Source organism: Algoriphagus resistens, assembly GCF_001442615.1.
Taxonomy (GTDB): Bacteria; Bacteroidota; Bacteroidia; order Cytophagales; family Cyclobacteriaceae; genus Algoriphagus; species Algoriphagus resistens.
This window is the reverse complement of sequence record NZ_LMXN01000002.1, coordinates 115,343-346,028: the sequence shown is the minus strand read 5'-3', so window position 1 is coordinate 346,028 and position 230,686 is coordinate 115,343. Positions and strand designations below refer to the sequence as shown.

The window sequence follows — 230,686 nt, the reverse complement described above, 5'->3', positions numbered from 1 at the left end:
CTACGATTATTTTCCTGAAATAACCCTTCAACGCTAGTTTGACTAATAGTCTTAGGGTAAAATTGACTAGGTATTTCATTTAATTATAAGTATCTCACAAATGCGGTTTATTCAGGTTTTTGATTTCCAAAGACTTGCGATAGTCATACCTGAGATCAAATGCCAGATACCCCACCAAGCCGTAATGATAGCCATTCCTCCAAGGCCATCAAAGTAAGTAAAAATCAAAACCAGCCCCAAACCTGAATTTTGGATACCGGTTTCTATGGTAAGGGTTTTTACATCTGCAAGTGGCATTTTGAAAAGCTTTCCAGTAATAAATCCAGAACCCAGGGCCACAAAATTATGTGCAAGCACCCAGAGGAAAATCAGGGAAATGTATGTGGTAAACAGATCAAAATTTCCGGCGAAGGCAATCACCACAAAGGCTGCAAAAATCAGGATACTGAGTGGCTTTAGTATTTTTGAGGCTTTTTCAGCGATTTTTGAGGCAAACTTGTGGGTGAGTATACCCAAAGTCAATGGAGCCCCAAGGATCAACGCGACAGTGAAAAATGCATCGGTATAGTCTAAGCTGATTTCGCGAAGCAATTTAGAGGTCGGGGGATATAATCCTGCCCACAATGCAAAATTCAGCGGAGTACTAACAATCGATAGGATACTGGAAAATCCCGTGAGGCTAATGGACAAAGCGGTGTTTCCTTTAGCTAGGCTCGAAAGGAAATTGGAGACATTTCCTCCCGGGCAAGCTGCTACCAAGAACATTCCCAAGGCTACAGATGGAGGTGGCTTCATGATCAGTATCAGGCACCAAGTGAGAAACGGTAACAGTAAAAATTGGGAAAACGCACCCAGGAAGAAACTTTTTGGGTTTTTCGCCAAGTATTTGAAATCCTCAAATCTCAAGTCCAGTGCTACCCCATACATAATCAGCGCCAGGGCGAGATTAAGAAGCAGTAAATCACCGGAAGAAAAATTGAGTTGTATGGAATCCAGTTCTGGGTTTGGGGTCATTTAGTTGGTGATGGATAAAAAGATAAGCCCTGATAGCATGGCAGTACCAAAACTAAGTAAGGTGCCGATCAGAATATATTCGGTGAGTTTTCGCTCTTTTGATTTTCTTAGATCACCAAATCGAAATACAGATTTGGCTGCCAGTAAGAAACCCACTGCTTCCCAATGTCCTGTGACTATGAAGGAAAAAACAAACAGCCGCTCTAAAATCCCTATGTATTTCCCGGCATCCTGCAGGGACTGATCGGGCTGGGAGGGAATAGAGTCTGCCCACTTTTTGAGCAGGGAGGAAAGGATCAATGATGCAGGCTGAGTGAGGAAAAACACCAGGGTGACCAGCGATAGCATCTGCGGATTTTGAAGTATTGGCCGAAAATCCACAGAGGCGGAGGTGAAGATTGACCAAATGACCAGAATGCTGATCAGATGCATCGCCTGATCTGCAATGAACCAAGCCGTTTTGGTTTTAGGCTTTTGAACATAAAGTTTGGTGAGATCAATGAGCAAATGTGCAATGCTGAGTAGCAGAGCTATTGGCCAAAGGTTATAATCCCATAGAAGAATCATGGCCAGTGAACCATGAATCAATACATGGAGGTATAGTTTTGGAGAGGCAGCTTTACGTCGTTCTTTCTCCTTCACCCATGAAGTTGGTTGCAGTAGAAAATCCCCGATAAGATGAGTAAGTATAAGCTTGATTAGAATCAGCATTAGAGGAGTTGACTAAGTTTTTTTCTGAACAATTTTTCTAAGGCTAAGATATCTTCTCCATGTGCGGCTTTATAGCGTTTGCTCACCGAGTTTTGGTTGATGTTGAGAATTTCTCCGATTTGAGTCTGGGTCCGGTCCGGATTGGATAGGATTTCTGACATTAATTCGCCGGATGAAATCGACCAACTGTCCATTTGTATGCCAGCCAATTTAAGATATAGATTTATTTCATCATTCCATTCAGACCAAGGGGAGTTGATCGCCAGTGTGATCATTTCGCTTTTTAGTTGCTCAAATTTTTCACCTGATCGGACGAAGGCTTCCCCGTTGCTTTCGGAGATTCTGTCCGCATCATAGGTTTTAGTGCCTATTCCTATTGCCATTCGTACATCAATGGGTGAGCTTCTTTTATTCCCATCTGGATTATGAAGACTTTTGATGAGCGCTTTTATCTGTAAAGCTATCAGAAGACTTTCACTGGGATCTGGGACTTCAAGTTGAAAACTATCTCCGCGGAATATTTCCCATTGCTTGGGCGTTTGTCCCCAGTTGCCCAGCAATTTTTTAAGTGGGTAAATCCAGAGGTTCTGATCTTTCAGTCCCCTGGAATTTATGATATCTCCTGTTAGTAATGCAATCATACCCCTAATATCACCGTAAATGGTGATAATTCAAAATATCACCGTAAATGGTGATAAAATGGATTATCACTGTAAATGGTGATTTATTATAATTTTATAGGAAAGTGACAGCATATATTTTCTCCAAAGTTGGTATAATGCAATCGTTTGCGCATCTTATCTCTGCATTCAGATACTTTGCATTGTTCCTATTAATCAGATTGGTTAGATTAAAGGCATCGTTACTATAAAAACTTGCATCAAGACAATAAATCAACAACCCAAAATCCAGAAATAAAAATGCCCCAAAGACGAGAATTCATCAAGAAAAGCATACTCGGCACTGCTGGGATTGCTATGGCAGGGATGAGTATGAGTGCCAAATCGTATGCATCCATCATCGGAGCCAATGAGCGTATCAACCTAGCAGTGATCGGAATCAGAGGTCAAGGCAGTAACCATATCAATCAATGGTGCGCTTTGAAAGATAATAGAAATGTGCGCCTGAAAACGCTTTGTGATGCGGATGAACAATATTTCGAACCAAAATCAAAAGTAGTTATTGAAAAAACAGGAATAACTCCGGTGACAGAGTGGGATATGCGCAAGGTCTTGGATGACAATGAAATTGACGCTGTCTCATTTGCCATACCCAATCACTGGCATGCTTTGGGAACTATCTGGGCTTGCCAGGCTGGCAAACACGTCTACGTTGAAAAACCTGCCAGTCACAACGTCTGGGAGGGAAGAAAGATGGTAGAAGCTGCCCGTAAGTACGACAGAAGAGTACAAGTAGGTTTTCAAAACCGCTCAATTGCCAATGTCATGGAGGCTATGAAATTTCTTCATGGAGGTGGAATTGGTGATGTGTATATGGCCCGTGGCACCTGCTTTAAACCTAGGGATTCATTTGGAAAAGTGGCAGACAGTACCCCGCCAGAATCACTTCATTATGACTATTGGAGAGGACCTGCACCTATGATCCCATATAATGAAAAGAAAGTGCATTACAACTGGCATTGGCACTGGGCCACAGGAAATGGGGATACCGGTAATCAGGGACCACATCAGTTTGACGTGGCACGCTGGGGAATGAATAAGAATGAGCATCCGGTTTCAGTTTATTCCACCGGAGGAATCTACGGGATAGATCCAAACGAGTGCTCACAGGAAACTCCAAATACACAAAGTTCAGTGTTTAAGTATGCGGATGGTACCATGCTGGAATTTGAAACCAGAGGAAGATATACAAATGGAGAGTCAAGTCTGGGTATTCACATAGGAAATGTTTTTTATGGGACCGATGGCTATCTGGAATTAGATGGAGGTACCTGGAAGGCTTTCCGTCAGAAGGAAAAAGAACCTTTTGCACAGTCCAAAAAAGAGACTGCACCAGAGCCAAGCAGTCAAGTATTGGCAGCACCTGGTGGTGCGGAGCATTATGCAAATTTCCTGGATGGAATAAGGGCTGGAAATAACGAAACACTTCACTGTGATATAGAAGAAGGCTTTAAATCTTCAGTATTGCCACTGATAGCAAATATATCCTACCTCACAGGCCGTGAACTGAAATTTGACGGAAAAGCGGAAAAGTTTGTAAAGGACAAAGAAGCGGATAAAATGCTGACCCGCGATTACAGAGATCCATACACCATACCTAATAACGTTTAGTTTTATGAAAAATTCCAGAAGAATTTTTATGCAGAAAAGTGCCGCTGCAAGTTTAAGTTTGGCTGCAATGCAATTCCCATTGGATGCTTTTTCCATGGCAAAATCGCGGATGAAGTTCGGTTTGGTGACCTACCAATGGGGCAGGGATTGGGATCTTCCCACCCTTATTGCCAACTGTGAGAAAGCCGGAGTGCTTGGAGTGGAGCTTCGTACAGCGCATGCCCATGGTGTGGAAACCAGCCTGAATACCACGCAAAGAGCAGAAGTGAAGGAGCGCTTTAAGGACAGCAAAGTGACTTGTCTGGGATATGGAAGCAATTTTGAGTATCACAGCCCTGATCCCGCAGTACTTCGACAAAACATTGAAGGAACCAAGGAATACATAAAGCTATGCCAGGACATAGGGGCAACAGGAATTAAAGTAAAGCCTAATAATCTTCCCGCGGAGGTGCCTAAAGAAAAAACCATCGCCCAGATTGCAGCTTCCTTCAATGAAGTTGGAAAGTTTGCTGCCGATTATGGACAATTGGTAAGGGTGGAAGTGCATGGACATTTAACCCAGGAACTTCCGAATATGAAAGCAATCTTTGAGCAAGTCACTGAACCTGCTGTCAAGATATGCTGGAATTGTAATGCCGAAGATCTTCTTCCCCCAGGGTTGGAAGCTAATTTCAATTCGGTAAAAAAATGGTTTGGCGACACAGTGCATGTGCGTGAATTCAATGAAGGTGATTACCCGTACCCTGCGCTTTTTAAGCTGTTTAATGACATCGAATACGATGGCTGGATATTGATGGAAGCCAGAACTGAGCCTGCTGACCGGGTGGCTGCACTAGGGCAACAGTTAGCATTATTCAACCAATTGAAGAAGGAGAATAAGTGATAGGTTTTGAATCATTTACCTCTTAATAATTTTACAAGTAACCTTAAATGATATGTGGATTTTTAATAGACAAAAATACTTTACCTACCTAGCTGTAATGATCTTATCTACAGTATCTTTTGCATGCAATTCTTCAACCAAAGAAGTAAAAAAAGAACAAGAAGCCGAAGAAATGAAAGATAGAATAGAGTTGGTCAGAGACGATGCAGCGAAGAAAGTGGATGTCCTTATTGACGGGAAGTTTTTCACTTCCTATATCTACCCGGACTCTCTTGAAAAACCAGTTCTGTATCCAATTAATACAGCCAATGGAAATGCCATAACTCGTGGATGGCCAATCACACCTAGACCGGGAGAACGCGTGGACCATCCCCATCATCTGGGGCTTTGGTTCAACTATGGAGATGTGAATGGTCTTGACTTCTGGAATAATTCGGCTGCAATCAAAGACAAAACGAAGTATGGACATATCGTACACAAGTCAATCAAGTCTGTGAAAAGCGGTAATGAAGAAGGCATATTGGAAGTGAGCCTGGATTGGGTGAACAGTAAAGGAGAAGTGCTTTTAACAGAGAATACAACTTTTATATTCAGGGGAAAAGATGATCAAAGAACCATCGATAGAATAGCTACACTCACTGCTCCTAACGGGGAAGTGAAGTTGACGGATAATAAAGAAGGTATGCTTGGTCTTCGGACCGCGAGGCAACTAGAGCATCCATCTGATAAGCCTGAAATTTTCACAGATGCATCTGGCAAAGCAACTGACGTACCGACGATGAATAACGAGGGAATCACCGGAATGTATCTAAGTAGCGAAGGAGTGAAAGGCCATGATGTTTGGGGAACCAGGGGAGATTGGGTAAGTCTTACAGGTAAGATCAACAATGAGGACATTTCTGTTGCTATCCTTGATTTCCCTTCCAACCCAGGATATCCCACTTACTGGCATGCAAGAGGTTATGGGCTATTTGCAGCAAACCCACTTGGCCAAAAAGCACTTAGTGATGGCAAGGAAGAACTTAACTTCAAACTGGGAAAAGGTGAATCAGCGACATTCAAGTATAGAATCATCGTTTATTCCAACGAGCGTGTGCTCGATGGTCAAGTCAATCAGGATTATATAGAGTGGGCGAAATAACTAACAGGAGGGAGCAGGCTAGAGTCTAGCTCCCTCTATTTTTTAAATCAATTTTTAGTGCTAAGTTTGACCTATTAAGATCTCTATATAAAATAGTTGAACTCCCCAATCTGTTGCAAAAAGCAATGGAAAACATTTCCATTTAGGGAAGATGTCGGGGTATATTTTTATCACATTTTATAAAGAATCCCATGACTGTAAATAATAAAATAGCCGTAATCGGCGGAACAGGAAAATCAGGAAAATTCCTTATCAAAGAACTTGTTAAAGCAGGTTTTCAAATAAAGATGCTTGTAAGAAATCCAGATCGAGTACCCCTACACAATCCTCAAATTGAAGTGATTATAGGTGATGCTCTGGATCAATCAACTGTCAATGAGTTGGTGGAAGATTGTGACGCAGTGATCAGTACTTTGGGCTGGGGCTTGCCTCCAAGTAAGCATACAATTTCCTCTGAAGGAACATCGAATGTACTACAAGCGATGAAGCTGCATAGAATCACTCGGTATGTGGTAGCATCAGGAATCAATGTAGATGTAGAAGGCGACCAAAAAGGGACTTCTACGAAAGCATCCACCGCGTGGATGTATGATAATTTTCCTAATTCAACGGCTGATAAACAGCTCGAATATGAACTACTAAATAGGAGTGAGGTGAATTGGACTTTGGTAAGGGTACCTTTAATAACTATGGATGAGGAGAACAAGCCAATCAATGTCTCACTTGAAGATTGTCCGGGTGATCAGATCTCAGCAACAAGTTTGGCCAGATTTCTAATTGATCAATTGTCAGCTAGACGCTTTTTCAAGCAAGCTCCGTTTATTGCCAACCAGTAGAAAATAGGCAAAAGGCATAGTACTCACTACGCCTTTTGTTAAAATCTTTCTTCTTCTAGAGAATTGTAATTGAGTAGGTTTTCACATGGCTTTGGTTAGGTTCCAAATTCAGAAGCCCTTCTTTTTCTTCAAATTGCTGGTTTGAATCAGAACTGTCACCAATGCCCAACCAGGGTTCAATACAAACAAAGGGGGCACCTGGTTTTGCCCAGATTCCCAGGTATTCAAAATCTTCAAACTGAACGGATAAAATAGCTCCTTTACTTTGGTGCCTTAGCGTTACTTCCCGTGATTTGAGGTACTTGAAAATTAAGGCATCATCATCAAATAGACTCCCCCTCAAATGGATTGATGAGCTGTTTTCAAGAAAAGGTTTAGTCTGATTCTTTATCAGTCCAGCTTCATCAATGAGCCATGTAGCATCCGTTTCCGGCTGCGCAAATTCAATTGAATAATCAGCATATTTTTCATCCGGAAGCAACGGGCAATTAAAAGCAGGATGACCACCGATAGAATACAGCATGCTTTCATCACTTTGATTTGTGACAATATGTTTAATCGTGAGGGTATTCCCTACAAGAGAAAAGACCATATCCAACTGGAATTTATAAGGATATTTCTGAAGAGATTCTTCATCCCATGTTAATCGTAAAGCAAGCGTAGTGTTCGTATGTGAAATCAGCTTTGGTTTGGAAGAATTACGTACCAACCCATGTTTGGGCATTTCGTATTTCTTTCCGTTTATAGTTGTATATCCACCCTTTAAGGCCCCAACTATCGGAAACAATACAGGCGCATGCCCTTTCCATATAGCTGGATCCGCCTGCCAGAGGTACTCAAGACCTGTAGTTTTGGATTGAATAGAGCTTAGCTCCATTCCTACTGGATTGATTTTGACTGAAAGGTCAGTTGATTCAAGCGTAAAATTCATAGTAGATTAAGATGTAAGGAAAAAGATGTGGGATCACAACATGGGCTTTAAACAGATTTGCGCCTAGGGTAATTTAGTAAAGTGCACTGTAGGAACAATTCCTGTGGATGCCCGCTTATACATGCCATTTAATTCGACAGATCAATCGAAAAAGCCAGCGTTTCTGAGGTAAAATTGTCCGGAACTTCCCCCAACAGCAAACTTAAAGATAAGGACTGAAAACTTTTAAAAATAATTTTGGCTTTGGGCAACTGTTTTAGAACGTCTTTGGTTTTAATTGCTCAATCTAATGACCACTACTTTAAACTATTTTAATGATGAAGTACAATACCGTCGGGAACACAGGCTTGTTGGTCTCCGAACTATGTTTTGGTACTATGACTTTTGGGGGACAACAAGAGGATATGTGGGCCCAAATAGGCAGGCTGCAGCAAAAGGAAGTGAATGAAATGCTGAGTGCCGTAGTAGAATCAGGCATCAATTTTATCGATACTGCTAATGTTTATTCTTTTGGACAGTCAGAGCAACTTTTGGGACAGGGACTTACCGACCTCCAGGTGCCTAGAGACGAAATCGTACTAGCGACCAAGCTTTTGGCGAAAATGAAAGACAAACCCAATAGTGCAGGACTATCCAGATATAATGTTTTTAATTCAGTTGAAGCCAGTTTGAAAAGATTGCAGCTTGATTACATCGATATTCTATATGTACACGGGGTAGACCCAATTACTTCACTGGAAGAAATTGTCCGGTCTCTCAATGACATTGTGGAGTCTGGCAAAGTCAGGTATATAGCAATTTGCAATTGGCCTGCATGGATGGTCGCCAAAGCTCAGGCGATTGCATATTATAAAGGATGGCATAAGTTTATCGGATTGCAATATTATTATTCAGCTGTCAGTCGTGATATTGAGCATGAGTTGGTACCCATGGCTGTAGATCATGATTTGGCTATTTTTCCCTGGAGTCCTTTAGCTGGAGGATTTTTGACGGGAAAATTCACCAGAGAAGGGGCAGATTCGGATTCAAGAAGAGCTACATTCGATTTTCCTCCAATTGACAAGGAGAAGGCTTATGATTTGGTAGATGTGATGGGGGATCTAGCAAAAATCCACGATGCAACTATTGCGCAGATTTCGCTCGCCTGGGTACGCCAACAGCAGGGAGTCACCAGTACTATTATTGGAGCTAAAACCTTGGAGCAATTAAGACTCAATATAGAATCAACCCAACTCATCCTGACCGAAGAGGATCTGAAGAAAATAGATGAAGTAAGCCCGCTTGCTAAGCAGTATCCTGGTTGGATGGTTGAGAGACAGGCTAATTATAGAAAGTGAACTACCCACCCTTTTTTATTGGCTAAAACAACAAGCTACATCTAAATCCGGCAACTTCATCACGCTACACTTTGCTAGCATCAATCCTATGGTCAGATGACTACTTTGTTGTTCAATAGGTGAGACATCACCTGATACCTTTCGTAATTACATTCTTTCACAAGTTTAACTTACCTCCGCGATTGTCGCTTACAACCCATCCACATTCCGATGGATGGGTTTAGTGTTTCGTTTTCTAAAAAAAGATCCCCCATTGCATAAAGAAAATCTGCATTGGGGGATTATATTTTTTTAAGAAACGTCAATCACTATTGCCTAATATTATCTAGCATATAGCGTCAATTGCTTCATAGCCCAAGACTCTTCACCATTTTGAGTTGTTTCTATTCTTAGAAATCTTGCATTCTCGCCGGACTTCCATTGAATGGAATTAATTCTTTTTACGCCTGATCCACTGGCAACTTCAGTCCAGTTAGTTCCATTATTAGAAATAGATACATTATAGTTTTTAGGAAACTCTTTTTCGCCGGCATTAAACTGAAGTTCCGTAAGGTTTCTTTCTTCAGGTAGCTCAATCTGGAACCACATGCCTGACTGCTGCGGACCGTCTGTTTTCCATCCTTTAAAGCTGAAAGCATAAGATGGGTCCTTCGTTGAGCCTACACCTTGCAGCGCTGTACTACTGGCAGTGATTTTCCAGTTATCTTGGAGGGTAAGTGACTTAGGGATTTCTTCAATAAGCTCATCAAACTGATACATTCCGTCTTTTCCTTCAGTTTCTTTTCTCAATTGGGCTACAAATTCAGGAGTCACGAAACTTCCTGAATTCCCAAAATCATTTCGGATATAGGAAACCACTGAAGCGATATACTCATCATCATTACTTTCCATGGAAATCATTACCCCCTCATATTCTTTACCGTCAAGGGCCCCTGCCAGTCCGTGTAGGAGTGTTTTTACCGCGTATTCCGGATGTCCCATCAACCTTGGTGAACCAGAGAAAGCTGGTGCAATCAGTTCGCCTCCCCCTGTAGGTGTACCTAGTCCTTTGACACCATGGCAAGTAGAGCAGTAGCTATCAAAAATGTTTTTTCCCTTAGTGAAAAGTGCCAATTCTTGTGGGTCAAACTGTGTGGCAGCAAGTTCTTTCTCTTTTGCCATCCGTTCCAGGAGTTGTGTCCCCACTACCTGGATTCCATTTGCTTGATTCTCTTGGAGGGATGTTTTGATCAATGCTTCCACTTGCTCAATATTCAGCACATAAGCACTCAGCAATGCTTGTATAGCAACATCTATAGATGAGTCTTTGATCATTTTCCTATAGTTCGCTGCCAAACTTTTATCACCATACTTGTAAAGGCTTTCACTTGCCCTGAGTGCCTGAATTCGCATTTGAGGACTGGAATCTTTAAATAGTTCTCTGATCAAGGAAACACTTAGAGAATTTAACCCTTCAAGAGTCCATAATGCATGAATACGAGCCAGTTCATTATCCGAAGTATTTAGAAGGTTTTCCAAATCTTTCACCACTGATTTATCCTGATTCAGGATAATTAGCTGTTGTGCCTTATCCCTCCACCAGCCATTTGCATTGCTTAGATGTCGCACGAGCTCAGAAGAAGTCTCCTCGAGCATTGCAGGTTTTTCCTTGTTTCTTTCCATACCCTCGTAGGTCAGTCTCCAGATTCGACCATTTCCAGCGATGTCATCCATTTGATACTGTTGGATTTTTGTACGCAGGTAGCTACCGTCCTGAGTCCAGTTTCCCTGCTGAATGATTCCGCGATACATATCTACGATATACATAGTGCCATCAGGAGCTGTAGCCATATCCACAGGTCTGAAAAGAGGATCGGTAGATTGAATAAACTCAGCTTGAGCTTCTCTGTACGGATTTTGGATGTAAGAAAGCCCTTCTGATTTTTCCACATTTACCTGGCGGACAATACGGCCTACAGGTTCTCCGTAGAAGTATTTGTTTTGAATTTCTTTTGGAAGTCTGTCTCCACGAAACACATCATTTCCTGCAGATCCCGTCACATTATTAAGTGAACCATCAGGTTTGGTTTCGCGCATTCCAGGCTGAAAATCCGCCAACTTAACCAAGCTAAACGGTTCTCTAAAGCCATCTTTGTATTGGCCTTTTACTCCGAAATTGCCATAAACCAGTGGAAACTGAAAGCTTTGAGGTACTCCACCGGCTCCATCCTGAAACCAGGTCTGTCCATAATTATCCTGAGTGACTCCCCATTGCCCCCAAGGGTTTCCGGCAGGTTCCTGGATGACTCCATCTGGTGTCCAGCGTATTCTCCGGGAATTATAGGTGCTATACATCCAGTTGTCCATAGTCCAAGTCAGGAAGCTGGTCTGATGCTCTACGTTGCCAGATCTTCCCAGTCCTGATGCAAAAAGCTCCTTTTTATCAGCTTTCCCATCGTCATCTGTATCAGTGTACTTATAGACATTATCCTCATTTGACTCCATAGATAAAATAGTGTTTTTTCCAAAAGGGACTACATAGCGGGGAAACACAAGACTATCCAGGAAAATCACACTTGTTTCATATACTCCATCATTATCCTGGTCTTCCCACCTCGATATTCTAGAAGTAGGCATGAGTTCTCCATTGGCATCAATGTCCTGCATATAAGTTCTCAGTTCCAATACATACATTCTTCCATTTCCGTCAAACTGAATCGCTGCAGGCTCCCGGATTTGGGGCTCGGAAAGAATAGGTTCTAGCTTATAGCCTGGCTGGAGGATAAAAGATTTCAATTGTTCGTTGGCAGAAACTGGAACCACAGGTGGCTGGGGACTTAGGTCTATGCCTTTCCAAACTGCTGATTCCAGATCTGCATCTTCAGGAATACTGATGCTAGGATAAGGTTGTTCCACCCGTTTTGGATCAAGAGAATCAGCCGGAGAAACATCAAAAGGGGATTTTTCAGGTGTACAACTGAAAAGAACAATAAGAGAAATACTATAGAATAGTACTCGTTTAACAGGAATTTGCATTAGAGGAGTTAAAATAGGTTTATGATTAAGTCACTTCGTTTGCAGAAGGATTTACAAATTATAGGATTCTTGGGGGAATGAGATTACCGAAAAAATAAATCTGATAGATTTTCTTATTCAAAAAATTGTTTTGACGGCATCAGAAGTCTGAAATCACCATCAAAAAAATCACTTTTTTCGAAGGATATTCACAGTAACCAGCAACTGACCAAAATGCCTCTGAGTGTGCTCAGCCGCATGAAACAAAAGTCCGCCCACAGTAGATGGTAACTGTGCTCTTCCCACTCCTCTGAAATCAGTGAGTGTGCCTGGATCAATAGCGGAAATGATTTGTAAAAATTCCGCAATCTCGATGTCCAACTGCTCCACAAGACTTTCCACGGTCATGTCAGTTTTTACATTTCCCTCTTCTTTTAAATAATTGAATTGTTGTTCACTTAAGGTCTCAGCTTTGGCATACGTAGCCATTCGGTCCAGCACTCCTGCGATATGTTGCAGATGAAAGGCAGGACTGGCCATCCCTGCAGGTTTTTCCCAAAGCAAATCAACAGGAAAACCCTTCATTAACACATGAATTTCTTCCTGCGCCTGCAAAATGGCATGTACTACAGGTTGAAGATCCAGCGGAAACTTATCAATTGGCCCTCTTAGCCATACTTCAGGTTGAGATCTCATTTCAGGTAAATTTAAAATAAAAATAGAATGCCAATAAAATTCAAATAACTTTTCTGAACTTCAAAAATCTGCCTGTACTCTAGGTGGTATTTTCTGGAAATCAACTTTTTTATTGGATCCAAGCTAGGATTATTATTTCACTCTAGAAGACAAGGGAAGTTTCATAGCATTTTTTAAAGACTGGAAATTATTAGGGGATAAAACCATTGCGGTATATTTTATGCGTAGCTAAACCTATAACCTAACTAATTGAACAATGGATAAATTAGAGAAAATGGAAATGATGGATAAAATCCTTAGGGAATTTGAGGATTTGAGGAACAGTCAAACATCTGTTCTGAAAAAAATATCCAAGATAGAGGCAGATAATATCAATTTAGGAGTAGGGCTTTTGGAGAAGAAATTGCCCGAAATGTGGCAAAATGTAGATAGTAATCTCGCTCTGGTTTCTGCCCTGGAGGAGGAATTTCAAGAGTACCGGGATAAATATTATACAGATAACAACATCGCATCCCTGCAAGAAAAAACTGGGTAAAAAGTATTTGGAAGAGCTTTTTACTTCTTGGAAAATGACCTTTGTCAATAGATCTTGGGGAAATCATCGGGATCCGAGAGAAGGAGGGACATCACTTTAAACCAACTCCCTTAGATCAACCGGAACAACCCTGGAAACTCCTGCTTCGATCATGGTGATCCCATATATAATATCCGTGCTGGCCATAGTACGTTTATTATGGGTCACTATGATAAACTGCGACTCACCACTGAATTGTTGGATTATCTGATTGAACTTATCAATATTGGCGTCATCCAATGGCGCATCAACCTCATCAAATATACAGAAAGGAGCAGGCTTTAGCAGGTAGATAGAAAAGAGTAGGGAAGTAGCGGTAAGCGTCTTCTCTCCGCCTGAAAGTTGGTTGATTGTCAATGGCCGCTTCCCTTTTGGTTTGGCCATAATCTCGATTGCAGATTCCAGAGGATTACTGGGATCTACCAGAGTCAAGTCACAATCATCCTGTTCGGTAAACAGTGAACGGAACACTTTGATAAAGTTCTCTTTGATTTTTGCAAAAGCATCCAAAAATGTCTCCCTTGCTACTAAATCGATTTCCTTAATCGTGGTCAACAGTGATTCTTTAGCCTTGATTAAATCTTCCTTCTGCGAGGTGATGAAGTCATACCGTACTTTTATCTCATCATAGGCTTCCATCGCCATTGGATTGATCGGGCCTATTTTATCAAGTTTCTCCTTTTGCCTGCTTACAAGTTCACGTAACTTCTCCTCGGCAAATTCTCGGAATTCCTCGTCGATTTCAGAGTTTTCCTCCATCAGCTCGTCCAGGTTCAGTTCGAATTCTACACTGAGTCTTTCTTTCATTCCGGTCATTTTCAGCTTGATTTCATTCACCGCATTCTCCAGTTCATGAATCAGCTGATCATAACTTTCCTTCGATTTCTGGAAACTCCTGATCTTCTGGTCGGTCTCGTCAATAAATCCACGAGAAGCATAATAATCCTTTTCAGCTTCCTGAACACCCTTTTCTATGCCTTCTTTTTCTGAATACAGTTCGATCAACTCATCATCCTTCACCTCATTGTTGTCAAGCAAGGATTTGACTTCTGTGTCCAGCTGCGAAAGTTCTGTTTGTGATTTTTCTATCCGTTCCTTTGACCCCTCATAGGCCGACTGCTTGAATTCTATTTCCTGATCCAAGCTTGTCACACGATTAAGATGCTGATGATAAAGTATGTTTTCAGCATTGAACGCCTGGGATTTTTCGGACAGCAATACAGATTCCTTTTCATAGGATTCGTTAAGTTCTTCCAATTCATCATGCATAGCTTCAAACTCAGCCCGTTCATCAAAAAGCCGTGGTTGAATCTCGGTCAGACTCTCTTCGATAGAAGCGATTCTATCCAGAATATCCTCCCGCTTATTAGCATTGGAACTGAGCAATTCGGCAAGCTGCTCCTTTTTGGTGCGCACAGAAACGAAGTCCTGGTTGATGGCATTGATCTTATTTTGCCACTCTTCCAATGTTTTTTTATAGCTGATCTCCTTCAGTTTCATCAGTTCAGAAAGCTTATTGTCCAGGTTATTCCTGGTGCTGCTGACTTTCTTGTTAAGTTCTTTGATTTCCTTGTCCAGCTTCTCCAAGTTCTTGGCCCGTCCAATTCTTTTCCCCTCAAATAACCCCACAGAGCCCCCTGAAATACTGAATTTCCGCCTGGTGTACTTACCGTTTTCAGAGATGAAGACTGCCTCATTATCCTGAGGAAAATCTCTGTGCTCACCTTGGACTATGTACACATTATCCAAAATGAAGTTGATCAGGCGGGAATACTTAACATCAAATTCAATAATCTCTGTAGCTGCGATTGCATTGGCAAAAAGCTTGTTTTGACTCGGCTTGAACCGCTCAAAATGCTCCAATATGAAGAAATTAGCCTTTCCTCTGGCAGAATCACTCAGTAGCTGAATGGCAGAAATTGCCTGCACCTCTGTCTCTACCACATAATAATTCATGTAGCTATCCAGGTAATTCTCAATAGTTACTCTGTACTTCTCCGATGTGGTCAGCAAATCCGAAAGGAGCGGGACATCCTTTCCCCAGCTTGAATTTTTCTTCAAGAATTTAATTGCTTCAGGAAAACCTTCCAGATTTTCCACCAGAGATTTGGTGAGGTTGTATTCGTTGGTCTTTGAGTCGAGCTTACGTGACGATTGGGTCAGTTCTTCCCTAATCATTTCAATCACGCGATTGGTTTCCTCGATTTTTTGATCCAGTTCTTCCTGCTTTGTTTTTAACTCCTGATACCCATTAGTTGATTCATCGAGCTCAGCTTTCAATGTGATCAGTTTCTCTTCGAAATCCACCAAACTTGCTTCCTGACTAGAGTCATCACTGGAAGTTCTTTCCAATTCCTGCTTAAGAGTAGAAAGCTGTATTTGTTTTATCTCGATGTCTTTACTTAGCTGATAGACTTTTTCCTTAAGTGCTTCGAAATTTTGATTGATCGTTTTTTGGGCCTGTTGCTTTTCGGCTTGGATCATTTTTTGGTTTTCGTAGGCTTCACGCAGCTCTGAAACAATCATTTCCTTCTCGGCAAGCATCTTTTCCGCAGATTCCTTTTCTTGCTGCAAAGATCTGATACTAAAGCCCGCACGATCATTTGATTTTCGGTCTGCATCTATTTGTTCCCGAAGTTTCTGGGATCTGTCTTCTAAAAATCTCAGGCGTTCATTCTTGATTTTCTTTTCCGACTCAAAAGCCCTGATCTTGTTTACATGTTCATTCAGTGCTTTTTGACGGCTGGAAAGCAATTTTTCTTTTTGGATCAAATCAGCCTTTAACTGGCTGAGAAGAGCTTCCTGATCTGCTACCTGTGTTTGTAGGGTTAGCTTTTTATCACCCTCTTCCTGGATCTTATAATTTGCCTCTATTAGCGATTTACTGTATTTCTCTATACTTTTCTTTGCCAGATTGATACTTGCGGTTCTGTAATCCTTCTTGATCTCAAAGTACTTAGACGCCTGTTTTGCCTGCTTTTCGAGACTTTTTAGATTTTTATCTATCTCAAAAAGCACATCTTCCACACGTGCTAAATCATCATCTGTATCCTGGAGTTTCCGGAGCGTTTCCTTCTTTCTGTTTTTGAATTTTGAAATTCCGGCAGCTTCCTCAAACAAATCCCTTCGTGAGTTATTCTTGTCATTGAGGAGTTCATCGATCATCTTTAGTTCGATGATGGCATAGCTGTTTGAATTGATCCCCGTATCCATAAAGAGATTGGTGATATCCTTTAGGCGACAGGTGACCCCGTTGATTTGGTATTCACTTTCACCGGATCTGTAATAGCGCCGCGTTACGGTGACATAGGTATATTCAGTAGGAAGTAGGTTCTTGGTGTTTTCAAAAGTGAGTGAGACTTCGGCAAGATTGGATGCTTTCCGGTTTTTAGTACCGTTAAAAATCACATTCTCCATCTTATCGGAGCGAAGCATGCGTGTCTTTTGCTCGCCGAGCACCCATCGGATAGCATCCACCACATTGGATTTACCACAGCCGTTTGGCCCAACCACACCAGTGATTCCCTTATCGAAGTTGATCACCATTTTATCCCCAAAACTCTTAAATCCTTTGATCTCCAGCTTACTGAGCAGCATCCTTTTTAAATTGTCTTAAATAATGAACAAAATAAGATCATTTGTGAGATTGTCCAAAGATTTGATGGATTGCTGAGAGGAAAAAGTCAGTGATCAGTTTTCGGTCGAAGTAGTCAGGTTTGTAAAGTATCCAATTATCAAATTCAAAGTTTAATTGTCAAGTTGATAAAGAAATGTATTCTCTCTTTACACCATGATGGGATTTAATCTAATTAATTAAATTTCATCAAGGGATTGCTGGATATTAAATACCGCTTACTTACTCTTTATGATGACAAACAATCAATTTGCGCTTCCGCGTCACCCTTCACGAACTTCGCGGTAAAAAACTATGCAATACTAAATGAAATGGATTAACTTGGGACTGTGGATGGATTAGGAAATATACTTTATATCGTTGCCATATTGGCATATTTTATTTACCAGGCAACCAGAGGCAGGAAAAAAGATCAGAATGATGAGCCGCAGGAAATGGTAGATGAGTCTGATCAGAAGCCTGTTTCCTTTGAGGATTTGCTGCGTGAAATCCGTGATGCACAGAAGCCAAAGCCTGTAGAAGCCCAAAAGCCAAGAATGCAGCCAGTTTCGGCTGATCAACCTAAACCGATAGACTACGAGCGTACAGCTGAGCCCGTCGTAAGACCTGAATGGAGAGCAGATCCAGCTCCTGCGGTAAAGAGATTTCCTACAAAAAAAATGGAGGAAGACGATGAGGAGATCGAGCATTACCAGGGAGCTTTTGAGAAAGCGAAATCCGATCTAACCAAGACTTCCAAGGGAATTCCTGAAATCCCATCCTTAAAAGAAGCGGTAGTGGAGCCTTTTAATACCGGAAAAAGCCGTTACGCACGTATGCTCAAAAACCCACAATCCATCAAAGATGCTGTAGTGCTGAAGGAAATTTTGGATAGAAAGCACTTTTAAGGAAGTGAACATTGTGGTTGATTTTCCTAAAAAGATCTAATGAGTAACTCACTTTCGGAAAATCAGGTCTTCGAAACCGTTGGTGAAGACAAGAGCAGCAGAGAATTTATCAAAGAGGTGACGGTGCCGAACGTTTATTTCTAACATAGATCCCCTTCCATATCACTCCGTTATTTTCTTCTCCCTGCAAGGTGTATCCCCGTTTTTCAAGCCAGGTTAATACCCTGTCAATTTCCTCTTGTTCCTGAGGATAGGCGTGCCGATAATAGGAGTACAGCACAAGCTTAACAGTATCTGTTTTGGATTTATCCCAGCTTAAATGACTCTCTAATCCATTGAGCTTTTTTTGACTGATTTCATCTTCAGGGAAAAGCACCAGCTCACTGAATTCCAGAAAATCATTGGTCAATAAAATCGATTGGTTACCGGTAGATTGAATTTCTTTACTTAACGTTTCAATCAAGGATTCGTACTGCTTGAGATTCTTTTGATACGGAATAGCCAGAAAAGCTGGAGCAACAAGAATACCTACGAAAACTATAGGCTGAAATTTGGAATAATAAATAGATACGGCACCCACCAATGCAAGTTGGAATCCTGCCATTTTCCAATCCATCTGTGCTAAGCTAATCACAACTCCCAGAGCCAGTAAACCAAGTATCCAGGTTCTCCATCTTTTGGAGGTTTGCCATTCTTTCCACCCAAAGGAAATCAACACACAAAGAATAGGAACGGTGATAATCAGATGCCTTGGATTGAGGTAAATAGGGTTGTAGAACTCCAACGTAGAACTCATAAACCAAAAACCTATCAATAGACACAGGAGTGCAAGCGAAAACTCAAGTGCCGGAGTATCCCTAGACTTCAAACCCAAAGCAATCCCAGGAATAGCAAATACAATCCATGGCCAATAAGATCGCTCTATGAAAGTGATAATCGGTAAAGTGGTTAGTCTTTTCAGAATTGACAGTAACCCTTTATCTGCATAGGTGAATTCAGAGATATAATGGCCCGCATTAATAGAACTGATACGGTGCAGCGGATCGCCGAAATTAATCCAGAAATAACCTAAGTATAGACTAAGTAGAAGAATTCCGGTTACCAAAATGGACAGATAAAACGGTTTAGAAAGTTCTCTGCTCCTAAAGTCAAAAATAAGGAGAAGTATGGGAAATGGGGACAAAAGAACGATTGTCTCTTTTGTCAAAAAACCTAAAAACAAGCTTAAGACAAGGATAAAACCTGAAAGTATTGGCCGGATGCTTCTTAGCGACGAGGCCGCGGGAATCAGGCAGGTGAAAAGCACCAGAAGACTATCCGGATAAACTTTCGTCAGAAAATGTAAAAAATATACCTGCGTACAAAGCCAAAGTACCAAAACCCAACTAGGTGTGGATTTTGGGAGTACCCAGATTAATACGGATAGCGTCAAAGCGTATGCTATAAAAGAAACAAATGAGATTGTGTGTGGATCAAAGCCAACTATAAATCCTATCAGTCCCGAAGGTACATAGGCTCCCCAACGGCTGGAAAAATGGTAATCATTCACTTCCATTGAACCGCTCCAGAATTTTTTGCCCGCAAGTAAATAATAAACGTCATCACTGAATGTAATTCCGTCGTAGCCAAGATACCAGTAGGCAAGAAGGAAAGTGATGCCAGCTGCGAATACTGAAAATTGTTTTGTAGATAAAAAGTAATTGGATTGCTTAGGGCTCATTAAGCTAAAATTAGAAGGAATTTTGCTTTGAAGGGAGAAAAAATAACTATAAAAATTTTGACAGTTCATGTCAATCACTGACGTTTATTAGCTCATTTCTGTAGTTTTAAGTTTCTAAATCCCAGAAGTCACTATGAGCCAGTCCGGAAAAATCGAACAGCAAAAAATTTTACGCGTTTTCAAATTGATCAATTTGCTACAAAGTAATATAGGCAAGCCTGTACACAGACTTGCCGAATTGTTGGAGACTGATGAACGCACAGTTTATCGCTATTTCAAATTACTGGAAGCTTTGGGTTTTGAGGTCGTGAAGGAATTCAGCAAATACAAGATTCAACACAGGCCAGGAATGGATCAGACCTTGAACTACGGTACCTTTTCGCAGGAAGAAAGCCAATGGCTACGATCTGTAATTGAAAGTCATGGAAAAGGCAACCTTCTGCATGATTCTCTCTTGAAAAAGTTGGCTCTCAGGTCGGAAGTCAAGCAGGGGACAGAACAACTGTTCAAGGCAAATTTAGGTAGGTTAGTAGATGAAATAGGCCAAAGTATTCAGCAAAAAAAACAAGTTTGGCTGAAGGATTATTATTCACTTAGCTCAGATACCACAAGTGACCGTTTGGTAGAACCAGTGGCTTTTTCATCCAACTATGAATCAATTCATGCTTTTGAACCATCAAGTAAAAGCATGAAAGTTTTTAAAATCGAGCGAATAGGTGAAGTTGTTTTGAGTCAGGAAGATTGGAAATATGAAACTAAACACCAGTTACCAGGTACCCAGTTGTTTGGGTTTACTGGAAAGAACCTGTTCCTGGTCAAGTTGAAACTAAGTAAAAAAGCATACCAGCTTATGCTAGAAGAGCATCCAAATGCGAGACCATTTATGTCTATCAAGAACAGGAACCAATATTATTTTCATGGAGAAATACCACAGTTACCCGGATTGGCGAGGTTTATTCTAGGCTTGCCAGGCGAAGTAAAAGTAGAAGAAGGCGAGGAGATGAAGGCTTACTTAGCTGAGCAGAAAGCACGGACGAACTTTGTTTAAACGACACTGTAAGGTCATAGCTAATATTCTCTGACTATCCTTAGCACTATCAAGTAGGATAAATAGGGAGTTGCATAGCTCATTAGGTGGATTTTCAGTTAGAATTAGTGGTAAATCTATTCCCAAATATGATCAAAATGATCGCTCCGGCAAGAGATATCGATACATAGTTAATCCCCATTCTGGAAGGCAAATCTGACCAATTTGACACAAAATACACTCCTATGCAAAGTATGCCCATAACAGCCAACACAATGGATGCAAAGGTGGGTAAACCATTTGTTTTTGCATTCTCCTTTTCGCGATGGGAAAGGCTATTATAGCCAGCAAGAAGCCCGGGGAAAAATTTGATTAGCGCACTAAAAGCGATAAAAAGTAAGCCCACATAAATTGTTTCCATCCTGTTTGCATTGGTAAATATCAAAATTGCTTAATTAATATACCTATTTATTTTGGGATGCAAGCATTTAAAGAATGTAGAGAGAATAAAAGGGCTTAGAAATTAATCTAAGCCCTTTTCTTATCCTGAATATATTAACTAATGTCTCATTAAAGACTCTTAGTCATTTTATCCACTTTCTTGCTGAGATCTAAAATAGCCTTAGCGTAGCGGGAATCCCATTCCTCCAGACGTGCAGTTGATTTGGTTTCCACTTCATATTTTATTCCCGGCAAAATCCATGAAGCATATCCGGAGAAGGGATCAGTACTCACATATAATGATCTATACCAGCTGCCAAAATACATTCCTTTGGGATCAATCCAGCTTTTCTCCAAAGCAATAAGACCCTTATTTAAAGTGTGAATCTGTTTTTCAGAAAGGTTTCCTGATTCAAGAGCAGCATTCATCGCTGTTTGATAAGCATCCGAACTTGCTTGTAATTTTTCAATGGCCGCATCCACTTTGTCAAACGATACGAATAAAGAATCCAATTCTTTTACTGCTTTGACTGCATTATCAAAATGCATCTTCAAGTCCTGAGCATATCTTGGAACATCATAAGGAATGATTGTTGCATTTGCCAGCCTGAGCGTAAGCACGCCAATAACCGAAGCTACAGTTCCGCCCATCTTAAATGTCGGATCTACAAACTTGCTGTAATAGTGGAAGTTGTCATAGTTAGAGTGGTAAGCTGAAGTACCTCCAGAACCACCACTCAAACTTGGAACTCCAGCATACATATAAAATGCAATATGATCAGATCCACCACCCAGATTTCCGATCCTTGGCTCTTCATTTTTACCAGCCCAAACCTCATACACTGACTTGGCAGAATCCGGATAAGCGACTTCTTTTGAAGCTTCAATAATCAGATTTTTCAAGGTAGGAGCAGCGGAAACCCCAAAATTTCTTCCAGATACCCCTGCGTCAAAATTCATATAGATTACAGCTTTTGCCCCTAATTCATCCTTAAACTGCTCCACCCATTCTGTAGAACCGATCACACCTTGTTCCTCAGCATCCCAATGCCCAATTAAGATTGATCTTTTTGGGCGCACCCCATCTTTAATTAATTCTCCGATAGCTTCTGCGAGTGTGAGCATCATTGCCGTTCCTGAATTGGGGTCAGTCGCTCCAAAACTCCAGGCATCGTAATGGCTTCCCAATATAATCCACTCATCAGGAAATTCACTACCCTCGAATTTGCCCACTACATTATTGGCTCTGATGTAGTCCACAGGTTGTTCCACTTTCACACGTACTTTCAGCTCAGAACCTCCAGTGAGCTTATATTCAAAGGGCAACCCACCTTGCCATTCTTCAGGAACTGAAGAGCCTTTCATTCGGCTTAAGATCTCTTTGGCAGCGCCATAACCAATCGGCGAAACAGGAATTGTATGAAAAGCGACATCCTTGGGATCGAGTCTCTTCACTTTTTTATCCCCATCTAACGGAAGGGCAGGTTCGAAGGGAGTCAACGGATCTCCCGTGTAGTCCAGCGTCAACAAAGAACCTCGCTGAATGGTAGTTTCATTGTAAAAAGGTCCTTCAGGATACACATTTCCTTTTCCAAATCCTGAGTCCTCCGGATCTGTATAAATGATCAATGCAGCAGCTCCATATTGTTCTGCAAATTGCGCTTTATAGCCCCGGAAATTTCCACCATATCTAGCTATTATGACTTTGCCTTTCAGGTCGACTCCCATTTCAGCCAGTTTTTCGAAATCGGCCTTGACCCCATAATTGGCATAGACCACTTCAGCAGTGACGTCTCCAGATCCCGAGTAGGCATTGAATCCTTTATGCAGTCGGGAGTCAGTAGAAAACGGGTCGCCTTCGATTGGACCTTCCTGTTGGGATAAGGTGATTTTGTTAGGGGTTACTATTTCCAAAAGCGATTCGCCCGGTTCATTTGGCAAATACACATCATAAGGGTAGGAGGTCACATCCATTCCCGCATCCGTCATCACCTTGGTTATATAGGTAGCAACGTCTTCGTTTTCGGGGGTTCCTGCGATGTGTGGTGCTTTCGTCAGTTCTTTCAGGTGAACTTTAAATTGGTCATAATCGACAGCTTTGAGATATTCGCTCTCAATAGCAACCTCTTTACTTTTATCCTGCGGAAAAAAACCCGTCACGTGTTGGGCCTTTGCTGAAAAGGTTAAGCCAATAACGAGAGCAATTCCTAAAATAGGTTTGTTTTTGGTCATATTTATTAGTTGGTTAAAAGCTCTGCAACGGATACTATGTGTTCGGAAGGAACATTTACAATTCTCTTAGTTCGAAGATACCTACCAAGTTCGTACGCATCATAATTCGGACTCTCTGGGTCAAAACTTGATATTCTCACCAAACCTCTGGAATGGACAAATTCTCCGTTTCCTATCCACATCCCTACATGAACTACCCTTTCTTTCTTCTCAGCTGTTCCTTTTACCCCAAAAAACAGCAAATCACCCACTTGAAGGTTTTCCCAGTTTTTGTCAGCATCCACTAGCTCACCCTCATTGATCTGCTGGGATGCATCACGCGGGATAATCTGTCCATTGAGGTAATAGATGGTCTTGGTGAACCCACTGCAATCCACACCTTTAATGGAAGTACCGCCCCACAGATAAGGGGTCCCCATCATTTGCTTAGCTGTAGAAATCAGGGATTCCGGAGATGTCTCTCTTGACGCTATCCAGCTTTCCCAGTTCTGGACCTCCTTAGTGGAAATCCATCCCTGTCGACCATCGGGAAGGCTTACCTTCAACTGATCGTTGGACTCTTCTTGAAGTGTTAGGATATTTCCTGCCACAAGGTCTGAAACCATTTCTGTCTGGTCTGTATTTTGCCAGACATGGCCTGTAAGGGCTGTAAAAACAACTTTAGGTTCTCTAAACCAATGTTCTAATTCCGCCTCATCCATCAAATGAATCCCCGCCCTGTCTACCCAGGAAAGGTAGCCGTCTGGAGTTTGGACAAGAAACCACCCATCATCCTCTTTAAGGACATTTAAAGGAGTTCCCATAAGCGCTTGAGTGGCAAGTTCGGCAGAGTGCTTGGGATTGCTTCTGATATTGGCCACAGAGATTGTGACCAAAGCTTTGGTCTTTTCTCCAAGCTGTGCATCAGGCAAACGTAAGACAGCATCGGTAAAATTGATCTGTAGGGAATTGATTTCTTTGACCAGTTGATCCAAAGCTTCCGGCTGATCAGTTTGGCCTTTTAGCGTGTCATTTTCAAATGTCAAATCCCAAAGCGCCACACGTTTATCAGGGGCCACTTCCGCTCGTTTTGCTTCAATTAAATCACTTACAAGTACATTGTTTTCATCGGTTTTGCAGGAAACTAGCACAGCGATGAGAAATACAAGATTTGGGATATATATTCTTTTCATAATACAGGCAAAATAAACGAAACCGCAAGAAAAGCCCAATAATACAGGATTGTTCTTGCGGTTTTTAAAAACGCCTCATTTCGGAATTAATTCATCTTCAATCCTGGGGACCGCTCCAAAAATTCTTGATAAAGCCTAACTTGTCGATTGGACAGCGGCATTCTGTATCCTTCAATAAATACATGAAGAATATTTGTCTTGGTTTCGAACGGATCACCATCGGCAACAATAAGATTTGCAGTTTTACCTGCTTCAACAGATCCATATTGGTCTGCCAACCCAAAGATTTCAGCAGGATTTATGGTTACAGCTTTCCAGGCTTCTTCCTTTCCCAGGCCATAAGCAGCAGCAAAAGCAGCAAAAAACGGCAAGTTTCTCACATTCTCCTGCTCATCAGTTCTGATAGCTAATTTCACTCCTGCTTTTGCCATTTTTCCAGCATTGGCATAGGCAGCATCATAGCGGTCAGACTCTCGTGTTGGAAGCGCCTGAATGGGACCGGTAATTACAGGGATACCCGCTTTAGCGATTGCTTCGGCTACTCTCCAGCCTTCCGCCACCCCTGTAAAGATCACCTTAGCTTCCTTTCCTTCTACCCATTTGATGGCTGCCTGGATATCAGAAGCTGTATTTACTTCAATCAACAATGGGAGCTCACCTGTTGTCGCTTTGGCAAGCTGTTCCATTTCTGGATAATATTCCAGTTCTGCACCATTTGCCGCAAGTGTACTGTAGTTTTTCGCGTTTTCCCAAAGTTTATCTGCCTCCTTAAGTGCTTTTTCACTCGCCTTTTTGATGTCTTCATCTGATCTGCGGTCATACCTTCCTCTTCGGCCAGAGCTTGGAAAATTCATCACCACACCTTTAAATCCGGCAAACATCTGATCAGGAGTGTATCCATTCAAGTTGATCAAAGCGGCAGTACCGGGGAATAATCCTCCGGAAGGAACAGTGAGAACGGTGGTGACACCAGAAACTCTTGTCACCGGAATAGCAACTGAATTAGGATTTACTGCGGTCAAAGCCTGCATGTTAGGGGTGAAATCCCCGATTTCTGCATAGTCAACAGTTTCGGCCACTGAGCTGACTTCCACTAGCCCTAGCTTTGTGCCTCCATCGATCATTCCTGGATAGATGAATTTCCCGCTGCAGTCTATTATTTCAGCTTCATCAGCGGCAATATTAGCTCCGACCTCCTTGATTTTCCCATCTTCTACCAAAACGGATGTATTGTTCAGCACTCCTTGGGTGATAGTTACCACAGTCGCATTCTGCAATAAGAACTTACCGGATCTTGGTTTGATCACTTCCCCATCTATTTGCGCAGCTGCCACCATCGGCAACAATGCAAGAATTAGGGCGCAAAAGGTTTTATTTAGTATTTTCATCTATTTATAGTTGTTTCAAAATGGTCAGATGGAATCTCGCATGCATTATAATCATCCCGGTGTGTGTCGTTTTCGACATGCTCGATTTCATGTGTTTATTGATTTAATAGGAATAAAGAGTTGGTAGTCTCAAAAAGACTTTCCGTTCCTTGCATACATCGATCTTCATGATCCGTGGAGATAGTCACTTCCTCAACCATTTGAGTAGGACTGATTTTTAGCCGCTGATCATCTGCGTCTTCCTTGATATCAAAATACTTCACTCCATCCACGAATGTCATTTGTGGAACTGCATAAGAAGAAAGAGGATGTCCCTCGAACAGCACCAAATCACCTTGCTTGCCTTCTTCTATGGAACCTACCTTCTCGTCTATGCCTAACTGCTTGGCTGGATTGATAGTAATCATAGATAAAGCTTGGTCATCAGTCATGCCGCCGTAGCGTTGTGTCTTTGCTGCTTCGTGATACAGGTGGCGAATCAATTCTGCATCATCAGAATTGATTGAGGTGATGGCACCATTTTCTGTTAAAATAGCAGCATTATAGGCAGTAGAATAATAAACTTCAAACTTATAAGCCCACCAGTCTGCAAAAACTGATGCTCCCATTGTGTATTCTGCTATCTCCGGAGCCACTTTAAACCCTTCATTGGTATGCTGAAATACCAATTTTGTAATTCCAAAATCCCTTGCCACATTGATTAGCATGTAGATTTCATCTGCACGATAGGAATGGCAGTGGATAATTATTTTTCCATCTAAAATATCTGACAAAATCTGAAGTCTTTCATTATGAACAGGCGGTAGCGCTTTACTGTTTTTTTGGGACGAAGCGGAGTTGTATTCATCCCAGGCCTTCTTATACTGAATAGCTTCATTAAACCCGTTCCTTAGAATGCCTTCAACACCCATTCTAGTCCTTGGCTGAATTCCGTTTCCTCTCCCGTGAACTCTTGTTGGGTTTTCGCCCAATGCAAACTTGATTGTTCTAGGGGCATCCTGCATGATAATATCTGCTGGGTCAGTAGATCCCCACCTATGTTTTAAAGTTGCATTTTGTCCGCCAATCACATTTGCTGATCCATGCATAGCATGGGAAATAGTAACACCCCCGGCCAGAGCCCTGTAAATCCCTACTTCAAAAGGATTTACCACATCTTTCATCCGAACTTCAGCTACTATCGGTGCAGTAGCTTCATTGACTACATCCAGACCAAGATGAGAGTGTGCATCTATTATACCAGGCATCAGGTATTTGCCAGTACCATCAATTGTAGTGACATCTTTTGGTGCATTGATATTTTGCCCTACTTTCTTGATTATACCATCTTGGACCAGAACATCTGAGTTTTCAAGTGTTCCGTTGGTGATGGTAAGAACGGTTGCATTTTTTATCAATACACTACCTTTTTTCACTTGAGCTGAGGCAATTTGAATACTCAAGCCCAACAGTGCGGCAAGAAAATATGTTGTCTTTTTCATGTATTTATGATTTCTTTTTTTTAAGGGCACATGGAATTTCGCATGTATCAGTATCATCCAAGTGCCTGACTCTTGAGTCCTGCTCAATTTCATGTCTTTACTTGGTTGCGATTAAAGTTGGATTGAGTGTTCCCTTGAATGGAAATGATCCAAACTCGCCTACTGTCATAGTGGCTTCAAGGCTCCCATCGCTGACTTCACCGGATACATCTACAGTTATCTCCATCCCATTTGCCGTGATATCAAAGGAGAACGATAGCGTGCTACCATCCAAAACCACATTTTTAAGAGGAGATGTAGCCTTACCTGATCCTGAAGGATCATCGTATGTAATAGTCCCTGTATAGTCTGACCCTTCTTTTTGAATACTAAGTTCTCCCCCCGAAGATCCTGCAGGAGTTTCTGATGTGTAATCCCAATTTCCCTCAATTTTGGGTTGCTCGCCATGTCCATCTTTCGAAGATTTCTTTTTGGACTTGGTCTCAAAATTGAAAATATAACCATCCACTACCATGTGTTTGATTTGGGAATTCTCCGCGAAGATTGAATCTGTGCTTAAAATCAAATTTGCCATCTTTCCTTTTTCTATAGTTCCTGCAACGGAGCTTAACCCTAAAATGGAAGCTGAATTAGTTGTTAGCGCTTCTAAAGCTGCTTTTTCGGAAAGTCCATTTTCGATCATGGATTGGAGGGCTTTCATGATATTTTCGGATTTTACCCCTACTGTGGAGAAGGCGAATGGTATCCCTGCTTCTTCGAGTTTGCCAGCTTGGGCAAGTGCCTTATTATACGCATCTTTAACCCGTGCATTCAAAACTTTCACTTCATCTGTAGCATCTTCTTTTTGAGCTTTGATAGCTTTATCATCCGGTATTTCTAATTTCACTAAAACACTGGAACCAGAAGATTTTAATACATCTATTACTCCTTCATAATCTTCCAAATCCGTTAAAATCAAGTTGAATCCCTTCTCTTTTTGAAGACTAATTGCTCTTCTAATTTCCAATTCCGAAGGGGCTGAAAACAAAACTGGAATCTTTCCTGTGACTACATCCTGCATTGCACTGTAGGTAGGAGTTATCTCTGGCCGTTTCAATCCAGTTACTGTCTTGTACATCTCTGATCTTTGTGAGGTAAGTTTTGTATTATCATATACCTCCCGGAATTTGGCCATTACACCCACTGCTGTGGCAGGATACATTCCTCTAGACCCATTGAGGCTGGCCACTAATGCAGTGTTCTGTATCAATAAATTGGTGGAATTTTCATTCCCCAAAAGTATAATTGCGGCCTTACCGGCAAGCATGCCTCCTGCAGGAGTGATCTGCACTAAAGCGAACCCAGTTTTTCTTAAATCTTCGATTTTACTGTCTTTCGGGGAAAAATGATCAAGTGCAGATCTCCATGGAGTGATACCTGCGATCTCATCGGGGGGATTTGATGAGACAAAATCCTCAGGTCTTTCCGGGTCATTTGGTTTTATGATTCCTGCATCACTTGTACCGGCTATAAAAGCAGGGTAAATAAATAGAGAGTCTCCTACGATTGTTTTTGCTTCTTTTGGAAGAGAAATGTTGGTTCCTACATCTTGGATTAGTCCGTCGTTAATAAGGACAGTTGCCTTGATTCCTGGATTGCCTGGTGCCGTGAAGACAGTTGCATTCGTGATCGCATAGGTATCGGTGATTCGCTTCTTGCCCGATGGATCACTCTGAGCGTGAGCCATTGAAGAAGAAAGCCAGCCTGAGACCAATAAGCAAAAAACACCTGCGCGCAGTAGTTCTTTTTTCATATGATTATAATTTGATTTTCAAAGGCCACATGGAATCTCGCATGGTGTATACTCAACCCTCTGTGTCATCTGGGACATGCTTGATTTCATGTGATAGAATTGGTTTTAAAATAAAGAGGTAAGGTTGAAGTTATAATTGACAGTCCTTGCAAGGGTTTTATCAGATTCAATCTCCCCGGAGTTGATGGTTTAATTTATAAAAGCAAGCTAATAAAAGGGATTTCGGAATCCTTTTGGAATTATTTTTTACTGTTCATTATTTGATTAATGGCAAGATAATACATGTGAAATACTGTTTAAATCATATAACATTCAAGGCAGAAGAAATGAATTTATTTGACTGGTAAATAAAGCGTGGTTTTAACCTTTAGATACTATATTTGAAACAAGTGTCACCCCGCAAAGAATGAAAAAAATCCTGATCATCGAGGATGATTTACTTATATCCAGCCTAGTTCAATTCCGTCTCAAAAAGGATGGTTATGATACTGTATTGGTAAAAGATGGGAATGCCGGAATTCTCGCCATTGATACAGAAACATTGGATTTGATTATTACTGATGTAATGATTCCTTTCAAGAATGGAATTGAAATCATCCATCATGCCAGAAAGACAAAACCGGAAGTCCCTATTATTGTGCTGAGCTCGTTGGGGGAAGAAGAAAAAACTGTACTGGAAGCATTCAATTTAGGTGTAGCTGATTTTATTCCCAAACCATTCAATCCCAATGAGCTGGCTATCCGTGTAAAACGCGTTCTTAAGTCTTAATTCATGCTTATTAAAAACGCAGTTACATTCGTGTTCTTGCTGTTTTTGATGATCAAAACAGACTTGGTTTTTGGTCAGGAAGAGCAATTCTTACCTGACTCAACTTCATTCGTTGATTTTTTGATTTCCCAGGAAGAAATCCCAGGCTTGCAATTTCGATTGATAGACAATTCAGGACAGTTTTTTTCAGATAGTACAAGTAATTCTACTTCGGAAACTGGTTTAATTGCTGAGTTCCCAACGGCTCTTTTCTTAAGAGATAGTCTAATGCGGGAAGATTCTGTTACCCGGGAGATTCAATTCCTGGTCTATGAAGAAGAAAACAGCTTCACCGCAGTACAGGAGTATGTTTCAAATCTTCTTCGAAATGGTGATATTGAACCTAAACAACTAGCAAATTCAACTGAAAAAGATTTTATTTCCCTGGCGACACGCACAAGATATTCCCCATTCTTTTCTGGGACTTTTTCTTATTTAGGTGACTTTAAGATTTTCGTAGTCGTACTCACAATTACCCTTTTTGTTCTGTTTGCTTTAGGGATGATCATCTTCATGTTGATTTTCAAAGCCCGAAGTAATAGAAAGGAAAAACTATTATCTGTGTATGATGAGCAGATAATAGGGCACCTTTCTGAAATTTTATTTGAGAACAGTCAACACGAATTAGAGGGCATGAGCGATGAGGAATTATATAGAAATTTCCCCCTAAAACAACTCAAAAAACCGCTCTACATACATGTGCTGGTTGAGCGGATATTGGCATTGAATAAGAAAATGAAGGGCGATTTTAAGCTTAAGTTAAAAGCGCTCTATAAAAGATTGGCCCTTGACAAGATTTCAATTGAAAAGTTGAGCAGTTCAAAATGGGACACTGTAGTGACAGGTCTGGTAGAGATTAATGAGATGGATTTAACAGAAGCTTTATTGGAAGTGAAGAAGCTTGTCAACTCTCCTAATTTTTACATACGCTCCCAAGCCGTAGCTACGCTATTGAATCTTTCCGAAAGTGTTGATTTATCGTTTCTCCGAGACCAGACATTTCCGCTTTCACGATGGCAGCAGATGAACTATTTACGTATTATTAAATACCTCAATTCTTCCAGAAGACTAAATATAAATAGTTTGTTTAGCTCCCATAATCAAAGTATTAGATTATTTGGCTATAAGCTGGTTAGGATCCTGGGACTTGTTGATCTGTTGGCAGAATTAGAAGAAAAATTTGAGTCATCACCTGATCTGGAGAAAATTGAGATTATAAAAACTTTCGAGTATTTAGGAATCCCCTCGGAAATAGAACTGATTAATAGCAGTTTGAAATCCGACAACATGGAGTTGATCTCAGCTGCTGCCAGAGCAGCTGGAGCTATTGGAGATCACAGCTCTGCACTATTAATCTATGAGATACTTGCAACTTCTCCCGGTTTTAAACTCAAACTAGTTCTTATGCAAAGCCTCCAGCAACTTCATAGAGAATTATACGAAACATTTATAAGAGAAAATTCAACATCCGATATACAAAGAATCAACGAGCACTTATTAGACCCTTTACTAAAAGATGTATAGTTTCTTGTTTTATCTAATTATGGAAATTTCGGGGATTATATTTCTTTTCCTCAGTTTTTCTGTGATCGTTATCTACTTGTTTATCATGACCCTTAGTGCGTTGGAAATGCGGGATCACAGAAGAAAGGACAGATTTGCCGATTATCAGGATATCATCACTTCCCCGATTGCCCCCGGTGTTTCTATTTTGGCACCTGCTTACAATGAAGGTGAATCTATAGTACAGAATGTGAAGAGTCTCCTTTCTCTTCACTACGGGAAATTTGAAGTGATTGTAATCAACGACGGATCAAAGGATGAAACCCTGGCTAAGCTGATAGAGGCCTTTGAATTAGAGCTTACTGATTTTGCGTATTGTGAAGAAATTCCGGCTCAGCGTGTACGGGGGATCTATAAATCCAAAAACCGATCATACAATAGGCTTGTGGTCATAGACAAAGAAAACGGAGGAAAGGCTGATGCACTGAATACGGGAATCAATGTTTCTTCCAAAGAACTTTTAGCCTGTATCGATGTAGATTGTATCCTTTCGCATGAATCAATTACCAGGATGGTCAGGCCTTTTATGGAGGAGACAAACCGGCAGGTGATAGCTGTAGGAGGGGTGATAGGAATTGCAAATAACTGTGATGTACAGGATGGTACGGTAACAAAATACCGGGTGCCGACAACACTTTTAGGAAGGTTCCAGGTGATTGAATACTGTAGAGCCTTTTTGATGGGAAGAATGGCCTGGACAAGAATAAATGGCCTGATGCTAATATCAGGTGCATTTGGGTTTTTCAAACGTGATCTAGTAGTGGAAGTAGGAGGGTACTTTCCTAAAACCGTAGGGGAAGACATGGAGCTGGTAGTTCGTATGCGGCGACATATGGAGGAGCGTAATATTCCACATAAAGTTTCATTTGTACCGGATCCGCTTTGTTGGACCGAGGTTCCTGAGAGTGAGGAGGTGCTTTCCAGGCAGAGGAATCGCTGGATACGTGGGACAATTGAAACATTACAGCTTCATCATGTGATTCGTCTGAACCCAAACTATGGGATTATGGGGATGCTATCCTATCCTTATTGGAATATATTTGAAAAAATGGCTCCCGTTTTAGAACTACTTGGTGTGATATACACGATAACTCTGATTATTTTAGGTGATTTCTCAGCATTCTATTTTGTTGCTTTATTTGTTGTTCTTTACTTATTGTCCATCCTGGTATCCTCATTCAGCATTTTATATGAGCAGATTTCCTACAATAATTACAAGGACAAAAAAGACCTAAATAAACTTATCCTTACCGCTTTCCTCGAACCGATGATGGTTCATCCAAAGATTGTTTTTTGGGGGCTCAAAGGGCATTGGGATTTTATTAAAGGAAAGGGGGGCTGGGGCCAAATGATTCGGACCGGATTTAAGAAATCTGAAGACAAAAAGAGCATAGAACCCAATAAACTGAACTCTTGATCATGCAAAAAACAATTACTCTTCTGGTTTTAGCCTTTGTTTTTTCATGTGCTCTCAAAGCGCAGGATTCATTTGATCCAGATGTTTTGCTTGCCCAGGCAAGGACATTGATTTTAGACGATAAGTATATCGAAGGCAGAAAAATCGCTTTTCGTGCACTGTCTAAGTATCCTGATTATGCAGATATTCTAATCCTGGTAGGAAGAAGCTATGCCTGGGAAGGCAAAAACGATTCGGCCTCAATCTACTTAGAGCGGGCCATTATAGCCTCTCCTGACTATGTGGATGGTTATTCGGCATATCTGGATAATCTATCCTGGGCAGAACAATACGACAAGGCAGATACTGTTTTAGCAAAAGCCAGAACAAATCTTGGAGCCCCCCTACCTAATGAGTTGCGCTACAAGGAGTCTCGATTGTTCTATTATAAAGAAGAGTACGATGCTGCCTATGATATAGCGGAAGACCTTTTCGAGAAAAAATACAAGAGTGATGATTTACTTGACTACATGCAAACCTTACAGCGATACAGAAGGAATAATGCAGTAGGGGCCACTTATGATTACGATTCCTTTGAAGGGGATATTTCATCATGGAATACGTTTTCTTTTTATGCAAGAACAAGGACTAAATTGACAGGGACTCTCATAGGAAGAGTGACTCAATCCTCTAGGTATGATGATAACGGCACATTGTTCGAACTGGATGCATACCCTTCTTTAGGAAAAAAAATGTATGCCTATATAAACATTGGGGGGTCTTCAGCAAGCTTCTTTCCGGAGTTTCGGGTAGGTGCCTCCCTTTACTACAACTTGCCTAAAGCCTGGGAGATTGATGGAGGATTTAGGTACTTGCAATTTTCAGAAACTACCACTATTTACACCGCTTCGGTAGGCAAGTATGTTGGCAACTGGTGGTTTAATCTACGTGGAAATTTGATCCCGGGAACGGGTAACAGCCTTGGAATCTCTGCTAATTTTCAGGCAAGGTATTATTTCAAAACAGGAGAAGATTTCTTCTCAGCGCAATTGAGTTCAGGAGTATCCCCGGATGAGGAAACCCGTGACCCCACGCAGCTTCTGAATTCCTACCGTGTAAGAGTTGGTTATCAGCAGTTGGTCACACAACGCTTTATGGTCTATGCGTTCTCTGGTTATAGCCATGATGAACTTGGTCCGGATCGTTTTAGAAACAACCTGAATTTCTCATTGGGTTTAGAATATCGCTTCTGATGAGAAAAATAGTTACAGAGGAGTTTAAATTGTACGCTGGCCGCTTACTGCCGCTCATTATCCTAATCATTATCATTCCTTTGATGAGCTATGTAATATGGCTGATATATCCTTCCAGGCCACTGGAGGTAGTAGTAGTGGATAAAACTGTTCCGACGGATAGCTATCAGGAGCATCATGCAATTTTTTGGGCGCTGGAGTATCGGAAGTTTCAAAATCAGAATGGGGAGTTCTACAAGGTAAATAGCGATTACTTCGGGTTTTTCCCTGATAAGACACCTACCTACGGCAGGTCAAAGGATCTTAGGGATCTGTCTGAAGAGGAGATGGCCAAACAAGCTTCTAGCCTTGATGTTCTCTACTTTGCAGATACGTATGGTGTGTTTGAGGACGATTTTAAAAAAGTGGATGCTGAGGAGAGATCAAAGAAGATTTACGGTGGATTGAATCGCGGAGACATCAATTTACTACGTGAAGTCTCAACGCAGAATAAAACCATCATTGCAGAATTCAACACTATGGCTTCGCCGACTCCTGTAGGTATTAGAACTGAGTTTGAGAATCTTATGGGATTAAAATGGACAGGCTGGATCGCAAGATATTTTGATGAGATGGATACTACCGTCAACAAAGATATACCGGATTGGTTTATAAATCAGTATGTAGAACAGCATGCAAATACTTGGTTACCTTCTGGTCCGGGCATAGCCTTCGTCCATGAAAATGGAAGTGTGGAAGCATTTTCAAATGGGTTGGATTACTTTGGAGAAACCCCCAAAATCCGTACACAAAGAATCAATCAGCATGGATTTAAGCTTCCTGAAATAGTACCTTATCCCGATTGGTTTGATATAGTGCTTATAGATCGTGATTATCAGGTGATTTCCTATTACGATATAGATCCTTCAGATCGTGGAAAAGAGAAGTTGAGGAATATGGGATTGCCACGGTTTTTTCCTGCCGCAGTAGTGAAAAATGTGGGAAACGGGCAATACTATTATTTAGCCGGAGACTTTTCTGATATGCAAAATTCCACTGGATCCCCCCGCTTCCAAGGCCTGCCTGTGCTCTGGAGAGGGCTTCACCTGGTAACAGATTATACAGATAGAGAAAGCTTTTATTGGAATTATTTTTATCCATTGCTTTCTCAGATTTTGGAAAGAACATACGCTAAAAAAAAACCGGAATAAGAATCATTCAACGGGTAACAGCTTACGTGTTTGGATAATGTAGTTATTCTTGTTTTTGAAATCCTCAAATTCACCGGTCAATTTGTTTCTCAGACTTTGATCTTCGATTGGGTCTATATTTAAACCATCTGTTATGACAAAAAGCTGGTCATCAGAGAGAAAATATTCACCATTTAAATATTCCATCAGTTGGCTTTTATTCCGCATAAGTGGCATAGCTATTTTGGACTGGAATACACGTGAAGTATCCATTACCTGCCCCATCCAGGTTTTCTGTTCAGGAATTTGTATTCCTAGTTGTGCTTTCAAAAATGCCAGCAGGGAAGGGGTTACTTCAAAATGGCTTACCATCCCTTTGAAATAAGAAGGTCTCTTGATTAAGGGTGAATAGATAATCAGGGGAACATGAAATCTGTCAATACGGGAAGCCATTGGTATTTCAGGCAAGCGATGATCTCCTGTGAACACAAAGATCGTATTGGCAAACTCAGGCTTTTTGCTGTATGCTGTGATAAAATCCTTCACCGCATCATCAGCATACAGGATTGTCATGTAAATATTTTTATAATCCCTGTACTCCATTTTTTTACCATCTGGGAGGTTAAGGTAGTTTACCAAATGATCTTCAAACTTCTTGGAATAGAATTCCGGCTCAGGTACCAAATAGGGATCATGGGAAGTAATGGTTTGGAAAATACCTACGTGTGGCATACCATCATTTTTCGGGAATAATGAAAGCCCATTGCTAAAGGTCTCTTTATCACCATATCCCCAAGAAAAACCACTATTGGAAGGCATTTTTTTATATTTCGGATCAAAACTTTTTATATCAACTATTTCTGATACCCCGGCATATTCCAAAAATTCCTTTTCATGATCGAAGCTGATGTCTGTGCCAATGAAAAAACTGGATGAATAACCGTTGTTATGCAAGACACTTAGTAAGCTCTGATGAGGTGGGAAATCTTCATAAAGCTCCAAGAAGCCTCTTTCTCCATAAGGCAGCCCTGCAAATAACCCCGGAAGTATACCAAATGTCCTTCCCGTAGAAGAGATTGCATTTGTCCATACCAGACTGTGCTTTTCCAAAGAATCGAGAAAAGGTGTGAAACTTCCAAGGTAAGCATCTTTACCTGAGTAAGCTTTGCCCAGGCTTTCTATCAGCACAAATACGATATCAGGAGATGTAGACAAGCTATCAAAATAAGGACTCAGCACATCGGGATAATCTGCAGTGTATAGAAATGGGTAATCAGGATCAATGTATTCCTTCTTCACATATAACGAATCATTGAGTTCACGTAGATAAAAATCAAAGTAATACTCATCTTTATACACCAAATAGTCAAAAGCCTGCTCAGAGAGATACCTGGACTTATTTAGCTGAATATTGGTTTTTATTTCGTCCAGTTTATCCGAATCTGTAACAGGTATAAAATAAAAGAAAATCAAAAACCAGTACATAGTAATGGTAAAGACCAGAGCTGGTTTTGTATTAAAAACCAGGTACTTATTGGCAAAATTGAAAATTAAAAATAAGGCCGTACACACCAGTAATCCACCGACAATTGTCGTAGCATTGAGCTGTCCGGAGGACCTGACTGTAAGAATTATATCAACTATACTGTAGGCGAAAAGATCTTTTCCAAGTGGTTGTAAAGTTTTGAGAAAATAAAAAATCAAAGCAGTTTGGGCCAAAAGAGCGATCACTAACCAGATTTGGGTGAAGCGTTTTGCAAACCTAACAGATACTAAACTAGTAATTACATGAAGGATAAAGAGTAAACCAAGAAAATAGAGAATCCAATTGAAATCATCAAAAAGACTAAAGCCGATTACTTCTTGAAAAGTGACACGAATTGTATGCGTATTGAAAATTAATACCAATTCAATTACTCTTAGTAAGAGCATTAACACTGAGAAAATCAGTGACATACTCCAAAAATTGGTTAGAGTAGCCTGAATTTTTGCTGGTAGATTAGAACGAATTTCAGCCTTTTGGGCCATATTTACGCGTTAACTTTTTGGGTGAAGCCCGAAAAGATAGGGCAAAATAAGGTATCTTCAAGTAGAGAATCAAATATTATATGGGCAAATCAGATTTGTTATTGGAGTTGTATTCCAATTTAAGTACTACAGGGGCTTTGACCTTCAGTTCAAAAGCACTTGTAAATAAAATGCTTTCACAAGCAAATATAAAAAGTGCAAAATTGATAGTGGAATTAGGCGGAGGAGATGGGAGTATCACTCAGGGAATTGTAGACAGGCTTGATCCGGATGCCGAACTTTTGGTTTTTGAAATCAGCAAATCTTTCTGTAATTCCATGGATAAACTATTTCCTCAAGAAAATGTCAAAATAATTAACGATTCCGCAGAAAATATTGATAAGTATTTAAATGGAAGAAAGGCGGATTACATTTTATCCAGTCTGCCCTTCAGCTTTATCGCACCTGAAGTGAAGGATCAAATACTTTTTCAAAGTAAATCTGCACTCACAACCAGTGGTTATTTTATTCAAATATGCTATTCTTATTTGTTGAAAAACCTGTTCAAAAAGCACTTCGAAATGGTAAATACCAGTTTTACCCTCAAAAATCTTCCTCCGGCATTTGTGATGGTCTGTAGGTGAATTGCAACTATGGAAGTGCTCAGAACAGCCATTTTGGATATGCTTAAGCGAAAAAAAGGTGGGATTCTCACTTCATCCGAAGTAGCACAACGGATGTTTCCTGAAGACTGGGAACAATTTCTGGAAGATGTGAATAGAGAAACAATGGAATTGTATAGAGAAGGCTTAATAAGTATAGGTAGGGATGATCAACAGGAGGGATTTAATACTTCCAAGGCTTCTTTGCAAATATTACCGCCAGGCAAACTTTAATGGACTCATTTCAGTTTGCAGGGCAATAAGAAATTTGAGCTATGGATAACGAATTGAAACTACCTGTGACAGCTGTGCAAATTCCTGAAGGGCTAGATCTTATTACACTGGGAGCAGGGTGCTTTTGGTGCATAGAAGCAGTCTTTCTACCTATACGGGGAGTTGAAAAAGTAGTTTCTGGTTATTCCGGTGGTTTTGTCGAGCATCCTTCCTACGAGGAAATTTGTAGTGGTACAACCGGTCACGCTGAGGTAATTCAGGCTTATTACGACCCTTCTATGATAAGTTTATCAGAGCTCTTGGAAGTTTTTTGGGCGACACATGATCCAACTACCCTAAATAGGCAAGGGGCTGACACAGGCCCGCAATACAGATCTTCTATTTTCTACCACAATCCTGAGCAGGAAAAATTGGCCAGTACAATTAAGACTCAATTAAATGAGTCCGGGGTGTTTGAAGATCCTCTAGTGACAGAGATTGCTGCTTTTACTAATTTTTATCCAGCGGAGAATTATCATCAAGATTACTATAATCAGAATGGAGCAGAACCTTATTGCCAGTTTGTAATCAAACCGAAAGTGGACAAGCTGAAGAAATTCTTTGCGGAGCGCTTAAAATAGTATTTGTTATTTTTGCCCTGCAAAACACAGGTGTACTTAAGAAATCGAACATGACACGAAGCGCCGTACAATGGGATGGTTATCTGCCATGTGAGATTCCACCGGACTGCCGGCAGACAGATGTGGCCAATATAAATCAATTATGAAAAGAACCCGAGCACATGAATCCAGAGCCGCGATCGAGCGATTGTATATTACGATGCGACACCTTTTTACACGAGGTAGCTATAAACCTATGGGAGTTTCAGGTGAAAGTCTTGTCGAGGCCCTTCGCGTATTAAGTCCTGAGATCTACGGATTGGTCACAGATCATGAGAAAATCGAGTTGGATGGATTGCTCTATGTAATGGAACGTTTGCCTAGAGGAATAGAAGAGTGCCGTTTTGTCCGATTAATCAGTCGTGAAGGCTATGAAACTTCTAAGCTGGAGGCGATTGTACCAGCCAAACGAAAGCGTAATTGCTATAGACTGGATGAAAATATAATGTATGTAGAGATGACACGTGGCCGCTCAGATATTTACGATATTTTGACGCACTTGACATTTTTGTACATAGAGTCAAACAAAATCTATAACAACAGCACTGATCCAAAAGGCAAGATTTCTACCAATTGGCTTATGCTGGAGGAATTTGTGCAAAAGGAAGCAGCAGGTGAAGATTTTGAAAAAGAAGCTGCCAGTGCATATTTAAGCCATCTTATAGGCAGAACCTACGAGGAGACAGTTCAGGCTGTCGACAAGTTTGAAAAAAGCAATAATTCCAATAGTCTTTTCTCTATCGTTTACCATATGGGGAAACTAGCTCAGGAAGAAGCTACCAAGAATCTAGACCGTGAAATATCATTCTCCACTACACTTAGAGAGCGCATCGGACATCACGTCTATGGAGAAATGTGGGCTAGGAGAATTAAAGTTGCCTTGGACGACCATGATTTACTGAAGCGTCCTATCCATATTATCTCTGCCAATCTCCATTCGGTAGTCAATACGATTTACGGGGCGCAGCTACTCAGTCTGAAAGACTATGAAGCCCTGGAAAATGTGGTGATGGATATTTCTGTCAAAGCCAAAAACCATAAAGGGGCAGCAATAGAAAAATATGCCATCAAGCATGGATTTATAAATCTTCCCGATGAGTCTGGGACGAATATTGGTGCCCAAATTATTGACACAGCTCTATTGGAAAAAGATGAGCTGATACCCGGCGTAAAACTTCCAAAAGAGAAAGAGAAAAGACCTGTCTTCGTGGTGATGGATTACGCTTTTGGAGAGCAGGCATACGAATGCTTTGATGAACTCTTAAAACCTTACAATAAAGATGAAAAATCCATTCCTTTAAATGTTATCTCTACATCCATCATGGGGAAAGCCGGAATACTTTATGGTGGAAAAGGCGATCTGATGATACCCAATGCCCATGTATTTGAAGGGACTGCTGATAATTATCCTTTCAAAAATGAACTGAAAAAGAGTGACTTTGAAGGTTTTGGTTTAGGGGTTTATTCGGGAACCATGATTTCCGTCCTGGGTACATCTCTCCAGAATAAGGATATACTTACTTATTTTATGGATTCGTCCTGGAATGCGGTAGGATTGGAAATGGAAGGTGCCCATTACCAAAAGGCCATTCAATCTGCCTCAAAAATCCGTAGGTCCATCAGTCCAAATGTGAAAGTACTTTATGCTTACTACGCTTCAGATAATCCGCTGGAAACTGGAAGTACGTTAGCTTCCGGGGCTTTGGGAATGGAAGGTGTAAGACCAACATACCTGATCACCTATAAGATCCTGGAGAAGCTTTTTGGCTAAAATTGTAGGCTGGATTGTAACATCTGGCCCTTTTTCCATCTTTTCATAAAGCCCTACCATGAAATATTATTTAAGTCTTTTGCTAGTAGTTGCCCTTTTTCTTCAAGGGTGTAGTGATGACAATCCCTTAAGTACCCTTGCGTTTTACTGGGACCAAACTGGGTGTGCTGATCCATGGAATTCTAATGCTAACCACACCAATGAGGAAACCCAAACTGCTGTGGAGAATTACTTGATGGATGAAGGGGTCATAGGTGCAATGGTGATTTCCATTACTAGTGATGGAATTCAAATGGGATGTGAAGCATGTTTTTGTACAACAGGAACCAGAATCAATATTTCAGTTCCAGTCAGTCAGAAAGAGAGAATGATTGCCTTGGGGTTCAAGGAATCCAACTAAGAAAAAAAAGTCAGATAAGCCTTCGACCTTCCTCTAGTAGACATAAGAAAGCAACAAATCCGACATAATGGATAGCTAGTCTTGATCTTTTTTATCTTTCTTTTGCGAAAAAAGCCAAGGCCATAAATTAGCCTCATTGCTTACCTGATACCAGATATTATGACCCTCATTTTCATATTCTGTGTAAAGCGGGGTCCCGCCAGCACCTTCCATTGCGGCTATCATATCCCTTGATCCACTCACAGGGACATTTTTATCTTTTCTTCCATGAAAAGCCCATACGGCCACTTCTTTAATTCTCGAAGCCAATGCAGGTTTACCTTCTCCACAAACAGGTATAGCAGCAGAAAATAGATCGGGTCTAGCAGTGATAAAATGCCAGGTTCCATACGCCCCTCTGGATACCCCGGTAATATATCGGCGGTTTTTATCGATGTTTTCGGTATGGTCCAAGGCTTCGATAGCTTCAAAAACGACTTGATCTATGACAGGAGTATTGGGAACACCTCCCCAGCCTTCACCATCAGGGCAGAAGGGTACCATGATATAAGCAGGGTATTTTAGCCGATTCACGTTTTCTGACAATACTTGTGCGGCACTTCCATGATATCCCCCGGCAGGAAGAGATACCACTAGCGGATATTGTTTTGTGGAATCGAAATGAACTGGCTTGAGTAGTAAGTAATTCAGACTATCTCCCAGGCTTCCAACAAACGTCTTTTGATCAAACAATTCTTTCATTTGATCGGTTTTTTCCTGATTTTTTCCCTGCCAATAATGAGACATATAACTATCTCTAAGAAAAATAAACCCGCTTGCCAGAAAAGAAACAAGCAATAGAAATTTGAAAATAACAAATCGGTTATCTGCTTTTTTAGGAGCAACTTTATCCGTGGATTTCAATTCCAACTGGAAATTCAGAACAAAGAAGATCGGAAGCAGTGTAGTGCTCAGGGATATCCAACGTGAAGCTTGATCTAGCATCCAAAGCGTTGGATTGTCTTGAATCGATAAAGCAAACAAGCTGATTGCCAACAGAAGACCACTGCTGATGAGAATAAGAATACCAGCTGGTTTAAGCCATTTTCGTCGGGATGCATTAGAAAAAATGAGCGTGCCAGCAAAAATAATCGAAGAGCACAGCAAGAATATAACTATGATAAAGTATAAACCTTCTAGCTTTCGATTTTGAATCATCTTATATAATACAAGGATCTGAAACAAGGTGAAAAAGGCTGTAAGCAATAAAGTGTAAAAGGCAAGTCTGTAGCCTTTATGATAGAAATACTTAGCTAAGGCAGCAGTTCCTGCGAAATAGACGATACCCGAGAGAAAGAAATAATAATTATAAATCTCCAGGTAAAACATCTTGGCTCCAATTCCCAAATATACCGCTGCAAGTAAAAAACCAGTTATCATGGTCAAAACCATGGTAAATATCCCGAAACTGTATTCGCTTTTATCCATTATTCTGGGATTTTATCGGAATCCAAAACTCTTCCTCAGAATCCGGATCATTGTTTTTATACTTTTCTCCCATGAGTGCAAAATGAGGGCGATGGTCTAACTCATAAATTGAATCAGGAATCCAGCTTCCAATAATGTACTGATACAGTTTCGGAGCCTCACTTGCTATTCCTTTAAAAGGAAATACAGCGTATAGTCCAGTTGGGATAATGACTGTTTTCATCCCTACTGGAATAATTTCAAATTTTTCTACTTTCACCGCTGCCCATTTCTCAAATTCACCTGTAGGATTAAATGAAGCGAAATAGGAAGGAGAATCATATATTTCAACCGAATACAATTCGCTTCCAATGCTAGGAACTATTTCCTTTTTACGTGGCATAAATGATTTCCATAACTCTTCTGTTCGATTATTCAGCAGGCTCATTTGTATCTTTATTCCAACGAGTTTTGTTTCAGAAAGCGTTTGTAGGGTTGGATTCATCAGAATATCATTTGGAAATTAGCACACACAGTTGGGTTCAATCAAAATGCAAATTTAAGATAACAATAAATACAACAGCCGCCCTCAGTGGATTCAATCTATTCTTCGTGGTAACTGGTGTCGGTGAAGTTTCGAAAACCTGCTCCCTAGACCAATGAAGGTATTTTAGGAAGTATTCATGCAGCTACAATTGACATTTATGCCAACTCTTCGTATCTTGGGAGAGTCAACTAGTTGTGATTCTACACAATTAGGGGCTATATTTGGAAAGGCGTAGAAAAACAAGTACGTCTCTTTTTATACTACTTCACTCACCTCATTTTGGACTTCTCATCATTTAACTTCGAAACCTCGCTTCAGGAAGGACTGGATGCAATGGGTTACGAAAAACCAACCCCAATCCAGGAAATGGCCATTCCGGTCATCATGGAAAACAAAGATCTTATCGCATGCGCCCAGACGGGAACAGGTAAGACAGCAGCGTTTATACTTCCCATTTTAAATAAAATAAGCAAGAGCGGAACAAGCACTTTGAATACACTTATTCTAGCGCCGACCCGGGAACTTGCCATTCAGATTGATCAACAAATCCAGGGGTTTGCTTATTTCCTGGGGATAAGCTCTATTCCGATTTATGGAGGCGGGGATGGGATCGTCTGGGAACAGCAGAAGAAAGCACTGGAAACTGGAGCAGAGATTATAGTTGCCACGCCTGGGCGTCTTATTGCCCTTCTTGCAGGGGGCAAAATTAATTTGTCTACGCTTGAGCATTTGATTTTGGATGAAGCAGATCGGATGATGGATATGGGGTTCTCGGACGATATTCTGAAAATCGTCAATTACCTTCCAAAAGAGAGGCAGACCGTTCTTTTCTCCGCTACCATGCCTCCCAAGATCAGGCAATTTAGTATGAAGTTTCTAAACAATCCTGCCGAAATATCCATTGCTATCGGTAAAACGGCTGAAGGAGTAACCCAAGCTATGTATTCTGTGTATGACACACAGAAGGAAGAGTTAGTTAAAAATATACTTTCCCAGAAAGCTTATGAAGCTGTGATAATTTTTGCTTCTACAAAGGAAAAAGTAAAATCACTCTTTAAAGTACTAAGAAAGCATTTCGATATTGAGGCTTTCCACTCAGACCTGGAGCAGGTAGAGCGGGAAAAGATCATGTCGGCCTTCAAAAACAAATCAGTCAAAATCCTGATTGGCACTGACATCATTTCCCGTGGTATAGACGTTGTCGGGATAGAACTGGTAATCAATTATGATACGCCATCTGATCCTGAAGATTATGTACATAGAGTAGGGCGTACTGCCCGTGCAGATGCAAAAGGGGCTGCTATTACTTTTGTTAATCCTAAGGATCAGTATAAGTTTGATAATATAGAAAAACTGATTGGGATGAAGATTACCCAAAATCCACTCCCCGAGGGATTTGAAGCCGGTCCAGAATATACGGGAACTGCTGAGAAAAAGAAAACAGGTTTTGGTTCCGGCAAAAAATCCGGATTTAATAAAAAGAATAAATCAGGCTCTTCCGGGAAGAGAAAATCTTTTCCGAGAAGAGAAAACGCCGGGACAGAAAATCATAAGGTGACTCAAAGCGAGCCTGCTGAAGTAAAAAATGCAACTGAACCAAAGGTTTCTTCGGAGCCAAAGAGACTGAAGCCAAGCAAATTCGGAAATAGAAAAAATGTTGTCGACCCTGAGTAATTAACAGAACTTGTAGTTGCGATTACCAAGTACTTCACTTAAATTGAAGTACTTTTTATTTTTAAATCTTAAGGCAATGCAGTACATAAGACTCAGATCAAGAGGCTCCTCGTTATCATTTTTGCAGGAACTTTTGGAGAAAATCGGTTATGGAAATCCTTCGCCAGGTTATTTTGGATCGGAAACTGAATTGGCTGTCAAAGACTTCCAGGCTAAGAGCCGCTTGATAGTAGATGGAGAGATTGCACTAAAAAAGTGGACCTTATTTGTTGAGAAAACAAAAGCAGCGGAAGAATTTAAAGCTATTTTCCTTTGTGGGCAAGACTTCATTGATTTTGCAAAAAGATACCGGCTTTGTCCTGCAGCTGTAAAGGATGTGAATGTGGCAGAAAGTTCTGGAAAGGGATTTTTAATTGATGGAAGACCTAAAATTTTGTTTGAGGGCCATACTTTTTGGAGGCAACTAAAAGCAAGAGGCATCAGTCCTGAGGATTTTGCAAACGTTTCGAACGAAACTGTTTTTGATAAGGATTTCAGCAATAATCATTGCCTGGGAGGAGTTAGAGAATATGAGCGACTAGAGAAAGCAGCTATGATCTCTACAGATCCGGATTTTAGAGAGGCTGCTTTGTCTTCAGCATCGGAGAGGAATCTCGTAGAAGCGTCCGGTCTATATATCCTGAAAAATGGCTGTCTGGTGTATATGCAAAGTAAAAACTGGGTAAAATTCGCCTTATGCTGTAATGGCTTGGGTTATGCAAAGAATAAATACGGTGAAAAGATGGTTAAGGCCTTTATGAAATATTCAATCAACTAATAGCTTATGATACTTGAAGAATTAATAAAACTTTTTGAGAGAGATACAGAGAAATTGAAACTGGAAATCAGCGCGTATTCCCAGGAAGAAAATTTGTGGAAAGTAGATGGAAGCATCGCAAATTCCGCAGGAAATCTTTGCCTACATCTGATAGGAAATATGTCACATTTTGTAGGGAAAGAAATAGGTGGCTTTGACTATACACGTGATAGGGATTTCGAATTTGCAGGTAAAAATGTCCCGAAATCCGAGTTGATTGCCGGAATAGAAAAGCTTCAAAATGTAGTGACAGCCAGTTTGGAAGGTCTGGATGAAAGTATGCTTGAGAAAGACTATCCTTTGGAAGTATTCGGAAGAAAAATGTCTCACAATTTTTTCCTGGTTCACCTCTTTGGCCATTTTAGCTATCATTTAGGGCAGATCAATTATCATAGAAGGTTGCTTGATAAATGATGACAGCTTTCAAGGCAACAAAAAAGTCCCGATTCCGGGACTTTTCTTATTTTCTGTACTGCTTAATTCCTAATAAAGAACTCTAAATCGGATGGTTCCGGGAATATGTTTCAATGCATCGATCGCTTCAGTTGAATAGGCTTTATCAATATCGGTAATTACATATCCGATTTTCTCATTGGTCTTCAGATATTGTCCTACGATGTTGATTTCGAAGTTTGCCAGGATCTGGTTGATCTTTGCCAACACGCCAGGCTCGTTCATGTGAATATGAATTAGTCTGTGCGCATTTTGTAAGAAAGGCAACTGGATATTGGGGAAGTTTACAGAATTGTACGTGTTACCTGTGTTGATATATTCCATGATTTTGCCAGGAACAAATCGCGCAATGTTCTCTTGAGCTTCCAATGTGCTTCCACCGATATGCGGAGTCAAAATTGTATTGGGTAAGCCAATCAATTCAGAAACGAATGGTTCTTTGTTGTTCTTGGGCTCTTCAGGAAATACATCGAACGCACAACCAGCCAATCTTCCCGAAAGGATCGCGTCACGAACAGCAGGGATATCTACCACATGGCCACGGCTTAGATTAACCAAGTAGGAGCCAGGCTTCATTTTCTCTATTTTCTCTCTGCCCAGGATATTATGATTTTCTTTTCTACCATCTACATGAAGAGAAATAATATCGCACGTTTCAAGCAATTCGTCCAATGAATCCACTTTGGTAGCGTTTCCAAGAGCTAATTTCTCGATCACATCGTAATAGAAAACATTCAATCCCATATTTTCAGCAAGGACTGATAGCTGTGCTCCAATATTACCATAGCCTATGATACCTAGCTTTTTACCTCTGATTTCGAAACTTCCAGAAGCAGATTTGTCCCACTTGCTCTCATGCATAGAAGCGGTTTTATCTACAAAATTTCTCATCAAGAAGATAATTTCGGCTATTGCCATTTCCACCACAGATCTTGTGTTGCTGAAAGGAGCATTGAATACTGCAATCCCTTTTTCCTGGCAGGTTTCAAGATCAATCTGGTTCGTTCCGATGCAAAATGCACCTACTGCGATTAGTCTATTAGCATTCTCCAATACCTTTTTTGTGACATTGGTCTTAGAACGAATTCCTAGAATAGAGACCGACTTGATTTTTTCGCAGAGTTCTTCTTCTGACATCGCAGAGCTTACTACTTCTACTTCGTAGCCTTCTTCTTTGAGTAGATCAACACCGATTGGGTGGACATTTTCAAGGAGCAATACCTTGATTCGGCTTTTCGGATAAGAGAATTTCGTGTTCAAATTATTGACGTATAAGATTTCATCCAAACTTGGCGCTATATGATCTGCCTCTTTGGTTACTTTAGGACGGTTTACATTTTCTGTAAATGCATAAAACTTATTGGCTAAACCGGATTTCTTGATTTCATAATCAGTATAACCATCACCTATCACATATATTTCGCCTTCAAGATTGATTTTTTTGATGGTCTCAGCTTTTCCATTATTCTGAGAAAGTGGGTTGTCACGGTTGAAATCTACAATATTATCCGATTCGTCATAGACAAATTCATTTGCAAAAACATTGTCGTGCTGGATACCGTAATCTGCAACAATGGGAATGATAAAGTCTTTAAATCCATTGGATACGATGTAGATGTTATCTGAATTATCCTGTAAGAATTCCTTATTCCGCTCAAAGGATTTGGAGACTTTCTTTTTCAGGGCAGCAATTAAATCAGTGATTTGGGATTTGCTGGCTTTAAGAATATCTATGCGCTGGATCAAGCTGTCACGAAAGGTGACATTGCCTTCCATCCCTTTATCGGTAATTTCCTTAATCGCTTTTAATTTTACTTCCCGGTCTGGATCATTGAGAAGGCTTATTTCTCCCAGAATATCCAGTGCTTCTACTTGAGTAAATGTGCTGTCAAAATCAATAATGAACTTTGTTGGATGAGGCATGCGCAGGGTCAATAGGTTAATTTGATTGCAAAATTACAGGATTGTTAAAAAAATTGAAGTTTTATTGAAAAAATTGTTTCGAATCTTTTTCGCAATCGATTTATTTGTAATAAATAAGCGAAATAGACAGGAATTTTGAATTAGTAGAAGTTTACCAAACATTTTGGCTTTTCTTTTTCTCCTCAATTCTAAGACGTATTTTTGGGTGTAAATTTAATAAAGCTATGAAGATTTCGCATTTAGTAGTGCTCACATTCGGTATTGCATTTAGTACCGCCTGTCAAAATCAGAAGTCTGGAACTGTACTGGAAGAAGTAGCTATTGAAGTAAGCGCTGCTGATACAGTACCAGGGAACTACGGTGCAAGTGTAGCGTTAACAGGAGTGGTTTCACCTGCTGAGATGGTATCTATTGTAGAAAAAGAAGGCAATTTCGAAGGCAAGATCACAGGTAAAATAAATGAAGTCTGCACCAAAAAAGGATGCTGGCTGACCATGGATCTTCCCAATGGACAATCTATGCGCGTGACTTTCAAAGATTATGGATTTTTTGTTCCGACCACATCTCAGGGATATCCTGTGGTCTTGGAAGGAAAAGCGCTACTCACTGAAACTGACGTGGAGACACTGAGACATTACGCTGAGGATGAAGGGAAGTCGAAAGAGGAGGTGGAAGCTATCAGCGAGCCTAAGCGTGAAATTACCTTCGAAGCAGTTGGAGTGATCATTAAAGACAAAGCATAATATGCCGATAGCTCTTGATAATTTGCGGGTAGGCAGAAAATATCAGCTCATCAATATGGGCGAAATCCGGCAAGTAGAGATAGTTTCCCGTCTTCGAGGTACCAATTTCAAAGTAAAGGACCTTGATACACTTGAATATTATACAATAGAGGAATTACTCCAATGGGGGATTGGAAAAGATTACGATATCGATGAGATCTTTCGGTAGAAAGAAGCGCGGATTTATTATTTTCCAATCCTTTACAACGCGTTAATACCCCTAAATTCATTTCATCCACTAAAAAGGTATGAGCAGCAAAAGTACATTTAAAGCTATTACAGGAGCTAAATGCCCCCAATGTCACAAAGGGAACTTGTTTTCTGTGCCAGTATATAGTTTCCGTAACCTGTCAGATGTCAATAAATCTTGTTCTGTTTGCGGAGCTAACTTCCATGCTGAACCTGATTTTTTCTATGGTGCAATGTATGTAAGTTATGCCTTCTCGGTAGCCCTGGTAATAACCACAATGGTTGTGTTAAATGTGCTAATGGACCGGCCTGAACTTTGGATGTACCTGACGACAGTAGCGGTATCCAATGCGATCTTGATGCCGATGATGCTTCGGTATTCTAAAGTACTATATCTTTATAATGTTGGGAAGCTGAAGTATCGAGGTTATTGATTGTTTAAATAGTTTTTTGGGGACAAAAGAACCATAAGTAGACAGACCGAAACCAGAAGCAGGAAAAATAAAGAGGGCAGTCCGCCTATTACGGACAAAATCCGAACACCATCTATCCCTGAATAACTGATCATTATCCAAGAAAGAAAGCCAATCAGCACCCCCCAGATAACTTTAAGGTTTGTGTCCGACCGGAAAGGATCTCGGGCTTGCTTTTTCATACTAATACTTGCCAAGGCATCTGTGCTTGAATCAGCCGCAGTCACATAGGAAATGAAAATACCAATAATGAACAGCTGGGCAAATATTTTGAAATATCCCATCTCTTCAAATACCTTATAAATGATGGATTCTGGTCCTGAGTTCTCAAAAAGATCTTTGTACTCCTGCGCATTACCTGCTGCAAAATCCAGCGTAGTCCCCCCAAAAATCCCCATCCATACCAGGCAAAAAAGAGCTGGTAGAAACCAGTTGACTAAAAGGAATTCCCTCACCGTTCGGCCCACAGCTATTTTTCCCAAAAACAGGGCGGTCATTGGAGCCCAGGCCATCCACATGGCAAAATTGAACGTGGTCCAATCGTAAGTCCATTTGTTTCCCGCTCCATTCAGCTGTAGGCTTAGGTCTGCAAAGTTTGAAAAGTACTGGTTGAATCCTGTCAGAATTGAACTTAGAATTTTGCCTTTTTCCCCTAAAATAACAAACAGAATGGCGATCAGGAAAAAGAATCCCAAATTGAAGAGTGATAGGTTTTTGATTCCTTTTTCGATCCCTGTGGAAGCTGAAATAATGAAGGTGATCAAGATTCCTAGTGTGACGACCCCAGTAAGCAAAGTAGGATTGAGATCTGGAAAAAAAGCCAGGAATCCTCCGGAAAGGCTTAAAATCCCTGCCCCAAGTGCAGCGGCCATTCCAGTGACCAAAGCGAAGAGACTAAACATATCCAATCCGGTTTCCCAAAATCTGTGGGGTGAATTTCCCAGTAAAGGACGTAGCATAATCCCCAGACTAAATCTTTGTTTTCCAGAATAATACATCAATGCAAATACCAAGGCAGGAACAGCATAAATGGCATACGGGGTAAACCCCCAGTGAAAATATAAGGCCCCTAAAGCAAAAGATCGGGCTTCTTCTGAATTTGGTTCAAATCCTTTGAAGTCTGGTGGGAAAATAAAATGCGAGAGAGGTTCAGCACTTCCCCAAAACAGAATACCAACAGCAATAGTTGTACAGAGCACTATTGCAAACCAACTGGTTTTAGTCAGTCTTGGCACAGCTGACTTCCCACCGATTTTATAATTCCCCAGCGGGGAAAAGAATACGGAAATGGCCAGTAGGGTCATTCCAAAGGATACCCAGCTAAAACCAAGTGAAAAGTTAGTGAGTATGCTTTGCTGGATATTCCTACTGACATCAACAAAGGAATCCGGGAAGAAAATACTAATGGATACGGCCAGAATTAAAAGTATAAAAGGTGGCCAAAAGACCCATGGACGAACATTGAATTGAAAAAAGCTTGTTTTGTGAATCATTGGAAAATAAGATACCTGATTTTACGGAAGGCGAAAAATCTTACCGGATTACTTTTTGAGTGAAGGATTAAATTTAATCGCATCTCTTTAAAAGCAGCTTTTCCTGTTCTTCTTTCTTCTGCTGGACACATGGTAGGTGCCGGGCCGACGAAAGCCATTTTCTCAAACTTATTCCCCGCTGTAGCTGATTCGCCCCGTATATCCATTTACCAGCCAAATGGGGGTTTTGGCGGGGTGGAATATAGTGCTGTGGATGGCTTTAAACTTTGAGTAGACTGAGTTTGGTCTACCCTGAGAATTATCGCTAGAATTTATTGGCGGCAGGGGATTTATGCCCAGAAGACAATCTTTTGTTGCCTTTGAACTCAATGTATTAGACTGATTTTGATCTATTTGCTATTGAACCTTACGGTATTACTATATAAACGGAAAATATAATTCTTAATCTCGGACTATCTGCCAAATCATAAGACTGAAATTTCAAGTTAGTAATACTAACTTTTTGGATGATTTGTTAACTTTTTTACTGTTTCCGCGTTTCTTTGCTTGTTACACATCTTTTCTATGGAGAATCTATTAAACAATATGAAGATGGAGGTACATGACAACCTCTATCTGAAAGAACCTTTTAGCTCAGAATTAGGGAGTTCCATAGCACAGGAAGGAGCCATACTCATTCGGGATCTGGGGATGGAGCACTTTACTTTTAAGAAACTGGCCTTACATATCGGGGTGACCGAAGCGGCAATTTATCGTTATTTTGAGAATAAGCATATGCTACTCCTTTATCTTACGGCTTGGTATTGGGCCTGGATGGAAGTAAATTATGTGTATGCTACAGCGAATCTTAAAAGTAGTAAGTCCCGCTTGTCTATTGCAATGAAACTCATGGTGAATGGACCTATATTCACTAAAAACATCCATATAAATCCAATGGATCTGCGCAGTATTGTAGTCAATGAATCCCTGAAAGGTTATCTGACCAAAACAGTTGATACAGAACATGCAAATGGGATTTTTGCCCAGGTTTATAGTTTTGGAGGACGGATTTCCGAATTGATAGTGGAAATAAGCCCTACGTATCCTTTTCCTAAAACGCTGGCTTATACAGTTATGGAGTCTAGTTTACTTCATGCGTTTAATGCCAGGCATTTACCCGGTATGACCGAGCAATCGCTAGACTCGGAAAACCGACTGGTCTTTTTTGAAGAATTAATTGTAAAGGCAATTTCAAATGATTAAAACAAAGGTAATCACACCAATGAAGCGGTTTTTCAATCTGTTGAAAGAGGAAAAGGAACAAGTGTATTCCATCTACTTTTATGCCATTTTGAATGGACTGGTGGCATTGTCCCTGCCGCTTGGGATTCAGGCAATATTAAACTTTGTATTGGGAGGAAGGATTACTACTTCATGGGTGATCCTCGTACTTATAGTCGCTGCAGGTATAGCTTTTGGGGGATTTCTACAGATCTCCCAGTTACAGATTACAGAGAAGATACAGCAAAGGATTTTTGCCAAATCAGGCCTCTCCCTTGCTTACAGACTTCCTAAGATAAAATCCGAGCTTTTTCATGGAAGCTATGCTCCGGAGATTGTTAATAGGTTTTTCGATACTGTAAATCTCCAAAAAGGAGTCTCCAAGATCCTAGTGGAATACTCAACAGCATTGATTCAGGTGATTTTTGGACTCATATTATTGTCATTTTACCATGCTACTTTTATTCTTTTTGGGATAGTGCTGGTCCTGATACTTTTGACGATTTTCTATTTCACCAGTCCAAAGGGAATGGCCACTGCGATGAAAGAGTCTACCCATAAATATCAAACGGCTTATTGGTTAGAGGAAATTGGCAGGACTCACAACACCTTTAAGCTGGTCGGGGGAAATTCAAAGCTACCTATTCTGAGAGCAGACAGGCTTCTGGCACGCTACGTGGATTTTCGAAACCATCACTTTTCAGTTTTGATATTTCAATACAAGGTGCTTATTGGTTTTAAGGTACTGATTGTAACCAGTTTATTAGTAGCGGGAAGTTTATTGTTGATCAATGAGCAAATCAGTATCGGTCAATTCGTAGCAGCGGAAGTAATCATTGTGATGGTGGTGAATGCTGTAGAAAAGCTGATTCTTTCTTTGGAAACAGTGTACGATACGCTGGTAGCTTCAGAGAAACTTGGCCAGGTTATGGACATGGAACTGGAGGATGTAGATGAGCATGCGAAAGATATAACCAACCAACGTAAAGGCATTAAACTGGCAATGGAAAACTTGGTTTTTCACCCTAGAGATGTTAACAAGCCCATTGTAGACGGAGTTTCACTTATCATCGAGCCTGGTTCCAAGACTGTAATTACAGGAAGAAGCGGAAGTGGAAAAAGTGCTATGCTGGCGCTCTTTTCAGGGCTATATGAAAGCTATCAGGGAAAAATTTTAATCAATGATCTACCCCTGGACATGATTCATTTGGATAAATATAGGTCAGTGGTCGGCGATTGCATGGAGTTACAGCAGATTTTCCACGGGACAATAGCCGAAAATATTTTGGTGGGACGGGATATTGATCAAAAACAACTGGCATTTCTTATTGAATTGGTAGGATTAAAGAACTTTGTTTACCAACTACCAGACGACATGGAAACAATACTTCTTCCCGAGGGAAGGGGGCTGTCCCGAAAAATGGCACAAGCAATTATGGTGGCCCGTGCTTTAGTAGGAGAACCCCAGGCTATGGTTTTGGAAAATGCGCTACAGCATTTAGATAAAGACGTGAAAGACCGAGTAAGAGATTATTTGTTTGGGGGAAACTGGACACTTGTCATGGTCACCCAGGATAGGGAAGTGATTGAGCACGCTAATCAGGTTGTGGTTATGGATAAAGGACACATAATTTACCAGGGGAACCAGGCAGGTTATCAGAGTTTTTTAACCCTTAATTCTTAAGACTATGTTAAATATTTCCGAAAATAAAATCATAGACCGGGGACCTTTCGAGCAGTCAGTCAGCCTCAAAATGACTTTGGCAAGTGAAGAAAAGAAGAGAAGGGTAAGGGTTTTATTTGTGTCATGCTGTGTCGTATTTCTTATGCTATTCCTTCCATGGACCCAATATATCAGATCAAAGGGATACGTTACAATGCTTCAGCCCCAACATCGTGCTCAGACTATTCATTCTGTGATCGCTGGCAGGATTGATAAATGGTATGTAAGTGAAGGCGTTTTTGTGAGTAAGGGCGATACCATAGTTAGCATTACCGAGGTGAAAGATGAATATTTTGACTCGCTGCTTTTGCCGAGAACGCAGCTGCAGGTGGAAGCAAAAAACCTTTCAGCGCTGTCTTATAAGGAAAAAGTGAAGGCTTTAGAGAGTCAGATAGCCGCATTGAAGCGGAATAACATTTTGAGAAAAGAACAAGGCAGAAATAAACTTGAAATGGCAGAGCTGCAGGTTGAATCTGATAGTATTCGTTTTGAGCAAGCCAAAGTCAATTATGAAATTGGGTTAAAGCAACTTGGCAGGGCAGAAAAGCTCTACGAAGAGGGTTTACGCTCTCTTACCGACCTTGAAACCCGTCGGTTAAAATTCCAGGAAGTTCAGGCAAGTGTAATAAGTGCAGAAAACAGCTTGCTAAGCAGCAGAAATGCTTTGATTTCAGCCCAGCTGGAGCTGGATGCGATAGACAATGATTTCAAGGATAAGCTAGCAAAGGCTGAATCAGATATGTACACAGCTCAATCGAGCCAATACGATGCAGAAGGGTCGGCCTCCAAACTTGAAAACCAATATTCCAACTATGAAGCCCGGACTGGATTTAGGTACATCTTGGCTCCCCAGGATGGCTTTATTGCTGAAGCAATCCAGGTAGGTTTGGGTGAGACTATTAAAGAAGGTGACCAAATAGTAAATATTGTCCCTTCAAATGGAGAACTGGCAGTCGAGATGTATATCTCACCCGTGGATTTACCATTGATGGTAGTAGGCAAGAAAGTACGTTTCATCTTTGATGGTTGGCCTGCCATAGTCTTCTCGGGATGGCCGAAACTATCCAATGGCACATTTGGAGGTGTAATCGTAGCAATAGACAAATATGCGGGAGCTACCAATCAATATAGGGTATTAGTGGCTGAGGACCCAGAGGAGGAAGCTTGGCCTGAGGCATTGCGCGTGGGATCAGGTGCTGATGGGATAGCGCTGCTCAACGATGTGCCTGTTTGGTATGAAATCTGGCGACAGCTGAACGGCTTCCCGGCAGATTACTATACCAGAATCCAGAAAGAAGAAATAGCAAAAGGGAAGAAATGAAAAAGATACTCATTACTTTTTTATTGATTGCCGGAAGTATAAATCTTCATGCGCAGGATACAGATACCTTGTCGTTTGACAGGTACATAGAATGGGTAAAAGCATATCACCCACTTTCCGCACAGGCAGATATTCTGTTGACCATGGGGGATATGGAAGTCCGAAAGGCAAGGGGAGGCTTTGATCCATTAGTATATGGCAATCTGGATAAGAAAAGCTACGACGAAAAGACCTATTACGATAAGCGGGAAGCGGGAATTTCTATTCCGACCTGGGCGGGGATTGAACTGAATGGGCTATATGAGCAGAATTCAGGGCAATACCTCAATCCAGAAAACGCTGTACCAGATGGTGGGCTGTTATCGGCAGGAGCTTCAGTTAACCTTGGACAAGGGTTGCTAATGGATGATAGAAGAGCGGGATTAAGGAAAGCCCAGATTTATCAGCAATCCACCGAATCAGATCGCAAAAGGATGCTGAATGAATTATACCTCCAAGCAACTGGTACTTATTGGAACTGGTCTCTGGCCTATGCAAACAGAACCTTACAGGAAGAAGGAGTGGAACTTGCCAAAGCGAGGTTCCAGGCAGTTAAAATAAGTTATGAGCAGGGAGATTTTCCGGCTATTGACACCGTAGAAGCGGCCACACAGCTTTTGAACAGAACGTTTAATCTCCAAAAAGCGGAAAATGAGCTTTTCCTAAGAACCCAAGAGCTCAACAATTTCCTATGGGATGATTCTGGAAATCCAATTGCCCTAGGTATACAGACTGTCCCTGAGCAATTGGGCTCAGATGAGCCTTTAACCCTTAACCAGGAGGAACTACGGATTCTGGTTGCCGATCACCCAGAGCTAAGACTGGTAGACTATGAATTAGCCGGCCTGGATGTAGATAGAAGGCTCAAAGCCCAGCAGATCATTCCTGTAGTAAAGCTCAAGTACAATTTTCTCTCAGAAGAATTAAATCAATTTGATCAGACAGGCTTTTTTGAGAATAATTACAAATGGGGGCTTTCAGTTTACACGCCATTGATGTGGCGCAAAGCAAGGGGCGAGACTCGACTGGTAGAGGCTAAAATAGACTTCAAAGAAAATTCCAGAGAGCTTAAGGAGCTTCAAATCCGTACAAAACTAGAAAACGAACTGAACAATTGGAACACACTCAACGCTCAGATTACTACATATATCCAAAATGTAACCGCTTTGGAAATGCTACTCCAAGGTGAATTGAGGAGATTTGAAATTGGTGAAAGCAGCTTGTTTCTGGTGAATAGTAGAGAGGTATCGGTTTTCAGTTCCCGTGTTACGTTAAACGAACTTTTCACCAAGCGAAAAATCGCCTTTGCAAAAGCGAGGTTTGCAGCTGGGGTTGGGTTTGAATGATCACTATATTTAAAGTAAATTCACCCTGAACAAAACTAGATTTTATGCCTGCATTTGTAATAGTTGAAGTTGATATCACAGATCCGGAAAAGTATAATGCGTATAAAGAATTGACTCCCGCTACCGTTTTAGCTTATGGTGGGAAGTTTGTTCTCCGTGGCCAGCCTGTGACTGTTTTGGAAGGAGAGTGGAACCACGAGCGATTGGTAATGCTTCAGTTTCCAACGAAGGAAAAAGCCACGGCTTGGTATAATTCAGAAGGATATCAGTATGCGAAGTCGGTGAGATCAGGTGCAGCTAAAGCAAACTTTCTTCTGATTGAATCGTGAAATTTCAAACATGCACAAACTAAAAAAGGCTTTCGATACAAAGCCTTTTTTAGTTGATAGTTAGCCAATTATAAGTCTGGTTGAGGAGTGGTCCTCAAGTAAGGTCTTACCACTTTGTGGCCTTTTGGGAATTTGGCAGGAATGTCTTCATCTTTAATTGCTGGAGCAATTACCACATCTTCACCTTGCTTCCAGTTAGCAGGGGTGGCCACTGAATAATTTGCTGTCAGTTGAAGCGAATCGATTACCCGGAGCAATTCATCGAAATTCCTTCCCGTACTCGCCGGATAAGTGATGATAAGTTTGATTTTCTTATCGTTTCCGATCACAAATACTGAGCGGACAGTGAAATTCTCATTAGAATTAGGATGGATCATATCGTACAGATCAGCGATCTTTCGGTCTTGATCTGCGATGATAGGAAAGTTCACTTCGCAATTTTGGGTCTCGTTGATATCCGAAATCCAGCCCTTGTGGCTTTCCAAACCATCCACACTCAGTGCCATAACTTTCGTGTTTCGTTTCGCAAATTCATCTCTGAGTTTTGCCACAGCTCCCAGTTCTGTAGTGCACACCGGAGTATAATCGGCAGGGTGGGAAAATAGAATTCCCCATCCATCCCCTAAATACTCGTAAAAGTCAATTTTTCCTTCTGTGGTATCGGCCGTAAAATTCGGGGCCACATCGCCTAGTCGTAATGCCATTTTGTTTATTGTTTAAAAGTTCTGCTTTATATACGTCCAATATAACATGCAGGGTGTTTTTCAGTTCCTGTTTTTTCTAAATCTTTCTGAAAAAACCGCAGAACCTAAACCCATTTTTGAAAAAGTCGGTTGTAAGTCCAACGAATGCTCTTACTTCGTAATTTAAACTAAAACCAAAGCATCCATGAAAACTTATTACAACCCTGAGGACTTAAAGAATTTTGGCAAAATAGGCGAGTTTCAAAAACCACTAGCAGACAAATTTTTTGATTATTATGGTGAAGTCTTTGCCGAAGGCGCGCTTACCGCACGTGAAAAATCCCTAATAGCACTCGCAGTGGCACATACTATCCAGTGCCCGTATTGTATCGATGCATACACTACAGACACTATGGAAAAAGGCTGCGACCAGGAGCAGATGATGGAAGCTGTTCATGTGGCGGCAGCTATCAGAGGAGGTGCCTCTCTCGTGCATGCTACCCAGATGATGAATAAAGTCAAAGAAATTTCTATGTAATCGATGAAGTCTCTTAAAGCACAAGACCATCTATTATCCAGTTCAGAAGCAGAGATCAAACTGTTGGAATCCGATAGGTCCGGATTTTCAGGAGATCGTTTTGCCAAGGAATTGGAAAAAACAGACCTTTTCCCTTTAAAACCAACCAGGATCGAAATTTTGCAGATTAATCTGGGCAAGATGTGTAACCAGCTTTGCAGGCATTGCCACGTAGATGCGGGACCTGACCGCAAAGAGATCATGGGCCAGGCTACCATGCAGGAATGCCTTGAAGTCATTAAAAGCCATAAAATAGCCACAATTGATCTGACTGGAGGGGCACCTGAAATGAACCCGTATTTCCGGTGGTTTGTAGAAGCCATCCGGGCTATTGATCCGGAGGTAACACTAATTGTACGCTGCAATCTTACTATTATTCTGGCCAATCCTAAATACCACGATCTACCGGAGTTCTATAGAAAGCATAGAATAGAAATTGCATCTTCTTTGCCCTATTTCACGGCAATGAAAACTGATTCCCAGCGGGGAGATGGAGTTTTTGATAAATCAATCAAAGCACTAAAGCTCCTTAATGAACAAGGATATGGAATTGAAGGAACAGGATTGGTTTTAAATCTGGTCTACAACCCATCAGGAGCTTTTATGCCAGCGGCTCAAAGCGGCCTGGAGGCAGAGTTTAAGAAGAGACTAACCGATAAATTTGGGATTACATTCAACTCTCTTTTCACCATTACCAATCTTCCGATTAGCCGATTCTTAGAGTATCTGCTAAGAAGCAATAATTACGAGTCCTACATGGAGAAACTGATTGACAGCTTCAATCCTGCCGCTGCCAAAGGAGTTATGTGCAGAAACACTATATCAGTGGGCTGGGATGGATATCTGTATGATTGCGATTTCAATCAGATGCTGGAGCTAAAAGTGAACTCTAAGGATTCCCGGCACATCAGAGATTGGAATGAGAGATCGCTGACAGAACGGGAAATTATCGTCAAAAATCACTGCTTCGGCTGTACAGCTGGTGCAGGTTCAAGTTGCGGGGGGACTACTACCTAGTATGAAAGAAGGGATAGTGATTTTCCAGAAAAATGCGCAGCTGGGTAAAGTCAAAACTAGGCTAGCAGCTACGATCGGTGATCAGTCGGCTTTTGAGGCTTATGGTCTTTTGGTGGAATACACACATAAGGTAGTTTCTCAAAATGAAGCCCAGAAAATCTTATTTTTCTCGGATCATCTAGAATCAAACTTAACTAAGTATCCAAAAAACTATAGATTTGAATTGCAGTCAGGTCCGGATCTAGGAAAGAAAATGAGTAATGCATTTCAGCAGCTTTTTGAACAGAAATTTGACCGATTGGTAATAATAGGAACGGATTGTGCAGAGATTACATCAGAACTCATCTCTGAGGCATTCGAAAAGCTGGATAAACATGAGGTAGTAATCGGCCCTGCTGATGATGGCGGCTATTACCTGCTGGGAATGCGAAGATTTATTCCGGGTTTATTTGAAGGAATTCCCTGGAGTACAGATCGGGTGACGGGGCTGACCAAGGATTATTTGACCCAAAATGATATTCCCTTTGCTTTGCTGCCTACGCTTTCTGATGTGGATGTTGCAGAGGACTGGAATAGGTTTAAGGATAAATTTTAACCTTTACATTTCATTAAGTTTTGGATTAATTATACTGCAAGTCAAATCTTACTTCAGCTGTTGTTCGTTGAAAAAATATAGAATCATTCCCTTAATTTCTTAATAGAGATTTATGCCGCTAAAAAGCTATAAACCAGCAAATTTTATTATAACCTTCCTTATTCTGTTTTTTGGATCCTGGTTGGATAGCTTCAGTCAGACCCAAACGAATAATTATGACATCGTGTTGGCTGGTTTCACGATTGGCAGTATGCAGGCGGATAAAACTACCTCTTCAAAAGGTGAAGATTATCAGATTCACAGTAAAGTAGAATTCTGGTTCTTTGGAAAAATCCATGTGGAATTCCTTCAGAAAGCCCATTATGAAAAAGGCCAGTTGATGAAAGCAACTACAAATTCAGATTCAAATAGGGGGAATTTTTTGACCACGGTCATGTGGAATAAGGATCACTATGATGTAGATGCCAACTCCTATAAATTTCATAATGAAGATCCAATTAATCAGGCTATCAATGCCAGTACTGCGCGGTTGTATTTTCATGAACCCAAAGCTGGCGATATCCTGATCTCTGAGAATTTCGGGATGCTGACTACCGTGCGGGAAATAGAACAAGGAGTTTATGAGATTGATGTGAACGGAAATATGAATCGCTTTTACTATGAAGATGGTGTTTTGCAAAAAGTAATTTTGGAAAACAACATAAAGAATTACTCAATAAAACGTAGAGTTGACTGATGCAAGCAAAATTTCTGTAATAATTCCATGCCTGGATGAGGAAGAGAACTTAGAAGAACTGCTTCCTTATCTTCAAAATTATGGCAGTGGACTGATTCTTGAAATTATTGTGGTAGACGGAGGTTCTAAAGACAATTCCACCGTTCTGGCCAAGAAGTTGGGAGCGTCAGTAATCCAATCACCCATCTGTAACCGGGCTGTGCAATTAAACCTGGGTGCACAGCATGCAAATGGTGATATTTTATACTTTATCCATGCGGACACCAGACCACACAGGGAATTTACAAAAATAATTCTGGCCCATGTAGCAATTGGAAAACAAGCAGGTTGCTTTCGATACAGGTTTGATCCCGAAAGCAATCTTCTGAAAGTTAATTCCTGGTTTACACGGTTTAATGGGATATTTTCGGGAGGTGGCGATCAAAGTTTATTTATCCAGAAAACCTTTTTCGTCTCCTTAGGAGGATTTGATGAGTCATTTTGCATCATGGAAGACTTTGAACTGGTGCGTAGGATTCGTGAAAAATCTGATTTCCACGTCCTTCCAAATGAAATGATAGTCTCGGCACGCAAATACAGCTCAACAAATTGGCTGAAAGTCCAGCTTGCTAATTTTGTGGCTTTTTCTCTTTTTTTGTTAAAAGTTAAGCCAGCTTCGATCAAAAGTTTATATTTAAATCTTTTAAACCAAAAGAAGTAAAAGCATAACAGTAGTTGAATGAATCAAGCGACAATTAATGGTATCCAGCAAGTAGGGATAGGAGTAAAAGATGCAAACCAGGCATGGGCTTGGTACAGGAAAGCATTTAAGATGGATGTACCGATATTTCAGGACAGTGCTGAGGCAAAGTTAATGACTCGTTACACTTCTGGCAAAGTAGAAAGCAGACACGCAATTCTTGCCTTGAATATGCAGGGGGGAGGTGGATTTGAAATCTGGCAATATACTTCGAAAGAACCTCTTGCCGCTGAGGAAGAACTTTCATGGAAAGATCTGGGGATTTTGGCGGTAAAAATGCGCTGTCATGATATTCAGAAGACGTATGCACATTTAACAAATATGGGAGCTTCTATGCTTGGAAAGCCTGTGAAAAACCCCCTGGGTGTTTGGCATTTTTACATAAAAGACCCGTATGGCAACACGTTTGAATTGATTGAAAACGGTTCGTGGTTTAGTAAAAATAATGACCTTACCGGCGGGGTCTTAGGGGTGGTCATTGGAGTATCTTCTGTTGATGACGCACTGCCTGTTTATCAAAAGCATTTAATGCAGACCGAAATCTTATGTGATAAAATCGGTATATGGGAAGATTTTGCTCAGGTAGGAGAAGGAAATTCAGAATATAGAAGAGCAATCCTTCAAGGATCCTCCGTTATGACCGGGGCTTTTGGAAAGCTATTTTGTCAAACACAGATTGAATTGATAGAGACAAAAAACCAGCCTAGAAACCGGGCCTTTGAAAACAGAAACTGGGGAGATTTAGGGTTTATCCATGTATGCTTTGATGTCAACGGTATGAGTGATATCAAGGAAAGGATGGCCAAAGACGGTATAGAGCTTACCGTAGATAGTCAAAATGAATTTGACATGGGCAAAGCTGCCGGGAGATTCTCCTATTTGGAAGACCCGGATGGAACGCTCATAGAGATGGTGGAAACGTTCAAGGTACCTATAATGGAGAAACTTGGTTGGTATCTCAATCTCGGAGAACGCAAAAAGAAAGGAAACTTACCAAACTTTGTGGTGAAGCTTCTTTCTCTAAATCGAGTAAAAGCATAAAATCAGTTTATTTCCCAGAAATCAAGCGGGCAAGGTCGACCAATCGGTTGGCGTAGCCTGCTTCATTATCATACCAGCCCACAAGCTTGATCATCGTACCTTTGGCAGACGTAAGCGCAGAGTCTATGATACAGGAATGTGGATTTCCTATGATATCAATAGATACGATAGGAGAGTCCTCTACCTCGAGATAGCCTCTTAGGTACCCCTTGCTCGCATCTTTGAATACCTTGTTGATCTGCTCTTCAGAAACCTCCTGCTTTAGCTCCACGATCATATCAGTCAATGAACCATCCGGAACAGGTACACGCATTGCAGAAGCTTCAATCTTTCCTGCCAAATCCGGTAATATTTCATCTAAAGCTTTGCCTGCATTAGTGGTCGTTGGAATAATAGAATATGCCGCCGCTCTGGCACGTCGTAAATCGCGATGGGGGGCATCATGAAGATTCTGATCATTGGTATACGAGTGCACAGTAGAAGCAAAACCTTTCACCACTCCAAAATTATCATCCAGTACTTTCACCATGGGGGCCAGACAGTTTGTAGTGCAGGAAGCATTGGAAACGATTCTTTCATTGCCTGTCAAAATGGAATCATTAACGCCTAATACGATCATTTTGATAGTGGCATCCAAAGAAGGGGCAGAGATGATTACTTTTTTCGCACCCGCTGTCAAATGCTTTTCAGAGCCAGTCCTGTCTGTAAACCTTCCTGTACATTCGATGACGATATCTATATCCAGATCTTTCCATGGAAGTTTTTCAGGATCAGCTTGGCCAAATAGTTGAATTTCATCTTCATTAACTTTCAAAACACTGTTTTGAAGCATTATTTTATTTTCTGATTTGCCGTGAATAGAATCGTATTTAAGTAAATGTGAAATGGCCGTATTATCTGCTAAATCGTTTATAGCCACAAGTTTAAATCCCTTTTTCTCCAGGATTAACTTAGCTGTATATCTGCCGATCCGTCCAAAACCATTTATGGCAATTCTGATGTCGTTGGTTGATTTCATTGGAAACTTTCTAATTGGAAATCAAAAATAGGAAAATCAACAGCAAACACTTCCAATAAAATTTTATTCCTTTTGGATCAGCTTTTTAAGGTAAATCAAAAGAAATTTTTGAAGCCAAATTGGTTTTAAAAACATAACCCTCTATATTTGCACAACCATTTGAAAAAGCAAGTTTTTCAAGGTCATTAATGGTCGGTTCGTCTAGGGGTTAGGACGTATCCCTTTCACGGATAAAACACGGGTTCGATTCCCGTACCGACTACATTGTCGCCTGAATTTCAGGAAGTTGTGAATATTTTTGATTTCTTATGGTCGGTTCGTCTAGGGGTTAGGACGTATCCCTTTCACGGATAAAACACGGGTTCGATTCCCGTACCGACTACCAAGACATTAAAGCTCAATCCCCGCTTTGTCTTAAGCTATTTTTGTTTTATGGTTGTTAGTGGTTAAAGTGAACAAAAGCCCGATCTGTGATCGGGTTTTTTGTTTTAATAAGCTTTTTGACTAATGGCGGAAAAGCCATTTTTAATTTTGTTAATTTCAAGATTGGAATAATAAAATTAACCTATGCCTCAACCCAAAATTAAACATCACTATGCCAAAATAATTTTGGCAGCTGCTATTCCTCTTTTAATTTCCTGTAGTAAGAGCGAGAAAGTAGATCTACGGGAAAGAACCTTAACCAAGGAAGAAATTGCTCCTATGGTAAAAGCGGCCGAAGGAGGGATTAACCCTACGCTTAGTCCGGGCCTTAAACTTTCGCTGTGGGCAGTTGACTCTTTGGTATATGATCCTATTTCCATTCAGGTTACCGATGATGGTAGCTTATATTATACACGAACAAACCGCCAGAAAAACTCTGAATTTGATATTAGAGGACATCAAGAATGGGAAATAGAGTCGATAAGTCTTCAAACTATCGAAGAAAAAAGAGCTTTTCTACAAAAGACGCTCTCTCCTGAGATGTCTGATAAAAATACTTGGCTGGATGATGTGAATGGCGATGGCTCGCATGACTGGCGGGATATGACCGTAGAGCGTGAAGAGCTCTACAGGCTTGAAGACAGAAATGGAGATGGTCTTGCAGACTATTCACAGATGATGGTCCAGGATTTCAATGATGTGACTACGGACGTGGCCGGGGCTTTGCTGAAATTGGATGAGAACTTATTTGTTGGAGTTGGTCCTGATGTATGGAGGCTTACCGACAAAAATGGTGATGGGATAATGGATGAAAAAGAATCTATATCACATGGTTATGGAATTCATATCGGTTTTGGAGGACATGGAATGTCTGGGCTTGAACAAGGTCCTGATGGAAGAATTTACTGGGGTATCGGAGATATTGGCTTTAACGGTGTGGGACCGGATGGCACAGAATGGAAGTATCCTAATAGAGGAGTAGTAGCCCGCTCAAACCCGGATGGAAGCGATTTTGAGATTTTCGCTATGGGGGTAAGAAACACACATGAATTTACTTTTGATGCTTATAACAACCTGATTTCAGTGGATAACGATGGAGATCATGGTGGGGAAAGTGAACGGCTGGTATATTTGGTGAACGGTTCGGATACTGGATGGAGAACCAACTGGCAATTTGGAAAATACCGTGACCCGGACAATAATACCTACAAAGTGTGGATGGACGAAAAACTTTATATCCCTAGGCATGAAGGTCAGGCGGCCTATATCACACCGCCAATCCAGAATTATATCAATGGACCTACAGGAATGGTATATAATCCTGGAACTGCTTTAGCCGAGAAGTGGAAAAACACCTTTTTCGTTGCCTCTTTTGTAGGAAATCCCACAAGGTCAGGGATTCACGCTTTCAAGCTAGAACCAGATGGAGCTTCTTTTAAAATGTCCCAAACTGAGAATATCATGTCAGGTGTGCTGGCGACTGGCTTGGATTTTGGACCTGATGGATCCCTTTATTTTGCTGACTGGATAGATGGATGGAACACGAAAAACTATGGCAGAGTCTGGAAAATAGAAGATGAGGGAGGTGTAAACTGGGAAGCTAGAAAGATCACAGCCCAGGTGATGAAAACTGATTTCAAAACACTTACTGATGAAGCTCTTGGTGATTATTTGGCTGATGGGGACATGAGAATCAGAAGGAAAGCCCAGTTTGAATTGGCAAAAAGAGGAGAGGATGGGGCGAAAGTTTTCCAGTCCGCAATTTCACAGAAATCTAATCAGTTCGCCAGAATTCATGGAATTGTAGGCATAAGCCAATTGGCTAGAATGGAGAAAATGGACTATGCTGATGCTATTGTTCCTCTTCTGAAAGACCAGGATCCTGAAATCAGGGCACAAGCTGCCAAATGGCTAGGAGATATTAAATATGCCAAAGCGGGGGACGCACTTTTGCCTTTACTGACTGATACTGAAATCAGGGTAAGGTTTTTCGCTTCAGAAGCTTTGGGAAGAATAGCTTATGAGCCCGCAATCGATGGTTTGATAAACGTATTAGAAGCCAATAATGACGAAGATGCATTTTTACGCCACGCTGCAAGTTTGGCGTTGGCACGAATCAACAAGAAAGAACCGGTTATTGCGCTAGCCTCCCATCCTTCAAATGCAGTTCGCCTCGGAGCAGTTTTGGCGCTGCGAAGAATGGCAGATCCGGGAATAACTGCATTTCTAGCTGACGAAGATGAATACATCGTCACAGAAGCTGCAAGAGCAATTAATGATGATTTCTCTATAGAAGGCGCACTTCCGGCTTTGGGAGATTTATTGGTGACTACTAGCTTCGAAAATGAACCCTTGATCAGAAGAGCGATCAACGCAAACCTTCGTGTGGGTACACAAAAAACAATGGACAACCTGAAGGCATATATCGCAAAGCAGGGAGTCAACCCTATACTAAAGGCAGAAGCAATTGCCACCTTGGGCACCTGGGCAAGACCTTCCGTGCTCGATCGCGTGGATGGCAGAAATCGGGGGAGCGTAGAAAGAGATCTTGCACCTATCCAGGCCTCTGTAAAAGAAACATTGATAGGGTCGCTCAATGATAGAAATGAAGAAGTCAGAGTCGCCGGTGTGAAAGCAATTGGCAAATTAAAGATTGCTGATGCTGAATCCAAACTGGTTTCCCTTCTGAAAAATGATCAATCTGAAAATGTCCGTGTAGCTGCGGTTTTGGCGCTGGCAGAGGCAAACCCTGGGTCTATCTCTGAACCTATAGAAATAGCAATGAAAGACGACTCCAGGGCGGTACGTGTGGTAGGCCTGGATCTACTGACCAAAACTGATATATCGCAGGATTTGATGGTTAGCTTGCTTCAGGATGTGATACAGAATAGAACTACAGCTGAAAAGCAGGCAGCACTCTTAAGTCTTGGCAATCTTGAAAATTCGGCTGAACTCCCGCTTTGGAATACACTTTTGGATGATTTGTCCAAAGAAAAACTTCCAAATGAAGTATTGATTGAACTGGAAGAAGCTATAGACAAAACAGGATCTGCCGATTTGAGGGCAAAATATGACAAAATTCAGGAGGAGCGAACCCAAGGAAACTTGGTGGCACTTTATAGTGGTGCGCTCGAAGGAGGTAGCGTTAGAGCTGGAAGGAATATATTCTTCCAAAACCAAACTGCCCAATGTATCCGTTGCCATGGTTATGATGATATGGGGGGTGTTGCCGGACCGCACTTGAATGGCGTAGCCAATAGAGTTACCAAGACCGAACTTCTCGAAGCATTGATCGATCCAAGTAAGCGTTTGGCCCCGGGCTTTGGTTTTGTTCAGCTGAAATTGAAAGATGGAACAGCTGTGAATGGAACTTTGATGGAGGAAAAAGCTGAGGGATTGGTGATGAAAGTAGGAGCTAAGCCGGATACGTTGATCATGAATAGCAGTATCGCTGAGCGTACAGACTCACCGTCAAGTATGCCGGATATGAAGGCGCTTCTTAGCAAAAGAGAAATCAGAGATTTGCTAAGTTTCCTTAGCACCATGACTAAGGAGTGGGAGTGAGAAAACTGATTATCAGTTTAATAATCAAAGGGATCATCATTTTTGTGATGATCCCTTTGATTTTGATCGAAGGGGAAAGTCTCAGTTGGATGACTCAGACATTCCGCGGCGTGAGTTACTATTCCAATGCGATGGACTATTCTGGCATTTTTCCCACATTCAGATGATGAAGTGACAGTGTCAGGGACGTTGATGAAAAAGATAGATGCAGGGCATTATTTTGGCCTGTTTTGCAAAAGGAGAGGCTGCGGAAACAGCAGGGAAGTACTCAGGGGAGTAGCTAGCTAAAATGTACACTGCGGAGATGGGCATCCAAATCATCGATTGACTGGGTTAGCTATGGAAGAAGTGACCAGGTACCGGCAATTATTTATTCCAGGATTTTTAATCGGGAATATTTTCATGAAGTAAAAACAAAAGAGCCATCCGGAAATTTCTAGGTGGCTCTCAGGTAATTGGATTATATCAGTTGTTAATTTAGGAATTCATCAAAGGTCAAGCTTACAAAGTACATGGTACCAACAGTTGGATTGCCCCATGCCTGGGTATATCCTTTGCTGAATAGATTTGAGCCACCTATTTTCAAGATTGACTTAATGCTTTTCAGTTTATAACTCACCTGGGCATCAAATGTGCCATAGGACGGAATTACAGAAAGTTGCTGCGTAGAAACTGCAGGACTGACAAAAGAGGATTGCCAAACAAACTCACCTTGCCATCTGTAAGCCAATGCGAACCCAAGATTATCTATGACTTCTCTGTTCGCAAAATTCAACACATATCGATATTCTGGAGTATTGAAGCTAGGCTGAAATCCAGTCTCTGCCAGCTCATCTAAATTGGAAAGCGTATTGTAAGATACATTTCCCCCTATTGTATACCCTTTTGGAAGCCTGTAATCTAAGCTGGCTGCCCAGCCCCATGATTTGATGATTTCAGCTCTGTTTACGGGCGTGGAATAAACATTTCTTCCACCTGGGCCAACACCTATTAGATTTAGGCCTGTAAGGGCATTTGGCCCCTGAAGACCTGCATCAGATGCATCTTGAACCAATACCTGGCTTCCATTGAAGTTTTCAAATCTATTGAAATAGGCATAGGCATCTACCAAAAGGTTTTGACCCCAAATTCCCTTGTAACCGACTTCAAAAGATTTTACCCGTTCAGGTTTGAACTCCTCGATTTCGTAGGGTTGTAAAAGTTCTAAATTTGCTCCTGCTGCCAGAAATCCTACCGTTTGGATTACTGCGGCAGGTGCCTCAGAAGGATCTATCAATCCAGCTTCAACTTGTTGCTGAACTATAGCTTGTGCCTGAGCTTGAATTGCAGGATCCAGAGTCGATTGTTGAACAGCAGCTCCATAATTAGTTACAGTAGCAAGCGTATAGCCTGAATTCGCACGTAGGTTATATCGGTCTGCAAAGAAAGGCAATCCTCCGATCAGTCGAGCCTGTGGAGTGTTCAGGTCAATGTACTGATCTTGGTTGGTCGGAATACGGAAACCAGTTTGGTATGAAGCTCGGAAATTATGGTTTCCCTCTGTGAATACCCCTGAAACTCTTGGCGACCATTGTCCGGAAAAGTTTTCGTTTTTATCGTACCGGGCAGATGCTGTCAGTTTGAATTTATCGCTAAAGAACTTCTTGGAACCCTGAATATATCCTCCATATTCATTGATATTGAACTCATCTCCGTTTTCATCCAAGGCGAAAATCGTACCGTTTGAATTCAAGTCATAAATTCTATAGTTGGCTCCAACCACGAACTCTGCAAAACTGATTTGCTCCGACAAATTATAGGATCCCTCAAAATGATACAGATTACTGCTGTCTACAAATTTCGCCCCAACACCATTTTGGTCACCTGGGATAGGGCGGGAGGTAACATCATTCAATGCATTCTGAAATTCTGCAGTTCCTGGCATATACCTTCCTTGATCTGCAAAAGCTCTAGCAGCTAAGTGAGCCTGATCTGCTGGAAGTCCCCCACCAATAGCCTGGGCATAAGCCCCAACGTATTCGGGAAACCATTGAGTACTTGCTTTCCACGCTTCGTTGATACCCTGAGCGGCAGTTCCCACTGCAAATGCATCACCTGAACGCTCTTGAGTAGTATATGCTCTCAAATACCAATTGGACGCCCTTAATTCTGCTTTGTATTGTCCCATGGTAAAATCTTTGAGAGAATATCTGTCAGCTCCGGTATAGACTGTTGTCCCAAAGCCCAGATTGCCCTGAAGGACAGCCTCTATATTATCGTTGATTCTGTAATGAAGTGCGGCATTGAGTTTTATAGATTTGGTGCCATAATCAGCAAGATCTCTCTCCAGATAACCCGTTCTCGAAACAGCCATGCTTGGAATTAAAGAAAGAGCTGCTTCTGGAAGAACTCCTGCTGCTACCATAGACTGCGCCACTGATAGCATATTTACATTGGTTTCATCACCGTAACTATTCACCCCATTGTAAGCGGGGTTGTTGCCCGGGTTCCCGCTTTCTATAGTAGAACCATTGAGAAGGGATTGATCCCTAAAGTCATTTGCCTGCCAATCATCAGCCTTTAAGTATTCAAAGTTCACTTTAAAGGCAAACTTATCACTGATAGCTTTGGCATATCTTGCACTGAAATTGTAAAAACCGGTAGCCGATTTAGATCTATCGCTTTCATCCATAATGCCGGTTTTCACACTGGCTGAAAGCCCCTGGTACAGAAATGGGCTTTTTGAGTTCATCAGCAAAATACCGTTGATGGCATTGGGCCCATAGAGTGCTGAAGAAGCACCTGGAAGTAATTCTACACTTTCCAAGTCCAGTTCTGAGATACCTACAATGTTACCCACTGAGAAGTTTAGGCCAGGAGCCTGGTTGTCCATTCCATCGATAAGCTGCACGGTTCTCACGTTACCGTTAGCATTGAATCCTCGTGTATTGAAAGATTTGAATAGCAGAGACTGCGTACTCATTTCCACACCTTTCATGTTATTGATCGCATCGTAGAAACTTGCCTGCGGGGCGTCACGGATTGCGATGATATCCATTTTTTCCACCGAAACCGGCGATTGCAGCACACTTTCCTCAACCCTCGAAGCAGATACAACGATCTCTTGACCAAGAATTGAAGTTTCAGCAAGTTGGATGTCGAGGTTGCTTTGCGTCCCACTGACTTCTACTTCTTGGGTAGTATAGCCTATCATGGAAAAAACCAATGTAAAAGGAGGTTCCTGATTTACATTCAGATTGTATTTTCCCGAAAGGTCAGAGATTGTTCCGATTACTTTACCTTTTACCAAGATGTTGACTCCTACTAAAGTCTCTTTGGTATCTGCGTCGGTCACTGTTCCAGCTATTACGGTCTGGCCAATAACTTTACCTGCTGTTAGGGAAACCAAGACTGTCACCAGAAATACTGACATTCTGATTTTAGTTGTAAAATTGCTCATAGGCTTACTGTTTTTTAGTTATAGGGTCTATAAATATGGACTGATATTTCGTTGTTATTTGACGAAAAATAGCCTAAAAAATGAACATTTGTCGTTTTATTACTAAAATATATCATGGTTAAGACTAACAGGAAAATCGATTGAGAAGGAAACTTCTACCTATAAATAAAAATTATAAAATGAAAGCACTAGTTTATTATTGATCTCAGATCACTTCGCCTAGTTTGTTAAAAAATCCAAAAACTACTGTTTTTTTACATGGAGGTGAAACCCTAGCAAAAAAGCCCGGCATGTGCCGGGCTTTTTGATAAATCAGTGTTGAAAATTATCCATTTTTGTTTTCTTCATTTACGTGTCTGACCAGACGGTCGCATAACTCTTTGATCTCTTCGGACATGTACTCGTCAGCGGTGCTGTTCAAGATCGTTTGTGCCATTCCCCCCAGAATATCTATGTAGAAACGCTTCATCTCCACGACTGACATTTCCTCAGTCCATAGATCAATACGGAGTGTGCTGTGGTTTAGATTGTCCCAGACGTTAAGACTAATGCTCTTAGTATCTTCCAGACCTGCACCTTCTTTATCCGAAGCATCCCATTTGATCGCTTTGGGAAAACTGTTTTCATCTAAATCAACCTGGAATTTAATCTCTGAATTTTTCATACTTTATATTTTGATTCCTTCGAACCCTCTGTTTTTCTACAAAATTAATCAGGTTAACTTTAATAGCATCCTCTGGGTTCATTTTTGCAGGTTTTATTCAAAAACCATTTCGGGAACTTCACCGCCAATGATAAGTTTACCTGCGGTTTTCTCCTTGATTTCTTCCACTGAAACACCAGGTGCTCTTTCCTGAAGTATAAAACCTCCATCAGGGGAAATTTCCAAGACAGCCAGGTCAGTCACTATCTTTTTTACACAGCGAAGTCCCGTGATAGGAAGTGAGCATTCTGTAAGAAGTTTGGATTCGCCTGACCGCGAACAATGTTGCATTGCTACAATAATATTGTCAGCAGAGGCGACAAGATCCATCGCTCCCCCCATGCCTTTGACCATCTTACCGGGGATTTTCCAATTGGCTATGTCGCCATTTTGAGACACTTCCATAGCACCGAGAATAGTCAGGTGTACATGTCCGCCCCGAATCATGGCGAAAGATTCAGCAGAGTTGAAAAGTGCCGAACCTTTGACCATCGTTACAGTCTGCTTCCCAGCATTGATAAGATCGGGGTCGATTTGATCCTCTGTAGGGAAGGGGCCAATTCCAAGTAGTCCATTTTCAGATTGAAGAACCACTTCCAGCTCATCGGGAATGTAGTTGGCCACTAAGGTTGGGATGCCTATCCCTAGATTTATGTATTGCCCATTTTTCACCTCTTTGGCGATTCTCCTGGCTATTTGATCTTTTGTAAGCATTTTGGGTTGATTTTAAGTCTATGGATGAAGAAAAATTGAATTTACGTTGCCTTTCTTCTAGCTTGAGACTGTCCTCTGCTCTATCCGCTTCTGGTAATTCTCTCCTTGAAAGATTCGTTGCACATAGATCCCCGGAGTATGGATCTCATTGGGATGCAACTCTCCTGCCTGAACCAATTCTTCTACTTCTGCAATGCAAATCTTTCCTGCCGCAGCCATCATAGGATTAAAATTCCGGGCTGTTCCCTTGAAAATCAAATTCCCTGCGGTATCGCCTTTCCAGGCTTTCACGATGGAAAAATCAGCTTTCAGCCAACTTTCCAACAGATACATTTTACCATCAAATTCCCGTGACTCCTTACCTTCAGCTACTTCTGTACCGACTCCGGCAGGAGTGAAGAAAGCAGGAATTCCTGCACCGCCGGCGCGAACCCGCTCTGCAAGGGTACCCTGGGGGATTAGGTCTACCTCCAGTTCTCCACTGAGTAATTGTCTTTCAAACTCTGCGTTTTCGCCTACATAGCTCGAGATCATCTTTTTAACCATTCGCTTTCTCAGCAGAAGACCGATGCCGAAATCATCTACGCCGGCATTATTTGAGACAATGGTCAATCCGGAAATATTCCTTTCCAGAAGGGCGGAAATACAATTTTCGGGAATCCCAGTCAGGCCAAATCCCCCCATCATCAGCATGCAGTCGCTAGGGATGTCTTCTACAGCTTCATGAGCATTCTTTACAGTTTTGTTGATCATATTTTTTGGGTTTATAGCAAGTTCTTGGCATTCTTACGATCTATGAAAAGTTGTTCTTTCAATGCTTCCAATCCATCAAATTTTCTTTCTTCCCGAAGGAATGCTTTGAGGTAAATCGTAATCTGCTTATCGTACAGATCACCTTGAAAATCGAATAAATTAGCCTCTACAGTTTTTTGGGTACCATTCACCGTAGGACGGTTTCCTATGTTCAGCATGGCCTTATAAAGCGCTCCGTTCACCAAAGCCTCTACTGCGTAAACGCCATCTTTGGGGATAAGTTTGTAATCGTTGGGTATATGGATGTTTGCAGTTGGAAACCCGATAGATCTGCCGATCTGCTGACCTTTGATCACCAAACCATTCAGCTCATAGGGTCTGCCCAGATAATTGATAGCTGTAGCAATATCTCCTGTCTCCAATGCATGTCGGATTTTTGTGCTGGAAACCCCAATATCTTCTACGTCCTGACGTGAGATCTCCTCCAGATCAAATCCATATTCCTCATGATGGGCTTTCAGGTATCCAAAACTTCCCTCCCGGTTTTTTCCAAAACGATGGTCATATCCTATGACCAGCTTTTTGGTTTGGATCCTTTCCACCAATACGGATTCTATAAACTCCTTGGAAGTAAGCTGGGAAAATTCCTTAGTGAACGGAATCGTGATCAAATGATCAATACCAAATTCCCTAAGCAATTTGGCTTTCTCCTCAAAAGTGCTCAAAAGTCTAAGATTATGCTCCTCAGGATACAGGACTAACCTGGGATGGGGCCAAAAAGTAATTAAAACAGTTTCCCCATCGAACGAGCGGGCTATTTCACGGATTCGCCGAAGAATTTTCTGATGCCCCAAATGCACTCCATCAAATGTCCCACTGGTTACCACTGCGTTGTGGAGCTTGGGAAAATCACTTAGGCCTTCATAGATTTTCATTTGTTCTTGCTTTGATTTCTTCTACCAAGGGCAGGAGCTTACATGCTTCGGAGAGTTTGAAATTACCAATCCTTGTTCTGCAAAGCGAACTCATATAAGCTCCCACATTCAATTTCTCGCCTAAATCCCTTGCTAGACTTCGAATATAGGTTCCTTTGGAGCAAACAATTCTAAACTCCAAAACCGGATTTTCAAACTTGATGATTTCAAATTCACTTACCGTCACCGGACGTGCATCCATTTTCACATCCTTTCCTTTTCTGGCAGATTCATAGACACGCTTCCCGCCCACCTTGATTGCTGAGTGCATAGGAGGGATTTGCAAAATATCTCCGGTAAGCTCAGCTACCGCCTCCTTTACTTGTTCCAAAGTAATCTGGGAAGGATCGGACACAGGGATAACCGGTTGCTCCAAATCAAAGGAATCAGTCGTGGATCCAAGTACGAAAGTACCCGTATATTCCTTTTCTTGACCCATAAATGAGTCAATTTGCTTGGTCATTTTTCCAGCGCAAACAATGAGTAATCCCGTGGCTAAAGGATCAAGTGTGCCTGCATGACCTACTTTTTTGATTCGAAGTGCGTTTCGGACTTTTTTAACCACATCAAACGATGTCCATTCAAAAGGCTTGTCGATTAAAAATACTTCTCCGTAGGGTTGTTCTTGCATGCTATAAATATAATCCAGCCACAATTGCAATCACACCCACGATTAGGCAGTAAATGGAAAAATAACTGAGTTTACTGTTTCTTACGAGTTTGATCATCCAGGTACAAGCCAGTACCCCGGCCACAAAGGCAGCAATGAATCCTGCACTTAGATAAGCTAGGCCCTCAGTCTCCAAGGAGAGACCACCGTCTAAAATATCTTTTGCAATTTTCCCTAAAATCAAGGGAACGACCATCAAAAAAGAGAATCTAGCAGCTTTTGCCTTGTCAATCCCTAACAGCACAGAGGTGGAAATAGTAGCTCCAGAACGGGAAATCCCCGGAAGAATAGCGATTGCCTGTGCTATGCCGATGATCAGTGCCTGGCCGAAGGTCACTGGCTGGTCGGTGAATTTGGCTTTGTCAGCCAAATAAAGAAGTATCGCTGTCAAAATGAGCATACAGCCCACAAAAACAATCTGCCCTCCAAATAATGTCTCTAATTCTTCCTGGAAGACAACCCCGACGATCGCAGCGGGGATCATCGAGAGCACTATCTTGAATACAAATTGCGTCTCACTGTTCCACTCAAACTTGGATAATCCCCTGAGGATTTCTCCTATATCCTTTCGGAAAACGACAATGGTACTTAAAGCCGTGGCAAAATGGACCACAACAGTAAACATCAGTCCCTCTGCCGGCATTTTGCTTTCTCCTAAAATTGCCTTTCCAAGCTCAAGGTGGCCACTCGAAGAAACGGGCAAAAACTCCGTCAATCCCTGAATAATTCCAAGGATAATTGCATCAATAATTTCCACGTTTAGTTACTTTCCGTTTTGGCGAAAATAGCATAGAATTCAAAAATAAATCCAGCCAGAGTTACAATTGGTCCTATTGTCAAGCCCAAAATACCATTTCCGTGCGGTTCGCTGTCCAGTCCAATAATGATAAATCCAAGAATAATCAGACCTATGCCGATAAACATCAGCTTATAATTTTTGCGAGAAAAAGGAAAAGAAGATTTGCTCATTATATTTAATAGAGTTCGTCCAAAGACATGTTTAAATACTTATTTACAGCCCGCAAGGTACTTAGTACAGACAGAATTCCTCCCACACCAATCAAAATACCGAAGAGAAGCACTAATAACTGTTGGTTTTGAAGCATTGCAAACCCCTCAATGTTAGCCTGTGTATATTTCACTAAAGCGAAAAGAATTACCGAAGCAAAAGCACCAGCCATCATTCCAAACAAGAACGCTCTGGAAAGAAATGGTTTTCTGATAAACCCTCTTGTAGCACCTACCAGCTGCATAGAGCGTATAAGAAAACGCTGTGAGAACAAAGCGAGTCTAATGGTGTTGTTGATCAACATGACTACTGTAATGATCAAGATCAAAATGAACCCTCCCAATACTATACTTATCTTCAATAGGTTTTTATTGATAGAATCTACCAGATCTGTCATGTACGAAACTTCGAATACGCCAGGAATAGCCTCAATTTCTGTTGCGATTCCATCTAGCTGCTCTGAGGTCTGGAATTCCTCGGCAATCGTCAAAACAAAACTGTCGCGGAGCGGATTGTCTTCGAGGAATTTTGTAAAATCTTCTCCTGTACTTTCAATGAAGGTAGCCGCAGCTTCCTCGTCCGATACAAACCTTATACTTAGGGTATCTTCTTTTTGAAGAATAAATGAGCGCTTGGAAAGATTGTCTTGTATACCATCGAGGTCTTTTTGTTCCAGGTTTTTATCCAAGAACACCTGCACTTCAATATTTTCCCGGATCATACTGGTCAGCGTCTTGGCCTGAATTAATATCACTCCGAAAAGACCTACAATAAAAAGTGATAACGTGGTACTGAACAGAACACTTCCGAATTTAAAGTGTCCAAGTGTCTTTTTCTTCCTTGGATAATTGGCCATAGATTACGTTTTCTTCTCAAAAGTAATCTTCCCCAAGGATATTGCCAATCTATTCCATAGAAAGGATTTCAACAACTTTTTTCCATTCAAACCAAAAATCTAATGTTTTACTTCCTATAGCGCTATCAAACAGGCAAAAAGCAATTGTGACAGCTGACCTTCGCCCAGATAAAAACTCAAAAACACAACAGATTGTATTACATTCCTTTACATCAGCTTTGGAATCATGATAACGCTGGAAATTTAGCCTTCTTTCTAAAATTGGTCTGCTCATTTATGAGTGGGAAATAATTTCCCCGATTTGACTGGTTTATCATTGATTAGAAACTAGGGATGGAAGCTAGGCTAAAGAAGGGAGGATACCATGGTTTTTCTTTTAGCAAAGAAGAAATTAGAAGATTCAAAAAGCAGCTAAAAAAGACAAAACTCACCTTCCTCATTCCCAGCCAGCGTGAAACAAATCTGGCAAGAATATAACAGATAGAGCGACTGAATCTTCTTCACAATAGTATAATCGTCTCTAAATCAAGAAATTATATGATAATCAGAATAGGGATTTTTGTTTTCAAAAATGAGCGGTTTTATCGAAATGTAAGGCTGAAATGAAAAAAGTTGAGCCTTTCGCAAGTCAAATTGCTTCTTCGCTTGTTAATCAAAGAACAGTATTGTCAAAAGATTACGGTGATTCATTTAGACTTAGGTATGATTTTAGGGAAGTAGGGTATTATCTAATTAGCCTAATTCAAAGTTTTACTAAAATCTTTTTTATGAAAGCTTGCCAATACACATCACTAATCACATTACTAGTGCTGCTGACAGTAGAAAATGTAGAAGCGCAATCTAAGTCAAAAGTACTAGGAGTGTGGTATAATACTGAAAAAACAGCCCAGATCGAGATAATGGAAAATGATACAGAATTAATTGGTAAAATTATCTGGATCAAACATGAAAAGGGGGAGCAGGACTTATTTACCGATACAGTGAATTCGGATACCAGCTTAAGAAATCGACCCTTAATGGGACTTACGATCCTAGAAGGCTTAAAATATAACAATGGAATTTGGTCTGACGGGAAGATATATGATCCTAAAACAGGAACAAGCTACATCTGTGAGGTGCAACTTAAGAAGAGAGACATCCTTGAGATTAAAGGTTACCTGGGAGAATCGTGGGTTAGCAGGACAGTGGAGTGGAATAGAGTAAAAAAATGAGGCAGAAAAATCCCGCCTCATTTTTATACGTCTGTATGGGTCCCTTTTACGGATTTTGCTGCAAGTAGAATGATTTAAGGATATAGGACAATTGTTCAAATTCAATCAGAAAAGCATCATGCCCAGCTGTTGAGGTAATTTCCTTATAGGTACCTTTTCTCACATGTTGGCTGATATATTGAGATTCCTCCGGAAGAAAAAGTAAATCTGAATCAACTCCAATAGCCAATACATTTGCATCAATTCTCCCCAAAGCCTCCTCCAATCTGCCCCGGTTTCTACCCAAATCATGTGAGTCCATTGTTTTACTTAACGTCCAATAGGAGAGTGCATTAAAACGCTTCGCCAGCTTCTGTCCCTGATATCGTAAGTAAGAGGCAGCGCGATAATCATCCAGCCTATTTTCAGAATCAGCTTGCTTGATCGCTAGGTCAAGCGGATGTCTATACGTAAGCATTGCAATTGCCCTGGCCGTTTCCAGTCCTTTTTGACCTGCTAGTTCATGGCTCTCACCCCAGGTACAATCAGATTCTATTGCCATTCGCTGAGTTTCATTGAAGCCTATCACCCAAGGTCTTGACTTGGCTGTAGAAGCCAGAATGACGGCGTTCTTAAGCTTATTCCCCAATAAATAAGCCCATTCCAACCCTACCTGACCACCCAAAGAACCACCAATAAGACTATGGATTGATTCTATCTTCAGGTGTATCCTCAAGCGTTCCAATCCCTGCGCTAGGTCCCGGGTTGTCATTTGGGGAAAATCGTAATAGTACGGCTTGTTGGTTTTTGGATTCTCGCTGAATGGTTGTGTGGAGCCATAGCATGATCCCAAGAGATTGGCACAGATAATAAAATAATCCGAAGGGTCGAAAAACTTGTCTTCTCCGATCAGGCCGCTCCACCATTCTGATGCATTGGAATCTCCAGTAAGCGCATGAATTACCCATATCACATTCGATCTGTCTGAATTCAGCTGACCATACGTAGTATAGCCCAGGTCAAATTCAGGGAGTATCTCTCCTGATTCTAAGTGTAAAGGAAAACTAGAATGAAATATTTCCTGCGTCATGGTAATCGAAGCATACTGGCTTTTAAGATTCATTTGCTGTGTTAAATTTTATCGAAAGCTTGTTGTAAATCAGCTTTAATATCTTCAATGTGCTCAAGGCCACAAGAGATTCTCAGCTGGGTTGGGGTAACACCGGCAGCGATTTGCTCTTCGTCAGAAAGTTGCTGGTGAGTGGTCGCCGAAGGTTGGATGATCAATGTTTTTGCATCTCCTACATTAGCCAGGTGAGAAATCAAATTCAGGTTGTTTATCAGGGTCGAAGCCTGTTCTTTCTCTCCTTTTAATTCAAAACTTAAAACACCACCAAAACCATTTTTCAGATATTTTTTTGCCAACGTATGGTAGGGAGACGACGGTAAGCCAGGGTAATTCACCTTTTGGACCAATGGATGGTTTTCCAGCCACTTCGCCAGCTCAAGGGCGTTATCAACAGTTTTCTGAAGACGTAGAGAAAGAGTCTCTATTCCTTGAAGCAGTAGGAAAGAATTAAAAGGACTGATGGCCGGACCAAAATCCCTCAGACCTTCCACACGTGCCCTGATAGCAAATGCTACATTGGGAAGTCCAAGTGGATTATTTTCCCCGAAAGTCTCCCAAAAATTCAATCCATGATATCCCTCGGATGGCTCTGAAAATTGCTTGTATTTCCCATTGCCCCAGTTGAAGTTTCCACCGTCAACAATAATACCGCCAATGGAGGTACCATGCCCACCGATCCACTTTGTCGCTGATGAGGTCACTATATTTGCCCCATGATCCAGTGGTTTGAATAAATACCCGCCGGCACCAAAGGTATTGTCGACAACTAATGGAATGTCATGTTTTTTGGCAATAGCGGCAATTGCATCAAAGTCTGGGATGTTGAATTCTGGATTTCCGATGGTTTCCAGATAAATAGCTTTAGTCCTCCCGTCAATCAGCTTCTCAAAGTATTCAGGATCATTGCCTTTTGCAAAACGAGCTTCAATCCCCAATCTTTTGAATGCAACTTTGAATTGATTGTAGGTACCCCCATAGAGGAACGTGGTAGAAACGAAATTGTCCCCAGCTTCCATTATATTGTTTAAAGCCAGGAATTGTGCGGCCTGTCCGGAACTTGTGGCAACGGCAGCTACTCCGCCTTCCAGTGCAGCTATCCTGTTTTCAAATACATCTGTAGTAGGATTCATTATTCGGGTATAGATATTCCCAAATTCTTTCAGTCCAAAAAGGTTTGCCCCATGCTCAGCAGAATTGAAAACATAGGAAGTAGTCTGATAGATAGGAACCGCACGGGAATTGGTAGCCGGATCTGGCTGCTGGCCTGCATGGACCTGAAGTGTGTCAAAATGATAAGTCGAAGACATAGTTAAATGGATTTATGGTTGTAAAAACTTGGAAAAACAAAGACAAACTCCTGGAAATCATGAGTTGGTCCAATAAGACGCAGAACGCCGTAGATGAATAGAATTCTTTACTTCATACGAATTTTGAAGAGAAAGGGAAGAGGGCGAATATCCGTGGTGCATATACATATGAACTTATAGTTCCAAATGAGATTATCGCATTTGGCAGGAATTGGCACCTTGGACTTTCCAGGTTGCCAGAGGGTCAATGAGCCTGTCTCTCGCCTCTTCTATATAAATCCAAGCACTAAAAGTGAAAGGATGATGCAAATAAAGAGACCGTGGATGAAAAATCAAAATAATTCTTCATCCACGGTCAAAAAAACTGTTCTTAGGAATCCAATTGATCCAGGTTATATCTGAAGATTGGATTGATATTTTCAAATTCAGGTTCAATATTTACCAGTTCCTTGACCAGGCCATCATTAAGTCCATACGCCCAGCCATGGACTTGGGGAGCTTTTCTGGCCTTCCAAGCCTTTTGGATAATGGAGGTTTTAATCAGATCCTGACATTGTTCGATCACATTGAATTCTACCAGTTTATTTACTTTCGCCTCGTGGCTTTCCATAGCATCTACTTCATCCTTATAGAGATTATAGACTTCCTTGATATTTCTTAGCCATTTATTGATCAGGCCAAGATTGTTATTTCCTATGGCAGCGTCCACACCTCCGCAACCGTAATGGCCACAAACAATAACATGTTCGACTTTCAATACTTCCACCGCATATTGCAACACACTTAACATATTGAGGTCAGTATGAACTACCATGTTTGCAATATTTCTATGCACAAAGATCTCCCCAGGATCTGTGCCTGTGATCTGATTGGCAGGAACCCTACTATCCGAGCATCCTATCCATAGGAATTTGGGTGATTGTTGTTTTGCTAATCTAGAAAAAAAATTTTCGTCAGAGCTGTTTTGCTCTTTTGACCATGCTTTGTTTTGAAGTAATAGTTTTTCGTAAGGATTCATATCTTTTCGTATATTTTATGTCTATAACCTTCCACCGATACTTTGATGCCTCTATCAGAAGATGACTCAATAAAGTCATTCAAAACCTCTTGAATATCATGATCAATAAACTGGGCCTTCTGGGCATTTATTATCACTTTAGTGTTTGCCGGTATTTGTGAAAGGCTTTTCATTAAAAGAGCCTTATTAAGGAAGGATACGTCTTTTTGAAGACTTAAGAGATAATTTCCGTTCAGTTCAGTAAGAGTAACAGCACGTGTAAAGTTAGTCTTGATCACAAAGAACAGTCCGAACACCATACCGATACCGATTCCTACAAGTAGATCTGTAAACAAAATCGCAATTACAGTCACTATAAAAGGAATAAACTGGTCCCAACCGTTTTCATACATCTTAATGAATATGGAAGGCTTGGCGAGTTTGTACCCGACTACAAACAGTACGGCAGCAAGGCAACTGAGCGGGATCATATTGAGGATGTTAGGAATACTTAGAACTAAAATCATCAACAATATGCCATGGAAAATAGCTGACATTTTTGTTCTGGAGCCTGATGCTATATTAGCTGAACTTCTTACGATCACCGCTGTGATGGGAAGTCCACCGATAAGCCCTGAAAAAGAATTGCCAATGCCCTGGGCCACCAGTTCTCTGCTTGGCGGGGTAGTTCTCTTGTGGGGATCAAGTTTATCTGCTGCATCTATACACAATAGTGTTTCCAAGCTACCTATGATAGCAATGGTCGCAGCCACAATCCAAAACGTACTTTCACCGATCATGGAGAAATCCGGGAAAGTGAGAAGTTTTCCAGCTTCACTTAGACTGTCAACCATCGGTATGCTTACCAGATGCTCTCCGTTTAATTGCCAATCCGGTTTCCAGACACCATATAAAATATTGATGAGAATCCCGGAGATTACTGCCCATAAAGCGCCGGGTACAACCCCAAAAATTTTATGATTCTTGACTCTTGGTCTTTCAAAGATAATTAGAATGGCCAACGCAATAAGAACAATAGGAATTGCTCCTGGACTGAAATATTTGAACGCATACCATATTTCTGTGATTGTATTATGATTATCCGCCTGAAGAAAGGTTTCATCTCCCATCGCATCAACGTCATAGCCTAATGCATGTGGTATCTGCTTTAAAATCAATATCAGACCAATCGCAGTCAGCATGCCTTTGATGACCCCATGGGGGAAATAATATCCTATTACACCGGCTTTGGCTATACCCAATCCCAGCTGAATTAAACCTGCAATGACGAGCGTTGCCAGGAAAAGGGGAAAGGTCCCCATGCTATTGATGGAGTCAAGTACTATCACAGTCAATCCTGCTGCCGGTCCACTTACACTGACATGGGATCCTGATAGCGCACCTACTATTATTCCACCTACTATGCCTGCAATTAGTCCAGACATGGGAGGTGCCCCACTGGCTATCGCAATTCCTAAACAAAGGGGAAGTGCAACAAGAAAAACCACTACACTGGCTTTTAAATCGTATTTTAAATTCTTTCCTAGAAGGGTGTTCATTTGAATAACATGTATTTAAAGCTGGTGTGGGTTTTGTTGTCTCGATTAAAATTAAACTATTTACTAAAATACTCAAAAAATGATTTCTTCAATATTTTAGCATGTTCATCATTTGATGATCAATAGATTGAAAACCGAAGTCACCAATCGCTATTTCCATCTTTTTTTCAATAGCATCAAGGTTCAAATTTCCAATACTTCCTTCGTGTGTATGGTTAAGGTTATTCTGATCAGGGGCAAATCTATCTGACTCAATTTCCATCCCGACCTGTTTATACGCATCCCGAAAAGGTACTCCCCTCAAAACTAGCTCATTGACAACTTCCACAGAAAAAAGGTGCTTATAAAAGGGATCTGAAAGGATATCTTTTCTGATCTCTATAGAGCTGAGCATGAAGTGAGTCATACGAAGGCAACTTTTCAAGGTTTCAATTCCAGGAAAAATTTCTTCCTTTAATAATTGTAAGTCCCGGTGATAACCAGTGGAAGTATTGGTCAACAGCATTGTAATTGCATTCGGAATTGCCTGAATTTGATTGGTCTTCGCTCTTATCAGCTCAAAAACATCAGGATTCTTCTTATGTGGCATAATACTACTTCCTGTAGTGAGTTCATCCGGAAAAGCGATAAACGCAAAATGCTGGTTCATAAAAATACATACATCCGATGCCAGTCTGTTTAAGGTTCCTGCTACTCCTGCCATAGCAAATCCCAAGGTCTTCTCTGTTTTACCTCGGCTGTTTTGGGCGTTGATCACATTATGGTGCAGATCTCCAAACCCCAGAAGTTCAGTAGTCATCGTTCTATTCAGCGGAAAACTGGAACCATATCCTGCCGCTGAGCCAAGCGGGTTTTTATTTGCCAAATCAAAAGCAGCTTTTAACAAGCCCATATCTTCTGACAGCCCTTCGGCAAAGGAACTAAACCAAAGCCCGAAAGAAGAGGGCATTGCCAGTTGCGTATGGGTATAGCCTGGCATTAAATCGTTTTTATGCTTTTCTGCCAGCTCAATCAAGAGTTTGAACAGCCCTTCAGTTTCTACTACAATTTCCTTGACCGCATTTCTGTAATAAAGCTTCAGATCAACCAAGACTTGATCGTTGCGGCTTCTACCGCTGTGGAGCTTCTTGCCGACGTCTCCGAAACGCTCCGTAAGTAAAAATTCCACCTGAGAATGCACATCTTCCACACCAGGAGCGATCTCAAATACGCCCTTTTCTATTTCCGAATAAATATCCTTTAGCCCCCGCTGGAGAATTTCATTTTCTTCGGCCGTCAAAAGACCAATTGTAGAAAGCATCTGTGCATGAGCCATTGAACCCAACACATCGTAAGGAGCCAGAAGTATATCAAACTCTGGATCACGACCAATGGTAAACGATTCTACTTCTTTTTTGCTTCCGGTTTCTTTTTGCCAAAGTTTCATTTCAAATTAGTTTGAGTAAGCATATTAGCGTAGGTTTCTAGGATTTTTAGATACCCTTCTATGCCAGTCTGAATTTCGTTCAAGTAAATATATTCATCTGCCGAATGCGATCTTGCCGAATCACCCGGTCCTATTTTAACAGACGGGTAGGGGATCAAAGCCTGGTCCGATAGGGTAGGGCTGCCATAGGTCTTCAGTCCAAGCTGCTCGGCTACTTTAAGAATCAAATGCCCTACAGGCACATGGGAAGACTGAAGCCTCATAGAGCGGGGAATCAGTTCAGCGCTGAGAGATTCTTTTAATTCTTCCAAAGCATCTTCCAGAGTATATGCGTCGGTAACACGGACATCGAGTACAAACTCGCAGAGATCCGGTACGACATTGTGCTGCTGTCCTGAATGTATAACTGTTGCTGATACTTTGGTTTTGCCCAGAAATGCGGATTTTCTTTTGAAATCAAAATCCCTGATTTTCTGAAGGTCGTCCAAAGCCAGATATAGTGCATTGATGCCTTCTTCACGGGCTGCATGACCCGCCTTTCCATAGATTTTTGCATCGATCACCATCAGCCCCTTTTCGGCTACCGCCAAATTCATTAGCGTAGGTTCACCGACAATTGCCAGCTCACATGGTGGAAGCTGGTTGATCAGTGATGAGATTCCATTTTTGCCTGAAATCTCCTCCTCCGCAGAAGCGATCATAATGAGATTGAATGGAAGAATCTGCCCATAAAAGTGTGTAAAAGTGGCTATTAAGCTTACCAAAGGTCCTCCTGCATCATTGCTTCCGAGGCCATAAAGTTTACCATCTTCTATACTTGCCAGAAATGGATCCTTGGTATAGCCGGCATTTGGCTTTACTGTATCATGATGGGAATTCAGCCAGATAGTAGGCTTGTTTTTATCAAAAGGGGCTGCGAGAGCCCAGACGTTGTTTCCGGATTTATGGACTTCTATATCCCGTGCAGTAAAAAATTCTTCGATAACTTCAGCTGTAGAGCTTTCTTCCCTGGAATAGGATGTAATTTCTATTAACTGAGTAAGAAGCTGTACTGCATCATCATATAAACCCATCGTCGTCTTTTGTTTGTCTTAGTATAGGTCGTATCGGCTTCTCTCGATAGTTGTTCCAGAGAGCTTTCCCTTTGCAGCCAAATGAAGGTTTTCTGCCTTCCCTATCCACACATGATTAACCCCTTTTTCCAATGCTTCGAATGCATTGTCCAATTTTGGGATCATTCCCGAGTGGATGACATTTTCCTTTCGCAGTTCTTCGTAAATATCTTCGTTAATGAGTGGAATGATGGAGTTCTCGTTCTTTTCATCAATCAGCACCCCACTTTTGTTGAAGCAGAAATAAAGATTGACCTGATGTTCCTTAGCTAAGCTGGTAGCCAGGGCAGAGGCAATGCTGTCGGCATTCGTATTCAATAGTTGCCCCTTGGCATCATGGGTAATTGCATTCACTACAGGAAGTAAACCACCTGAAAGTAAATGATCAATAAGCTTAGTGTTAACTTCTTGAATATCACCCACAAACCCATAGTCAATACCTTTAACCGGACGCTTAATTGACCTGATGATATTTCCATCAGCACCAGTCATCCCTATTGCATTTACTTTCAGCGCCTGAAGTTTCGCAACGATGTTTTTATTGATCAAACCGGCATACACCATAGTGACCACATCAAGAGTCTCCTGGTCTGTAATCCTTCTTCCGTCAACCATTTCAGGCATTACTCCAAGGGATTCACCAAATCTGGAAGCCATCACTCCACCACCGTGGACCAATATTTTATGCCCGGGGAACTTGGCGAAAAGAGCTAAGAATTCATTTAACTTTTCAGGAAAATCGATGACGTTGCCTCCGATTTTGATAATACTGATTTTCATAAATCAAGTTTACTTTATTACTGTCCGAGCAGATGACTAATAACTGATTGAGCAGCGAAAATTCTGTTTTTTGCTTGTTGCTGAACTAAGGAGCGTCTTCCGTCCAATATTTCGTCAGACAATTCCAAATTTCTACGTACAGGTAAGCAGTGCATTACTTTTGCATCTTGAGCTTGGGCAAAATGATTTTCGGTTAGCATCCAAGAAGGATCAGTGGAAATTATTTTCCCATAATCATTGAAAGAAGACCAATTTTTAACATACACAAAATCAGCACCTTCCAATGCTTTATTTTGATTATATTCTATAGTAGCACCCTTGGTGAATTCTTCGTCCAATTCATAACCGGTAGGATGGGTTATTGTTAGCTCATGATTCATTCCGAGCGTCCATTCTGCAAAAGAATTTGCCACAGCATGGGGTATGGCCTTAATATGTGGCCCCCAGGTCAAGACTACTTTTGGTTTCTTCTTTCCAGACCAATTCTCACGGATCGTGATTTGATCAGCCAGGCTTTGTAGTGGGTGACGAATGGCAGACTCGAGGCTTATCACAGGAATTCCTGAGTATTTTACAAACTGCGAAAACACGAAGTCACTGGTATCTTCCTCTTTATTGGTCAACGACGGAAATGCACGGATAGCAAGAATATCAAAGTATGATCCCAACACGGCAGCTGCATCTTTGATATGTTCGACAGTCCCACGGTTCATCACTACGCCGGCATGCATTTCAAGTGCCCAGCCTTCCTTATCCATATTCAGCACGATAGGTTCCATTCCCAGGTTTAATGCTGCCAGTTGAGTAGAAACACGAGTCCTGAGTGAAGGGTTGAGGAAAATACATCCTATGCGTTTACCGACACCTTTCGTGTTGTCTAGCGTCGGGTTTTCCTTGTAAATCAGTGCTTGCTCGATGAGCTGATTGCCCAGATCGAAGGATTCGAACTTGGTAAAGTGCTGAAGTGACTGGATAATATTGGCCATTATTAACTGGAAGGGGATTGACTTAAGATTTCTTTTAATGCGGATAAAAACGAATTTAACTGATTCCACTCGATATTTAAAGGTGGCAGTAGTCTTATCGTATTCTTTCCTGCTGCGCTGCCGGTGAACATATGGTATTTTTTCACCAATTCTGAGCGTACTGGACCGCTTTCCCGATCCAGATCAATGCCTATCATCAGGCCTGTTCCACGAATAGCGGTGATTCCTGAGATACCTTTCAATTCTTGCAGAAGTTTCTCTCCAAGCTTAGCTGCATTTTTTATAAGATTTTCTTTTTCAATAACTTCTACTACCGCTAACGCTGCAGCACAAGCTAAATGATTACCCCCGAAGGTAGTACCCAAAAGTCCATAGGAAGCTTTAAAATCCGGTGAAATCAGAATTCCGCCTATAGGAAATCCATTGCCCATTCCTTTGGCCATGGAAATGATATCCGGCTTTACATTTTCAGCCAGTTGATGGGCAAAGAATTTTCCAGTGCGCCCAAATCCGGACTGTACTTCGTCCAAAATCAATTTGGCTTCATACTTCTTTGACAGGGAAGCTAATCCCTGCAGGAACTCTGAACTTGGTACCTGAATGCCATTTACGCCCTGGATTCCCTCGATGATAATGCCTGCGATAGTATTTCCCTTCAACGCTTCCTCTACAGCTTCCAGATCATTCCAAGGCAAAATGTGGAAATCTTCACGGGTATTGCAGGGAGCAACTATTTTCGGATTGTCAGTCAAGGCAACTGCACCTGAGGTTCTCCCGTGAAAACTGCCTGAGAAAGCGATAAACCCAGGTTTACCTGTAGCAAAAGAAGCAAGCTTGATTGCATTCTCATTGGCTTCAGCACCGGAATTGCATAGAAAAAGCCCGTAGTCCGGATAGCCAGAAAGCTCGCCGAGTTTCTGTGCATACTCCTTTTGAATAGGAATCTGAACCGAATTGGAATAGAAAGCGATCTGACTCAGCTGATTTTCGATACGCTTTACATAGTGAGGATGCGTGTGACCGATGGAAATCACAGCGTGCCCACCATACAGATCTATATATTCTTGTCCTTGATCATCCCAGAGTTTTGCTCCATCAGCCTTTGCAATGGTCACTGGGATCAGCGGATAAACATCAAATAATTTCATTTTGAATTACGATTTAAGAAATACGGTTTACGGGATGATTCTGCACCACACAAACCATTTTCAATTTTGAGAGAAAGAATATGTTAGGTTTGAATACCCTATTGGAAAATGACTTTCAAACAATCTTGTATCTAGCATCTTATGTCTAGAAATGTCTAGCTTCTATTAGCTTAAAATGCTATACTTTTTAGATTCAAGCCCATCCTCTCATCCAGTGCAAACGCCAAATTGTAATTCTGAACTGCCTGGCCGGAAGCTCCTTTCAGCAGATTATCAATGGCTGAATAGATCACTAACTGCCCTCCCTCTTTTTGGACATGGACGATAGCCTTATTCGTGTTCACAGCCTGTTTCATGTCTATGTCCACATCGGAAACGTGTGTAAATGCAGCGTCTTTATAAAATTCTTTGTATGCTTCTAGAGCTTCTTCTTGGGAGCCGCCGAAAGGAAAATAAGCTGTAATCCAGATGCCACGAGGGAAATTTCCACGGTAAGGAACGAAGAGAATATCAGAGGAGAAATCAGAATTCAACTGGGTAAAAGTTTGGTTAATTTCCTTTAGATGCTGATGCGTAAATAACTTATATACAGATATATTTGAAGATCTGTAGCTAAAGTGTGATGTTTCAGCCAGTTTCTTTCCTGCACCCGTACTTCCTGTCACCCCGGAGATCTGTATCGTATTGTTTACCCATCCTTTTGCGATAGCTGGAAGTAAAGCCAACTGAATACCTGTGGCAAAACAACCTGGGTTTGCAATCTTTTTACCTGATTTGATTTTCTCCGAATTTACTTCGGGAAGCCCATATACAAAGCCATTTGACTCATCCCGGAAATCAGTTGATAAATCAATCAAGACTGTCTCAGGAGAAAAGGAATGTTGCGCTAAGAAACCTTTGGTTTGTCCGTGTGGCAATCCCAAGAACACTGCATCAATCCCTATTGTCTGTACCTGGTCAGTAAAAACCAGCTCGCAGTCTCCGATAAGATCAGGATGAACTTCGCTTACTTTTTTGCCTTTCTGGCTATTGCTATGTACATAGATTAGTTCACAGGCAGGATGATGGACCAAAAGACGAAGTAATTCGCCACCCGTATATCCGGCTGCCCCTATGATCGCTGTTTTGATTTTAGTCATTGTCTGAGTTTACCTTGTGGAAAATCGAAGTCTGATTACCTAAAATGCGGGTAAAGCCTTTTACATCATCAGCCGTGTAGCCCTTGTTCATTTCTCCATAGCTACCGAACTTATTGGACATCAGATCATGTTCGGATCTGATTCCCAGTAGTGTGAATCTAAATGGTTGTAGCAATACACGAACTTCTCCTGTCACATACGTCTGCGTACTGCCCATGAATTCTTCCAGGTTTCTCATCACAGGATCCAGGTAATGTCCTTCATGTAGGTGATTGCCGTAGAATTCTGCCAATTGGTTTTTCCAGAAAAGCTGCCACTTGGTAAGCGTATGCTTTTCCAACAATTGATGCCCTTTGATGATAATCAAGGGAGCTGCAGCTTCAAACCCAACGCGTCCCTTAATTCCGATAATGGTATCGCCTACATGGATATCACGACCGATCCCGTAAGGTGCTGCCAGTCCCTGAAGCGCCTGAATAGCCTCTACCGGATCCTCATATTTCTTTCCATCAACTCCCTTTAATTCACCTTTTTCGAATGAAAGGATTAATTCGTAGGGTTCAAAGGCTGTAGCTTGCGTTGGCCAAGCCTCTTCCGGCAGATAGTCCGAGGAAGTGAGTGTTTCTTTCCCCCCCACGGATGTACCCCAGATGCCTTTATTGATAGAATAAGCAGCTTTTTCAAAGTTCATTTCCACCCCATGCTTTTTGAGGTAATCGATTTCCTCTGAACGGCTCAATTTCAAATCGCGGATTGGAGTGATGATCTCTATGTCTGGAACGATAGTCTGAAAGATCATGTCAAATCGGACTTGGTCATTTCCAGCTCCGGTAGAACCGTGGGCTACAGCTTTTGCCCCTATAGACTTTGCGTACTCGGCCAAAGATTTGGCCTGCAGAATGCGTTCAGCGGATACAGAAAGGGGATAAGTCTGGTTTTTCAGGACATTGCCAAATACCAGGTACTTGATCACCTCATTGTAATAGGTATCCATCACATGAAGCGTCTTGAAAGAAGCCACGCCTAAACCGTTTGCCCTTTCTTCAATATCCTTCAATTCTTCCTCTGAGAATCCCCCTGTATTTACCAAAACGGCATGCACTTCATAACCTAGTTCTTTGGAAAGGTGCAGGGCACAAAATGTGGTATCCAAGCCTCCACTGTAGGCTAATACTATTTTTTTCATCGTAATAGGATTTTTGCTTCCAAAAAGGAAGAATTGATTTATAAAAAGATGCTTGAAATGGTGTCCTTCGACTTGTTCAATTTAAGCATCACGTATTTCTTTAATCTTACCCAGCGGTCAAATAACTTGAGCTCTTTTTTGAAATCATCGCGTAAGGCTAATTCCTGGGTATGATTTCTTTTTGAATTGGGATCATATAGCATGGCTGTGCACAAACAGTTTTGCCTGTTTTTACTCATCAGAATCTCATAATTGATACAGCTTTGACAGCCTTTCCAGAATTCATTGTCATCTGTAAGATCGGAGTATGAAACCGGAATATAGCCAAGTTCAGAGTTGATTTTCATAACCGCCGCACCTGTAGTCAATCCAAAGATTTTGGAATCCGGGTATTTTTTACGGCTAAGTTTGAATACCTCGTTCTTGATTTTACGGGCGAGACCGTACTTTCTGTATTCAGGAGAAACTATCAATCCAGAGTTGGCCACATATTTTCCATGTCCCCATGCCTCGATATAGCAGAATCCTGCCCATTTTCCATCAGTGGTCAAGGCAATGACAGCCTTTCCTTCTTCCATTTTGGTTTCCACGTATGCAGGGCTTCGCTTGGCTATGCCAGTGCCACGGGCTTTTGCAGAATTTTCCATCTCATCAGTGATCTGGGTGGAGTAAACCTTGTGAGAAGCATTGGCTACAATAATCTGGAAAGAAATGTTATCCATTAGGGATTGCATGTGTTAATTCCGGTGAGAATCGGAAGAATGGTAAATAAATCAAAGTGTAAAGGGCGGGCACGTACTCCACGTAGGAATACAAAAATTCAATATAGGGTTAAACCCTATAGAAAAATCTACACGTCCTTAAGGGAGTGAAAAAAGGAATAGCATCAGTTTTCACCACTACTATAGTAGCGTTGCTGTGACCGTGTGCTATGTGATTTACTTGTGTCATGCGTAATAGGGAGGCAAAATTCATTCCTTAGAAAAGAAAATGCAAGGATTTTGCCAAAAAAAATGACGAGAGTCCGTGTTTTTTATAGTATTCGTAATTATGACTTGTCTATCTTGTTAAAATGAGGTCTTACAGAATATTATTTGGTGATTTATTAAGGAATAAGAAACAAAGCTCTCACAGTAGGTAGCTTATGATCCAGACTATCAAAAGCAGAATCGCCATCCAAGTGATCCAGGAAGAGCGCTTGGGAAATTCGAATTTGCAAATAGGGCAGACTTTTGCATCGGCATTTACTTCCATTGCACAGGATGGACATTCTTTTGTTTTCACTGCAGCTGAACTCTTTTAGCTTGATTCATAGTTTAGCTAAAATTAATATAAAGATTCTGGCTATGGAACCGCTCAGGACAAAATCATTACAAAGGAAGATTGGGATCACCTTGCAGGAGTTCATATAGCTGTTTGAGAACAAAATATAATCATATGAAATATCCATGACGGGAGCTCGACACACAGGAGGATGATTATAAGGCATGCGAGATTCCATCTGACCTTTGAAAAACTATTATAAACAGATGAAATCGAGCATGACTCCAGCGTCACACACTGGGATGATTATAATGCATGCGAGATTCCATATGGCTCTTAAAAGACAAATTATAATCATATGAAATACCCACACATGAAAATTGAAATATGGTCTGATGTAGCATGTCCTTTCTGCTACATAGGAAAAAGAAAAATCGAAAAGGCATTTGAAAGATTCCCCCAAAAGGATCTGCTTGAGATCGAATGGAAGAGCTTTTTGCTAAATCCCGATCAGGTCACACAGCCAAATAAAAGCTCTGAGGAATACTTAGCTGAAGCAAAAGGTTGGTCACTGGAGCAAACAAAGGAAATCACCGCAAATGTCACCAATATGGCTGCTCAGGAAGGACTGGAATATCATTTAGACAAAACAGTTGTAGCAAATACCAAAAAAGCCCACCGCATACTACACTTTGCAAAGACAGTGGGGAAAGGTGACCAAATGAAAGAAAGCTTGCTAAAAGCATATTTCACTGATGCAGTCAATATCGATGACGATGCTGTTTTACTTGGATTAGGAAAAGAACTTGGAATGGGAGAAGCTGAGGTTCTGGAAGTGCTTACTACTGATAAGTTTAAGAATGAAGTTGATCAGGATATTTACGAGTCGCGCCAATTGGGAGTAAGGGGAGTTCCATTCTTTGTTTTGGATAGGAAGTTTGGGATTTCAGGTGCTCAACCGGATGAGGTTTTTGACCAGACTCTGAAGAAAGCGTGGGCTGAATTTTCAAAAAACAGTCCTACTATAGAAGTTGCTCAGGGTGATGGTGATTTGTGCGATGTGGAAAATAAAAACTGCTAAATGCAGCTTCTGATAAGCTATAAATAGGGCTACCTGACAGATCAGGTAGCCCTATTTATTATTTTTTTTTAACAATTATTCCACCTAAAGAATATTATATAACAAACTGAAAAATAGAATTTTACATTGTTTTCCAAATCAATATCCTGAAGGTGTTTTTCTAGCTTCTAAAAAATCTTCAAGTTCTTATTTAGATTAATTACAATTAAGAATTACTTTTGCTGCCGTTCAAACAGGAATCTATGAAAGCAGCAATACCCGTACTTATTTTTTGCATTAGTTTCTTACTATCTATAAGAGGATTTTCCCAGACTGGGAATGTGACAGGAACCTTGACATTTGACGATGGGGGACCTGTAGCTTACGCTACTGTTTATATCAAATCATTGAATAGGGGGGTACTCTCAGATGAAAAAGGAAGATTCGAACTGACAGCTATCCCCTTTGGTAATCATCAGATCGCAGTAAGTAGTATAGAAATTCAAAACCATGATTTCACTATCCTTATTGACAAACCAAGTGTCAAGGTTTCAACAACACTTCAACGCGCAGGTGATAGTGAATTAGAGGAAGTTTTAGTACAAGGCCTATCACACAAAAGTGAAATTGAATCATCCGGTTTTGCTGTAAATGTGGTAGATACAAAAGAAGCCAGCCTTCGAAATATTCAAACAAACGAATTATTAAATACTACTGTGGGAGTTAAAATCCGTCAAAATGGCGGGTTAGGTTCTGAGGTCAATTATAGTTTAAATGGTTTGTCTGGAAGTGCTGTCCGGATTTTTATCGATGGAATTCCCATCTCTGCATACGGCAACTCATTCAATCTTAACAGCATTCCGCCTGCAATGATTAAGGAAATCGAGGTATACAAAGGGGTTGTTCCTGGACATTTAGCTGATGATGCTTTGGGTGGGGCTATTAATATAGTACTTCAAAATTCTACCCAATCAAACGTCAGCGCTTCGGTTTCCTATGGTTCTTTTAACACATTACAGGCTAGTGTCAACGGGCTGTACCGTTTCAATGAATCAGGCTTCACAGTCAAAGGATCCATCTTTCATAATTATTCAGATAATGATTATGAGGTCTCAGGCAGAAGTGTAGTGGTGACGGGAATAGGAGGTGTGCAAACTCCTATCACAGCAAGAAGATTCAATGATGCCTACAGATCCTCGGGGGGAATGTTCCAGATTGGCTATACCGATGTAAAATGGGCAGATCAATTTTTAATTGGCTTCACAGGATCCAGTGATTATAAAGAAATCCAGCATGGGGCTTTTATGACCATTATGCCCTATAAGGATCGGTTTATGGAATCGGATGCCAGACTTTTGAATCTGACCTACCAAAAGAAAAATCTTTTCACGAACGGACTGGATGTAAATGTCAATGCTTTGTACGGCAAGAGAAACCGCATGGTAAGCGATACGCTAGCCTGGGCATACAGCTGGAACGGAGAAAAGGCAATTGATTTTAGAGGTAATGAATATAAGTATTCATGGAACTCCCAGCAGGAAGGCGGGCCTACGCTAGCTAAAATCAACAGAAATGTATCCTCCATCAGAACTGGGGTTTCCTATGCCATTAGCAAGAATCACAGAATCATGCTTAATCATGTTTATAGCGGTATAGATCGGGTGGATAGTGATCAATTAAGATCGGTTTTGGAAAATACTTTCAGGGGGACAAGAGATCTGCAAAAAAACATTATCTCCCTTACCTATGAGCTAAATGCTCTGGATGAAAAACTTAAGGCCAACGTATTTGGAAAATACTACCAGCAAAAAACTGTAAATATTGATCCTGGGATCAATGCAGAAACCAATGAAATAGTAGATGATATTACAAGTGCCAACAAAGTGGATGAAGGATACGGTTATACTGTTTCCTACGCAGTACTTCCAACTATCACTTTTTTAACATCCGCGGAAAAAGCTGTCAGATTGCCAAATGAAAGTGAAGTCTTTGGTAACGACGGTGATAATGTGGTAGCCAATCCAAGTATCAGACCAGAGCTTAGCAATAACTTTAACTTAGGATTTCGACTAGGGACATTCCACATCGATAAGCACGATTTTACGATTTCTTCCAATCTGTTCACACGAAATATTAAAGACAGAATTGGGTTACCTATTGAAACTTCCTTAAATGTCAATGATGAAACCATACTCTATGAAAATCAGGGGAATGGCACATCTAAAGGATTCGACGCCCAATTGGACTACTCGTACTACAACAATTTTGGATTCAATTTCAATGTTTCCCGCTTTGATTTAAAAATTGTAAACAGAGGGGTAGAAATAGACGTACCTAACACCCCGTTTTTCACCATGAATGGGAGTTTACGCTATTCATTTAAAGATATAATCCAAAAAAAATCCCGTTTAAATCTTTTTTACACGATGTACTTCACAGATGAGTTTTCATACCTGGTACCCCAGGGATCAAACACCGTTGGTGATGAGTTTTTTAAAGTCCCGCAACAATTAGCGCAAGATTTAGGACTTAGTTACGTATTCCCGGGTAACACGTTGGTCATGAGTTTTGACGTCAAAAACTTATTTGATGAAGCTGTTTATGATAACCTGTCAGTCCAAAAACCTGGAAGGGCTTTTTACCTCAAATTAAACTACAGAATTAATAATTTCTAATCTACTATAATAACTATCTGATGAAACAAACATTTATAAATTTCCAAAAACTGACTGCCATGATTTTAGCAGGTGGGCTAATGGCAGCATGTTCTGAAGACCCAGATCCGAATCCAACTCCGGATCCGGTAGAAGAAAGCAGGTGGATTACCGTGGCGGCAGCAAAAATGGGAGATAATCCCGGCGATGGAAACGGGGGAACGTTAATTTACTCGCTAAGCAGTGCGGAAGCCAAAGATCCTACGGTATCAATCGCACCATTTGAAAATGGATTCATAGCACCTTCAAATAGAACAGCCAGGTTGCAGTCTTCTGAAGATGGCAACACCATATTCAACATTAGCTATGCAGGGGATACGGGAGGAAATTATACCAAATACACTGTTGCAGGTGGACAGAATTTCACACCTACAGGTACTGCGGTAAGTATTGCACCCTATGTTGGATCTGCCCCAAGATGGATTAAATTGTTTGATGGGGACAAAACTGGAGCTGCTGTATATGTATCCACAGAGCATAAATTTGATAATAAAGGTACACCAGAAGATACATCAGATGATACCTACCTCCGCACAGAGGCCACTATGGGTGTAGTAACTTTAGATTTAGTGAATTCTACAATCGTAGAGTTCCAAGAAAGCATTGTGCCTTTAAGTGAAGAGGAAGAAGCAAACGGCTATTATATTTCTAGAATTGACATGCCGACTTTAAATGCCGCCGGAGATAAATTATACATTGGAGCACGTCTTAGTAAAGTTGACCCTGCTACGGTTGAAACCGATCGGGAAGGGGAAATTTTAGGCGCTAAAACTATTGTATTAGATTATCCTTCGTTATTAAATCCCACAGTTATTACCTCTATGGTGGGGCAAGGAAATACAAATGGTTACCGTAGTATCAATGCTTTTGAATACCAGGGAAGTGTTTATCAGGCCAACCAGGGTGATCCCAACGGTTCGCATATCCTAAAAATTGGTTCAAACAACCAGTATGACGATTCGTATGTGTTCAATCTAGACGATGCTTTGGGTGTGGAAGGCGCTTATATTCTTGCTTGGAGACCTGCTGCAAACGGAAAAGCAGTAATCGCATATCGTCATGACGGGTCTGAGGAAGGAGTGGCAGGTGCCCAGGGGTTCTTTGCTTTGGCCGACCTAAATGCCAAAACAGCTGTAAGACTTGATGAAATTCCTTACGAGGCAGATTTTTACTTGTTCCAGTACCAAGGCTTTGTAGTGGACGGAACGGATATTTACCTTACCCAGGCTCCTGTAGGGAAAAACGGAAACATCTACGTGATAGACACCCAAACAGCTGAGGTGACCAAAGGTGCTCAACTGGAAAACGTTGCTGGAAGTCACTTTATAGGGGTATTCTAATTACAAAAAATCTACCCTCAATGTCTTCCTCTTCAAGAGAAGAGGGTCTTACTCTATAAATCCTGGAGAAGAAGCACTATACATGTTTCTTCTCCAGGATTTTTTCTGGGTTTATCCCGGTGGTTTTCACAGATTTTTCATATCCTTTTTACCACTTTATTATTTTTAATCAAGACTTACCAAACACCCCGGGTTTTCATTTTCAATGTGTAGACAGCATCAGAAGCAGTAATAAATAGCGTTTTTCTATCAAGCGCCCCAAAAACCACATTCGCTGTCCATCCAGCTGGAACTGGGATATGAGCAATTTGTTCACCCTTTCGATCAAATACAGTTACGCCATCTCCCGTCAGATAAACATTTCCCCGTTCATCGATGGTCATCCCATCTGATCCCATCTCACAGAAAAGTTCTTTATTGATCAGATAGCCATCTTCTCTGATTTCGTATTTATAGGTCTTTTTAGCTTTTATATCGGATACGAAAAGATACTTGCTGTCCGGGGTTCCTACGATGCCGTTGGGCTGGACCAGATCATCGGTCACCTTAAATAGCTCAGTTCTGTCTGCAGAAAGATAATATACATTCTGTCCTTCCTGTTCTGATTCCTTGCTACGCTCCCAGTAAGGTCGTGGATATAGTGGGTCGGTAAAGTAAATCCCACCTTTGGGTCGTATCCACAAATCGTTCGGACCATTTAGTTTTTTGCCTTTGAATGCTGTGATCCATACCTCATGATTTCCATCTGTGTCAAAAGCCCAAAGTTCATTTTGGTTGTCAGCACAGGCGACCAATGTACCGTCTAGCATAAAATACATTCCGTTTGATCTTCCTGCATCTTCTTTGAACACGCTTACTTCATTTGATAAAGCATTCCATTTGTGAATGCGGTTGTTCGGCTGATCAGTGAAAAATACATCCCCAAATCTATTGACAGCCGGTCCTTCGGTGAAGGAAAATCCATCCTGGACTTTGACCAGATCAGCATTTTTTTCGATGATTCCTTTTTTGTCTTCTATTTCTTGTGAAAATACCTGGGGGCTGCCGATTAACGCAGCCATTAAGAGGGTTGATTTAATAAGGTTCATAGTATTTGATTAGAGTCTATCCATAGCGACCACAAGTACATTTAGATCTTCGCTATAAGCCATTCTGGTAATATTTTGATGGGTGTCTGATTTTACTTTCCCTAGTGACCTCCACTCTGGACTTGAATATTTCCTGATAAATACTTCATTTCCAGAAGCCATCATTAAATGGTTTTTGTCGATCCAGATAAAGTCCTGAGCACCTTTCAGACCTTCAAAGTACGCTTTCCTTTTACCTGATTCAATATCATAGCTTTGGATAATGCCTGATTTTTCTGGAGATACTTCGGTCAGGTAGGTGATTTCAGATGTTTTTGGACGTTTATTGATGGATCTGGCTGTGGCTGTATCAATGTCCAAAATCTCATTGCGTCCGTGGACATAAATCAATCTATTTGGTGTGCCCAGGACAAACATAGCAGCTTTGTTGTCATACCAATCGTAATATCCTACTGGCTCAATATCATCATATAAAAGCTCTGCCGGTTCAAAACTGGTAGGATAAAGCCAGATTCTTTGCTTTTTGTCTTCCTCCATTACTACCGCTGCAATGTACATTCCGCAATCAGTGATGCTGGGCGAAAATTCGCTGCGGTCAGAAGTTTTAGAAAGATTTGTGAATTTATCTGACTCAAAATTATAGACTATAATATCATGGTTTCCATTTTCATCAGCAGCGGAGAACACGAGTTGATACTCGTTTATAAAGCTTGGCTGATTATCATATTCCGGACGGTTAGTCAAGGGTTTGGCCGTCGCTGTATTGAGGTTAAGACGACTCCCTTTTCCGGAGGTCTCAATGACCCATAGATCAGTGTCTGCTTGGGTAAACCCAGAATGAGAGATAATCAGTAGGGGAAAGTATAGAAAAAGGAACTTAAAATTCATTGGGTAAAGCTGATTGAGCAGGCAAAATACAAAAATGATACGATTTGAAAAGTCCGTGATGCCAAGTAGGATTTATATCGTTTATCTTTCACTTCCAATTCGGTTGGTAGTGAAGAATTTTTGGATAAACATGTAAAAAACTGTCCATTTATGAACATATTTTTGTTCATTTCCTTTGCATCTAATTAGCATAACCTGCGAAATTCCCTGTTTTAGGCTATGTTTGGCGTATGGCACCTTTTTCGTATTTAGACAGAACATGAAAGAAATAATCCAACGGATAGCAACCCTGCCGCTAGAGCTGATCTTTTGGCTCGGAAGCTTGGTAGCAATTCTTCTTCTGGATCCTCATGGGGACAGTCACTTAAGTCTCTGTCCACTGAGTCAACTGGGATTTGAATGGTGTCCTGGATGTGGGTTAGGAAGATCAATGAGTCTTCTTGCAAGGGGAGAATTTCAGGATTCCTGGCACATGCATCCACTGGCTTTATTGGCCTATGTGGTTATTATTTCTAGAATTTGGCAACTTATTAAAAACTTAAAAACAACACACAATTATGGCTAATGTACTAAGACACCTTCCAGAATTGGAAGGAATGGAACTGGGCTACATCCAGGGCTTAATGAAAAACATGGACGAAGATCAGGCATCTCTTTTCGCGCAGGTTTACCGTGCCAGAAGAAAGGACTCTCAAATGATCTTGATCTTGACGCTGCTTGGTTTTTTTGGCTTCGCAGGATTGCACAGGTTTATTCTAGGGCAGATAGGCTTAGGTATCCTATACATTTTGACTATCGGGCTTTGTTTTATCGGAACCATAGTTGACTTGGTCAATTACAAGAGCCTGGCCTATGAATACAATATCAAAGTAGCACACGAGACCATGAACATGCTAAATGCAAGCTATCCTGGAGATGTCACTAAGACGAGTGTATGATTATAACTTCATTGTTGAAAAAGCCGGAAAATCCCGGCTTTTTCTCTTAAAGCTATTTTTAAATCCTTATAACACAGAACCTTAAATTATCTCGGATCTTCATTGTTTATGGATAAGCATAAAATTTCTCCTGAAACCGAATTCAGCGCGTAAATGCGGAGACCACAAAAGTAATTTTTACTTCTGTTATCGTGATAAATTCTCCATTTGTGCTGGATCTTCTAGTATGATTTCCTCATATTTCAATGTCCAGCCTAGGGATTTTGTTAGGATGTAGATGTTTAGGAGTTCACTCACCAGACGTTCATGTGCCTCATCTCTCAACGCTGAATCCTCAATTTTTTTCCGGAGTTGATCTGTAATGCTATTTTTGATTTTGTTGTAATCCTTGGCTTCAAACTGATTCAAGTAATCCTGGCTCACATCATAATATTCGAACTCAGGATATAAATTCAGGATGGGGTCTGGGATTTTGGTGATAGTAACTGTCTTGGTTTCCGGATTAATCTCTGTCTCCAGTTTTCTAAGATCATATTCCACAGTTGCTTTTGCTTTTGCCACAATTATGGCCTTTTTGTCTGCGCTGACAAGACTTAGAAACAGTTTTTGTGAATTACGATATGTGAAAACCTGAGAGTAGTACGCTTCGGTGACTATTAATTTCCCTACTTGCTGGATTTGTTGCTGGATCATGGTCGAGCTGGCATTGAGCTCCTCACGGCTATCTTTTCTGCTGGTGAAAAACCAAATGCTTCCCATCACTAAAAGTGCTACGATAAATCCAAAGAAAAATCTTTTCATGGTAGTGGCGTAAGTAAAGATGAAAACTAAGGCAAACTACGCAAAATGCCAGGGCAAAGATTTACTATTGGGATAGCATCAATAAATGAAATACTATAACTCTTCACAAAGATCCCGAATTATTGATCAGGAATATAGACTTGCTCTACCTAGAGTCGGCTATAACGGACAGTCTGATACAATTTCAACAATACAGGTAAGTTTATCTTTGGAAAGATAATAGAAAAGAAAATCGCAGAAGACTTCCTTGTAATCCAAAATTAAAAATCCAATAACCGGGACCGACTACCAATCATCTTGGTCAAGTTGCTCTGGTTTTGAATCTACTGATACCGCTATAGTTTCAAATTTCCTTCGCCCTTCGTCAGAAAGCAATAAATGAATTCCGTTCAATTTTTTGTGTACAGCTTGTAATGTATCAAAATCCGGCTGTTGCACATGGAACGGTATGGAACGAAGATTCACTTGCTTCTTGGAGAATGGTGGGGGAGTAGTACTGTCAAAGAAGTATGGCCAAAGTGTTTTGCCACAGCTGATTCCCCATGTTGTAATAGGATAATCAGCTGCATACCGTTGCAAGCGTTCATTGATTTGCTCAAAGAAACGCTCGGATTCTCCTAACCTAAGCCTGGAACCTGCCCGGGATTTTCCTTTGGTCTTTAAGTATTTGATTTGGCTTTTACCTTGCTTTTGGCGAACCATATAAGCACGAAAAACCTTATGATCCAGCATTTCCCCATTGTGAAAATACCCCGTGACTGCTATTCCCGCCCGGATCATTACCAATGCCAGGTGGAAATCATCTTTTAAAGATAAATTACCGGAGTTATCAGGTGTCGCATTCCACGGAAGGAAAACCCGGGCAAGCCAGGGATCCTTCTCAGAGATTACCCATTGATGTTTGGTCCCTTCAAAAGTGCCCGGTAATCCCATCTTTTTGCTGATCTCCAGAATCGACTGGTACGTTGCTGGACTAATTAACTTTGGATTGCCGGAAATCATAGCGGGGGAAGCTTTTCAATTATATTTGCACAAATAAACCGAAAAATCATGGACGAGGAAATCCAAGGCTTGATCAGGCGCATGAGTGATCCAAATGAAAAGGAAGCTTTTTATTTTGCAGATAAACTGGGAAAACTTCTGGATGAAAACGGAAGAGACAAGGTGATCGAACTAGTGAAAGGGGATAATTGGGAAGTTGCATACCTGGCTTGCAGGGCACTTTCGCAGTCTGAGTTTAATGAAGAATCATTGGATGCGATTTTTGATGCAATCAATGATAGAAAAAACCGTTCTCATCAAGGCGCATTTGTTCAGATTTTGGAGGAGTTCGACTTGGGCCTGCGCTTTGTGGATATCTTTCGTGTTTTTCTCTTCGGGAATTTCAAAGCACAGACACTGGCCAAGATGTATCTGGATGAAGTGGAATTTGATATGACCCCGCGAACACTTCGCAAAGCTGAGAAGCACTGGAATCATTACCTCCATAATCCAGAAGATGAAGGGAGTCTAACATTAAAAAAACAGGAAGTAGAACCGATTTTGAATGAAATCAGAGAATTATTTTCAGAAAACTAGATACTGTTGCCCGATTGTTGCGTTGCAATTGTACAATAAAATGTAGTTAGTCGTGAGAAAATTGGATGTTGTTGGTTTGCATGAGAGGTTCTTCATCGACAAAGGATTTGTTCTTCAGAGTTCAAAAATGTTGTTTGAGAAGGTATTTCCCCATGGAAAGCAAGTAGTTTTCATCCATTTTTCAGAAGCCCCCGAAGCAAATCATTTGGAATATTTTTTTGGAGTACGAATTAATGAAGTGGAAGAATTGATCCATTCCTATCTTCCGACCCCCCAACATTATGCGGAAAATTCATTGACACTGGTTCAGCCTTTGGACAAACTGGGGAGTGATTTCCCAGAAAAGTTTATAGTTACAAATAAGGAAGATCTTTCCAGTGTGGTCAGTCAGGTAGAAAATTATTTTATGAAGACTGGATTTTCATGGCTGGATCAAATGATCCAGCCGAGTGGATTGGAAAAGGAAATTTTAAAATCTACCACTAATCCACTTGAGTCAGAAAACTTGGTTTACACAGCGTTTCGGTCCACCGCTTTAAGTAAATTGTACAATCCTGGTGATTATCAATTTTTGCGGAATGGATTTCTCGCTCAGATGAATTATGAGCAAATGACCCCGTTTACTATCGCTGCATTTCTACAATTTATTGACTATTTAGATCATCTAAATATAGCCTAAAACCGTCTTTTAACGCCACTGATGGCTTTTGCTTGCTGGGGATTCTCAGGCCACTCATGCTTGGGATAGCGTCTTTTCAATTCTTTCTTCACTTCAAAATAGCCATTTTTCCAAAAGCTTTTGAGGTCCTGGGTAAGTTGTACGGGTTTGTATCCCGGAGAAAGCATTTCAATCAGCACATTTACTTTCCCATTATTTACGGTGGGAGTTTCCAGCAACCCAAACAACTCCTGTAATCTTACCGCAAGCAATGGTATATCCTCTTTTCTATATTCAAGCTTGATTTTGCTTCCTGATGGAACTTCAATGGCAGGAGGAGCAAGCTTTTCCAATTCATTTTGCAGCTCAAAATCAAGTGAGTGCAACAATATCTGACTGATGTTTAACTTTTTGAAATCATCGTTTTTCTGTATTCCTTCCAGATATGGGGCAATCCAGGTTTCAGGTTTCCCGCAAAGCGTTGCGTTGGACCAATCAGGCCAATTCTGACCCGGATTCCATCGTTTCAGAGATTCCACGCGCAAAATCAACTGCTCCACTTCTTCATTGAAATCCAATAAATGCTCACCTTCCTCACGGATGGCCTGCAAAATCGCTTCCCTTACATCTCCTGGCAGATACTTTTCCAGTGGCCTGGTTCCCAGAATTATGGATCCAATCCGAATCTCAGAATGTGCCTGAAGACCACCTTTCTTTCTATCCCATTTCAACACCTCTTTAGTCTTTAGCATGGGAGCCAAATCCTTCGGATTAATAGGGGCAGCCATCCATATTTTCCCCATCCCTTCCCGGGCATCCAGGTGGGCAACGGCAAGCCATGATTCGTGTGCGAGATCATCCTTGTGCCCAATCTGTGCTATTTTTCCGTTAGCCAACTGAAACTGGGCGTTATTCCCAGGCCTTGCTGCCGCGATCCGCTCAGGATATGCATAGGCAAGGAGCAAACCAGTCTGCCAAGGATCTACCGGACCATTATCTGGCGGAATGGAAAACATCCTGCGATAGGAGTCTGCCATCTTTTCTATTTTCTTTATCCCGGGAATGCCCATGTTCTGTTTTCGGAATCTTCGCAGTGCTTCAATCCTCAGATTCAAATCCACGCCTGCATCAGGACCAAGCGGATCACGTTCATCCAAAATCGCTGCGATGTCAGTAGCCAAACCCAGTTGATCAATTGCTTCGGCATTGATTAGCATATGGGCAATACGTGGGTGCGTAGGAAGCTGATGCACTTCCTTGCCATGTGGAGTCAGTTTTCCATCCTGGATAGCTTCTATGGATTCCAATGTCTTTTCTGCCAAAGCCAAGCTGCCTGCAGGGGGTGGAGTAAGCCAGGTCATAGCGCGAATATCCTGCTTGCCCCAGGCTTTCATGTCCAGTACCAAACCAGTTAGATCTGCTTCCATCAGTTCTGGCGTGCGGTATTCATGGAGTTGGTTTTCAATGGCCTTAGTCCAAAGTCGATAGCTATGACCAGCGGTCAACCGTCCGGCACGACCACTTCTTTGATCCGCAGAATCCTTACTGATTCTATGCAACACCAGCCTAGAAAGTCCGGATCTGGGATCGAATCTGGATGATTTGGCGAAGCCTGAATCGACTACCACTGCCACTCCCTCAATGGTCAGGGATGTTTCAGCTATATCCGTAGAAAGTACAATTTTTCTTTTTCCAGATGGGTGGGGCATGATCGCCCTATTCTGATCTGTAGGTGAGAGTTGTCCATAGAGAGGCAGGATCAGATCATCAGGCAAAGCCTTTCTTAAAACCTCCTGTGCTTTGCGAATCTCTCCCTGTCCGGGAAGGAAAACCAGAAAATCACCGGTATGAACTTTGGTCAAAGGGATAATCTGCCTAGCAGCATCTTCGCCTATTGCATATTCGTCCACTTCATTGATGTAATTCACTTCCACAGGGTATTGTCTGCCTTTACTCTCAATCACCGTTGATTTCAGTAATCCCGAAAGCACTTTTGCATCTATCGTCGCAGACATCAGCAAAATTCTCAGATCTGGCCTTAGCACTTGCTGCACCTCACGACAAAGCGCCAGAGCTACCTCGGAATGCAGGTTTCGCTCGTGAAACTCATCGAAGATCACCAAGCCCACATCTTCTAGTCCATTGTCCGAATGAAGCATACGGGTTAAAATTCCCTCAGTGATCACTTCCAGTCTTGTTTTGGCAGAAATAGCCGATTCAAAACGGATTCTATAGCCGATCAGATCACCCAACTTGGTACGTGTCATGGATGCCATGCGCTGGGCAATGGTTTTAGTCGCTAACCGCCTGGGCTCCAAGATAATGATCTTTTTTCCGGCCAACCAGGGTTCATCCAGCAACGTCAGGGGAAGTAAGGTACTCTTTCCCGCACCCGGTGGCGCTTGGATTATCAGCGAATTAACTTTGGAAAGTTGGGCTTTAACCTGTGGAATTATCTCCGCTACAGGGAGATCAAAGGAAAGTGGATTGAAATCTTGAAGCATGCGATGCAAAAATAGGGTTTCTTGGGCAGAAAGGGAATTGCGAAGGGTATATACGAGTTAGTAATGACGATTACTTGAAAAGTGCAGGCCATAGGACTGCTGCATTAGAGGATTCGAGACTTTTGCCTACTAATGAAATAAAGAAGTATACTTAGAGCAGGTGCTTTTGAGAAGGGTAAAAAATAAACTCAAGTTTTTTACTTGTGGGGTACTTTGACATGCTTCAATCATAACCTTTGTACCACAGACCATAACCTCAATTGAGTAAATCGTCCAACCGCATGCGATCAATAAAGTAATTTACCTAATCCAAAAAACGATCAATCTGCTCCAAGTACCATCCGCCGAATCCTTTATTTTCATAATCAACCTGAAACCCTGCAAGGTGATCCCCGGGATATTGAACCACATTGTAATTTTTACCAAGTTTAGCCTGAAGTGCCAGTGCATCGCCATCGGTGGTGGTTGTATCGTCTGAAGCTGTTAAAATCAGAATCGGAACATCAATGGACTGAACAGCACTTTGGTAAAGTTTGGTTTTTTCGGGAAGCAGGATTTCTTAGTTAAGTTTCTCATAGCGATCCACAATTGCCATAACATCAGTCACAAACCCTTCAACGATGATGAAATCAATTTTATCTTTTATTGAGGGGTACGCTCTGGAGGTAATGGTTGTGCCCATAGACATTCCCCAGATTCCAATTTTTTTATCACTGAATTTTTTGGAAACGGTAGACACGACTGCGTCGAGATCCAACGAGAATTCGTTGTGGTAAACGTATTCCCGCTGAATTTCTAAATCGTCACTCTTTCAGAATCCTCTGTAATCAAATGTAATCACTGTATAACCTTCATGAGCAAGAATAGCTGAATGATACACAAAATAGGACATATTGCCAGCATCAGGATATGCCAAAATTAGGACTGTGTCTTTATTATTTTCCTTATTAGCCTCATAAACCCATGAATTCAACTTGAAGTGACCTTCAGTAGTAATTTCCAATTGTTCATAATTCCAGGCAACTGAGTCAGGGTCAGGATGTATTCCCTATCTGGATTAATAGCAAAAACATGGTTTGTTAAACCCAGGACTGCGCTAAGAATGAAGAGAAACGTTTTATTTTTTATGTTCGTAGACATTGTACTGGCTATAGGCAGTACTAATTCCTGTCTATAGACTTTCGTGCGGATAGTTAAGCTGTCGGGTCAACAAATGTAGCTTATTTAAATGTGCATTATTAGCAGTTTTCTTTAACTTCTCCCGTGAGCAAAGTTTGTGAGAAGGTCTAATCACCAGCAGAAATCGGTAAGAATTCATTAAGATTTCCAAAAAAAAGGCGCTGAATTAGTAAACTGCTGTAGTTTGTTAACCATGGCGCATGGTTTGTTGATATTAATCAATCTCATCTCTACAATGAAACTTTATATCAAATACATGGTCAGTTTGCGATGTAAACTGCTGGTTAAACAAGAGCTTCATAAATTGGGAGTGGATCATCCGATTGTTGAGCTTGGAATGGTCGAATTCCCTGGAAAGATCAACACTGGGCAAAGGAAGCTTTTAAAGGAGAGCCTCAAGAAATCGGGCTTGATCCTCCTTGATGATAAAAAAAGTATAATTATTGAGAAAATTAAAAATATCATTATTGAGATGATCCATTACTCCGAAGAATTACCAAAAGTCAATTATTCGGAGTATATCAGCGATAAATTAGGATATGACTACACCTACTTAGCTAATGTCTTTTCAGAAGTGAAGGGGATGACCATCCAACAATTTATTATTATCCACAAAATTGAACGGGTTAAAGAACTATTGATTTATGATGAATTGAGCCTCACAGAAATATCCTATAAGTTGCATTATAGCAGTGTGGCTCATCTATCAAATCAATTCAAAAAGATAACGGGTCTCACACCCACATTTTATAAGCAACTCAAGAATAAGCGTAAGAAGAATTTGGAAGATTTTTGATAAAGATTAAAATGAAGCGCAAATTCCGATTTTTATACGCTTTTGACTTAGTTTAAGAATCACTGGTTTTGTAGTTATGTATTGTATAATGAGAGGTATATCAGCTTTCAGGGTAAAACCTATAAACTTAAAATCAGCTATCTTTTGATTCTTTCATTTTCTTTCTACTAATTTGATATCTAGGCATATCTCAGTCCCAAAATCATAAGCAGATTACTTTTTTTCACTGATGAATCGGTATTTGTCAAAAAATGTGTGATTTATGTAAATTATACAAATTGAAGTGTAAGAAAGTTTCACTTAATTATTAGCAACTTTGTCTTAAGAATAAATCTGGAGTTTTTCAGGTATTAATTCATATAGCAAAAGATTAGCCAGGAGCTCATAGTCATACCAAAAATTGTCAATGGAACAGATAGAATTTGAAGAATCCGTAATTTATCCATTGATTGATGCAGTTGATTACATCTCAGGTTCAGTGGTGATGAAATCTATCCTTAGAAAAAGTAGTGGGAATGTTACGATAGTATCATTTGATTCCGGTGAGATAATGCATTCAAAATCATCTCCTTTTGACAATTTGATTCAGATAGTTGAGGGAGAAGCAGAAGTGCATATTGAAGAAAAGTCGATCCGGATGGAAGCTGGACAGATTATGATAATTCCGGCAAATGTTAAAAATAGCATAAAGGCGATTATACGTTTTAAAATGCTTTCTACCATCATTAAAAGCGGCTATGAAGATGTGAGTATCTAATCTTTATAACCCATTAAAGGAGTTAAGTTAATTACAGCTTATTGGATGTGAAATAAAAGTATTTTGAACTCATTAAATAAATCCATAGTGACCATTACCAGAAGTTGGAGAGAACAAAAAATCATGCTTAAAAGGAGATTTTCTAATCTACTTGATAGTGATTTTGAATTTAAGGAGGAGCAACAGGAGAAAATGTTGGACCGCCTTTCAGTTAAGTTAAATAAAACAAGGGAAGAACTGAAAGTTCTGTTTGAAGAGTTACAGACTTATTAAATGTAGACAAGAGCTATGAAAACGTAAGAAATTAGCACCTATGTTTGAACAATCATTACAATTATAATAATTATGAAAAATTTAAAGTTCTCAAAGGATAAAAATGGAGAATTCTCTAAAGTTCTGAGAGAAAGAGTAAATAAATATTTTAAAATGAATAGCAAAAACATATACGGAAATAAAAAAATGATATTCAAGACTGTATTTATGTTATGTGCTTTCTTCTTTCCGCTTATAGTCATAAATACTGGGGCGGTTAACAGTATGCTATTACTTTTTATATTATATATATGCAGCGGACTTGGAATGGCCGGGGTAGGTATGGGAGTCATGCATGATGCAATCCATGGATCTTATTCCAAAAACAAAACCTTGAACAAATATATTGGATATACTATGAACCTGATTGGAGCAAATGCCCGCGTATGGAAGGTTCAACATAATGTTCTACATCATTCCTATACCAACATAGACCAAGCGGATGACGATATTAACGCTCCTTTTTTTCTACGGTTTTCTCCCCATGCCAAACGGTATTGGATCCATCGTTTTCAATTTCTTTACATCTGGGTATTTTATGGACTTTCCACAATATCATGGATAACAATGAAGGATTTTGTGCGAGTCTGTCGATACAAGAAGATGGGATTTTTTAGTAAAAAGAAGGAATTTTCGAAAACCCTCAGAAGTATTATAGCCTGGAAGGTTTTTTATTATTCATACGCTTTGGTGTTGCCACTTGTAATGGTTCCGTTACCAGCATGGATTATCATTCTTGCATTTTTGAGTATGCATTTCGTGACGGGTATTTGCATTAGCATTGTGTTTCAGACCGCCCATATTATGCCTGATACAACATTTATTAAGCCTGATTCCAAAGGAGAAATTGAGCAGAATTGGACAATTCATCAGATGGCCACCACAAGTAATTATTCTCCAAATAGCCGTATATTTTCTTGGCTAATAGGAGGGTTGAATTTTCAGATAGAACACCATTTGTTTCCGAATATTTCGCATATTCATTATAGGAAGCTTTCTGGAATTGTTTCCAAAACTGCCTCAGAGTTCAAAATTCCCTACTTAGTGAAAGACTCCTTTTTTATTGCGATCAGGGATCATATCAAGATGCTCTATCAATTGGGTAAAGCTTAGAGGTTGCATACTAATTTTTAAAACCGGGGAGGTGGACTCCGGATATTGAGAATTGCAATGGATTGTATTACCTCTAGTATTCCCATGCTTCCTCTGGGAAGAATAATTGGAAGTATCCTTTGGTCCTTTTTTCAGGAAGCTTGAAACTTCAAAACTAACTCCTGCTATGGTTTCATTGGCTGAGTCCACAATAATGGTAAAAATAGCAGCATGTGGAAGCACTAGAAGCACTATTTATTCACGAAAGAACTGGATTCTGATATTTTTTACTTCCATAGGTGATTTCCGTAAAGGAAATTGTTATGCAATCCTGGTTGGACTATGAAATCCAAAAATTTTAAATGATATCCTTCTTTTGTTTTCAAATAAAAAGTTAATTTAGAAACATAGTAGTGCATTTGCAATTCGAAACCTTCATAAAATCTTGGTTCTTATGGAGGGTTAAATTTTAGTAATCCCAATCTTTTTATCAAAGGTACTTGCCGGTTTGTCTGAAAGCTTGTCAATAGGATAAGTTCAATCTGGACCCGCTGATGGAATTGCATTGCCAATTCAGTTCCTGCAAGTATCAGATTTTGACCAGCTAAACTTTAAACCCTGGATAATCCAATGAAAAGGAAAGGACGTTTACATCTATTTCCAAGCATTTACACTTGGAAGTATTTTTCAAGTATAAATTTTTGCTTCCGATCCGCTTACAACCCCTGATGGATAGACCTATGTGAATGGGTATGAGTATACTATGCTCAGGCAACCCATACCCCTTCTAGTAAACCAGAAATAGTCATAGTTCACTAAATGACTGCTATTGAACTGTGCTGTTTAAACATTACTTGAGTTTTTGAGCCACTAACTAACATTTATCAACTCGTAGTGGTGTATTGCGAAATAGCTTTTCAGTACCGTACTACTTGGAAAACAAATTTGATCAAGTTATACACTGTTTTATTTACCTAATCCCAAACCTATAATAACCATGTTAAAGAATTATCTAAAGCTATTAGTTCTGATTTTGCTGACAGTAATAATTGAATCACAAGCTCAAAATTCTTCCGGTGAAATCGATTTACTTTCATCGTATCCTACAATAAGTATCACTAAAGATATCCCTTACCGGGAAGGGGGAAGTGAAACCTGGAAATTAGACTTAGCAATGCCATCAAACTTCGGTTCGGAACTTCGGCCTGCCTTAGTTATAGTTCATGGCGGAGGCTGGGCTGGCGGGTCTAAATCTGTGGATGTATATCAGAAAATGATGGTCGGCTATGCGGAAAAAGGCTATGTGACCATAAATGTTGACTATAGACTTACTGGGGAAGCCACTTTCCCTGCCTGTATTGAAGATGTAAAAAATGCTGTTAGATGGCTTCGTGCCCATGCAGGGGAGCTTCGGGTAGACCCAGAGCGGATCGGAACCTATGGACATTCCGCTGGAGCTCATCTAGCGCTGATGCTCGGGATGACTTCTAAAGAGGATGGCCTGGAAGGAGACGGTAGCTATAGTCAGTTCTCCAGCCATGTCAATGTAGTGGTAGCCGGATCACCTCCAACTGAGCTAGGCCGCCAGGTGCCAATGGCAAAAACGGTGTGGTGGCCAATCGGTTATATAGCTGCTGAGCACCCACCGATGTTTCTGATACAAGGTACAGAAGATCCTGTAGTGAAGCCTGGACTAACCCGTGATTTTGTGGACAAAATGAAAGAAGCCGGTGCGGAAATAAAGTACCTGGAAGTGGAAGGAGGGCACGATATAGCTTACTCCAGCCAGCTCAAAGTAACAGACCCTGCAATCGCAGAATTCCTTGACAAGTACCTGAAGCCCTAATTTAATTTGAAGGATAATTAATAATCTTAATTAATTAATTGACAAAACACCCAAATGACTAATATGTACATTGATAAACCAACCACTATACTAGAAATCCCTTCTTCACTAAGTTGGTTTCGAATCTTTATTTTTGCCTGTGCGTCAGCATTTTGCTTTCAAAGTGCCAATGCCCAACGTAGAACCCCTGATGATTCCAGAGGACTTATTGCCCATGATCCTGTCATGATCAAGCAGGATAGTCTTTACTATCTATTTATGACCCATGGAGGAATTGCCAAGAGTCCGGATATGGAAAATTGGACCAGGATCGAGCCGGCCCCTAGAGAGTTGGAGTGGGTGACCGATGATATTGTACCCGGGTACAGAGGCGGTTTTTGGGCTCCTGATATCCAATATTATAATGGATTGTACTACCTGTATTATTCACCTTCTGCATTTGGGAAAAACACTTCTGCTATTGGTGTCATGACCAATAAGACCCTACATCAGGACAGCCCAGATTACAAATGGGAGGATCAGGGAATGATCGTCCAATCTATTCCCGGGAGAGATTTCTGGAATGCAATTGATGCCAATGTTATCTTTACAAAGGAGGATTCCGGAGAAACTATAGGTTGGTTGTCTTTTGGATCCTTTTGGGGCGGATTAAAATTGGTGAAACTTGCTCCGGATATGAAGTCTCTTGCGGAGCCGCAAGAATGGTATGGGATTGCCCAGCAGGAACGTACATTTGGGAGACCTGACACGAATGGAGGAAATGGTGCTATTGAAGCACCATTTATCTATCAAAGAGATGGTTATTATTACTTATTCGCCTCTACAGATTATTGCTGCCGTGGATTGGAAAGTACTTATAAAACAATAGTGGGAAGATCTAAAGATGTTCGCGGTCCTTATTTGGATAAGAGCGGAACTGCAATGTACGCAGGAGGTGGGGAATTGATCGCTGGAGCAACGGATAACTATGCAGGAGTTGGGCATTGCGCTGTTTATGATTTTGATGGAAAGACTTTTTTTGTAGCACATGGATATGACAAAGAAGATGAAGGCCGCTCAAAGCTTGTCATCGAAGAAATGCAATGGGATGAAAATGGCTGGCCATCACTAAAGTTTTAATAATCTTTTCACCTTTAATAACCTTAAATCTAAATAAATAATCAACCTACCCATGGAAAATAAAACAAGACTTGTACAATTAACCCATCCCACCTATGGACGAAGCATCGCTATGGTGCAAGAGCCAGAATTGGTGTTTTTAAAAGGATTTGGATCTATCTATGAACTTGCCTTATATGCTTTGGAAAATGCTCAAAAGCTAAAGAAATTGATCATGGATAGCTTGTCGGAAGAGACGCTGGATTACACTTCCGTATATGAAGCCAAAAGCGAATGGAAGCTGCTTCCTTCATTTGACCATCCTGATTCTCCCTTTCTTTGCATGGTATCAGGAACCGGACTGACGCATCATAATAGTGCTCTGAATAGACAAATGATGCATGGGAATCAGGAAGAGAAGCCTACAGATAGTCTGAAAATGTATGAAATGGGAGTGAGGGGCGGAGCTCCAGCTTCAGGAGAAACGGGAGTTCAGCCAGAGTGGTTTTATAAAGGAAATGGAGCTGTGTTGAGAGCTCATAGACAATCGCTCACCATACCTTACTATGCCAATGACGGCGGGGAGGAGCCGGAGATTGCCGGGCTCTATATAATAGATAAAACTGGACAGCCTTGGAGAATAGGCCTGAGTACCGGGAATGAATTTTCAGACCATATTATGGAAAAAACCAATTACCTCTACCTGGCCCCATCAAAAATCAGAACTTGTGCTATTGGCCCTGAAGTAGTAATTGATGCGGATTTTGAAAGCTATTCAGGTGAAGTTACTATCTCCCGAAATGGTCAGCAGGTATGGAGTTCTGAAATTAATACGGGTCAGAAGAACATGTGCCATAACTTGGCAAATCTGGAATTTCATCATTTCAAATACGATTCCCATCGCATCCCCCTTCAGGCACATGTTCATTTTTTTGGTGCCGATGCCTTCAGTTTTGGCAATAAAGTCATCCTGGAAGACGGGGATAAAATGACTGTGGAGTGGAAAGGGATGGGACGGGCATTGGAGAATTTTGTAAAAGTATTGGATCCAAAAGAACAAGAGCCTCCCGTCATTAGACAATTGTAACAAAAAACATAGTCAATAATTGGGGGACTGGTAAATATGATGCGGTTTGTGGTTCGGGACTATCTGATTTATAGTTTACAGAAGTCACTACTGTCTAGATGCCCATATTTAAGTTACTTTGCTTATCTTGATCTAAAATTTAGATAAAGTAAAATTTATTTCAGAAAATAATCATCAAAGAAAAAACAGACTATCCCTTGAAACCTAAAACTGTACTAGTTACCAAACTCCTAGTTCTTGCTTTTGCATTGGGCTGTACTTCTATAGCGAAAGACAGGTTCCATGAATCTGAAAAAGCGCGAAGTTCAGCCCCTGTAATCATGGCTTATTACGTAGCAGAGCGAAATTTTAAGCCCGAAGAAATTCCTGTAGAAAAGCTGACTCATATTATTTATTCATTCACAAACGTGATTGATGGTGAGATGAAATTCAAAAATCCTGAGTCAGCGGGGCCTAAGTTGGAGGCCCTGGTAAAACAGAAAAAACGCAATCCAAATCTGAAAGTGATGATTGCATGTGGGGGATGGGGAGCAGATGGATTTTCGGATATGGCGCTTACTGAAGAGAGCCGTAGAAAATTTATTCAAAGTGCAGGCGAATTTATCAAGCAATACCAACTTGATGGAATGGATATGGACTGGGAATATCCCGGTATATCAGGAGCAGGGACAGTGGCCCGGACAGAGGATACTCAAAACTTCACAGCACTTATGAAAGGCTTACGGGAAATGCTGGATACGTTTGATTCGCGCAAGATACTGACCTTTGCATCTGCAGGATGGAAACGTTACTATGATTTTATAGAATTGAACGAGGTAATGAAATACGCTGATTACACCAATGTAATGACCTATGATCAAGTCTCCGGAGTATCGATTTACACAGGGCATCATACGCCCCTGGGTGCTATGCAAAGTGAAGACATTCAAGGCACACCATTCCAGGCTCATTTGGATAGCCTATACCAATCAGGGGAAAATCCTGACCCTGATCCGCGATCCGCCCAAAAAATTGTTGATTTCCTGATCAAGGAAGGAGTGGATCCAAAGCAGATCGTGATCGGGGGAGCCTTTTATGGTAGGGTTTGGAAAGGAGTTCCTCCAACAAATAACGGATTGTTCCAACTGAGCAGTGGACTTCATATCGGTTGGATGGCCTACCATCAGATTCGCGGGAAATATGAGACTGATTCTAGTTTCCAGCGATATTGGGATGAAAAAGCCGAGGCTCCTTACCTGTATAATTCCTCCGATAGTCTCTTTGTCTCCTACGATGACACAGTTTCTCTCGCACGCAAAACCAGGTATGCGATGGAAAAGGGAATAGGGGGAATCATGTTTTGGGAACTGGGCAATGATACTAAAGAAGAGGGAAGTTTGCTGGATGCGATTTACAAAACAGCAGCGCAGGAATAACGTATTCCAACCGTCGTATCGCCATTTAAAATAACGGACAATTACAATTTACTCTTTCTAATCACCTCATTCAATTTCTCTCGAGTTAGAATCATACAGTAAAATTCATGTTGGATCTGGGAACCTTTCGTATTTATATCACTTCGATCTTCGGTCTTTCCTCCCATAAACCAAAGAGAATATAGCTGTTGAAATCATTGCGGAAAACTCATGTTGCAGAATTTCTTAAATATATAGTCTATTGGGGAACCAGATACATTTTATCTCTTGCTACTCTTAATTCGAAAATTAATTGACGTACGGATGCTTGGAGCCCACCAATTAGCAGACATGACTCTTCCTATGCCGGCTTCTCCCTCAAAGCTGATCATTTCCGAAATGCGTATTTCCGAACCCGCCGAGAAGTTAAGTTTTAATGCTGTGAGTTCTTGATTCTCTGTGCTTGCATCTATATCAAAATTGTTACTTTTAAATGTACCGTAAGAAAGACCTGGTTGTATATAAACCATGAAGCGGTTGCTGTTGATATATTTTCTTGCAAAGAGCCCTGCTTCTTTGCGCATAGAGAACAAATCATGGACTTCAACGGATGCACCAACCAATATATTGTTCTTAAGAAAAACACCTGCTTTTGCTGTACCTCCCACATAGGTGGGCCTGCGCCAACCATAAAGGTTCCTTCCTTTGTAGCTTGTCTGTTCCAGAGACTTGACTGAGAAAAGCCTTGAAAAGTAACTAACAAGTTCAATAAAAGAATAGTAAAAAGCTTCTGCATTTGAAGAGAAATAGAATTAGAATGAAATAATACTTAATAATAGGGGATGCCAACCTATTGTAAAGAATTTTAGTTAAAAGAAAAATCATGTCTACAAGCGACTTTTAGATCCATTTCTGAAGGGACATTTAAAATTGAATTACTTAAAAAAAGCCACAAGGATCAATCCCTGTGGCTTTAAAGCATTTTCTTAATTTGATCAATTACTCAACGTCGCTGATGCTTTTCCATGCTCCCATCTGATTTCAAAACTATCTGGATTGACTTCATACACTAGACGCTCTTCCATGGAGGAGTTATCTCCGGAAGGAACATCTACCCTCAATACATCCTGGCTTGAATCATAATCAAAAGCTCCCCATTGCTTGGCAACTTTGTTGAAGATGAAAGTAGATTGCCCTGATTCGCTTGGAATAATGAAAAAACCGTAAGTTCCTGCAGGAAGTTTCTTACCCTGCACCATGATGTCCTTGCTCGTAGTGAAGGTAGTTGCTTCATTGGCACCTGCTCTCCATACTTCTCCGAAAGGAACCAGGTCACCCCAGATCACCCTACCTTTTACTGCTGGGCTACTGTAATTGATGGTGATCTTAGCATCGCCTACCGTCCCTTCGGCGGTTTTGGCTGGACTAGCTTTCTCTTGTGCATTAGCCGCAAAGCCTACAAAAGCAAGTAGGGCAAAGGCTAAAAGGCTCTTTTTAAAGTTCATTGTTATTGGTTTTAGATTTGACATCAAAATACGACTTTTTATCAAAAGAGCTACCAGTGATCAGTAATCAGTGGGAAGATAGTGCTTAATTTTTTTGCCAACTGTCAACCAGCTGCAACTGCCAACTGTTAAATCTTCACCCAAGCTTCTTTGGCATTACTTTCTACAATTGCCTCACCGATGATCAACTCTCTCAAGCCGTCAGCGAAAGTAGGGAAAGTAGGGGACTCAGGCTGCTTACCTTCTCTTATAGCTGCATAAACTTCCTTGAATAGCTGCTTGGAAGTATCCGGGAAACCTTCTTGGTGGCCTCCTGGAAAGCTTACCAACGATCGCGCCCCTTCGTCTACCAAGGCAGGATCCTTCATCAATATAGAATTGGCAGAATCTCTTTTACCGATCCATAGTTCGTTCGGCTTTTCAGCGTTGAATTCAAAATTGCACTTCGAACCTGAGACCTCGATGTTCAGACGGTTTTTACGTCCTGCATTTACCTGACTTACGACGATAGACCCCGTGCGTCCATTGTCAAAGCGTAGCATGATAGTAGCGTAATCTTCAGAAGTTACTTTATATTCCTCATAGTCTGATGGATCAAGTGCTTTGCCTGAGAAAGATTCCACTGCTTTCAATGGCTTGAGTCGGGTAGGGTGAACAATGGAAAAATCAGCCATCACTGCTGTGACTTTCAATCCAGTCACATATTCGGTCATGTCGAGTAGGTGGGAACCGATATCGGCCACCACTCTTGATCCCCCTGACTGCTTAGGGTCCAATCTCCAGCTATAATCAGTTTTATGAATAAGCCAATCTTGTAAGTACGATCCCATTACCGAATACACATCTCCCAATTCACCTTTTTGACGCATCACCCTCATTTGGCGAACCATAGGATAATAGCGAAGATTGAAGTGGACAGCGTTTATCAATCCGGTTTCTCTCGCAACGGCCACAAGTTCTTCCGCTTCTTCTATTGTCATAGCAAGAGGCTTTTCACACACCACATGTTTGCCGGCAAGCATACATGCCTTTGCCTGTGGGAAATGAAGAAAGTTAGGTGTGCAAATGTGTACTACATCTATGCTGTCATCCTTCAGCATATTTTCAAAAGTGTAAGCATTTGCAATTCCAAGCTCTGCAGCTTTGGCATCCGCCACTTCCTGGTTTACTTCTACAAGGCCAGTTACCTCGATGTTAGGGATTCTTCTAAGTGCTTCTAAATGTGCTGGGCCGATAAATCCGGTTCCCACGATAGCAGCTTTGATAGTCTGAGACATAGGTTTTTAGGTTGTTTATAATTGATTTCTTAATAAGGTTATCCTGTAGTACAAAATAATATATTTTCAACTTTACCCTGGATTAGATGACCGATAGGACCTTCCTGTCTGGCAGGCAGGGGAAAGTCGGTGTTCAAGCTTAGTGTTTCTTGGTTGAGTCTATTCTATTATTTATACAAAAGTGAATATCCGTTGATTTTCAAATGTCAAATTAGGAAAAATGCCTCAAAACATTCCCATACTTTAGAGGTGATTTCCTTGTTAGTTGTCTTCTGAAAAGAAGAGGAAAATCAGAATGGTATAAACTTATGATTTCTATTGATTGGAAATCATTTGGTTAGATGAAAGTTTGGACTGTATCCACCACTTTCGCTCAGTCATAAGATTTTTATCCAACTCGATGAATTGCCCTATTTCAGGGACGATGATAGGCTGGTTTATTTCTTTTGCTTTAGCCATCACACGCTCTACAGGATCTGTCCAAGAGTGCATGGCTAGTGTGAATGCTGCCCAATGGATAGGCATAAAGACCTTGGCACTGATATCCTTTGCGGCCTGTGCCGTTTCCTCAGGCACCATATGAATATCTGTCCAGCGCTCATTGTATTGCCCGCATTCCATCATGGCAAAGTTGAAAGGACCATATTTCTCACCAATCTGTTTAAAGTGTGTACCATAGCCACTATCCCCGCTGAAGTAGATATTGTCACTCTCCCCTTGGATCACCCAGGATCCCCAAAGTGTAGAGAAACGGTTGCTTAACCCACGTCCGGAAAAATGTCGGGCCGGAGTTAAAGCCAAGAGTAAGCCATCAGCTCGAATTTCATCCCACCAGCCTAACTCATGAATTCTGGAAGAATCCACTCCCCATTCTTCGAAGTGTGCTCCCATTCCCAATGGCATATAAAAAGCTTTCGTTTTTTCTTTCAACTTCCGAATTGATCTATAATCCAGGTGATCGTAGTGATCATGTGACATAATAATCATGTCGATCTGCGGTAGTTTTTCTATGGCAATAGGTAGTTCCTCGCTAAAACGTTTTTTTCCTAGCATTGGGTTTGGAGCCGGTACCTCTCCAAACATTGGATCGATAAGGATTGTCTTTCCGTCAATCTGAAGTAGGAAAGTAGAATGACCAAACCAGACCAACCGCGTAGGATGATCATCTACTACTAACTCCAGAGAATCTCTATAGGCTATTGGCAACTTAAAATCTGGTCTTCGAGTGGGGTCATTTTTAAAAAACTCAGGAAGCATTTTAATCGCTTCAGCAAAGTCCATGTCCATATTGGTAGGCATTAGATTACTGAATTTTCCGTTTTCAAAATAGTCTAATTTCTCAAACTGAGCTATTTTCTGTTTGGAAGGACTGCCACCAAACTCTGGGCTGAAATTCACAAACAATACTCCAACCAGGAAAAGAATCAGTACAATAGAAATTAAAGTGATCATAAGGATTTTCAATGTTTTGAACAATAACTTGAGCATATGGTCTATAAAAGCAAGATATAAACTATGGATTTTAACTCTATAACTGGGTAAAAGGTGCAAATACAGTAGTTTTTCTGATATTTTTTTACACAAGTGAACGTTCCAATTCGAAAAGGTTAGCCATAAGATATTTATTCGAAGCTTATAGCTTTTCTGCTTGGTTGATAGTTGTTCCTGGTATCCAAAAGCCAGACTTAAAGGTTATTGCTTAGCCACAAGGGCTAAGAACACAAAAGGAGATAGAAAGTTAACACGCTTTACAACCGTGAAATCCTGCTATCGGATTTTCTCTAGATACCAACCGAGTCAGGTTGAGGCAGTTGTTTGCGAGTTGTTTTAGAATTAATTCAAATTACTAAACGGCTAGCTGAATTTATATAGTCGGTTTCTCTACCTAGCTGATTTTCTTTATCTTAAAGCCATAAACATAACCAATAACCCATGGCACTTATAAACCTTAAAATCAACGGAAAGGCTCATTCGGTTGATGTGGAAGAAGATACTCCCTTACTCTGGGTACTTCGGGATCATCTTGGATTAGTCGGAACAAAATACTCTTGTGGCATAGCCCAGTGCGGTGCATGTACAGTACACAGAAATGGAGAAGCTATGTTTTCCTGCGTCACACCAGCGGCAAGTCTGACTGGGGATGAGATCACCACTATAGAAGGTCTTTCCGAAGACGGTGACCATCCTGTTCAAAAAGCCTGGGCAGAAGTAGATGTAGCCCAGTGCGGATATTGTCAGGCAGGCCAGATTATGTGTGCAGCATCTTTATTGAAGAAAAACCCTGCTCCATCTATGGAAGAAATAGATGAAGAAATGAACAGAAACATTTGTAGATGTGGTACTTATCATAAAATCAGAGAAGCCGTTGCGATGGCTGCAAACTCCAAATAATCATGGCAACACTGACAAAAACCAACCGAAGAGATTTCCTGAAAATTGCCGGAACTACTGCAGGTGGCCTATTTATTGGCTTCAATTGGATGAGCTGTGAATCTCCAAAAATGGAAGTATTGAGTAATGAAGAGGTGTTGGCAAATGCCAGGAATTTCAATGCATTCCTAAGTATTGCACCAAGTGGTGATATTGTGATTTATTCACCTAACCCCGAGTTGGGACAGAACATAAAAACTTCCTTCCCAATGGTGGTGGCAGAGGAACTGGATGCAGATTGGAATAAGGTCCGTGTAGTCCAAGCCAATCTGGACACGGAAAAATACGAGCGTCAACTCACTGGGGGTTCTGGGGCCATGCCTCATTCGTGGGAGCGGCTTCGCAAAGCCGGAGCTACGGCAAAGTACCTTTTGGTTGCTGCTGCAGCAGAGAAATGGCAAGTACCGGCCAAAGAATTGGTTACTTCAGAGGGCATTATTTCCCATAAGGCAAGCGGAAAAAAGATCGGATATGGGGAAGTTGCCAACGATGCAGCACTCTTGACTGCTCCTGAAGAGATTGCCTTGAAGGATAAGAAGGATTTTAAGATCATTGGAACACCAGTGAAGAATGTGGACAATGCATCTATTCATACAGGAAAGCCACTTTTTGGACTGGATTTCTTTAGAGAAGGAATGCTTCATGCGATGGTTCAGCGTGCTCCTTTCGGCATGAAAATCAAATCCATTGATGATACAGAAGCAAAAAATGTAGCGGGAGTGAAAGATGTAGTGACTTTTGAGAACAGTGTTGCAGTAATTGGAACTTCCACCTGGCCACTGATGAAAGCCAAGAAGCTGTTGAAAGTGGAATATGAGCCTGCTGGAAAAGTAGAGAGTTCTGCCGATCATGACCAGATATTCAAAGACTTATTGGCCAATGGAAAAGCAGAAATAAAACGGGAAGATGGCAATGTAAATTCAGCATTCAAAAATGCTGCGCAGGTAGTGACTGCTGAATACCAATGTCCATTTCTTTCACATTCCCCCATGGAGCCAATGAATTTCTTTGCCCATGTTCAAGGTAACAAAGCAGAATTGATAGGGCCAACACAAACACCGGAAAGAGCCAGGGACAAGGCAGCGGAACTACTTGGGATTCCACCTGAGAATATCACGGTAGAAATCACGCGATTAGGAGGAGGTTTTGGTCGTAGGCTACATACAGATTATGTGGCAGAAGCGGTTCAGATTTCCAACCTGGTAAATGCTCCGGTTAAATTAACATGGAGTAGGGAGGACGATCTGACCGGAGGAGCTTACCGGCCTGCTGTGAGGTATAGATTTGAAGCTGCCTTGGATGCAGATGGCAATATGACGGGGTACAAACTTCGAGGCGTAGGAATGAATGCAGGAAACAGTACCAGAGAACATAATTTCCCTTCCGGAGCAGTGGATAATTTGCTGATAGAGAATGTGAATTATGAATCTTCGATTACCACTAATGCCTGGAGAGCACCGATCACAAATTTCCTGGCTTACGCAGAGCAGTCATTTTTGGATGAAGTTGCTTTGGCTGCCAAAAAAGATCCTGTGGAATTTAGGCTGCAATTAATGGAGAAAGCAAAGACAAATCCGGTGGGAGGCGAGCTTCAATACAATGTAGACCGTATGATCGGAGTTACGAAAATGGCTGCAGAAAAGTCAAATTGGGGTAAAAACCCTAATGTGAAGCAAGGATTTTCTGTTTATTTCTCCCATAGAACCTATGTAGCGCAAGTAGCTGATATTGAGATGGAAAACGGTAGTCCGGCATTAAAGAAAATCCATGTGGTAACTGACTGCGGCATGGTTGTAAATCCTACTGGTGCCAATCACCAAGTGAGGGGAGGAGTAGTAGATGGAATGGGACATGCGATGTATGGTAATTTAACGTTTGAGGCGGGGCTTCCTACACAAACCAACTTCGATAAATACCGGTTGATCCGGATGAAAGAAGTACCAACTGTAGATACTTATTACGTTGATAGCGGCTATGATCCAACAGGATTGGGCGAGCCTTGTCTTCCCCCTACAGGTGGGGCTATTGCCAATGCAATCTTCAGTGCAACAGAAAGAAGATTAAGAAGCCAGCCTTTTATAGAGCAGAAGGAGTTTCAGGATCTTAACCTGGGGATAAAAAGAGTGTGATTTTAAGTCTCTAGTATTTTGACTTTAGTTTTAAAACGGCAGACAACAGCTACCAGAACCAGGAATAAAGACCCTTTTCAGAATTGGAGAGGGTCTTTAGTATTCAAATGAGGGAATTATCCTACTTTATCTTGCAATTATATCCGTTTTCTGCGAATTTCTATAGTTGAAACAGAGCATGAATCAAGTTTCACACAGTGGGATGATTATTCATCGTGCGAGATTCCATATGGCCCTTAAAAGACAAATTATAATCATATGAAATTCCAGTCTCTAAATTCTTGACTCTCAATTTTAAAGTCTTGGCTATAAGAGATTTTACTATAGATACTGGCGAATTGATACTTTCTTAAATCTCATCCATACCTCTCTCCGGCCAGTATGGACCTTTAAGATATAGTTTGTCTTCTTCAATTTCAAAGGTGATTTTCATCTGATCCCGTTTTTGATCGTGAATAGCCAGGCAAGCATTAAAATGAACCAAATCAAATTCCAATTCAAAATTTCCTGACCTTTGATCGATGAAGTTAATCTTAGACCCTAGATCCACTTTTTCCGCAAGTGCACCCTCTTTTTTGAAATAGTAAGAAAGGAAAATTCCCAAATCTTTCTGATTGTCAATTAATACCTGTTTAATTTGATCTGAAGTTGATTGATCTGATTTGGGAATTGAAAGTATCCATGTTTCCTGCATGGTTAAAATTAGCAAATTTTACCTTTATGTAGCCGTTTACCTGCAAGAATGGGTTTTGCAGAAACTATTGAAGTTCCAAAACGCCTTTGACTGTGCTCTATTACCCATCGACTAGTTATTTTAGAATATGAATTACCCCATCTACCTCGACTATAATGCCACCACTCCTTGCGCTCCAGAAGTCGTAGAAGCTATGATACCCTGGTTTGGAGCACATTTTGGAAATGCTGCCAGTAAATCTCACGCCTATGGTTGGGTAGCTGAAAATGCTGTTGAGCAGGCAAGGGAGCAACTTGCAAATCTGATCGGAGCACATGCCAAGGAGATTATTTTCACTTCAGGTGCCACAGAGGCAATTAATCTAGCCATTAAAGGCACTTTTGCCTTGCATAGTGGAGAAAAACAGCATTACATCACCTGTGTAACTGAACATAAGGCAGTGCTGGACACCATGAAAGCCATTGAAGAAGCCGGTGCTGAAGTGACTTACCTCCCTGTAGACAGGAAGGGCCATATATCTATCTCTGAATTACGTTCAACTATTTTGCCTTACACCAAAATGATTTGCCTGATGTGGGCAAATAATGAAACGGGGATGCTGCATCCCATAGAAGAGATTAAAGTTTTAGCAGAAGAGAACAATATTATTTTTCTATGTGATGCAGTACAGGCTGCGGGTAAGTCCTCTGTATCAGTTGATGGAATTCACCTCATGGCGATTTCTGCACATAAACTTTATGGACCAAAGGGAATCGGAGCTTTATATGTCCGCCATAATCATTCGCTGCCAAAGCCACTGGCTCAGATACATGGGGGAGGCCATGAAAAAGGCTTCCGCAGCGGAACGTTGAATGTACCGGCCATTATAGGTTTTGGGAAGGCCGCTGAACTTAGAATGAGTGAAATGAAAGAAGAGTCAGTACGTCTAGGCAAGCTGCGTAACTTACTCGAAGATAAGCTACTATCTGTACCAGATACCAAGTTGAACGGAAGTCAAGATCGCTTATCCCATGTCAGCAATATAGCGGTTGGGGGAGTGGAAGGCGAGGTGTTGCTTCGCAAAATATGTCAAAAAGTAGCTGTGAGCTCGGGTTCTGCCTGTACAAGTATTTCTCCTAAACCTTCACACGTGCTAGAGGCAATGGGTTTGGATGCTGATCTGGGAAGATCTTCGATCAGGTTTAGTCTAGGCAAAAATACCACAAGGCAGGAAGTAATAGATGCTGTGGACTGGGTAATGAAGGTAGTAGGTGAATTGAGAGGTTGAAAATTACGTAAAAAGGAATCGTAATAGCTGTTTCTTATTTCTGATATCCTCTGGATATATGAACAGTTTTTTGTTGCCGGATTGTTGATGTCAATACAGTTCAGTAGGCTTACCAGCGTTTATCGTTAGAGATTTAATAACAAAAAGCCAATCCAAAAATGGATTAGCTTTTTGATTTGATTAAGCCAGAAATTATAAAATTGGGTCTCCACCTCTTCGTTGATCGGATTGTCTATCGCCGCGGTGGTCTCTTTCTAAAAATCCATCCCCATATTCCGGATCCCGAATCCGGCCTGATGTGGTATCAAATCGGTCAACATCATCGTAAAAGGATCTGTTTTCCTGATTGTACCTACCATATAAGCTACGTGGATTTTCACTATAGTAGGTGCGCATTTCGTGAATGAATTCAGCTTGGGGACCAGAAGGCCAGTCATCCTTATCAAATCCGGGAGCATTTTCCAATGTTTCTTTAGTTTCCTTTACAATTACGACATCCTCCTGATTTGGATTGAATTCGAAGGATTCAAAAGGTAAAGCAAGAAGCTTTGAACCTAGATTCAAAAATCCTTCATCCACTTTTAACACCACATAGTCGATCTGACCTGTTGATGTGTTGAACCTGATGTCTTTGATGGAACCTACCGATTCATCTCTTGCAGTTTTTACAGTTCGTGAGACAGTCTCCGAACAACTGATTTGGGCATTGTTTAACGTATTCATACTGATAGTTGGTTAGTGTGTATGACATACAGTAAACTATATCCGTGCCATTGGATTATTCAGCGTTTAGAGGCCGCTACGACCATTTTAAGACTTTTTCGATGCGAATGGGCTTTCCCTTTTCGTGGAATTATATTCCACCGAAAGGGTATAATGGCAGCTTGATAGTGTAAGGAAAAATAATAGTTGGAATTTTACCGGTACATCGAGTAGGCTTGAAGAGAAATCAGTCTGTTCTAGATAGGGCTAAGATGCTTCAGCTCGCAATGTTCTAAATAGATTTTCAAGGTTTTCATCTTGGGCAGCCAAGACTAAGAACTACAAATTCAAATCCCTTAAATCCTCTTCTGTATCTATATCCACTTTACCCCTAGGAAAGGATACAGTTACCAGATCATCTTCATGGGCAAGGGCAATATTCTTTGCCCCTTCATCCCCGGCAAGCTCCATCAATTCCTTAAAATAGGCTTCTGAGAAGAGTATGGGAACTCCAACTGTTTTGGAATAGGCGCAGGCAACAATTCCCTTCCCTTCCTTTTTTTGAGTCGCTATAAGTTTATTGAGAATCTTGGCATCCACGAAGGGCTGATCACAAAGCATAATAATCACCTGGTCAGGCCTATTGAATTTCAGCATGTATTCCATGCCGACTTTGATGCTGGAAGACATGCCTTTCTGGAAATGTGGGTTGGGAATATTTGGGATACTTGCCCCTGGAAAAGTTTTCTTAATCTCATCCCGAAATGCTCCCATTACCAGAACTCTTTTGTCAGCTTTGGAATCATTTGCAGCATCTATGGCCAATTGGAGTAATGTTTTTCCATTGAATTGTGCGATCTGTTTCGGATAGCCAAGCCGGGTAGATTCTCCTGCAGCAAGTATGATGATTCCTGTCTTCATTTATTTCCTTAATGTATAGGGCCTGTCTTATTTCTCAGAAAGGTACCTTGTTTTTTTTCCAAAACCGCTTTCACCTCAGCCAAAATGGACAAAGCGATCTCTTCAGAACCCTCTGCACCAATATCCAAACCCATCGGTGAATAGATAGTAGCTTGATTGACAGTTACTCCATTCATCCCCAATCTATCCATTAGTTTTTCAGACTTTTTCTTTGGACCCAATATTCCCACATAGGGCAACCCTAGGGGAAGCAAATCCGCCAAAACAAAAGCTTCATAGTCAAAATTGTGCGTCATCAGGAGAGCCGCACAGTTGGAGTCGGTTTCCAATTGCTGTACTACCTCCTCTGCGGAACCGGTCACTATTTTGAGGGCTGCTGGAAAGCGTTGAGCTGTCGCCAGATTTTTTCTGCCATCGATTACCACCGCTTCCCAGCCAAGTATATCTGCCATTTTCACCAAGGGAACAGTATCATTTCCGGCTCCGAAGAGAAAAAGACGAATTACCGGTTTGATGGATTCTATGAAAACCTGAATAGTATCAAAAGCTTCATATTTACGTATGATATGATGATTGGAATCATCTCTTGTTATCTCTTCTTGAACCTGGATCCAAAGTGTATCCTCCAGCGCATCTTTATCGCCAAACACCTGATCCTCTTTTAGAAGCACTTTGGTTCCAACTTGCTCCTGCTTGGAATACTTTACCGAAAACACGGTGATTAGCCTGCAAAAAATACGGTCGCTCAAAGCAATTTTCAGAAGCTCAATCGGATTTATATCACACTGATAATCAATTGGTTCAATCAACACATGAATAATTCCATTACAGCCCAGTCCAACTCCGAATTTTTGATCATCCTCATCCGTAGTATCGTAGGTGACCAGCATGGATTTCTGCTGGAAGATCACTGTTTGCGCTTTGCGCAGCGCATCGCCTTCCAAACATCCTCCACTGATTGCCCCGGTAAGTTCTCCGTCTTCGGAAACCAACATTCTAGCTCCGGGTCTTCTATATGCTGACCCATCTACCTGTACCACAGTTGCCAAAGCAATCTTTTTTTCTGCTGTTTTGTACAGCTCATAAGCCTGAATAATGGCTTGAAATTCTTTCATAAAGAGAAAAGCTTAAAGCATTAAGTTAAGCTACTGCAATCCCATTTTCAAAAGATTATACTCAAACGGAGCCAAAGATTTGATATTCGTAAGAAATTATTTGAAAAACACCTGCTCAAACTGTTCCTAGTAGGGTGCCTCGATCGGAATTTCTTTTCCATGGATAAAAATTATTTATCCTTTGAATGCAGTAATAGCAGCGATAGGAACGAAAAAAGAGCGGTGGACACGATAAAAAGCATCAGACATTAGATCTGTTGGTTGCCGGACAAGGAGTGGTTTCTGATTTGTTAAGATAACCTGCAAGTTTTTCGATGCACATGATGTCAGCAATGATTATTTACTACATTTTATTAATCAGCTTTTAAGAAAATATTGTCAGAATCTTGCATTGATAATTTCTTGAACTGAAATTGCTGCAATTTGAAGCGGTCATTTATTCTATTTTATCATGAAATTCCCAACGCTTGCCCAGCTCAAGAAGGAACTCAGCTACCTCAATGAGAAGGAACTGATCGGTTTGGTGGCGGATTTAAGCAAATTCAGCAGAGACAACAAATCCTACCTTTTTTTTAAACTTAACGAAAAGGACAACCCTAGACTATACTTGGAAATGGTACAGGAGGAATTGGAGACTGATTTTAGTATGGCCAGAGGTGACCATTCCTATTATGCAAAAAAAGCTGCGCAGAAGCTTCGCCGTAAAATGAATAAACTTCTTAAGCTGAGCAAAGTCAAAACGGATCAGATAGAAGTGCTTTTGTTTTTCTGCGAAAAATTAAGGGAATACGGTTTTTTAAGACATAGAAATCCTGTTTTGGATAATCTCTATCAGGCGCAGCTGGGAAAAGCCGTTAAGCTTATTTCGGGTTTACATGAAGACCTGCAGTTTGATTACGAATCTCGGGTGGAAGAGCTGGTTAACTGACTGATAGCAGCTTAAAAAGTGTTGATCGGTTTGGTGAGGAGCTTTACAAAAGATACTTTGTAGATGAATTGAATTTGAGCCAAAGGGAAAATAGTGTCTTGTCCATCAAAGGACTATGTCTTTGACTGAGATATAATTCCGTAAAACCCAACCTAAAACCTATCATGATAAAAGTAATTCTATTTTCCCTTCTTTTAGGAATTACGGGCCTGGCCAGTGCGCAAACCTCTTCTGTAGATTTAAGTCAATACCCAGCGCCGGTAACCTTTACCAATGAGCAGGACCATGCCAACATGCAGCAGCAACTGGGCATCCAGGTGCTAAGACCCGGCCCAAGTGGCAATGAATCTGCTCCAAATGCTGCCAATTATGAGGAAGCTAAGGCAAATCCTTGCCCTGATCTTCCGGATATCCTTACCACAAGCAAGGGGCAAAAAGTAACTTCTGATGAAATGTGGTGGAAAGTAAGAAGACCTGAATTAGTTGAGGCTTTGGAAACGGAAGTTTATGGGAAGCTTCCTGATGACATTCCAACTGTAAACTGGAAGGTAAAAATCACTGATCGGGAATTTGTGGCCAGAACACCAGTCATAGCAAAGCAGATCATTGGACATGTGGACAATAGTTCATATCCGATGATCGATGTGAACATCAATATGATTCTGGTGGTACCGGCAAATGTAAAAGGGCCAGTTCCAGTCTTAATGATGTTTGGTAGACCTTCTTTTCCTGCTCCGGCACAGCCTTCTGGTGAGGATATGGAAGTATTGAATACCTCTTTCAAAGAAATGATGATTAAAAATGATTCTTCTTTGAAGTCACTTTTTGATAAATATCCTGCTTACAATCCGGTGACTAGACTGCCTGGTCCAAATTTCTTTGCTCCTCCGACGAATGGAGAATCTCCCTCCACTGAGCAATTGCTTGCTGCCGGCTGGGGATATGTGACTCTAGATCCAAGTAGTATTCAAGCTGATAATCATGCCGGGATTACCAGGGGAATCATAGGACTGATAAATAAAGGCCAACCTCGTTCTCCTGCGGATTGGGGTGCACTTCGGGCCTGGGCTTGGGGAGCAGCAAGGGCTTTGGATTATCTGGAGACAGACACATTGGTGGATTCCAAAAAAGTAGGAATTGAGGGAGTTTCCCGATATGGCAAAGCGGCCTTGGTTACAATGGCTTTCGAGCCTCGCTTTGCGACTGCACTTATAGGATCTTCCGGCAAAGGCGGGACTACACTCCATAGACGTGTTTTTGGCGAAGCCGTAGAAAGCCTCGCAGGAGGAGAGAACTACTGGATGGCAGGCAATTATATGAGATATGGGGCAGAGAAAGCTGATTTTGGAAGAATGGACGGATGTGATCTTCCGGTGGATTCCCATGATATGTTGGCACTCTGTGCACCTAGACCTGTATTTGTAAGTTATGGTATCCCTGAAAAAGGAGATTCCAAATGGCTGGATCAAAAGGGTAGTTATATGGCTGTGGTCGCTGCGGGAGTTGCTTACAAACTATTGGGAGCTAAAGACCTGGGCGTGACCAATGACTATATGAAAGAGGAAATGCCTGCCTTCAACACTGGCATGTTGGATGGGGATCTGGCCTGGAGACAGCACGATGGGGGACATACCGATGCACCAAACATGCAGTATTTCATTCCTTGGGCTAATCGGGTTTTGAACTACTCAAAGGAATAAATATTTTCCTCAGAGAACCTCTGACAGTTCGTTTAGACTAGGAACTTTTCGCCTGTACGTCTTTTCAAAATAAAGACCAGAGGTAAACTGATCATTAAAATCAGTATTAACACTGACTTGACCGCCTTCCAAAACACCAAGGGCATAGCAGGTGTGTTGCTCAATGGAACAATGATCAAAACCGTTATGACCCACATAAAAATCCCATACAATACAGCCGTAGTAAATGGGTTAGTACCTATAAATTTCATACGGTGATACAGCCAAAAGAAGAGAATTGTGAAAGAGTAGGCTATCCCATAATGAAAAAGCAAGCCCCAGAATAACATTACATTACTTCCGCTAAATGCTTCGTTGCCAAAAACCCCACTGGCAATATACCGAATCACCCCGGACGGCCCATTTCCAGTTGCGATATAATAATCTACAAAGGCAGCAAGAATATCCAACGTTCCCACCAAAAGACCAGATAAGAGAATTATTTTGATTTTCATAGTTTAACAATGACAGGCATTAGCTTTAAAAGTAAAAAGATTGGCCCGAGGAAGGGCCAATCTTTTTACTGATTTGGCCAGTTACCCCAAATACTGCAGTGCCCACCATTATCAGACCCTATGATTTCTGTCTGAACACCTGTATAGGCTGCATTCATGACTGCTCTGGGAGCAAATTGTATAGTTCCTTCCTTTTTGATAAATGCTTTTCCGAAGTGCCCTTGGCTCAAGCCGTGTCCCATCTCATGAAGTGCGATAGTCTCCACATCTACCAGATCCCCATCTCCCCAGTAGAAGTTATCATTGTAGTAGATTTCTCGTAATCCTACATCAAATTTACCATCACCATTCGTGTCAATATAATCTCCATTTTCATCGATTAAAAGAAGGGTAAATGTCACTCCCAAAATAAATTGACTTCCGTCTTCGGCCACAAAATCGAAAAAACTCGCAGGCATCCATCCGGCATGGTTTATATCAGCTATGTAGCCGGCAATGCTGGGAAAACCCAATTGCGCTGCAATGACACCTATTGGGAGAGGTAAACCAGCTACTTTATAAAGCCCGAACGCTGAACAGTTCATCCCATCCCATGTAGCTGCTGCCCGGTCAATCGCAGCTTCCTTGGTTGGGCTATCTAAATCAGTACCAGGTCTCACCTGATCCACATAATAGGAGATATCTGAGATGCCATTCAACTTGGCAACTGGCGAAAAATCATAAGCCAATTGCTTATTTCCACGGTCATTGAAAATCACAGTCTGACCTGCTCTTTCACTTTCAGGCGCTGTAATATACTCAGCGCTGACTAATTCCAAACGATAGGGGGAAGCTGTGGTTCTACCGCTTTTCGAAATACTATTTACATCAATTGGAGCCCAATCAAGAGGCTTGTAAACGGTTTCTTCATGAGCTAAACTTTGATCCAATACTCTGCTTTCTTCGGTTTCTTGGCATCCGGCTAGTGTCGCCCCAATTAAAGCTAAGGCTGCTAAATTTAAATTTTTCATAAAAAAGATATTTAGTGGTTGATTTTAATACATAATATAAGATATGAAATCCATTTAATTTTATACTTATCCTTGGTCATTTAGGGATAATTTAATTGAAAGCTTCAGAAGCTGTCTTATATTAGAATTCCAAAACCAACACAGCATGATCAAGAAATTGTCGCTTACTTCATTATTAGGAATATTCTTGGGTATACAAGTTCAGGCACAGGATTTACTGTTCCCTGAGATGCCGGGGATGGTTTCTTATACGTATAGAAATAGCTTTTCAAAAGATCTCCCAGCTACACTCGATACGCTACAGGCTATGGGAATCACGGACATGGAATTTTCAAATCTTTTTGGACATACTGCCTCGGACATTAAAAAGGAACTAGATAAACGCGGAATGCACTGTTCCTCATTTGGAGTAGGATATAAGGATCTGATGGAAAAGACTGCGACAGTTGCAGAGAATGCAAAAACACTCGGGGCTGAGTTCGTCCGGGTAGCCTGGGTTCCGCACGAAGGTAAGTTTACAGAGGAGACAGCCCGTCAAACTATTGCGGATTTCAATACAGTAGGGAAGGTACTCAGGGAAGATTATAGCCTGACATTTTGTTATCACAACCATGGGTATGAATTTGAGCCCCACGGTGATGGAACACTTTTCGATTTGATTATCCAGGAGACAGAGCCCGCATATGTAAGCTTCGAAATGGATATACTTTGGACATTTTTTCCGGGTGCTGATCCGGCTGCTTTGCTGGAAAAATATGGCAATCGCTTCAAGCTCATGCATATGAAAGATCTGCGCAAAGGAGTGGTAGGAAACATGTCCGGGGGGACACCCACAGAAAATGACGTGACTCTCGGTACAGGGCAACTGGATTTACCAAAGATTATCGGCGCTGCGAAGAAAGCCGGGATACAACATTTCTACATTGAGGATGAAAGCCCTATTTATTATCAGCAGGTACCAAAAAGCATTGCATATTTAAGGAGGTTGCAGAAATAAGCTAAAGGATTATAACTTTTGAAACATAGTCATTGCCTGTTAAACTTAGCTGCTAATAGAACTTCGGTAAATCTACTAATCCCTTTTCTCAGGCTGTCTGATGAGTTCACGAACTGTTGGTGAGTTTTAAGCCTTTTTCAAACTGCTTTCGGTATTCAAAACTTCTTTCTGAAAAAGAAAGAACTAAGATTTGATGAAATCCTGAACCAAGCCTACCTGTTGAATTATCAGCAGAGAAGAGAAAGTAGTTTTTAACAGAACAGCAACGAAATACAGAAAATTATTTACAGTCAGCAATTTATTATATCCGAATCCACATCATTTCTTTTATATAAATAAAGGATGAAAAAATTGATATAAAAAAGCATATTCTGCTAATATTTAAATATTTAATGTTATAAATTAGAGTATATTTTAAAATTACTTTTTATCTCTAAATTCTTTAACATTATGAATCCCTACAATTTTAGACTTAAGGGAAATGCTGTACTAGGCCTATCCCTGTTGATTTTCCTTTTCACATCCTGCAAAGAGTCCACTCATGATTCCGGCTATTCTGGAGAAGAAAAATCACAAACAGTAAACAACAACTTTCCGGATTTTGGAAGAATGATCAGTCCTGCAGAATTTCAAAGCAAGTATCCGGGAGAGGAAGTCTTCAGGCTTAGACAGGATTATCCACTTACAAAACCTGATGACTCTGAATTACCTGAGTTTTTGGATATTCCGTTTGATGAGGATGAGCGCTGGATGGAATACATCAATGCCGTGCGGGACTATTCATTCGAAGGAATGATCGATGTCAATTTCGTTGCGCAAGAAAACAAGAAGCGGAACTGGTATCACATGCCGTGGATGCACTGGGGGCCACAAGGCTCAGAAGGCTTTCATGGCCTGGCAAAGGAAGCTCAAATAGACCCTTATCAGCTGGGGCCAGGCCAAACAGGATCTTATCAAACCTATGCACTGGGCTTCTATAATGAATTTGCTGGATATACGCTGGCTCAAATGTGGAAAAACGGGGATAATCCAGATCCAAATGCTACCCAGCATCCAAATGGATTTCCGATAGGAACAGTGATTTTCAAGCTTCTGTTTACAGATGCTGATGAATCTGCCGCTGACTACCTGGTGAATCCAATGACCTGGAATGCCTATATCACGCCTACATGGAATAATGGTCTGGATACAGGCAGGGTTGTGAAACCCATGCAACTGATCCAAATGGATGTGATGGTCCGCGATCCACGTGCAGATAAATACGGAACTGGTTGGGTATTCGGTACCTTTTGCTATAACGGTAAGCTGAATGAGGGGAAAGAAGGATCCCGCAGGGCAGAAAACCTGGTGCCTGTCGGTATCCAATTCGGCAATGATCCGCAGGATACGACCAATTTTATTAATCCTTACCCTGTGACCAGGACTATTATCAATCCTAACCTAAAGGAAACTAAGATAAATCCGGATTCCACCAAGTTACCGCCACAGCACCTGGGTTGGGGAGGTCGCTTAGATGGTCCTGTGGATTTGAACACTTCATCATGTATGTCTTGCCATGCCACGGCGGAATTCCCCCAGGTAGCTCCGCTGGTTCCTAAGGAAGCCTTTATCGGGGATACAAATGCGATGGGGCAATTGACAAAATTGACTGAAACTGATGCTGCTGCTTTCAGGAGATATTTTGAAAACCTAAAGTGCGCAACCCCATATACTGAGACAGCCACTTCCTGTGATTTTTCACTTCAGGTTTCATTGGCTCTGGGATATTTCACCGAATGGAAAGACGAAAATGTTGCCGGCCATTGGGCAAGTGAATATTTACAAACACCCACCCCAATGCATAGGGATGGGTCTCTGAAGGTAGCTCCGGCTGAGGACAATGAGCTTTGATCCTCTTTGAATTTGATAGTCCGAACTTAATGTTTTATCAAACTTTTTATAACCAGAATGCGCATTGCTGTTTTTGCTAGCGTCTGCATTTTAAACTATACACCATGAACAATACTATTTCATTTTTTCTCAATGGAGAAGAAGTTACTATTGAGAACCCTTCAACAGATCTGTTATTACTTGATTATTTAAGATCTAATGAAGTCGGATTGACCGGAGCAAAAAAAGGCTGTGGGCAAGGCGGCTGCGGCGCATGTACGGTAATCTTATCTACCTGGAATGAGAAAAAACAAGAGATTGAACACAAGTCAATTAACTCATGCCTGCGGCCAGTTTGTGCGATTGGAGGCATGGCCGTTACCACTATTGAAGGCACAGGAGGAATTAGACGGCCAGAAAACAGGCATCTTACCTTTACGCCTTCTGCTTCAAGGGGAGCGGCAAGGTGGCTGAATGCTCCATCCCAAAATTGGAATGAAGCCAAAGGTGATTTACTAAAAGAAAGCTACAGGAGGGTAGAACTGGCTGCTCAGTCTCTCCTCTCAAATGGAGATGCAGGGGTATCAGCGCGGAGTCTTTCAGAAAAGGAGCATGGGGACCTCCATGAAGGAATGAATCCTGTAGCACATCGACTGGCCATAAATAATGGAACCCAATGTGGATACTGTACGACAGGCTTTGTGATGAATATGTCCGCTTTCCTTTCTGAAAATCCATCCCCGACCAAAAAGGAGATTGAAGAAATTTTCGATGGGAATATATGTCGTTGTACGGGATACCGGTCAATTTTGACAGGAATGAAGACCTTCGCCTCAGACTGGAACGAAGAAGATGAGCAAAACCGCATGGTCTGCATCACTGAGGATAAATGTCAGGAAGTGATGATCCATGATACCATTAATATTCCGTTTCCGAAAGGAGCGAAAATGCCTTTGCCTGCAGTCTCCATCCATCAATCGGACAGAAAATGGCTCAGTCCGAGATCCTTAGAAGAATTAAAGAATATCCTGTTATCAAATCCTGTCAAAACCACCAGGCTAGTATTTGGCAACACCTCTTTTGGCATTTATGCAAATGAATTCCCAGCGGTAAATTTATTTGTAGATATAAAACTGATTCCGGATCTCTATGGAATAAAAAGACTGGATAATGGAGTACAGGTGGGTGCCTCAACGACCTATTCAGAGTTATTACGCTACCTAGACCAGTTGATTTCAAAAGATAATTTTTCACCTGTTTCCAGAATCGGAAGCATGCAATTCATGTGTCATCGAACTGCAGGAATGATTGTTCGGAATGCTGCGTCTTTGGCAGGAAATACAATGCTTGTGTTGAAGCATATTACAAGAGGAGAACCTTTTCCTTCGGATCTGTTCACAGTTCTTTGCGCTACTGGAGCAGCAATCAGGTTTATGAACGTGAAGTCCGGCAATGTTTCCCAGGTGTTAGCTTCTGAATTGGTAAACACGCTTTTGGATGTGCCGGAGATGGTCGATGAGATGGTAATTTTGGAATATTTCCTCCCGTTTGGAAATCAAAACGAAGTTGTTCTGGCTCAGAAAGTTGCCTTACGGGAAGTGAATTCCCATTCTATTGTAAATAATTGCACTAGAATTGAGCTATCTGGAGAACTGGACGTTTTAGAAGCAAAGATAATCTTTGGTGGTATTGCCCCAATAGCATGGCAGGCAACCGGCAGTGAACAATGGCTAAAGGGTAAAAGGCTCAGTTTAGACCTATTGCCCGGCCTTATTGAAGTTCTGAAGAAAGAAGTAAGAGCCGAATTGGATTTTTGGGAAAAGAAAGGAAGAATGGATGGAATTCCTTCGGAAGGCTTCACTGATGAGTATAAAATTAACCTTGCGGTATCCTTCATCTACAAATCTATCATCAGAAGCTTGATGGAGAAATCCACTGACACAATCCCAAAAAACTTACAATCAGCTGCACAGATCAATTGGGGAAACTGGAGAATAAGCGGCGGCACGCAGCATTACGTCAATCAATCCTTTAAAGCCCCTGTTTCTCAACCCTACATCAAGTTGATGGCATTTCATCAGGCAATGGGTGAAGTACATTACACGCATGAAATTGAGCTCCCTGTAACTGGTAAAAACGCGGCGTTCATACAGGCTAAAAGATCATTGGCGAATTTTCAGTTCGTACATCCTTCCACCCACAAGGCTATTGAAATTGAAGAATTGGAAGATATTCTGGCCGCTAAGTTCAATTCATTTTTTGCCCTGATTTCTCATAAAGATATTCCAGTAGGAGGGTTGAACTTACAGGGGATGGGACTTGATCAACCATTATTTGCTACCCAAAGTATTATGTATCCCGGTCAGGCCATTGCTATGGTCATTGCCGATACTGAGAAAGCAGCAATTGAAATAGCGGAATTCGCTTCAGAAAACTGCCTTTCATATGCTCCGATTCAATGGCAGGATACGGGAAATCCAACTTGGAACAAAGCGTGGGAGCAACCGATCATCAGCATCGATGATGCAATCAGAATGAAAAGCATATTCCCGGATTGCCCAAGTACGGCACCATTTGTTTCCCATATCTGGAAAATTACCAGGCCGGGAACGGAGCTTTACTGGGTTGATCAGGCAAAGGACCCATTGGATAAATCTCCAACTATTCGAAAACAAAGCTTAGACGGAGCCAATTGTTTAATCGTTGAGAATACACAAATCTCAGGTGAGCAGGTCCATTTTTACATGGAAACCCAGGCATGTGTAGCTTTTCCCGAAGATGATAACCAAATCCTGGTCCATCCTTCATCTCAAAGTCCTATGGAGATGCACCAAACAGTAGCGAGCACGTTAGCCGCGGAACATAACAAAGTCAATGTGGAAATCCGGCAGTTGGGAGGCGGGTATGGAGGCAAAACTGAGCAAGCAAAATTCATAGCTGCCCCTGTGGCTGTAGCTGCCCATAAACTGAGCCGACCGATCCGTCTGGCGATGAAGCGGGAACATGACACTGCAATGATCGGGAAGCGACATGGTTATTATGGTCAATATCAGATTGCGGTGGATCTGGGAAATCTTCGGGAAGAGGACAAAGGCCTCATTCGTGGATTGTACCTGAAGTTATGGGCTGATGGGGGAGCATTTTACGATTGTTCCTTCATCGTCAGCAACTGTGTGCAACTCAGAATAGATAATGCCTACAATGTCAAGAACTTTGAAAGTCAACTCGATGTCTGCCGCACCAATAAGGCTCCCAATACAGCCATGCGGGCATTTGGTGACGTTCAGGGAAAGTTGATTTTAGAGAATGCAATTGATGATGCAGCATTTGCCATCGATATGGATCCCGCCGAACTACGGAGAAAGAATATGTACCGTCGGGGGGATGTCACTCCTTTTGGGCAGGCACTTTCTTATTGCTACATGCGGGATGTCTGGAAGTATGTTGAAGAGAAAAGTGACTATCAAAATCGCTTAAAAAAAGTAGAGGCTTTCAACAGGGACAATAAATGGAAGAAAAGGGGAATTTACATGGTTCCGGTAAAGTACGGTTCAGGTTACAATCTCGTCATGATAGAGCAAGCAGCAGCGATTGTATCTGTCTACTCCGGAGATGGTAGTGTGTCCATTAATCAAGGAGGTGTGGATATGGGCCAGGGAATGATGACGAAAGTGGAGCAGGTAGCTGCCTATGTGCTCAATATTCCGATGGATCTTATTCAGATCCACAGCCCCAATACCAAAGTTATTCCAAATCCGACAAGTACCGGCGGCTCTACAGGTACAGCCTACAATGGAGAAGCGGTAAAGCAGGCATGTGAAAAAATGCGGTCACGATTGACTGAGTTCGGCTATAATCTATTAAAAGACAATGGGGACGAATGGTGCAAAGAACAGGGGATAGACTTTTGGAATCATGGTCAGAAGGGATGGTCTGCTTCCGTCAAGCGGCCTATTGACCAATATCCAAAATTGATCTGGCAGAATCTGGTTGCCTTGGCTTACCAATACAGAATTGATCTTATTGCATCATTTACTGCACCGATTCCCGGAGGGACAACTCCTATTCCGGCTATGACGTTTAAGCCGACTTCAGAAAACAAGGCCATACCGGGAATAGATTTAGCTGATGTAAATTCCACTGCAGGTGCGGTAGATTCATTTGTGGGATTTACGTTTTCAGCAGCGTGTTCAGAAGTGGAAGTGGACGTACTAACCGGAGAAGTAAAAATCCTTCGGTCTGATATTATTTTCGATATGGGCTGGAGCCTCAATCCGGCAATAGACATAGGTCAGGTTGAGGGTGCCTTCGTGCAGGGAGTAGGTTATATCCTTACCGAGAAACTAGTTTTTGAACCTGAAGGTGAAGAAAAAGGAAGATTGAATACACTGAATACCTGGACCTACAAGCCACCGGCAATTAGTACTATTCCATTGGAAATGAACACTTATTTGTACCCTAGGGACAATTCTTCAGAGGTACCGGAGAATCCCAATGGGTTATTCTCTTCCAAAGAAGTCGGGGAACCCCCATTGGTGCTGGCCACTAGCGTTTTCTTTGCGCTTAAATCCGCCATTCGGGCTTCCCGGTTAGAAAGAGGACTATCTGGTTTTTTCAAATTAGATGCACCTGCCACAGTACAGGAGGTATGTAGAGTACTGGAAGTCATGGAAAAAGATTATAGTTGATTTGGCAATGTCTCCAGCAGCAAGTGCCGACAGTCCGCACTTGCTGTTTTTTCTGAAAATCTCTATGCCCTGCTAAATCAAATTCATATTTGTCTATATCGCCCCCTGATAAAGTCTATTTTACACGCTCTCAGAGCGGTGGATTGTAAATACCTTAGAAACAAGAAATTATAAACCAAAAATAGACTCATGGAAAATCAGGATTTCACAACAACAATTGCAGTAGAAGCTACACCTGAGCAGATTTTCGCAGCAGTGAACAATGTGCGGGGATGGTGGTCTGAAAACATTGAGGGAACGACAAATGTAGTCAATGCTGAATTCTCTTATCATTATGAAGATGTCCATCGATGTAGGATAAAAGTGGTGGAACTCATTCCGAATGAAAAAGTAGTATGGTTGGTTCTGGATAACTATTTTAAATTCACGCAAGATGAAAATGAATGGAAAGGGAACAGGATCATTTTTGAGATTTCAGAAAGTGATGGTAAAGCCCAACTGAAATTTACCCAACAGGGATTAGTTCCAACTTATGAATGCTTTCAAATCTGTCAGGATGCCTGGACTCATTACATTCAGGGTAGCTTAAAGGATTTGATTTTGAAAGGGCAGGGGAGTCCTACACCTAAAGCTGTAGAAGATAAAAAAACCGAAAATCAGTCAGGACTGAATTCCACTTCAAAGAGTATTTATCATCGCTTGCTGATTGAAACGCCAGCTGAAAAAATCTTTGAAGCACTTACTACCCAAGAAGGATTGGCAGGATGGTGGACTCCGGATACCATAGCTAAGCCAGAGTTGGGAAGTATCTCCAGGTTTACATTTGAAGATGGGTATTTCAAGGAAATGGAAATTATTGAACTTAAACCTTACAGCAAAGTAAAATGGCGTTGCATTAAAGGTTATGAAGATTGGGTGGGAACTGAAGTTTCATTTGAGTTGGAGCCACATCGCCTGGGGGCTGTACTGTTGTTCCATCATGATGGTTGGAAGGAATATTCCAATGGATTTGCTTCTTGCAGTTACGACTGGGCTCTTTTCCTGAGGAGCTTGAGATTGCTTTGCGAAACCGGAAAAGGGCAACCATATCCGAACTTCAATGATTAATTGAAGTTACTCACCTTTACTAACTTCGAATTCACTTTCCAGCAATTAAGATGTTGAAGGGTTGATTTGGACATGGATCTTTTGTAGATTTTTTACAATTAACTCGTGAAACTGCCAAGAATGGTGCAAGCGACAGAAGAAGGAATGATTATCCATGACTGTGGGACAGGCTATTTGACGTCTGAAAAATAACTGAAATACGTATGAAACATATCAGCATATTGGTTCCTCTAGGACAAAATAACCTCAGCAGCATCATCGGAGCGTATAAAATACTGAAGAGAGCAAATAGCTATGCTGCAGAACATGGAAAGAAAACTTATAAGCTTGAGTTAGTCGGTGTTTGCGGAGAAGTGGATTTCCATGAAGGATTATTTTTCGTGAAACCTGAAGCCCTTATTTCTGAAGTTCAACATACGGATTTGATGATCATTCCTTCGCTGAACCATAACTATGAACAGGCTATTGATGGGAATGAAAATCTGATCAAATGGATCGTAAAGCACTATAATAATGGGGCAGAGGTTGCCAGCATATGTACCGGAGCCTTTTTATTAGCGGCCTCTGGTCTGTTGGACGGGAGAAACTGCTCCACCCATTGGGCTTTTGCGGATCGGTTTAGGAAGATGTTTCCAAAGATCAATTTGCAGCCTGATAAATTGATTACTGATGAGCATGGTATTTATACGAATGGCGGCGCGTTTTCTTTTCTGAACCTGATGCTGTACTTGGTGGAGAAATACTTTGATCGGGAAACTACTATTTTTTGCTCCAAAATATTCCAGATCGAAATGGATAGGGATAGTCAGGCAGAATTCATCATCTTCAGAGGTCAGAAAACCCATGGAGACGAGCTGATCATGGAAGCGCAGCAATATATTGAGTCTAACCTGCAGGTGAAAATTTCTATGGAGAGTCTGTCTTCCGATCTGGCAATCGGAAGACGGAATTTTGACCGGAGATTTATTAAAGCCACAGGAAACACCCCTGTAGAATATGCTCAGCGTGTAAAAGTGGAAGCTGCAAAGAAAGCGTTTGAAACTAGCCGGAAGCAGATCAACGAAGTGATGTATGAAGTTGGCTATTCAGATGTGAAAGCATTCCGTGAGGTCTTCAGAAAGGTTACCGGCATGTCACCGCTGGAGTACAGGAGGAAATACAATAAGGAAGCAGCCGCGGTTTGATTCTTTTAGAACTCTATTTTCCTTTGGTAAGCTTGGAAAAGTTAACTTATAATAGTTCAAAAAATTGGGATTCAAGTCCGTAAAACCTCATTTTTGGTCTCAGGAATTTGCTCATCAAATTTCTTAAATCATCTAACTATAAACGATCCCAATGTTTGAAGGTCCTGATTATCCCAAATCTATTAAAGAAGAACTTTTTGAATCCTGGTTAGAAGAGGGTAGAACAAGTAAAATCAGGTATAATTTTATGCTGATTGTCTGGAATGTCTATGATGAAAAGTACAGTCCTGTCTATGTAGAAAGCAGGGAAGAGATAGGGAATTATGAGCTATATCCTGATGCCAAAGGTTCCGAAGCATTGATTGCAGTTTATGATCTGTATTCTGAAAGCAGAATTAGCTTAGGCGTTTAACTTTTTAGACGGTTTTTAATTTTTAAGCACAGTAATTTCTAATTAGACTTCTCCGATTAACCAATTTCATGTTGATTCGGGTAATTATTTCTATTAATTAGGGGTAAGAAAACCTACATAGAAATGTTCAAAATAATTACCTCGCTGCTACTTCTGGTGATCCTTGCTTCAGGCTGTAGCAAAAAGACAGAAACCGCTCCACAGGAGTTTAATGTAGAATTTGAAAAATTCAAACTAGACAATGGTCTTGAAGTTATTTTTCATATAGATCGTTCGGATCCTGTAGTAGCAGTTTCACTCACTGCGCATGTAGGCTCAGCACGAGAAAAAGAGGGAAGAACTGGCTTTGCGCATCTATTTGAACATTTATTATTTCTTGAATCAGAGAATCTGGGCAAAGGTGGGCTTGATAAAATGACGGCTAGAATCGGAGGGTCAGGTGCTAACGGTTCTACCAGCCGGGATCGTACCAATTACCTTCAGACCGTTCCGAATGATGCGCTGGAAAAAATGATCTGGGCAGAAGCTGACAAGCTGGGCTGGTTTATCAATACGGTGACTGATCCTGTTTTGGCAAAGGAAAAGCAGGTGGTGAAAAATGAAAAGCGTCAGGGCGTAGATAATCAACCTTATGGACATACTTCCTATGTGATTGATAAAAATCTGTATCCAAAAGACCATCCTTACAATTGGCAGGTGATCGGATCATTGGAGGATCTTCAGAATGCCACCCTTGCTGATGTGAAGGAGTTTTTCACACGCTGGTACGTACCAAACAATGTGACGCTGACCATTGCAGGTGATTTTGACCCTAAGCAAGCTAAAGAATGGGTGAAAAAGTATTTTGATGAAATAGCAGCTGGAGAGCCTATAGAGCCACTTACGCCGAGGCCTGGTAAAGTAGAAACTATCAAGAAGTTATACCATGAAGATAACTTCGCCCGATTGCCTGAGCTGACTATGACTTGGCCAACTGTGGAACAGTACCATGCTGATTCCTATGCTTTGGATGTTCTGGCAGAGTATTTGGCGAGCGGAAAAAAGGCTCCGCTTAATGTGGTATTGATCGATGATAAGAAGCTGACTTCGAATATCAGCATGTACAATGGTACTTCGGAATTGGCAGGACAGCTTGAATTATCTGTTCGTGCGTTTGACGACAAAGACTTGGATGACGTAGCAGCTGCCATCGAAGAAGCATTTGCGAAATTTAAACAAGAAGGCATTTCCGAAAAAGACCTAGCCCGCATTAAAGCCGGACAGGAAACCCGCTTTTACAATATGCTTTCCAGTGTATTGGGTAAAGGAGTTCAGCTGACAGAATACAATATTTTCGCCCACGATCCGGGCTTTATCAATCAAGATATTCAAAATGTGTTGGCCGTGAGCAGCGAGGATGTGATGCGGGTATTCAATCAATACATTTATGGTAAGAACTACATAGCTACCAGCTTTGTCCCTAAGGGAAAGGTGATTGCTGCCCTTGAAGGATCAGAGAAAGCCGAAGTGGTGGAAGAGCAGATCGTTCAAGGTGCGGAAGAAAGCTTTGATGCTTCGATTCAGGCTACATACGAAAAAGCTCCCTCCACTTTTGATAGGTCAGTTGAGCCTCCCTATGGCAAAGCTCCTGAAGTGACCATTCCTGCAGTTTGGGAAGACTCCCTTGCCAATGGCATACAAGTGTATGGCATAGAAAATCATGAAGTGCCTCTGGTGCAATTCAATATGGTAATTGATGGTGGACAGTTGCTGGATGATTCAGAGAAAGTAGGGGTTGCCAATCTTCTAGCTCAGTTAATGACTAAAGGGACTAAAACCAAAACTACTGCCGAACTTGAGGATGTAATAAATCAATTAGGAGCTTCTGTGAATGTGTATGCTACTACTGAGAGCACAACGATAGCTGTAAATACCTTGAGTAGAAATTACAACGCGGTAATGGATTTGGTCAAAGAAATCATTCTAGAGCCAAGATGGGATTCCGTTGAGTTTGAATTGGCCAGGCAATCTACCATCAGCCGTATTCGGCAGCTGGAAGCTAGTCCAAATATGGTTGCTCAGAATGAATTTAATAAGCTGATCTACGGAGAGGGTAATATCCGTTCCCAGAATATCATGGGAAGTATTAAGTCTGTAGAAGCTATTACATTAGATGACCTGAAAAACTATTATGATAAGTTCATTTCTCCCTCCGTCACCAGAATGCATGTGGTAGGAGATCTTGGTAAAGTGAATATCATTGCTTCCCTGCAGCCTTTAATAAATGACTGGGAAAGTAAGGATGTGAGTATTCCTGCCTATGATGCACCTTCAAGACCGGAGATGGCTAAAGTTTATTTTTATGATATCCCGGACTCTAAGCAGTCTATGTTGCAGTTTGGATACCCAGCCATGACTTCTACGCACCCAGATTACTACCCGGCTGTGATAATGAACTACATCTTGGGAGGAGGAGGTTTTGCATCCAGGCTAACACAGGAACTGCGTGAGGGCAAAGGTTATACATACGGGATTCGATCTTCTTTTGCAGGTGGAAAGGTAGCAGCTCCTTTTACTATTAGTAGTGGTGTGCGAAGTAATGTTACCTATGAATCAGCACAGCTTGTGAAGGATATACTTACTGATTATTCCTCAACCTATACTACTCAGGATCTGGAAACCACCAAGAGTTTTATGATCAAGAGTAATGCCCGGGCTTTCGAAACAGCAGGTGCCAAGCTGAATATGTTGGAGAATATCAGCGAATTTGGATGGGATCCTGATTATGTCAAGGATAGGGAGAAAATAGTGAATGAGATGACTGTAGAAAGAATTCAGGAATTGGCAGGTAACTACCTAGATCCAAACAAGATGATCTGGCTGATAGTAGGGGATGCAAAAACACAATTTGCAGGCCTTGAAAAACTGGGTTTCGGAAAGCCAGTGTTAATTAATCAGCAGAAAGTTCCTATAGATGTGGATAAATAGCCATGTGTGTAACTGTTGGTTGTTGGTTTCATCAAAACCGCCAGCGCTTTCCAAGGTTTACGTATGATCCATGTAATTCCTGGTTCAGCAGTTAGGGATTATGGATAGAGACGCTTTATTATCGGTAAAGTAGGATTTGCAGATAAAGTCCCGGGTATGCCATATTTGCTTCCGGGTGAACATACATGAAAGGATTGGGCCACTGTCAAATGAAGCCAAGATTGTATTGGTTAAAAAAAATCGCCCGCTGAATAATTTTAGCGGGCAATAAACTCAAATCTTAAATTTCCAGTTTCAAATATTCGCAGCCTCCTTGGCAAGCTCCTCATTTTCATCCGCAATTCCAGCCCTGATAAAAGCATCGATCTCAGAATTTCTCTCTTGACCTTTATTCAACAGCACTCCTAAAGTGATCATCACACCAATACGGGTACCCACTTTTTTAGCTGCTGTATTGAATAGGGGAGACAATTCTTCATAGCTTACTTCCCCGGCTAATTTTATGATATCAGCTCTAGCGGCCGCCAACTTATCTCCAGAGAGGTTGGTGTATTTCTTAGCGATCTTCTGAATTTCATTGATAGCAGAACGTTGACCTTGCTCCTGTCCACTACCTTGATTTACCTGCCTGGTAGTATGGCTAGTTAGAGCAGCAGCAGGTTGTTGCTTTATCCAGGAATCACGTAAACCTACCGTTTTGTTGAAGACTAACTTCTCTGCAGTAGAATCCTTATCCAAGGTAAAGTATCCTAAGCGCTGAAACTGGAACTTATCATCCATACTTGCTTCCTTCAGAAAAGGTTCCAAATACGCCTCCTTAATCACATGTAGAGAATCAGGATTGACGAATTCCATAAAGTTTTTATCCTCATGGCTGTCAGGTGCTTCGTCTAGAAATAATCTGTCATACTCCCGAACTTCCGCTTTGATAGCATGGGGTATAGATACCCAGTGAAGCGTTCCCTTTACCTTTCGTGTGCTGGCTTCAGTCCCGGTTCCAGATTTTGAATCCAGGTCAGCAGAACAATGGATCTCCGTAATATTTCCCGCATCATCCTTTACCACGGATTCTGCCTTGATAATGTATGCGCTTTTCAGACGAACTTCATTCCCCAAAGTCAAGCGGAAGAATTTGCCTCCAGCTTCCTCTTTAAAGTCCTCTCGTTCAATATACAATTCACCACTGAACGGTAAATCATGTGTTCCCGAGTTAGGATCTTCCGGGTTGTTTTCAGCTTTAAGAATCTCAGTTTTGCCAGCGGGATAATTGGTAATAATCAACTTCACAGGGTCCAAAACCCCCATCACGCGGGTAGCAGATTTATTTAAATCCTCACGGATACAATATTCCAGCAAGGACACATCCGTCACCGAATCACGCTTGGAGATCCCTGATAGATCAGAGAATTTACGGATGGACTCTGGCGTGTAACCTCTTCTTCGCAAACCCGAAATTGTAGGCATGCGTGGGTCATCCCAGCCTGTTACTGTATTGGTTTGTACCAATTCCAGAAGTTTTCGCTTACTCATTACAGTGTAGCTCAGGTTTCTACGTGCAAATTCTCTTTGCTTAGGCCTCAGCTTTGCCGAGTCATAAATCTGATCCAAAAACCAATCGTATAACTCCCGGTGCATTTTGAATTCCAGCGTACACAGCGAATGTGAAACCTGCTCAATGTAGTCCGACTCACCATGTGCCCAATCGTACATAGGATAGATGCACCACTCGGTTCCTGTTCGATGGTGTGCTTTTCTCACTATTCTGTACAAAAGCGGATCACGCATCAGCATATTTGGAGAAGCCATGTCGATTTTGGCACGGAGCACATAGCTTCCCTGCTCAAACTCTCCGGATTTCATCCGCTCAAATAAATCCAGATTTTCCTCTACAGAGCGATTACGGAATGGGCTGGCCACCCCAGGTGTAGTGGGTGTCCCTTTTTGCTCCGCCATAGCGGCAGCGGACTGCTCATCCACGTAGGCTTTTCCTTCTTTGATAAGCTGTATAGCCCAATCGTACATCTGCTGGAAATAGTCAGAGGAATAGCATTCCTGTGCCCATTTGAAACCCAGCCATTGAATATCATATTTGATCGCATCCACATATTCCTGTTCTTCTTTGCTCGGGTTGGTATCATCAAAGCGAAGATTGACCGGGGCATTATGCTGTTCACCAAGGCCAAAATTCAGGCAAATAGAAGCGGCGTGGCCAATATGTAAATAACCATTTGGCTCGGGAGGAAATCTGAACCGAAGTTTATTCGGGTCAAAACCTGCGGCCAAATCGTCTGCAATAATTTGTTCGATAAAATTAAGAGAGGCGGATTCTTCAGTCATAGATCAAAATTGAAAGTCAAAATTAAGGCAAATGCATGTAATTGCAACTTGAATAGCGTCGCAATGTGGGAAAGTTGAAAAGTGGTAGCGTATTGCACCAACTTTAAAGTATCTAAAGACGCAGAGGACGCTGAGTAAACCCTCAGGTTTGGATTTAAACTTGAGCTTGTCCCCTTCAAATTTCTCACATCCGCCTCCTACTTCTCACTTGGTACTTCCCGAAGGCATGGCCTTTGTCACTACATACCAAAAAGACCATTCATGCCCATCTTAGGTAAGCTCGTAAAAGCCGGAATAGACATCACCGCAAAACTCCAATCTGCAGAAGACAGCCCGGAGGTTTCGCAGGAAAACCAACTGCGTGAGCTGCTCACTCAAGCGAAAAATACGGCTTTTGGAAAATATTATGGTTTTGAAGAAATTCTGAAATCCGATCACCTCATCGCTACATACAGAAAAGAAGTCCCAATCTTCAATTATGAGCAGATGCATGCACAGTGGTGGTCAAGACAGGAACGCTTTTCGGATATTTCCTGGCCGGGCAAACCGCGTTTCTTTGCCAGAAGTAGCGGAACGACAGGAAATAGTAGCAAGCGTATTCCCATAACCGATGCGTTTTTGGCCACTATGAAATCGGTGGGGACATCCATGATCAATTCCCTTCATGACTTCGATTTCCCAGAAGTACTTTTTGAATCCGAAGTACTGATGCTGAGCAGTTCGGCCAGTCTGACCCGCAACGAACATGGGTTTGAAGAGGGAGAAATTTCAGGAATCAACGTGAGTAATTTCCCCGATTGGTATGACATTTTCTACAGACCGGGAAAGGAAATAGCATGCATCACCGATTGGGACGAGCGGGTAGATGTCATTACCAAACAGGCCCCCGAGTGGAATATCGGTGCCATCGCAGGAATCCCTTCCTGGGTTTTGCTTATGCTGAAGCGGATTATAGACCGGCATCAGCTCGAGACTATCCATGATATCTGGCCAAACTTCCAGGTATATGCCTCAGGCGGTATAGCCTTTGAAACATATCGGGAGGATTTTGAAGCGATCTGCAAAAGACCTATTTCTATATTGGATACTTATTTGGCTTCGGAGGGATTCATCGCTTATACCTGTCAGCCTGGTACCATGGCGATGAAATTGGCTTTACACCATGGATACTTTTTCGAATTTATTCCCTTCGATGAGCGTGGAATAGACGAATCTGGGGAATTGCTTAGCACTCCACTGGTACTGGGAATCGATGAGGTGGAAGTTGGGAAGGAGTATGTGCTGTTGCTCAGTTCCTGCGCAGGTGCTTGGCGTTATGCCATCGGGGATGTGATCCGCTTTGAATCTTTGACACCGCCACAGATCAAAATCACAGGACGGACCAAATTCTTCCTCAATGTAGTTGGTTCCCAGCTTTCCGAAGAGAAAATGGATAAAGCCATTCTGGAACTGGCAGAAATTAAGGGAAAAACCATCAATGAATACATGGTCGCTGCTCACAAAAATACAGATGGAGAATACATCCATCAGTGGGTTTTGGTTTCTGACCTGCAGTCAACCGATTTGGCAGAAAAGCTGGATGAATTGCTGAAGGCAGCAAATAAAAATTACGAAGTAGCAAGGTCTAGGGCATTAAAAGGAGTTGACGTGAAAGTTATCTCAAAAGACCAATACACGGGCTATTTGGCACTAGAAAACAAGAAAGGCGGGCAGACCAAAACGCCTAAAGTTATGAAGGCTGAGAAAATGGAATCCCTGCTGTCCTTTATAGCTCAACCTTAGGCAGAACCGGAATACGCTCGTCCGGACAAAGCTCAGCTCCACGGATGGACATGTAGTATTTCTTCAGCTGTGACTGATAAATGGGAGAGATAAAATCACTTTCCATCAGGTATTTTTTGGTGGCAATGATATCCTCACGAAAGCCGTGTCTAATAGCAATGCTGTCGGCCTCATGCTCCCGCCCGCGCTTGTATTTATCAGAGAGGGAATAACGGATTCCATAGAGTACCATTCCTGCATTGGAATGATTTTCATAATCTACTATATGACCCAATTCATGGGCAAACCATCCTCTAAGAACATCCTCAGGCAGATCCGATATATTCAGATCTCCTGAGTCTAAGACTTTCTTGGCTATATTTAATTTATACCGACGCTTGTTGCTGAAAATCTCACTGAGATCGATCACTGGCTGAGCCTGCATAGTAGACGTACTAATCTCCATTTGTATCACCTCAAACCCGTAGCGGTGCAAAGAGTCATATCTAGCCCAAACTCCCAAGAAAGCATTTCTCACGTTTGGGTGTATGCCTTCGGAAAAGTTAGGGGATTCTGCTGGTGGGTAAGGAGCGTTGCTGGTATGATAAGAAAACAGGCCTAAAACTATCAGGATCATTGCTCCCGCTAAAACTTTGTGTTTGAATTGCATTGTGGAAAAAAGTGCAAAGAGCGTTCCAGAGAGAGGCAACTTCCCAATACTTGGCTTTACTAAAATCCAAATGACCCAGAAAGGAAAGGATTGTAATTAAAACATTAAAAAATATCGGCTCAAGCTGTATCTTTTTGGAATAGTTGCATTATACAAATGTGGCAAACAAAGAGTTACTTTTTATGGACAGAGAAATTTCGGTGAATGAAGAATTTCTGATTAGGCAAGCTAAATCTGATCCGGCTCATTTCCGTGAACTTTATGATCTATACTTTGAAGAGATTTTTTGGTTTATCATTAGGCGTGTAAGGGAATTAGAAATTTCAAAAGATATCACCCAACAGGTATTCCTCAAGGCACTAGTAGGCTTGGAAAAATACGTGTATAGAGAGGTACCATTTTCCTCTTATTTGTATCGCATTGCCGCCAATGAGTGCAATCAGTTTTTCAGAGACAGCAGCAAAGTGAGGTATGTATCCGTGGATGAGGGCATTAAAGCCTTATTGATCACCGAGATAGAACCTGCAGAATCAAATACCGATACTGATCTCTCCAATCTAAGTAAGGCTCTTGGAAAGTTGTCCAATAAAGAACTATTGTTGATCGAGCTTCGCTTTTTCGAAAAAAAAGGATTCAGGGAAATAGGGTTTATTCTCAACATAACTGAGAATCTGGCCAAGGTGAAAACATATAGACTGCTGAATAAACTAAAAAAGGTACTTGAGAAAAGCCATGAGAAATAAGATTGAAATTATTGAAAATGTCTATCTCACACCGATGGATATTGAAAAGCAGAAGGACTTCGATTCAATCCTGCAGGATTATAAGACGAGGAAAACTGGTTCTTGGAATTGGCGCAATTCAGTCATGTGGGTTTCACTGGTTTTAGTTTCCTTCAGCATAACTGGACTGTTGGTTTTCAATAAAGTAAACCAACCTCTTAACAATGAAAACACAGTATCTGAAGTAATTGATGACCGTATTAAAGATGTTATCGATTCCCATTCTGTGGAAAACAGCATTACAGGTCATGAATTACCTTCTGACGCTGCTTTAGTTGATTCAAGCATATCGAACTCATCGCTGGCTGATTCAGTGCCACATGATCAGGAAGAAATTGCTGAAAATGGGCAATCGCAAAAAGATGAATTTGTTCAGTCAGAACCTCCATTGATTGTAATCCCTGACCTAATTGATGTCAACATTGAAGAAAAAGCTGAAGAAATTCCCCCTCCAAGTGAAAAGCCTAAGGAAGCACCTAAGGTAACTTTGAGTGCCTCAGAAGAAGCTAAAAATAGTTTAAAGGAACCAAAGACCACCTTTGAAGACGCCCATCCTATCGATGGGTTTGAGAATTTATACGCGTGGTTTGCCTCCAATATCACTTATCCAGAAGAACATAGAAAAGACAAAATAGAAGGTTATGTGAAAGTTTCCTTCCGAGTAAACAAAGACAGCTCTATAAGTGAAATTAAAGTAACTCAATCGCTGGGAGAAGCCTTTGACCAAGAAGCTGTAAGACTAATTGAGCAAATGCCCAAATGGGCACCTGCAACACGAAATGAGATTCCTATTTCGAGAACACTTGTTTTTCCTATTAGTTTCAAAGTAGAGAGTCGGTGAAGCAATTTATACTCACACTTGTCTTACTTTTCACAATAGCCCCTAATAGTTCTTCGCAGACTTATTTTGGGGGATTTTCTTGTGGTAACCACCAAGAGCTGAGCAAAAATGAAAGGCTGGCACACGCAAGGGAATATGAAGAATGGAACGTGCGACAAAATGATAGGATAAGCAGTGACGAAATAGAGGTATGGACCGTTCCTATCGTTTTTCATGTGGTTAGGTCGGATTTGCCTTCATTGGCAATTTTTGAGAATGCTGTAAATGAACTTAACGATGCATTTGCAAATAGGGGAAGTTTCAATACTCCACAGGGAGCTGATACCGAAATACAATTCTGTCTGGTAAATACAGCTCCTGATGGGGGAGCCACTACAGGGGTTAATCACATTCCAAGTGAATATCAGGATACGGATAAGGATTTAGACCATAGAGGTCTAATGAATCATTCCGTCAAGTGGGACGTATCCAGGTACTTAAATGTCTGGCTGGTAAGGCATGTGACTGGCGAGTCGGTAGCCTACTATGAAGGGAGAAATTGGTGGAGAAGACTAGGGGTCGGAGGGTATTCTTCTCCTGATGGTGTGGTGGTTACTTCTTTGGGAGCGGATATGTTAGCTCATGAAATCGGACATTACTTTGGGCTGCTACATACTTGGGAAGGTATGGATTGTAAAAACGACGACTGTCTTGTAGATGGAGATATGGTTTGCGATACTCCTCCGGATAAAAGTGTATCCGTTCCCTGTGGTGATAATTCCTGTGATACAGATGTTTCATCTAATTTCAGTAATGGAAATTTCTTTATTGATGTGCCTGACATGAGTACAAATTTCATGGATTATACTCCATGTCCGCAGGATTTTACAAAGGGACAGGCAGATCGAATGCGCTTCACTCTTGAAAATTATTATCCATCACTGTTTTCTAAAGGTTTATCGCACATCTTATGTGAAACACCTTGTGACGATGATGCAGTTGTACAATTTTACATGGATCGCCCATATGCCAAACCGGGAGAAAATGTGTTTTTTGACAGCCAACTTTCCGGAAATTTCCCCAACCCAATATACAGGTGGTTTGTAAGCGCCCAAAGCGGTGACTGGTCTAATTCAGATAACCCTGCAAATCAAGTTTCTGAATCTCCTGATTTGAATTATTCTTTTGCTAATGAAGGTTTGTATAGAGTTACACTACAGGTTTCCGCTGCGAGCGACCCAACTTGTTTTGTCTCTTTTTCAAGGAATGTACATGTTACTTGCGGGGTGGACTCCAGATTTTATCCTGACAAACGCATAATCGCTTCCAAACAGCCGCATGCGCTCTTCACTGACTCGGTCACGTTCACCAACCGTTCCTATAATGGAAGCTCTTTTGAGTGGACTATCACACATCAAAATTTCAACCCCAGCTATCCAAGTCTGCCGCCGTTTAGTTCTGAGGAAACTGATCTTACTTATTATTTTAAAGAACCGGGAGATTATCAGATTTCTCTACTGGCTAAGAATGGCAATTGTGAAGATGTGAGCAATACATTCCTTCTGAAAGTCGACGATCCTACCATGGATGGAAGTCCTGAAATCTCCCAAGTCACCTGCTTAAATGAAGATTCTTTTCAGGTAGCATTTACCCTCTACAACTATGGCTATGATACTGTCAATGTGAATACACCAGTGGCATTCTACGATGGCGATCCCAGCAAATCAGCAAACGCACAGTTACTGGGCGTATGGAAATTGCCTATGGTTGTATATGGATTTGACAAAGAGGATTTCTCTGCTCAAGTAGAAGGAGATATTCGATCCATCCATGAAGTATTTATGGTGTTTAATGATACAGGCACAGTTGCTTTACCGCTTATTTTCCCTCCCGGAGATAAGGACAGACTAAGTACGAACACCATTTTTCCTCCTTCAGGATATTCAGAGCTTACTTATGATAATAATTTTAATAGTTACTTGCTTAATTCTGGAACCGACAATCCTTTTACCTTGTCCTCTGAAGTGGATAATCCCACTTGCCCGGGAAATTCGGATGGAGCCATTCATATTCTTGCCGAAGGAGGTTCAGGCACCTACAACTATGTCTGGAGACATGACCCGAACTTGACAGAAAATATAGCCTCTGGACTTACAGCAGGAACTTACTCAGTGAAGGTAAGCGATGCCGCGAACTGCACTTTCGAGCTCATGGAATTTGGGCTAATCGATCCTGAACCAATAGAAATCAAAGAGGATCCTATACTAATATCTCCCACTTGTGCAGCGGCAAATGACGGGAAGGTTATACTGAAATTAAACGGAGGAGTAGGGGAGTTACAGGTTCTTGATTACCCTTCCGTTTGGGATGGGGGAACACTAACAGTAAGTGGGCTTTCCGAAGGTGAATTTTCCCTTTTGATCCGAGACGAAAAGGATTGTAATGTTTCTTTTGACGGAGTAATGACCGGACCAGAACCATTACAAGTCAGTTTTATCTCCAAAAGCCCGAGCTGTCCAGGTTATACGGATGGGGAAGTGACCGCAGAAGTTACTGGAGGAAGAGAACCGTATACCTATCTATGGGAAGACGGATCTACTAATCCTTTTCTGTCGGGCTTTGGAACCGGCACATATGAGGTGAGCATTACCGATGCCAATGGATGTATTTTAACTGCAACTAGCGAAATACAACAGGCTGTTCCCCAGATCAGAATGCCAACTGGGTTCAATCCACAGCATGGGCCTTATCTACCTATTTTCGTCTGCGAAGTAACTTATAAACTGATGATTTGGAATAGGTGGGGACAGCTGGTATATGCAGGATCAGATGGCTGGGATGGGAGAATATCAGGGGTAGAATCTTTGTTGGGAGGATATTCCTACCTGCTCCAATTTAGCTACCTCCAAAATGATCTTATTCAAACCGGCGAACTAAGAGGAAGTTTTGTTTTGATCCAATGATTGTGCTTAAAATGGCTATAGGAAGCTGTTCCGGATTGAAAATTCCAAACAGCTGGTTTCCCATTTATTCCATGTTATTTCACAAACTGGATTTCTCCCTGACCCGCACTAACTTTACGACCCTGAAGCAAGTGATTATAGACTTTACCTTTTTCAAAATCAAGAATTTGACTCACACCAATTCCATTTGCTTCCCCCCAGGTGATAAATAAAAGATGATCGCCAACCCATTCTGAAAAATAAATCTCATCTTCATGGGCTCCAATTTCATCTCCTGCCACCGCCATCCAGTTCAAGGTTGAATCAGAGTCAAATCTTACATGGTATTTACTCTCTCCATAGTGATATTCAATCGTTTTCCCCACCAAAGTTATTTTATCCGGTATTTGACAAGAAAAGGTGAATAAAACAATCATTATAACTAGTGTGCTTAGCTTTTTCATTTGTTTATTATTTCTTTTTAGGGGTTACATGGAATCTCCTCTAATGGATAATCATTCCTGCGTGCATCGCTTGCGTCATACCCAATTTCATATCAGAGATTACCCTTCTGTAAAAATTCTAACAGATCAGCCATTTTCTGAACGTCCATGCTATTTTCTAAGCCTTCCATCATAAGAGAAGTGCCAAGTGAACGAAAGGATTTAACCTCTGATTTTGGAATCTTCACATTTTCGCCCCCCATTTTTTTAATCGAAATTTCCTGATCCGTTTCCTGTGCTATGATTCCTATATGGATAATACCTTCTTTGGTTTCCAACCGATGATTGATGTATTGAGGGTCCGCAGCAGCATTGGGATCTAAGATATCATGCATCAGGGTTTCCTTGCTCTTCCGGCCAATTTCAGTTAAAGTTGGTCCCACCTCATTTCCCAGAGAACCATAGCGATGGCAGGAGGCGCAAACTTGTTCAAAAATCACCTTTCCGGAAGCCACAGAGCCTGATAATCCCAGGGCTGGCTTCATCTGCTCTATGACATTCTGGCGGTTGCTGACCCCTGAATCGCTAAAAAGGTTTTCCGCTCTTCTCTTCGTTTCTGAATTATCCGTCCACCAAAGTAGCTGCCGTCTACGCTCCAAATCAAAATTCATTTCGCCTATATTGATTCTTCCATCCTCTAAGCCAGTAAGCAATGCATCGTGATGGGTCTCATTAAACAATAACAGGTCACTGGCATAGCGGCGGGTCTGAGGACTCAATTCACTCCATATCCCAACTACCTGAACACCAATACTTGGGTCATTAATGGTAGCGAGTTGTTGCAATGCCTTTTCCTGGATTTTTAGAGGTTCTGATTGGCCAAGACAGAAAAACAGCGCATTCGATTTTTCGTGAAAGGGGAGCAGGACAAGCAAGTCCATTTGTTGAAGGCGGATGCTATCGGAAAGGCTATCATCCATGACCTTGTCGATAGCCTGACGGCTATATTGGAGAAACTGGGCAGAAGGAGGAAGTTTCAGTTTATATCTCAGAATAGCCAGCTCAGAAATTAATCCGGGATATCCAGTTTGCTCCAGCGTTTGGATTGAATTTATAAGGCCAGGGCTACTTTTTGTCAGTTGATTAGTCAATCCACGAATCAAGAGTTGTTTGTCTGATAATGGAATGATGGATTTTGCAATCGCCTCCATCAGCTGGTTTACGTCTGATTGTTTTCCGGCGATCTGTGACAGGGAAGCCAGAAATTGGGTGGGAAAATCTTTTACTTGTGTGCTGTTAAGAATTTCAGTCAATAAAATACCGGCAGCATCTTGGCTGGCCAAAACTATTGCGGTCAATGTCCATGAATCAACAGTGCCTTTCGCTGATTCTTTGAGCCTGTTGAGTATTTGTTGTTGATGTACCTTAAAAGACTCCTGTGGAAGGGTGGATAGTGATAAAGCAGCCTGCATGGTAACCCGCAGGTTGGGGTCCTGGAGCAGTGCAAGGCAGATTTCCAATAGCTTGTCATTGCTTTGAAGACGGCCTTCTGCAAGTTTTAAAGCAGTTTCCCGGATCGGAAAGGAGGGATCCCGTAGCGCCCGAATTACTTCAGTATCCATTAATTCGCCCTTGTTATCCAATAACCAAAGGGCGTGAAGCTTCCCCATTCCGCTGGCAGTAGAAAGTAAACCTTTTAAACTTTTTAAAGTATTGGCATCAAGTTGTTGGTCCATCAACAACCGGTGGGCTGTCATGCGTACCCATTGGTTGGTATGTGAAAGGTTTTCAATCAATCGGGCCTGCCCCTGAAAATGGGAGAGCTGGAAATTCCCTGTAGTCCCCGTTTTCTTAATCCTATAAATCCTTCCCTGATCTTTTCCTGCTTCCAGGTCCAAGGTCTTTTCTATAGCATCAGGAATCCATTCAGGATGTTCTATTACCTTTCTATACATATCTACCACAAACATGTCTCCATTTGGTCCTACAGACATATTAACAGGTCGAAAAGAACGGTCATTACTTGCTAAAAATTCGCTTTTCTCTTCATCTCTGGAGGCTTTGAATGAGGCCCCATTACCTGTGATATGATCTACATGGATTAAATTTAAGACGACATCAGCTACCCAAATAGTATGGTCATATTCTTTACCAAAAGCACCTCCGCCGTAATGGGTGATTCCACAGGAACCAGAAAAGTAGCCAGATTGCTCAGGATGATTTACGCGTGACTCCTGTTCTCCAATAGGGTAAATCCTTGCCAAACCATTGTCATCATGATCTGAAATGTTTTCCAAAAGGTGTTCCTGATACAGTTGATTTCCATTGACATAACGATCCGGAATGACCAAATGGGAAATGTGAGTCAAATTATGGGTCTCAAAAATGTGCCCCCATTCGTCGACCCCCAGACCATAGCCACCAGATGATTCTCCTAAGCGTTCCAATGCTTTGGTTTCCAGATTAAACCGGAAATCCTGTCCTCGAAGATCCATTTGACCCGTAGTATCCCCCCACCAATATGGAGCTCCGTCATTTCCTCCGTTGGCAGCATAAATCCACCCATCCAGACCATAAGTCAGGCCATTGTAATTGTGTTGGAGATTTCCTGTAGAGAATCCTCCCATCAGAGTATCTATCTGATTAGGGAAATAGTTCTGGTCCTCATCCCTGACAAATAAAAGGTAGGGGGGAGCAGCGACCAGTACCCCTTTTTTATAGGGTAAAAATGAGCTTGCCAATTTCAGATTTTCGACAAACACTTGTGAATAATCATATATCCCATCCTGATCAGTGTCCTTTAGCAGTATGATTCTACTTTCCTGATCTTCAAAGGGATATCCAGGCATCTCTAGAACTAGGGCATTACCTAGTTCATCAAATTCAAGATCAACCGGATCTTTGATCAATGGCTCCATCGCAACCCTGGATAATTCAAAACCTGGGGCAATTTCAAAGCCGTCAAGAGTCTCGATATCTTTCTTGCAAGAAAATAAAACACTGCTGAGCAGGAAAATTAAAACGAGGTAGTAGAAACGCATAGAAGTAAACACACAATAAAATAGTTTAACTGAAGCAGGAATCAATACTTCATCCTCCTAAGTCTCACGAAGAACTTGACTACTTAAAGTACTGGAAATTAAGGAAATCAGACTACTAATACTTTCTATTATTTGGTCGGGGCACTGCGTGACCGATGTTTGTGGCTGTGTGGCAGATGTCGAGTATTTTATTTCGAGCGCTTAAGTAGCTAGACAAGCTACACTTGCATTTTTTTAATCATCTTAAATACCTAATATGTAATCTGTGCTTATTCCAGTTAATCGATAAAAGCATTTCAGGATTCGGGAAACACTAGCGCCAAGGCCACTTCGGTCATCGGTCTTCCGTCTTCCAGCCAGTAAAACAAAGGAAATAGAGCTACTGGCACCGTTGCGGGTAATCATCTAAATGTCTAAAATAGCCCTTCATATTGTCTGGTTTATGGCCCTTCAACGTCCTGAACAGCAACTACCTTTATCACGTGATTTTAGCGGTTGTTCCAAAGAATAGGATTTCGTTTAAGGCTACTTATACTTTCAAAAAAAAACAAATAATAGTATGGAAAATCAGAGTTTTACTACCGCGATTGTGGTGAAGCAATCTGCGGCAGATGTCTTTAAGACTCTTTTAAATGTTCGGGCATGGTGGTCGGGTTTATATGATGAATCATTTGAAGGAAATTCAGAAAAAGTGGGCGACGAATTTAGCTTTCTAGCTGGTGGGGGAGCACATTATACTAAACAAAAAATGGTGGAACTGGTGCAGAATAGAAAGGTGGTCTGGCTGGTGACAGAAGCCAATCTTAGTTTTGTAAATAAGACAGAGGAATGGAACGGAACAAAGATCGCTTTTGAGATTTCTCAGGAGCTGGATAAAACCAAAATCGTGTTCACGCACCTAGGGCTAGTTCCAGAATTTGAATGTTATGATTCTTGCGCGCAGGCCTGGACACAGTATGTTCAGGAAAGATTAGGAGATGCTTTAGCCCAAACATGACGAAGGAAAACCTCGAATGTTTTCTGGTTACAAACTATAGAGCAGACGGGACTTAGATTGTTGTAAGTTTCCAGACTGTCAATAAAAGCTTATTAAAGATTTATCAATCGAATACCAACTTATCAGCTCCAGAGGAGCGACAGATTTGTAGCCATGTTATATAATCACCACACAATTCCCCTGCCGCCCGAAGCCATCTTCTGGAAACGAGATATCCTGCAGAAGGAGGGGAACAGACAAATTATATTTTAAATAGCCACATGGAATAGGGGCGGGGCTTACGAGTTAATTGCCATTCGTGCTGACACGAACGGCGGCTACAAAAATGGATGCTATTTTGTTTGCATAATCAGATCCCAATTCAAAATTACCGCTTTCTTGACGCAATAGGTAACATATCAAGCAAGGAAACCGCTAATACTATAGCTAATTATTTTGCGAAAGATTTTTGCATATTTAGGAATAAAGTTTTTCCATCATGAAAAAATTAGCGTTTTCGTTTTTCTTACTTACTTCAGTGATGCAACTTGGATTTGCCCAACGGGAACTGATCCATGCCAAGCCCTCTACATTAGGATTTGATGAAGATTTCATCAACCAAAAAGTGGATTCTCTTATGGAAATGGGCATCGACAGTTTGGCTTTTCCAGGAGCACAGCTTTTGGTAGCAAAGAACGATACGGTTATTTTTCACAAAGCCTACGGTTACCATACCTACGACAAAATTCAACCCGTCGCATTGAACGACTTATACGATTTGGCTTCCGTGACCAAAATTGCTGGGCCTTTACCTGCCTTAATGAAATTGGTGGACCAGGGAAAGCTTGATCTGGACAAACCTTTCAGCACCTATTGGAAACCTTGGAGAAACCGAAAAGACAAAAAGGATCTAACGCTCCGGGAGATTTTGGCACATCAAGCTGGGTTGGTTCCATACATTGTATTTTTGGAAAAGGTGGTTCGGAAAAATGGCAAGATCAAAAGAAGATTTGTGCATCATTCATCCGATAAACGATTTCAAGGGCAAGTATACGATGGGCTTTATATCAATAATCGTTTTGAACGGAAAATGAATCGGATCATTAACCGGTCCGAAGTCTCGGATGAAAAGAAGTACCTATATTCGGGACTCACTTTTTTGATTTTTCCTAGTTTGATCGAGCAACTCACCCAAACCGACTATCAAACCTATTTGGCCGAGAATTTCTACCAGCCAATTGGGGCTAATACCTTGGGATATTTACCTAAGGGGAAAAATTATGTCAACAACATTGTTCCATCCGAAGTGGATTCGCTATTTAGAAAATCCTTGGTAAAAGGATGGGTACACGACGAAAACGCAGCGCTTAAAGGAGGTGTTTCGGGTAATGCAGGTTTGTTCGGTACGGCCGATGACATGGCCAAATTGATGTTCTTTTATCAAAATTATGGCAAGGTGGATGGCCAACAGCTCATTTCAGCCGAAACCGTGAAAGAGTTTACTGCCGTGCAATTTCGCGAAAACGATAACCGCCGCGGGCTGGGTTTTGACAAACCTTACTTCAACAATGCCGAGCTGCCCTTGACGGAAGCTTATCCTTCTCCTTTGGCAAGTCCCACAAGTTTTGGTCACTCTGGTTTTACGGGAACTTTTGTGTGGGCCGATCCCGAAAAAAAGCTCACTTTTATATTTCTATCCAACCGGGTTTATCCATCTAGAGACCACCAAAAATTGTATAGTTTGGATATCCGAAAAGCTTTGCAGGATGTTTTTTACAGGGCAGAACAGAGAACTAGGTTCTAAATTGGAAAAACCGGAAGTACCATCTTTCACCTGTGTTGATATGAACTTAGATCGTAAGATTTTCAATATGAATGAGTTACCTTTGTAAATAAAAGAGCTCAGTTTTTCCAAATTGCTTGAGCTCTGAGAATTGCATATTTTGAAGTGATCCACACATTTTCCAGTACAATCAAAAATAGAGCGATAGAAAATCATTGGTTAAGAAGACTCATAATTGAACCCTCGGCTGAATGGTAGAATTATTCCGTGATTTACTTTACCGTAAAATCTCACCATATCATACAGTCTTAAAGAACTGATTTTGTATTACAAAGCATTACTGAAGGCTAAAAAGCAGAATTTGTTACATAATTTACATTATGTTAAATAAAGAAATCAATACCTCTCTATTTCCCATTTATTTTTAACTTAAGGCTCTGAACTCACTATACCCCGACCTGCGAGCTTTATGACTATTCAACTTCCCCGACTGGGGCTTTTTCTTGGGCCTATTGCTTTTTTGCTTATAATTTTTCTTGTGGAATCTCCAGGTTTAACTCCCGAGTCTCGGGCTATGCTGGCGCTAGCCGTTTGGATGGCAATCTGGTGGATCTCTGAAGCCATTCCTATTGCCGCCACAGCTTTTCTTCCGCTGATATTTATGCCTATGCTCGGGATTTTGCCTATAGTCGATGTATCAAGCAATTACATGCATCCCACAGTCATGCTCTATATGGGTGGCTTCCTACTGGCCACGGGAATTGAGAAATGGAATCTACACCGTAGAATTGCACTTAACATAATAAATTTATTGGGGACTGACCTTCGCCGTATCGTTTTGGGTTTTATTCTCGCTACAGGAATTCTCTCCATGTGGATTTCCAATTCTGCTACTTCACTCATGATGTTGCCAATCGGTTTGGCCGTAGTCAATCAGTTCAAAGATCAACTAGATTCTTCTAATTCAATTATTGCGCAAAGTCTGGGTAAAAATATTATGCTGGGAATTGCTTACGGGGCTTCCATCGGCGGTGTTGCCACGCTGATCGGTACACCTACCAATACCATTCTTGCCGCAGTTGTCTCTGATCTGTATGGCTATACTATAGGCTTCAATGAATGGATGCTCTTTGGATTTCCTTTAGCCTCTGTTTTGTTGTTTGTCTGCTGGTTTTACTTGGTGAATTCAGCTAATCCACTTCCAAAGAATTTTAGCCTAAAGGATGGCAAAAATATTATTTCCAAGCAATTGGGAGCACTTGGGAAGATTAATTTTGAAGAGAAAACCGTGATGATCGTGTTCGGACTAGTCTGCCTGGCATGGATTACACGGGGTTTCTTACTGGAACAATTTTTCCCGGAAATCAATGACACGATCATTGTTTTAATAGGGGTAGTTTTACTCTTTGTCCTCCCCTCTTCTACCAAAAATGAACGGATTTTGGATTGGAAGACAGCTGAGCGAATTCCTTGGGGCGTATTAATTCTTTTTGGAGGAGGATTGGCTTTAGCTGCTGGTTTTCAGAGTACTGGACTCGCAGAATGGATCGGGCAAAAATTTACTTTACTTGAAGGAATCAGCTTCTTCCTGCTTTTACTTGTAATTATAGCGTCGGTGAATTTTCTGACCGAAGTCACCTCCAATGTAGCGACAGCTTCCATGCTGCTTCCTATCCTGGCTTCTGTATCATTAAAACTTGATCTACATCCTTTTGGACTGATGGTTGGTGCTACTTTGGCGGCCAGCTGTGCTTTTATGCTTCCCGTTGCCACACCTCCCAATGCGGTGGTTTTTGGCTCGGGTTTTCTGAAAATGAAGGATATGGTAAGTGCCGGTTTTTGGCTGAATATCATTTCGATTATTCTGGTGACTTTGATGGTGTATTTTGTGCTTCCCTTGATGTGGGGAATTGATTTGCTACAGAATCCATTTTAGCATAGACCTACTTCGACATTCACCATTCGGAATTCTACATTTATTTGCTCATTTACGATTTACGATATGACATTTCCGCCATTCTTCGGTAATCTCGTAAATCGTCATTTGTATTTCGTAAATACACGGGGATTGCTTCAGCTTCGCACTTCAGCTTACCGATAATGGACATTTCACCCCTCAATTCTCTGATTTCGTCACATACTTTTGTAAAGACTTTCCGGTACAGCTAATCTTGGTCCATCAATTAGGAAGAGAATAAATGAACACTAAGAAAGTCTATTATTTACTTATTCTTGTAGCACTTATCTATAATATCATTTTGATATTCTTTGACTGTAGTGTGGAGAAGGAGAATTCTGAAAGAATCACCTTGAACATTAAAGCAGATCTAATTGAATCAAAGTAAGCTAACTAATTAACTAACAGTATAATATGAAGTCAAGAAGATTTGTATTTAGGGATATAGAGTGGTGGCTAGTCACTTTTATTTTTTTGGTTATAGTTCTCACCAACATCATGGGCGGTGTCCATTATAGTCAGATAGAGAGGTTTTTAGGTAAAGTATTTATGCCTATCACGGTGTATATAGGCTTTTATGTGATGCACCTAGTGGTGATCCCAAAATTCCTTAAAGACAAAAAAGTCGGCCACCTGATCATCTTAAGTATCCTGACAGCGGCAGTCACAGCCGGGCTTTCCGGAGTTTGTGCTGCGGGGATGGATGTTGATGCCGAGCGATTTTTCCGCTTTTACTTCAGCGTACTTGCGCTTTATCCAGGTTACCTGCTTACCGCGATTCTATTGCAGAAAATGCTTTTGCCACCTGCTTTCAGAGATTTTCACCTCTATAATGGTGTGAGGCTTTTTATGATCCTGGTCTTTGTGGTCATCTTCCTAATAGCTTCCCAGTTGTTTGTAAATGAAGGGGCTTTGATCATACTATTTGCCATTATCCCGGGAGTTATCTTCTTTGTACTTTACAATTATTACCTGCTTTACAGAAATAAACTGGCTGGTAACACCAGAGCTTATCGTCTGTTTCTCTGGGGATTGATGTCCGTCATTGCTATGATCTTTTTGATCATAGCAGTAGATGAAAATATACCAGAGATCATGATGTTGGGACTTGGCATGATTCTCTTGCTGATATTTGTAATATTTCCCCTTTCCAATCTGGTTTTCAAAAAGTACGAGGATTACATCGGAAAAATTGATGATTTGTCTGTTCAGGTAAACCAGAGTTCTGCCAACCTGAGTTTTCTCCGTTCCCAAATTAATCCGCACTTCCTTTTTAATGCACTCAATACCCTCTATGGTGCTGCTCTGATGGAAAATGCCGAAAAAACCTCCGATGGCATTCAGAAGCTGGGAGATATGATGCGCTTTATGCTCCATGAGAACCAGATGGATAAAATCCCGCTTACCCGGGAAGTGGATTACCTCAGAAACTACCTGGATTTGCAAATGCTCCGCTTCAAAAACGAATCAAACCTGGATGTAGAAATCAAACTATCCGATGAGATATGCGAGGGTAGTATTGCTCCGATGCTCTTGATTCCTTATGTGGAAAATGCCTTCAAACATGGTATCAGCACAAAGAGCAAATCGTGGATCAAGATCAACCTGCGCTGTCTGCAGGGCTCGGTGCATCTGGATGTGGTAAATAGCATCCATCCCAAAAAAATCACACAAGATCCCAAAGATGAATCAGGCATAGGGCTGGTAAATGTGAAAAGCAGGTTGGCGCACTTTTACCCGCAAAGACATAACCTGACCATCGTAGCCAACGACAATGAACATTTCGTTCATCTTTCCCTACAGCTAGACTAAATGGCTCCTGATTTACCTGATCAAGGAGATGTCACTTAACTAATGTGAATTGAAAAAACAGGAAGCAAGCTAATGAGACTTATAAACCTATATGGAACAATATGGTAAGTCGGATCCGCAGTTCTGATCGTATTGATGGCTAGAGCATCTACAGCAAACCGATGGACAGATTCTTTTTTGTGTACAATTTAATAAAACCGCAAATGAAATTAAAAACCCTGATTACGATTATATTCAGTCTTACTATTTTCATTTCGCAAGCGCAGAATTGGCTGACTGAAAAACAGATAACCGAAGATATTGAATTCCTGGCAAAAACCTTAAACGAAAAATCTTCCTATGCATATCTAAATGGTTATGACTTCAATAGCGATTTTAAAAACTATCTAAACACTTTAGACGATTCCACCAGACTTGAGAATTTTGGTATGTTCATTACCAACACCTTAGCTAAAATTGGAGACAGACATTCCTCCCTAAATAAAATTAGAGGTTACGATTTAAACGAGTCGCTATTTTTACCGTTCATTTATGCCCCTTTTAATGATAAAGTTGTTGTCTTGAATGTTAACCAAAACAAAGAGTTAAAAATACTCAACCCTAAATTTCCTTATCTGAAAAAAATTGACGGAATAGATATTATAGACTTTCTACAAAAAACACGTCCAGAAGATATAAAAGCACCTAAAGAAAGCTATTTTACATTGGCAGTCAGAGATATTCGGGACATTCAAAAAAATTACATACTTATCGACAGACCATTACCAAAAGAAATCGAATTGACACTTTCGGATTCCATTTTCAAAAATGACACTATTTTAACAATTCCCGTAGTTGGCAAATCAGAAAGATTACGCCCTTGGGATGAAAAATTTGAAAGAGATTATCTTAACATAAAAGATGAAGACTTTAATAAACCTGAAATCTTTGAAAAACTATTTAGCTTAAAAGATAACATTGCATATATCAAAATTCCTGATATGGTCAACATAGAAGAAACCCCACTCCTTTTTGACAAAGTCAATTCATTTATGAAATCTATCCAAAATGAAAGCAAAGCCTTGATCATTGATGTAAGAGCGAACAGTGGCGGAACCCGTGATTTGCTGTATGAATTTGGAAAATATTTGGTGCATCCCGATTCTATCTATATTATTAACGTAACAAAACAGAGAGGTCCACTCCCATTACCAAAAATTTATCGAAAAAGTTTACATAACCGTTTTTTATTTTCCTTTTCAGAATTAGGTAACAGAGAACAAAAAAGGGCAACTGAATTTTTGAAAACCTTTAAACCAATTTATGAATTAGATCAGAAGAAATATAGCGAATATTATTTTGGATTGCTGAATGGTAAGAAGTTAGCTAAGCAATCATTTTACTACAACAAACCTGTTTACATTTTAGCGAACGAAAAGACTTTTAGTGCAGCATCAGTTTTTGTTTCTGCTTATAAGGGATTACCAAACATCAAAATTGTAGGTGTAACTACTGACGGCTCAAGTGGTAATAGCGATTGGGTTGACTTGCCAAATTCAAAATTATTCGGAAAAATAAGCACAATGGTTTCCTTTCAGAAAAACGGAAAAACTTTGGACGGTTTTGGAACAGAACCAGACATAAAAATTGAGCGAGATATTGATCAAATTTTACATAAATCTGACACACAACTTGAAAAGTTGCGAAACATAATACTGACTGAAAATTAAAAACTACGCAAAAGCGACTATAAAAAACAGCTACAAGACGAAATAGTGTATCCCCCGGATAATATAGCCTAACTAATGCGGATTGGAAAAAAAAAGATGAGCTAATGAAATCGAGCATGACTCAAAAACCACACTGGGATTATTATCTCCCATGCGAGATTCCATCTGACCTTTAGAAGACAAATTATAATCATATGAAATCGAGCATGACGAAAACGTCACACACTGGGATGATTATAATGCATGCGAGATTCCATATGGCCTTTAAAAGACAAATTATAATCATATGAAATCGACACGATTAATATCATCATTAAAACACACAGGCAATGATTATTTTAATCTTCAAAGATTCCATCTGACCATTTTAAAACAATTATAAACAGATGACATTTATAAACAAATATAGCAAGGTCGGATCAGCAGTTCTGGTAGCTTTAATCAGTACTGCTTGCATTTTTCCAACAGCAGTAATAAAGGGTATAATCCGACATGATGTACCAATCCAAAAATATTTGGAATTGGGAAACCAGACACAATATGACTGTATAGGCCGTTATTCTGAATCTATAAAAAGTTCCGATTATGCCGTCGGCGTATTGATAGCATCTCAATGGGTTTTGACAGCCTCACATTTCGTTCAAGACAGTTCTGTCTGGAAATTCGGAGATAGATTTTATCAAACAAAAAAAATAGTCAAACACCCTAAATTAAACCCTGGTGATGAAGAAGTGCAGTGGAACGGCTGGGATATGGCCTTGGTTGAATTGGAAGAAGATGTTTTGGGCATAGTGCCGGCCCAGCGCTACTATGGGGATGAAGAGCTCGGCCAGGTTATTACAAAAGTAGGCTACGGATATGTAGGAAATGGTACTATAGGGATGGAAAGCCCAAGAAGACAAGAGAAATTAGCTGGACAAAATACGATTGATGCAATTGGTGGAACATTTCAAAACAGGAATTTCCGCAAAGATGTGATGGTATGTGATTTTGATAGTCCCATTGGTCCTGGGCAAAATAAGTTTGGTTCACCTACTCCGTTAGCATTAGAAATAGGAGGTTCTAAAGGAGATAGCGGAGGGGGAGTATTTATGGATGTTAATGGACAAAGCCTGTTAGTCGGGATAGTTTCGGGCGCACTGAACCGGGAGATTAAATACGGATCAGTCTTGGCATTGGCTAGAGTTTCCTCAGCAAACCAGTGGATAGATTCTGTTATTTCTGAGACCGAATAGTGTATTATTTGCCAGGACAAATGGATAAAGCAAGGCCGGGAACCAGGAATCAGTTTTGAACATGTCGATTGCAACCCTTTCATTTCTACTTACAAAAACATAGCTTAACCCTAGTTACGTACCGCACAGAACATTTTGCCTTTTTCTTACTACTATGAGAAACTTCAGTACCTATATTTTTTCAATCTTATTCTTTAGCGCACTCAGCAGCTGCTCTGAAGTCAATGAAGAGATAGAATCCTCTCATGATTTCGTTATCCCTTTTGATTTAGCAAAGCCTTTGGTTCTAGAGGATTTTGTTTCCGCTCAGTCCTATGTGTTACTGAGCACCGAAACCGAAGCATTATATAGCCAAGCCGATAAGCTAATCGCTGCACACGGTAAGTTTTACCTCTTTGATCATCTGGGAAATTCCGGTGTTTTAGTCTTTGATGGAGCCGGTAATTTTCTGCAAAAAATCGGAGAATTTGGGGAGGGACCGACGCAACTTAGAGGTATCACGGATTTTCAAGTAAGTGAAAATGGTGAAATTCAAGTTCTAGACAAGCAACTCGGTTCTATTATAACCTATTCAGCAGAAGGAGTTTGGAAGGAGAAAATGGAAATTCCATTTAACATAGGAGATTTTTTGCAATGGAAAAATAAGTGGTTCTTTGCATTGGACAGATTCAGTCAGAATGAAGAACAATTTTCCGATCACAAGCTGGCTGTATTGGAGGCAAACATGGAAACAGATAGCCTCTACTTCCACTATGCAACTGATTCTGAGAATGCCAATATCTATTACCACGCAGGGCTTTTATCCACCGCCGATCACCAACTCATCTACCATAGGCCACCGGATGACACCATCCGGGTTTTTGATAGAAAAGGTACCTTGTCTAATACTGTCGTGATTGATTTTGCAGAGAATACCTTGCCTTTGGCAGCTGTAAATGATTTTCTGAAGATGCAGGAATATAAACAGCAAGAGGTGGATTTCCGCTATCTGCAAACTCCTGCACTGATGGTTAGCAACAAACTGCTTGGGCTTATTTCCAGCAGTAAAAACCAAATCTGGACTTATATAATAGATTTGAATTCAAGGTCGCTCTATACGCAGAAAATAAACCTGTCCCAGTTACATGTCAAAGATGTCATTATTCCCTCTGCAACTATGGGCGATACTGCAATAGTCTCCATGATTGATCCAATGACATTTTCTCAGGATGCTTTCCCTGGGAAATATCCGGCACATGTAGCTGCCCATTTGGAGAATGAGGGAACTGTCCTACTTATCAATCAATTAAAAAACCAAAACAAATGATTCACGCCATAGCTATTGATGATGAAAATATGGCCTTGGAAGTCATCAAATCCCATGCTTCAAAAGTTCCGTTCTTAGAGCTGACCGCTACATTCACCAATGCCGTGGAAGGGCTGGAATACCTCAGAAGCAATCCGGTCGATTTAATATTTTTGGATATCAATATGCCCGACATTTCCGGTGTGGAGCTGGCGGCACTTTTGCCAAAGGAAACACAGGTAATCTTCACAACTGCCTATTCTGACTACGCAGTACAGGGCTTTGAACTGGATGCACTGGATTATTTATTAAAACCGTTTAATCTGGTACGATTTCTTAAAGCCTGTCAAAAAGCCCAGGAATGGCTGGAGCTTCAGCCTTCTAACCGCCAACAGTTTATTTATGTAAAAACTTCACAGGGACAGGTGAAGGCAAAATTCAAAGATCTGTTTTGCTGCGAGGCTACGGGCAATTATGTGACTTTCCATCTGAGAAACGAAAAAATGATGAGCAGGATTACACTCGCCGAAATAGAAAAGGAGCTTCCCTCCTCTTTTATCCGCACCCATCGCTCTTATATAGTCAATTCAGAATTGGTGGACAAAGCTGAACGTCATCAGTTGATATTGGAAGGCCAATCATTTCCGGTCAGCCTGTCTTTTATGGATCAGGTGATGGGTAAATTCGACAATAGCTGAAGAAAATAAATGTTTGGAAGGGAATTAAAACGGTTCGATAAACTCCTTTTTATAAGCTAGCGGGGTCTTCCCTATCCGGTCCTTAAACTGTTTGTTGAAGTTGGAAAGTGTGGGGAATCCACTTTCAAAACAAACCTGACTGATATTCAAATCCTCATCCTGAAGCAGTTTTCTTGCATTACTGATCCGTACATCTCCCAGAAAATCCGAAAAGGACTTATTCACCCGTGACTTAAAATAGCGACTAAAAGCACTTTCGGACATATTAGCCAGAGAAGCGACCTCCTGCAGTGTTATCTTTTCCTTGAAATTCTTCAAAATATAATCGAGAATCTCCCCCATTCTATCTTTTTCGGATACAGGATGATTATACGAGTAATTGACTTGGGTAATAGGTTTAATCTCAGAGGACTCAGCCAATATATGAAGGATTTGCAGGAGCTTGATGATACTTGGAACACCTGTTAGATTTACCATTTCTTTCATCAGTGCTACAACTTTTTGGTTGGTTTTTCCAGTGATTTCCAAACCACGCGCTGCGTGAACCAATAGATTCGAAATTTCCTCAAATTCCTCTTTTTCCATAGATCCCTCCCCCAGAAAATTTTCTGGAAAATAAATCACAATTCCATGGATATCCAGTCCATTTGCAGGGTCAAAGTAAGCATTGTCACTTCGCCAAACATGAGGCAGCCCTGGACCGGTCAGCACTGTGTCCCCGCCCTTGAAAGGTTTGATATGATCGCCGATGTAGCGGGTGCCACTTCCCCGCAAAATTGCCACCAATTGGTATTCAGGATGCGCATGCCATTGCTTATCAAAATACGGGTCTCTCATTTCCCTGATTACAAAGGCCTTATTCTCCGGAATCCCGGATTTTTGTAAGGGTTCTTTCATTTGTTAATACTTGTTTTTTTAATCTGCCATATAACGAGTCCCTAGTGTGATCCGAAAGAATATCGTAGTGGATACTAATCCGGTTGTCTGTACTTAAGGACATGCCCGTCTGCTTTCAGACAAGCTCGATTTTATATGATTATACTTTGTTTTTCAGCGGCCATTGGGAATCTCGCATTGAATAATAGTCCGGTTAGCTGTACTAAGAGACATGCTTGATTTCACGTAATATTGCTGGTTTACTATATCAATAGTATACTTTTCATGCATAATTTGACAAAATTCAGTCATTTATCAAGCTAAAACAGGAAGAAACGGTCAAATTAATACGTGAATTTAGTAGGCTAAATATTATTTAAATTCTGTTATGATTCTCGAAACCCCAAAAGTACCTAAATCACCCTATGTAGGCCTGGTGATTTTAATGCTAGCTTTCCTCACGGGATGCGGTGGCAAAGGCAACAAAAACTTCCTGTCCTCGACCGAACCAAGGCGAGTTGAGATATTGGTTCTCGGGCATGAAAGTGAGCATCACAATTCTGAAAAGCTGATGATGTATCTACAAACTCCGCTTTTCCAGCGGGGAATCAACCTCACATACACTTCTGATGTAGCGGATCTGAATCCTACCAAACTTAACAATTACGATGGATTGATGATCTATGCAAATCATGATGAGATTTCGCCGGATCAGGAAACAGCCCTGAAGGATTATGTGCAGGGTGGCAAAGCACTTATTCCCATCCATAGCGCTTCATTCTGTTTCCGAAATTCACCTTGGTTCGTAGAGGCAGTCGGTGGACAGTTTAAATCCCACGGAACCGGTGACTTCACTGTGGATATAATAGATGCGGATCATCCTGCCATGCAGGGAATCAGTGAGTTTGAAACTTGGGATGAGACGTATGTTCATAGCAACATCAACCCGGATATGCATGTACTGATGGAGCGTGTGGAAGGTGATCATAAAGAGCCTTATACCTGGGTTAGGGATGAAGGAAAAGGACGTGTATTCTACACCGCTTATGGCCACGATGAGAAAACCTGGGAGAAAGAACAATTTCAGCAACTCATAGCGAATGGTATCCTTTGGGCCGTAGGAAATGATGTGAATAAACAGTTGATCGCATACGACATTCCCCAACCACAATTTGAGGATGCAGATATCCCTAATTACGAAAATAGAGATCCAGCACCACGGTTCCAGCTACCTCTTTCCCCTGAAGAGTCTATGAAACTTGTTCAGACTCCGGTAGGCTTCGAATTAGAACTGTTTGCCTCTGAGCCTATGATCATCAACCCTATTGCTTTTGCCTGGGATGAAAGAGGGAGATTATTCGTGATCGAAACCACTGATTATCCCAATGAAGTGCGTAAGGAGAGCGGCGATGATGTGATCAAAATATTGGAAGACACGAATGGAGATGGCAAAGCAGATAAAGTAACTGTTTTTGCAGAAGGTTTGAATATCCCTACCTCAATAGTCGCTGTGAATGGAGGAATGCTGGTATCCATGGCCCCTGACTTTGTATTCCTGAAGGATACCGATGGAGATGATGTAGCTGATGTACGTGAGACGATCATGACTGGTTGGGGTAAATATGATACCCATGCAGGTCCGTCAAATTTAAAATATGGTTTTGATAATAAAATATGGGGAGTATTAGGTTATTCTGGATTTAACGGCACTGTGAGTGGCAAGCAACATAACTTCAGCCAGGGAGTTTATCGCTTTGACCCTGCCGGTGAAAATATGGAGTTTCTTGGCCGGACAAGCAACAACACGTGGGGCCTTGGATTTTCTGAAGATTTTGAAACTTTTATCTCCACTGCAAATGGTCAGCACTCGGTGTACTTGGCCATGGATAATAAGTATGTAAAGAGAACTGTGTACAAAGGTACTCCAAACACCGCCACGGGCATCGATACACATTTTGACATGCCACACATCACCCCTTTCCTTAGACAGGTTGATTGGCATGGAAGTTATACAGCTGCGGCTGGGCATAACATCTACACGGCCAGAAATTTTCCAGAAGAATATTGGAACAAAATCGGCTTTGTCGCAGAGCCAACCGGACGTGTTCTTCATAATAGCAGGCTGATAGAAGAAGGATCAGGATTTAAAGAAAAGAATGCCTTTAATATTTTGCAGAGTTCCGACGAATGGTTCAGCCCTGTACATGCTGAAGTTGGTCCTGATGGATCGCTTTGGGTAGCAGATTGGTATAATTTTATTATACAGCACAATCCTACTCCCAGAGGATTTGAAAACGGAGAAGGCAACGCCTACATCAACCCTCTTCGGGATAGCAAGCACGGTAGAATCTACAGACTTACCTATAAAGGTGGGGAAGCTTCCAAAACTTTTGATTTGAAAGATGCAGACGCCAACGACTTGCTTGCAGCTATGAAGAGTGACAATTTGTTCTGGAGACTTACTGCGCAGAGACTGATCGTAGAAAGCCAGAATAAAGAAGTAGTGGACGGGTTATATGAGCTGATTAACTCCCAGGAAGTAGATGGTGCCGGCATCAACGGACCGGCGATCAATGCCATGTGGACGCTAAAAGGTTTGGGAGAACTGGAAGGAAATAATACCCAGGCCCAGGAAGTGATTGAAAAAGCGCTTAGCCATCCTTCTGCAGCAGTCAGAAAAAATGCGACAAGGGTAATCCCTAAAAACCAAGCTGCCCTTGATGCTATTATGGCAGCCAACCTAATGGAAGATTCGAGTCTTCAAGTAAGGAAATTTGCAATTTTGGCGGTGTCCGAAATGCCTGCTTCGGAGAATGTATCCAAAAAGCTATTGGCTATTTCTGAGGATGCAGACAACGCAAAAGATGAATATTTACCTCAGGCGATTTTTGCTGCGGCATTGACACATCCATCCGCATTTGAAGGTAGACCAGTTCCAGAAGAGACAGCTGCAGATGCAGAAATGGGGATAGCTGACAGAATTTCCAAAAGCCTTGTGTCAGAACTCTATTCTCTAAGCACGAGAAATGCCCTTCTTTTCCCACCCGATCCGTCTGGTAAAGAAATTACAATTCAGATGGAAGTGACGCCGGGAAGAGACCCACTGGATGGGGTGATGGTAGCTCAGGGTAATAATGAAAATGGCTACAGCTTGTACGTATACAAGGATGCCCTTCACTTTGCGGTAGCCCAGGAAGGTGATGTCAAAATCATCAGCTCTAGAAAAAACTTGCCTTCAGAGAAATTCTGGGTAACAGCAACTCTTCTGGAAGGTGGAAATATGAGTCTGAAAATTGACGATAAGGAAGTGGCCAAAGGAAAAACCAAAGGACTTTTCTCTGCTCCAATGGCACCCGACAATGTACGCATTGGTCAGTTTGACTCAGGAAATAAGGTAGGCGACTATGAAGGAAACTGGAGATTCTCCGGCAGAATCGGGAATGACTCCAGCCTGGATTTGAAGAAACCTGCTTCGGATGGGGAGAATGAAGCTGTAGCCTCGCTGAAAGAATCAGAAGTAGTGAAAAACGGACTTCTTACCCTCACTGCAGTTCCTCATGAGATGAGATTCGACAAGTCTACTTTCATAGTCAATGCTGGCAGCAAACTGGTGGTAGATTTCAAAAACCCAGACTACGTGCAGCATAACCTGATCATAGGTGCAATAGGCTCACTGGAGAAAATCAGTGAAGCTGCAATGAAGATGGCTCAGGACTTAACTGGCATGGACAAGAGCTTTGTTCCCGGTATTCCGGAGGTGTTGGCAGCTACCAGCTTGGTCTTCCCAAACTCTGAAGAAACCATCATCATGACCGTACCATCCGAACGGGGAGAATATCCTTTCGTCTGTACACTTCCTAACCATTGGAAGACGATGAACGGCATAATGAAAGTAATATAATATGGCATTAGAAGTAAAATTTGGGGTAAGCACTTGGCTTTGGACTTCCCCGTTTTCAAAAGAAACACTGTCAATGCTTCCCAAAATTAAGGAATTCGGTTACGATGTAGTGGAAATCCCCGTGGAAGACCCATCCTTGATCAATATAAATGAAGTAAAACAAGCACTCGCAGATAATGGCCTTGAGGCTGTTATCTGTGGGGCATTTGGCACAAGTCGGGATCTTACCAATGAAGATCCCAGCTTTCATAAAACCAGTTTTGATTACCTTGATTCCTGCTTTGAGATAGCTGCAGGGCTTGGGGCAAAATTCGTCGCCGGTCCTATGTACTCGGCAGTGGGAAAAGCAAGGTTGGTATCCTCTGAGCAAAAGAAAATCGAATGGGACCGAGCTGTTACAAATCTGCGGATTGTCTGTGAAAATGCCAGAAAATCAGGTTTGGATATTGCACTTGAAACGTTGAATAGATTCGAGACTGACCTGATCAACACCTGCCAGGAGCTGATGCAGCTGATTGCAGACATCAACGAGCCAGAGGCAAAGGTAATATTGGATGGGTTTCATATGAACATAGAAGAACCCGACGTAGAAGCCGCTATCCGACGCGCTGGAGAGAAATTGATACATTTTCAGGTATCAGAAAACTACCGTGGAACTCCAGGTACAGGTCAGACCCGCTGGGACGCCTATAAAAGAGGCTTGGAAGCGATCAATTACACAGGTGTGGTCTCTATAGAAAGCTTCACTCCTGATGTGAAAGAGCTTGCAGGTGCAGTGTGTATCTGGAAACCCTTGGTACCCTCTCAGGATGGCTTTGCCAAAGAAGGACTGGAATTCCTTAAAAAATGGGCTGCTGAATAAGCAGGAGGCTATCCGGAGAAATCTAAAGCTTCAGGCTTTTAAACTAAAAACCTTTTTAACCCTTGAAATAGAAAATAATGAGTAAGAAACCATTCAACATCGCCATAATAGGCCTTGGATTTGGAGCTGAGTTTATTCCAATTTATCAAAAGCATAAGCTGGCGAATATGTATGCAATCTGCCAGAGAAATAAAGAAAAAGCCGAAGAGATCGGCAAAGCTTTTGGTATAGAGAAAGTATATACGGACTACGATGAATTGCTGAAAGATCCCAATGTGGATGCAGTTCATATCAATACCCCCATTCAAAATCATGCTGAGCAATCGCTAAAAGCACTTAGAGCGGGCAAGCACGTGGCCTGCACCGTTCCTATGGCCACTTCTGTGGAAGATTGTAAAAAAATCGTAGAGGAAGTTCAGCGTACAGGACTGACTTACATGATGATGGAAACGGTGATCTATAGCCGTGAATTCCTCTTCGTAAAAGAAATGTATGAGAAAGGTGAATTGGGCAAAATCCAGTTCCTGCGTGCTTCTCATCAACAGGAAATGGCCGGCTGGCCTGGATATTGGGAAGGCCTCCCTCCTATGCATTATGCCACTCACTGCGTAGGACCTGTTTTGGCCTTGCCGCAAGCACAGGCAGAATATGTGTCTTGCCTGGGTTCAGGTCGTATAGACGAAAACCTAATTCCAAAGTATGGATCGCCTTTCGCCATAGAGACTTGCCATATCAAATTCAAGGATTCCGATTTGGCCGCCGAAGTGACAAGATCACTTTTCAATACTGCCAGACAGTACAGGGAAAGTTTCGACGTGTATGGATCCAAGAAGTCTTTTGAATGGACCTTGATCGAACATGAAGATTCAGTAATCCATACCGGTGAAAGTCCGCAGAAAGTGAAAATCCCTGATTATGGACATTTGCTTCCTGAGGAGATTGCGCAATTCACTACAGCAGGTGTATATGATGGAGATGACAATCAGCATCTATCCTTTATCCAAGGTTCCGGACATGGAGGCTCCCATCCACATTTGGTCAACGAATTTCTAAATGCCCTGAGTGAGGGGCGTGCTCCTTACCCTGATGCCAAGCAGTCTGCCAACATCACCTGTGTGGGGATATTGGCTCATGAATCAGCTATGGAAGGTGGAAAAATAATTCCTTTGCCCGAATTCACTTTAAGATAAATAAACCAGGTTCAAGTGGATTGGAGCGTATACCTTCAATCCACTTTCCAAAAAAATGTGAAAAATCATGATTAATCTTCTAAACGGTGTCAGGTTTTATTCAAATTTACCGTCTGGATATTAATAACAACAGAATGAAAATTACAAACCTATCAAAGTCAGCTATCGTAGTATTAGCTGTTGCCTTTTTCTCCTGCGGTGGCGGAGAAAACTCTTCTGAAGAAGAAGTCGTAATGGCAACTACGCCTAAAAGCGTACAAACTCCGGCAATTCCTGATCCGGAACCTGTAGAAGAAGTGGTGGAAGGTGCGGGGAGCATAACTGCTACCGGTAAAGTGAAAATGGAGAACTCCGATTGTATGTCCTGCCATATGATGGATAGAAAGGTCATAGGACCTTCATTTTTGGAAATTGCAGCAGAATACCAAAATAATGAAGCGAACATAACCAAACTAGCCGGCAAGGTAATTAATGGAGGGGCCGGAGTATGGGGAGAAGCAGCTATGGCGCCTCACCCCTCGCTGAGTGAAGAAGATGCAAAAGATATGGTCAGTTATATCCTAAGCCTCTAAAAACCGCAGAAATTAAAGATTAGTAAAATAGATTGGGTTACAAGACTAAAAAAGGTGGCTGAACGTTCAGCCACCTTTTTTCATGTGTATAGATAGATTGGGTTAATATTTTTGGGAATTAGGGTTATTTCACGCGGGTGCCCTCAGCATCAAACATTCCCATGAGGTCACCTTTTGCGTGATCATCATCTACTTTTTTAAGTGAGAGCGTTACGTCATATCCACTGATATTGAAAGCAGTATTCACAACGTCACCACTGATCGTCACAGAACTCATTTTACTCTCTTCAGTAGCACCTTCTTCCATAAAATAACCGATGGTCTTACCTTCTACTGTTTCGAATCTCACCGGGATTGTAGCATCGCCATTTGGAGTTCCTTTGACTAATACAGCCCATTTTCCCTCAAAATATTCAGGAGAAGGTTGTGAAGATGCCTGAACCATAATCACAGAAAGCATACACATAATGCCTAAAAAAACTAATTTGTTAATTTTCATTTATTTCGGGTTTTGTTTCGGCTAAATATAGTTATTGTTTTCAATTGACACAATAAGAAACACCCTTTAAAGGCATATGGCGAAAATAAATAGAAAGAGCCAAAAATCGCCATAGGTACGAACAATTCCGTAATCTCCTGCGCTTCCTGTCTTTACCCATGTAGGAATACTCAAAACGGGAGTCCCCCAAGAATAGCTTGCGCTCGAACTGTAATTCCAAAAAGTCTGGAATGGCAGGGCACTTTAGAATGGACCTGCTTCTCAACATTCAACGTAGCTAAGAACTTCTCCATACCCCTAAAATTTAGGGCAAGGGCTACAAAAAATAACAAATCCCGAATCCCTACTTTACTTTTCTTCTAGTCTCCTCTTGATTGCCCAACTAGCTTTATAACAAGTTCAGGCTTTGGAGTTTTGGCCTGCATTATTTTTTGATGAGCTCCACCCTTCTGTTTTTAGCTTTCCCCTCTTTTGTGCTATTATCAGCGATAGGGTCTTTTGATCCGAATCCCTTAGATGTCAGCCGGGATCTGTTTATTCCAAGGCTTATCAATTCCTTTAGTATAGTTTCAGCCCTTTGCTCTGATAAAGACTGATTATGGGATTCAGTTCCTGTATCATCCGTATACCCGCGTATTTCTACTTTCAACTCATTGTTGGCTAGTAGTGCTTTATATATTTCCTTCACTGCCAGCTCTCCATCAGGTTTTAAAGTAGCTCTGTTTGTATCAAAATTAATGTAAAGAACCACTTTTCCTTGTTCGGAGAGCTCCTTTTCTATTTTCTCAGATTCCAACAGTGTTATAGATTGCCTGAATTCCTCCTGTTGAAGAATATTCAGATTCCCATCAGTCAACTGAATGAAAATATTACCTCCATCTTTCCTGCGGATCGCATATACTTTGATAGTTTCACCAACATACCCGATGGAACCATCCTCACCCAGATAGGTTGCTTTTTCATGATATCTTTCGTATTCATCATTCGTGATTTGCCCGTCGAAAATCTTTACCCCTCCCACTGATGTAATGATATCATCATAGCTTTTAAAAAAGTAGGCCGTTGACCAATCCTCTTCCGAATCATCTGCTTCTGTAACATAGGTCTTCATAACCCTTCCTTCCAAAGGAGTCATAACCCCATCAATCGGGAAATAAATGACATCATATTTCCGGGTAATGGGCTTGTTTAAAGCCTTGAATCCCTCCGGAAAACTAAAAAAAGGAAAATCTCCTAGTTCCACATCCGAAACAGGAAGGTTGGCTATATCGAATTCTACTTCATTCGTTGCGGGTTTCTCTTCTGAAAGTACACTACCAGGCCCTGAATCCTCCAGCTCCATAGTATCAGAATGAGCAGGAATTTCACCTACCTCTTCCCCTGTTTTCTTAGAATTGCAACCCACTAGCACTAGCGCTATAAAGCAATAAAAATATATGGTTTTCATGTGTTTATTAGTTGATTTTCAACAGCATCCCAGTGTGTGACTCTTGAGTCATGCTCGATTTCATCTTAGGTAAAATCCCATTATTGGCATATAAAACATGTATAAAACTGAAATTTCAAGTACATCCAACCTGGATTAAGGACAGAAAAAAATGGTAAAACCACACTTTCCTGTCCTTAATCTATAGTAGAAGTGTCTTATCCTTTCCTCTTAAAGTTTGAAAGCCACTCCTATGTTCATCCATCCCCAGTTGTTTCCCAACTCTCCGTAAGCTGCCACTTTATCCGTAAAATAATATCGTGCCCCTAAATGAAATGCAGCATACATACCACTCCCATAAGAATAGGAAGATCCATCTCCTACAGACCAGTTAAAGTTTCTGTAATAAAGTCCCAATCCTGCATAAAGATCAAGTTTGTTGTCAACCAGTTCACTGTAGTGATAAGATCCTCTTCCTCCCACTGTCAATACTTTATAAGCATCGAAGGAGGTAAATCCCAAATCTCCGCCGATTCCGATAGAGCCGGTATTCAGATCCGTGATTCCGTACTCCACTCCGACCCCTAATGGCAGGCCCCCTGAGCCGGCATAAGAAAAAGTATGGCCTAAGCCCAACCCTGCGCTAAGCACCCAATCCCCCTGTTGAAAGGACTGGGCCTTGCTTTCCAAAGAGTTGACACAAGTAAAAAGTGTCGCAATAAGAACAATAAAGATAGTTTTCTTTCCCATGTTAGTTAATTGATAAAATAGTTAATTAATAGTTTCTGTTTATTTTATTGAACACTATGCATTTAGAAGGCGATGGTGTCCTGACAATCCAAACATCTACTTCAGATTGAATAGCATAATCTTTGAGTCCACTCCCTTTGAAAAATGGCGTTGACAGTTCCGTTTATTCTTGGAATAAAATATCCAACAAGATAGAATTGATCATTGCCTCATCTTCCGGAAAACTGTACTGCGGATCACTTTGCCTAATCGAAACCTCTTCATCACCCACTTGACGCGGATTCAAATCAGTCACTTCATACACTACAGGATAATTTTCATTGCTGATGTGGTGAATGGCCATTTTTAAAATACCCTGCTGCTCATCCAAAAGATAAGGCATGACATAATTGATAGAATTGGGTATTAAGTCGGAAGTCCATGCTTCAACTTTCAAAAACCCTCCTGCACCACCACCTCCATCTTTCAATGAATAGACTACTTTTTTACATAAATAACCTGCCACAATAGCTGTTTCGTCGGTTCTGAGGATATCAAATCCATCTCCAGTCAACACCGTTTGCGGACCTCCTTCCAGATACAGCTCATTCGAATAACTAAAAGTCAGCTCTTTATCAGAATTGGAATGGCTCATCATATACAGCATCCCCTCTTGATTGGCAGTGTTAAATTGAATTTCTCCGTGATATTGTAAGGTATTGTATTTGGTAGTGGCCTTAGTAAGGTCCTGCACAACTATTTCCTTGCTGTTTATAGCATGAAACAGCATTGAAAAAGTGTAGCCAAGATTACCCGGGTTACTATCCTCCAACGCATTCAAAAATTCCTGAATGTCACTTTTCTCTTCCTCGCCCAAACCCTCCATGATATCCTCCATCTGTTGGCTTACGTTTCCTGCTTCCAGGTCCAGGTGTTTATAGATATCATACATAGGATTATTGACCATGTCGACACTTACTGTAAGTTTCCCTTCTATAAAGGGATTGGTATTGCCCACCTGGTCTTCCATATCCTCGGAATTGTTACAGGCAATTGATAAACCGGAAAAAAGGAAAAGCATGGCCCCATACCTCATCTTTTCCATCCAAAAACGTCTTGAACCAATCATGAATTATCTGAATTTAAATAGTAATGTAATTTCTAATAAATGCGGAGCTGGTGGGACCGAACCCAAATTCAGCTGAGGATTTTGTTTTTTTTAATCAATAGCAAAAGTGGGTCGCAACTTCTTTGAACGCTACATTAGCCTATGCCATGTAGTTAAATTCTCAATCTGCTATCCGATAAATCATGGTGTTTTTCATTCGTTGATAGGCAAATTTAGACAACTAAAAGAAGCTCAGAAATATAAAAACAGGCTTTTGAGAATTGACGGGCATATCCTGAGGATTGCATATCAGGTACTGAGAATCTGAATTGTCACAAAGCCTATCTTCACTTATACCCCATGCCTCGACAGATTATTTGAGAAGTTGATTGGAGGGTTCTACTTTGCCAGCAGCTCAAAAAAATCAGCCCTCAAGGAAATCAAAGGTATTGTTTATTCAAATATTTCATGACTGAACTTTTTTTGCTTTGGGAAACTGCTACCTGTAATCCGTTGGTAAGAAAAAGACATTCTTTTCTTTTGTCATAAAGTGAGACGTGGTCCATGTTGACCAGGTAAGACTGGTGTACCCGCAAAAAACCCAACGTGTTTAATTTATCATCATAGTATTTCAGAGGTTGTGATACGATAAGAGGTGCACCGGATGAGATCTCAAAAATGGTGTAATTGTTATCCGCACTTGCATAGAAAATCTGTTTTATAGAAAGCACATGTGCGTTTTCCGCAGTCCTTAAAACGATTTTTTTATCCTCTATTACCGATTGCTTCTGCCCCAGATTATAAAAAAACGTCTCCAGCTCAGTATATCTGACATCCTTCTTTAAGCTATCAATACTTTTGTTTACTGCCCCGATCAGTTCAATCGGTGAAACGGGTTTTAAAAGAAAATCCATGGCACTCAGCCGTAATGCGTCAAGGGCATAGTCTGAAAATGCGGTAATGAATATCACCTTGAAATGAATGGCAGAAATCTGATTGCAAAGTTTGGACAAAAAATCCACTGACTTGCCATCAGGAAGATTTACATCCATAATCAACAGTTCAGGGTGGATTTTAACAAATAGGTTCTCTGCCTCTGTCAAGTCGGCCGCACTATAACAGTTGACATCACTAAAATTATCCCTGATAATATCCAGGATAAATTCCCTGGTGGCCGGGTTATCTTCAACAATCAAACAGTTCATATACTTTTAAAACTAGTAAAATACGGGGAATCTGAAAGTAACTTTGGTGCCGGGGTACTGGGGATCTTCAGAATAATCAGTGATGGAGAGTAGGATTTTTTCCCGGTGACCATGGTTAAATTCCAAAATACGTTTTTTCAATATTTTCATGGACATGGAGCGGTGAAGGCCATCTGTATTAGAAGAGTTAATGTCCCCTATTCCTGTCCCATTATCAGAAATAACTAAGGTCACCATCTTTCTGTCTTCAGAAAGGTCGAATTCCAGATTTACCTTTCCATTTTCTCTTTTTCCTGCCCCATGCAAAATGGCATTTTCGACAAAAGGCTGGATAAACATTCCCGGAATGGAACAACTTTCCATGGCCTCTGCATCGCTGATCGTCAAATTGAAATCAAAATTATAGCTTAGCTGCTGCAAGCTCAGGTAATGCCGGATCATGCCCACTTCCTCTGTGATGGGAATGAAATCCTTCTCTGAGTTTTCTAAAACAGAACGGACCAATTTACTGAAAGCAGCAATGTATTCGGCAGATTTATCCCTTTTCTCTCTATAGATATAATTCTGGATACTTTGAAGTGCATTAAAAATAAAATGCGGATTGAGCTGGGTTAGTAAAAAGCGCTGGTTCAATTTTGATTTTTCCAAAGCTTGCTGTGTTCTGCGTTGCTTGAGCAACAACAGCAAAAAGCCCGTAAGAACCAACAGTGATAGAACAATCAATCCTGCCAGGATTCTTTCTTTGAGGATCAATTTTCTTTGAAGGTCATTTTCAGCCTCCAGGTTTTCTATCTTAAGTTCCTTTTTTTCAGATTCATATTTTTCAGTAATTTCCAGCACTTTTGCTTTCTCGGAAACTTCGTGGAGAGAATCTTTCAGATAAACATATTTTTCCAAATATTCGGATGCTTTAGCCCAGTTTTGCTTTCCCTGGAAGTTTTTCTGCAAATTCCATATTAACTGGATTTCTTCCTTGGGACCGGCATTGTCCAACCCTTTCAGGTAGTAAGATTCCGCCTGATCATAGTCATGTAACATGAAATAACCATAACCTATGTTGTTCAGTGTCTTTGATAGATTACCACTCTGCAATTCCTCCCTTATTTTTAAACTTTCTTTTCCTGCCTGTATAGCCCTTAGCCAATCTTCTTTTTGTAGATAAAAATTGCTGAGATTGGTTGATAAAATCGCCTTTACGTTCCTGTTCCCAAGTTTTTCAGCCATTTCTATAGCCTTATTCGCTGCATTTTCGGCCTCATCCCCATCGCCTAACTCCATGTAAACCCCGAACAGGTTGCTCATTATCGACAACATCAAATTATCTTCCTGCTTCAGTAAGCTTAACGCATGCTCGAAATACTGCTTCGCCGTCCCATATTCCTTTAACCCAGAATAGATTACCCCCAAATTGCTCTCCAGCTTGGCGTAATCTGCTGAATAAGAAGAATCGGTGAGATAATTCAGTCCTTCCAAGTAGTACTTTATGGCTTCCTGTGAATTTTTCTGCGCAAGTTTTACACTCCCGCTTCCATTGAGGAACCTGCCCATCCACAATGAATCATTGTCGGCTTTAGCAGATTCAAATCCCTTTTTAAAAAGAGAGTCAGCTTTACCAAAATCGCCTTTTCTCAGTGAAGAATTCCCATCAAGAAAAAGGCTGTCATGTGAAACCTGAACTGAAAGTTGTAGACCATAACATGCTCCTGTAATCCCTTGGAACAGAAATAAAATAACTACAAGTAATCCATGAGATTGAAATCTTGAACCAATAAAACTTTCCATACTAAAATTCCTCAATCCTGGATTTCCTTAGTGGATTCAAACAGAAAAATAACCGGTCATTTAACCTTACGCTAAATCATTGCCTATTTCTCTTCGTCCTTATGAAATCATGATTAAGAATGGTTTTTATTATTAAAATTGAATTACGCCACAAAACAACTAATCGGCTAGAAAATAAGATGCGTTACAAAATTAATCTTTTTTGAGAAAACAACTGAGAAGCACTAAATGGTACCTATCCCTGGAATTTACCTACAGTAACGTTTGTATCAACTTACCCCAAAATGCTTCACCTTTTAACGAAAGAAATCCGGAAAATGGAAGTCATCAGAAAAAACAGGACTTTCAATAAGAGATGTGTAGTTTTTTTTCAAAAACTAATAGTAAATTGATTGAAGTTAACCCCTAAACAAGATGCATACTTTTTCACTTAAATCCGTTTTTCTTGTCCTTCTGACAGTATTTACAACTACATTCTATTCCCTGGGCCAGGAGAAAAACCTGTTGATCCTTGATGTGGTAATTTTTGACGGAATCAATGAAACCACCTTTCCGGGTCATGTTTGGATTCAGGGAAACAAGATCAGGCAGGTTTCCAAGACAGCCATTGCGCTCCCCTCAGATCTGGAAGTTGAGAAGATAGACGGTCAGGGAATGTTTTTAATGCCGGGTTTGATAGATGCACACTACCACACCATGTTTGCCACATTGCCCCAGCTAGCCTTGCTCACCTCTGATGTAGGCTTTGTAAATCTTGCGGCTGGTCAAAATGCAGAGGCAATGCTTCAGCGTGGTTTTACTACGGTCAGAGATTTGGGAGGCCCTGTGTTTGGGTTAAAAAAAGCCATAGACGCCGGGATTATTACAGGACCAAGGATTTTCCCTTCTGGTGCTTTTCTTTCCCAGACTGGCGGACATGGAGATTTCAGGTTGCCTTATGAAGTACCTTCCGATGATTCAAAGGGTCTAAGTTACTCTGAAAGAATCAACGCTGCGGCAATAGCCGATGGACCTGATGAAGTCCTGAAAAAGGCCCGGGAACAATTGATGCTGGGAGCCTCCCAATTAAAATTAATGGCAGGAGGTGGAGTTACTTCAGTCTACGATCCATTGGATGTGAGCCAATATACGGAGGCAGAACTCAAAGCAGCAGTAGATGCCGCAGAAAACTGGGGGACTTATGTCACTGTGCATGCCTACACTCCAAGGGCAATCCAAACTGCCATCAGATCAGGGGTCAAATGCATTGATCATGGGCAGTTAATCGATGAGCAGACAGTAAAGCTAATGGCGGAAAAAGAAATCTGGTGGAGTCTCCAGCCTTTTGTGGAAGAAGAAGGCGCCGTCAATACCACCCTCAGTCCAGAAAGCCGTGCCAAGCAGCTGGAAATGTATCAGGGCACCGATCATGCCTTTGCTCTGGCAAAAAAATATGGCATTAAGACTGCCTGGGGTACAGATGTTCTTTTCAATGCTGACAAAGCAAGTCGTCAAGGCGAAGAACTGCTAAAAATGAAAAGATGGTATTCCAATTTTGAAATTCTCAGAATGGCAACCTCATCTAACGCAGAATTGCTGTCCCTATCAGGGAAAAGAAGTCCATATCCAGGAAAACTAGGTGTCATCCAAGAAAATGCCCTGGCGGATTTACTGTTGATCAACGGGAACCCGTTGGAAAATCTGGAGCTTATCACCAATCCTAAAGAAAATGTCTTAGTAGTGATCAAAGACGGGAAGACTTTTAAAAACATACTTCCTGACCCGGAACATTAACATAGGATCACGCCCATTCTTTTAAAATGTACTTTTCGAACAGGACGTATCAAAAGCAGTTCTACGGGCCCTGGACAGATATTACCGCAGCCGGCAATTGGATCTGGTCCAATTATAGCAAGAAGGATTTCATACCGTAGAATTTCAATGATTCCCAAGACGATCTGAGCCTAACATTTGGAATGTGCAATTTTGATTTCCATGCATGTCCCGCAGGCGGGCAAGAAATACGTTCATTTTTTTGTTAAGAAGAACACAGACCTCCAGATTTGTATAGTATGAAGCATATTCAGCTAAGTTCTGCTATAATTTATTGCTCCTGCGAATCCCATAGGATTTCAGTCTCAAAACCATCAATACTTTTGGTGTTCTTCTTTTCCCAATAAGTTTCAATCCCTTGAACCCCCTGTTTGGAGGACCAGGCATTCAGCGTTTCCCTTTCCTCCTTATAGTCCATAAAAGGCACCGCAAAACCACAGGATGTCTGGACCAAATCCACATGCATTTCTATGACTTGTCTAGCCCCCGTGTTTTCTGGGAACAAGGCAATGAAATCCTGGTATCTTCTATGCCGCTTGTGGTAGATCTTTGCCTTGCCATATAATCTCAGAATCATAGGTTTGCCTTCAAAGGCGCAGAACATAATGGTCATCCTGTCGTTCAGGATAACATGTGCGGCAGTTTCGTTCCCACTACCGGTCAAATTGAGCCAGGCAATAGTATTAGGATCAATCACCCGAAATGAGTCAGTACCTTTGGGCGATACATTGACCCTCCCTTCTTCGGCGGCAGTCCCCACAAAAAATATTTTTTGATCCTCTATGAATTCTTTCAGCTCCACAGTGATGGATTCCAGTTGCTTTCCCATGTGATATGTTCTTCTATAGTAAACTTTAAAATTACCTTTTAAACTACTTATAAACCGACTTGTCAGGTTCAAATCGAGGATCCTCACCGGCAATGCGATTAACCCCAGTGCTACATGGAGTGGCTAATCCATAATTGAGCTGATAAGTGTACCGGAAAAAATCCCCGTAAAACATTTTCATAATACCTCTATTCACAATCCTCCCGAAACATCGATAAAACTTCCCGTGGTAAAAGATGATTTTTCTGATAAAAGCCAGAGAATAGCTTCAGCTACTTCCTCTGTTTGCCCTCCTCTTTTAAGAGGAATCTTTTCCTTTAACCTATCCACTCTACCTGCTTCTCCACCAGCTTTGTGTATATCTGTATAAACCAACCCGGGACGGACAGTATTCACCCTGATACCTTCCGCAGCCACCTCCTTTGCCAACCCGACAGTGAACGTATCAATAGCTCCTTTGGATGCTGCATAATCCACATATTCAAAAGGAGCGCCTGTTTTAGCTGCAATTGAAGAAACATTGACGATTGCTCCCCCTGTACCCCCATATTTTAAAGACATACGGATTACTGCTTCTTTTGAACATACTATCGTTCCAATGACATTAGTTTGCATTACCCGAAGGAGACGTTCACTGTCCATCCTGTCAATACCCATTTGAGGCTCAAGTATTCCAGCATTGTTTATCAAGCCATGAATGGGGCCGCATTCCTGGTCTATCCTACTAAACATCTGAGTTATCTCATTCGGTTTGGAAATATCTGCCTGCATCACGAATGCTTTTGACCCCAGACGTTCAATTTCATGTGCTACCAACTCAGCTCCCACCTTATAGGTCAGGTAATTCACAACTACTGCATAGCCAGATTTACCGGCCAGCAAGGCAGTTGCTGCTCCGATTCCACGACTGGCCCCGGTTATTACTATTGTCTTCATTGCACACCTGGTATTACTTTCATGCCTTGTTAACTTTTCGGGTTGTCAATTCTCCTGTACAAAAAATCGGTCCTCACCGATGTGGCTCAATGGTGTAGTTGCTATTATTCTCAAATTCTGTTCAGAGATATTCTCAAATTTGTGAACTTCATTAGGATGTATGGTAAAGGAATCTCCACTGGTTACTTTTTCTTCGTACTCCCAAACTAATCGCTTTCCATCTACTTTTCCCAGGGATACAATCCCTTCCCCAAACAGGATAAAATAAGTTTCAATTCCTTTTTTATGGTAATGGGAAGGGATATGCTGATTTTTCTTCAACTCAATGGCAACTACAGACATATCCCCATCTCCTGTTAAAAGAGCGAGTCTTACACCTACATTTTTATCTAGGCCAACATTGTTCAATGCTTGGTCAATGTTCGATATTTTCATTTATCCAAGTGTTTAAATTCTTGGATTTGACCATTACCAAATGACCAATTTTCTCTTCCGTTATTCTCAAGCAGCACTATTATCACGTTATTTTTAGTAATAGAGGTTGAAGAACTTATTTGAATGGCGATTTCATTATATAGCTTCTTTTTTTGCGCTAATGTCCGTCCTTGTCCGGCAATAATTTGAACATAAACAATATCTGAACTATGTTCAATTCCTAAATATTTTTCGGGATACTTAATTTGTTCGGGTTCTAATTCTTCAATAATCTGGAAATAGTCATTTTCAGGTATGTTGAATTCCTGCATTAACGATTGATGCACAGAAAATGAAATTTTATCTTTCGTTTCTTGTGAGAGTTTCTTCGGTAAACTGATTCTTATAAATGGCATATTTTCCCGTTTTTTACTTATCAACTTGTCATTTAAGCAACAGCTAATGGCCTGAATTACCGACCAGCAAGACAGTTGTTGCCCTTATTCAACGACTGGCTCCGGTTGCTATCAATTTCCTAGTAGTAGCCACTACATGATTTCATTCCAGCCGTAACGGTCAGGGGCAAGACCTGTTCTGATATCCTGCAGTTGTTTTTTCAAGGTAAGAAAAAGGCAACCCTCTTGGACCGACGGAAAATAATCCCGCCCATTGACACCGATCTTTTCTATAGGAGAAATTACTGCCGCTGTCCCTACCCCAAAAGCTTCTATTTCCTTCCCTTCTTCAAAAGCAGAGATCAACTCCCTGTAACTGATTTTCCGCTCTTCTACAGGAACACCCAGATCCCGCGCTATAGTCAGGATGGAATCCCGCGTCACCCCATCCAAAATACTTCCAGACAAGGACGGTGTGATGAGCTTCCCATCGATAACAAACATCAGATTCATGGTACCGGACTCTTCCATGTATTCGTGATGGATTGCATCAGTCCAGATCAGCTGATCATACCCCTCTCTGTTTGCCAGCTGGGTCGGCAAAATAGCAGCAGCGTAATTACCTCCGCACTTCGCCCCTCCTGTACCTCCTTCCACTGCCCGGACAAATCCGGTCTCTATCTTCACGCGGACATTTTGATCATAGTATTTACCCATTGGCATACACACAACCATAAAACGATATTCATTCGCTCCCTTTACTCCAAGTTTTGGTTCAGATGCAAAAACAAAGGGACGGATGTATAAGGAAGCATCCAGGTCCAAAGGCACCCAGTCCTTCTCCAGCTCTACGAGCTGTCTGATTCCTTGCATAAATAGCCTCTCAGGCAGTTCCGGCATCCCCATACGGTACAAGGATCGGTTGATGCGTTGAAAATGTTTTTCCATACGGAAAATACTGACCCCACCTGCAGCCTGCCGATAAGCCTTGAACCCTTCAAAAACTGTCTGCCCATAGTGCAGACAAAGCGACAAAGGACTAAGCATAAGGTTCCCAAAAGGAACAATTTCGGCGGAATTCCAGGAATTGTCCGAAAAAACAGCCTGAAGCATGTGGTCCGTAGGATTCTTACCAAAAACAATAGGTCCGTGATTTTCCGGTCCCAATGCTGAAACCGCAGCCTTGGTTACTGGGATAAAATTTGATTCAATCATAGTTCAATAGGTTATTTATCTGGTTTAAATGGTGTAAATCATGTTCGGCAACAAACAGCATCAGATCGCAGCAGTTCATCCGTTGTTTTAACCGTGGATGCGTACTAGTCTTCTGTAAATCTATCTGCGAGAAGCCTGAAAGTAAATCCAGTGTCTTCTTCCTTTCCGATTGAAACAAGCTGCAAAGCACTTCTAGGCTCCGGCTGTTAAAATCGGCTTTGTGGGTGGCCCTGTTAGTTAAATCAGCCCCTTCCATGACAGTCCTTTCTTCCCGGATATCCTGAAACCTCAGTCTCCAGACAGGCTCCAGCACCGAGAGATGCCCCAGATGCTCCTTGACCGACCATTTCTCCTCCGGTTTGTTCTGACAGGTTTTCTCTGAAATCCCACTGATTCTTTTCTCGAATAGACTAGGTGCTTCGGCCATCCTTTCAGTCAAGGATCCAAAAGAAGCCACACTGGTATGGAATTCAAATCTGCGCTCAAACCAGTTAATCTGTTGCATAGTCTTCCTGAAAAGAATATTCCATCTTGATATTTGCGCGGGCATAAACTCCCTTTTCCACAGGCCGCTCTACAAATCCCAATGTTCTATAAAGTGCAATTGCCTTTTTTTGAAGCGTGTTAGAATAAAGCACCATTTTGCCTGCTCCCATCTGTTTTGCTTTTTGCAGGGCTGCAAGGCATAGAAGCCTGCCTGCTCCCAGTCCCCTGTACTCCTCCTTTACCGCCAGCTTAATCATTTCCATCTGACCATCGTCTAAGAGTCTCAGACCAACAGTCCCTATAATTTCCTCCCGGTAGCTGGCAAAGAGAATTGCCCCTCCGGAATCAATAACCGATTGCTGGGGATTATCCAATAGCTCCAGATCCTTTGGCTCCAATGTATAGGACTTCTGGATCCATTCTTTATTAAGGGATCCAAAATAATGGGAATGCTCCTGGGAGAATTCAGAAATCAGAATGTCGCTTTTTTTTTCCATATACTTTAATTCAATAGGTAAGCTGCCATAAAGCAAATCTGAAAAAAGAAAGGAAATGAATACAGATACAATTTTACTATTTTTGATGGGTACAGATAGAATGATATAATTATGTCCCAAGAGTTTATTTATCACAGGATAGCCCGAAGTATTGAGCACCAGATCAAAAAACAGGTATATAAAATAGGAGACAAACTTCCCTCGGTACGGGAAATCTGCAGGGAAAAAGGAGTAAGCATGAATACCGCCTTAAATGCCTACTATTACCTGGAGTCAAAAGGACTGATTGCTTCAAGGCCGCAGCGGGGGTATTTTGTGAGCTATTCCCATCAGAAATTTCCAGAACTGCCCGAAACCAGCCGTCCGATAATGGATGAAGGAGCCGATGAAACCGAAAATCTGATTGCCCGTGTCTTTTCGGTATTGGGTACAGACAGCCATGTGAATTTTTCGTTAGGAGTGCCTGATATATCCCTCTTGCCTGCTGCCAAGATCAACAAGTCCCTCACACGTGCGATGCGGGAATTACCCAATAACGGGATCATGTATGATAGTATTCAGGGAAATCAAAAATTAAGAAACCAGATCGCCAAAGGAAGCCTAAGCTGGGATGGCAAACTTAGTGAAGATGACCTGGTAACTACCCCTGGCTGTATGGGAGCGCTATCCTTAAGTCTGATGTCCATCACCAAGAAAGGGGATGTTCTGGTCACAGAAAGCCCTGTTTATTTTGGTGTCCTGCAGCTGGCCAAGAGTTTGGGATTACAGGTGTTGGAGCTCCCCACCCACCCGGAAACCGGAATTGAGATAGAGGCATTGCAACAAACCATAAACAGCACAAAAGTATCTGCATGCCTGTTGGTGAGTAATTTTAACAACCCCACAGGAAGCTGCATGCCGGATGAGCATAAGGAAGCCGTGGTAAAGCTTCTGGAATACCACCATATACCCCTGATAGAGGATGACCTCTATGGGGATGTATTTTTCGGAAATCACCGGCCAAAATCCTGCAAAAGCTTTGACCAGAGCGGAAATGTGCTCTGGTGCGGCTCGATGTCCAAAACGTTGGTTCCCGGTTATAGAGTAGGCTGGACAGCTCCGGGAAGGTTTAAGGAAAAAATCATCAGCACTAAATTATACCAATCTGTTTCGTCAACGGGCATAGTTCAGGAAGCTGTGGGCAATTTTCTGGAAACAGGCAGGTATGAAAACCATCTAAGAAAGCTCAGAAGCATTTTATATTCCAATTCTATTCTATACTTAAAGGCCATCGGCACCTATTTTCCGGAGGGCACAAAAGTCAGCAGGCCCACAGGAGGTTTCCTAATCTGGATTCAGCTGGATCCCAAAGTGGATACTGCTCATCTGTTCCAAGAAGCATTGAAACACAAAATCTCCATTGCCCCTGGCCGGATGTTTACCCTTCAAAACCAATATAAAAACTGCATACGCCTGAGCTATGGGATGCCTTGGAGCGAGCGCATAGACGAATCCCTCAAGGTATTGGGTATGTTGGCCAAACAGACCTTGTGTAGATAACGGAATTCCCCAGACCTGTTAACTCCCAAAATCACTAACCTATGGTTAAAAGCAGATACCTTGCACCTGTACTGAGGCAATTATTATATCAGGATTATGGGAGCGGACTGAGGAACGGTGGTCATTCTATGGGCAGGCATTTGTAAATGTCCATGGGGATTGATAGCCCAGCTCCATTGAGATACATGTTTCAACCAGCGCTTTCTTTAGACTGTGTTGGATTTCTACCCATAGCATGATCTAAATAAGTGGATAATACTTCCCACTAGCAGATATCTAAAACATAGCAATAGATTCCTCATGTCCTTCGATCAGGTTTCCCTCATAGTACCTATCCATCACCTCCTGCGGTACCCCATCCCAGATATTCGGCAGGTTACCTATGTAACCTATGTATTTCCAGCCGGCTTCTGTGGAGAAATATCCCAAACAGGTCATATCGCGAAGCATGTTGAACCAGCTTACGGCACCTTGATATTCCGACTTCGCCCTTTCCAGTCAGGCCACTTCCTTCACTAGCTGGAACACCTGCTCTCTAGAAAGCTCATTGAAGGGCTTGCCGAATTTCTCATCTCCCTCAAAGTCCAGCCACATCAGCCCGCACCACATCCGGGCCTGGTTGTATTTCTGGTCCTTCATCATAAACTCTATGAAATCCACCACTCACTTCTGTCGCCGTGGGGGACTCTCTCTATCCTCGTTCGTCATTGATTGGTCTAGAAACTGCTCTTTTGTTATTGTCTTACTGGCTGGGAGGAGTTAAAACCAGTACCTCCTTTTAACCATTTTCCCGCTTCACCTGTCAGGTAGAGGTAATGGTCAGATGGAAGTTCAGGCTCAATACCAATGAATTTTCCATCTCCATTTACTGGAGTACTTCCTTCATGAAGCACCTTGAAAATTGAAGTTCCTTCATCGATTTCATCAAACATGGCTATATACAGTGATTCTGCCCCGGATTTCACCGCTCCGTTGACCTGCTGCCAGAAAAAATCACCTTTCAGCCTTGGGATGGCATTGTATTCAGCTCCTTCATTCATATTCCCCCAACTAAAGCCAGGAAAAACCAAAGGCATATATTTCACTTCATTGGATTTACACCACTGTAAATCTGAAACCAGGGTCTGGGAAGAGACCGATGCATAGTTATCGGAACTGTACCTTCCGACTGCCCATGGCATCAATACATCCGCATTTTTGATCACCTCATGGAGCTGTGGGTTGTTTTCAGTATCATTGCCCATGGATCTCCACCAATAGGGAACTCCCAACATAACAGAAACCCTATTTCTAGTTCCTTTTAGCTTATTGACCAAAACTGAAACGTCATCAATGGTATACTTGCGGTTATCATTGAAACCTACTCCCCAAACAGCCAACAAAGGTTTTCCATTTTCTCTCAGATAGGTCGGATTTTCACTGTTGTCAAAGAGTTTATACCTGCTTACCAGTTCAAAAAAATCCTTTTCCACAAAGTTGCGGACTTCCTCACTTTCTGCACCACTCAGGTCATACATGATGCAAACAGCCCTTCCATATTTTTTGGCAGACGCCAAAGCATTTTCCAATACTTTGTCAAAATGTCTTTTACCGGCAGGGTTTGAATCCCTGACTTCGGCTACAAACCGCTGCAGATACACACCATCTATCCCATATTCCTGCATCCATTTGAAATGTAAATCCGTGGTCTCTGCATCATATGAGCTGAACAGCCTGGCAGTTTCGCCATTCTGGAATTTGAAATCCGTGGGATAGGTCTTTGGATATTCACTTACATCCGGCCACATGTCAATGGTGGAGCACCCGGGCTGAAAACCACATCCTGCTCTGTAATGATACCACCCCCTGTTTGATTCATCCCCTTCGGCAGCAAACCACCCCTGATAACCTGCCATCACCAACCCATCTATACCAGTGTATAACAGACCTTCTTCATCGTAGGTTATTTCAGTCGGAGGTGGGTCGGTAGGAACAGGTTTTTGAACCGGGTCTGGCTCAGGTGACTCTGAGCACCCGAAGATGCTCAGAAATACGATTGAAATCCAATAAGATAAGATCATTTTATAATAGTTCATGTTGGTTAAAGGGTGATTCGTTCAGCGGTGACATAATTATACTTTGATTCGGCAGCATTGGCAATTGCGCCAATCCTGAAGAAGAAATCATTGTATTTGCCAAAAATCGAACTGTTGTTTATCACATCAATTTCAAGAGTAAAAACTTCGTCTTCAGTCACATCTCTATTCAGGTCTTCTTCTACAGAATAAACCTGTACCGGTTGTCCTACCACAGGGTTTGGATGGGCAAACAGCCCGATTTTCCGTACGTTGGCAGCCCCAGTCTGCCCGATGCTGAAGGTCGCTGTAACTTTTCCGTTTGAATAGGAGATTTGCGGGTTGATTATCCGCAGGTAAGGCGTAACTTCAAAATCCAACGTGGTCCCCGAAGTGATTTTTACCTCCTGCTCATCTAAGGGATAAAAATTCCCTCTAACCGGCTGAACAGTATACGTATTTTCAAACAGGAGCTTATTCTCAAAAGTCCCGTCATTTTTAACTGCCAGATACTGCAAGCCTACAGGATCATATCCATGTTCTGCCAGCTGGATCACTGTACCGTTGATCAGGTCCTGTTCCACCAGCCCGCCTGTCTGAGCGTCTACAAACCTGCCTGACATACTCGCTGTCGGTGCATCATAATTGTCCAGTTCACAGGAGAACAAACCTACTGCAAACAGGATCAGGGGATATAATTGATTTTTCATAGGATTATAATTTGTCTTTTAAAGGCCTTATGGAATCTCGAAAGCATTGCGATCATCCCGGTGAGCGATGCTTGCGCCATGCTCGGTTTCATACTAATTCCCATGTTATTAATAGGATGGGTTTTGAATTAGACCGTTTCCTCCGATTCCAGGGATCGGTCTATAGTAAAATCTTGGCTGAAAGTTCTGCGCTTCCATTGCGGGGACATTTTCCCGGACGAAAATATAGGCGGGAGTTGAAGCTCTTAAGTCCAGAAGGGGAAACAGGCTATGCCTCCTTCTGTTGGTGAATTCCTCTTCATAAGTTCTCCGTCTAATAAGATCCCAATATCTTTTATTCTCAAAAGCCAGTTCGACCCTTCTTTCCCTAAGAACATTTTCAAGTGTAAGTGGAATCTCTAGGGTATGTGCCGCTCTGCGACGGATATCGTTGATCGCTTTTGCTGCCAATGCGGCATCCCCCTGTCCGCTTTCCACTACCGCCTCGGCATAATTGAGCAACACCTCAGCATAGCGTATATCCATAAAATCCGTAGTACTTTGGTTCCAGCCCGGGACTACTGCTTTATCCTCGTTTAGAAACTTTTTAAATGAAAACCCTGTGCGGGTATTGTTTCCACCATAGGTATCAAATCCAGAATATTGAGAGGTATTTTCCGCTCCATATGAATAGAACATCCTTCCGTTCACCTCAACCTGATCTTTTGTCCGGATTACCGGTGTTCCGTCTGGTTTGATAAATCCTGCCTGGATGATAATCTCCCGGTCTTTCCATTCCGCTCCCGGAGCCACAACAGTAGCATGGAACCTAGCGTCACGATTGGCGAATAAGACCGCCGGATCATTGTAGCTGATGTAGGATACCGATGGATTGAAGCCATTATAATCAGAATTCACCCCATCTGATCTCGTTTCTAAAGGAGTGATTGCTCCTGGGTTATCATAAGTCTCATATTGCTCCACAAATTCCAGTGTAGGATTCATCCTTCCCGGGTGTGGCCACCCGTTTGCCAACTGTGCAGGTCCAAACCAAATGTCATAGTTATGCCCCCTGTCATTGTCGGGGATGGCAAATCCTTTACTGAATATTGCTTCAGTCAGTGCAACATTCGGGTTTTGAAACATTCCCTGGATATTTCTTGCAGCCTCCTGTGGGCTGGAAGGGTTGGGTTGGTATAGACCAAAAGTCCCGCTTTTAATTATCTCATCAGAGGAAGCAATGGTAAGCTGATAGTAGGTATTGGCGTCAGCGGTATTCAAACCAACCAGACCTGCTGCTGCCGCGTCACCAGAAAGCGGGGCTTTCGCTGCGTACTTTGCTATAGACGCTGCATGTAGCGAAGCTCTGGATATCAAGCCAAGGGCCGCCCATTTGGTAGCTCTTCTTTCCCCACCTGGCCAAAGCTCCGGAAGAGCCTCACTGGCTTTCTGAAGGTCGTTCAATAAAAAGTCCCAGGTTTCTTTCTCTGTGGATCTTGGTACCTTAAGGGATTCTATATCCCCAGTGTAGTCCTGGGCCTCAGCTATCAAAGGGACTCCCCCGTATCGCTTGACCAGACCGAAATAGGCATAGCCACGGATAAATAAAGCTTCCCCGAGTATCTGGCTGCGGTCAGCTTCAGTCACATCGATCTCGGGGACAATCTCGATCAGCTGATTGACATCTCTGATCAATTTATAGGCAGGTTCCCACCAGGAGATATCCTCATTACGGAAGAAGTCACCAAATTCAGAATGAACTGCCTCGTCGGTCAGCATCGCTACGACAAACCCGCCATTGTTGGGATCACCTCCATTGATATTGAAACCGTTTCGGAAATAGGCGAAATCCTCTACGGGCAGCTGGGAGTATAGATTGGCCATGTATAGCCTTACCCCTTCCGGGTCTGAAAACAGTTGTTCACCCTGAATCCTATCCAGCGGCTGCTTATCCAGCACATCCGAACAAGACAGCTGTATGAGTAAGGCAATCAATATCACTATATAATTGTGTATTTTTTTCATATCTGGTAGTTTAGAAGTTTGCACTGATGCCAAAGTTGAAACTGCGCTGCAAAGGGTATGTAAAGCCAGCATTGAACAGGCCTTCCAGTTTCTCCGGATCGAAAGCCTTGACGAATGGATCAGTGATCGTGAAAATATTATGGGCGTTTCCAAATACACGAAGGCTGGAAAGTCCAACATGTTGGAGAGCTGACGCATTAACTGTATAGCCTATCTCAGCACTCTTAAACCGGACATAGGATGCATCCCTTCTCCACATTTCACTTTCCGCATAGATCATCCCTACATTCTCAATAAGCCTGGATGCCGGCCAGGTGCCAGGTATCCATTCGCTGTCAAGATTACTTGGATCTGCCTTGCGCCATCTATCAAAGAAATAAGCCGGGGTATTTGAACCTTTAAAGGCAAGGATTTCTGCATAAACCTCATTGAACCTAACTGAATATTTGGCCGCCCCCTGAAACAGGAAGTTAAAATCAAAACCTTTGTAGGCACCGTTTAAAGTAAGGCCAAAAAACATCTTTGGGGTGCCGTTCCAGAATGTTGGAAGCATATCGTTGCCGTCAATGATACCATCCCCGTTCACGTCCTGATATTTGAAATCCCCGGGAAGCTCCCGGATATTTCCCAATGAGCCATTTTGGATTGGAGAGTTGATTATCTCTTCCTCATTTGCAAATTGTCCCAGGTATTGGAATCCCCAGACAGCATCGTTGTTACGGTCTATGTTACCGTTTCTCCATCGGTCCATGCTATTGAGAAATTCGCCTCTTTCCACATACAGGTTCTTAGTCCTAGCATAATTGAAATTACCGCTGATTCCATACCTGAAGCCGTTGACCTCATTCCTGTATGCAATCATCATATCCAAACCCCGGACCTGGTCGCTGTTCAGGTTTTCCTGCGGTAGGGCACCTCCAAATGTATTGGGAAGCGATTGGTTTCTATAGGCAAGTAATCCCTTCCGGTTTCGCTGATATACATCGAATTCCATCGCAAACCTGCCATCCCACAAACCAAGGTTAAATCCCAGGTCAAGAATTTCAGAAGTAAACCACGTAAGGTTCTGATTGACAATAGCCGGGGAACCTGCCCCTACAGTATACTGCCCGTCAATGAATTCATAACCCCCGCCTCCAGTAGTGGTGTAGCCACTCACAAACTGAAACGGGTTTCCGGCATCTTCCCCTACTATTCCAAATGATCCACGTAGTTTCAAATCAGAAAGCCAGTGGGCAGTACCACTCATAAAGCCTTCGTCAGAAATTCTCCAGCCTAAGGAACCGACCGGGAAAAATCCCCACCTGGAATCAGGATGATAGCGATATGAACCATCTTCACGGAATGAAAACTCAGCTAGATACTTGTCCTTGTAGTCATAGTTGAGCCTTCCCACAAAGGATACCCGTGCTGTCTGGTCTTCCAATCCTCCGGCCTGCTGGTTATTCAAACCTGCAAAATTGATCTGGTCAGTCGTATAAAAATCATAATAACGAAGCGCAGACACCCACCTGGACCAGGTCTGCTGCTGTTCAAAAACGACTACACCTCCTATCCTATGATCCTCATTGATTTTTGTATTGTATGCAGCCTGTGCCTGAAGGGTCACGCGGTTAAAATCGGAACTGTAATTTGAGATGTTGGCATTTCCATCTCTCTGCTTCTGAACTACATAGTCATCAGCTTCTGATTCGTAATTGTAGAGATTATAGCTTTTGAATAAATTTTTGTTGAGATAAGAGGTGAAATCATAGGCTACCAATCCCTTCATAGTCAAACCTTCCAAAAAAGGCGCCTTATAATTCAATGCCACAGAAGACTGGATGTTCTTATCTGTTGTCTCATTATAGCCGGTCAAACCACGGTCGGCCAATGCAACGGGATTTTGTCCCGATCCTACGGCCGATGGAAACTTTGGATTGTCGTTGGCAAATGGTCTTTCTATAGGTAAGGTAGTACGGGTTCCTTTGAAAATATTGAAGAAGTTTTCCCCGGGATCTGATCGCTTGTCTATTTTACCTGCGATAAAAACCTGTGCTTCCAATGAATTGGTAAGCTTTGCAGTAATATTTGATCTAAGGGTATAGCGTTTGTATTTTATATCGTTGGTTTTCAGCAAACCCTGCTCATTGAAGTATCCACCACTGATAAAATAGCTTACCTGATCATTACCTCCGCTGGCACTGAGGTTCTGCTGATATTGCCATGCTTTATCCTTCAGGGTCTCATTATACCAATTAGTAGATTCATAGCCTGGAGCTGAGTTTATGTAATTATTGAGGATTTCCTCAGAGTAAAAAGGAGCTCCAGTCCCAAAAAGGGCTGCATCATTCCGCATCTGGGCCCATTGGGAAGCAGATGCCATCAGAGGAACCCCAGTCGGCGTCTGAAACCCTACTGTTCCGCTATAATTGAATTTTGCCGCTCCCTTAGTCCCTTTTTTTGTGGTAACGATAATTACACCATTCGCAGCCCGGACACCGTAAATGGCGGCTGAGGCATCTTTAAGCACCGAAATACTTTCAATATCATCTGGATTCAAACGCTGGAATTCACTCCCTCCGTCCCTGGGGATCCCGTCAATCACATAAAGTGGAGCTCCACCGAACCCCCGGATATTGATGGAAGTATTAAATTCCCCCGGCTGGCCGGAATTTTGACGGATTTGCAAACCCGGCACTTTTCCCTGCAGCTTTTGGGCAAGACTGGAGCTGGTGGTCGTCTGTATTTCTTCAGAACCAATCTGGCTGATCGCACCGGTAAGTGATTCTTTCTTCTGGGTGCCATAGCCAATGACCACTACTTCCTCTAGTCCGGCGATGTCCTCTTCGATGGTGATGGAAAGACGACTCTGATTTCCTACTTCAATCGATTGGGTTTTGTACCCTATAAAACTAAAGTCAAGTATGGCCCCTTGATTGGGTACCAGTAGTTTAAAACTCCCGTCAATCGCTGTCACTGTTCCGGTTGTGGTTCCTCTCAACAGGACTGTGACTCCTGGCAAAGGGTCGTTGTTGCTATCGGCCACCGTTCCGGTAATCTCCTTTTTTATGTCCTCCCCAGTTTGGGCCCAGACAGGAAGTCCTACCAGTAAACTGAAGAGCAGCAGAAAGGAGAATTTCAGTCGGCTCTCCAAAATTTTAGGGTTATTGTTTATCATAGCAAGAGGGTTATTGGGTTAATAAAGAACTTATAAAATGAAACTGGGGTAGCTTGCAAAGGCTGCGGCCTTTTGGAGGTAATACATTTTTCATAGGCATTTATCGGTAGGGTTTATAGCTAGAACAATACCTCCATCCAGAATTCCGGGATGGGAAATACTCGGTATTAAATCAGCGAGGGATTCTTGGCTATTGAATCAAAAAGGAAGAAAGACTGCTACTTTGCCCATGGATGGAAAAAGTACCAAGAATAGAAAAAATGGACGGCTGGTTGCCAGGTAACTTGAGATGGTATAGCGTTTTTCATTTTGGGTGTTGTTTTATGAATTGAAATAAATACACCGTAAATGAATGTCCAGGCAATTAAAATGCGCTTAATATTCACTTAATGCCCTACTTTTTTGTAGGTAAAAATTAAAAAAAGTTGCAAATCCATTGAAAATTCAAAACTTCAAATCAGAATTGAAGGATGCGTTTGAAAAGATTTCGCATATGTGATAATTGATTAATTTTAACTATAAACCCATTCGAGGCAATTTGTGTAGCGTTGATGGTATCCAAGGCAGTAGATTTAACCCAAGTCTAACGGCGGTGGTGCATACCAATTGCTGGAAATCGAAAAAAATACCTTAGTAAATCTAATTCTGTGGAAGCCCGCAAACTAACTATTCTACTTTCTTTTTTAACATTTTTGGCATCCAATGTATGTATTGCCCAATCCACGCTAAATTCAGGCCTCTACTTTTATTCACACGAAGTAATTCAGGATAAAAGAACCTCCCTCAATCTGACTCCTGATTCGCCTTTAAGGGTAAATGGAGAGCTCAATTTTCAATTTGATGTGCAGTTTAGGGATGGAGATGGTTTTTACGGGTACATCTTTAAAATGCTGGCAAATGATAATATACCAATAGATCTGGTGTCGAACCTGGCTTCAGAAACGGAGAATTTTTGGCTGGTGGTGGGAAATAAGGTGGTAGCTAGCTTTTATTGGGAAGATCTGGGGGGCGAAGTATATAACAAATGGGTAAAGATCAATCTAGCCTATCAACCGGAAAACAATACGATAACCCTTAGTATCAACGATATCCAACATACCACAGCCCCGCTTGACATTGATACAATCAAATCACTGCGGATAGTATTTGGTGCAAGCACGGTATCCAAAATGCTCAATACTGATGTCTGTCCCATGACCCTGAAGGACGTGAAAATCGAAGTCGGTAAAAAAATGATCAGGCATTGGGAACTCAAAAAGCACGGAGAGAACAAGGTTGCCGATCTGGTCCATCAGGACATCGCTACTTTATCCTATCCCAAATGGGAAATCGACGAGCATCTTAAATGGAAGAAATCCGGTGAATACATACTTCCTAATACCTTAGGAATTACAGGCACTCCGAATTCAGATTCAATTTTTATTCTAGGGCAATCAAGCCTGCTCCTCTATACTCCTGAGGATTCGAAGATCAAAGAGCTGACTTATACCTCAGGAAACCCTTATCCTTGCCTTGAAAATAATTTCGTTTATGACCCTATTTCAAAGGAAATAATCTCCTATTCATTTGACACGGCGGTTGTGAACCGTTTTGATTTACAGGATCTTTCTTGGCAATACGCTCCGGACACCTGCCCAGAACCCGATCTTTGGCACCATTCCAATCTCTTTCTCCCCAAAGAAAGTGAAATTGTGGCATTCAGCGGCTATGGGCATTATAGCTACAAGTCCCATCTAAACAGGCTAAAAATAGGTACAGAAAGTTGGGACTCCATCAATTTTTCCGAATCCATCCCACCCCGTTACCTGACTGCAACGGGTAGGCTCGATGAAAACAACCTGTTGGTTTTTGGAGGGTATGGAAGTCAAAGTGGCAAGCAGGGAATCAATTCCCAGCATTATTATGATCTTTATTCCCTGAACCTGCAGGACAACAGCGTTACCAAACTAAAGGAGATGAAATCTGATTTACACCCCTTTACGCCAATCGCCGACCTTATCAGCCTGGACATCGGAAAATCCTTTGTTACACTAGTATACAACAACGTGAATTTCAATACATACCTGAAAATTGCAGAGTTTGGCATCAGCGAGAACTACCAAAAGATTTATCAGGATTCTATCCCATATAATTTTCTGGATACCCGTAGCTGGGCGAGCATGTATTATCAGACTGGTAAAGCCAAACTGATTGCAGTCACAAGGGTAGATTCGCTGATCCAGTTTTACCAGATTGCCTATCCGCCACTGACCCTGGATGAAGCCATACAGCGTGAATTCAAAAGAAAAAACAACTTGCTGATAATTGGTTTAACTGTTTCGATTATTGGCCTGGCTATTCTCATGCTGCTAATTGGAACTAAAAACAGAAAGAGTCCAGCTTCAGACGATCAGGTACCGGCCCAAGCTGAAAAGGTGCAGGCAATGGAAGAGAATACGTTGACAGAAATCCCTGCAAAGTTGCCTGCGGTTTATCTAATGGGAGGATTCCAGATATTCAATAGCCAGGGTGAAAACCAGACCGGCCAATTCACACCGACTTTAAAAGCCTTGTTTCTGCTGATTTATCTGGCAACTATATTCGACAAAAAAGGGATTTCCTCTGATAAACTCACAGAACTACTCTGGAGCGACAAATCCACCACAAAAGCCCGGAACAACAGAAATGTAAACCTGAGCAAAATAAGATTGGTACTCGAAAAGGTCTCCCCTTCCATCCAGTTGACCCATACTAATTCCTATTGGAAAATAGAGCACAGCAAGGAGTTCTTTTCTGATCTACAGTTTTGCATTACCCAAATTGAAAAACTTAAGCATAAAGACAGCTTATCCATCCAAGAAATAAAAGAGTTACTAAGCTATACGGCCAACGGTGTGATTTGTCCATCTATACAGACCGACTGGATGGATCCTTATAAGAATAATTTTTCCTCAAAAGTTTTAGAATCTATGTCCATCCTTTTTGACCAACTCGAGGATGAAACCCTGCTTTCTGAAGTTGCTGACACTGTCTTAAAATTTGATCCTCTAAACGAAGAGGCTTTGAAGGTAAAATGTGCAACCTTATTTAAAATGGGCAAAAAATCACTGGCCCTTTCAGCCTATAAAAATTTCTGCAAGGATTACCATCTACTGCTAGATCAAGCATATGAAGTTGATTTTCAGGATTTGGTAGATATCCCTGACTGATCCGACTTGCATAGTTTCGGGTATATAAGATGTTCTGGATAAATGATAAGTTCATTCAGCTCAATGTGGTACGCATTGTTTCTGAAATCTGTTGAAAAATCCCAGCAGGTTCTCAGGTAAAATCGCTAAGAGCTGTAGGTATTGATTCCAAAGGCCTACAGGTTATTGTCCATTAGGCTAAGGAGTTGAATTGTTTAGTAGCAGCCGATGATAATTCATAACATGTTGCGTACTACCTTAAGATTTCTACAGCCCTTTCTAACGTATCATCTATCCCCATGTTTATACCCGATTGCTTATTTTTAATATATATATCAGGTGCCAAACCAACACCCTCATAGGATTTATTATCACTGAGTTTAACTTTCTGAGGTACCAATGAATAAAACCATCCATTGGCCAATTCTCTCCCTATCATAGTTCCATGTGCTCCGTTAGTTGTATCCCCTAAGATTTGTACGTTTGGTAAGCTCCTTAAAACCATCACGGTCCGTTCACCTGCACTAAGGGTATAACGGTCTGTTAGCACCACTATAGGTTTGTTTACATAGTTGTCCTTAGGATAAATATACCATTCATACCATGCATCATAATCTTGCTCCCCCTTGCCATTCTTGGTTTTGCTCTTAAAAACAAGCCGTTTCTGATCTGTCAGTCTACCCATTTCGGAAAGGCAATAGGTAAAATCACCTCCTTGATTATGACGCAAGTCAATGATATATCCCAAAACATCTGGGTAATCATTTAGAAAATCGCTTAACTTAAAAAAATTCTGCCCTACATGGTCAAAATAAATATAAGCGAGGTTTTCATTTTTTATTTTTCCATAAATGAAACTGTTCTCCGCACCTTCTTTATATCCATGTTCAAGGTAACTTTTTAAAACACTTACGTTAAACAACCCATTATCAACCAGATCCCTTTTTATTTTATTGGAATAAAAGATATCCCTATTCGGTGCTGTCAGACTGACGTGCCCATCATTTAATATTTCCAACATTGCTGAGAGAATCTTAAAAAGTTCTCCATCCGTAGTATTGCTATTCACCTTGGGGCGATACTTGCGATATACTTCTTGCCAATTTACATTTCTCTCTTCAAATGGCGCATATTCCTCATTGAAGGTCGTCCATAAATTTTCAAAAATCGATTCCGGGTCATTGGCGGGTGGCTCAGTAAACATACTATCACATCCTGTTAATAAACCAACTAGTAATGTGCCGAAAATTATTCTTTTTGCTGGTTGCATCATTTAAAAACTAAATTCTCCTGAAAGTTGTATGGAATTTCGAAAGGAAAGTATATCTCTGGAAAGATAGGAATGGATGAATTCAACAGTGTAACCCACCCCAAAAGCCAACTTATCATTGTAATTATATCTATGCCTAAGTCCTAAATCAAAAGTTTGCAGCTTATCCCATGTTACCAATTTGCCATCGCCCAAATAAGACATAAAGGTTTTGATGCCTGAGTGCGAACCAATATTTTCTATAAACTCATCGTCATTAACCAAATAAGGAGAGCGTGATAGCCAAGCTATCAATGGTAAATGGAGTGATACATCCAATTGGTTTCTTTTACTGATTAAGAACTCTTTTTGAGCAAATACTCCGAAACCAAGTGTGGAAAAATACCCAAAATTGCCAAATCTCCCATAAACATAGTTCATAGCCTGTATATTCGCTGAAAAGATGCCTCCGACTATTAGTGTTGACCTTTGGGCTTTCTTCACTTTTTTCCCAACCAGATAATCAAAATCAAACAAGTTAAAACTATGAGGATAAGCTTTTTGAGTTTCACCGTGATCGCTGAACTCATATGGTTTTAAAACCATCGGGTTAAAATTTGAATAGTTTAAAGTTATCTGTTGGTACGATGATGCTCTCCTTGTGTAATTCAAACCAAAATTGCCCAATGTAAAGTCCTTATGCTGAAAAGGCGAAAAGATTAAATCCTGTCGGACTAAGTAGCTGGCACCGACATTGAAACCCAGACTGTTTTTTCGAGGCTTATCCTGTGCATGACCGTTTATCATATTTATAAAAACAAGCGTCAAAACAAGTATTTTATTCATAGCTGTCAATCCTTACTTTTGGAGTTTAATTCAATTAAAAGCCATTATCCCGCTAAAGCTGGAGGCGATACCCAACAAAAAATCCCTATGGCTTTAAGAGTTTTGGTTTATCAGATATTTTTTAAGGGACAAATGTTTTAAGAATAGCGCTAAGACTGGAAATATCACCAAATTGATCCATGAGCGTTGGTCGATAGTCATCTGGGACAGGGATGAATCTTGTTGTATTTTTAACTTCCGACCACCCATCCTTAAGTTCACCAAAGGCTTCTTTATGGCTTTTATGAAGATTGATGAGTACCGAGGTTATTATTTCTTTTCTGGCCATTGACATTCTCTTATTCACCAAAACAGGCCCTAAGGGTATCTCAGGAGACTTCCAAATCAGTCTGACCGGGGGATTCGACCTTATCTTAATATAATCGGTGTAAGCCACGCTTCCTACGGCTCCCAATGAAGCATCTCCCCTGGCCACTTTTTCTATAGTAGCTTGATGGTTACCACCATATGCTAAGGATTGAAATTGCAGTTCGGGTGAATTGATCCCCAACATAGATAGCGATATCCGTGGTACCAGGTTTCCAGATGTAGAACCCTCGCTTACCAGAAGCAGTGAGAGTTTAGCAGCATGCACTGTAACATCCGCAAGACTTCTTACCTCCCCACCTTCTGGCGCAATGAATATACATCTGTAATTTTCTCCAATGCCCGTAGGTACACTCCAGATTACCAGCGGTTCCATCTCAGAACTCGCATCATCTTCTGATAATAACAGAAAACCCAACGTATTAATAAAAGCAAGGTCTATTTCCCCAAGCTGAATTGCATCTATCAATCCACTGACACTCGGGTAACTAACAACCCGTGCAGAATCTTCCAATGAAACGGCAAGTATATCTGCAACCGGACGAATATTGTCCATGCGATTGTTATCAGCATACTGATAGGTGCCGACTTTAAGTTGACCAAAAACAAAATTTATTGTTTGGAGAGATAATACAAAGGCAGAAAAACCCCATTTTGAAAGAAAAGAAACACTTAAGTAAGAAGACATAGTGGGAAAAAAAGGGCTATTCATGATTTATAAGGCTTCAGCGCGTCCAACAAATCCAGGTAGTCCTTCCGAATAAGTCCCTGGCCATCTGTAATATTCCAAAGAGCCTCTTGGATTAAGGTATAAATGATCCGCCATTCAGGTGTTTCATAATCTTCATCAAACATTTCCTGTGGGTTGTAATGTTGCGAAATGGATAACTTTGGATAACTCTTCAAAAGATCCAGCAACTTTTTAATGTTTTGGTCAGTTATGATTACGCTGGGCTCGTACATACCCTTGCCAATGGGATAGTCCTTCGTATCCCATTGCTGGTTTTCTTCCCAAGGGAAGGCCATAGAGTAATTGAGACACCCCAGTCCAAGATACACCGTAGTGGTATCTGCCGGTATATTGTCACCGGTATGGGTCGGGGGTACTTTGACTCGGACAGTGGAAGTCAACAACCCATTTTGTGTCCGTCCTTCGTGCTTGAACAGGCAGACCAGACCACCTGGCAGTTCAACTGAAATAGTATCTTTTAGTCTATTTACAAAACTGATGTCGGCATAGAAGGTGTTCAAACTTCCATAGAGCAAACCAAGATCAGGGTCAAATGGCTTATTCGGTCGATCCACCAGCTTAATACCTTCAGGTAATTGCCATAAAGTCCCTTCTGGAAGACCTTCGGTGTTCCCAATACCTGGGTGATCTTTTGAGGAAGGTATTATTATGTCCCAATCATTACCTTCAGTCAGTGGGTCCGGTAATTGGGAAACTCCAACTTCCTCACATGACGTTAACAAGAAACCCAAGAGTGCATATACAATTAAGTTCTTCATGCTTCTTATAATTTAATAAATTCCACTCTGCGGTTTTGGGCCCTGCCCATCGGTGTATGGTTGTCGCCCACAGGTTCAGATTCACCCTTCCCCTCAGTTTCCATCCTTGAAGCATCAACTTTATAAATGTTGTGAAGTGCCTCTTTTACTGCTGCTGCCCTCCGCCCGCTCAACACCAAATTGGCAGATTCCTCTCCTGTAATATCCGTATGACCTGTGATACTTACCCTGATTTCAGGATGCAGGGCCAAAACGTCTGAGATTGACTTTAACACCCCTGCAGATTCGGGTTTGATTATTGCCGACCCAGTGTCAAAAAGAATTCCGGTCGTACTAAATCTTCCCTCTTCAACCAGCTTGTGCCGTGTATCAGGCAAGCCCTTGGCAATCTTGATATTGCTGAAATACACACCTACCTGTTCATTGGTGTATGAGCTACTGCCCAACTGAAAAAACAATTGGTTATAAACACCTATTTTCGGTAGACCCTTGGGCACATCATAAAGCTTCTCACCATCAACCCATATCCGCAGCCGCTCTTTCTGTCCCTGCATTGCCACATGAACTACCTTTCCATACCATTTACTGACTAAAGAATTTCTTGTCGATGGGCTATTGAAATAACGTGTATACTTTTCATAACTCTCCAACATAAGGTTTCCTCCATCGGCGTGCGGTGAAATTTCAACATAAAAAGACTTGTCGCCCTTGGGGTCGCTGAGTAGCTTGTTGGAAGATGGTGATTCAGAACCTGAGTCCAGCAACCCAAATTTGAGAGAAGGTGCCAAATATCCCTTGAAATCAAACTGCAACACCATATCAAATTCCACGGTAAAATCTGGTCCCAAGGAGGATTCATTATCCGTTAAAACAACTGCCCGTTGTGCCATTCGCAACCAGTTGCCGGGGATGCCATTTAAGCTGACGATTACAGAACTGCCATTGCTGTTCCAGCCAGTGGGTAATTCGCCGATGGCCTCTAACCCAAAATCATTCGCATATAACACGGCATCCCCTGGCTGGAAGTCATATTTGCTGAAGGATGCGAGCATATTCCTCTGATCCGTTACCTTATCAGCTTTTGTTGTCGAATCAGTTTCATCGATCACTTCCTCCTGCCCTTCCCCTATACCATTAGTGGCAAATTTGAAAGCTTTATCAATCCCTCTTGAAACCACCTTGTCAGTTTCTTTCAATACACTTTGGGTAGCTGCTTGGCTCCCTCGATTTTTCACTTTGTTGAGAATGGACTGTGCCTGAACGACAGGGGACAATCCTTCTGTAAACAGCCCCGTAAAGATGATTACTGAGACAAAGACATTTAGTAAGTACTTCATAATCAAATTAATTGTAAACGACTCATGGCACTAAAAAACCAATCATAACAAAGTTAGTGCATTGGCTTTAGCCGAAATTTCTGTTTCGACAAACCGCAGTATACAGGCACAAACGTACCTGAACGGCGACGAAAATCTCCAACTTCCTGTCGCTGATTATTCCCCCTTCATCGACTCCATAGGTAGTTCGTCGAATGCATAAAAAAGACGTCGCATATATCCTGTTCATTGCAGAAAAAAATATAAACCAGAGCTGTTCTGTTTACCCATGAAGGCTCTCTATCAGTAAAACAGCACGATAAAAAACAGATGTACCCTTACGGAAAAAAAGAAATTATACTGGTCAGTGCACTATTCCTAGTGCTACTTGGCGCCTGCAATGACGACTTTTCGACACCTGATAATGGCAATTTTATCCCCCTAGAACCCATTAAGAAACCACTAGGGGTACCGCTAGATACGCCATTCTCAGCATTTATAGGACCACATGGGGGAGTTCTTCAGTATGGTGAACACTCAAAAACCGAACTGCGGATGGAAATCCCTCCTGGTGCGGTGGAAGAACCTACCAGCTTCAGCATACAACGTATCACCAATACTCACGATGAGCTATCTGGAAGGTCCGCCTTCCGGTTGGGCCCGGAGGGTATCCAGTTCAAGAAACCTATAAAGGTCTCCTTGTTTTATGATCCCAAGGTTGACATGAACCCTCAAACACGTATGGTCGCTTTCCAGCGCAATGACGGAGTATGGTGTGGAGTTTCCACTGCATTGGATGAATCCAAGCAGCGGGTATCCTTTGAAACAACTCATTTTAGTGATTGGGTATGGTTTGATTTTATCTCCATCCGTGCAAATAAGAAAAGTGCCGGAAAAGGGGAAAAGGTTGAACTCAAGTTGCTGGAGCAAGTCCTGGGTGCGCTAAATGCCACCAACCAGATCGACAGTGTACCCTTGGCTGCTATGGACGAAATCGGTCTGTCAAAAGATTTGAGTATTGCCAACTGGAAAATTGTAAAAGGTCCAGGTACCCTTGTACCTAAGATCAATACAAATGCGTTGTTTGGCAATGCCATATATACCGCACCAGAGGCAATCCCACAATTTGAAGATGTGGAGATCCAAGTAGAGGTAGATAGCAAAAGTGGCTACATCAGTGACCCTCTCGCTCCTAACGGAAGGCGGAAATTTGGAAAACTCTTCCTGATCACCAAAATTCAACTGATTCCAGAAAATTACATATCTCTTAAATTAAACGGTATTGCCCAAAATCTTTCACAACAAGGAGTTTCACATATTATAAACAGCTCTATTCATATACGTGCCGAAAATGAACAGCAAGCATTGACAGTATCATTACAATGCTACGGCACAGCAGAGGGTATATACCCAGGAGGAGATGCCCCCGGTCAATCCAAGTTTATGCTAAGTGGGCAGCAGGGTGGGCAGCGGTATTTCCTAAATAACTTTTTTCGCCACTGCGACAATCAATATATGTACAATGGTACCACTTCTGTTTCCGAAAAGGATGGATACCTAGAAGGCTCTTTTATAGGCCAAGCGTATTCACTACATAGTGTGGACTGCGAAGACCAAGAAGCTACAACAGTGGAGTTTCTCTTCAAAATCAAACGCGGAAGTTGATAATTATAAACCTCAGAAAAAATGAAGTTCATACAAATAAAAAGCAAGTGTGTAAGAGAGCTTCTTTTTGGAGCGGCTATAGTATTACATACCGCCTGCTCAAATTCAGATGATCTCCCCATTTCACAAGTGGGATATTCGACAGGAGTAGTAAAAAATACCGCTGGCATTCCCCTTAAACAAGTGCGGGTACTAATCGACCACAGTATTTTCTTCAATGCAGGAATCCATGACCTTACAGATAATGAGGGAAAATACCGCATAAAAATCCCTGATGGTTCATGGTTTGCCTTTGCCATCCACGAGGTGGTATATAATGGAAAAACCTACTCGTTTTACCTGCATCCTGACAACACCGCAGGCTTCGGTGGAGAGGGAGCAGTACGGAACTTTACATGGAAACTATCCGGAACTATGTCCCCCCCTCTATCGGGCAATTATGGCGGACTTATCACAATAGATAATTATCCCGGTATTTACATTGAAGAATCTGAGATTGATTTTATCCTTACCCCTATTGGCAAATTGATTGATGGAAGCGAAGGCTCTCCCCTCATCCGAAACCCGACTGATACCCATATTCAGGATATTCCTATCGGACTTTATAGCCTGACTGCAACTTACCAGGGAAAGCCGGTCTTGCTTCGGAAATGGAACTCTGAAGATGCATTTGTGGAAAATTATGAATTGCACTTTGAACCACAGATTGAAGCCCAATGCGACAATTGCGCAAAACTGGAATACTATTGGGAACCATAAAGATACTCTTTTGCCAAAGGTCAGTTTCCCGCCACAATTTTAGCGCAACGCTTCCCCTCATCACTTCCAAAATCATAACAACTGGCTCAAGGGCATTGGCCAAATGGATGGTTCAGAATACTAAGCTCAATCCTAATATATTTCCGGAAACCACAGTAGTAGCATAGTTTTTCTGTAAAACTGAATTATTAGGCGATAACTCTTTTCCTGTAAATCACTGACTTTAAATACAAATCAAATTCTCGAATCCGATATATAAAAAAGAAAAAAATGAAAAATCAATGCTATTCCTTTCTGACAACAATTTTCACAACTTGTCTAGCTGTCACCGGTGAATCGGCTGATATGCACAAAAAAAATCAGGACTCTCCTTTTGGTAATTATTATTGGAATGTGTCCGCTGTCACAATCCATCCAGCTTTAGATGTGGATTTGGACGGTAAGCCAGATACTGATCTTCGGATTCTTGTACCTGACTGCGAGAAAGATGATTCCGAGCGATACTTTGCCAATGGAACAATCGTCTCCAATCGTGGCTTGGTCAGATGTGATGAAGAGGAAGAACCAGAGGAAGAAGTTGGCACTTGGTCATATGATGAATCCATGAGGACGATTATTATGGAAAATTATGATACTAACAATCCGGTTGAAGCCCAGATAGAATCTGCTTCGGATTCAGAAATTGTTTTGGTCTCGCAACACCAATCTTCTATAGGGACACACACTATTCGGATGATATTAAAACGCAAGTAAAGAAACCCTAAGCAAAGGCTATGTCTGCTGTTTCCTAAGGGACTAAAAAAAGTATAAAGCACGTACTTCTATCTTTTGCCCTAGGATGCTGAATACCAGCAACCGCTTATATAAAACGGCCAATAAAGTTTATTCAGAGAAGAAAAGTAGCGCCTGTGGCTGACCAAGTCCGTAGAGGCGGACCTAAGAAAGCAGACCAGCCCCCAGAGAGGACCAATGCCGAAATGGATGGAAGGGTACTTAGCGGCACAGCCTGTGCATTCTTAACGGTATCGATGGAATGGAGAGTTAAAACGTACCAGAGCAAAAGCAGCAATCAAAACTCAAATTGATTGAATCCTGGTTGTCCGGTACTGAAATCAAAGAAAGGCCGGAAAGCATGACCAACCCGTTCAAATACGAAAATAGTATAAGGTATTACCAAGAACCCACCAAACCAGAAAAAAGAAGAGATGTTTACGCATACCTATTTAATGCTCTTTCTGAACAAGTATCTTTCTGATCCGACTTAGGCTGTCCTGATGTATTCCTAAAAGTGACGCAATGTATTTCAAAGGAATCTGCCTGATGACTTCTGGTTGGCTTGACATCATTTTAGCATAGCGTTCCTCAGCTGTCATACAAATCGCATCAATCTGGTTGTCCTGTAACCAATTTAATAACCTATCCATTATGGCCAACTCCATTTTGTACATCCGGGGAATAAGTTGTTTCAGAGACAAAGCTGCTGGTTTATCCCACATCAAAACATCAATTTCAGTCAATGCTTCCAAGGAACAAGAAGAATCCTTGCCGTTCTGGAGATACAAAGGCGTTGAAAGAAAATGATTGGTAGAGATAATTCCCAGAGTATAATCGACATCGTTTTCAATGCGGAACAATCTGGCAATTCCCCTATTGAGAAAATAAAGTGCATCAACTCTTTTTCCTTGTTCCATTAGTACCGAATGTGGGGGAATAATCCGGTGGCGTGTCTGGGCACTGATAAGCTTGAATTCCTCAGGAGTGAACACAATTCCGCATTGATGTGCGATGTGGCAGAGCTTTCCAAAATGATTGTGCGCTATCAAACGTATGCAGGGTAGTAATCCACTAAAATATAAAAAAAGTTTGGCTGTGCAATTTCTGACATATGTCAGCTCAGAGAATGGATACAGCCGGATAACTTAGTAGCTCGAAATAAGAAAATGTAAATGAAAAAACAGACCGTACTTATTGTTGATCGCGATGAAACCTCAAGACGCTGTATACGGGAATTCACCAAGTTAAAGAACTATCGTTTTGTATTTTGGGAGTGTTGCAATGGTTTGGAAGCTGTGAAGTACATAAATGCCCTACAGCCGGACCTGGTATTTATGGAAGTGGACACCCCGGGAAAAAGTGGCTTTGAAGTCATCAAAAGTGTAGGCTATCAATCCTCAGTTATTTTCACTTCTACCTCCGCAAAAAATGCTGCTAAAGCATTCGAATTTCATGCTATCGACTATCTTATAAAACCGTTGGGTTTTGATCGTATGCAACTTGCCTTGCAGCGGTTTGAGCAGTGGTTGGGAACCCAGACTCTTAAGAATGCCCATATTAATTATTCAGCATGTATACTGGTTGAAAAAGGAAGGCGGTTAACCAACATACCCATTAAACTAGTCTCTTATTTTAAAGCCGACAAAGACTACACGTTGATCCATTCTCTCAACGGGGAATCTTTTCTGAGCTCAACTGGCATCGGGCAGATCGAACGCAAGCTGGATCCTCAATATTTTATAAGGATCCACAGATCCTATATTGTTAATGTCAACCACATCCAAGAGCTTCATCGTGACATAAATAGGTTTTCTGTTTTACTTCCGAATGCAATTGAGATTAATGTAGGAAGAAATTACGTCCCAGCTATAAAAGAGCTCATCTTTTAATCATTTAAAAAAACGCAATCCTTTCATAAGGAGCTTTGCGGGTGGCTGTAAAAAATTGATGCAAATATCTCCTAGGAAAATGGCTGCGGTGATTCGAAATATCAGAACAGCTTGTTATTTATTCTTTGGTCAAGCCCATGGCTTGTCCGATTAGGAAAGTGTCGGTGTATTGATTGAATTCCGCTATTTTACCATCCTTAACTTTATACTCGCAAACAAAATCAGATTTCATGGATTTTCCAGTTGTGACATAAGTTCCTTCATAGAAACCTATTACAAATACACCCTCACCAGTATCGAAGTACCGTAAAATGGTTGCCTTCCAGTTTATCCAATCTTTCCCAAACCCATCAAATACTTTTTTAAAAACCGCGTCAACTCCTGTATGCTGCCCCCCACCTGGAAAACCCTTCATTTGGTTCCACTCAATATTTACATCGAACAATTGCCTAATGGCATCATAATCTTTCTTTTCAAAAGCATCATACATTGTTTTTATGGTTTCAATATTCTCCATTTCTCCCTGAACAATTACTGGTTTAACTTGTGAATACCCAAAGCTACTATTGGACAAATTAGGGAGCAAAATTTTATATGTAAAATGCTATTTTCATTAAATCATACCTCTGCTTTTTTCTTCCAATTCTTTTTTCAGTAAAGAAAATGGATTGTACCAAATCTCCCAACTTTTAGGACTGATCCAGCTTGGACCTGGAGGAGAAATGGGGGAAGAAATATCCTGTGGTGATCCGTTCATGGAACAGTAACTGGGAACGTCTCAGTGCCTATTTTGCCTATACTAAACCCATCAGAAAGATCTTTTATACCACCAACGCGGTTAAAGGGTATCAACGACAGGTTAGGAAGTCACCTAAACAAAAGGGGCTTTTACAAGTGATATGGTGCTGCTGAAACTGGTGTATCTTGCCGCAATGAGGATCGAACGGAAGTAAACGAACCCGATCCATAACCGGGGGTTGACAGTCCAACAATAAGCCATTAGATTTGAGGGGAGGTTGGTGTTGGATGTTTAAAAATTAATCATTTAGTTCCCTTCCGTTGGGGTACCCCAACGGAAGGGAGGAGTTGGTCTAACACTCCCATTTGACACCGGGAGTGTGAAAATCTATTCTCTTCGGATTCCAACCGATATGTTGGATAAGCTAAAATATGGGATTGGCAGAGATACCAAAGCTTCTATACGGGATATGATTTTGACGGCGATTGCAAAGCATTATGAAATTTAATGATTGGGCTATGATCTGTGGCTGTTTTAAAATCACTTCACTTTCGCCCCAGATAAAGATAATGAAAAGAGGAAAAGTGTCCAACCCCTACACGCCCGGCCATAGGCCATAGATTGTGCCCTCGGGTTGTGTGGCGTACTTAACTTTTATCCGCTATTCTATTGATTTTTCCGTCCATAAATTCAAATTCCGATTTCCCTTTCAAAATCAAAGTATCTCCCGATTTGAGTCCATTTGGTAAATCAATAGCTAATATTGCTTGGTAATCAATGTTAATAATCACAATAGAGTCTCTAAATTCCCAAGATTCAATAGTCTGTTTCCTTTGCTTGAAATATTGCTTAGCTAACTCTGCTTGCTTTTTAAAAGCTTTTAATCCTACCGTTCTCAAATCCACTGTATCATTTGAAATATTTTCGAATACAATATTTTCATCAAGATTTTTGGCCATTCCTTCTATATCAAAACTGTTGTATGCACTGACATAGGTTTCAACTACTTGCTTTTCTTGTACATTCATATCTTTTTCATTTTCACAACCTGATTAAGAATCAATATCAAACTGGGAATAAATATTTCATATCCTGCAATCGGTCTTGTATGCCACATAATGGTTAACAATATGGCAATTGGCGACCCACGGAGTACGTCATTATCCCCTGCTGATGAAGTTTGATACAGTCAAGACAGTCCTAAAATTCCAAACAGCTTATGCATACCAGAATGTCCTCTATCCGGATTCTCAGGATCAAACTCATTACATTTTTTGGAATGCCCTATAGCAGAAGGCAGCCTTTCTTTTAACTTCAAATATATATCATCTCCTTCTCTGGTGTAATATTTCTGTGCTTTGGCGTAAGCTGTCATATGTTTTCTCAGGCTACGCTCCGCTCTTGCACAATCATCGAAAGGAGCCTGAGTGAATTCAAAGTGAAGCAAGAGCCAAAATTCCATGCATGGTTGATTAATAATAACAGTGACATTCGTAACTTAATCCAATAAGCCCTTATACTTCAAAAATTCGTCGAGAGGTCTAGGCTGACCTTTTTTTGCCTCTCGTGTCTCTTTTAAAATCACGTCCATATCGATCATCCATACTACAGTGTCATAGTCATCAGAAAGACTAAGTACCTTATCGTATTGGTTGGATAGTGACTTTTTCTGAGGAATTTCAGGTTTGATCTGAAACAGTAAATCAGGATGGTTTCTTTTGAGCATATTAAGATACCAAGCTTCAGTATCCCCATCTACTACTACGGCAACTATAGGTTTTCCTTTAGAAAGGATATTCTTTTTATTTCTCATGGGTCAGATCGATAAAAAAGTCCCCTGTATGGGGCACACCTCCTAGCTTCCCTATCTTGTAAGCATTATATACATTGCTAGTATTTCTGATCACAGAAGAATCAAAATCACTCAAAGAATAAAGCTCAGTAGCACTACTCTCATTTTTATCAGTAAACCAGATGGCATCATTTCTATAGATATCCCTATTGTCCAAAATTTCCCGGTTGTGCGTAGTGGCTATCAACTGGGAATTCTTGGTATTCATCAGGAATGAAAGGATAAAATGATTGTATAGATCAGGATGTAAGGAAGTCTCCAGTTCGTCAATCGGGAAAATAACTGACCCTTTGATCATCAAAGCCAAGAGTCCTGCAAACCCAAAATACCGCTGAGTTCCCTGAGATTCAGATAAAAATGGTAAAAAATACTTAGAACCACCTACTGTATGTTCAAATTCCAATTTTGGAAAGGAGACCTTTCCTTTTTTAACCCATTCTTTAAAACTATCGGAATTTTTCTGAAACCTATTTTGTAAAAGCTCCATAAAATCTGGACTGACTTCACCCTCATTCTCATCTATTACAATATCTGAAATATTAAAATCAGCTCTACGTAAGATTCTTGAAATATCATTCTTCTCTATTTCACCAGAATCAATTTTATGTATAACATAAGTATCTAACTGCGTATTTGTTAATACCATTCGCTTGAGATGGTTCTCAAACCAGTCAGCAACATTCCTCAATTCATCTACCTGAATATTAGTCTTTAGGTATCCTCCTAGTACCGTATTATTCCACAGGGTATTTGATTCCAGTGTCTTTTTATACACTTTATCTACCGAGATCTTACTTCCAAATTTGATTTCTGTAAACTGATTTTCAACATCTGTAGTCCGCCTGAAAATATTGGCTTTGTTCGGATTGTAGTAAGTCAGCTCTTCGGTTAAGACTGCGTTTTTGGTGAATTCTACTGTATAAGAATACTTTATCTCATCTTGGATAAATTCAATGGAAAGAACCGAGGGGTTACGAGGTGTTTCCTGGTCGAATAGAAAAGGAGAAAATTTAAGTCGCGCTGTTTTCTTTTCTTCCGGTTCCAAGACTAAATCCCTTAGAAAATCAAGAGCCCGAAGGATAGTGTCTTTCCTGAGGCATTGGCACCATAAATAAGACCAAGCTTCAAAACCCTGATGCCGCTTTGGGTAGTAATCACATATTGATCTTCCAAATGAGTGGAGCTATCCGCTTCAAAAGAGAGGATTTGATTTTCCTTAACAGGGCCAAAATTTTGGACACTAAAGTTGAGTATCATCTAGGTGTTTTTAAGACTAATGCTTTTAATTTACTCGCAAAAGAGTATATAAAAATACTACGAAAAATACTGATTTTAGTTTTTTTTAGTATAAATATGTAAACATATTACATATTTGGATAAAAAAATCTTCAATATCATAATTCCTGAGGCCACTTCCACACCACCTTCTGCACCTCACTTAAAATTAACACCTAGGTGCTAAGGCTAATTAAAACCCTTAAACAATTTAGCTTCAATAAGTTGGACATTATTTTTAAGATTCAAAATGTCCAGTTTTTTTAGTTAAAAAACTGGACTGCCTCTTCCGCTTTCAAACTGCTTTTAGGTTCTTAGGCTAACACCAGATAGTTCTGCAAGCATTTCTTGGTTAACCTGCAGCATCTCTCTGCGCGTTTTAATGGATTTTATCATTTCCGGAAAGTGCATCATAGTACTCTATTTAACTCAAAAACAGGAAATACTTTAAAACAATATCAAAAAAGAGCAATAAAATGCACTTTAATAGAAAACTTAGATACATAGACGAATTCTCACACATAAAGTACACTATAACGCACTTTACTAATTGAAAAAATATCCATTGCTACAACCTGTTCATTATTCAAAACAGTCTAAGAGAATCCTTTAAATCAGCTTGATAAGCTCGCCATAAGCTCCAAATCTTCTTCAAAATGGTTCGAGTAATCTCTCACTAGCTCCACCTGACAGCACAAATCCTTCAAAATCGGATTTGTGCCTTTATTTTTTGAAGACAATCCGCTATTTATCAGCTAGATAAGCTTGACAAATTTGTTAACTTCAGGGGTTCAAACTTTTTCGTCCTGAAAAGTTTTTTTTTTAAAAAAGTCGAACTCAGTATAATCTTTTTCTCCTCGACACTCGCATTTTCATATAACTCACCAAGCTAAGCCATCACAATCAACCCCTGTCTATCATTACCTTAAAGTTTTTTTCAGGGGTAGCTTCAATGCCGAAATCTGGTTTTCACAGCTGTCAATGTCGCTTTGGCACTCTCATTCACCTCGTCGTTGTCGGAAAGAGGCAGATAGATTTCATCAGTATAACTATTTTTAGATTTACTCAGAAAATCTAAATGCAGCCTGCATCAGTTCCTGCTCGGCTCTTGAGATTCCTAATTGCTTGGCCTTTTCTTTCCAGTTATTTACGCTACATAGTACTTCACTGATGATTTGTTCCATGTCCTTTTCACTTAATCGAAAAAAAACACCAACACTTTTCGCCAATTCCATATCCAATGCATTGTTGTCCATATCAATATTCAAGGCCAAGCCATTTTTATCTATTGATGGATTGATGTCGTAGGCCGGAGAAAGCACCCATCCATTATCCGTCAGCAAGAATCCATGGTTGCGCAAGTGATCGTCCGTATTGGATATAGCAATATTAAAAACAATCCTCCGCCATAGTTGGTGGAGGTTCTTCTCGATGGAAGTGCCATTATTCTGGATAAACTCAGCGATATCCAGATAGCTGGCGGAGGTATCTCTAATGGTATCTTCGCTATTCCCCGTCATGGTCATAGCAGATGCAAAATGGATGCGTTCAATTTTATGTCTGTCAAATCTTTTGGTAAAAAAAGTATGGTATCTACCTGATATTTTTTCCAATCTGCACTGAGCCATTACTATACCCGCATCTATGGCCAATTGGTAAGCAAGAAATTCCCATGCCGCTTTGTCCATGGTGTCGTTTTTAGATGGAAACTTGGCTATCCACAAAGATTTTTCTTCGTCAAGTATGTTTGCCTTAGGTCTGGCACCGCCCAAAGACGATCCAGGAGCCATCAGGATAGCCCAGCCATTTTTTGATATCTGCGCTTTCACTATCGCCCTCCACCAAATCAGCGGCATGCTGCAACTCTCTAACAGACGACCATGGTGGAGTTGGCATATCGGCATTATCATCCAAAAAAGATCCACCTAAAGTTGTCTTAAAACGCAGTGCACCCATCCGGCTTTCATCATAAACCCCCAACAAATAATCGATGTCATAAAGATTCGTTGCCTTTTCTCCATGTTCAAGAGCTTGCTGAGCCACCCGACGTTTCATCAATGTGCGTCCCCATGTATCAGGCATACTGTCTAGAAAAATACCAAAATTTACTTTCTGGTTGGGAAACTGAGCCCCTGAATAGAACTGTATATCAGGGTCTATCTGCAATTGCTGCTCGGATTTTATCCAAGCTTTGTCATATTCAAAACTAAAAGCCTTTTTCCCCTTTGCATGATGAGCTGACAATACCCCCATCAGTTTGGGTTCAGGCATTCCTTTCCAATGGGCGAACACGTAAATATCAAATTTCTGTTTCACCATTTTTACTTCAATAATTCAAGGTCCTGTAATTTTCTACCCAGTTCATCGTCTGCACCGAGTTTAAGTACATCTTCTTGTAAACCTAAAACTCTAAGAACGTTAAAATATCCACCAAAAGCTACGCTTGGGTCTCCTTTCTCTATCAGATATAGTGTAGAACGAGCAATATCCGCTCGCTCTGCTACTTGAATGGTAGTCAGCTTACGACGTTTGCGAGCCAGCTTAATATTTTCGCCCATCTGCTCTAGCAACTGGTTGTGCTTTGGCAAGATGATTTGCTTGCGAGTATTCATAATCATTGCTATTTCAAACAAAAATACAACAAATGACTGAAATAACAATCATTAATTTGCTTTTAATTTACTCTTCTAAAGAATATAATTTTCAATATTGTCTAGTAAAGGAAGCAAAATGAAATTCAATTACGCATTTACTAATTTCTTCAAATCCTGTAAAAAGTGTTTCGAAATTTGTTCGGTCAAGTCGACGAAACCTGTTTCAAGGGAAATCAAAATCCTGTAAATCAGTAAATTTACAGGATTTTGAATCTACTTTAAAAACTACCCGCTTTTCAGACCGTAGCAGGAACCGAGGAATATCTCTTAATAAAACAAGGATTATACAATCTAAAACATCCTGCACTTTTAAAAAAGTTGGTATAGCAATAATTCCGTCATTTTGGCCTTCTACATAATGTGCATCCTCATCTTTAAATGCAGCGACAAATATTTTCCCTATGTAGTGTCTGCTTCTGAGCATTCTCCAGAAGTTTGCCTTGCTCATTCTTAATCCTTTCTCCCTCATACTTCTAAAAACATGTTCGACAGAGAAGTCACCAGTAGCTACTAAATTAAATGCTTCACGAATTATCTTAGCACATATAACAACTTCCCCTTTCGGGTTAGTCAAGTTATTGTGGCAACTGAATAAAATTTGTAATTCCACCCTGATATTCTTATCAATTTGCAATTTTTCATTTAAAATCGAACTAAATACAATAAGAAACTACCAGGATTCGTGCATCGAAACCTTGATTTACCGTACTTCACATACAATAATAGGTTAGTTGTTTGCCGATGGCTTCTTTCCCCTATTCTTACTAAATTGTTTAATTTTATCAGCCTCTGCCTGAATAAGGCTAGGGAGGGTTTTACTTAAAAATTCATTGAACTCATTTTTACCAACTACTTTTAGTATTGATTCTCCTAGTTGATATATTTTTGTTTCCTTTTCATTGGGTATAAAATGTTTTATATCGCTATCAGCAGCTTTAGCATTTTTGATTGCGTCCGACAATGATGAGATAAATTTAAATGGATGGTATCCACCTTTTTCAAGTTTAGAAATTTCATTTTTGAAATCGTTACACGACATTGAACCAGAATCTTTGATATTGCCTTTTTTATGAAAATAAAGCCATACTTCAAAACATGGATTACTCAATACAATATGCCAGTTTGGATGTTGATCACAATACATCGCTATTTCTCTTAATTGTTCTTTTTTCCACCTGTCAACATCCATAACTATCCATAATTGATCTTCATCAATTAGTCCCTCCTGTTCTATATATGTAACTACTCTTTGTAGCACCCATTTAGGGGCTGATTTTGTGCCAAGTTTTGGAATCAATTCTTCATCTGTAACCTTCTCTTCAATAATATCAACTTTTATTTTTCTAGATAAATATTCTAAAGTTTTAAAATATTCAGGTTCTCGTTTACCTCCTTCACACGCAATAGCAAAAAGCTTGTAATCTCTTACTAGCTCTATTGGTGTATCTCTTTTATAGCCTCTTTTCTTATGCATCGTTAGTCTCCCACTTTAAATCCTCTAGATGAGCAAGAAATGGAATAGCTCCAAACCGTCCTTTTAAATAACCTTTACGAATATCAAGATCATATCTGGGTTTGAAGTCGCTTAAGGAATACAAATGGGATCCCCCTAATTGTTTATTTTTCTCAATAAACCAAATTTCATCTTGCCTGAATATATCTAGGTCTAATAAATTAGATTCATGGGTTGTAAATATCATTTGTCCACTAGTTTTTTCATCTTCCATAATCTTTCGAACTAAGGATTTTAGAAGTGACGGATGTAAACTTTGATCTATTTCGTCTATTATAAATGTCATCCCATGATGTAGCATACCATCAAATGCAGGAATAAAATCTAAAAGTCGCTGCGTACCATCTGATTCTTCATTCAACTCAAATTGTACTTTATTACTATCACTATCTAAATGATGAGAAACGACTTTCTTAACTATGTATTTCCCTTTCTCTTTTGTAACTACAATACCACCCGCATGAGTATCAATTGTAACATCATTTCCAGCCTCAATGTGTTCAATTATCTCTTTCTTTAATTCATCATCGTCATCTCCAAAGTATTTTTCAAAATCAATCGTTTCTATCCCCAGTTCTTTGACACCTGTATCAAAAGTGTTCAAAAGGTCGTTAGCGAATTTTTTAAATTTTGATGAAGATGTTAATGGGGGAACTAAACTATGGATTTTACTACCTGGATGAATAATTACAATATTTTTAGTTATTTTCCTTTTAACAGATATTAATACATCAATCTTTAATTCCGCGGTTTTACCTAATAACAATTCATTAGCCTTCAAAAGATTCTCTTCTAGCAGTTCTATCAAAAGTTTTTGCTTTTGAGTTCTGCGGTACTTATCTGCTATTTTTATATTAGTCTTACCTGATTTAGTTGACTTCCGTTCAAATATAAGTTTATCTTCTTTTGTTACTCCTGACTCATACAACCACTCTTCAACTACAACATTGTAATCAAAGCTAACTCCATAAGCATATATAATCTGTTCAATTGAGAACTCTATTTCAAAAGAAACTGGTTTACTAGCATTTGCCTTATCTAGTTTGAACTTTTTACCATTCACAGATTGTAGAAGCCCCCCTTCCCTCACAGTATCTTGCAAAAACTCAATCGCTTTAATCAGGTTTGATTTCCCTGCTCCATTTGCTCCATATATGGCAGTTGCTTTCAAAACATCAACTTTGCCTGCTTTGTAAACATGATGTTTATGGGTTTTGAAGGAACCTGCCAACATATTAAACTCCCTTTCCTCATTGAATGAGAGGAAGTTATTCACAACAAATCTGATCAGCATAACTTTTTTTTCAAATAAAGAGAATTTTTCTCTTAAACGCTAATGATGGAAGACTTGTTCCTCAAAAAAAGCTTTTCTTAAGTGAAATATTCGTCCTACTAAAAAAACCATTCCTCTTCTTCTTGTTGGTTCTACCCTTAAGTTAGTGGAAAACACGATTCTTAGTTAGTTTAAATGTAAGAGGAAATACACTCATGGGCATTTAAAGGGCTAAATGACGATCTCTCATATTGAGTTATCAGTATTTGGTCAGGTTTTCATTGCTGGACTTCCATTAAATTCGTGGTAGAAACTTCTTGTTTTCTTCTATCAATACTGATCTAGCTTGTATGCTTCTAACTAACGACTCATAAAAACCCAAAATAGCATCTGTTTTGATTTGAAGCGCAGGGCGTCTTCTGTGAGTCCGAATTTACCGATTTACTTCTATATTCTTTTAACTAGTCCCTGCATATTCTTATCAATTTGCAATTGGTTTATCTACCTCATCCCGACCTTCTCCTTAAAGAGGAGGCGCTTGGCTCTGGAGTTGCTACATTTAATGTGAGACAGATTTAAGAAGTAACTTTAAATTTGTAGATATGCATAGAAAATTTGATGATTCATTTAAGATAATGTCTGTTGATCTGAGTATTGCGAAAGGCTCTGTTGCAGAAGTCGCCAGGGAGTTAGATATCGACCCTAGTTTGCTTAGTAAATGGCGTAGGAATCCCCGTTATATTGGTAATAAGGTTCTTCCTGACAACCCTAAGATAAGCCCTGAGCAGCAAGGAATTGAGCGTTTTGCGTAAGAGGCTCAAAGATGCAGAGTTGGAGCGTGACATTTTAAAAAAGGCCATAGCCATCTTCTCCAAGGGAGACAGACCATATACCGGTTTATAGAAGAGAACCGCATATATATTCCGTAGAGAAGATGTGCCGGGTATGAAACGTGCGTGTAAGTTGTTTTTATCGTTGGTTAGTTTCTCCAGAATCCCGTGGAGAACAACGGATTAAACTACTTGTGGAGAAAATACAAAAAGTACATAAAGCCAGTAGATATCTATATGGTAGCCCCAGAATAACCGCTGAACTGCATAAGACCGGAGACCTGGTTTCCAGATCCTATGTAGCAAGGTTGATGAACAGATATGGGATACGCAGTAAAGTGAAAAAGAAATATAAAATCACCACAGATTCCAGCCATAATTATAGGATAGCAGAAAATCTTCTCCAACGGGATTTTTCAGCGGATTCTTTGTCCAGAAAATGGGTTGGGGACATCACCTATATCCATACAGACAAAGGCTGGCTGTATTTGACAACTGTTATAGATCTAGAAGACAGAAAGGTGATCGGATGGTCTTTAAGTACTAATATGACAGCAGGAAACACCACTGTAGCGGCCATAAAAATGGCTGTTGGGAACAGAGCTGTCAAAAATGGACTGATCTATCACTCAGACAGAGGGGTTCAGTATGCTTGTGATGAATTTAAAGCAATACTCAGCCAAAATAACATAATCCAGAGTATGAGTAGGAAAGCAAACTGTTGGGATAATGCGGTAGCGGAAAGCTTCTTCAAATCACTAAAGACTGAAATGGTCTATCACAGAAGATTTATGGATCAGCAGTCCGCTAAGTTAGAGGTGTTCGGATATATTGAAGGTTTTTATAATACCAAAAGAACACATTCGGCTTTAGGTTACAAAACACCGAAACAAATGGAAGAAATGCTGTTGGGAAAAGAAAGACTAGCAGCATAAAAAAGTCTCTCATTTTTAGTTGCAATTCCAGACCATCCTTTGTCTTCATCACGAAGATGCCCGTCCATCTCTGCCTGCAGGGATTCTTTCAGAAATTCCTGCAGTAGAGGCGCTAAGGCACAATCCTTTCCGAATAGGTTCTCTCCTGATAAAAACTGTTTTAATACTTTCTTCTTTCATACGGCTCTATCTTAAAAGATTTAACTAAATTCAAAGTCCTAGACAGAGTTAATTTTACACCCGCCTGCCCAAATACTCCTCAAAAGAATTCGACTTCTGAACCGCGAACCTCATCCATCCAACAAAATTTAATTTAAGGCTAATTAGACGCTATATTTTCACGTTTAACCCAAAGAGTAGTCTTTCAGTATCTAAAAACGAATTAGTAGGGTCTGCACCTTTGGAATATTCAAGACCCAAACCAATATTAGCTTTCCCAGTTGGATAGATATTCAACCCTATGGTAGCCCAATTGAGATTCCCCGATCTATAGAGGCTATCTTTTAAAGATTTTCGATAATTGTATTCAAATGTCAACTGTATGTATTCCTTGGTTTTTGCTGGAATCGGCCATAACTCCATAAATATTCTACTGGACCAGTATGATGACTCTCCCTTGACTTCTTCAAATTCTGAATACAATTCGTAACCGGAGTATGCAAAATACCGGAATACTAGACTCCCATCCTTGGCCCTGGCCTTTCCTCCGGGAAGAAATGCCTTAGAACTGAATATGCTCAGGTAGGAGCTGTAATTCATGGTACTCAAATCATTTACTTTATCATTCTTTATATCCACCGATCCCTGAATCCAGGGTGCTATTTCCCAGCCATCTGTAACGGGTGTCTTGTAAGGAACCGGGAAAAACTCCATGTTTACCCCTGCTGAAAAGGCATCTTTTTTGTTTTCCTCATCTGAGTTCCTATGGTATTCCAGTTTTGGAAATAACACAAGAGACACTTTATCATTAAATGATGTATTCTGAAAAACATCCCGTTCACTGATTTTTAAACCTAAATCAGCAGTGAAAAAATTTGAATTGTTCTTAACATCACGATTAAAAAAGAAGTTGGCAGGCTTCTGCTCTTGACTCGACGATCCTGCATAACTTTTACGTAAACCAATATTTGCATCACTCAGTTTCTGAAAGAAATCCTGCTTATCATCTCCTTGTTGTCCACTGGCCAGTAGCGGCAGAAAAACACAACATAATAAGTAAATTTTTTTCATGGCAATAACTTTGATTCCACCAATTTCACCACCTGCCCCACAGTCATACCTGATTTTGTAAGTTCGGATTTCTTTAAGGTTTTCCCACTATTGGAAGATTTGATGATCCCTCTTAAAGCCATAGCCAGATAGTTAATGTCCGGATTACCAATCTTTAAAGGAGGACCTGCAATGGTGAAATCCAACTTAATCAATTCCTGCTTCATCCCTGAAATAGCTGCAATGATGGTTGTCACTGTGTTTTGTATATCCTGATCCATACTTATGATAATTTTATTCATGAATTTACAGCAATCTGACCGCTTATGAAATACGTGTTTTCACGTAACTTTATGATTATTGCAATATAAATCCTGCTCAAGAGATTCTTGACAATATTCCTGAAGCCACCTTATTCATCATTGACCTAGGCTTTCTAGTGTAACACCAGATCAGTATTTCTAATCTATTAACTGAGATTCATAAACCTGAACAACCTCGCCAAAAGCTCCAAATCTTCCTCAAAATGGTTAGACTTCTGTATCGCCAGCTCCAGCTGACCAGACAATTTCAAATAAAAAATGGGATTTAAATTCCATCGTGGATAGTTATGTGTCGAAGGCACCATGGGATAAGAAGTAAATTTTTAAGAGTTTGAATTTCTCAGTTTTCCAAGTTCCATCCTCATTCATTAAGGATCAGGCTTCTTTCAGAGACGGAGAGCAGAAGCAGCTTCATTCTGTTAGTTCATCCCCTCAAAATAGATGCTCTCAGCAAAAGCGGTCGGGACAAGGAAAAGCTTCTTTGGAAAAAATGGGATCCTGGGTCTCCTGATCTGAATGGATTCAGGCAAATTTATTTTTTGTGCACATGATTTGCACAAAAAAAGAGGCACTCAGATTAGATCTAAGTGCCTGATTTTGAGAGCCTCCTATCGGGATCGAACCAATGACCTACTGATTACAAGTCAGTTGCTCTACCAGCTGAGCTAAGGAGGCTTATTCCGTTATTGTGATGCAAATATAGAAGATCACTTTATTTGCTCCAAACCACAAGAAAATAAAAATCCTATCTCCCTTATTCTGAGTGACAAAAATTTAAAATTCTCTTAAAATTGACAACTTGCTTTTCAATTTCTCTATTTCCTCTTCAGCCTTTTGAATCTTCAGGTCAAACTGGTCTTTCAATTTGTCGGCAGTTTTTGAGGCAGCAAAGAATTCCAGGTTGTTTTTCCAGAGGGTGATATTATTCTCCAATTCAGAAATTTGCTTACGAATACCGTGTTCCTTCTTATTCAGTGTTTTCACAGCGTTAGGATCAGACTGTAATCTGTTCAGATTTAACCTGAACAGGAAATCTTCCCTTCCTTCGCCTTCAGGGCTTAGCTTCTCCAAGTATAGATCGACAGCAGTTTTAAACTGGGTCTGTATATCCTTCATGGCTTTTCTCGGCACAAACCCGATATCATTAAATTCACCGACTAATTCGGTCAATGCATCCTCTGATACCTCTCCACTCTCAGCTGCTTCCGTAATTTTTTTACAGATGTCCTGCTTGCTCTCAAGATTATCCTCGAACTCAACATTTGACTGTTTAGTGGAGTTTCTTCTATTGTCAAAGAATGTGTCACAAGCAAGTTTAAAGCGCTTGTAAAGGCTGTCTCTGTTTTTTTCAGGTGTCGGACCAAGTTTTTTCCAATCCTGCTGTAGCTTCACCAGAGCATTGGCAGTATTCTGCCAGTCTGAACTGTCTTTCAGTTCCTCGGCTTTGGCAATCAGTTCTTCTGCTTTTAACTGGTTCGCAGCCCGGATTTCATCAAGCTCTTTGAAAAACAAGTTCTTGTTATGGAAAAATTGCTTGAAAGAAGCCCAGAATGACTTGTTTATTTCCTTGCCGGACTCCCTGGGAACCGGCCCAATCTTCTGCCAGTTTTTCTGGATTTCAAGGATTTCCTTAGTCTTGATGTTCCAATCCCGAATTCTGTCTGCATGAAATTCCGCAAATGGCTTTAATGACTCAATCAATGCTTCTTTCTGATCTTGATTTACTTTGAAGACTTCTTTCTGGCCTTCATAAAAATCCTTTCTTCTATCATAGACCGCATCGGATGCACCTTTGAATTTCTGCCATAAGCCCTCCTGTTCATCTCTTGGAACAGGACCAATATGCTTAAATTCTTCATGAAGATCATTTAAAACCTTAATGGCATCTTTCAGGTCTTTTACATCTTTCAGCCCCTCAGCCTTCTCGACAAGCTCTAATTTACTTTCCAGGTTTTTTTTGCGGTCAAGTTCTTTGAGTTCAAAATAAATACTCCTATTGTCATAGAAGCGGTCCATCAAGGCATTATAGCTAGCCCAGAGACTTTTATTCTGTGAAGGGGGCACTGGACCGATACTTTTCCATTCTTCCTGTAAGGCCTTGATAGTAGACATACTCAGCGTAGTCTCCTCTCCATCTACCAGCTCACGGAGTTTGTTTAGAAGTTCAGTCTTAGCGTTGAGATTGTTTTCCTTTTGCTTTTCAGCTTCCTTACGAAGCGTGTTAAGTTGATGTCGGTATTCGAAATAGTAGGTATTAAACTCTTTCTCCTCATCACTTGGACGGAAGTCAAAGTCATCCTCTACTCCGCCTTCTGCTTTGAATCTCTCCAAAGCTTCATCCTTTTCCTTATGTGTGAACTCATCGAAAGCAGCTTTAATCTCATGGACGAGCTTATCTATTTTATAGATATTGTCTTGCTTAACTTTACTTTTCAGCAAAGCGAGTAATTCAATTTTGGAAAGTGAGGTGACATCAAAGTCTTCATGATGGTCTCCTTCATTCTCTTCTTCGGATTCCTCTTCATCAGAGACTATGGCTTCTGCAGGCTGGGTGGATGGAGCATCACCTTCAGTTTTCTCTTCAGGGATAACTTCCTCAACAGCACTTTCAGTTGGCGTGGCTGGTTCTTCTTTACCTGTTGGCTCTTCGGTTTTAAAGGAGTCTACCTCAGGAGCCTCTTCTTCATTGATAGTCGCCTCCCGGGCCGGTGTTTCATCGGTTTCTGTGGGACCTACAGTATCCTTTACATCTTCGGAAGTGACCTTGGCAGTTTCTTCTATGGAAGGCTCGGACACAGGCTCACTGGCCTGATCAGCCACAATATCTTCGTTAGCTTCAGAATTAGTTTCCTTTTCGATACTCTTTGCCTCTTCGGAATTGGAGGGTTGAGTCACCTTGTCCTTGTCAGACAAATCATTACTTTTCTCAGTCATAAAAACAGTACTATTAATGGGCAATATGAGCAAAAGTAGGGATTTTGCCTAATTTAATCTTGGATCTAGGGGATAATTTGCTATTACTTTAAACTCCCCTCCCATACTCTTAAGTAAGTTTTTCCAGAGTTCTTCAGGTGTAAAATTCAACGTTTGTTCATCGAGAATTTCTCTGCAAATAATCCAGGTTTCGTCTGACAACTCCTCTTCCAATTGCTCTGCCCCCCAACCGCTATACCCCAAGAAAAACCGTACTGACCCAGGGTCAAGCAATCCCAGCTTCAATTTTTCCACCAGAGAATCATAATCTCCACCCCACCAAATATTATCACCCAATGAAATACTTCCTTCCAACGCCTTTTCACCTGCATAGATGAAGTGTAAGGTATTCTGTTCTACTGGCCCACCGACAAAAACATCCTTGTCCATAAAATCCAATGCTTCCACGAGTTCGCCGAGTTTAAGAATTGAAGGTTTGTTTATTATTAAGCCAAAGCTTCCCTCTTCCGAATGCTCACAAAGGAGGACCACAGAGCGAACGAAATTTTCGTCCTGCAAAAATGGTTCGGAAATTAGAAGATCGCCGGCTTTAGGATTTCGTAGTTCGTCTTTACTCATTCTTCTCTTAATTCTAAATTCTCGAAAAATATAGATTATAATTTTTTAAATGCAATGCCAATGGTAATTTTATCTATAAGATTTTATTGATTGACAACTTATCATGGACATCGCTGCAATACGTAAAGACTATTCTATTAAATCACTGGATATCAGTGACGTAAACACAAATCCTATACAGCAATTTGGGGCGTGGTTTGAGGAAGCTGTAAGTGCGGATGTTTTGGAAGTCAATGCCATGACTGTTTCTACCTTAGGCTTGGATGGCACACCCAATGCGAGAATTTTATTACTGAAAGGTGTCGATACTGGATTCATCTTTTTCACCAACTATGACAGTGAAAAAGGAAGAGAGCTGGAAAAAAACAATTCCGCCTCGTTGACTTTTTTCTGGCCTGAGCTGGAGAGACAGGTACGGGTACGGGGAAAAGTAGAAAAAATAACGGAAGCAGAATCCGACACATATTTTTTTTCAAGACCGCTAGGTTCGCAAATTGGAGCCTGGGTGTCTCCGCAAAGCGAACCAATAAGCTCACGTGCTGATATAAACGCCAGGCAACTGAAAATAGAGAAACAATTTGCCGGTAAAGCCATGAGCCGCCCACCTCACTGGGGAGGTTACCGATTAATGCCGTTGTCCATGGAATTTTGGCAGGGAAGACCTAGCAGATTACATGACAGAATAAAATATGAATTAAAAGAAGGTAAGTGGATCCTGTCCAGGCTTGCCCCTTGATTACTTCAGCTCAAAAAGATTAGTAGTCCCTATCATCCGTTCTACGGTATATCCTTCACCATATTTGACAAGTATTTTGTGTCCAAACTCTCTAGCCCTAGCTTCAATAAAGGGAAGAAAATCAGGATCTGAGATAAAACTTACCGGTTCTTCACTTGACGGATCATAAAACTGGGACTGGAACGCTAAAATGCTATCAATTTTTGTCTGCCAATACGGAGTGATATCCACCACAAAATCAGGTTCTATGTAATTGTTTTGGATGTAATGATACACAAATTTTGGTCTCCATGCCTCTTGGCGAATTCCATCAAGTTGTGTTTCTATCTTACGAAGTCCGCTCATAAAACAAGCCGTACTAGCTAGACTAGATCCTTTTCCATGATCAGGATGTCTATCTGATACAGCATTTGCCAAAACAATCTCAGGCCTGTATTTTCTGATCATTTCGATCAGTTTCAACTGATGCTCTTCATTGTTTTGAAAATATACATCCTTGAATCCAAGGTTTTCCCTTGCAGCTAGTTTGAGAATTCTGCTGGAAGCTTCTGCTTCCTGAAGTCTCAGCTCAGGAGTACCGCGAGTTCCCATTTCTCCTTGGGTAAAATCTACTATACCTACTTTATGCCCCTGGGCTACATGAGAGGCTATCGTTCCGGAGCATCCAAGTTCTGCATCATCAGGGTGTGCAGCAAATACTAAAATATCTAGCTTTGTCATTTTTATTTTGGCTAGCGAACGCGAAGATTCTGTCCTATTTTTAAAATTGAACGGGTAGAGATACCATTTAGTCTGGTCAGTGAGCTGACTGACACACCATATTTTCTTGCAATAGATCCGAGGTTTTCACCTTTTCTTACTTTATGGTAAGCGTTTGTTCTGGCCTGGACAATATTGCCAAAAAGAGCCGGGGTGATTAAATAGTTTTGGCCCCTTATTTTGTAATCAGGAAAATCATATACTTTCTCAGCATCAAAAGCCAGACCTCTGTAGCGAAGTTCATAATGGAGATGTGATCCCGTACTTCTACCTGTATTTCCCCCTTTTGCGATTAATTCCCCAGCTTTAACTTCCTGTCCTACATCTACAAGCTGTTTGGACAAATGGCCATAGAGAGTTTCAAGTCCATTTTTATGACGGACTACGATATAATAGCCGTACCCGTACCTATCATAGGATTTCACCCGAACTATTCCATCGAAACCGCTATAAACGGGATCACCTGTGTCCAGATCTAAGTCAGTCCCATAGTGCCACCGTCTCCACCTATAACCATAGGAAGATGTTATGGGGGTTTTAGCTAAGGGCATTTTCCAATTATATCCGAAAAACTCGTCGTAAAGACGGATATTAACTGTGTCAGTAAATGTCTTTGGGTCAAAATTGTAGATATCTATTTTATTTGAGTCCCAGGAGGAGTAATACTCAAATGCAGTGACCCAAATACTATCTATCTGAATTTGCTCTGATACTTTGATCAGCTGATTGGTCGGTGCCCAAATCATGATATTCTGATCTTCACTTATTATCGATCTTACACGGCCCAAGTTCACATTATTTTCAAAAATAATGGAATCGGTAATCGA

At 41.2% G+C, this 230,686-nt stretch carries 199 protein-coding genes, 3 tRNA genes, 3 pseudogenes and 1 riboswitch (2 of these 206 cut by a window edge); of the genes and pseudogenes, 95 read left to right on the top strand and 110 right to left on the bottom strand.

The window, feature by feature from the left end; all coding sequences use genetic code 11:
- The 4 genes in view from AS141_RS04800 to AS141_RS04785 are tightly spaced (at most 32 nt apart) and all read right to left on the bottom strand, a layout consistent with a single transcriptional unit that may run on beyond the window.
- On the bottom strand, nucleotides 1-79 hold the beginning of the coding sequence (locus AS141_RS04800; protein ID WP_057936492.1) for a 1-acyl-sn-glycerol-3-phosphate acyltransferase. It extends 923 nt beyond the left edge of the window; 79 of the gene's 1,002 nt are visible here — the first part of the coding sequence; it begins with the start codon at nucleotides 77-79; its stop codon lies off the left edge, out of view.
- Between the two features lie 32 nt (nucleotides 80-111).
- Nucleotides 112-1,014 carry a bile acid:sodium symporter family protein gene (locus AS141_RS04795; protein ID WP_057936491.1) on the bottom strand — a complete coding sequence of 301 codons (903 nt, stop codon included), beginning with the start codon at nucleotides 1,012-1,014 and terminating at the stop codon, nucleotides 112-114.
- Nucleotides 1,015-1,725: a DUF3307 domain-containing protein gene (locus tag AS141_RS04790; protein WP_057936490.1), complete on the bottom strand. Its 711-nt coding sequence runs from the start codon at nucleotides 1,723-1,725 to the stop codon at nucleotides 1,015-1,017.
- Nucleotides 1,725-2,366, bottom strand: coding sequence for a hypothetical protein (locus AS141_RS04785; protein ID WP_057936489.1), 642 nt, complete (start codon nucleotides 2,364-2,366; stop codon nucleotides 1,725-1,727). Before AS141_RS04785 ends, AS141_RS04790 begins: the two co-directional genes overlap by 1 nt.
- A 279-nt stretch (nucleotides 2,367-2,645) precedes the next feature.
- Between AS141_RS04785 and AS141_RS04780 the strand changes: the two genes are divergently transcribed.
- From AS141_RS04780 to AS141_RS04765, 4 genes are all read left to right on the top strand, one after another.
- On the top strand, nucleotides 2,646-4,016 hold the full coding sequence (locus tag AS141_RS04780; RefSeq protein ID WP_057936756.1) for a Gfo/Idh/MocA family protein: 1,371 nt from the start codon (nucleotides 2,646-2,648) through the stop codon (nucleotides 4,014-4,016).
- A gap of 4 nt (nucleotides 4,017-4,020) precedes the next feature.
- Nucleotides 4,021-4,899 carry a sugar phosphate isomerase/epimerase family protein gene (locus AS141_RS04775; RefSeq protein WP_057936488.1) on the top strand — a complete coding sequence of 293 codons (879 nt, stop codon included), beginning with the start codon at nucleotides 4,021-4,023 and terminating at the stop codon, nucleotides 4,897-4,899.
- Nucleotides 4,900-4,951: 52 nt separating this feature from the next.
- Nucleotides 4,952-6,040: a DUF6807 domain-containing protein gene (locus AS141_RS04770; RefSeq protein ID WP_317043013.1), complete on the top strand. Its 1,089-nt coding sequence runs from the start codon at nucleotides 4,952-4,954 to the stop codon at nucleotides 6,038-6,040.
- Nucleotides 6,041-6,231: 191 nt separating this feature from the next.
- Nucleotides 6,232-6,876 carry an NAD(P)-dependent oxidoreductase gene (locus AS141_RS04765; RefSeq protein ID WP_057936487.1) on the top strand — a complete coding sequence of 215 codons (645 nt, stop codon included), beginning with the start codon at nucleotides 6,232-6,234 and terminating at the stop codon, nucleotides 6,874-6,876.
- Nucleotides 6,877-6,931: 55 nt separating this feature from the next.
- Here AS141_RS04765 and AS141_RS04760 read toward each other — a convergent pair whose 3' ends face one another.
- Complete coding sequence (locus AS141_RS04760; RefSeq protein ID WP_057936486.1) at nucleotides 6,932-7,807, bottom strand: aldose 1-epimerase family protein; 876 nt, start codon at nucleotides 7,805-7,807, stop codon at nucleotides 6,932-6,934.
- 317 nt (nucleotides 7,808-8,124) lie between these two features.
- Between AS141_RS04760 and AS141_RS04755 the strand changes: the two genes are divergently transcribed.
- Nucleotides 8,125-9,144: an aldo/keto reductase gene (locus AS141_RS04755; RefSeq protein ID WP_057936485.1), complete on the top strand. Its 1,020-nt coding sequence runs from the start codon at nucleotides 8,125-8,127 to the stop codon at nucleotides 9,142-9,144.
- A gap of 321 nt (nucleotides 9,145-9,465) precedes the next feature.
- Here AS141_RS04755 and AS141_RS04750 read toward each other — a convergent pair whose 3' ends face one another.
- On the bottom strand, nucleotides 9,466-12,159 hold the full coding sequence (locus tag AS141_RS04750; protein ID WP_057936484.1) for a DUF7133 domain-containing protein: 2,694 nt from the start codon (nucleotides 12,157-12,159) through the stop codon (nucleotides 9,466-9,468).
- Between the two features lie 168 nt (nucleotides 12,160-12,327).
- The gene (locus AS141_RS04745) at nucleotides 12,328-12,834 is read right to left on the bottom strand and encodes a DinB family protein (protein WP_057936483.1); all 507 of its coding nucleotides are present in this window, start codon (nucleotides 12,832-12,834) and stop codon (nucleotides 12,328-12,330) included.
- Between the two features lie 256 nt (nucleotides 12,835-13,090).
- Here AS141_RS04745 and AS141_RS04740 point away from each other — a divergent pair, with 256 nt between their 5' ends.
- Nucleotides 13,091-13,369, top strand: coding sequence for a hypothetical protein (locus AS141_RS04740; protein WP_057936482.1), 279 nt, complete (start codon nucleotides 13,091-13,093; stop codon nucleotides 13,367-13,369).
- A 96-nt stretch (nucleotides 13,370-13,465) separates the two neighbouring features.
- Here the strand turns inward: AS141_RS04740 and smc are convergent, their stop codons facing one another.
- Nucleotides 13,466-17,005, bottom strand: coding sequence for a chromosome segregation protein SMC (gene smc, locus AS141_RS04735; protein WP_057936481.1), 3,540 nt, complete (start codon nucleotides 17,003-17,005; stop codon nucleotides 13,466-13,468).
- Between the two features lie 366 nt (nucleotides 17,006-17,371).
- Here smc and AS141_RS04730 point away from each other — a divergent pair, with 366 nt between their 5' ends.
- On the top strand, nucleotides 17,372-17,929 hold the full coding sequence (locus tag AS141_RS04730) for a hypothetical protein (RefSeq protein ID WP_057936480.1): 558 nt from the start codon (nucleotides 17,372-17,374) through the stop codon (nucleotides 17,927-17,929).
- A 109-nt stretch (nucleotides 17,930-18,038) separates the two neighbouring features.
- Here AS141_RS04730 and AS141_RS04725 read toward each other — a convergent pair whose 3' ends face one another.
- Nucleotides 18,039-19,649 (bottom strand): hypothetical protein, encoded by a 1,611-nt coding sequence (locus tag AS141_RS04725; RefSeq protein ID WP_057936479.1) that lies wholly within the window; start codon nucleotides 19,647-19,649, stop codon nucleotides 18,039-18,041.
- Between the two features lie 133 nt (nucleotides 19,650-19,782).
- Here AS141_RS04725 and AS141_RS04720 point away from each other — a divergent pair, with 133 nt between their 5' ends.
- Nucleotides 19,783-20,697 (top strand): helix-turn-helix transcriptional regulator, encoded by a 915-nt coding sequence (locus AS141_RS04720; RefSeq protein ID WP_057936478.1) that lies wholly within the window; start codon nucleotides 19,783-19,785, stop codon nucleotides 20,695-20,697.
- Nucleotides 20,698-20,791: 94 nt separating this feature from the next.
- On the opposite strand, the gene AS141_RS04715 is transcribed toward AS141_RS04720, so the two are convergent.
- The 6 genes from AS141_RS04715 to AS141_RS04690 all read right to left on the bottom strand — a co-directional run bounded on the left by AS141_RS04715 (nucleotide 20,792) and on the right by AS141_RS04690 (nucleotide 29,182).
- The gene (locus AS141_RS04715) at nucleotides 20,792-21,097 is read right to left on the bottom strand and encodes a DUF3784 domain-containing protein (protein ID WP_057936477.1); all 306 of its coding nucleotides are present in this window, start codon (nucleotides 21,095-21,097) and stop codon (nucleotides 20,792-20,794) included.
- A 149-nt stretch (nucleotides 21,098-21,246) separates the two neighbouring features.
- Complete coding sequence (locus AS141_RS04710; RefSeq protein WP_057936476.1) at nucleotides 21,247-23,349, bottom strand: M28 family peptidase; 2,103 nt, start codon at nucleotides 23,347-23,349, stop codon at nucleotides 21,247-21,249.
- A 5-nt stretch (nucleotides 23,350-23,354) separates the two neighbouring features.
- On the bottom strand, nucleotides 23,355-24,521 hold the full coding sequence (locus AS141_RS04705) for a C40 family peptidase (protein WP_057936475.1): 1,167 nt from the start codon (nucleotides 24,519-24,521) through the stop codon (nucleotides 23,355-23,357).
- A gap of 86 nt (nucleotides 24,522-24,607) precedes the next feature.
- Nucleotides 24,608-25,909: an amidohydrolase family protein gene (locus tag AS141_RS04700; RefSeq protein ID WP_057936474.1), complete on the bottom strand. Its 1,302-nt coding sequence runs from the start codon at nucleotides 25,907-25,909 to the stop codon at nucleotides 24,608-24,610.
- Between the two features lie 95 nt (nucleotides 25,910-26,004).
- On the bottom strand, nucleotides 26,005-27,390 hold the full coding sequence (locus AS141_RS04695; protein WP_057936754.1) for an amidohydrolase family protein: 1,386 nt from the start codon (nucleotides 27,388-27,390) through the stop codon (nucleotides 26,005-26,007).
- Between the two features lie 97 nt (nucleotides 27,391-27,487).
- Entirely contained in the window at nucleotides 27,488-29,182 is a 1,695-nt protein-coding gene (locus tag AS141_RS04690) for an amidohydrolase family protein (RefSeq protein WP_232424820.1), read from the bottom strand.
- 406 nt (nucleotides 29,183-29,588) lie between these two features.
- Between AS141_RS04690 and AS141_RS04685 the strand changes: the two genes are divergently transcribed.
- Genes AS141_RS04685 through AS141_RS04665 form a run of 5 tightly spaced genes read left to right on the top strand, consistent with a single transcriptional unit; the run spans nucleotide 29,589 to nucleotide 35,392 of the window.
- On the top strand, nucleotides 29,589-29,951 hold the full coding sequence (locus AS141_RS04685) for a response regulator transcription factor (protein WP_057936473.1): 363 nt from the start codon (nucleotides 29,589-29,591) through the stop codon (nucleotides 29,949-29,951).
- A gap of 3 nt (nucleotides 29,952-29,954) precedes the next feature.
- On the top strand, nucleotides 29,955-31,514 hold the full coding sequence (locus AS141_RS04680; protein WP_157243391.1) for a hypothetical protein: 1,560 nt from the start codon (nucleotides 29,955-29,957) through the stop codon (nucleotides 31,512-31,514).
- Between the two features lie 19 nt (nucleotides 31,515-31,533).
- Nucleotides 31,534-32,970, top strand: coding sequence for a glycosyltransferase family 2 protein (locus AS141_RS04675; protein WP_232424819.1), 1,437 nt, complete (start codon nucleotides 31,534-31,536; stop codon nucleotides 32,968-32,970).
- Nucleotides 32,971-32,972: 2 nt separating this feature from the next.
- The gene (locus tag AS141_RS04670; RefSeq protein ID WP_057936470.1) at nucleotides 32,973-34,202 is read left to right on the top strand and encodes a YaiO family outer membrane beta-barrel protein; all 1,230 of its coding nucleotides are present in this window, start codon (nucleotides 32,973-32,975) and stop codon (nucleotides 34,200-34,202) included.
- Complete coding sequence (locus tag AS141_RS04665) at nucleotides 34,202-35,392, top strand: hypothetical protein (RefSeq protein ID WP_057936469.1); 1,191 nt, start codon at nucleotides 34,202-34,204, stop codon at nucleotides 35,390-35,392. Before AS141_RS04670 ends, AS141_RS04665 begins: the two co-directional genes overlap by 1 nt.
- A 3-nt stretch (nucleotides 35,393-35,395) precedes the next feature.
- Here AS141_RS04665 and AS141_RS04660 read toward each other — a convergent pair whose 3' ends face one another.
- A complete protein-coding gene (locus tag AS141_RS04660) occupies nucleotides 35,396-37,327 on the bottom strand; it encodes an LTA synthase family protein (protein WP_157243390.1) in 1,932 nt (643 codons plus the stop codon).
- Between the two features lie 152 nt (nucleotides 37,328-37,479).
- On the opposite strand from AS141_RS04660, the gene AS141_RS04655 reads away from it, so the two are divergent.
- The 5 genes from AS141_RS04655 to AS141_RS04635 all read left to right on the top strand — a co-directional run bounded on the left by AS141_RS04655 (nucleotide 37,480) and on the right by AS141_RS04635 (nucleotide 41,104).
- Nucleotides 37,480-38,022 carry a class I SAM-dependent methyltransferase gene (locus AS141_RS04655; RefSeq protein WP_057936467.1) on the top strand — a complete coding sequence of 181 codons (543 nt, stop codon included), beginning with the start codon at nucleotides 37,480-37,482 and terminating at the stop codon, nucleotides 38,020-38,022.
- A gap of 9 nt (nucleotides 38,023-38,031) precedes the next feature.
- A complete protein-coding gene (locus tag AS141_RS04650) occupies nucleotides 38,032-38,274 on the top strand; it encodes a DUF3253 domain-containing protein (protein ID WP_057936466.1) in 243 nt (80 codons plus the stop codon).
- A gap of 41 nt (nucleotides 38,275-38,315) precedes the next feature.
- Entirely contained in the window at nucleotides 38,316-38,894 is a 579-nt protein-coding gene (msrA, locus tag AS141_RS04645) for a peptide-methionine (S)-S-oxide reductase MsrA (RefSeq protein ID WP_057936465.1), read from the top strand.
- Between the two features lie 142 nt (nucleotides 38,895-39,036).
- Nucleotides 39,037-40,704, top strand: a complete 1,668-nt coding sequence (locus AS141_RS04640; protein WP_057936464.1) for a DUF6909 family protein — start codon at nucleotides 39,037-39,039, stop codon at nucleotides 40,702-40,704.
- A 58-nt stretch (nucleotides 40,705-40,762) separates the two neighbouring features.
- Nucleotides 40,763-41,104 (top strand): hypothetical protein, encoded by a 342-nt coding sequence (locus tag AS141_RS04635; RefSeq protein ID WP_057936463.1) that lies wholly within the window; start codon nucleotides 40,763-40,765, stop codon nucleotides 41,102-41,104.
- A 75-nt stretch (nucleotides 41,105-41,179) separates the two neighbouring features.
- On the opposite strand, the gene AS141_RS04630 is transcribed toward AS141_RS04635, so the two are convergent.
- The gene (locus AS141_RS04630) at nucleotides 41,180-42,571 is read right to left on the bottom strand and encodes a carboxylesterase family protein (RefSeq protein ID WP_057936462.1); all 1,392 of its coding nucleotides are present in this window, start codon (nucleotides 42,569-42,571) and stop codon (nucleotides 41,180-41,182) included.
- Complete coding sequence (locus tag AS141_RS04625) at nucleotides 42,564-43,055, bottom strand: GyrI-like domain-containing protein (RefSeq protein WP_057936461.1); 492 nt, start codon at nucleotides 43,053-43,055, stop codon at nucleotides 42,564-42,566. The genes AS141_RS04630 and AS141_RS04625 overlap by 8 nt, the downstream gene beginning before the upstream one ends.
- Before the next feature lie 321 nt (nucleotides 43,056-43,376).
- On the opposite strand from AS141_RS04625, the gene AS141_RS04620 reads away from it, so the two are divergent.
- From AS141_RS04620 to AS141_RS04610, 3 genes are all read left to right on the top strand, one after another.
- Entirely contained in the window at nucleotides 43,377-44,771 is a 1,395-nt protein-coding gene (locus AS141_RS04620; protein WP_057936460.1) for a DEAD/DEAH box helicase, read from the top strand.
- A gap of 76 nt (nucleotides 44,772-44,847) precedes the next feature.
- The gene (locus AS141_RS04615; protein WP_057936459.1) at nucleotides 44,848-45,588 is read left to right on the top strand and encodes an N-acetylmuramidase domain-containing protein; all 741 of its coding nucleotides are present in this window, start codon (nucleotides 44,848-44,850) and stop codon (nucleotides 45,586-45,588) included.
- 6 nt (nucleotides 45,589-45,594) lie between these two features.
- A complete protein-coding gene (locus tag AS141_RS04610) occupies nucleotides 45,595-46,041 on the top strand; it encodes a DinB family protein (RefSeq protein ID WP_057936458.1) in 447 nt (148 codons plus the stop codon).
- A 69-nt stretch (nucleotides 46,042-46,110) separates the two neighbouring features.
- Here the strand turns inward: AS141_RS04610 and serA are convergent, their stop codons facing one another.
- Nucleotides 46,111-48,003, bottom strand: a complete 1,893-nt coding sequence (gene serA / locus AS141_RS04605; protein ID WP_057936457.1) for a phosphoglycerate dehydrogenase — start codon at nucleotides 48,001-48,003, stop codon at nucleotides 46,111-46,113.
- A gap of 224 nt (nucleotides 48,004-48,227) precedes the next feature.
- Here serA and AS141_RS04600 point away from each other — a divergent pair, with 224 nt between their 5' ends.
- From AS141_RS04600 to AS141_RS04590, 3 genes are all read left to right on the top strand, one after another.
- Nucleotides 48,228-48,746 carry a DUF4920 domain-containing protein gene (locus tag AS141_RS04600; protein WP_057936456.1) on the top strand — a complete coding sequence of 173 codons (519 nt, stop codon included), beginning with the start codon at nucleotides 48,228-48,230 and terminating at the stop codon, nucleotides 48,744-48,746.
- 1 nt (nucleotide 48,747) lies between these two features.
- Complete coding sequence (locus AS141_RS04595; RefSeq protein WP_057936455.1) at nucleotides 48,748-48,954, top strand: hypothetical protein; 207 nt, start codon at nucleotides 48,748-48,750, stop codon at nucleotides 48,952-48,954.
- Between the two features lie 79 nt (nucleotides 48,955-49,033).
- A complete protein-coding gene (locus tag AS141_RS04590) occupies nucleotides 49,034-49,408 on the top strand; it encodes a DUF983 domain-containing protein (RefSeq protein WP_057936454.1) in 375 nt (124 codons plus the stop codon).
- On the opposite strand, the gene AS141_RS04585 is transcribed toward AS141_RS04590, so the two are convergent.
- A complete protein-coding gene (locus AS141_RS04585) occupies nucleotides 49,402-50,940 on the bottom strand; it encodes a BCCT family transporter (protein ID WP_057936453.1) in 1,539 nt (512 codons plus the stop codon). The genes AS141_RS04590 and AS141_RS04585 overlap by 7 nt on opposite strands.
- Nucleotides 50,941-51,504: 564 nt before the next feature.
- Here AS141_RS04585 and AS141_RS04580 point away from each other — a divergent pair.
- Genes AS141_RS04580 through AS141_RS04560 form a run of 5 tightly spaced genes read left to right on the top strand, consistent with a single transcriptional unit; the run spans nucleotide 51,505 to nucleotide 56,958 of the window.
- Nucleotides 51,505-52,182, top strand: coding sequence for a TetR/AcrR family transcriptional regulator (locus tag AS141_RS04580; protein WP_057936452.1), 678 nt, complete (start codon nucleotides 51,505-51,507; stop codon nucleotides 52,180-52,182).
- A complete protein-coding gene (locus AS141_RS04575) occupies nucleotides 52,175-53,884 on the top strand; it encodes a peptidase domain-containing ABC transporter (RefSeq protein WP_057936451.1) in 1,710 nt (569 codons plus the stop codon). The genes AS141_RS04580 and AS141_RS04575 overlap by 8 nt, the downstream gene beginning before the upstream one ends.
- Nucleotides 53,885-53,888: 4 nt before the next feature.
- Entirely contained in the window at nucleotides 53,889-55,244 is a 1,356-nt protein-coding gene (locus AS141_RS04570; protein ID WP_057936450.1) for an HlyD family secretion protein, read from the top strand.
- Complete coding sequence (locus AS141_RS04565; protein WP_057936449.1) at nucleotides 55,241-56,629, top strand: TolC family protein; 1,389 nt, start codon at nucleotides 55,241-55,243, stop codon at nucleotides 56,627-56,629. The genes AS141_RS04570 and AS141_RS04565 overlap by 4 nt, the downstream gene beginning before the upstream one ends.
- Nucleotides 56,630-56,673: 44 nt before the next feature.
- Entirely contained in the window at nucleotides 56,674-56,958 is a 285-nt protein-coding gene (locus AS141_RS04560; protein ID WP_057936448.1) for a DUF1330 domain-containing protein, read from the top strand.
- 68 nt (nucleotides 56,959-57,026) lie between these two features.
- Here AS141_RS04560 and AS141_RS04555 read toward each other — a convergent pair whose 3' ends face one another.
- On the bottom strand, nucleotides 57,027-57,662 hold the full coding sequence (locus AS141_RS04555) for a peroxiredoxin (protein WP_057936447.1): 636 nt from the start codon (nucleotides 57,660-57,662) through the stop codon (nucleotides 57,027-57,029).
- A 184-nt stretch (nucleotides 57,663-57,846) separates the two neighbouring features.
- On the opposite strand from AS141_RS04555, the gene AS141_RS04550 reads away from it, so the two are divergent.
- From AS141_RS04550 to AS141_RS04525, 6 genes are all read left to right on the top strand, one after another.
- The gene (locus AS141_RS04550; RefSeq protein ID WP_057936446.1) at nucleotides 57,847-58,179 is read left to right on the top strand and encodes an arsenosugar biosynthesis-associated peroxidase-like protein; all 333 of its coding nucleotides are present in this window, start codon (nucleotides 57,847-57,849) and stop codon (nucleotides 58,177-58,179) included.
- Nucleotides 58,180-58,182: 3 nt separating this feature from the next.
- Nucleotides 58,183-59,235 carry an arsenosugar biosynthesis radical SAM (seleno)protein ArsS gene (arsS, locus tag AS141_RS04545; RefSeq protein WP_057936445.1) on the top strand — a complete coding sequence of 351 codons (1,053 nt, stop codon included), beginning with the start codon at nucleotides 58,183-58,185 and terminating at the stop codon, nucleotides 59,233-59,235.
- 1 nt (nucleotide 59,236) lies between these two features.
- Nucleotides 59,237-59,830 (top strand): TIGR04282 family arsenosugar biosynthesis glycosyltransferase, encoded by a 594-nt coding sequence (locus tag AS141_RS04540; RefSeq protein ID WP_057936444.1) that lies wholly within the window; start codon nucleotides 59,237-59,239, stop codon nucleotides 59,828-59,830.
- A 112-nt stretch (nucleotides 59,831-59,942) separates the two neighbouring features.
- A complete protein-coding gene (locus tag AS141_RS04535) occupies nucleotides 59,943-60,566 on the top strand; it encodes a DUF6134 family protein (RefSeq protein WP_057936443.1) in 624 nt (207 codons plus the stop codon).
- Nucleotides 60,559-61,266 carry a TIGR04283 family arsenosugar biosynthesis glycosyltransferase gene (locus tag AS141_RS04530; protein ID WP_057936442.1) on the top strand — a complete coding sequence of 236 codons (708 nt, stop codon included), beginning with the start codon at nucleotides 60,559-60,561 and terminating at the stop codon, nucleotides 61,264-61,266. Before AS141_RS04535 ends, AS141_RS04530 begins: the two co-directional genes overlap by 8 nt.
- 18 nt (nucleotides 61,267-61,284) lie before the next feature.
- Nucleotides 61,285-62,346, top strand: a complete 1,062-nt coding sequence (locus tag AS141_RS04525; RefSeq protein WP_057936441.1) for a VOC family protein — start codon at nucleotides 61,285-61,287, stop codon at nucleotides 62,344-62,346.
- A gap of 7 nt (nucleotides 62,347-62,353) precedes the next feature.
- On the opposite strand, the gene gap is transcribed toward AS141_RS04525, so the two are convergent.
- On the bottom strand, nucleotides 62,354-63,364 hold the full coding sequence (gap, locus tag AS141_RS04520) for a type I glyceraldehyde-3-phosphate dehydrogenase (RefSeq protein ID WP_057936440.1): 1,011 nt from the start codon (nucleotides 63,362-63,364) through the stop codon (nucleotides 62,354-62,356).
- A 190-nt stretch (nucleotides 63,365-63,554) separates the two neighbouring features.
- On the opposite strand from gap, the gene AS141_RS04515 reads away from it, so the two are divergent.
- From AS141_RS04515 to AS141_RS04505, 3 genes are all read left to right on the top strand, one after another.
- Nucleotides 63,555-63,626 (top strand) — tRNA-Glu (locus AS141_RS04515).
- Between the two features lie 48 nt (nucleotides 63,627-63,674).
- Nucleotides 63,675-63,749 (top strand) — tRNA-Glu (locus AS141_RS04510).
- Between the two features lie 182 nt (nucleotides 63,750-63,931).
- Nucleotides 63,932-67,351, top strand: a complete 3,420-nt coding sequence (locus AS141_RS04505) for a HEAT repeat domain-containing protein (protein ID WP_057936439.1) — start codon at nucleotides 63,932-63,934, stop codon at nucleotides 67,349-67,351.
- A gap of 472 nt (nucleotides 67,352-67,823) precedes the next feature.
- Here AS141_RS04505 and AS141_RS04500 read toward each other — a convergent pair whose 3' ends face one another.
- The 10 genes from AS141_RS04500 to AS141_RS04455 form a co-directional block, all read right to left on the bottom strand.
- The gene (locus tag AS141_RS04500; RefSeq protein WP_057936438.1) at nucleotides 67,824-70,790 is read right to left on the bottom strand and encodes a TonB-dependent receptor; all 2,967 of its coding nucleotides are present in this window, start codon (nucleotides 70,788-70,790) and stop codon (nucleotides 67,824-67,826) included.
- Between the two features lie 325 nt (nucleotides 70,791-71,115).
- Nucleotides 71,116-71,454 carry a gliding motility protein GldC gene (gldC, locus tag AS141_RS04495; protein ID WP_057936437.1) on the bottom strand — a complete coding sequence of 113 codons (339 nt, stop codon included), beginning with the start codon at nucleotides 71,452-71,454 and terminating at the stop codon, nucleotides 71,116-71,118.
- 93 nt (nucleotides 71,455-71,547) lie between these two features.
- Entirely contained in the window at nucleotides 71,548-72,207 is a 660-nt protein-coding gene (locus AS141_RS04490; protein ID WP_057936436.1) for a 3-oxoacid CoA-transferase subunit B, read from the bottom strand.
- A 57-nt stretch (nucleotides 72,208-72,264) separates the two neighbouring features.
- Nucleotides 72,265-72,960: a CoA transferase subunit A gene (locus tag AS141_RS04485; RefSeq protein WP_057936435.1), complete on the bottom strand. Its 696-nt coding sequence runs from the start codon at nucleotides 72,958-72,960 to the stop codon at nucleotides 72,265-72,267.
- Nucleotides 72,961-72,971: 11 nt separating this feature from the next.
- Entirely contained in the window at nucleotides 72,972-73,895 is a 924-nt protein-coding gene (locus AS141_RS04480) for a bifunctional riboflavin kinase/FAD synthetase (protein WP_057936434.1), read from the bottom strand.
- Nucleotides 73,882-74,565, bottom strand: a complete 684-nt coding sequence (gene truB / locus AS141_RS04475; protein WP_057936433.1) for a tRNA pseudouridine(55) synthase TruB — start codon at nucleotides 74,563-74,565, stop codon at nucleotides 73,882-73,884. Before truB ends, AS141_RS04480 begins: the two co-directional genes overlap by 14 nt.
- A gap of 1 nt (nucleotide 74,566) precedes the next feature.
- Complete coding sequence (locus tag AS141_RS04470; RefSeq protein WP_057936432.1) at nucleotides 74,567-75,361, bottom strand: undecaprenyl-diphosphate phosphatase; 795 nt, start codon at nucleotides 75,359-75,361, stop codon at nucleotides 74,567-74,569.
- A 2-nt stretch (nucleotides 75,362-75,363) separates the two neighbouring features.
- The gene (locus AS141_RS04465; protein WP_057936431.1) at nucleotides 75,364-75,573 is read right to left on the bottom strand and encodes a DUF3098 domain-containing protein; all 210 of its coding nucleotides are present in this window, start codon (nucleotides 75,571-75,573) and stop codon (nucleotides 75,364-75,366) included.
- A gap of 5 nt (nucleotides 75,574-75,578) precedes the next feature.
- Nucleotides 75,579-76,469 carry a cell division protein FtsX gene (locus AS141_RS04460; RefSeq protein ID WP_057936430.1) on the bottom strand — a complete coding sequence of 297 codons (891 nt, stop codon included), beginning with the start codon at nucleotides 76,467-76,469 and terminating at the stop codon, nucleotides 75,579-75,581.
- A 49-nt stretch (nucleotides 76,470-76,518) separates the two neighbouring features.
- The gene (locus tag AS141_RS04455) at nucleotides 76,519-76,743 is read right to left on the bottom strand and encodes a hypothetical protein (RefSeq protein ID WP_057936429.1); all 225 of its coding nucleotides are present in this window, start codon (nucleotides 76,741-76,743) and stop codon (nucleotides 76,519-76,521) included.
- Between the two features lie 328 nt (nucleotides 76,744-77,071).
- On the opposite strand from AS141_RS04455, the gene AS141_RS04450 reads away from it, so the two are divergent.
- Nucleotides 77,072-77,680, top strand: a complete 609-nt coding sequence (locus AS141_RS04450; RefSeq protein ID WP_057936428.1) for a DUF2147 domain-containing protein — start codon at nucleotides 77,072-77,074, stop codon at nucleotides 77,678-77,680.
- Nucleotides 77,681-77,726: 46 nt separating this feature from the next.
- On the opposite strand, the gene AS141_RS04445 is transcribed toward AS141_RS04450, so the two are convergent.
- From AS141_RS04445 to AS141_RS04390, 12 genes are all read right to left on the bottom strand, one after another.
- Nucleotides 77,727-78,782, bottom strand: coding sequence for a homoserine O-acetyltransferase family protein (locus AS141_RS04445; RefSeq protein WP_057936427.1), 1,056 nt, complete (start codon nucleotides 78,780-78,782; stop codon nucleotides 77,727-77,729).
- An 8-nt stretch (nucleotides 78,783-78,790) separates the two neighbouring features.
- The gene (locus tag AS141_RS04440) at nucleotides 78,791-80,095 is read right to left on the bottom strand and encodes an O-acetylhomoserine aminocarboxypropyltransferase/cysteine synthase family protein (RefSeq protein WP_057936426.1); all 1,305 of its coding nucleotides are present in this window, start codon (nucleotides 80,093-80,095) and stop codon (nucleotides 78,791-78,793) included.
- 171 nt (nucleotides 80,096-80,266) lie between these two features.
- Nucleotides 80,267-80,375, bottom strand: a riboswitch (SAM riboswitch).
- A 90-nt stretch (nucleotides 80,376-80,465) separates the two neighbouring features.
- A complete protein-coding gene (can, locus tag AS141_RS04435; protein WP_057936425.1) occupies nucleotides 80,466-81,113 on the bottom strand; it encodes a carbonate dehydratase in 648 nt (215 codons plus the stop codon).
- The gene (locus AS141_RS04430) at nucleotides 81,110-82,651 is read right to left on the bottom strand and encodes a SulP family inorganic anion transporter (protein ID WP_057936424.1); all 1,542 of its coding nucleotides are present in this window, start codon (nucleotides 82,649-82,651) and stop codon (nucleotides 81,110-81,112) included. Before AS141_RS04430 ends, can begins: the two co-directional genes overlap by 4 nt.
- Nucleotides 82,652-82,739: 88 nt before the next feature.
- Nucleotides 82,740-84,077 (bottom strand): argininosuccinate lyase, encoded by a 1,338-nt coding sequence (gene argH, locus AS141_RS04425; RefSeq protein WP_057936423.1) that lies wholly within the window; start codon nucleotides 84,075-84,077, stop codon nucleotides 82,740-82,742.
- Nucleotides 84,074-85,150: a M20 family metallo-hydrolase gene (locus AS141_RS04420; protein WP_057936422.1), complete on the bottom strand. Its 1,077-nt coding sequence runs from the start codon at nucleotides 85,148-85,150 to the stop codon at nucleotides 84,074-84,076. The genes argH and AS141_RS04420 overlap by 4 nt, the downstream gene beginning before the upstream one ends.
- Before the next feature lie 18 nt (nucleotides 85,151-85,168).
- Nucleotides 85,169-85,969 (bottom strand): acetylglutamate kinase, encoded by an 801-nt coding sequence (gene argB, locus AS141_RS04415; RefSeq protein ID WP_057936421.1) that lies wholly within the window; start codon nucleotides 85,967-85,969, stop codon nucleotides 85,169-85,171.
- A gap of 17 nt (nucleotides 85,970-85,986) precedes the next feature.
- Entirely contained in the window at nucleotides 85,987-86,955 is a 969-nt protein-coding gene (locus AS141_RS04410) for a Rossmann-fold NAD(P)-binding domain-containing protein (RefSeq protein ID WP_057936420.1), read from the bottom strand.
- A gap of 2 nt (nucleotides 86,956-86,957) precedes the next feature.
- On the bottom strand, nucleotides 86,958-88,103 hold the full coding sequence (locus AS141_RS04405) for an aspartate aminotransferase family protein (RefSeq protein WP_057936419.1): 1,146 nt from the start codon (nucleotides 88,101-88,103) through the stop codon (nucleotides 86,958-86,960).
- Between the two features lie 170 nt (nucleotides 88,104-88,273).
- Nucleotides 88,274-89,242, bottom strand: coding sequence for an N-acetyl-gamma-glutamyl-phosphate reductase (argC, locus tag AS141_RS04400; RefSeq protein ID WP_057936418.1), 969 nt, complete (start codon nucleotides 89,240-89,242; stop codon nucleotides 88,274-88,276).
- Complete coding sequence (locus AS141_RS04395) at nucleotides 89,235-90,428, bottom strand: argininosuccinate synthase (RefSeq protein WP_057936417.1); 1,194 nt, start codon at nucleotides 90,426-90,428, stop codon at nucleotides 89,235-89,237. The genes argC and AS141_RS04395 overlap by 8 nt, the downstream gene beginning before the upstream one ends.
- A 38-nt stretch (nucleotides 90,429-90,466) precedes the next feature.
- Nucleotides 90,467-91,150, bottom strand: coding sequence for a GNAT family N-acetyltransferase (locus AS141_RS04390; RefSeq protein WP_057936752.1), 684 nt, complete (start codon nucleotides 91,148-91,150; stop codon nucleotides 90,467-90,469).
- Between the two features lie 422 nt (nucleotides 91,151-91,572).
- Between AS141_RS04390 and AS141_RS26515 the strand changes: the two genes are divergently transcribed.
- From AS141_RS26515 to AS141_RS04375, 4 genes are all read left to right on the top strand, one after another.
- Complete coding sequence (locus AS141_RS26515) at nucleotides 91,573-91,731, top strand: hypothetical protein (protein WP_157243388.1); 159 nt, start codon at nucleotides 91,573-91,575, stop codon at nucleotides 91,729-91,731.
- Nucleotides 91,732-92,049: 318 nt separating this feature from the next.
- On the top strand, nucleotides 92,050-92,772 hold the full coding sequence (locus tag AS141_RS04385) for a DsbA family oxidoreductase (protein ID WP_232424817.1): 723 nt from the start codon (nucleotides 92,050-92,052) through the stop codon (nucleotides 92,770-92,772).
- Nucleotides 92,773-93,014: 242 nt separating this feature from the next.
- A complete protein-coding gene (locus AS141_RS04380) occupies nucleotides 93,015-95,426 on the top strand; it encodes a TonB-dependent receptor (RefSeq protein WP_057936415.1) in 2,412 nt (803 codons plus the stop codon).
- Nucleotides 95,427-95,446: 20 nt separating this feature from the next.
- Complete coding sequence (locus tag AS141_RS04375) at nucleotides 95,447-96,805, top strand: hypothetical protein (protein WP_057936414.1); 1,359 nt, start codon at nucleotides 95,447-95,449, stop codon at nucleotides 96,803-96,805.
- Between the two features lie 176 nt (nucleotides 96,806-96,981).
- Here AS141_RS04375 and AS141_RS04370 read toward each other — a convergent pair whose 3' ends face one another.
- Both AS141_RS04370 and AS141_RS04365 read right to left on the bottom strand, forming a co-directional pair.
- Entirely contained in the window at nucleotides 96,982-97,866 is an 885-nt protein-coding gene (locus tag AS141_RS04370; RefSeq protein WP_232424816.1) for an SMP-30/gluconolactonase/LRE family protein, read from the bottom strand.
- 36 nt (nucleotides 97,867-97,902) lie between these two features.
- The gene (locus AS141_RS04365; protein ID WP_057936412.1) at nucleotides 97,903-98,781 is read right to left on the bottom strand and encodes a TolB-like translocation protein; all 879 of its coding nucleotides are present in this window, start codon (nucleotides 98,779-98,781) and stop codon (nucleotides 97,903-97,905) included.
- Nucleotides 98,782-99,040: 259 nt separating this feature from the next.
- Between AS141_RS04365 and AS141_RS04360 the strand changes: the two genes are divergently transcribed.
- Together AS141_RS04360 and AS141_RS04355 are read left to right on the top strand one after the other, a co-directional pair.
- Entirely contained in the window at nucleotides 99,041-99,346 is a 306-nt protein-coding gene (locus AS141_RS04360; RefSeq protein WP_057936411.1) for a DUF2752 domain-containing protein, read from the top strand.
- Nucleotides 99,339-99,719, top strand: coding sequence for a TM2 domain-containing protein (locus AS141_RS04355; protein WP_057936410.1), 381 nt, complete (start codon nucleotides 99,339-99,341; stop codon nucleotides 99,717-99,719). The genes AS141_RS04360 and AS141_RS04355 overlap by 8 nt, the downstream gene beginning before the upstream one ends.
- A gap of 186 nt (nucleotides 99,720-99,905) precedes the next feature.
- On the opposite strand, the gene AS141_RS04350 is transcribed toward AS141_RS04355, so the two are convergent.
- The gene (locus tag AS141_RS04350) at nucleotides 99,906-100,520 is read right to left on the bottom strand and encodes a DUF4230 domain-containing protein (protein WP_057936409.1); all 615 of its coding nucleotides are present in this window, start codon (nucleotides 100,518-100,520) and stop codon (nucleotides 99,906-99,908) included.
- Nucleotides 100,521-100,805: 285 nt separating this feature from the next.
- On the bottom strand, nucleotides 100,806-101,522 hold the full coding sequence (locus AS141_RS04345; protein WP_057936408.1) for a hypothetical protein: 717 nt from the start codon (nucleotides 101,520-101,522) through the stop codon (nucleotides 100,806-100,808).
- Between the two features lie 48 nt (nucleotides 101,523-101,570).
- On the opposite strand from AS141_RS04345, the gene AS141_RS04340 reads away from it, so the two are divergent.
- Together AS141_RS04340 and AS141_RS04335 are read left to right on the top strand one after the other, a co-directional pair.
- Nucleotides 101,571-102,098: a HEAT repeat domain-containing protein gene (locus tag AS141_RS04340; RefSeq protein ID WP_057936407.1), complete on the top strand. Its 528-nt coding sequence runs from the start codon at nucleotides 101,571-101,573 to the stop codon at nucleotides 102,096-102,098.
- A 52-nt stretch (nucleotides 102,099-102,150) separates the two neighbouring features.
- Nucleotides 102,151-102,777, top strand: coding sequence for a hypothetical protein (locus tag AS141_RS04335; RefSeq protein WP_057936406.1), 627 nt, complete (start codon nucleotides 102,151-102,153; stop codon nucleotides 102,775-102,777).
- On the opposite strand, the gene hrpB is transcribed toward AS141_RS04335, so the two are convergent.
- Nucleotides 102,774-105,260, bottom strand: a complete 2,487-nt coding sequence (hrpB, locus tag AS141_RS04330; RefSeq protein ID WP_057936405.1) for an ATP-dependent helicase HrpB — start codon at nucleotides 105,258-105,260, stop codon at nucleotides 102,774-102,776. The two genes, AS141_RS04335 and hrpB, sit on opposite strands and share 4 nt — an antisense overlap.
- Before the next feature lie 559 nt (nucleotides 105,261-105,819).
- Nucleotides 105,820-106,017, bottom strand: a complete 198-nt coding sequence (locus AS141_RS27015; RefSeq protein WP_232424815.1) for a hypothetical protein — start codon at nucleotides 106,015-106,017, stop codon at nucleotides 105,820-105,822.
- A gap of 657 nt (nucleotides 106,018-106,674) precedes the next feature.
- Here AS141_RS27015 and AS141_RS04320 point away from each other — a divergent pair.
- From AS141_RS04320 to AS141_RS04280, 8 genes are all read left to right on the top strand, one after another.
- Nucleotides 106,675-107,235 (top strand): helix-turn-helix domain-containing protein, encoded by a 561-nt coding sequence (locus AS141_RS04320; RefSeq protein ID WP_057936751.1) that lies wholly within the window; start codon nucleotides 106,675-106,677, stop codon nucleotides 107,233-107,235.
- A 406-nt stretch (nucleotides 107,236-107,641) separates the two neighbouring features.
- Nucleotides 107,642-107,992, top strand: coding sequence for a cupin domain-containing protein (locus tag AS141_RS04315; protein ID WP_057936404.1), 351 nt, complete (start codon nucleotides 107,642-107,644; stop codon nucleotides 107,990-107,992).
- 123 nt (nucleotides 107,993-108,115) lie between these two features.
- A complete protein-coding gene (locus AS141_RS26800) occupies nucleotides 108,116-108,265 on the top strand; it encodes a hypothetical protein (protein ID WP_198293493.1) in 150 nt (49 codons plus the stop codon).
- 72 nt (nucleotides 108,266-108,337) lie between these two features.
- Complete coding sequence (locus AS141_RS04305) at nucleotides 108,338-109,417, top strand: fatty acid desaturase family protein (protein WP_232424814.1); 1,080 nt, start codon at nucleotides 108,338-108,340, stop codon at nucleotides 109,415-109,417.
- 976 nt (nucleotides 109,418-110,393) lie between these two features.
- Nucleotides 110,394-111,242 (top strand): alpha/beta hydrolase, encoded by an 849-nt coding sequence (locus AS141_RS04295; protein ID WP_057936401.1) that lies wholly within the window; start codon nucleotides 110,394-110,396, stop codon nucleotides 111,240-111,242.
- Nucleotides 111,243-111,296: 54 nt separating this feature from the next.
- Nucleotides 111,297-112,361, top strand: coding sequence for a family 43 glycosylhydrolase (locus AS141_RS04290; protein WP_232424813.1), 1,065 nt, complete (start codon nucleotides 111,297-111,299; stop codon nucleotides 112,359-112,361).
- A 52-nt stretch (nucleotides 112,362-112,413) separates the two neighbouring features.
- Nucleotides 112,414-113,427: an AraD1 family protein gene (gene araD1, locus AS141_RS04285; protein WP_057936400.1), complete on the top strand. Its 1,014-nt coding sequence runs from the start codon at nucleotides 112,414-112,416 to the stop codon at nucleotides 113,425-113,427.
- 197 nt (nucleotides 113,428-113,624) lie between these two features.
- Nucleotides 113,625-114,842, top strand: a complete 1,218-nt coding sequence (locus tag AS141_RS04280) for a glycoside hydrolase family 18 protein (RefSeq protein ID WP_232424812.1) — start codon at nucleotides 113,625-113,627, stop codon at nucleotides 114,840-114,842.
- Between the two features lie 260 nt (nucleotides 114,843-115,102).
- Here AS141_RS04280 and AS141_RS04275 read toward each other — a convergent pair whose 3' ends face one another.
- The 4 genes from AS141_RS04275 to AS141_RS04260 form a co-directional block, all read right to left on the bottom strand.
- Nucleotides 115,103-115,489, bottom strand: coding sequence for a hypothetical protein (locus AS141_RS04275; protein ID WP_057936399.1), 387 nt, complete (start codon nucleotides 115,487-115,489; stop codon nucleotides 115,103-115,105).
- A 327-nt stretch (nucleotides 115,490-115,816) separates the two neighbouring features.
- Nucleotides 115,817-116,326 (bottom strand): DUF2911 domain-containing protein, encoded by a 510-nt coding sequence (locus tag AS141_RS04270; RefSeq protein ID WP_082632178.1) that lies wholly within the window; start codon nucleotides 116,324-116,326, stop codon nucleotides 115,817-115,819.
- A 128-nt stretch (nucleotides 116,327-116,454) separates the two neighbouring features.
- Nucleotides 116,455-117,603 (bottom strand): Gfo/Idh/MocA family protein, encoded by a 1,149-nt coding sequence (locus AS141_RS04265; RefSeq protein ID WP_057936397.1) that lies wholly within the window; start codon nucleotides 117,601-117,603, stop codon nucleotides 116,455-116,457.
- A gap of 315 nt (nucleotides 117,604-117,918) precedes the next feature.
- Complete coding sequence (locus AS141_RS04260) at nucleotides 117,919-119,055, bottom strand: MBL fold metallo-hydrolase (protein ID WP_057936747.1); 1,137 nt, start codon at nucleotides 119,053-119,055, stop codon at nucleotides 117,919-117,921.
- A 480-nt stretch (nucleotides 119,056-119,535) separates the two neighbouring features.
- Here AS141_RS04260 and AS141_RS04255 point away from each other — a divergent pair, with 480 nt between their 5' ends.
- Both AS141_RS04255 and AS141_RS04250 read left to right on the top strand, forming a co-directional pair.
- A complete protein-coding gene (locus AS141_RS04255; protein ID WP_057936396.1) occupies nucleotides 119,536-119,994 on the top strand; it encodes a (2Fe-2S)-binding protein in 459 nt (152 codons plus the stop codon).
- Between the two features lie 2 nt (nucleotides 119,995-119,996).
- Nucleotides 119,997-122,162, top strand: a complete 2,166-nt coding sequence (locus AS141_RS04250; protein ID WP_057936395.1) for a xanthine dehydrogenase family protein molybdopterin-binding subunit — start codon at nucleotides 119,997-119,999, stop codon at nucleotides 122,160-122,162.
- Between the two features lie 349 nt (nucleotides 122,163-122,511).
- On the opposite strand, the gene AS141_RS04245 is transcribed toward AS141_RS04250, so the two are convergent.
- Nucleotides 122,512-122,856 (bottom strand): hypothetical protein, encoded by a 345-nt coding sequence (locus AS141_RS04245; protein WP_057936394.1) that lies wholly within the window; start codon nucleotides 122,854-122,856, stop codon nucleotides 122,512-122,514.
- A gap of 127 nt (nucleotides 122,857-122,983) precedes the next feature.
- Here AS141_RS04245 and AS141_RS04240 point away from each other — a divergent pair, with 127 nt between their 5' ends.
- A complete protein-coding gene (locus AS141_RS04240) occupies nucleotides 122,984-124,123 on the top strand; it encodes a cysteine desulfurase family protein (RefSeq protein ID WP_057936393.1) in 1,140 nt (379 codons plus the stop codon).
- Nucleotides 124,124-124,315: 192 nt separating this feature from the next.
- On the opposite strand, the gene AS141_RS04235 is transcribed toward AS141_RS04240, so the two are convergent.
- The 3 genes from AS141_RS04235 to AS141_RS04225 all read right to left on the bottom strand — a co-directional run bounded on the left by AS141_RS04235 (nucleotide 124,316) and on the right by AS141_RS04225 (nucleotide 126,861).
- Nucleotides 124,316-124,846 (bottom strand): PRC-barrel domain-containing protein, encoded by a 531-nt coding sequence (locus AS141_RS04235; RefSeq protein WP_057936392.1) that lies wholly within the window; start codon nucleotides 124,844-124,846, stop codon nucleotides 124,316-124,318.
- 318 nt (nucleotides 124,847-125,164) lie between these two features.
- Nucleotides 125,165-125,746 carry a nucleotidyltransferase family protein gene (locus AS141_RS04230; protein WP_057936391.1) on the bottom strand — a complete coding sequence of 194 codons (582 nt, stop codon included), beginning with the start codon at nucleotides 125,744-125,746 and terminating at the stop codon, nucleotides 125,165-125,167.
- Nucleotides 125,747-125,754: 8 nt separating this feature from the next.
- A complete protein-coding gene (locus AS141_RS04225) occupies nucleotides 125,755-126,861 on the bottom strand; it encodes an XdhC family protein (protein ID WP_057936390.1) in 1,107 nt (368 codons plus the stop codon).
- A gap of 451 nt (nucleotides 126,862-127,312) precedes the next feature.
- Between AS141_RS04225 and AS141_RS04220 the strand changes: the two genes are divergently transcribed.
- Together AS141_RS04220 and AS141_RS04215 are read left to right on the top strand one after the other, a co-directional pair.
- Complete coding sequence (locus AS141_RS04220) at nucleotides 127,313-127,789, top strand: hypothetical protein (RefSeq protein ID WP_057936389.1); 477 nt, start codon at nucleotides 127,313-127,315, stop codon at nucleotides 127,787-127,789.
- Between the two features lie 164 nt (nucleotides 127,790-127,953).
- On the top strand, nucleotides 127,954-129,489 hold the full coding sequence (locus AS141_RS04215) for a glucuronyl esterase domain-containing protein (protein ID WP_057936388.1): 1,536 nt from the start codon (nucleotides 127,954-127,956) through the stop codon (nucleotides 129,487-129,489).
- 32 nt (nucleotides 129,490-129,521) lie between these two features.
- Here the strand turns inward: AS141_RS04215 and AS141_RS04210 are convergent, their stop codons facing one another.
- Nucleotides 129,522-129,983: a hypothetical protein gene (locus tag AS141_RS04210; protein WP_057936387.1), complete on the bottom strand. Its 462-nt coding sequence runs from the start codon at nucleotides 129,981-129,983 to the stop codon at nucleotides 129,522-129,524.
- A gap of 65 nt (nucleotides 129,984-130,048) precedes the next feature.
- Entirely contained in the window at nucleotides 130,049-130,993 is a 945-nt protein-coding gene (locus tag AS141_RS04205) for a zinc metalloprotease (RefSeq protein ID WP_057936386.1), read from the bottom strand.
- Nucleotides 130,994-131,138: 145 nt separating this feature from the next.
- Here AS141_RS04205 and AS141_RS04200 point away from each other — a divergent pair, with 145 nt between their 5' ends.
- The 7 genes from AS141_RS04200 (at nucleotide 131,139) to AS141_RS04170 (ending at nucleotide 144,217) form a co-directional block, all read left to right on the top strand.
- Nucleotides 131,139-131,990 carry a sugar phosphate isomerase/epimerase family protein gene (locus tag AS141_RS04200; RefSeq protein WP_057936385.1) on the top strand — a complete coding sequence of 284 codons (852 nt, stop codon included), beginning with the start codon at nucleotides 131,139-131,141 and terminating at the stop codon, nucleotides 131,988-131,990.
- Between the two features lie 450 nt (nucleotides 131,991-132,440).
- Nucleotides 132,441-133,880, top strand: a complete 1,440-nt coding sequence (locus AS141_RS04195; protein ID WP_057936384.1) for a hypothetical protein — start codon at nucleotides 132,441-132,443, stop codon at nucleotides 133,878-133,880.
- A 104-nt stretch (nucleotides 133,881-133,984) separates the two neighbouring features.
- On the top strand, nucleotides 133,985-138,547 hold the full coding sequence (locus AS141_RS04190) for a molybdopterin cofactor-binding domain-containing protein (RefSeq protein WP_057936383.1): 4,563 nt from the start codon (nucleotides 133,985-133,987) through the stop codon (nucleotides 138,545-138,547).
- A gap of 189 nt (nucleotides 138,548-138,736) precedes the next feature.
- Complete coding sequence (locus AS141_RS04185) at nucleotides 138,737-139,654, top strand: SRPBCC family protein (protein WP_057936382.1); 918 nt, start codon at nucleotides 138,737-138,739, stop codon at nucleotides 139,652-139,654.
- A gap of 203 nt (nucleotides 139,655-139,857) precedes the next feature.
- Nucleotides 139,858-140,838, top strand: a complete 981-nt coding sequence (locus tag AS141_RS04180) for a GlxA family transcriptional regulator (protein WP_057936381.1) — start codon at nucleotides 139,858-139,860, stop codon at nucleotides 140,836-140,838.
- Between the two features lie 151 nt (nucleotides 140,839-140,989).
- Nucleotides 140,990-141,250 carry a hypothetical protein gene (locus AS141_RS04175; protein ID WP_057936380.1) on the top strand — a complete coding sequence of 87 codons (261 nt, stop codon included), beginning with the start codon at nucleotides 140,990-140,992 and terminating at the stop codon, nucleotides 141,248-141,250.
- Nucleotides 141,251-141,373: 123 nt separating this feature from the next.
- Complete coding sequence (locus AS141_RS04170; RefSeq protein ID WP_082632177.1) at nucleotides 141,374-144,217, top strand: M16 family metallopeptidase; 2,844 nt, start codon at nucleotides 141,374-141,376, stop codon at nucleotides 144,215-144,217.
- A 294-nt stretch (nucleotides 144,218-144,511) separates the two neighbouring features.
- Here AS141_RS04170 and AS141_RS04165 read toward each other — a convergent pair whose 3' ends face one another.
- A complete protein-coding gene (locus AS141_RS04165; protein ID WP_057936379.1) occupies nucleotides 144,512-146,554 on the bottom strand; it encodes a glutamine--tRNA ligase/YqeY domain fusion protein in 2,043 nt (680 codons plus the stop codon).
- A 261-nt stretch (nucleotides 146,555-146,815) separates the two neighbouring features.
- Between AS141_RS04165 and AS141_RS04160 the strand changes: the two genes are divergently transcribed.
- Nucleotides 146,816-148,336 carry a GH3 family domain-containing protein gene (locus AS141_RS04160; protein ID WP_057936378.1) on the top strand — a complete coding sequence of 507 codons (1,521 nt, stop codon included), beginning with the start codon at nucleotides 146,816-146,818 and terminating at the stop codon, nucleotides 148,334-148,336.
- Here the strand turns inward: AS141_RS04160 and AS141_RS04155 are convergent.
- A complete protein-coding gene (locus AS141_RS04155; RefSeq protein ID WP_057936377.1) occupies nucleotides 148,320-148,985 on the bottom strand; it encodes a M48 family metalloprotease in 666 nt (221 codons plus the stop codon). The genes AS141_RS04160 and AS141_RS04155 overlap by 17 nt on opposite strands.
- A gap of 182 nt (nucleotides 148,986-149,167) precedes the next feature.
- Here AS141_RS04155 and AS141_RS04150 point away from each other — a divergent pair, with 182 nt between their 5' ends.
- The 3 genes from AS141_RS04150 to AS141_RS04140 are packed head-to-tail and all read left to right on the top strand — an operon-like array spanning nucleotide 149,168 to nucleotide 153,550.
- Entirely contained in the window at nucleotides 149,168-149,728 is a 561-nt protein-coding gene (locus tag AS141_RS04150) for an RNA polymerase sigma factor (RefSeq protein ID WP_157243387.1), read from the top strand.
- Between the two features lie 34 nt (nucleotides 149,729-149,762).
- Nucleotides 149,763-150,608 carry an energy transducer TonB gene (locus tag AS141_RS04145; protein WP_157243386.1) on the top strand — a complete coding sequence of 282 codons (846 nt, stop codon included), beginning with the start codon at nucleotides 149,763-149,765 and terminating at the stop codon, nucleotides 150,606-150,608.
- Entirely contained in the window at nucleotides 150,605-153,550 is a 2,946-nt protein-coding gene (locus AS141_RS04140) for a M43 family zinc metalloprotease (RefSeq protein ID WP_057936374.1), read from the top strand. The genes AS141_RS04145 and AS141_RS04140 overlap by 4 nt, the downstream gene beginning before the upstream one ends.
- 74 nt (nucleotides 153,551-153,624) lie before the next feature.
- Here the strand turns inward: AS141_RS04140 and AS141_RS04135 are convergent, their stop codons facing one another.
- Nucleotides 153,625-153,993 (bottom strand): MoaF-related domain-containing protein, encoded by a 369-nt coding sequence (locus tag AS141_RS04135; RefSeq protein WP_057936373.1) that lies wholly within the window; start codon nucleotides 153,991-153,993, stop codon nucleotides 153,625-153,627.
- A 92-nt stretch (nucleotides 153,994-154,085) separates the two neighbouring features.
- Nucleotides 154,086-157,013: a PVC-type heme-binding CxxCH protein gene (locus AS141_RS04130; RefSeq protein WP_057936372.1), complete on the bottom strand. Its 2,928-nt coding sequence runs from the start codon at nucleotides 157,011-157,013 to the stop codon at nucleotides 154,086-154,088.
- Between the two features lie 559 nt (nucleotides 157,014-157,572).
- On the opposite strand from AS141_RS04130, the gene AS141_RS04125 reads away from it, so the two are divergent.
- From AS141_RS04125 to AS141_RS04090, 8 genes are all read left to right on the top strand, one after another.
- Complete coding sequence (locus tag AS141_RS04125; protein ID WP_057936371.1) at nucleotides 157,573-158,010, top strand: SRPBCC family protein; 438 nt, start codon at nucleotides 157,573-157,575, stop codon at nucleotides 158,008-158,010.
- A 478-nt stretch (nucleotides 158,011-158,488) separates the two neighbouring features.
- Nucleotides 158,489-159,793: a serine hydrolase domain-containing protein gene (locus AS141_RS04120; RefSeq protein ID WP_057936370.1), complete on the top strand. Its 1,305-nt coding sequence runs from the start codon at nucleotides 158,489-158,491 to the stop codon at nucleotides 159,791-159,793.
- A gap of 448 nt (nucleotides 159,794-160,241) precedes the next feature.
- Nucleotides 160,242-161,708 (top strand): SLC13 family permease, encoded by a 1,467-nt coding sequence (locus tag AS141_RS04115; RefSeq protein WP_057936369.1) that lies wholly within the window; start codon nucleotides 160,242-160,244, stop codon nucleotides 161,706-161,708.
- A gap of 435 nt (nucleotides 161,709-162,143) precedes the next feature.
- Nucleotides 162,144-163,541 carry a sensor histidine kinase gene (locus tag AS141_RS04110; protein ID WP_057936368.1) on the top strand — a complete coding sequence of 466 codons (1,398 nt, stop codon included), beginning with the start codon at nucleotides 162,144-162,146 and terminating at the stop codon, nucleotides 163,539-163,541.
- A 203-nt stretch (nucleotides 163,542-163,744) separates the two neighbouring features.
- Complete coding sequence (locus tag AS141_RS04105; protein ID WP_157243385.1) at nucleotides 163,745-165,250, top strand: S41 family peptidase; 1,506 nt, start codon at nucleotides 163,745-163,747, stop codon at nucleotides 165,248-165,250.
- Nucleotides 165,251-165,636: 386 nt separating this feature from the next.
- Nucleotides 165,637-166,485 (top strand): trypsin-like serine protease, encoded by an 849-nt coding sequence (locus AS141_RS04100; RefSeq protein WP_057936366.1) that lies wholly within the window; start codon nucleotides 165,637-165,639, stop codon nucleotides 166,483-166,485.
- A 154-nt stretch (nucleotides 166,486-166,639) separates the two neighbouring features.
- Nucleotides 166,640-167,791: a 6-bladed beta-propeller gene (locus AS141_RS04095; protein ID WP_057936365.1), complete on the top strand. Its 1,152-nt coding sequence runs from the start codon at nucleotides 166,640-166,642 to the stop codon at nucleotides 167,789-167,791.
- Nucleotides 167,788-168,468: a LytR/AlgR family response regulator transcription factor gene (locus tag AS141_RS04090; protein ID WP_057936364.1), complete on the top strand. Its 681-nt coding sequence runs from the start codon at nucleotides 167,788-167,790 to the stop codon at nucleotides 168,466-168,468. Before AS141_RS04095 ends, AS141_RS04090 begins: the two co-directional genes overlap by 4 nt.
- Nucleotides 168,469-168,492: 24 nt before the next feature.
- Here the strand turns inward: AS141_RS04090 and AS141_RS04085 are convergent, their stop codons facing one another.
- Nucleotides 168,493-169,365, bottom strand: a complete 873-nt coding sequence (locus AS141_RS04085; RefSeq protein WP_057936363.1) for an AraC family transcriptional regulator — start codon at nucleotides 169,363-169,365, stop codon at nucleotides 168,493-168,495.
- A 367-nt stretch (nucleotides 169,366-169,732) separates the two neighbouring features.
- Here AS141_RS04085 and AS141_RS04080 point away from each other — a divergent pair, with 367 nt between their 5' ends.
- From AS141_RS04080 to AS141_RS04065, 4 genes are all read left to right on the top strand, one after another.
- Nucleotides 169,733-173,245, top strand: coding sequence for a PVC-type heme-binding CxxCH protein (locus tag AS141_RS04080; RefSeq protein WP_082632176.1), 3,513 nt, complete (start codon nucleotides 169,733-169,735; stop codon nucleotides 173,243-173,245).
- Between the two features lies 1 nt (nucleotide 173,246).
- Nucleotides 173,247-174,107, top strand: coding sequence for a sugar phosphate isomerase/epimerase family protein (locus AS141_RS04075; RefSeq protein WP_057936362.1), 861 nt, complete (start codon nucleotides 173,247-173,249; stop codon nucleotides 174,105-174,107).
- A 77-nt stretch (nucleotides 174,108-174,184) separates the two neighbouring features.
- Entirely contained in the window at nucleotides 174,185-175,297 is a 1,113-nt protein-coding gene (locus AS141_RS04070; protein ID WP_057936361.1) for a Gfo/Idh/MocA family protein, read from the top strand.
- A gap of 134 nt (nucleotides 175,298-175,431) precedes the next feature.
- Nucleotides 175,432-175,869 (top strand): c-type cytochrome, encoded by a 438-nt coding sequence (locus AS141_RS04065; protein WP_057936360.1) that lies wholly within the window; start codon nucleotides 175,432-175,434, stop codon nucleotides 175,867-175,869.
- Nucleotides 175,870-175,993: 124 nt separating this feature from the next.
- On the opposite strand, the gene AS141_RS04060 is transcribed toward AS141_RS04065, so the two are convergent.
- From AS141_RS04060 to AS141_RS04035, 6 genes are all read right to left on the bottom strand, one after another.
- On the bottom strand, nucleotides 175,994-176,368 hold the full coding sequence (locus AS141_RS04060) for a hypothetical protein (RefSeq protein WP_157243384.1): 375 nt from the start codon (nucleotides 176,366-176,368) through the stop codon (nucleotides 175,994-175,996).
- A gap of 424 nt (nucleotides 176,369-176,792) precedes the next feature.
- Nucleotides 176,793-177,815, bottom strand: coding sequence for an OmpA family protein (locus AS141_RS04055; protein WP_082632175.1), 1,023 nt, complete (start codon nucleotides 177,813-177,815; stop codon nucleotides 176,793-176,795).
- A 210-nt stretch (nucleotides 177,816-178,025) separates the two neighbouring features.
- On the bottom strand, nucleotides 178,026-178,544 hold the full coding sequence (locus AS141_RS04050) for a hypothetical protein (protein WP_057936357.1): 519 nt from the start codon (nucleotides 178,542-178,544) through the stop codon (nucleotides 178,026-178,028).
- Nucleotides 178,545-178,707: 163 nt separating this feature from the next.
- Entirely contained in the window at nucleotides 178,708-179,652 is a 945-nt protein-coding gene (locus AS141_RS04045; RefSeq protein ID WP_057936356.1) for a hypothetical protein, read from the bottom strand.
- 419 nt (nucleotides 179,653-180,071) lie between these two features.
- Complete coding sequence (locus AS141_RS04040; RefSeq protein ID WP_057936355.1) at nucleotides 180,072-180,836, bottom strand: LytR/AlgR family response regulator transcription factor; 765 nt, start codon at nucleotides 180,834-180,836, stop codon at nucleotides 180,072-180,074.
- A gap of 12 nt (nucleotides 180,837-180,848) precedes the next feature.
- Nucleotides 180,849-182,618 (bottom strand): tetratricopeptide repeat-containing sensor histidine kinase, encoded by a 1,770-nt coding sequence (locus tag AS141_RS04035; protein WP_057936354.1) that lies wholly within the window; start codon nucleotides 182,616-182,618, stop codon nucleotides 180,849-180,851.
- Between the two features lie 414 nt (nucleotides 182,619-183,032).
- Here AS141_RS04035 and AS141_RS04030 point away from each other — a divergent pair, with 414 nt between their 5' ends.
- Complete coding sequence (locus AS141_RS04030) at nucleotides 183,033-184,391, top strand: metal-dependent hydrolase family protein (protein WP_057936353.1); 1,359 nt, start codon at nucleotides 183,033-183,035, stop codon at nucleotides 184,389-184,391.
- A 310-nt stretch (nucleotides 184,392-184,701) separates the two neighbouring features.
- On the opposite strand, the gene AS141_RS04025 is transcribed toward AS141_RS04030, so the two are convergent.
- The 7 genes from AS141_RS04025 to AS141_RS03995 all read right to left on the bottom strand — a co-directional run bounded on the left by AS141_RS04025 (nucleotide 184,702) and on the right by AS141_RS03995 (nucleotide 189,202).
- On the bottom strand, nucleotides 184,702-185,259 hold the full coding sequence (locus AS141_RS04025) for a pyridoxamine 5'-phosphate oxidase family protein (protein WP_057936352.1): 558 nt from the start codon (nucleotides 185,257-185,259) through the stop codon (nucleotides 184,702-184,704).
- Nucleotides 185,260-185,451: 192 nt separating this feature from the next.
- On the bottom strand, nucleotides 185,452-186,195 hold the full coding sequence (locus AS141_RS04020; protein ID WP_057936351.1) for an SDR family oxidoreductase: 744 nt from the start codon (nucleotides 186,193-186,195) through the stop codon (nucleotides 185,452-185,454).
- Nucleotides 186,196-186,240: 45 nt separating this feature from the next.
- Entirely contained in the window at nucleotides 186,241-186,630 is a 390-nt protein-coding gene (locus AS141_RS04015) for a cupin domain-containing protein (RefSeq protein ID WP_057936350.1), read from the bottom strand.
- Nucleotides 186,627-187,025, bottom strand: a complete 399-nt coding sequence (locus AS141_RS04010; RefSeq protein ID WP_057936349.1) for a tautomerase family protein — start codon at nucleotides 187,023-187,025, stop codon at nucleotides 186,627-186,629. The genes AS141_RS04015 and AS141_RS04010 overlap by 4 nt, the downstream gene beginning before the upstream one ends.
- Before the next feature lie 132 nt (nucleotides 187,026-187,157).
- Nucleotides 187,158-188,219 carry a branched-chain amino acid aminotransferase gene (locus tag AS141_RS04005; protein ID WP_057936348.1) on the bottom strand — a complete coding sequence of 354 codons (1,062 nt, stop codon included), beginning with the start codon at nucleotides 188,217-188,219 and terminating at the stop codon, nucleotides 187,158-187,160.
- Nucleotides 188,212-188,724, bottom strand: a complete 513-nt coding sequence (locus AS141_RS04000; protein WP_057936347.1) for a DinB family protein — start codon at nucleotides 188,722-188,724, stop codon at nucleotides 188,212-188,214. The genes AS141_RS04005 and AS141_RS04000 overlap by 8 nt, the downstream gene beginning before the upstream one ends.
- Nucleotides 188,711-189,202 carry a GNAT family N-acetyltransferase gene (locus tag AS141_RS03995; protein WP_157243383.1) on the bottom strand — a complete coding sequence of 164 codons (492 nt, stop codon included), beginning with the start codon at nucleotides 189,200-189,202 and terminating at the stop codon, nucleotides 188,711-188,713. The genes AS141_RS04000 and AS141_RS03995 overlap by 14 nt, the downstream gene beginning before the upstream one ends.
- A 111-nt stretch (nucleotides 189,203-189,313) precedes the next feature.
- On the opposite strand from AS141_RS03995, the gene AS141_RS03990 reads away from it, so the two are divergent.
- Entirely contained in the window at nucleotides 189,314-190,741 is a 1,428-nt protein-coding gene (locus tag AS141_RS03990) for an aminotransferase-like domain-containing protein (RefSeq protein ID WP_057936345.1), read from the top strand.
- Between the two features lie 276 nt (nucleotides 190,742-191,017).
- On the opposite strand, the pseudogene AS141_RS27340 reads toward AS141_RS03990, so the two are convergent.
- The 5 genes and pseudogenes from AS141_RS27340 to AS141_RS03970 all read right to left on the bottom strand — a co-directional run bounded on the left by AS141_RS27340 (nucleotide 191,018) and on the right by AS141_RS03970 (nucleotide 198,669).
- Nucleotides 191,018-191,350, bottom strand: a pseudogene (locus tag AS141_RS27340) (gluconate 2-dehydrogenase subunit 3 family protein).
- 125 nt (nucleotides 191,351-191,475) lie between these two features.
- Nucleotides 191,476-192,816 (bottom strand): glycoside hydrolase family 71/99-like protein, encoded by a 1,341-nt coding sequence (locus AS141_RS03985; RefSeq protein WP_057936344.1) that lies wholly within the window; start codon nucleotides 192,814-192,816, stop codon nucleotides 191,476-191,478.
- A gap of 5 nt (nucleotides 192,817-192,821) precedes the next feature.
- The gene (locus AS141_RS03980; RefSeq protein ID WP_057936343.1) at nucleotides 192,822-193,505 is read right to left on the bottom strand and encodes a DUF3823 domain-containing protein; all 684 of its coding nucleotides are present in this window, start codon (nucleotides 193,503-193,505) and stop codon (nucleotides 192,822-192,824) included.
- Nucleotides 193,506-193,613: 108 nt separating this feature from the next.
- The gene (locus AS141_RS03975; protein ID WP_057936342.1) at nucleotides 193,614-195,509 is read right to left on the bottom strand and encodes a RagB/SusD family nutrient uptake outer membrane protein; all 1,896 of its coding nucleotides are present in this window, start codon (nucleotides 195,507-195,509) and stop codon (nucleotides 193,614-193,616) included.
- A 10-nt stretch (nucleotides 195,510-195,519) separates the two neighbouring features.
- Nucleotides 195,520-198,669, bottom strand: a complete 3,150-nt coding sequence (locus AS141_RS03970) for a SusC/RagA family TonB-linked outer membrane protein (RefSeq protein WP_082632173.1) — start codon at nucleotides 198,667-198,669, stop codon at nucleotides 195,520-195,522.
- 647 nt (nucleotides 198,670-199,316) lie between these two features.
- Between AS141_RS03970 and AS141_RS03965 the strand changes: the two genes are divergently transcribed.
- A complete protein-coding gene (locus AS141_RS03965) occupies nucleotides 199,317-201,857 on the top strand; it encodes a kelch repeat-containing protein (protein ID WP_057936341.1) in 2,541 nt (846 codons plus the stop codon).
- 232 nt (nucleotides 201,858-202,089) lie between these two features.
- Here AS141_RS03965 and AS141_RS03960 read toward each other — a convergent pair whose 3' ends face one another.
- The 5 genes from AS141_RS03960 to AS141_RS03935 form a co-directional block, all read right to left on the bottom strand.
- Nucleotides 202,090-203,040 (bottom strand): S41 family peptidase, encoded by a 951-nt coding sequence (locus AS141_RS03960; protein ID WP_198293492.1) that lies wholly within the window; start codon nucleotides 203,038-203,040, stop codon nucleotides 202,090-202,092.
- Between the two features lie 69 nt (nucleotides 203,041-203,109).
- The gene (locus AS141_RS03955) at nucleotides 203,110-203,931 is read right to left on the bottom strand and encodes a hypothetical protein (protein ID WP_157243380.1); all 822 of its coding nucleotides are present in this window, start codon (nucleotides 203,929-203,931) and stop codon (nucleotides 203,110-203,112) included.
- Nucleotides 203,932-204,052: 121 nt separating this feature from the next.
- Nucleotides 204,053-205,009, bottom strand: a complete 957-nt coding sequence (locus AS141_RS03945; RefSeq protein WP_057936337.1) for a phosphate/phosphite/phosphonate ABC transporter substrate-binding protein — start codon at nucleotides 205,007-205,009, stop codon at nucleotides 204,053-204,055.
- Nucleotides 205,006-205,806 (bottom strand): hypothetical protein, encoded by an 801-nt coding sequence (locus AS141_RS03940; RefSeq protein ID WP_057936336.1) that lies wholly within the window; start codon nucleotides 205,804-205,806, stop codon nucleotides 205,006-205,008. The genes AS141_RS03945 and AS141_RS03940 overlap by 4 nt, the downstream gene beginning before the upstream one ends.
- A 5-nt stretch (nucleotides 205,807-205,811) precedes the next feature.
- Nucleotides 205,812-207,143, bottom strand: a complete 1,332-nt coding sequence (locus AS141_RS03935) for an OmpA family protein (RefSeq protein WP_057936335.1) — start codon at nucleotides 207,141-207,143, stop codon at nucleotides 205,812-205,814.
- A 309-nt stretch (nucleotides 207,144-207,452) separates the two neighbouring features.
- On the opposite strand from AS141_RS03935, the gene AS141_RS03930 reads away from it, so the two are divergent.
- The 3 genes from AS141_RS03930 (at nucleotide 207,453) to AS141_RS03920 (ending at nucleotide 210,299) form a co-directional block, all read left to right on the top strand.
- On the top strand, nucleotides 207,453-208,787 hold the full coding sequence (locus AS141_RS03930) for a hypothetical protein (protein WP_057936334.1): 1,335 nt from the start codon (nucleotides 207,453-207,455) through the stop codon (nucleotides 208,785-208,787).
- Nucleotides 208,788-208,808: 21 nt separating this feature from the next.
- Nucleotides 208,809-209,546 (top strand): hypothetical protein, encoded by a 738-nt coding sequence (locus AS141_RS03925; protein WP_057936333.1) that lies wholly within the window; start codon nucleotides 208,809-208,811, stop codon nucleotides 209,544-209,546.
- Between the two features lie 270 nt (nucleotides 209,547-209,816).
- Nucleotides 209,817-210,299 (top strand): hypothetical protein, encoded by a 483-nt coding sequence (locus AS141_RS03920; protein WP_057936332.1) that lies wholly within the window; start codon nucleotides 209,817-209,819, stop codon nucleotides 210,297-210,299.
- A 470-nt stretch (nucleotides 210,300-210,769) separates the two neighbouring features.
- On the opposite strand, the gene AS141_RS03915 is transcribed toward AS141_RS03920, so the two are convergent.
- Complete coding sequence (locus AS141_RS03915; protein WP_057936331.1) at nucleotides 210,770-211,369, bottom strand: Crp/Fnr family transcriptional regulator; 600 nt, start codon at nucleotides 211,367-211,369, stop codon at nucleotides 210,770-210,772.
- 123 nt (nucleotides 211,370-211,492) lie between these two features.
- Here AS141_RS03915 and AS141_RS03910 point away from each other — a divergent pair, with 123 nt between their 5' ends.
- Entirely contained in the window at nucleotides 211,493-212,209 is a 717-nt protein-coding gene (locus AS141_RS03910) for a LytR/AlgR family response regulator transcription factor (RefSeq protein ID WP_057936330.1), read from the top strand.
- 118 nt (nucleotides 212,210-212,327) lie between these two features.
- Here the strand turns inward: AS141_RS03910 and AS141_RS03905 are convergent, their stop codons facing one another.
- Nucleotides 212,328-212,726: a nuclear transport factor 2 family protein gene (locus tag AS141_RS03905; RefSeq protein WP_082632197.1), complete on the bottom strand. Its 399-nt coding sequence runs from the start codon at nucleotides 212,724-212,726 to the stop codon at nucleotides 212,328-212,330.
- 96 nt (nucleotides 212,727-212,822) lie between these two features.
- Nucleotides 212,823-212,966, bottom strand: coding sequence for a hypothetical protein (locus AS141_RS26795; protein ID WP_198293505.1), 144 nt, complete (start codon nucleotides 212,964-212,966; stop codon nucleotides 212,823-212,825).
- On the opposite strand from AS141_RS26795, the pseudogene AS141_RS27525 reads away from it, so the two are divergent.
- Together AS141_RS27525 and AS141_RS27220 are read left to right on the top strand one after the other, a co-directional pair.
- Nucleotides 212,915-213,204 (top strand): annotated as a pseudogene (locus AS141_RS27525) (transposase); the annotation flags it as partial. The gene AS141_RS26795 and the pseudogene AS141_RS27525 sit on opposite strands and share 52 nt — an antisense overlap.
- Before the next feature lie 123 nt (nucleotides 213,205-213,327).
- Nucleotides 213,328-213,456, top strand: a complete 129-nt coding sequence (locus AS141_RS27220; RefSeq protein WP_262480993.1) for a hypothetical protein — start codon at nucleotides 213,328-213,330, stop codon at nucleotides 213,454-213,456.
- Between the two features lie 139 nt (nucleotides 213,457-213,595).
- On the opposite strand, the gene AS141_RS03900 is transcribed toward AS141_RS27220, so the two are convergent.
- From AS141_RS03900 to AS141_RS03860, 11 genes are all read right to left on the bottom strand, one after another.
- On the bottom strand, nucleotides 213,596-213,976 hold the full coding sequence (locus tag AS141_RS03900) for a nuclear transport factor 2 family protein (RefSeq protein WP_057936328.1): 381 nt from the start codon (nucleotides 213,974-213,976) through the stop codon (nucleotides 213,596-213,598).
- A gap of 161 nt (nucleotides 213,977-214,137) precedes the next feature.
- The gene (locus AS141_RS03895) at nucleotides 214,138-214,428 is read right to left on the bottom strand and encodes an RloB domain-containing protein (protein ID WP_394331072.1); all 291 of its coding nucleotides are present in this window, start codon (nucleotides 214,426-214,428) and stop codon (nucleotides 214,138-214,140) included.
- A gap of 18 nt (nucleotides 214,429-214,446) precedes the next feature.
- Nucleotides 214,447-214,761, bottom strand: a complete 315-nt coding sequence (locus AS141_RS03890; RefSeq protein WP_057936326.1) for a hypothetical protein — start codon at nucleotides 214,759-214,761, stop codon at nucleotides 214,447-214,449.
- Complete coding sequence (locus tag AS141_RS03885; protein WP_198293491.1) at nucleotides 214,751-215,845, bottom strand: AAA family ATPase; 1,095 nt, start codon at nucleotides 215,843-215,845, stop codon at nucleotides 214,751-214,753. Before AS141_RS03885 ends, AS141_RS03890 begins: the two co-directional genes overlap by 11 nt.
- 11 nt (nucleotides 215,846-215,856) lie before the next feature.
- On the bottom strand, nucleotides 215,857-216,057 hold the full coding sequence (locus tag AS141_RS26790; protein WP_198293490.1) for a hypothetical protein: 201 nt from the start codon (nucleotides 216,055-216,057) through the stop codon (nucleotides 215,857-215,859).
- A gap of 1,079 nt (nucleotides 216,058-217,136) precedes the next feature.
- Complete coding sequence (locus AS141_RS03880; RefSeq protein WP_232424811.1) at nucleotides 217,137-217,931, bottom strand: type II toxin-antitoxin system HipA family toxin; 795 nt, start codon at nucleotides 217,929-217,931, stop codon at nucleotides 217,137-217,139.
- Nucleotides 217,828-218,394: a HipA N-terminal domain-containing protein gene (locus AS141_RS27010; RefSeq protein ID WP_232424810.1), complete on the bottom strand. Its 567-nt coding sequence runs from the start codon at nucleotides 218,392-218,394 to the stop codon at nucleotides 217,828-217,830. The genes AS141_RS03880 and AS141_RS27010 overlap by 104 nt, the downstream gene beginning before the upstream one ends.
- Nucleotides 218,395-218,396: 2 nt before the next feature.
- Complete coding sequence (locus AS141_RS03875; RefSeq protein WP_057936743.1) at nucleotides 218,397-218,687, bottom strand: helix-turn-helix domain-containing protein; 291 nt, start codon at nucleotides 218,685-218,687, stop codon at nucleotides 218,397-218,399.
- Nucleotides 218,688-218,892: 205 nt separating this feature from the next.
- Nucleotides 218,893-219,303 carry a recombinase family protein gene (locus tag AS141_RS03870; protein WP_157243378.1) on the bottom strand — a complete coding sequence of 137 codons (411 nt, stop codon included), beginning with the start codon at nucleotides 219,301-219,303 and terminating at the stop codon, nucleotides 218,893-218,895.
- Nucleotides 219,304-219,456: 153 nt separating this feature from the next.
- Nucleotides 219,457-220,203, bottom strand: a complete 747-nt coding sequence (locus AS141_RS03865) for an RloB family protein (protein WP_057936324.1) — start codon at nucleotides 220,201-220,203, stop codon at nucleotides 219,457-219,459.
- Nucleotides 220,196-221,536, bottom strand: coding sequence for an AAA family ATPase (locus AS141_RS03860; RefSeq protein WP_057936323.1), 1,341 nt, complete (start codon nucleotides 221,534-221,536; stop codon nucleotides 220,196-220,198). The genes AS141_RS03865 and AS141_RS03860 overlap by 8 nt, the downstream gene beginning before the upstream one ends.
- A 581-nt stretch (nucleotides 221,537-222,117) precedes the next feature.
- On the opposite strand from AS141_RS03860, the gene AS141_RS03855 reads away from it, so the two are divergent.
- Nucleotides 222,118-222,327 carry a transposase gene (locus AS141_RS03855; protein WP_082632171.1) on the top strand — a complete coding sequence of 70 codons (210 nt, stop codon included), beginning with the start codon at nucleotides 222,118-222,120 and terminating at the stop codon, nucleotides 222,325-222,327.
- 140 nt (nucleotides 222,328-222,467) lie between these two features.
- Nucleotides 222,468-223,280, top strand: coding sequence for an IS3 family transposase (locus tag AS141_RS03850; protein WP_082632170.1), 813 nt, complete (start codon nucleotides 222,468-222,470; stop codon nucleotides 223,278-223,280).
- Nucleotides 223,281-223,291: 11 nt separating this feature from the next.
- Here the strand turns inward: AS141_RS03850 and AS141_RS27215 are convergent.
- The 6 genes and pseudogenes from AS141_RS27215 to AS141_RS03820 form a co-directional block, all read right to left on the bottom strand.
- Nucleotides 223,292-223,456: pseudogene (locus AS141_RS27215) on the bottom strand (IS256 family transposase); the annotation flags it as partial.
- A 154-nt stretch (nucleotides 223,457-223,610) separates the two neighbouring features.
- Nucleotides 223,611-224,510 (bottom strand): hypothetical protein, encoded by a 900-nt coding sequence (locus tag AS141_RS03845; protein WP_057936322.1) that lies wholly within the window; start codon nucleotides 224,508-224,510, stop codon nucleotides 223,611-223,613.
- Entirely contained in the window at nucleotides 224,507-224,791 is a 285-nt protein-coding gene (locus AS141_RS03840) for a hypothetical protein (protein WP_057936321.1), read from the bottom strand. The genes AS141_RS03845 and AS141_RS03840 overlap by 4 nt, the downstream gene beginning before the upstream one ends.
- A 623-nt stretch (nucleotides 224,792-225,414) precedes the next feature.
- Nucleotides 225,415-225,487: transfer RNA gene (locus AS141_RS03830), tRNA-Thr, on the bottom strand.
- Between the two features lie 99 nt (nucleotides 225,488-225,586).
- Nucleotides 225,587-227,746: a DUF349 domain-containing protein gene (locus tag AS141_RS03825; RefSeq protein ID WP_057936319.1), complete on the bottom strand. Its 2,160-nt coding sequence runs from the start codon at nucleotides 227,744-227,746 to the stop codon at nucleotides 225,587-225,589.
- A 48-nt stretch (nucleotides 227,747-227,794) separates the two neighbouring features.
- Nucleotides 227,795-228,364 (bottom strand): YqgE/AlgH family protein, encoded by a 570-nt coding sequence (locus AS141_RS03820; protein WP_057936318.1) that lies wholly within the window; start codon nucleotides 228,362-228,364, stop codon nucleotides 227,795-227,797.
- A gap of 103 nt (nucleotides 228,365-228,467) precedes the next feature.
- Here AS141_RS03820 and pdxH point away from each other — a divergent pair, with 103 nt between their 5' ends.
- On the top strand, nucleotides 228,468-229,100 hold the full coding sequence (pdxH, locus tag AS141_RS03815) for a pyridoxamine 5'-phosphate oxidase (protein WP_057936317.1): 633 nt from the start codon (nucleotides 228,468-228,470) through the stop codon (nucleotides 229,098-229,100).
- Here pdxH and bshB1 read toward each other — a convergent pair whose 3' ends face one another.
- Together bshB1 and AS141_RS03805 are read right to left on the bottom strand one after the other, a co-directional pair.
- Nucleotides 229,101-229,820 (bottom strand): bacillithiol biosynthesis deacetylase BshB1, encoded by a 720-nt coding sequence (gene bshB1, locus AS141_RS03810; protein WP_057936316.1) that lies wholly within the window; start codon nucleotides 229,818-229,820, stop codon nucleotides 229,101-229,103.
- Nucleotides 229,821-229,831: 11 nt separating this feature from the next.
- A protein-coding gene (locus AS141_RS03805; protein WP_057936315.1) for a M23 family metallopeptidase crosses the window boundary here: on the bottom strand, nucleotides 229,832-230,686 show its 3' portion. The gene runs 189 nt beyond the window's last position; 855 of the gene's 1,044 nt are visible here — the last part of the coding sequence; the start codon falls outside the window, past its right edge; the stop codon is at nucleotides 229,832-229,834.

Coding starts and splice junctions, on each gene's coding strand:
- AS141_RS03975 (WP_057936342.1), bottom strand. CDS start 195,509: ATGAAAAAAATACACAATTATATAGTGATATTGATTGCCTTACTCATA.
- AS141_RS03945 (WP_057936337.1), bottom strand. CDS start 205,009: ATGAATAGCCCTTTTTTTCCCACTATGTCTTCTTACTTAAGTGTTTCT.
- AS141_RS04405 (WP_057936419.1), bottom strand. CDS start 88,103: ATGAAATTATTTGATGTTTATCCGCTGATCCCAGTGACCATTGCAAAG.
- AS141_RS04315 (WP_057936404.1), top strand. CDS start 107,642: ATGGAACAGATAGAATTTGAAGAATCCGTAATTTATCCATTGATTGAT.
- AS141_RS04065 (WP_057936360.1), top strand. CDS start 175,432: ATGAAAATTACAAACCTATCAAAGTCAGCTATCGTAGTATTAGCTGTT.
- AS141_RS04540 (WP_057936444.1), top strand. CDS start 59,237: ATGAAAGAAGGGATAGTGATTTTCCAGAAAAATGCGCAGCTGGGTAAA.
- AS141_RS04105 (WP_157243385.1), top strand. CDS start 163,745: ATGAAATTAAAAACCCTGATTACGATTATATTCAGTCTTACTATTTTC.
- AS141_RS04385 (WP_232424817.1), top strand. CDS start 92,050: ATGAAATACCCACACATGAAAATTGAAATATGGTCTGATGTAGCATGT.
- AS141_RS04250 (WP_057936395.1), top strand. CDS start 119,997: ATGGCAACACTGACAAAAACCAACCGAAGAGATTTCCTGAAAATTGCC.
- AS141_RS04725 (WP_057936479.1), bottom strand. CDS start 19,649: ATGAGCCCTAAGCAATCCAATTACTTTTTATCTACAAAACAATTTTCA.
- AS141_RS03900 (WP_057936328.1), bottom strand. CDS start 213,976: ATGAATGTACAAGAAAAGCAAGTAGTTGAAACCTATGTCAGTGCATAC.
- AS141_RS04060 (WP_157243384.1), bottom strand. CDS start 176,368: ATGAAAATTAACAAATTAGTTTTTTTAGGCATTATGTGTATGCTTTCT.
- AS141_RS04555 (WP_057936447.1), bottom strand. CDS start 57,662: ATGGCATTACGACTAGGCGATGTGGCCCCGAATTTTACGGCCGATACC.
- gldC (WP_057936437.1), bottom strand. CDS start 71,454: ATGAAAAATTCAGAGATTAAATTCCAGGTTGATTTAGATGAAAACAGT.
- serA (WP_057936457.1), bottom strand. CDS start 48,003: ATGCCTCATCCAACAAAGTTCATTATTGATTTTGACAGCACATTTACT.
- AS141_RS04770 (WP_317043013.1), top strand. CDS start 4,952: ATGTGGATTTTTAATAGACAAAAATACTTTACCTACCTAGCTGTAATG.
- AS141_RS04390 (WP_057936752.1), bottom strand. CDS start 91,150: ATGGATAACATTTCTTTCCAGATTATTGTAGCCAATGCTTCTCACAAG.
- AS141_RS04035 (WP_057936354.1), bottom strand. CDS start 182,618: ATGGAAAGTTTTATTGGTTCAAGATTTCAATCTCATGGATTACTTGTA.
- AS141_RS04375 (WP_057936414.1), top strand. CDS start 95,447: ATGAAACAAACATTTATAAATTTCCAAAAACTGACTGCCATGATTTTA.
- AS141_RS04075 (WP_057936362.1), top strand. CDS start 173,247: ATGGCATTAGAAGTAAAATTTGGGGTAAGCACTTGGCTTTGGACTTCC.
- AS141_RS03910 (WP_057936330.1), top strand. CDS start 211,493: ATGAAAAAACAGACCGTACTTATTGTTGATCGCGATGAAACCTCAAGA.
- AS141_RS04055 (WP_082632175.1), bottom strand. CDS start 177,815: ATGAAAACCATATATTTTTATTGCTTTATAGCGCTAGTGCTAGTGGGT.
- AS141_RS04085 (WP_057936363.1), bottom strand. CDS start 169,365: ATGAAAGAACCCTTACAAAAATCCGGGATTCCGGAGAATAAGGCCTTT.
- AS141_RS04005 (WP_057936348.1), bottom strand. CDS start 188,219: ATGATTGAATCAAATTTTATCCCAGTAACCAAGGCTGCGGTTTCAGCA.
- AS141_RS04565 (WP_057936449.1), top strand. CDS start 55,241: ATGAAAAAGATACTCATTACTTTTTTATTGATTGCCGGAAGTATAAAT.
- AS141_RS04215 (WP_057936388.1), top strand. CDS start 127,954: ATGATAAAAGTAATTCTATTTTCCCTTCTTTTAGGAATTACGGGCCTG.
- AS141_RS04155 (WP_057936377.1), bottom strand. CDS start 148,985: ATGCAATTCAAACACAAAGTTTTAGCGGGAGCAATGATCCTGATAGTT.
- msrA (WP_057936465.1), top strand. CDS start 38,316: ATGGATAACGAATTGAAACTACCTGTGACAGCTGTGCAAATTCCTGAA.
- AS141_RS04430 (WP_057936424.1), bottom strand. CDS start 82,651: ATGAACACCCTTCTAGGAAAGAATTTAAAATACGATTTAAAAGCCAGT.
- AS141_RS04505 (WP_057936439.1), top strand. CDS start 63,932: ATGCCTCAACCCAAAATTAAACATCACTATGCCAAAATAATTTTGGCA.
- AS141_RS04125 (WP_057936371.1), top strand. CDS start 157,573: ATGGAAAATCAGAGTTTTACTACCGCGATTGTGGTGAAGCAATCTGCG.
- AS141_RS04365 (WP_057936412.1), bottom strand. CDS start 98,781: ATGAATTTTAAGTTCCTTTTTCTATACTTTCCCCTACTGATTATCTCT.
- AS141_RS04265 (WP_057936397.1), bottom strand. CDS start 117,603: ATGTCTCAGACTATCAAAGCTGCTATCGTGGGAACCGGATTTATCGGC.
- AS141_RS04200 (WP_057936385.1), top strand. CDS start 131,139: ATGATCAAGAAATTGTCGCTTACTTCATTATTAGGAATATTCTTGGGT.
- AS141_RS04090 (WP_057936364.1), top strand. CDS start 167,788: ATGATTCACGCCATAGCTATTGATGATGAAAATATGGCCTTGGAAGTC.
- AS141_RS04635 (WP_057936463.1), top strand. CDS start 40,763: ATGAAATATTATTTAAGTCTTTTGCTAGTAGTTGCCCTTTTTCTTCAA.
- AS141_RS03990 (WP_057936345.1), top strand. CDS start 189,314: ATGTCCCAAGAGTTTATTTATCACAGGATAGCCCGAAGTATTGAGCAC.
- AS141_RS04305 (WP_232424814.1), top strand. CDS start 108,338: ATGAAAAATTTAAAGTTCTCAAAGGATAAAAATGGAGAATTCTCTAAA.
- AS141_RS04535 (WP_057936443.1), top strand. CDS start 59,943: ATGCCGCTAAAAAGCTATAAACCAGCAAATTTTATTATAACCTTCCTT.
- arsS (WP_057936445.1), top strand. CDS start 58,183: ATGAAGTCTCTTAAAGCACAAGACCATCTATTATCCAGTTCAGAAGCA.
- AS141_RS03880 (WP_232424811.1), bottom strand. CDS start 217,931: ATGCCGCTGATTTGGTGGAGGGCGATAGTGAAAGCGCAGATATCAAAA.
- AS141_RS04095 (WP_057936365.1), top strand. CDS start 166,640: ATGAGAAACTTCAGTACCTATATTTTTTCAATCTTATTCTTTAGCGCA.
- AS141_RS04395 (WP_057936417.1), bottom strand. CDS start 90,428: ATGAAAAAAATAGTATTAGCCTACAGTGGAGGCTTGGATACCACATTT.
- AS141_RS03930 (WP_057936334.1), top strand. CDS start 207,453: ATGTACCCTTACGGAAAAAAAGAAATTATACTGGTCAGTGCACTATTC.
- AS141_RS04050 (WP_057936357.1), bottom strand. CDS start 178,544: ATGGGAAAGAAAACTATCTTTATTGTTCTTATTGCGACACTTTTTACT.
- AS141_RS04460 (WP_057936430.1), bottom strand. CDS start 76,469: ATGGCCAATTATCCAAGGAAGAAAAAGACACTTGGACACTTTAAATTC.
- AS141_RS04230 (WP_057936391.1), bottom strand. CDS start 125,746: ATGAAGACAGGAATCATCATACTTGCTGCAGGAGAATCTACCCGGCTT.
- AS141_RS04000 (WP_057936347.1), bottom strand. CDS start 188,724: ATGCAACAGATTAACTGGTTTGAGCGCAGATTTGAATTCCATACCAGT.
- AS141_RS04355 (WP_057936410.1), top strand. CDS start 99,339: ATGGCTAATGTACTAAGACACCTTCCAGAATTGGAAGGAATGGAACTG.
- AS141_RS04175 (WP_057936380.1), top strand. CDS start 140,990: ATGTTTGAAGGTCCTGATTATCCCAAATCTATTAAAGAAGAACTTTTT.
- AS141_RS04070 (WP_057936361.1), top strand. CDS start 174,185: ATGAGTAAGAAACCATTCAACATCGCCATAATAGGCCTTGGATTTGGA.
- argC (WP_057936418.1), bottom strand. CDS start 89,242: ATGACTAAAATCAAAACAGCGATCATAGGGGCAGCCGGATATACGGGT.
- AS141_RS04225 (WP_057936390.1), bottom strand. CDS start 126,861: ATGAAAGAATTTCAAGCCATTATTCAGGCTTATGAGCTGTACAAAACA.
- AS141_RS04045 (WP_057936356.1), bottom strand. CDS start 179,652: ATGATTGGTTCAAGACGTTTTTGGATGGAAAAGATGAGGTATGGGGCC.
- AS141_RS03890 (WP_057936326.1), bottom strand. CDS start 214,761: ATGAGAAATAAAAAGAATATCCTTTCTAAAGGAAAACCTATAGTTGCC.
- AS141_RS04615 (WP_057936459.1), top strand. CDS start 44,848: ATGCAGTACATAAGACTCAGATCAAGAGGCTCCTCGTTATCATTTTTG.
- AS141_RS04010 (WP_057936349.1), bottom strand. CDS start 187,025: ATGCCATTTATAAGAATCAGTTTACCGAAGAAACTCTCACAAGAAACG.
- AS141_RS26515 (WP_157243388.1), top strand. CDS start 91,573: ATGATCCAGACTATCAAAAGCAGAATCGCCATCCAAGTGATCCAGGAA.
- AS141_RS04785 (WP_057936489.1), bottom strand. CDS start 2,366: ATGATTGCATTACTAACAGGAGATATCATAAATTCCAGGGGACTGAAA.
- AS141_RS04020 (WP_057936351.1), bottom strand. CDS start 186,195: ATGAAGACAATAGTAATAACCGGGGCCAGTCGTGGAATCGGAGCAGCA.
- AS141_RS04255 (WP_057936396.1), top strand. CDS start 119,536: ATGGCACTTATAAACCTTAAAATCAACGGAAAGGCTCATTCGGTTGAT.
- AS141_RS03970 (WP_082632173.1), bottom strand. CDS start 198,669: ATGATAAACAATAACCCTAAAATTTTGGAGAGCCGACTGAAATTCTCC.
- AS141_RS04490 (WP_057936436.1), bottom strand. CDS start 72,207: ATGCTTACAAAAGATCAAATAGCCAGGAGAATCGCCAAAGAGGTGAAA.
- AS141_RS03940 (WP_057936336.1), bottom strand. CDS start 205,806: ATGAAGAACTTAATTGTATATGCACTCTTGGGTTTCTTGTTAACGTCA.
- AS141_RS04575 (WP_057936451.1), top strand. CDS start 52,175: ATGATTAAAACAAAGGTAATCACACCAATGAAGCGGTTTTTCAATCTG.
- AS141_RS04700 (WP_057936474.1), bottom strand. CDS start 25,909: ATGAAAATACTAAATAAAACCTTTTGCGCCCTAATTCTTGCATTGTTG.
- argH (WP_057936423.1), bottom strand. CDS start 84,077: ATGAAACTTTGGCAAAAAGAAACCGGAAGCAAAAAAGAAGTAGAATCG.
- AS141_RS04570 (WP_057936450.1), top strand. CDS start 53,889: ATGTTAAATATTTCCGAAAATAAAATCATAGACCGGGGACCTTTCGAG.
- AS141_RS26790 (WP_198293490.1), bottom strand. CDS start 216,057: ATGATACTCAACTTTAGTGTCCAAAATTTTGGCCCTGTTAAGGAAAAT.
- AS141_RS04245 (WP_057936394.1), bottom strand. CDS start 122,856: ATGCAGGAAACATGGATACTTTCAATTCCCAAATCAGATCAATCAACT.
- gap (WP_057936440.1), bottom strand. CDS start 63,364: ATGAAATCAACCAACGACATCAGAATTGCCATAAATGGTTTTGGACGG.
- AS141_RS04110 (WP_057936368.1), top strand. CDS start 162,144: ATGAAGTCAAGAAGATTTGTATTTAGGGATATAGAGTGGTGGCTAGTC.
- can (WP_057936425.1), bottom strand. CDS start 81,113: ATGAATCCTTACGAAAAACTATTACTTCAAAACAAAGCATGGTCAAAA.
- AS141_RS04595 (WP_057936455.1), top strand. CDS start 48,748: ATGCCGATAGCTCTTGATAATTTGCGGGTAGGCAGAAAATATCAGCTC.
- AS141_RS04040 (WP_057936355.1), bottom strand. CDS start 180,836: ATGAACTGTTTGATTGTTGAAGATAACCCGGCCACCAGGGAATTTATC.
- AS141_RS04755 (WP_057936485.1), top strand. CDS start 8,125: ATGAAGTACAATACCGTCGGGAACACAGGCTTGTTGGTCTCCGAACTA.
- AS141_RS04580 (WP_057936452.1), top strand. CDS start 51,505: ATGGAGAATCTATTAAACAATATGAAGATGGAGGTACATGACAACCTC.
- AS141_RS04640 (WP_057936464.1), top strand. CDS start 39,037: ATGAAAAGAACCCGAGCACATGAATCCAGAGCCGCGATCGAGCGATTG.
- hrpB (WP_057936405.1), bottom strand. CDS start 105,260: ATGCTTCAAGATTTCAATCCACTTTCCTTTGATCTCCCTGTAGCGGAG.
- AS141_RS04130 (WP_057936372.1), bottom strand. CDS start 157,013: ATGCGTTTCTACTACCTCGTTTTAATTTTCCTGCTCAGCAGTGTTTTA.
- AS141_RS04320 (WP_057936751.1), top strand. CDS start 106,675: ATGAAACTTTATATCAAATACATGGTCAGTTTGCGATGTAAACTGCTG.
- AS141_RS27010 (WP_232424810.1), bottom strand. CDS start 218,394: ATGGTGAAACAGAAATTTGATATTTACGTGTTCGCCCATTGGAAAGGA.
- pdxH (WP_057936317.1), top strand. CDS start 228,468: ATGGACATCGCTGCAATACGTAAAGACTATTCTATTAAATCACTGGAT.
- AS141_RS04100 (WP_057936366.1), top strand. CDS start 165,637: ATGACATTTATAAACAAATATAGCAAGGTCGGATCAGCAGTTCTGGTA.
- AS141_RS03960 (WP_198293492.1), bottom strand. CDS start 203,040: ATGTTTACTGAGCCACCCGCCAATGACCCGGAATCGATTTTTGAAAAT.
- AS141_RS03955 (WP_157243380.1), bottom strand. CDS start 203,931: ATGAATAAAATACTTGTTTTGACGCTTGTTTTTATAAATATGATAAAC.
- AS141_RS04715 (WP_057936477.1), bottom strand. CDS start 21,097: ATGGAAACAATTTATGTGGGCTTACTTTTTATCGCTTTTAGTGCGCTA.
- AS141_RS04780 (WP_057936756.1), top strand. CDS start 2,646: ATGCCCCAAAGACGAGAATTCATCAAGAAAAGCATACTCGGCACTGCT.
- AS141_RS04235 (WP_057936392.1), bottom strand. CDS start 124,846: ATGAATACGTTAAACAATGCCCAAATCAGTTGTTCGGAGACTGTCTCA.
- AS141_RS04690 (WP_232424820.1), bottom strand. CDS start 29,182: ATGAAAAAAGAACTACTGCGCGCAGGTGTTTTTTGCTTATTGGTCTCA.
- truB (WP_057936433.1), bottom strand. CDS start 74,565: ATGCAAGAACAACCCTACGGAGAAGTATTTTTAATCGACAAGCCTTTT.
- AS141_RS04610 (WP_057936458.1), top strand. CDS start 45,595: ATGATACTTGAAGAATTAATAAAACTTTTTGAGAGAGATACAGAGAAA.
- AS141_RS04745 (WP_057936483.1), bottom strand. CDS start 12,834: ATGAGATCTCAACCTGAAGTATGGCTAAGAGGGCCAATTGATAAGTTT.
- AS141_RS03865 (WP_057936324.1), bottom strand. CDS start 220,203: ATGCATAAGAAAAGAGGCTATAAAAGAGATACACCAATAGAGCTAGTA.
- AS141_RS04270 (WP_082632178.1), bottom strand. CDS start 116,326: ATGAACTTTAAAAAGAGCCTTTTAGCCTTTGCCCTACTTGCTTTTGTA.
- AS141_RS04260 (WP_057936747.1), bottom strand. CDS start 119,055: ATGATCACTTTAATTTCTATTGTACTGATTCTTTTCCTGGTTGGAGTA.
- bshB1 (WP_057936316.1), bottom strand. CDS start 229,820: ATGACAAAGCTAGATATTTTAGTATTTGCTGCACACCCTGATGATGCA.
- AS141_RS04550 (WP_057936446.1), top strand. CDS start 57,847: ATGAAAACTTATTACAACCCTGAGGACTTAAAGAATTTTGGCAAAATA.
- AS141_RS04185 (WP_057936382.1), top strand. CDS start 138,737: ATGGAAAATCAGGATTTCACAACAACAATTGCAGTAGAAGCTACACCT.
- AS141_RS04680 (WP_157243391.1), top strand. CDS start 29,955: ATGCTTATTAAAAACGCAGTTACATTCGTGTTCTTGCTGTTTTTGATG.
- AS141_RS04775 (WP_057936488.1), top strand. CDS start 4,021: ATGAAAAATTCCAGAAGAATTTTTATGCAGAAAAGTGCCGCTGCAAGT.
- AS141_RS04220 (WP_057936389.1), top strand. CDS start 127,313: ATGAAATTCCCAACGCTTGCCCAGCTCAAGAAGGAACTCAGCTACCTC.
- AS141_RS04455 (WP_057936429.1), bottom strand. CDS start 76,743: ATGAGCAGACCAATTTTAGAAAGAAGGCTAAATTTCCAGCGTTATCAT.
- AS141_RS04410 (WP_057936420.1), bottom strand. CDS start 86,955: ATGGCCAATATTATCCAGTCACTTCAGCACTTTACCAAGTTCGAATCC.
- AS141_RS03985 (WP_057936344.1), bottom strand. CDS start 192,816: ATGAACTATTATAAAATGATCTTATCTTATTGGATTTCAATCGTATTT.
- AS141_RS03925 (WP_057936333.1), top strand. CDS start 208,809: ATGAAGTTCATACAAATAAAAAGCAAGTGTGTAAGAGAGCTTCTTTTT.
- AS141_RS04165 (WP_057936379.1), bottom strand. CDS start 146,554: ATGACTGAAGAATCCGCCTCTCTTAATTTTATCGAACAAATTATTGCA.
- AS141_RS04795 (WP_057936491.1), bottom strand. CDS start 1,014: ATGACCCCAAACCCAGAACTGGATTCCATACAACTCAATTTTTCTTCC.
- AS141_RS26800 (WP_198293493.1), top strand. CDS start 108,116: ATGCTTAAAAGGAGATTTTCTAATCTACTTGATAGTGATTTTGAATTT.
- AS141_RS03860 (WP_057936323.1), bottom strand. CDS start 221,536: ATGCTGATCAGATTTGTTGTGAATAACTTCCTCTCATTCAATGAGGAA.
- AS141_RS04695 (WP_057936754.1), bottom strand. CDS start 27,390: ATGAAAAAGACAACATATTTTCTTGCCGCACTGTTGGGCTTGAGTATT.
- AS141_RS04485 (WP_057936435.1), bottom strand. CDS start 72,960: ATGATCAACAAAACTGTAAAGAATGCTCATGAAGCTGTAGAAGACATC.
- AS141_RS04675 (WP_232424819.1), top strand. CDS start 31,534: ATGGAAATTTCGGGGATTATATTTCTTTTCCTCAGTTTTTCTGTGATC.
- AS141_RS04465 (WP_057936431.1), bottom strand. CDS start 75,573: ATGAGCAAATCTTCTTTTCCTTTTTCTCGCAAAAATTATAAGCTGATG.
- argB (WP_057936421.1), bottom strand. CDS start 85,969: ATGAAAATCAGTATTATCAAAATCGGAGGCAACGTCATCGATTTTCCT.
- AS141_RS04160 (WP_057936378.1), top strand. CDS start 146,816: ATGCCCATCTTAGGTAAGCTCGTAAAAGCCGGAATAGACATCACCGCA.
- AS141_RS04445 (WP_057936427.1), bottom strand. CDS start 78,782: ATGAATCTTAAAAGCCAGTATGCTTCGATTACCATGACGCAGGAAATA.
- AS141_RS04750 (WP_057936484.1), bottom strand. CDS start 12,159: ATGCAAATTCCTGTTAAACGAGTACTATTCTATAGTATTTCTCTTATT.
- AS141_RS04705 (WP_057936475.1), bottom strand. CDS start 24,521: ATGAAAAGAATATATATCCCAAATCTTGTATTTCTCATCGCTGTGCTA.
- AS141_RS04440 (WP_057936426.1), bottom strand. CDS start 80,095: ATGTCTTCGACTTATCATTTTGACACACTTCAGGTCCATGCAGGCCAG.
- AS141_RS03920 (WP_057936332.1), top strand. CDS start 209,817: ATGAAAAATCAATGCTATTCCTTTCTGACAACAATTTTCACAACTTGT.
- AS141_RS03825 (WP_057936319.1), bottom strand. CDS start 227,746: ATGACTGAGAAAAGTAATGATTTGTCTGACAAGGACAAGGTGACTCAA.
- AS141_RS04790 (WP_057936490.1), bottom strand. CDS start 1,725: ATGCTGATTCTAATCAAGCTTATACTTACTCATCTTATCGGGGATTTT.
- AS141_RS04150 (WP_157243387.1), top strand. CDS start 149,168: ATGGACAGAGAAATTTCGGTGAATGAAGAATTTCTGATTAGGCAAGCT.
- AS141_RS04560 (WP_057936448.1), top strand. CDS start 56,674: ATGCCTGCATTTGTAATAGTTGAAGTTGATATCACAGATCCGGAAAAG.
- AS141_RS04665 (WP_057936469.1), top strand. CDS start 34,202: ATGAGAAAAATAGTTACAGAGGAGTTTAAATTGTACGCTGGCCGCTTA.
- AS141_RS04135 (WP_057936373.1), bottom strand. CDS start 153,993: ATGAAAAAGCTAAGCACACTAGTTATAATGATTGTTTTATTCACCTTT.
- AS141_RS04115 (WP_057936369.1), top strand. CDS start 160,242: ATGACTATTCAACTTCCCCGACTGGGGCTTTTTCTTGGGCCTATTGCT.
- AS141_RS04685 (WP_057936473.1), top strand. CDS start 29,589: ATGAAAAAAATCCTGATCATCGAGGATGATTTACTTATATCCAGCCTA.
- AS141_RS04080 (WP_082632176.1), top strand. CDS start 169,733: ATGATTCTCGAAACCCCAAAAGTACCTAAATCACCCTATGTAGGCCTG.
- AS141_RS04205 (WP_057936386.1), bottom strand. CDS start 130,993: ATGAAAAATTTAAATTTAGCAGCCTTAGCTTTAATTGGGGCGACACTA.
- AS141_RS04190 (WP_057936383.1), top strand. CDS start 133,985: ATGAACAATACTATTTCATTTTTTCTCAATGGAGAAGAAGTTACTATT.
- AS141_RS04660 (WP_157243390.1), bottom strand. CDS start 37,327: ATGTCACTGATTTTCTCAGTGTTAATGCTCTTACTAAGAGTAATTGAA.
- AS141_RS04760 (WP_057936486.1), bottom strand. CDS start 7,807: ATGAATTTTACGCTTGAATCAACTGACCTTTCAGTCAAAATCAATCCA.
- AS141_RS04765 (WP_057936487.1), top strand. CDS start 6,232: ATGACTGTAAATAATAAAATAGCCGTAATCGGCGGAACAGGAAAATCA.
- AS141_RS04630 (WP_057936462.1), bottom strand. CDS start 42,571: ATGGATAAAAGCGAATACAGTTTCGGGATATTTACCATGGTTTTGACC.
- AS141_RS03875 (WP_057936743.1), bottom strand. CDS start 218,687: ATGAATACTCGCAAGCAAATCATCTTGCCAAAGCACAACCAGTTGCTA.
- AS141_RS04025 (WP_057936352.1), bottom strand. CDS start 185,259: ATGGGAAAGCAACTGGAATCCATCACTGTGGAGCTGAAAGAATTCATA.
- AS141_RS03855 (WP_082632171.1), top strand. CDS start 222,118: ATGCATAGAAAATTTGATGATTCATTTAAGATAATGTCTGTTGATCTG.
- AS141_RS26795 (WP_198293505.1), bottom strand. CDS start 212,966: ATGAACGGATCACCACAGGATATTTCTTCCCCCATTTCTCCTCCAGGT.
- AS141_RS04370 (WP_232424816.1), bottom strand. CDS start 97,866: ATGGCTGCGTTAATCGGCAGCCCCCAGGTATTTTCACAAGAAATAGAA.
- AS141_RS04480 (WP_057936434.1), bottom strand. CDS start 73,895: ATGAAAATCTATGAAGGCCTAAGTGATTTTCCCAAGCTCCACAACGCA.
- AS141_RS04655 (WP_057936467.1), top strand. CDS start 37,480: ATGGGCAAATCAGATTTGTTATTGGAGTTGTATTCCAATTTAAGTACT.
- AS141_RS04015 (WP_057936350.1), bottom strand. CDS start 186,630: ATGAAAATATCGAACATTGACCAAGCATTGAACAATGTTGGCCTAGAT.
- AS141_RS04450 (WP_057936428.1), top strand. CDS start 77,072: ATGAAAAAAGTTGAGCCTTTCGCAAGTCAAATTGCTTCTTCGCTTGTT.
- AS141_RS03820 (WP_057936318.1), bottom strand. CDS start 228,364: ATGAGTAAAGACGAACTACGAAATCCTAAAGCCGGCGATCTTCTAATT.
- AS141_RS04720 (WP_057936478.1), top strand. CDS start 19,783: ATGAGCCAGTCCGGAAAAATCGAACAGCAAAAAATTTTACGCGTTTTC.
- AS141_RS04120 (WP_057936370.1), top strand. CDS start 158,489: ATGAAAAAATTAGCGTTTTCGTTTTTCTTACTTACTTCAGTGATGCAA.
- AS141_RS04350 (WP_057936409.1), bottom strand. CDS start 100,520: ATGAAAAGATTTTTCTTTGGATTTATCGTAGCACTTTTAGTGATGGGA.
- AS141_RS04180 (WP_057936381.1), top strand. CDS start 139,858: ATGAAACATATCAGCATATTGGTTCCTCTAGGACAAAATAACCTCAGC.
- AS141_RS04345 (WP_057936408.1), bottom strand. CDS start 101,522: ATGATTTCCGGCAATCCAAAGTTAATTAGTCCAGCAACGTACCAGTCG.
- AS141_RS04710 (WP_057936476.1), bottom strand. CDS start 23,349: ATGACCAAAAACAAACCTATTTTAGGAATTGCTCTCGTTATTGGCTTA.
- AS141_RS03840 (WP_057936321.1), bottom strand. CDS start 224,791: ATGAATAAAATTATCATAAGTATGGATCAGGATATACAAAACACAGTG.
- AS141_RS04740 (WP_057936482.1), top strand. CDS start 13,091: ATGGATAAATTAGAGAAAATGGAAATGATGGATAAAATCCTTAGGGAA.
- AS141_RS04295 (WP_057936401.1), top strand. CDS start 110,394: ATGTTAAAGAATTATCTAAAGCTATTAGTTCTGATTTTGCTGACAGTA.
- AS141_RS04590 (WP_057936454.1), top strand. CDS start 49,034: ATGAGCAGCAAAAGTACATTTAAAGCTATTACAGGAGCTAAATGCCCC.
- AS141_RS04145 (WP_157243386.1), top strand. CDS start 149,763: ATGGATATTGAAAAGCAGAAGGACTTCGATTCAATCCTGCAGGATTAT.
- AS141_RS04195 (WP_057936384.1), top strand. CDS start 132,441: ATGAATCCCTACAATTTTAGACTTAAGGGAAATGCTGTACTAGGCCTA.
- AS141_RS04240 (WP_057936393.1), top strand. CDS start 122,984: ATGAATTACCCCATCTACCTCGACTATAATGCCACCACTCCTTGCGCT.
- AS141_RS04625 (WP_057936461.1), bottom strand. CDS start 43,055: ATGAATCCAACCCTACAAACGCTTTCTGAAACAAAACTCGTTGGAATA.
- AS141_RS03980 (WP_057936343.1), bottom strand. CDS start 193,505: ATGAAAAATCAATTATATCCCCTGATCCTGTTTGCAGTAGGTTTGTTC.
- AS141_RS04420 (WP_057936422.1), bottom strand. CDS start 85,150: ATGGGTTTATATGATGATGCAGTACAGCTTCTTACTCAGTTAATAGAA.
- AS141_RS04210 (WP_057936387.1), bottom strand. CDS start 129,983: ATGAAAATCAAAATAATTCTCTTATCTGGTCTTTTGGTGGGAACGTTG.
- AS141_RS04290 (WP_232424813.1), top strand. CDS start 111,297: ATGACTAATATGTACATTGATAAACCAACCACTATACTAGAAATCCCT.
- AS141_RS03995 (WP_157243383.1), bottom strand. CDS start 189,202: ATGGAAAAAAAAAGCGACATTCTGATTTCTGAATTCTCCCAGGAGCAT.
- AS141_RS04380 (WP_057936415.1), top strand. CDS start 93,015: ATGAAAGCAGCAATACCCGTACTTATTTTTTGCATTAGTTTCTTACTA.
- AS141_RS04525 (WP_057936441.1), top strand. CDS start 61,285: ATGAATCAAGCGACAATTAATGGTATCCAGCAAGTAGGGATAGGAGTA.
- AS141_RS04500 (WP_057936438.1), bottom strand. CDS start 70,790: ATGAGCAATTTTACAACTAAAATCAGAATGTCAGTATTTCTGGTGACA.
- smc (WP_057936481.1), bottom strand. CDS start 17,005: ATGCTGCTCAGTAAGCTGGAGATCAAAGGATTTAAGAGTTTTGGGGAT.
- AS141_RS03845 (WP_057936322.1), bottom strand. CDS start 224,510: ATGAAAAAAATTTACTTATTATGTTGTGTTTTTCTGCCGCTACTGGCC.
- araD1 (WP_057936400.1), top strand. CDS start 112,414: ATGGAAAATAAAACAAGACTTGTACAATTAACCCATCCCACCTATGGA.
- AS141_RS04600 (WP_057936456.1), top strand. CDS start 48,228: ATGAAGATTTCGCATTTAGTAGTGCTCACATTCGGTATTGCATTTAGT.
- AS141_RS04670 (WP_057936470.1), top strand. CDS start 32,973: ATGCAAAAAACAATTACTCTTCTGGTTTTAGCCTTTGTTTTTTCATGT.
- AS141_RS04360 (WP_057936411.1), top strand. CDS start 99,041: ATGAAAGAAATAATCCAACGGATAGCAACCCTGCCGCTAGAGCTGATC.
- AS141_RS03935 (WP_057936335.1), bottom strand. CDS start 207,143: ATGAAGTACTTACTAAATGTCTTTGTCTCAGTAATCATCTTTACGGGG.
- AS141_RS03905 (WP_082632197.1), bottom strand. CDS start 212,726: ATGGAGAATATTGAAACCATAAAAACAATGTATGATGCTTTTGAAAAG.
- AS141_RS04340 (WP_057936407.1), top strand. CDS start 101,571: ATGGACGAGGAAATCCAAGGCTTGATCAGGCGCATGAGTGATCCAAAT.
- AS141_RS04030 (WP_057936353.1), top strand. CDS start 183,033: ATGCATACTTTTTCACTTAAATCCGTTTTTCTTGTCCTTCTGACAGTA.
- AS141_RS04585 (WP_057936453.1), bottom strand. CDS start 50,940: ATGATTCACAAAACAAGCTTTTTTCAATTCAATGTTCGTCCATGGGTC.
- AS141_RS04650 (WP_057936466.1), top strand. CDS start 38,032: ATGGAAGTGCTCAGAACAGCCATTTTGGATATGCTTAAGCGAAAAAAA.
- AS141_RS04170 (WP_082632177.1), top strand. CDS start 141,374: ATGTTCAAAATAATTACCTCGCTGCTACTTCTGGTGATCCTTGCTTCA.